This window comes from Gordonia sp. NPDC003424 (assembly GCF_053588655.1).
Genome location: NZ_JBSFQJ010000008.1, coordinates 56,610 through 276,908, shown reverse-complemented (window position 1 = coordinate 276,908; position 220,299 = coordinate 56,610). Strand labels below are relative to the sequence as shown.

The following is a 220,299-nucleotide window of genomic DNA, read 5'->3' as shown; positions in this document are numbered from 1 at the left end:
ATCTCGTTCACCGTTGATCTCGATGCGCTCGCTCGCAAGCTCGCGGGCTTACTCGATCAGCGAAAAGGGCTGCGACTCTTCCCAGCCCACGCTGGACGCTTGCGGTGGCCCAGGTTACTTGCTCGATCAGCGAAAAGGGCTGCGACTCTTCCCAGCCCACGCTTGACGCCTGCGGCGGCCCAGGTTACTTACTGGACCAGCGGGGGACGCGACTCACGCTGGCCGCTCTGAAGCGGGCGAAACTATAACTCGAGCAGCGGGGGACGCGACTGACGCTGGCCGCTCTGAAGCGGGCGAAACTATGACTCGAGCAGCGAGGGTAGCGACTCCTACCGCTGGTCGGGCGCTCCCTTCGCTGATCGAGTAAGCGAGGAGCGCCAGCGACGAGCGCATCGAGATCACACATCCAACACATGCGGCAGCCCGGCCTGATAGCGGCGCCGGTCGTCGTCCTTGAACGGATCGAACAAGGGCAGTTCTGCAAGCGGATGCAGGACAGCGGGTTTCGCGGGGCTGTCGGCGGCGGCGAGGATCGCGTTGGTGACGCGGCGCCCGGATTCGTTGGCGCCCTCCATGGTTGCCAGGTCGATGTTGCTGCGCACATGATCGCCGCCGATGAAGAAGTTCGGGATGTGAGTGTGGGCGGTCGGCCGATTCGCGTACGAGCCCGCCGTGTTGACCATCAGTGGCGTGGCGTTGGCGATGGTCGGCGACCATGTGACGCCCGGGTCCAGCGACCAGGTGACGATGTCCTCCTGACGGAGGAGGCGCTGTCCTCCGGAGTTCATCGCCCGGCTCATCTGCGCCCAGACCTCCCGCGCGATCTCCGGTTTGCTGCATTGCTTGGCGGTCTTGCCGTAGAGGATCCCCGGTGTGTCCCAATCGGACACGTCGATCGAAAGGCAGTCGTGCACTCGGCCGTCGCCGTAGGTCGCGGCGAAGTCGCCACCCCAGGGCTTGGCCTGGAACAGACCGGTCAGCGCCCACGGCGTACCCAGCGCGGCGATGTGACCCGGCGGCAGGTCGGAGCGTCGGGACAGGAAGTACTGGATGCCGACCATCCAATCATCCTGCAGCCGATAGATTCCCGCGAGCGTCGGGTCGGCGGCGAGGAGTGGGGGGAGAAGGGGACGGAGACGATCCAGCGGTATGGCGGCCACATACCAGTCGGCGGTCACCGAGCGGCCGGAGGTCATGCGGGCGGACGAGATCCGGCCGCCGGACAGCCCGAAGCGGGCGACCCCGTCGCCCATCGCGAACCGCACGCCACGACTCCGCAGATACGCCACCCACGGGGTGATCCAGGCATGATTGGTGGGTGCGTTGAGGATTCGGTCGACACCACCGGTGATCAGCGACGCGTCGTACTGTCCGAGCAACCCGGTCGCGGAGGTGGCCAGCGCCAGGCCGATCTGCCCGATCGTGCGTGCCGACGCGGTGTGCGACTTGGCCGCCACCAGGGCGCGGGTCAGCGCACCGACCAGATAGCGTTGGTAACCAGCCGATTTGCCCTTCGCCTTGACGAATTGCACCCACGACTGGTGCTCCCACTCACCCAGGCGGCGTTCCGGACAACTGGTCGCGATGATGAGTTCGCGGGCGACGAAATACGCAAGCTCCGCCGGCGGGATGTCGAGGATGAAACGCAGTCCCGTCGTCATCGCATTGCGGACATTGTCCAAAGTAGCAAGGGCGCCGGCATGTTCGATCATTCCCAGCGCGGACGCGGGCGCCGCCACCGGCGCATAGCCGCGCTGATCGAACGCGATCGCCGCGGTCTCCACATTGATCAGATGGCGGTCCTTGACATTGCCCCCGCCCGGCAACGGGATTCGCTCCATCGTCTCCGGAACATGTTGATAGCAACCGGGAAAGAAGCGGAAGCCGTGCTCGCCCGGCAGCGGTAGGCGGCCGCCGCGCGCAGTGCCGGGCACGTCGAGACTGCGTGCCTTGCCGCCGAGAAACGCCGGCTCGTGGACCGTCACCCGGAATCCGCGTTCGACGAGTTCGTGGGCGGCCGCCAGACCGGCCATGCCGCCACCGAAGATCGCAACCTGACGGCCACGACCTGCTGGGGTTGGTGGGACGGCGCGGGCCGACGGCACACTCACCTCGGGAAGTGCGACCGCGGTGCCGGCCAGCACGGCGGCGGCAGCAGCGCCCTTGAGGACGGATCGGCGCGAAAGTGCATCCTGCTGATTGCCCATGTCGGTCGACCACCCTCCGTAGACGCGTCAACATCGACTGCAATGAGGTCTACCAGGACAAGCGACCCAGATGGGACTGTTTCGGAAAATCGTCTCAAATCAATGGGGTCGACCCGGTGCGACGAACGGCGCGATCAGGTCCGGCGATACGGAACGCATGAGGTCGGTGCCGACCGACGGGTCGATGTCGACGGCGGCGTAGGCTTGCGATCCGGCCGCCGTGGCGAGCACGACCGTTTCGACCTGCCCGCGCCGCTGGAACCACGACGCCCTGGTCGCCCAGCCGACGACACCGGTGCGGTCCACCACATAGCGGTGGCGCGCGACGTGAGGTGGGGCGATCACCACCGAGCGGTCGCTGAGAGCCCAACCGAGATTGCGATATCGGACGACACCGAGCGTGGCCGACACGATCACCGCGGCCGCGGCGAGCAGCAGGAACGGCCAGGTCAGGGGACCGACAACCCCAACGACGACGAGGGCCGCTATTCCGAGGCCCGCCCACAGCGCACGGGTGAGTCGTCGTCGCAGCGCCCGTCGCCCGTGCTGGTGCAGCGGTGCGACCAACTCGTCGCCGTCGTGCGCGACGAGTTGCCCAACCCGGACGGCCTCGGTCCGCGGGGCGGGCGGCAACAGCAGTGGGTGCTTCGACGTCCCGGTGGCGATCGCATGCAGTCGGGCGCCACCCACCGGCCGCATCAACACGGGTTCGTGCAGGTGCACCCCGCGGATCCGGTGTTCGTCGAGGCTCGTGACGCTGGTGGTGAGCAGACCCCGGCTGACATGGAGGGTGTCGTCGTCGTGGTTGCGGGTCAGCGTGAAGTTCCAGAATCCGAGCAGATAGCCGGCCAGCGACAGCAGTCCGCCGACGACGACCGCGGTCGCGGCAAGTATCACCAGCAGCAGCGGTGAGTCGCCGAGGCGTTGGGCGTAGTGCTCGGCGGCGGTGGCACCGGTCTTGAACAGGCCTGCCTCGTTGGCGAACTGCACCATCAAGCCGACGGCTGCCGCCGCGGTGGCCAGCCCGGTCAGCGAGAACGGCGCGAAGCGCAACCACGAGAGCTGCAGTCGCGAAAGCACTTCGGGTGGTCTGGCCGGAGCCACCGGTCCCGAGTCCGGCGCCGCCGGTGTGGTGGCTGCGCCGGCAGAAGTCGTCATCAGATAGCGCCGCAGCGCCTCGGCGTCGGCCGTCGGGATCGCATTGAGCTCGACCTTGGTGGAGTCCTTTGCACCGCCGGTACCGATCCGCACCTTCTGCAGTCCGAGGACCCGGTGCGGCAGGGAAGCGGTCAGGTCGACGCTGCGGATGCGGTCACGGCGGACGGTCGCGACCTTGCGCGTGAACAGTCCGCTACGGACGCGGACGTGGTCGGTGGTCACCTGGTAGCGGGTCACCAGCCACGGCACGATCGTCACCAGGGGTATCGCGATCAGGGTGATGATGACGGTCAGGTCAGGCGCCCCGCGGCCGGCGAAGAGGATGGCCAGGATCAGCGGAATGAGCTGGGGTAGCTGCTGGATCGGGTGGACCGCGATCATCCACGGCGACAGTCGATGCCACTCGTCGGCATCATCGACACGAGGCTGCTCAGGTGGCGTCATCGGTGTACGCCTGGGTGCGGATCGTCAGGTCGGCGGCGGCACGCCGGGCGACCTCGGCGTCGAGCCCGACCACGCGGATCGTGCCGGCCGACGAGGCGGTGGTCACGGTGAGAGTCGCCAGATCGAGCAATTGCTCGATCGGCCCGGCGGCGGTGTCGACGACCTGGATGCGGGCGATCGGGATGATCACCCGACTCCGCACGAACCAGCCGGATTGCGTGTAGACCGCGTCGGGACTGACCTCCCACCGATGAAACCGGTAGCGCCACAACGGCACGACGACCACGAAGAACGCCGTCGCCGCCAGCGAGACGACCGCGGCGGCCACCGCGAGCCAGCGCACCGGTCCGACCATGACCGCGACGACGACACACGCCACGAACAGCGGTACGCCGAGGATCAGCGGGAGCACACGCCACAGCGTGATCGCCCGCCGGTCCACCTGATACGCGGGTTCGCGCAGAACCGGGGAACTCACCGCACCACCTCCCGATGTCCGGCGTCGAGTCGGCGCGTCCAGCCGCGGTCGTCGAGGTGTTCGAGCAACGGGATGACCACGCGCCGAGTGGTGTTCAGCGCCTGCCGCGCGGCACTTGTGGTGAAGGGCTGCTCGAGTCCCGCCAGGATGCGCATCGCGAGTGCCGGTGCGGTCGGCAGCAGGACGACGCCGTCGCGCAGGCGGAGTAGTCGCCGCTGACGTTCGGCCGCCGCCAACTCCTTGGTGCCCAGTCCGAGCGCACCCAGATCATCGGATTCCGGTGCGCGAAAGGGATGTTCGGTGAGCTGCCGCTCCAGCGCGGCCACCGCGTCCTCGGCCGCACCGAGACCCGCGCGGTGACCCGGCAGCGCCAGATAGCCATCCGTCGCGACGACATCGGCCGCCGCGACGATCCCGGGCACCAACGTCGGATCGGGCAACGACAGGAGGTCGGCGACCGCCCCCACCGACAGGCCCGCCGCCAACGGATCCCGCGCATGAGCCGCCGCCACCGCATCGCGGAGCTGTGTTGTCCATGCGGTGCAGGTGTTTTCGTCGATCCACCAGTCGCCGGTGATGACCACACCGGCCGGTGACGCCGAGGCGTCCTCGACGAGCCCGAGTCGCCGCAGGTGATCGACGGTCACCGCGCCACGCCGCGCGACCTCTGTGGCGACGTCACGGTCCTCGCGGGCATCGAGCAGTGCCGACCGGCGTGCCGCATCCCCACGCCGACGCAACACGGGCGGCTCGGCGTCGACGATCTGCCCGCCCCCGACGATGCGTCGCCCCGGATCGCGCAGCACCACACGGTCGTCGAGGGTGATCGGTACCGCCCGTTCGAGGGTGAGTCGCGCGTGGTCGGCGTCGAACGGCCGGAGGCGTGCCGGTATGGCTGCGGTCCCCAGATGGACGGTGAGGTGTTCGGGCGCATCGTCGAATGATCCTCCGGTGGTCCGACGGACGTCGATTACCTCGGACGTGTGCCACGCGCCCGGAGTCACCAGGGCGTCCCCGCGGACCACGTCATCGGTCGACACCCCCCGCGCATTCACCGCAGCGCGGCTCACCGGTCCCACGGTGGGGTGCGACACGTTTTCGCTCTGCACGCCGCGAACCGTGATCGTACCTGCCCGGTGAGCACCGTGGAGCGCGAGCGTGTCGCCAACCGAAATGGTTCCGGCGCTGAGGGTTCCGGTGACCACGGTGCCGGCGCCGGTGATGCTGAACGACCGGTCCACCCAGAGACGCACCCGTCCGGTCTCGCTAGGCGCCGGCGCGGCTGCGAGCACGTCGTCGAGACCGGTGCGCAACTCGTCGATGCCCTGTCCGGTCACCGCCGACGTCACGACGGCCGGCGTATCGGCCAGTCCGGTGTCCGCGAGTTCGGTTCGGACCGCGGCGATGACCTCAGCGATCCGTTCGGGGCCGGCCCGGTCGGCACGACTGATCACCACGATCCCGCGGTCGATGCCCAACGCGGCCAGCGCATCCCGGTGATCCGCGGACTGCGCTCGCCACCCTTCGTCGGCGGCGACGACGAACAGCACGATCGGCGCCGGCCCGAGTCCGGCGAGCATGTTCGCGATGAACCGCTCATGCCCCGGCACGTCGACGAACGCGACATCCGCACCGGAAGGCAGTGTGGTCCAGGCGAATCCGAGATCGATGGTCAGGCCACGGCGGCGCTCCTCGGCCCAGCGGTCGGGTTCGATGCCGGTCAACGCGCGCACGAGTGTGCTCTTGCCGTGGTCGACGTGCCCTGCGGTCGCGACGACGTATCGCACGGTTATGTCCGGCTCGCGGCGAGTGCGTGCCGGACGGCCTCGAGGACCCGGTCGTCGTCGGACGGTGGGACGCACCGGAGGTCGAGCAGGCATGCGCCGTCATGCACGCGGGTGAGGATCGGTGGATCGCCGTGCCGCAGTGGCCGGTCGAGTGTTTCGGGGAGGCGAATGGCCCAACCGTGCAACGGAACTCCCGGTGCGCCACCTCCGCCGACGCGGCCGTCGTGCTCGACGACGGGGAAACCCAGTGCGGCGCCGATGGCCTCGGCGCGCGTACGCAGCGTGGCGGGATCGGCATGCAGATATTGCTGCACCGGCGGGGGTGGGCCGTCGACGGTGGCCTCCATGGCCGCGAGTGCGAGCTTGTCGGCGCGGACTGCCCGCGCCAGTGGGTGTTTCGCGATCCGGCCGACCAGCGTGGCGTCACCGAAGAGCAGGCCCGCCTGCGGCCCGCCGAGGAGTTTGTCGCCACTGGCGACCACCAGGTCGGCGCCCGCGGTCAAGGTGGTGGTCGCGTCGGGTTCGTCCGGCAGCAGTGAATCCGGTTGCAGCAGACCGCTGCCGATGTCGGCGACGACGGGCACGCCGTGCCTGGCGCCGAGCACGGCGAGTTCCGACAGCTCAACCGAAGTGGTGAAGCCCTGGATGCGGTAATTGCTCGGATGCACCTTGAGGATGCAGCCGACGTCGTCGGTGGCGAGGGCGTCGGCGTAGTCGCGCAGATGGGTGCGGTTGGTGGTGCCGATCTCGTGCAGGCGGGCGCCGGTGGAGGCGATCAGGTCGGTGAGGCGGAAACCCGCACCGATTTCGATCATCTCGCCGCGGCTGATCACCACCGCGCGGCCGGCGGCGAGGGCGGTGCTGACCAGCACCAGCGCCGCGGCACCGTTGTTGACCATCAGTGCGTCCCCGGCGGCGGGACACGCCCGCAGGAGTGCGGCACGCGTGGCCGCACCGCGTCGAGATCGGGTGCCGGTGTCGAGATCGAGTTCGACGTCCACATAGGAACTCGCGGCCACCATCGCATCGATCGCCGTCGCGGACAGCGGCGCCCGTCCCAGGTTGGTGTGGACGACGACCCCGGTGGCGTTGACCACGGGCCGAGCGGTGAAACTGCGGTGTGCCGAGAGGGTGTCGATCACTGCCTGCTCGACTTGCTCGGGGTCGAGCGCACCGCAGCGGGCGGCCTCCTGGGTCGTGCGGATCGCCTCGCGAACAATACTGTCGCCCAACCGGGTTCGCGCATCAGCTATCTCGGATACGGCGAGCAGGGCATCGGTGCGCGGAATCCGTCGTCGCGGATCGGCTCGGGTCACCACACCTCCTGGGTCGGTTCTCAACCGGGCAGATCGTGCCGCGGAGGCGGACGGGAATCGAACCCGCCAGGCCGAGATACTCGACCTCCTCGGTTTTGAAGACCGGGGAGCCCACCAGGACCCAGACGCCTCCCTGCAGCCGATCTGCACCCCCAACCTAGCGGATGAGGGTGCCACCGCCGGTCGGGCATCGCGTTTCGGTGGCCGCTGACACCGAACACACCTGTGAGGGGGTGACGAGTGCACAGTGCACGCAAGGTGTCGTCTCAGGTTTGGTCCATGCCGAGGATACGATCCTTTCCCTCCCCGGTCGTGTCCTCGAGTGCCATCAGGCGGCCGGTGAGCACCAACATCAGGGATAGTGCCGGCCCACGCACCTCCGGTCCGTCGCCGTACTGCCAATCGAGATCTGTGGCTTCCCAGCGCAGGTCGTCGTCGATGGCGCGGAAGTAGCCACCGGCCTTGGGGCTGACGAGGAAGTCCAGCACGGCTCGCTGGCGATCGTCGGTGGGCCGATGGTCGATGCCCAGCGGACGGCGGATGTCCAGACCGTGCACGACGATGTCGGTCAGTGGCGTCGGCGGACCGAATCCTGGTGGGGTGAATCTGCTGGTTGCGCGTTCGTCGAGGATCGCGGGCAGGCTATCCCCGTAGACCGACACGACGTGGCGCGTCATGGCGATGTTGGCCCGGTCGAAGCTACCGCGGGCGCGGAGCATCGCCAGGCCGAATCGCCACTTGGGTATCACCAGGGGCAGCGTCACGTGGGCGGCGACGTCGCGGACAGTCCATCCCGCACACAGCGATGGCGTCTGCCATTGCTCTGGCGTCAGGGTGGCCAATAATGCGGCCAGTGCCCGTCGTTCGTCGGCGACGGCCTCGAAGATCGCGTTGTCGTCTGTCAGCATGGGCCCTCCCGGGTGCAGTGGTGCCTGTCGCGATTGTGCCTCAGGTCCTCAGTGTGCGTTCCGCCGAACGCGTTCCGACTACGCTCGGCACCGTGACCCGCACACCCGCGATTCCTGTCCGACTCACCGGCTACGCACACGGCGGTGGTTGCGCCTGCAAGATCCCGCCCGGCGAACTCGAGGCCGCGGTCGCCGGGCTGACCGGTCAGGCGAGTGACGACATCATCGTCGGCCTCGACGACGGCGACGATGCCGCGGCGGTCCGCATCCGTGACGACCTCGCCGTGCTGTCCACCGCCGACTTCTTCACCCCGGTCGTCGACGACGCCTATGACTGGGGCCGGATCGCCGCGGCGAACGCGCTGTCCGACATCTATGCGATGGGCGGACGCCCCGTGGTCGCGATCAACCTGGTCGGCTGGCCCCGCGACGTGCTGCCGATGGAGTTGATGACCGAGGTGTTGCGCGGCGGGCTGGCCGTCGGCGACGCGGCGGGGTGCCCGGTGATCGGCGGCCACAGCATCGACGATCCAGAACCCAAGTACGGCATGGCCGTCACCGGTGTCGCCGACCCGGACCGGCTCATCCGTAACGACGCCGCCGAACCCGGCCTGCCCATCACCCTGACCAAACCTATTGGCGTCGGCCTGCTCAACAACCGGCACAAGCAGACCGGTGAGGTGTTCGACGAAGCCATCGCCCTGATGACCGCGCTCAACCGCGACGCGTCGGTGGCGGCCGTCGAGGCGGGAGTCCGCGCCGGCACCGACGTGACCGGTTTCGGCTTGCTCGGTCACCTGTTCAAGCTGTGCCGCGCGTCCGGGGTGGGCGCGGTGATCGACCGCAACGCCGTGCCCGCCGTCGAGGGCGCCCGCGAGGCTCTGCGCGACGGCTACGTCTCCGGCGGCACCCGCCGCAATCTGGACTGGGTGCGCAACTCGCTCGACGTCGGCGCCGGGGTCACCGAGGACGATCTGCTGTTCCTCGCCGACGCGCAGACATCAGGTGGACTGCTGCTGATCGGTGAGGTCCCCGGCTATCCGATCATCGGCGAAACCGTTCCCGGCAGCGGTATCGCCATCCGCTGACCTCGTCCCCGCGACCGTACTCCTCCGCTGGTCGAGTGGGGGAGGAGCTTGCGGGGCTCCCTTCCGCTGGTCGAGTAAGTGACCGAGCGCTAGCGAGGGAGCGCATCGAGACCGCCTGTCACGCCTCAGTTTTCGATCGAACCGATCCCAGACCGAGCCGCATCAATGACGCCGCCGATTGCTTTCCGGCGCACCAGCGCGCCACACTTTGATGCTCGTGCTGGGGACTGGTCTAGTACGGGATCAGGCCCCCAGAACGGTCGAGGCTCTGAAACTCCCGGTGCACGTTCGTCTTGTTCGAATTAACGTGAGGTATGAGCTTGTCCATGAGTCACACACTGATGCCTTCGGAAGTCGATTCGGCAGTCTCGATCTATGAGCTTCGCGCGATCGTTGCAGCTCATCGCACCATCGGTTCCGATGGGAATGGACAGTCCGCGACCCTTCCGGACAGTGTTCGCACTCTGCTGGCCACCGTCCTCGATGCACTCGCAGAGGGGCGTGCGGTGACACTATCGCCGCGTCGGACGACCATCACTACGCAAGAGGTGCCGAAATCCTGGATGTGAGCAGGCCGACCGTCGTCCGCCTTGTTGATGTCGGCGAGATCGCGTGTTCAGTTCCGGGTAGGCACCGGTGACTACAGCTGAGCGACGTCCTGGAGTATCAGGAACCAGTGCGCTCCCAACGGCGTCGGGTCCTCGACGAGATGGCGTGTGAGGCTACACCTGAGAATCCCGGGGCGGGTAACTGAGCTGTACAGGCCGGTCTGGACCGGGTCGATCCTGGATGAAGTTGAGCGGAATCTAAGTGGTGAGCGGTTCGGCAGGACTCCCGAACAAGCGTCGCGTCGAGTAGCCCAGACGAGGCGCGCATCCCCTGCAGCCGAACAGGCGAGTCTCGGCTACGCCGAACTCATTTCGGGCATGACCAAACGATGAGAAGACCGCCATCTCCTGGCGGCCGCCGTAGCTTGGCACTCGGACGTAATCGTGAAGGCAGATCTGAAGATGAGCCAGAGTAGATTACGGGTCGCACCTCATGAATGCTGCTCATCCGCTCTGTGTCACATGTGTCCAGGAACTGTCCCACAACTGTCCTACAACTGGCGCACAATCGCGCGCCGCCGAGCAGGAGCCCTACTCGGTGAATACAAGGTAGCCACCGTCCAGGTGTACTTCGAGGCCCGTGTCGTCAGGAGTCGCGATCTGTTGCTACACAATCGATCCCCGCCGTCGGGTTTCCGACGGCAACTCGCCGTAGCGGGCCCGATACGCAGCGGCGAAGCGCGACAGGTGGGTGAATCCCCAGCGGTAGGCGACGTCGGTGACCGAACTCGACGACGCCGGATCGCCCTCGAGCAGATCCTCGTGCGCGCATGCCAGACGCAGGTTCTGCAGATACTCGAGGGGAGACATGTTCAGCTCTTCGCGGAACGCGCGCTGCAGCGAGCGTGCGCTCATTCCCGCCTGTGTTGCGAGATCCGCCATCGAGATGGGCTCGGCGATGTTGGCCTCACAGTAGTCCATGACCGCCTGCAGGGCGCGCCGCGGCGGCCGACCGCTCGCGCGGTCGTCGAGAAGGTCGGCGTAGTTGCTGGTCTGGGCGACGAGCAGTCCGGCGAGGAGATGGTCCTGCCAGGTCGACGCCGCCAGCGGGTGGGCCGCGATACCGTCGCCGGCGCCGATGTCGCGCAGGCCCAGCCGTAGGAAGTCGTACCACGACACGACGTTCGGGGCCGCGAGGTCGAGGCCGACGTCGAATGTCACGGCGCGACCCACCGGCCGTCCGAGAAACGCCTCCAGCCTGCGATCGAGACTCGACCGTTCGATCCGGACGTGGAGCTGGCCGTAGTCGTCGGACATGTGCATGCCGGCGCGCATCCCGGGGCTGAGCACCGCGCCATGAGCCCGATCGATGATGCGCCGATGGTCGTCGGCCGACGCTATGCCGCTCGACCCGCGGACCGCGAGGATGACGTCGTAGTAGTCGATCGGCTCGAGGATGTCCACGTCGACCGCGGCGCCTTGTGAGAGATAGACGATGCCGACATCGCCGACTCGCGCCGATCGGACATCGCCGGAGAACCGATCCGACCGACCCGTGGTGCGCATCGTGATCCGATGCGGCGTCAGTAGTTTCGACGCAGTCGCCCGGAATTCGTCGACTCCGGCGTCGGTGAGCCGACGGTGTTCGGGCAGCAGCGCGTCGTCCATGTCGTTCGACATGTGACCTCCTCGCCGCTTCCGGATCGAACGTGTGGCGCGATCCGGCTACTGGTGTCGTCTGGCGGATAGCCGCTCACACCGGCAGTTCCTAACTTCTGTTGTACAGGTCACACCGGGTGACGGGAACAGGAGAAATGCCATGCCGACAGATTTTGACGTCGCCGTCGTCGGGTACGGGCCGACCGGTCAGGTGCTCGCGTCGATGCTGGGGCAGGCCGGACATCGGGTCGTCGTGATCGAGCGGTGGCCCGACCTCTATGGGCTGCCGAGGCTGACACATATCGATGGCGAAACCGCGCGGATCATCCAGGCCGCCGGAGACGTCGACTTCGCGCTCCGCGATGCATCTCCCGCACGGGACTACGAGTGGCGCAACGGGTCGGGGGAACTCCTGGTCGCGCTCGACTGGTCGGGTATCTCGAGCGGGTTCGCCGCGCACTACACGATGTACCAGCCCGACATCGAACTCGCCATCGACACCCGCGTTCGCACGTACCCGAACGTCGAGATCAACCAGGGCGTCGGTGTTGTCGGATTGAGGCAGAACGACGACCACGTCGAACTGACCGTCCGTCCGTGGGTGCGAGATCGCGACGAGCAGTGGGCGGAGGGCACCAACGATCGGACCATCACCGCCTCCTACGTCGTCGGCGCCGACGGGGCGAACAGCTTCGTGCGGTCGGCGCTGGGGATCGGTTACACCGATCTCGGTGTCGACGATCGGTGGCTGAACATCGACACCGAATGCGTGCATGAGCTCGGTCCCGAGTTCCAGGTCACCAAGCAGTTCTGTGATCCTTTGCAGCCCAACATGTTCATGCCCATCGGCAACAGTCGACAGCGGTTCGAGGTCGCTGTTCGTGACACCGACGATCCGGCCGAGATGGAGACCGAGGAGTTCGCCTGGCACTGGCTGCGCGAGCGCCACGATCTGGGTCCGGAGGATGTGCGCATCCTGCGTCACGTCATCTACGCGTTCTCCGCACGCACCGCGGACACCTGGCGCGTCGGCCGGGTGCTGCTGGCGGGCGACGCCGCACACACCATGCCGCCGTACATGGGCCAGGGCGCATGCTCCGGGATGCGCGACGGCATCACGCTGGCCTGGAAGCTCGGGCTGGTGCTGTCGGGCAAGGCCGACGCCGGGCTACTGGACACCTACGAGATCGAACGACGCCCACATGTCGAGGTCATCCAGCATTGCGCCGTCGAGCTCGGTCGGGTGGCCAACCTGAAGGACCCGGTGGCGGCTGCGGCCCGCGACGCCGCCTTCCGGCGTGGCGAGGTGCCACCGCTGCCCGCTTTCCCGACCGTCACCGGCGGGATCATCGCCACCGCGGGCGACACCTGCACCCGCCTCGCCGGCACCCTGGGGCCACAGGGGCGCGTCACCCGAGGCTCCGACCACGGGCTGTTCGACGATCTGCATGCCTGGGGATTCACCCTGGTCGCCACCGCCGACCCATACGAGAAACTCGGCGACGACCAGCTGTCGTTCCTGTCGTCGATCGGCGTCACCGTGGTGACCACAGCGCCGGGCACCGACCGTTCGATCGACGACGCGGACGGCACCTACCGGCAGTTCTTCGCCGATCACGGGGTGCAGGCATACCTCGAACGACCGGACTTCCACTTGTTCGGGTCCTCGCAGCTCGACGAGATGCCCAGGCTCGTCGATGCATTCGCCCAAGCGCTCGGGGTCGGTCATCTCGTCCGCACCGGCGAACTGGAGGGAGCCCGCTGATGAGCGCACCGGCAATGTCTGCGGCGAGCACCGCGCACTGGCGTGCCATGTCCACCACCCGATTACTGGATTGCGGGATGGTCTACGCCGACGTCATGACCCTCGAACGAGAAGCCGCGGCCGGACGTGCCTGGGACGATGTGTGCGAGGCACTCGGCCAAGCGCACCTCGATGCCGCCGAAGGCGCTGTGGGACAGGGGCGCACCATCACCGCTGCACGCCGATTCCGGGCCGCGGCCGCCGGCTTCCTGTTCGCGCAGATGGCTTTCAACTTCGACGACGCGAGAAAGATCGCCCTCTACGGACGTTTCAGTCACTGCGTGGGGCGGTTGGCGACGGTCTGTCCGAACCCGATGGAGCGTATCGAGCTACCCTTCGGCGCCGGCCGGTTGGTGGGTTGGTACACGGCGCCGAAGGACCAACCCATCCTCGGTACCGTCGTCGTGTTCGGCGGCCAGAGCGGTTGGGGTGCAACATATCTGCGAAACGCCGACGCGCTGGCGCAGCGCGGCATCGGCACCGTTCTCGCCGAAGGCCCCGGTCAGGGAGAGACCAGAATGCGGTTCGGTATCCACCTGGACGTCGACGTCGCGGCCGCCTATGGCGAGTTCGTCGGGTACGCCGCCGAACGCACCCAACGGCCGGTCGGCGTGTGGGGCAACAGCGTCGGTGGCTTGTTCGCGGCACTGACCGCAGCATGCGACGACAGGGTCGCCGCGTGCTGCGTCAACGGGGGCTTTGCCGCCGCACGGCTGCTGCCGTTCCGCACGTTCGCCGAACAAGCGGGCGCGATGCTGGGCACGGCCGACCCGGACGCCATCGAGGCGAACTTCGCCCGACTGCGGTTCGACCCCGCCGACCAGCACATCGACGCGCCGCTACTGGTGCTGCACGGCGGAGCCGATCCGCTGGTCGCACTGCCCGATCAGCAGCCCTTCCTCGACGGCGCCGGCGACGCGACGCTGAAGGTGTGGCCGGACGGCGACCACACCATCTACAACCACGGCGACGAACGCAACGACTATGTCGCGGACTGGTTCCTGGACGTATTCGGCGGACAACACGCCGGCGTCCGGTAGCTGCGGACGGCCGAAACCTCCACGGTCGGCCGTGGACGCGGGCTCGGTCCCCGTGTCAGCCGCCCGTCGTGATCGAATCGTCGGTGATCCCCTTGGCACGCCGCTCGGCGAGGCGCCGCTTCTGCGGTTCGATGGTGTAACGGGGGTCCTTCGCCGATTCGATGCCTGCCTCGAACACGCCGAAGCGGGTGAACGCCGACGCGGTGAGCAGGGCGAGCCCGGACGCGACGGCCACCGGCCGGGACCGGCCGCCCACGAGGGCGCCGAGGCCACCGGCGACGGCGAGGCGTTCGCTCCACCGCAACAACTTTCCCGGGTTGCCGTGGTGGAGTGGTTCAGCCGCAACGGGATCCATCCGCGATTCCATGTACTTCATCGCGGTGAGATCGCCGACGACGCCGAGCACCGCGAGCGCCCGGGCCGGGCCGGTCTCGGCGGTGGGGGTGGTCACCATGGCCAGGCCGCTCGCGGCCAGGCTCGCGGAGCTGACGAAGACGAACGGCAAGTCCCGGTGCATCTCGTTCCACGTGGGAGTTGCGGTGTCCGCCAACAGGACTGCGGTGTACACGGCCAGCGGTGGGCCGAGTGCCCCGGCACCGAGCCCGGCCGGCCCCTCGACCGTGTTCAGCACTCGACGCAGCGGGCCCAGCGGCAGGCGTCGCCCGGTCATGCGGTCAATATCGCCCGCAGTGGCCACGGCGAGCGCTCCGCTGAACGCGGACAGAATCCACGAGCCGACGCTCATCGGTGAGGTCACCTTGAAGGTGCGCAGCATGTTGTAGAAGCGGTCGGGGCGGCCGAGATCGGCGATCAACGCGACACCACCCAGACTGACGCCCGCCATACCGGCCAGTCGGGCGTTGCGGCGCAACGTGGGTCGGCCGGTCAGTTGGGCGCCCGCCGCCAGCACCCCCGATCCGCCGGCCACGCCGCCGAGGAAGAGATAGGCAGCCACCTCATGGCCCCACGGCGCCGGCTTGACCACGGGATGCCCGTAGTACGAGGTGAACTCGGCGTCGGGCACCATCATCATCTCGCGGGTGCCGTCCGCAGGTGCCGAACCGTTGCGGCGCTTCGCCTTTCCGCCGCGTCGGCGTCTGCGTTCCGGCTCCGGCGGACGGAAGGAATCGAAATCCGAGGAAGTCATCGGCCACCCCGCAGGAACGACACAGCCGCTGCGGCAAGCATTCCCGCCGCGGCGATGCCCGCACGCTTGTACATCGTCATCAGGTCCGCGGTGCACACCCGCGGGTCCGGCGGCAGCCCGTACACCTCGGGTTCGTCGAGCAGCAGAAACACCGAACCGGTCCCGCCGACCCCGTCGTTCTCGTTGGCGCCGTAGAGGCGTGCCTCGGTCATGCCCTGGGCATGCAGTTGGGCCACACGTTCGCGCGCGTCGGCGACGAGGTCGTCGTGATCGCCGAACTTGATCGACGTCGTCGGGCAGGTCTTGGCGCACGCCGGGGTCTCGTTGTCGACGAGCCGGTCGTAGCAGAGCGTGCACTTCTGTGCCACACCACGTTTGGGTACCGGCGGCTGTTCGCCCTTGCGCTGACCTTCTCGGGTGGTCGGGGCGGCGGTGCCGTCGGCACGACGTTCGACGACCCCGAACGGGCACCCGGCGACACAGGTTCCGCACCCGTTGCACACGTCGTCCTGCACGACGACGGTGCCGAACTCGGTACGGAACAACGCGCCGGTCGGGCACACATCGAGGCAGCCCGCGTGGGTGCAATGCTTGCACACGTCCGAGGCCATGAGCCAACGGAATTCGGGGGTGTCGGGCAGCTCCGGCGGCGAGTGGTCTCGATCTCGATACGCTGCCTCGCTTCGCTCGGCGGCTACTCGATCCGGCGGATACGCGTCGGGCTCGCTGCGCTCGCTCGCCGCTACTCGACCAGCGGTGGTGGCGCCGGGCTCGCTCGCTTCTTCGTTGATCGAGTAAGCCTCCGAGCCGCTAGGCGAGGCGGCGCATCGAGATCCGGGGTCTCGATACGCGTCGGGCTCGCTGCGCTCGCTCGCCGCTACTCGACCAGCGGTGGCGGCGTCAGGCTCAGGGAGCGAGGGCATCCCCAGCATCGTCAACGCCCGCCCCGACTCCCGCGCCACCGCGATGCGTTCGGCATCCTGCTCGATGAACGCGACGTGCCGCCAGGTGCTCGCGCCGAGGGACACCGTGTTGTCGTAGGACATGCCGGTGAGTTCGAGATCGCCGTCGCGCGGGTTGCGGTTCCACTCCTTGCACGCCACCTCGCAGGCCTTGCAGCCGATGCAGATCGAGGTGTCGGTGAAGAAACCCTTGCGGTGCTCGTGGATCTGCCAGTGCGCGTCGGCGCTCGGGTCGGTCGGTCCCGACAGTTGTCCCATCAGCCCTGCCCCTCTCGTTCGGGGTCGGTGACCCGGGCGTTGTCGGTTTCCACCGTCACGCCGGCGCGCTCTTGGTAGGACCGCACCAAGTCCAGCAACGCCTTACCCTGCGGCCGACGGCCGGTAACGACGTCGCATGATCCCACCTTGGATTCCTGGATCTGCACGTTCGGGTCGAGGGTGACGCCGATCAGGTCGTTGGCCGCATCTCCGCTGACCACCGCATGCGAACCGACACCCCAGTGGTAGGGGAGGCCGACCTGCTCGACGGTGCGGCCGTTGATGGTCAACGACTTCACGCGGTCGGTGACCAGCACGCGGGCCTCGATGGCCGCGCGCGGCGAGATGATCGTCGCCCAGCCCTCGTTGGTCAGGCCCCGCAACGCGGCGAGTTCCGGTGACACCTCGCAGAACATCTCCGGCTGCAGCTCGGCGAGGTACGGCGACCAGCGACTCATGCCGCCCGCGGTGTGATGCTCGGTGAGCCGGTAGGTGGTGAACACGAACGGGTACACATCCGACCCGGGTGCATCCCCGCTCGGGGCGTCGAGGTTGTCGTCGCGCGCGAAGATGATCCGCGCCGGTGCCTGCTGCTGCGGGTACAGCGCGTTGGTCACCGGAGATTCCTGCGGTTCGTAGTGCGCGGGCAGCGGGCCGTCGACGAGCCCCTTGGGGGCGAACAGCCAGCCCTTGCCGTCGGCCTGCATGATGAACGGGTCGTCGCCGCACAGTGCTTCTGCGCCACCGAGTTCCGGGTCGGGTCGGGCGCCGGGCGCCCGGTCGACGGGGAAGTCCGGGATGTCGGGTCCGGACCATCGTCCGGCGTCGGCATCCCACCAGAGGTACCGCTTGCGTTCGCTCCACGGTTTGCCGTCCGGATCGGCGGAGGCACGGTTGTAGAGGATTCGACGGTCGGCCGGCCACACCCAGCCCCACTCGGACTGGGTGAGCCCGGTGCCACCCTGCGGAACACGGCGTGCCGCTTGATTTTTCGCGTCGGCATAGACGCCGGCATAGATCCAGCAGCCGCCGGCCGTGGAACCGTCCGCCTTCATCTCGCCGTACGACGTCAGATTCTTCCCGGCGTCCGGCCCGGATACGTGATATCCGTTGATCTCCGACAGCACCGCCTCGGGGTCCGGATTGCCGTGCGCATCGGGCGGGTACTCCCACGTGAGATCCAGCAGGGGCCGGTCGCGATCGTCGGTGGAACCAGCCAGCCGAGCCCGAATGCGTTGGCCCAGTTCATAGAAGAAGTCGAGTTCGCTCTGTGCCTGCCCCGGCGGCGCCACGGCTTGATGCCGCCACTGCACCATGCGCTGGGTCTGGGTGAACGAGCCGGCCTTCTCCACGTGGGTGGCCGCGGGCAGGAAGAACACCTCGGTACCGATGTCTTCGGTGCGCAGTTCGCCCGAGGAGATCTCCGGGCCCTCTTTCCACCACGTCGCCGACTCGATCATGTTGAGGTCGCGCACCACAAGCCATTTCAGGTGACTCATGGCCAGTCGCTGCTGTCGGCCGTTGGCCGATCCCACGGCGGGGTTCTGCCCGAGGATGAAGTAGCCGTCGATCTTGTCGTCGAGCATGTCGACGACGGTCTGATACGTGCCCGCCGGACCGGACAGGCGCGGCAGATAGTCGTAGCACCAGTCGTTTTCGGCTGTCGCGGCATCGCCGTACCATGCCTTGAGCAGGCTCACCACGTAGGTGTCGGCGTAGGCCCAGTAGCCCTTCTGTTGCTTGGATGCGATCGACTCGACGTAGTCGGCGAACGTGTCGTGCCGACCCACCGACGGCATCGGCAGATAGCCGGGCAGCAGATTGAACAGCGTCGGGATGTCCGTCGAGCCCTGGATGCTGGCATGCCCGCGCAGCGCCATGATCCCGCTGCCCGGTCGACCGACGTTGCCCAGCAACAACTGCAGGATCGCGGCGGTCCGGATGAACTGCGCCCCCAGGGTGTGCTGGGTCCAGCCGGTCGCGTAACCGAAGCAGGTGGTGCGTTCGCGGCCGGAGTTGTCGGTGATCGACCGTGCGAGATAGTCGAATTCGTCGATCGAGATACCGCACATGTCGCGCACCATCTCCGGGGTGTACCGGGCGAAGTGGCGTTTGAGGATCTGGAACACCGTCCGCGGATGCTCCAAGGTCTCGTCACGCTGCACCCGAGCGTGTTCGAGCGCCGGTCCACCCGCGCCGTGCTCGTCGCCGGCCGCGCGAGCCGACGCACTCGCGCCGTGCTCCTCGCCACCGGGCGAGCCGATACCGCCGTCGCCCTCGTCGTAGGCCCACGTCGACGGATCGTATTTGCCGGTCTCGGCATCGAATCCGGAGAACAGCCCGCCCAGGTCCTCGGTGTCGCGGTAGTCCTCGGAGATCAGCGTGGCCGCGTTGGTGTACGCGACGACGTACTCCCGGAAGTACTTCTCGTGCGTGATCGCGTAGTTGATCAACGCGCCGAGCAGCACCACATCAGAACCGGCCCGGATCGCGATGTGCCGGTCGGCAACCGCCGAGGTCCGCGTGAAGCGGGGATCGACGTGGATGACCCGGGCACCGCGTGCCTTCGCCTCGGACACCCACTGGAACCCCACCGGGTGCGCCTCGGCCATGTTGCCGCCCATCAGAATGATGCAATCGGCGTTGGCCATGTCCTGTAGTGATTGCGTCGCGCCGCCGCGTCCGAAAGAAGCTCCCAAACTGGGAACGGTGGCGGAGTGTCATATGCGGGCCTGGTTCTCGATCTGGATCGCGCCCGCCGCGGTGAAGAGCTTCTTGATCAGATAGTTCTCTTCGTTGTCCAGGGTGGCGCCGCCCAGTGATGCAATACCCATGGTGCGACGCAGGATTCGGCCCTGGTCGTCGTATTGCTGCCAGCCGTTGCGACGGGCCTCGACGAACCGGTCCGCGATCATGTCGATCGCGGTGTGCAGATCGAGGTCCTGCCAGTCGGTGGCATACGGCGCGCGATAGCGAATCGTGGTCTGCCGCATGGGGTTGTTGACCAGCTGCTCGCTCGATGATCCCTTCGGGCACAGCCGTCCACGGGAGATGGGGGAGTCGGGGTCGCCCTCGATCTGCACGACCTTCTCGTCCTTGACGTAGACCTTCTGCCCGCACCCGACCGCGCAGAACGGACACACACTCTGCACCACCCGGTCGGCGGTCGCGGTCCGTGGCTCCACCGAGCGGGTTTTCGACGACGTGACCGCCGGCCCGCGCCCGAACACGTCGCCGGACCGCCGTTGGCGGAAGACCGGCCACTCGAGCGGGCTGAAAGCGGGCACGTCTTCGATCCTAACTCAGAGACCCAGCGATCCGGCCGACAGCAGCGATTGCCCCTCGGCATCGTCGGAGGCGCTGATCTTGTTGGCGAGCGCCAAGAAAAGCGTCGCGGTGGTCATCGCGTCCCCGAGGGCGTGATGCGGGGTGAACACGGGCAGATTCAGGGCGGTGGCGGCGTATTCGAGGGAGATGACCCGGCCGTCGTGGCCACCGAGCACATGGTCGGCCAGGACCGCGGTGTCGACGACGGGGGCGTCGAAGATATGGAATGCGTCGCGAAACGCCTTGGTGAGAAAGCGCCGTTCGATCGACGCGCAATGCGCCACCAGAACACTGCCGCGCAGCATCTGATCGAGCGTCGACACGCACTCCGACACGGGTGGGGCGGCGTCGAGATCTTGGGCCCGCAGACCGTGGACGCAGATGGCGGCCTCCGACACCGGAATCGACGGCCGCACCAACCCGTAGCGGGACTCGGAGGTCCGGATGACCCCGCCGCGGATGACGACCGCCCCATAGGAGACGATCTGGTCCCGGCGCCAGTCGAGGCCGGTGGTCTCCAGGTCGACGACGGTGTAGGTGCGACTGCGCCAGTCGTCGGGCGTCGCGGTCACCCGAGGAGCCGTCCCGCGCCGTCCCCGCTCCCTGAGCGTGCGCCGTCCTGAGCCCGTCGAACGGCCGAAGGGCCAGACCATCTCAATTGCCCCCGGTCACATAGCGATTGGCGGCAAGGCGGTCCTGAATCTGGTTGACCGAGCGGAACGCGGTGCGCAGGTTCCGGCGTTCGAGCGTGTCGAGTGTGTCCGGCGCGATCGCCGAGCGGATCTCCTCGCCGCGCGTGATCGCGTCGATCTGGCTCTCCAGGGTGATGTGGTGGAACAGGGTGAACGCGCCGGTGAGGGTGTCGCACTCGTCGGCCGTGAGCAGGCCCGCCGCCTGTGCGCGTTCGAGGCGGGTCGTCGTCGATCCGGAGGCGTCGCCCGCCCGCAGCGCCAGTGCGCGGGCCAACGCCGCGATGGGTCGCAGGCCCGACTTCTTGATGTTTAAGTGGTGCTTGCGTTCTCCCAGTCGTTCGATGACGAACTCACGCACGAAGCCCGACGGTGGACGCTCGGCCGCGGCGAACCCGGCCATGGCGCGTACGTAGGTGTCGCGCCCGACACCGGAGGTGAGCGCGGTGCGCAGGGGCGTGGCCAGTCCCTCGTGATCGCCGATCGCGCGGGCATCGAGCATGGTCGAGGCGAGGAGGAGATGGTCCGTCGAGCCGGGATCTCGGCGCCAGGCATCTGCCGCGTCGCGCCAGTCCGTGACCGACCGACTGAACAGCGGATTGGACGCGTTGAGCCCTTGTGGGCATGCGGAGAGCCCGTAGGTCCCGAGTGCGTCCGTCAGCGATGCCGCAGCGTTCGCGGTCGCCTGCCGGTCGGGTGCCGGAGTGCCGTCGGACCGATGCCAGATCAACGCGGTGTCGACGTCGGAGTTCAGCAGCGGCTCCCGGCGGCCATGCGATCCGACCAGCAGCCAACAGCAGTCGAGTTCGGACAACAGGGGGTCGCCGGACAACTCGACGGTCCGCCGCACCAACGCCTCGACCATGGCCGAATACACGGCACTCAGGTGCAGCGCGGGCACGCCGGCGTGCCAGAGTTCGATGACCGTCGGCACGAGAAGCCCACTCGCGGTCACCAGCCCGTCGGGGTCCGACGCCGACGCGATGGCACTTCGCGCCACCAGCGGGTCGCGCACATCGGAGGCCACGATGTCGACCACGCGCGCGATGCCGACCGGCCGACCGCCGGCGCCGGTGGTGATCATGTGATGAATGCCCTTGTCCACCATGGAGAGAAAGGCCGCGCTGACCGTCACCTCCTCGGACAGCGACCACGCCGGGATGCTCGCGATCTCCTCGATCGGATCGTCGTGGCCGACCTTTCCGGCGGCGAAGCGCGACCGGAAGTCGGCGTCCGTCACGATCCCGATCTCATCGCCCCGCTGGAAGATCGCACACGACCTGTTGGCCTCGGTCATGGCCTGGGCGACCGTCGCGATGGTGTCGGTCGGCTCGCACCAGAGCACCGGACGCACGAGGTCACGGAGCGGTCGGTCGAGCCTCGCCAAGGAGCCCTCGGGCGTGAGGACCTGCCGGGCGGTCGGCGGTGTGTACTGCGCGAAGCGCAGCAGCTCGGGTTCGGCGAGGATCGTGCGCGGATCGGGCAGCCGGTAGCAGAGGGTGTCCTCGACGGCCCGGACGGTGAACGCCGCCGGCATGCCCGACAGCATCGACATGTGCCCGAAGGTGTCACCGACCGACAACAGGTCGAACGGACGCATGGCGGTGTCGAGTAGTTCGACGCCACCGGTCCGGATCACGTAGAGCGTCTCCGACGGCGGATCGTCCTCGCGCCGGATGGTGGCGCCCTGCGCGAAGAACTCCACGTCCACGTGCCGGGCAAGCGTCTCGAGGTCCGCGTCGCCAAGTCGGTCGTAGGGCGACTGCGAGCCGAGGAACTCGACGAACTCACGCATGCTCACACCCTGCGTGTTGCGTATCGATCGACGGGACGAATGGCACGCAACAGTGTGGTGCGCGACGATCGGGCGCGTCAAGAGCAACTCGTGAGTAACCGGAATATTCCGATACCGGTTGACAGCCGACCGCGGACCCCGCATTCTGTTGCGGAGAACACAACACGTAGCTACATGCGCAACACCGTCCCGTCGCCATCGAAAGCCGCACGCCGACGACGACGAGCCGGTGTACTGATCTGTCAGGTCCCCACCTGATCGCCCAGAATCCCGCCCACGTCTCAGGGAAGCCGGCTGAACGCCCGAGGAGTAACCGATGACTGTTCTGCCCACCGAGCCCATCCTCTACATCGACGGCAAATGGCGGCGTGCCTCCGATGGCGGCACCCGTGACATCGTCAATCCCGCCGACGGCAGTGTGGTCGCGGTGGTCGACGAGGCGACCGCCGACGACGCGCGAGCCGCGATCGCCGCCGCGCGCGCCGCGTTCGACGATTCGCCGTGGCGGCGCACGACCGTCTCCGAGCGCACCGCGATGCTCGACCGCATCGCCGACCTACTGCTGCGCGATCGCGACGAGATCGCCCGCATCGAGACCCTCGACACCGGAAAGACGTTGCGGGAGAGTCACATCGACATCGATGACGTGGTGTCGGTGTTCCGATACTACGCGCGGCTGGCGGCGGTGGAGTCCGAGCGTCTGGTGGACGTGGGCGATCCGACGATCATCAGTCGTGTGGTGCACGAGCCGGTCGGTGTGTGCGTCCTGATCGCGCCCTGGAATTACCCCCTGCTGCAGATCGCCTGGAAGATCGCACCCGCCATCGCCGCGGGCTGCACCATGGTGGCCAAGCCCAGCGAGGTCACCCCGCTCAGCACGATCGCGCTCGTCAAGGCGGCCGAGGAGGCGGGCGTGCCGGCCGGTGTCCTCAATCTCATCCAGGGCAGCGGAGCCGCGGTCGGCGACGCCCTGACCGACACCCCCGACGTGGACATGATCTCCTTCACCGGTGGCGCCTCGACCGGCGCACGCATCGCCGCGGTGGCCGCACCGCACGTCACCCGGGTCGCCCTCGAACTCGGCGGCAAGAACCCGCACATCGTCTTCGCCGACGCCGACCGCGACGCCGCACTCGACGCCGTCATCACCGGCGTCTTCCTGCACTCCGGTCAGGTCTGCTCGTCGGGCACGCGGCTGATCATCGAGGAGTCCATCGCCGACGAATTCGTCGCCGCGCTGGTTCCGCGCGCCGAGGCGATCCGCTTCGGCGACGGGCTCGACGACGCCAGCGAAACCGGCCCGCTGGTCTCGCAGGCCCATCGGGACAAGGTCGAATCATATGTGCGCCTGGGTGTTTCCGAGGGTGCCACACTCGTCACCGGTGGTGAGCGGCCCGCCGACGAACGATTCGCGAAAGGTAGCTACTTCCCGCCGACGATCCTCGACCACTGCGACCGGTCGATGCGGGTGGTGCAGGAGGAGACGTTCGGCCCGATCCTGACCGTCGAACGATTCACCACCGAGGCCGACGCCATCGAACTCGGCAACGACACGACCTACGGTCTCGCCGCCGGCGTGCGTACCGGCGACACCGCGCGTGGCGAACGGGTCGCGCGAGCGCTACGTCACGGCACGGTGTGGGTCAACGACTTCGGCGTCTACACCGCCGCCGCGGAATGGGGCGGCTTCGGCAAGTCCGGCAACGGCCGCGAGCTCGGTCCCACCGGACTCGCCGAATACCAAGAGCACAAGCACATCTGGACCAACACCGCACCAAAGGAGGTGGGCTGGTTCAACTCGTGACCACAGCCCGGGGCAGCGTCGCCCGATCCTCGTTCACACAAGAGAGCACAATCGCATGACAACCTCAGCCCATCAGTCATCCGACGACGGCGGTCTCAACGATTTCGGCTACAAGGAATCGCTCGACCGCAGCATCGGCAAGTTCGCGAGTTTCGCCGCCGGCGTCAGCTACATCTCCATCCTCACCGGCACCTTCCAGCTCTTCTATTTCGGTTTCGGCACCGCCGGTCCCGCCTACCTGTGGTCGTGGCCGATGGTGTTCATCGGACAGATGGCCGTCGCGCTGTGCTTCATGGAGCTCGCCGCGAAGTACCCGGTCGCCGGCTCCGTGTACAACTGGTCCAAGGCACTCGCGAGCCGGGTTGTCGGCTGGTCGTCGGGCTGGCTGATGCTCACGGCGTCGATCGTGACGCTGTCCGCGGTCGTGCTGGCGTTGCAGCTCAACCTGCCACGCCTGTGGAGCGGCTTCCAGATCATCGGCGACGGGTCGACACCGTCGAGCTTCGCGGCCAACGCCGTGCTCCTCGGCAGCTGCCTGATCCTGTTCACCACCCTGGTCAACGCGCTCGGCGTCAAGCTGATGGCGATGATCAACAGTGCGGGCGTGTTCATCGAACTGATCGCCGCCGTGCTCATCGCGATCATCCTGGCGTGCAACATCACTCGCGGACCGAGCGTGTTCTTCTCCACCAACGGCTACGGCGCCGGTGAATCCGGCGGCTACCTCAGTGCCTTCCTGGTCGCCTCGCTCGCGTCGGGGTATGTGATGTACGGCTTCGACACCGCGAGTTCGCTCGGAGAGGAGACCGTCGAGCCGCGACGCACCGCACCCAAGGCGATCCTGCGGGCCATCCTCGCGTCCTTCGTCATCGGCGGCGCGATCCTGGTGTTCGCGATAATGTCGGCACCGGACCTGAACGATCCCAAGATCGGTCAGAGCGACGGCGGTCTGCAGTACATCGTCGAGCAGGTGATGTGGGGACCGCTCGGCACGATCTTCTTGTGCTGCATCGTCGTCGCCGTCACCGTGTGCTCGCTGGCCGTGCATACCGCGGCCATCCGGCTCACCTTCGCCATGGCCCGTGACAACGCACTTCCCTTCGGTGAGAAGCTGGCTCGGGTCAATCCCAAGACCCAGACGCCGATCGTCCCGGCCGTCGTCATCGGCATCATCGCCGTGCTCATCCTGGTCGTCAACATCAGCCAGCCCAAGATCTTCACGGTGCTGACCTCCATCGCGATCATCATGATCTACCTGGCCTACCTGATGGTCACCGGTCCGCTGCTCAAGAAGCGGCTCAAAGGGGAGTGGCCGCCGAAAGACCTGGCCGCGGGAGGCTATTTCACCATGGGTCGCTGGGGTCTGCCGGTCAACATCTTCGCCGTCCTGTGGGGCGTCGGCATGGCGCTCAACCTCGCCTGGCCGCGAACCGCGGTCTACGGCTCGCCCTGGTACAACACGTGGGGCGCCTTCGTCTACATCGGCATCATCCTCGGCTCGGGCCTGATCTGGTACGCCGTCAAGGGCCGTCACCACATCGGCACCCTCGCATCGCACGCAGCGGAAACACCTGGAGTGAAAAGCAATGTCTGACAACGCATCGAACGACACCTTCGACTACGTCATCGCCGGCGGAGGCACCGCCGGATGCGTCCTCGCCGCGCGGCTGTCCGAGGACCCGGAGATCTCCGTATGCCTCGTCGAGGCCGGGCCCAGCGACGTCGGCGACGACAACATCCTGGTCCTCAACCAGTGGATGCACCTGCTCGACTCCGGCTACGACTGGGACTACCCGATCGAACCGCAGGAGAAGGGCAACAGCTTCATGCGGCACGCACGGGCGAAGGTGCTCGGCGGCTGCTCGTCGCACAACTCGTGTATCGCCTTCCACCCACCCGCCGAAGGCCTCGACGAGTGGGAGGCCATGGGCGCCAAGGGGTGGGGCGCCAAAGACGTTCTGCCGTACGTCAAACGCGTGGAACGCAACGACGCCGAGGGCGACCACGGCCACGACGGACCGGTGCGCCTGCGCGACGTCCCGCCCGTGGATCCCTGCGGCGCAGCGGTTCTCGAGTCCGCGGCGAAGGTCGGCCTGCCGACGGTGAAGTTCAACCGCGGCAGCACCGTCGTCAACGGCGCCGGCTGGTTCCAGATCAACGCCGACGAGGACGGCACCCGCATGTCGGCGTCGCACGCGTACCTGCATCCGATCCTCGGCAAGCGGCCCAATCTCGAGGTGCGCACCGACTCGTGGATCAGCGAGATCCTGTTCGACGACACCGGCGCCGCCACCGGCGTGCGCTATCAGCGGCCCGACCTCACCGGCTACGACGAGGTGCACGCCCGGCGCGAGGTCGTCGTCACCGCCGGCGCCATCGACACCCCGAAGTTGTTGATGCTCTCGGGAATCGGGCCCGCCGATCACCTCACCGAGATGGGCATCCCGGTCCGCGTCGACTCGCCCGGGGTGGGCTCGAATCTTGACGACCACGTCGAGGGCCTCGTCTTCTGGGAGGCGTCGCGGCCGATGGTCACCGACTCCACCCAGTGGTGGGAGATCGGTCTGTTCACCACCACCGTCGACGGCCTCGACCAGCCGGACCTCATGATGCACTACGGCAGCGTGCCGTTCGACATGAACACTCTCCGGTGGGGCTATCCCACCACCGAGAACGGATTCTGCCTGACTCCCAATGTGACACAGGGGAAGTCACGCGGCACGGTGCGCCTGCGCTCCCGCGACTTCCGGGATCGCGCCAAGGTCGATCCGCGGTACTTCACCGACCCCGAGGGCCACGACGAGCGCGTCATGCTCGCCGGCATCAAGCTGGCCCGCGAGATCGCCGCGCAGGAACCGCTGCGCTCCTGGATCGGCCGCGAACTCGCCCCCGGACCCGATGCCGTCACCGACGAGGAGTTGATCGACTACATCCACAAGACGCACAACACCGTCTATCACCCGGCGGCCACGGCCCGGATGGGTGCGGTCGACGACCCGATGGCGGTCCTCGATCCCGAACTGCGGGTGAAGGGTGTGCAGCGGTTGCGGGTGGTCGACGCCTCGGCGATGCCCAAGCTGCCCGCGGTCAACCCCAACATCACCGTCATGACCATGGCGGAGAAGTGTGCGGATCTGCTGCTCGGGCGCTGATCGGGTCGAACCGACCTACGACACCGCGGCCGTCGCTCCTCCTCGGAGCGACGGCCGCGGTGTTTTCGCACTGGTAACACGACGTGGTCTCGACGAAATATCTGGGCGTCTAGGGTTGTGTGATCTGTGATCACAAGTTACGGTACTTGGTGAGACGCGGATCACAGACCCCTATCTCTCCACCGAGGAGCCCACTCATGATGACGAACCCACTCGACGACGCACCCCTGTCGAGGTTTCACAAGAAGCTCGCGATCTTCTCCTCCGGGGGACCGTTTCTCGACGGATACATCCTGTCGATCATCGGCGTGGCGATGGTGCAGATCTCCGACCAGTGGCATCTGTCCTCGGCCGCGCAGGGCCTGATCGCCGCGTCGACGTTGATCGGCATCCTGCTCGGTGCCTACGCCGGCGGTCGCTTGACCGACCGCTTCGGCCGCGAGGTGTTGTTCACCATCGACCTGGTCGCGATCATCGTGTTCTCGGTCGCGCAGTTCTTCGCACCCGATGTGATGTGGCTGATCATGCTGCGACTGCTGATCGGCGTGGCCGTCGGCGCCGACTATCCCATCGCGACGTCACTGCTCACCGAGTTCACCCCGCGCAAGTACCGGGGTCCCTTCCTGGGCGCATTCGTCGCGATGTGGTTCGTCGGTGCGGCGGTCGCCTACATCGTGGGGCAACTGATCGCGATGACCGGTGACGCGCACGGATGGCGGTGGATGCTGGCCAGCGCGGCGATCCCGGCGGTCATCATCGTGCTGGCCCGTATCGGTACCCCCGAATCGCCGCGGTGGCTGGTCAGCAAGGGTCGCAACGACGAGGCCGACGAAGTGATGCGCAAGGTCTACGGCCCGGGCGTCAGCGTTGCGGACCTGCCGGCCGAGGAAGACTCGAATGTCGGCGTCAAGGACCTGCTGCGCTCGGGCTACGGCACGCGGATGGCCTTCATCACGCTGTTCTGGACCTTCTCCATCGTGCCCCTGTTCGCCGTGTACGCCTTCGCCCCGAAGATCTTGGGGGCACTGAACCTCTCCGGCAACGCCGTACACGTCGGGTCGGCCGTCATCACCATCCTGTTCCTCGTCGGCTGCGTCGTGGCGCTGTTCCTGGTGAACCGCGTGGGACGTCGCCCGCTGATCATCCACAGCTTCCTGTGGTCGGGGATCGCGCTGGCCCTGCTGGGGTTCTTCCCGAACGCCTCGACCTGGATCATCATGGCGCTCTTCGCGATCTACGCGGTGGTGATCGGCGGCACGCAGATCATGCAGTGGGTGTACCCGAATGAGCTGTTCCCCACGGAGATCCGGGGCACCGCCGTCGGCATGGCTTCGTCGCTGAGCCGGATCGGCGCAGCCGTCGGCACCTTCCTGGTCCCCATGGCCCTCGATTCTCTCGGCATCGGCGTGACGATGCTCATCGGTGCCGCCATCACCCTGCTCGGCGCGCTGCTGTCGCACTTCATGGCACCGGAGACCCGCGGCATGACGCTGACCGAGAGCGCTGCGCTCGGCGCCATGCCCGCATCGACGCACTCCGACTCCCGTATCGCCGCCTGACCGCCGACTCCCACAACATCAATTTGCTTGCACGAGAGGAACAATCATGAAGGACGTAGTGATCGTCGGAGGCGGCCTGGCCGGGCTGTCCGCAGCGTGGCGACTGCGCCACTGGGACACCGTCATCCTGGAATCCGGCACCCGGGTCGGTGGCCGCATCCGCTCGGAGAAGCGTGGACAGTACTTCCTCAACTGGGGCGGGCACGTCTTCGCCGGCGCGGGAACCTCCACCGAAGCGCTCCTCGCCGAGACCGGGACCGCATCCACCAAGGTGCCCGGATCGCTTGCGGGACTGGCGATGAACGGCAAGGTCCTGCTCGACGGTCCGGTCCAGACCTACCCGTTCCGGGTGCCGATGCCGATGGCCTCCCGGTTGGCTCTGCTGCGGTCGGGCGCCAAGGTCGGATTCGACGTGCTGCGCTATGCCCGCGCCGTGCGGGTGCGGGCGGGGGAGTCTCCGCAGGTGCGCCAGCAACGGATCTACGAGTTCGAGAACGACCGCTCCTTCGCCGACTACGTCGGCTCGCTGCCCGAAGACGCCGAGGCCCTGTTCCGGCCCACGGTGACCCGCTCCGCGGGTGACCCCGAAGAACTGGCGGCCGGCGCCGGCATCGGCTACTTCAGCCTGGTGTGGAACATCGGCGCCGGTCTCGACCGCAGCATCCTCGGCGGACCCTCGACGCTGACCGAGAACATCGCGGCGTCGATGCGCAACCGCATCGAGCTCGGCGCTTCGGTGAACGAGGTTGTGCACAAGAAGAACTCGGTCGTCGTGCGCTACACGCGGGATGGCGTCGAGCGGGAGGTGGAGGCCCGCTACGCGGTGCTCGCCACCCCTGCGACGGTGAGTCACCGAGTCGCTGTTGATCTTCCGGCCGACCAGCGGGAGGCCCTGGGCAAGATCCAGTACGGGCCCTATGTCAGCGCGGCATTCCTGACCAACGAGACCGGCCCGCAACCCTACGACGGCGCCTACGGAATCGCCACGCCGAAACGATCGTTCAACGTCGCTCTCAACATGGGCAACATCGTCCGCGGCTCCGAGCGGCACCGGCAGCCCGGCGGAAGCCTGATGACCTTCTCGCCGGCCAGCCTTGCGCGAAAGCTGCTCGACCGCACCGACGCCGAGATCATCGACACCTACGTCGGCGACCTCGACGACATCTTCCCCGGATTCGCGGGCAACATCGAAGAGGCCCACGTCCAGCGGTGGCACACCGGGGCGCCGTACTGCTTCCCGGGCCGCGGCAAGCTGCAGTCCGCGCTGACCCGGCCATCGGATCGGGTCTTCCTCGCCGGTGATTACATGGGCACCCTCTACACCGAGACCGCCATCAGCTCGGCCTTCACCGCCGCCCAGGAGGCCGCCAGCCGGCTCGCCCGCGACTACCAGACCCGCTCGCTGGTGAGCGTGCCCGGCCTCACGCCCGCCACCGCCGCCATCTGACCCACGTAAAAGCTCACTCCCAGAAGGAAATCCACTCTCATGACCAACGACCTGCGCGGCGTCCTGACCGCCCTGACCACCCCGTTCGACGCCGACGAGAACATCAACACCGAACTCCTGAAGCGGATCGTCGACCGCTCCATCGACGCCGGCGTCAACGGCGTCGTCGCCGGCGGCTCCACCGGCGAGTTCGCCGCGATGAGCCACGACGAACGACGCGAACTCGTCGACACCGTCGTCACCCACACTGCCGGCCGTGTCCCGGTCATCGCCCAGACCGGCGCCACCACGACCCGCGAGGCGATCACCCTCTCCCGCGCCGCGCAGGCGTCGGGCGCCGACGTCCTGATGCTCGTCACCCCGTACTACGAAGCGCTGTCCATCGACGAGACCGTCGCCTACATCAAGGATGTCGCCGAGGCCGTCGACCTGCCGGTGATGCTCTACAACATCCCCGCCGCCACCGGCGTCAACCTCGACGCCGCCACCGCCGCCGGACTGGCCCGCGAGGTGGACAACATCCGCTATATCAAGGATTCCAGTGCGAACTGGGAACAGGCGCTGCAACTCATCCACCACCACAGCGATGTCCTCGGCACCTTCATCGGGTGGGACAGCTACCTCTACAGCGCACTCGCCGAAGGCGCGGCGGGCGTGATGGCCGGCGCCGCGAATGTGGTCCCGAACGAGATCGTTGCCGTCTACCGCGCCGTCGCCGACGGTGACCTCGACGGCGCACTCGCCCAATGGCGCCGCCTGTACCCCGTCATCGACGCCCTGATCTCGGTGCCGTTCATCTCGGCGGTCAAGGCCGGTTTGCGCATCCTCGGGGAACCCGTCGGCTCGCCGCGGCGGCCGGTGTCGGATCTGACCGCGGAGGAATTGGCCGGCGTGGAAGCAGCGCTCGCGGCAATGCGCCGTGAACCCGCCCTCGTCTGACCGAGACACCACGTCAGGGGCACCCGATATCGGGTGCCCCTGACGTCGTGTTCGCCTACGCGCGCACGCAGCGGTGTCATACGTCAATAATCTCCTCGTAGCGGCGCCACGGGCGCGGTTAGGCGAACTCCTCGGTGGTCGAGTAAGACCTGGCGCCCGTCGGGGCAGAGTTGCCGGCCGCCGATCGGGTACAGGAGCGCCCGGGTCCCTCACTCACAGCACCAGAGCCACTACGATGTGATCTGTGGTCACAGAAGTGCAGTCATCCCTGCTGACGGATCAGGTCTACGAGAAGATCCGCGACGCCATCCTCAGCGGCGAGTTCCCCGTCGGCTACCGACTGCGCGTCCGTGACCTCGCCGCCCTCGTCGGCACCAGCGTGATGCCGGTCCGGGAGGCGATCCGCCGCCTCGAGGAAGCCGGCCTGGCCGAGCGTGAACCGCACAAAGGTGCTGTGGTCAAAGAACTTTCGCTGTCCGAGCTGAAGCACGTCTACGACGTGCGCCGACTGCTCGAGGTGGAAGGTGCCCGACTCGGTGCCGAACACATCGGTCCCGCCGACATCGACCGGATGACCACCGAATACGAGGCCATGCGGGAGGCGATCATCGCCGAAGACGTTCCGGAGTATCTCGACCGGGACGAGGCGTTGCTGGCGATCCTGTACGAGGCCGCCGGCAACCCGGTGCTCCTGCAGACCATTCGATCGCTCTGGAGTCGCTGTCGCGCCTACAAACTGGTGGGCGCCCAGGGCACGCTCGGCTCCGAACGTGGCGAACACCTCTGGACCTATCAACGCGAGCTGATCGATGCGGCGGCCGACAACGACAGTGCCGCGGCCGCAGCGATCAACGACCGTTCGCTGGTCGACGCGACCGAACGGATCGAGGAGTTGCTCGCCGCGCAGTCCGCCGGCGATTGACGCCGGTCATCGCTCGTGGTTGTGCATCACGTGCTTGGTCCGGGAGTAGTCGTCGAGCGCGTAGATCGACAGGTCGCGGCCGTACCCTGAGCCCTTGAAGCCGCCCCAGGGTGCCTCGGTCGCGAGCACCAGATGCGAGTTGACCCATACGGTGCCGGAGTCGATACGTGCGGCGACGTCGTGGCTGCGGCGGGCGCTCTCGGTCCATACCGAGGCGGACAAGCCGTAGGGAACGGAGTTGGCCCGGGTGATCGCCTCGTCCTCGGTGGTGAACGTCTCCACGGTGATCACGGGGCCGAAGATCTCGGTCTGGGCGACCTCCGCGTCGTCGGCAACGTCGACGAGAACCGTTGGTGCGATGAAGAATCCGGGTCCTTCGAGGGCGCCGCCGCCCACCGCGGCGCGGATGCCGGCGGCCTGCGCGCGCGACAGGAACCCAGCGACGCGCTCGAAATGCGCTCGGGACACCATCGGGCCGATCTCCACGTCCTCGCCGGCGCCGGGCTCGCCGACCACGAACGACGACACTTGATCCACGAGCTTCTCGGTGAGTCGGTCGGCGACCGACTCGTGCACGAGGATGCGGCATCCGGCGCCGCACTCCTGCCCGGAGTTCCAGAAACCGGCGGCACGGATGCCGGTGGCGACGGCGTCGAGGTCGGCGTCGTCGAACACGACGACCGGCGCCTTGCCGCCCAGTTCGAGGTGTACGCGCTTGAGTGAGCCGGCAGCCCCGGCGGCGACGGCCCGGCCGGAGTTCACCGAGCCGGTCAGCGCGATCATCGCCAGGTCGGGATGGTCGGACAGCCGCGCGCCGACCACCGGTCCGGCCCCGGTGATCACGTTGAGCACGCCCGAAGGCAGCAGGTCGGCGATGAGTTCGGCGAGCTTGATGGTGGTCAGCGGGGTCTGTTCGGACGGCTTGATCACCAGTGTGTTGCCGGCGGCCAGGATGGGTGCGATCTTCCAGGCCGCCATCAGGAGCGGATAGTTCCAGGGCGTCACGACGCCGATCACGCCGAGCGGTTCGCGCAGGATCACCGACAGATGGCCCTGGGTGTAGTCGGCCGCCGCCTGAGAGGTGATGGCCCGGGCCGCACCGGCGAAGAATCGGAACGTGTCGACGGTGCCGGCGATGTCGTCGCGCGAGACCTCGAGCGGCTTACCGGTGTTCGCCGATTCCAGCCGCACCAGCAGATCGGCGTTGGCCTCGACGCGGTCGGCGATCTGCAGCAGGACGAGCGATCGTTCCTTCGGAGTGAGCGTGCCCCACGCCGGCTGTGCCGTGGCTGCGGCCGCGACCGCTGCGTCGACGTCTTCGGTTGTGCCATTCGCGATCTGGGCGATCTCGTGCTCTGTGCACGGGTCGATCACCGCGAGCGTGGCGTGTGAGGTACTCGGCCGGAAGGCGCCGTCGATGAACTGTCCACGGGGTGGCAGGTCGGTGTCGGAGATCAGGATGGTGTCCGTCTCGGCTCGGCGGATCTCGTAGGTGTGGGTAGAAACAGTCATGAGCTGAGTCTCCTTTCGAGGATGTGGTCTGCGGGCTGTCCCAGCCACAGTTCGTGCCGCTGGGTACTCCGCGCTTCTGTCGCCGCGTGCAGCGCGAGGATCGAACGTGCAGTCGTCCGCGACGATGCCGGTTGGTGAGAGATCTACGATCACGCCGCCGTCGCTGCGTCGGGCGCGATACCGGACGGCGTGGTGATCGACGCGCATTCACCCAGCGTGAGCCCACGCGTCTCCGGCGCCCAGAGGATCGAGACGCCCGCACCGACGAAGGTGATGATGGCGCCGACGATCATGGTCCACGCGGTACCGAGGTGAGTCAGCGAGACCGGCACCAGGTAGGTGCCGATGGCTGCCCCGATCCGGCTCAACGACGACGCCAGACCGACCGCTGATCCACGGATCTCGGTGGGGAACAGCTCATTCGGATAGATCCACTGCAGGATCTGGGTGCCACCGATGGTGACGGCGTAGGCGGCGAACAAGGCGAGCACCAGCCAGGCCGAGGCGTTGGTGAAGATGCCGAGCAGCAGCAGGGCCAGGCCCGCCCACGCGAAGCTGTGGATGATCAACGGACGGCGGCCCATGCGATTGACCAGCATGAGCCCAACGAGGCAGCCGACGAGGAACATCAGGGTGATGAACGCCGAGCCGTAGTTGGCCAGTGCGCCGGTCAGGCCGAGGGCGCCGAGGATCTTCGGGCCGAAGGCGTAGACGGCGAACAGCGGCACGATCGAGCAGGTCCAGAAGATGGTGATGAATGCCATGCGCTTGCCGTAGCCGGCCCGGAGCAGCGCACCGACGCGGAGGTTCTCGTGCACCTCCTCGGGCAGATCGTCGACCGACACGGTGGGTCCGAACACCTTCTGCAGCACCGCATTCGCCTCGTCGACCCGACTCTTCTTCATCAGCCAACGGGGAGATTCCGGTGTGCCGATGCGGGCGAGCACGATCGCGATCGCGGGTACCGCGGCACTGGCCAGCATCCACCGCCAGCCGCCGTCGACGTGCATGAGCGCCTCGCCGACGATGTATGCGCCGACCGCGCCGACGAACCACATCGCGACGAACGCGCCCAACAGGGGACCGCGCCAGCGACGGGGAGAGAATTCGGCGAGTAGGGATGTGGCGATCGGATAGTCGGCGCCCACCGCGACGCCGATGAGGAGGCGGAGACCGATCAGCCACCAGACATTGGGGACGAACGCCTGGGCGATCGAACATCCGATGATCAGCGCCAGGTCGATGGTGAACAGCACCTGGCGGCCGAACTTGTCGGTGAGCCAGCCGCCGGCGAAGGCGCCGAGGAATATGCCGACCAATGCGGAGGCACCGACCAGTCCTTCCTGCGCCGAACTCAGGCCGAACTCGGGGCTGATCTGTACCAGCGCCACGCCGATGATCGACAGCACATACCCGTCGAGGAACGGGCCACCGGAGGCGAACAACGCGAGCTTCTTGTGGAAGCTCGACAATGGTGCGTCGTCGAGGGGATGAGGAGCGGTCATGGAACCGGGTCCTTCCGGTGTGGGCGTGGTCATCAGAGCGAAGAGTGATTGGGGCGCAGGGTTTTATCGACGAAGCGACGGTGCTTCGACAAGTGGGTGTATCGCACTGCCGGATCCGCTGTGATACGAAGACAGTAGATGTGATCACAGATCAAGTCAATAGGTTTCGCGTTTCGATCCGGCTCCACGCGTTCCGCGGGGACGCTGATCGTGTCGATGGACGCGCGTCGGAGTTGTTCGACGACACTCCACCGGCACCGCTGACTGTCGGCGAGTGCGCGAACGGGTGACCGGGTTCGCCGGGCAGGGCACCGCATTGACAGCACTGGTGTCCCGGCGCACAGCCATGTCGATTCCGGCGGCACAGGAGCCCGTTCGGGTGGCCCGCGCCGAGGCCCGAGTTACTTTTTGCTGCGTGAGGAATTCGCTGCAGGGAGGCTGACCTGTTCCCTGCCGACGCGGGGGATCGGTACTCAACAGCGAGATCTGTGGCGGCATGTGCCGCACAACATCGCACCGGCGACGATGGCCATGTCCGGTGGTCGCGATCCCCGATGCGTGGGAGTCCGATGCCGAGATTGCGCCGGATGCCACCGCCACCGTGGTCAGCGGCCGCCGCGACCTCGGCTACACCACCGAAATACGCTACGCCATTTGGCGATTGGACGCCGAGTAACCGGCCCCCGCCTGAACGTGCCGCGGAACGTGCGGCTGTGGCAGCACACGACCCGGCGCCACGAGTGTCTCGAAGTGATCCTCGGTGAACCCATCGCGCCCGACGAGGTCGGCGATGGCCAGGGCCGCGGCGACGTCGCGGATCGCCACGATCACTTCGAGAGAGATGTGGTCGGACCCGGGGGCCGAGGCCAACTGACCGAACCGCGGCGCCCACGCCGCACCCTGGGCTCGATACCAGTGATCGAGACGACCGGCCTCGGAGGCGGTTTCGCGGGCGTGGACCCACGCGCCGAATCGGCGATGGCTGTCCGTCGCGATCGACGCTGTGGTGGCGCCATTGTCGTCGATGCATTCGGAGACGGCATAGGCGTGGGCGATCACGGCCCGCCAGTTGGGCCCGAATGCACGGTGGCAGACCACATCAGAGACCTCGAACCGGCCGAGTGTGTCAACGACGTCGTCGACGGTGTCGGGGCCGGGGTCGTAGGACCCGGGCAGCAGCGACGACAGCAACTCGAACACCACAAATGCCTCGCCGCGGCACGGAGCGCACCGCAGCAGGATGTCCAGAACGCCGGTGTGGACATCCGGGCCGAGAGCGCGCTGCGGATTCGGCGACTCGAGCAGAAGCTCCGCGGCCGCTCCGGACAGCGGTGAGAGTCGGTCGATGACGGTGGCATCGGCGATCACAGCATCCTCCTCGGGATCGAATGGTCGGCGCGACATCAGCATTCGACGAAGCTCACCGGCACGTTGACGGCGAGACCACCCATCGAGGTCTCCTTGTACTTGGTGTGCATGTCGGCGCCGGTGGTGCGCATGGTCTCGATCACCTGATCGAGACTCACCCGGTGCGTGCCGTCGCCGCGCAGCGCCATGCGGGCGGCGTTGATCGCCTTGCCTGCCGAGATCGCGTTGCGCTCGATGCAGGGGATCTGGACGAGCCCTTCGATGGGATCGCACGTCAGCCCCAGGCTGTGTTCCATTGCGATCTCGGCGGCGTTCTCCACCTGTTCTGGTGTGCCACCGAGGATTTCGGCCAGTCCGGCGGCGGCCATTGATGCCGCCGAACCGACTTCGCCCTGGCATCCGACTTCGGCGCCCGAGATGGAGGCGCGCTGCTTGTAGAGGGAGCCGACGGCGCCGGCGGTGAGCAGGAAACGGATCGCGGTGTCGTCCGGGTTGGCGCGGCCGGCCTTGGTGTAGTGGGTGGCGTAGTGTAGGACCGCGGGCACGATGCCGGCCGCCCCGTTGGTCGGTGCGGTCACGATCCGACCGCCGGAAGCGTTCTCCTCGTTCACCGCGAGCGCGACGAGATTGACCCAGTCCTCGGCGAATTCGGGACTGCGGTCGGGGTCCTCGGCGTCGAGCCGCTCGAACCATGCCTTGGCTCGACGGCGAACCTGCAGCGCGCCAGGCAGATTGCCGTCCCGGACGATGCCGCGGTTCTCGCATTCGACCATGACGTCGCGGATGTGCAACAGCCGATCATGGATCTCGGCGACCGTGCGCGACTCGGATTCGACCGACAGCATCAGTTCACTGATGCTCATCCCGGTGCGCTGGCACAGTTCGAGTAGTTCCTTCGCCGAGTCGAACGCCAGCTCGGCCGTGACCGCAGAGTCGACGGTACTCTCGAGGCTTTCGGCTTCGGTCACGACGAAGCCGCCGCCGATCGAGTAGTAGGTCTCGCGGTGCAGTTCGGTGCCGTCGGCGGAGAACGCCGTGATCGACATCCCGTTGGGGTGGCAGGGGAGAACGGTCAACGGCCGCAGGATCAGGTCGTCCTCGGTGAGCGCGATCGAGCGCACACCGCCCACCTCGATGCGTCCCGACGCGCGCATCGCCGCAGTGCGCTGCTCGATGACCTCGGTCTCGATCTCTTCAGGGAGGTATCCCTCGAGTCCGAGCAGAATCGCCGTCATCGTCCCGTGCCCACGCCCCGTCGCGGCCAGTGACCCGTAGAGGTCGACGCGCACGTCGGCGGTGTCGTCAAGTGCGCCGAGGGTGCGCAGGTCGACGACGAACCGGGCCGCGGCGCGCATGGGGCCCACGGTGTGGGAGCTCGAGGGGCCGATGCCCACCGAGAACAGGTCGAACACGCTGACGGTCATGCGTATGCGGTCCCTTCGGAGTGGTTGCCGGATGGTGATCGGCAAGTGATATACCAGCCGTTCACCACGGTAGGGCAGGGGTGGGGTGAAGGTCAAGGGGTGATCCCCGCGCCGGGCTGAGCGACAACCCGAAAGCTTGACGACAATAGATATATTAATGTTCAATGGCGAATATATTCGCGGGCAGATTGTTGGGTGTGGCGCATGATCCGGACGTTGATCGTCGACAACTACGATTCGTTCACGTACAACCTCGTCGATCTCGCGACTCAGGTCAACGAGTGCGCACCGGTGGTGGTCAACCACGACGTCGAGTACCAGGCGATCGACTGGTCGCACTTCGACAACGTCATCATTGCGCCCGGTCCAGGTAATCCCACGAACCCGTCTGACTTCGGGATCGCGACGGAGGTGATCGCCCGCGCTCCCGTACCGATCCTCGGGGTGTGTCTCGGGCATCAGGGCATCGGAGCTGCCTTCGGCGCGAGTGTTCATCGCGCTCCTGAGCCGGTCCACGGCCGCATCTCACCCGTCTTCCACAACCGGGCGGACCTGTTCGCGGGTATACCTTCTCCGGTCTCGATGGTGCGGTACCACTCGCTGATCGTGGACGACCTCCCAGACGAATTGGAGGTGCTGGCCACCACGGTCGATGGTCTGGTGATGGCGATCAAACATCGCCACCGGCCGATCTGGGGCGTGCAGTTCCATCCCGAGTCCATTGCCAGCGATCATGGTCGCACCCTCATGTCGAACTTTCGCAACCTGACAAAGGCGTCGGAGCAGCCCACCGCATCGGCTGTACCGGCAACGTGTGCGCGGTCGTGCTGTGCACGACCCACGCTCCGGCAGCGGCCGAACCGTCGCTACGCCTTGGAAGTTCGCCGACTCTCCCACGAACCCGACCCGTCTGGCACCTATGCTCGACTGTTCGCCGGTCGTCGAGGTGCGTTCTGGCTCGACGGAACCGCGCGACGCGAGGCGAGTGAAGCGATCACGATCATGGGAGACGCGACAGGTCGGCTCGCCGAATATCTGACATACGACGTCACCTCCAAGACCGTTCGAGTCGAGAGTCGAGCCCGCGAGGATGTTGTTCGCGTCTCTTCGATCTTCGACTATCTCAAGCGTCGACTGCGGGAGCGTCACGTCCCCGATGACCCGTCGCTGCCGTTCGACTTCCATCTGGGTTACGTCGGCTATCTGGGGTACGAACTCAAAGCGGAGACCGGTGGCCGCGCAGCGCATCGCGCCCAGCAGCCCGATGCCGGACTGGTGTTCGCCGACCGGGCGGTCGTCATCGACCACACCCGACACGCCACTTTCCTGGTGGCGCTGCGCAGCGGAGACGAGACCCAGGCCGACGTCGCTGCGCTACGGAACTGGATGGACACCACGTCTGCTCAACTGCTCGACGTCGCGGAAGAACCTACGTCCGTGGCCTCGTCACCGACACCCGCGTCAGCACGGATCCGCCCCCGCTTCCGGCATTCCGCCGCGAGCTACCACTCGTTGATCGAGGCCAGTCAGGATCTGATCCGGGCGGGCGAGACCTACGAGGTCTGTCTCACCAATCACGTGACGCTCGATGAGGTTTCGGACCAGGTTGCGCTATTCGGCCGCGTCCGGGCGCTCAACCCGGTGCCGTATGCAGCGCTCCTCGAGTTCGGCGAGCTGTCGGTGGTCAGTGCCTCGCCCGAACGATTCCTGCGCATCCGGCCCGATCGAAGCGTCGAGTCCGCGCCGATCAAAGGAACGAGACCACGCGGCAGAACCTCGAGCGAGGATGCAGCACTTCGGAATACCCTGCGCAACAGCGAGAAGGAACGTGCAGAGAATCTGATGATCGTCGACCTGGTGCGAAACGACCTGGCGCGTGTCTGTGAGACGGGGTCGGTGCATGTCCCAGACCTCTTCGAGGTGAAATCCTTTGCGACGGTGCATCAGCTCGTGTCCTCGGTTCGTGGCACTCTGCGCTGCGACGTGCACCCGGTGGATACGATCCGCGCGTTGTTCCCGGCAGGGTCGATGACCGGCGCGCCGAAGGTTCGCACCATGGCCATCCTTGACGAACTCGAGGATGGTCCCCGGGGGATCTATTCGGGCGCCCTCGGCTACATGTCGTTGTCGGGCGCGGTCGACCTGTCGGTGGTGATTCGCACCATGGTGTGTTCCGGGACGCAGATCGAGTTCGGTGTCGGCGGCGCGATCACCGCACTGTCCGATCCGGACGACGAGTACGACGAGATCGTCGTCAAGGCTGCATCCTCGTATCAGGCGATCGGTGGGCTTCCCGATGTGGCGGACGCGGCTCCGGTCAGCACGCCCCGCGGATAGTGCCGGCCGCTCGTCCGACGGCAATCGCATCGACCGTGGCCGCGACATCGTGGACGCGCAGGATCGAGGCGCCGCCGCGGGCGGCGATCATCGCCGCCGTCGCCGAGGCGACGACGCGGTCACCGGTATCGCGGCCGGTGATGGCGCCGAGCATCCCCTTGCGTGACAGACCCACCATCACGGGCAGGCCGATGTCGGCAAACCGGTGCAACGACCTCAGCAGCTCCAGGTTGTGCGCCAACGTCTTTCCGAAACCAAAGCCGGGATCGACGACCAGGTGTTCGGACGGAATGCCCGCGTCACAGCAGGTCGTGACACGGTCGATCAGGAACCGGCGCACTTCGTCGACCACATCGACGTACTCAGGTCGATCCTGCATCGTCCTCGGTCCACCGCGCATGTGCATGAGGCAGACCGGCACCCGCAGTTCCGCCGCGGTCTCGAGAGCTCCCGGTTCTCGCAGTGCCCGAACATCGTTGACCATCGTTCCGCCGGCGTCGACCGCCGCGCGCATGATGTCGGGATGTGAGGTGTCGACCGAAATCGGTACGTCGAGAGAGTTCCGGACGGCCTCGATCACCGGAATGACCCGGTCGTACTCCTCACCCGGGGTCGGCGCGACCGCTCCCGGCCTCGTGGACTCGCCGCCGATGTCCAGCATCTCGGCGCCCTCGGCCACCAACTGCCGGGCATGCCGAACTGCCTCGCGTGGTCGCAGGTGGCGGCCACCGTCGGAGAAGGAGTCCGGGGTGACGTTGACGATCCCGCAGATCACCGGTTCCGGCCCGGCGATCCTGTCGGTGAGTCGATCGATGCGTTGCGCGGCGATGGTGGCCTGTGCGGGCAGGGTCATCGGGATCAGCTGAAGACGACGGTGCGGTGGCCGTCAAGGAGGACCCGGTTCTGGCAATGCCAGCGGACTGCGCGCGACAGTGCCAGGGCCTCGGCATCCTGGCCCACCGTGGCCAGGCGGGCCGGATCGTAGGAATGGTCGATGCGGATGACCTCCTGCTCGATGATCGGACCCTCGTCGAGATCCGGTGTCACGTAATGCGCTGTGGCGCCGACCTGTTTGACGCCACGGTCGTACGCCTGGTGGTAGGGCTTGGCGCCCTTGAAACCGGGCAGGAACGAGTGATGGATGTTTATTGCCTTGCCGCGCAACTCGTTACACGCGTCATCGGACAGCACCTGCATGTAGCGGGCCAGCACGACGAGGTCTGCGTCGATGTCGTCGACGAGTTCGAGCAGTCGGGCCTCCGCCTCGGGCTTCGTCTCCGGTGTGACCGGGATGTGATGGAACGGCAGGTCTGCGGCCTCCGCCATCGGGCGCAGGATCTCGTGATTGGATACGACGGCGACCAGATCGCCACCGAGAGTTCCTGCACGCCAACGAAATATCAAATCGTTGAGACAGTGTCCCAGCTTCGACACCATGACGACCACGCGCGGCTGTTCGCTGCCGTCGAAGCGGTAGGTCATCCCGAAGTCGCCGGCGACCTCGGCGAACTGCTCGGTCAGCTCGTCGACGTCGCCGCAACCGTCCACGCAGTTGAACGTGGTGCGCATGAAGAATGCCTGGCTGCGAGGATCGTCGAACTGCTGGTGTTCGGCGATGTCGCAGTTGCGTCCGAAGAGGAATGAGGTGACCGCGTGGACGATTCCCGGACGTTGGGGACAGCTGAGTGTGAGAGTGAAGGTGTGGGTCATGAGGGCCTCCTGAATCCGGTCCCGGAGACCGGATGATGACGATTGGTGGTCACAGACCGGCCGCACAACCGAGCGTTGCGGTGGTGAGCATGTCTGTTGCAGCGGTGATGGCTTCGGCAGCGGTCAGGTTGATCGCTGCGGTGACGGTATTGGCGAGAAGCAGTGCGGTGGTCACCGGTCCGACCCCGCCGGGGACCGGGGTGAGGCCACCGGCCCGGCCGGCGACGGATTCGGCGTCGACGTCGCCGAGCAGTCGTCCGTCGTCGGTGGCGGTCGTGCCGACGTCGATGACGAAAGCCCCGTCGGCGATGTGCTGTTCGACGATCAGACCCGGCCGGCCGACGGCCACCACGACGATGTCGGCGTGGGCGGTGCTCGCCGGCAGATCCGTTGTGTGATGGTGACATACGGTGACCGTCGCGTCGCGGCCGACCAGCATGTTCGCGACGGGCGTGCCCACCACCAGGGAACGGCCTACGACGGCCACTGTGCGACCACGAAGTTCGATCTCGTGGTGGTCGAGCAGGTCCACCACCGCTTGGGCCGTGGCGGGTGCGAAGGCCCGCTCACCCGCGAGTAGGCGGCCGAGACTCACCGGGTTGGCCCCGTCGACGTCCTTGTCCGGAGCAATGGCGTTGCGCAGCAACGACATGTCGGTGTCGGCCGGTAGCGGTGTCTGGAGGATGATGCCGTGGACGGCCGCATTCGCACTCAACTCTGCCAGCGTGGAACGGATCTCGGCGGTGTCGGCGTGCGGGCCGAGCGCAACGACGTCGCACTCGATCCCGACCTTCGCCGCGGCGCCGGCGATCGATCGAACGTACCAGGCGGTCGACTCGTCGTCCGTCGCGGTGACCACCGCGAGCCGAGGTGTCACCTCCTGCGCGGCCAGGGTGGCGACGCCTTGCGTGACGTCGGCTCGGATGGACTTCGACAACTCTGAACCACTGAGGTTCCGGGTCATGGATTCAACAGCTTTCGTATTCGGGCGTTGACGGCGTCAGCGCGGCGGGCGAGGTCGTCGACGTGGTCGGTGCGGGCGGACAGCGACTCGCGCACCGCGGGGTCGGCGATCGATCCCAGGTTGATCTCGACGTTCACCCGTGCGGTGGTCGCCGCGGCGCGAGCGGCGTCGGCAGCGGCCGCGACGTCGCTGATGACATTGAGGTTGGCGACCGGCAGCAGATCCTCGGTCAGCTCGAGAACGATTGTCGCCGTGGTGATCACGTCGGCCGGAACCTCGGCGGCACGAGCGGCGGCCCGGCCGATCGCCGCCGATCGGGCTGCCTTCTCGTCGGCGGTGCCCTTGGGCAGCTTGTACGACTCGATGACACCGGTGAACGCGGCCATGTCGGCCTCGGCCAGTTCAAGGGCGCGTTCTCGGGCGATCTCGGCACGGTCCCCGATGCCCTCCACCAACGCCTCGTAGGTGGCGTACCTCGGTCCGGTCGTGTAGTTGGCGACCATCGACACGAGAGCCGCCGCCTGCGCGAGGTGGACTGCGGCCGCCGCGCCGCCGCCGGGTGCGGGTACCTTGGCGGCCAGCGCGTCGAGATATCCGGTGATCGACTGATCGCGCACGGTGAGCGCGGGCGAGGTGAGGGTCACGAGCGGATCTTCTTCATCTCGGGGTCGACGAGGGGCTCGGCGACGACGGTCGCCCGGACACGCCGATCGAAGTAGCCGATCTCGACGGAGCCGCCGATCGTGGTCGACGACGGCAACCAGGCATACGCGATGGGCGCTCCGACGGTGTGCCCGAAGGCTGCGCTGGTGACGTACCCGGCAGGCTCGCCGTCGACATAGACCGGCTCTGACCCGAGGACGACGGTGGTCTTGTCGTCGATGGTCAGACACGCGAGTCGTCGTTCGACGGTGTCGTCGGAGATGCCCTCGATCGCGTCGCGGCCGACGAAGTCACCCTTCTGCAGACGCACCGCGAAGCCGAGGCCGGCCTCGTACGGGTTGTGTTCGGTGGTCATGTCGGTGCCCCAGGAGCGGTAGCCCTTCTCCATGCGCAGACTGTTGAACGCCGCGCGCCCGCCGGCGATGATGCCGCGTTCTTGGCCCTGCGCCCACAACACGTCCCACAGCTTCTGGCCGTACTCGGCGGATGTGTAGAGCTCCCAACCGAGTTCGCCGACATAGGACAGTCGCATCGCGGTGACGGGGATGCCGCCGATGCGCACCTGCTTGGCGCGGAAGTACTTGAAGCCTTCATTGCTGAAGTCGTCGCGCGACAGTGCCTCGACGATCTCGCGGGCATACGGCCCCCAGAGACCGATGCAGCATGTGCCGCCGGTGATGTCGCGGATCGACACCGAGTTGTCGTCGGGTGCCTGGCGGCGCAGGTGGTCGAGGTCCAGGTTGCTGTTGGCGCCGACCTGGAAAACGTTGTCGGACAAGCGTGCAACGGTGAGGTCGCTGCGGACGCCGCCGGCGGCGTCGAGTGCCAGCGTGTAGGTGACCGAGCCGACGGACTTGTCCATCTTGCCGGTGGTGAGACGCTCGAGCAGCTCGAGGGCACCCGGTCCGGAGACCTCCAACCGCTTGAGCGGGGTCATGTCGTACATCGCGACCGCGGTGCGGGTCTTCCACGCCTCGGCGGCCGCGATGGGGGAGTGGAACATCGCTGCCCAGTCGTCGCGGGCCGGCGGCTGCCACTCGGCCGGTAGTTCGTCGAGCAGCGGTGCGTTGGCCTCGTACCAGTGGGGACGTTCCCAGCCGCCGCCCTCGAGGAAGAAGGCACCGAGTTCGACCTGCCGCGCGTGGAACGGGCTCACCCGAAGATTGCGCGGAGACTCCTTGGGCTGCAACGGATGCATCACGTCGTAGATCTCGACGAAGTTCTGCTGCGAGGTCTCCGACACGTAGCCGGGATCGAGCTGGATCTCCTCGAAGCGGTGCACGTCGCAGCCGTGCAGCTCGATCTCAGAGCGGCCCTCGACGAGGAGCTGGGCCACCGACCGGGCAACGCCGGCGGAATGGGTGACCCAGACGGCCTCGGCGATCCAGAAGCCCGCGACGTCGGGGGACTCCCCGATCAGCGGACCACCGTCGGGGGTGAAGGAGAAGATGCCGTTGAAGGCGGTGGCCGGATCGATCTCGGCGGTCTCCAAGCAGGGCAACAACTTCTGGCATTCCGCCCACGCCGGAGCGAAGTCCTCATCGGTGAAGGCGAGCATCGACGGCATTGCGTCTTCACCGACCTCGCCGCCGGGAAGCGTGCTCAGGTCGGCAGGCATCGGACGGTGCGCATAGGAGCCGATGCCGAGACGGTCGACGTGCTCGCGGAAGTACAGGTCCTGGTCCTGGTGGCGCAGGATGGGGAAGCCGGCCTCGGACGCCTCGGTGTTGCGGCCGACCAGTTCGGGAATCTGGCGTGTCTTGGCGTACTGGTGCGCCAGCGGGAGCAACGGCACCGGCATGCCGATCAGTTCGCCGAGCTCCGCGCCCCAGAAACCGCCGCACGACACCACGATGTCGGCCGGGACCACGCCGTTGTCGGTGACGACGCCGGTGACCCGTCCGCCGCTGTGCTCGATGCCGGTGACCTTGGTCGAACCGTGGAAGACCGCGCCACGACTCTGTGTGCGACGGGTCAGCGCCACGACGACGCGGGCGGCCTTGGCCAGACCGTCGGTCTCGACATGCAGGCCACCGAGGATGCGGGTCGGATCGAGCAGCGGATGGAGCTTGGCGCACTCCTCGGGATCGATGACCCGACCCTCGACGCCCCAGGACGTCGCCCACCCCTGCTTGCGATACAGATCAGCCAGCCGGGCCTCGGTCGTCGCGACCTCCAGCCCGCCGACCGGGTTGAAACACCACTGCCCGTCGACATCGAGACCCCGGAACTTCTCGCCGGTGTACTTCGCGAGCTGCGTCATCGTCTTCGACGGCGTCGTCTGGAACACCAGTCCGGGTGCATGCGAGGTGGACCCGCCGGTCAGCGGCAGCGGACCCTGATCGAGCACGGTGACCTGATCCCATCCCCGAACGGTCAATTCATCCGCGAGGTTCGTACCGACGATGCCGGCCCCGATGATCACGACACGAGGTGATCCCATGAAGCTGTCTCCTACGTAGGTGGTGTGGAAATTTCGTAGCCGATCAGTACTCGGCAATTGATATATCAAAATGCTAGGGTCGGAGTGCGCTCCGGGTCAACCCCCCAACCGGCCCAATCGGGAGCGGAAAGTGAAACGGAGCGAGCGCGATGGCCTCACCACAATCTGCCGACCCGGAGATCCTGCGGTACGCCAGCCGCTGGCATCTATATGGGGGAGGTCCGGCGCGAGAGATCCGCGAGAGGTTCGGACTGTCCGAGCGGGAGTTCTTCACCCGCTTGAGCTCGGCGCTTGACGCAAATCCGGATGGGGTGTCGTCGCGGCGGGTCGCGCGGATGCGGGCCGTTGCGGCACGCCGGTTGTGGCTGTGTTCGTGACGGGTGCGTCGAGCCGGGAGGGGCATCCGTCAGCGGTTGACGAGGTGGTTGATGTGACATACATTACCCACAAGATAATGTGTTAGCAGGACCGTCAAATATTTCAGAAGGACAGACCAGTATGTCTTCCCAGATCATCGATCCGTTGCTTCAGCCGTTCACCCTGAAGAACGTCACGCTGCGCAATCGGGTGGTCAGCACGTCGCACGAGCCTGCCTACACCGAGGATGGGATGCCCAAGCGGCGCTACCGCCTGTACCACGAGGAAAAGGCCAAGGGCGGCATCGGCCTGACCATGATGGGTGGGTCCGCTGTCGTCGCGCCCGACAGCCCGGCCGCCTTCGGCAACCTGCACGTCTACAAGGACGAGATCGTGCCGTGGCTGCGCGAACTCGCCTACGGAGTGCACGAGAACGGCGCGGCGGTCATGTGCCAGATCACCCACCTCGGGCGTCGCACCAGCAACTACGACGGCGACTGGCTGCCGGTGATCGCGCCGTCGCCCATCCGTGAACCCGCCCACCGCGCCTTCCCGAAGGCAGCCGAGGAGTGGGATCTGGACCGCATCGTCAAGGCCTACGCCGACGCGACCTCCCGCTGCCGCGAAGCCGGCCTTGACGGCATCGAACTCGAGGCCTACACCCACCTCCTCGACTCGTGGTGGTCGCCGCTGACCAACACCCGCGACGACGAGTACGGCATCGGCAACCTCGAGGACCGACTTCGCTTCCCGCTCCGCGTCATTCGCGCCGTGCGCGAAGCCGCCGGCCCCGACTTCGCCGTCGGCATCCGGATGGCGCTCGACGAGGACATGCCCGGCGGACTCCGCTACGACGAAGGGCTCGAGATCCTCAAGCGCGTCAGCGCCGAGGGCATCGACTTCGTCAGCGTCATCAAGGGCTACATGGCCAGCGACGAGGCACTCTCGCGGGTCATCCCGCCGATGGGTACGCCGGTCGCACCTCATCTGGAGTTCGCCGGCGCGGTCAAGGCGGCGATCGACATCCCGGTCATGCACGCCTCCCGCATCAACGACGTCGCCACCGCCCGGCACGCCATCCGCGACGGACTCGTCGACCTCGTCGGCATGACCCGCGCGCACATGGCCGATCCGCATATCGTCGCGAAAATGCAAGCGGGGGAGGAGGATCGCATCCGACCCTGCGTCGGCGCCACCTACTGCCTCGACGAGATCTATCAGAACCGCGACGCCAAGTGCATCCATAATCCGTCCACCGGCCGCGAGGATCGGCTGCCGCACAACGTGCCCGCGTCGACCGGCCCGCGCAAAACCGCGGTTGTCGTCGGGGCCGGACCGGCCGGACTCGAGGCCGCGCGCGTGCTGGGCGAACGCGGACACCGGGTCATCGTGTTCGAGGCCGCCGACCACGCGGGCGGACAGGTCCGTCTCGCCGCGTCGTCTCCGCGCCGACGGGATCTGATCAGCATCGTCGAATGGCGCCTCGCCGAGTGCAAACTCCTCGACGTCGACATCCGGATGAGTAGCTACGCCGAGGCCGACGACATCCTCGCCGAGAACCCCGACGTCGTGGTGATCGCCACCGGCGGTATGCCGAACACCGAATTCCTCGACGAGGGAGCACAACTCGTCACCGACGGCTGGGACATCCTGTGCGGCGCGGTCCGCCCACGCGGCGACGTACTGCTCTACGACGACAACGGCGGCCACCCCGGCCTCGACGTCGCCGAGGTGATCGCCCGCGCCGGATCGCCGGTCGAATTCGTCACGCCGGAAAGGACTCTCGCCCCCGACGTCGGTGGCGTCAACTACCCGGGCTACTTCAAGGCCTTCGCCGAGCACGACGTGCGGGTCACCCTCAACGAACGGGTGACCGGCGTGCGTCGCAAGGATGGGCGCCTCGAAGTGGATCTCTACAACGAGTACGCGAAGGTCACCCGGCAGCGCGTCGTCGACCAGGTGGTCGTCGAACATGGGACGCTGCCGCTCGACGACCTGTACTTCGAGCTCGTGCCCGGTTCGACCAACCTCGGTGAGGTCGATCAGCAGGCGCTGCTCGATACCCGACCCCAAGAGGTGTCCCGCAATACCGAGGGCTCCTATCAGCTCTTCCGGCTCGGCGACGCCGTCGCGAGTCGCAACATCCACGCCGCGATCTACGACGCATTCCGGCTCTGCCTGGTGCTCTGATTCGCGGCTCGGCGATACTGGAAGGCGTTAGTACCATCGACCGTTACGAGTTCGACGAGGCCGACGTCGTCGTCACCCACGAAAAGTCCTACGCCGCAGGGATACCCGCCGTCAAGGTGTCCTTGCAGCGCGGACTGGAACAGATGGGTGTGGTCCGTACCGCGCGGACCCTGGCAAAGCTGAATCAGCGCAACGGTTTCGACTGCCCGGGCTGTGCCTGGCCCGAGACGCCCGGCCACCGCAAGCATGCCGAGTTCTGCGAGAACGGAGCCAAGGCGGTCGCCGAGGAGGCCACCAGGCGGCGCGTGGGACCCGACTTCTTTGCCGCGCACCCGGTCGCCGACCTGCTCACCCGGACCGAGTACTGGCTCGGGCAGCAAGGCCGACTCACCCACCCGATGGTGCTGCGGCCCGGCGCGACGCACTACACGCCTATCGACTGGGACGACGCGTATCAGCTCATCGCCGACGAACTGCGCGCCCTCGACACCCCCGACGCCGCAGCGTTCTACACCTCGGGCCGGACCTCGAACGAGGCGGCGTTCGTCTACCAGTTGATGATTCGCGCGTACGGCACCAACAACATGCCCGACTGCTCCAACATGTGCCACGAATCCTCGGGCAGTGCGCTGGTCGACAGCATCGGCATCGGCAAGGGCTCGGTGTCGGTGCCCGACCTCGAAGAGGCCGACCTCATCCTCATCGCCGGGCAGAACCCCGGCACCAACCATCCGCGCATGCTGTCGGTGCTGGAGAAGGCGAAAGCCAACGGCGCCAAGATCATCGCCATCAATCCGCTGCCCGAGGCGGGGTTGTTGCGGTTCAAGGACCCGCAGAAAGTGCACGGTGTCGTCGGCGACGGCGTGTCGATCGCCGACGAGTTCCTGCAGATCCGGATCGGCGGCGACCAGGCCCTGTTCCAGGGGCTGGCCAGACTGCTCCTCGACGCCGAGGACCTCACCCCCGGCAGCGTGCTCGACCAGGCGTTCATCGACGAGCACTGCGCCGGCTTCGACGACTACGCCGCGCAGATCCGCAAGGTCGACCTCGACGAGATCATCCGCGCGACGGGGCTTACCCGCGAGCAGCTCGACGAGACCGCCGACGCACTGATCCGGTCGTCGAAGACCATCATCTGCTGGGCGATGGGGCTCACCCAGCAGACCCACGGGGTGGCGACGATTCAAGACGCCACCAGCCTGCTGCTGATGCGCGGAATGATGGGCAAACCGGGCGCAGGTGTGTGTCCGGTGCGCGGACACTCCAACGTCCAGGGCGACCGCACTATGGGCATCTGGGAGAAGATGCCCGATGCGTTCCTCGACGCGCTCGACGCCGAGTTCGGCATCACCAGTCCCCGCAAGCACGGCTACGACGCCGTCGACGCAATCCGTGCCATGCGCGACGGAGGCGTCGGCGTGTTCATGGCGATGGGCGGCAACTTCGTCGCCGCCACCCCCGACACCGAGGTCACCGAAGCCGCACTGCGCCAGTGTTCGCTGACCGTGCAGGTGTCCACCAAGCTGAACCGCTCCCACGTGGTCGCCGGGCGGACCGGACTGATCCTGCCGTCGCTCGGCCGCACCGACAAGGACCTCTCCAGCGGTCGTAAACAGCTTGTCAGTGTGGAAGATTCGATGTCTGCTGTGCATCTGTCCCGCGGCGGACTGAAACCGGCGAGCGAACACCTGCGCTCCGAGGTGTGCATCGTGTGTGAACTCGCCCAGGTCCTGCTGGGCGAGTCCCACCCGGTGCCGTGGGCCCGCTTCGCCGGCGACTACGACAGCATCCGCGACTCCATCTCGCGCGTCATCCCGGGCTTCGAGGACTTCAACACCCGCGTCCGCCAACCCGACGGCTTTGTGCTGCCGCACCCGCCGCGCGACGGCCGTCGCTTCGAAACCCGCACCGGCAAAGCCAATTTCGTCGCTCACGACCTCTATTGGCTGCCCGTTCCCGACGGCCGACTCATCCTGCAGACGATGCGCAGCCACGATCAGTACAACACCACCATCTACGGCCTCGACGACCGCTACCGCGGTATCTAGGGCGGCCGACGGGTGATCCTGGTGCACCCCGACGACATCACCGCGCTGGGTTTCGCCGCCGGCGACCGGGTCGACCTGATCTCGGAATGGACCCTGGGCGACGGGACCGTCGAGGAACGTCGTGCCGACGACTTCCGGCTCGTGCCGTATCCCACGCCACGCGGTAATGCGGCCGCCTACTACCCGGAGACCAACCCGCTGATCCCGCTCGATCACGTTGCGCGGGAATCGAACACGCCGGTCTCCAAGGCCGTGACGATCCGGCTGCAGCGGCAGCCTTCTCCGTAGAGTTCGTCCGCCGCCTCTTGGTTCCTCCTGAACCTGCACGGGGTGGACGAACCAAGAGTCGGCGGAAGAACCGCGAGTGGGGCGCGATCGAACCCAGACCTCAAAACATTGTGCGGATGCCGTCCTCGAACTCGCGGACATGTGACTCCGCGAGTTCGCGGGCACGCTGTTCGTCGCGGTCCAGGATCGCCTGCAGCACTCCGGATTGCGTGTGCACGTGGTGGTTGAGGTCGGGGAGGCGCTCGCGGGCCAGGTTCCACATGCGGAGCGACAGATCGAGATTCTGACTCAATGCGTCGATCAGATATGGGTTGTGGGACATCCGGTAGATCGCGCGGTGCACGTCGACGTCGAGGTCGAGGAGTACCGACGCATCGGTGGTCGCGTCGAGCACCGTGATCAGCTCTTGAAGTTCTTGTCGCTCTTGATAGGTCGCCTCAGTGGCGGCGCGTTCGGCGGCCAGCCCCTCCAGTCGTTCACGGATGTCGCAGACGGCCTTGAGGTCGGTTATGTTGAGGTCGGCGACGTAACTACCGCTGCGCGGGTAGATCATCACGAGCCGGCCATAAGCGAGACGCTTGACCGCTTCGCGAATGGGAGTGCGGCCGAACCCGAGTTCCGCGGCGAGTTTGTCCTCTTCGATTGGGGATCCGGGGGACATTTCCAGGGACACGATCTTGTCGCGGATGGCATCGAAGGCCTGGTCGGAGAGCAGGCGGTTGCCGGCCATCGGCTCGCCCCTTTCGTCGAGAGAAACGCAATCACCGTGCACTGAAACTTCAGTGCACGGTGATTGTATATCAGAGAACTGCTGTTGGGTCTCGATGCGCTCGCTCGCAAGCTCGCGGGCTTACTCGACCAGCGAGATTGGTTGCGGCGGCACGGGTTCGCGAGGACGTCCCTTTTCGTTGATCGAGTACGCGGCCAGTCGACCGGCCTGGAGGGCGGCCATGTCGTTGATCGAGTACGCGGCCATTTCGTTGATCGAGTAAGCGAGGAGCGCTAGCGACGAGCGCATCGAGATCCCTGGTGGGCAGCAGCTACCAACTCACCCCGAACTCCTCGCTCGCATCGATCAGCCAGTCGGCGAGGTAGCCGGCAAACGACGAACGGACGATGATCCGGTAGTCGGTGCCGTTGTCGGACAACGGGATGATCACCACGCCGGCCTGTCCGAGCACTGACTGCGCCGCAGCGCCGGGGCCGAAGACATTCGGGTGCAGGTCCAGTGAGCAGCCCTTGGCGAGGATCGCACGGGCGTGCTCGCCGCCCACCCGGACCACGGTGCGCTGGGCGGACACGTCCACCGCTGCGCCGCCATCCGACGTAATCGCCTCCCGCAGGGACGTTTCCAGAGCCTCACCGTTGAGAGTGGTGCTGGTGACCAGGAACTCTTCCGGGCCGAACCAGATCACCGAGACCTCGGGGCCGTCGACGATGCTGCCGGGTGTCGTCGGCAGCCGGTCGAGACCGAGCACCCCGGTCGCCGCGGCACCGGCCGATCCGGCCGGATCGACCCAGAGGTCGACCATGGTGACGAACGGCTCCTCGGTGATGGTCACCGACTCGGGGACCTCGGCGAGGCGGGATGCCCAGGCCTGCAACGGGCTGCGGCGGATCAAGGTGTCAGCCATCGCGGCGTGCTCCTTCGGGATCGACGAGGACGGAACTGGTGACCTCGACGGGGACGAGGGTTCCGTCGACGGGGACGTGCAGGGTGTCACCGATGCGGGCGTGTCCGCCCTTGATCAGCGCCAGGCCGAACGGTCGGCCGAGTTCGGCGCTGCGGTAGCTCGAGGTGACGTGGCCGAGCATCGGGACGGGAGCCGGTGGCAGCTCGCCGTCGTCGGCGAACTCGATGATCTGCGCGCCTTCGGGCAGCACCGTGTCCGCATCGGTCGGTAGCAATCCGACGAATTGCTTGCGCGACGGATTGAGGTTCTCGGCGCGGGTGAACGACCGCTTGCCGATGAAGTCGGGCTTCTTCTTCGACACCGCCCAACTCATGCCCAGATCCTGCGGCGTGACGGTGCCGTCGGTGTCCTGCCCGATGATCGGGTAGCCCTTCTCGGCGCGCAGCACGTGCATGGTCTCGGTGCCGTACGGGGTGATGCCGTACCGCTCGCCCGCGGCGATCAGCTTCTCCCACACCGCTTGTGCGTGCCAGCCGGTGACGTTGACCTCGTAGGCCAATTCGCCGGAGAAGCTGACCCGCCCGACCCGGACGTGCACACCGTCGATGCTGGTGTCGCGCCACGCCATGAACGGGAACGCGTCGTTGCTGACGTCGAGGTCGGGGAACACCGCGCCGACGACGTCGCGGGATTTGGGTCCGACGACGGGGAAGGTGTGCCACTGCTCGGTCACCGAGGTCATCCGCACCTTCAGGTGCGGCCACTCGGTCTGCAGCCACTCCTCCATCCAGTCCAGGATGTGGGCGGCACCGCCGGTGGTGGTGAACACCTGATACCGGTCCTCGGCGAGGCGCATCACGGTGCCGTCGTCGATGACCATGCCGTCCACACCGCACATGACGCCGTAGCGGATCATGCCGACCTTGAGCGTGCTCATCATGTTGGTGTAGAGCATGTCCAGGAACACCCCGGCGTCTGGGCCCTGCACGTCGATCTTGCCGAGCGTGGACCCGTCGAGGATGCCGACTCCGCCTCGGACAGCAGCACATTCGCGCAGCACCGCGGTGTCCATGTCCTCGCCGGGCAGCGGATAGTAGCGGGGCCGCTTCCACATGCCGACGTCCTCGAACACCGCTCCGCGGGCGACGTGCCATTCGTGGACCGCGGTGATGCGCTCGGGATCGAACAGGCTGCCGCGGCTGCGGCCGGCGAGCGCGGCGAACGCCACCGGCGTGTACGGGGGCCGGAAGGTGGTGGTGCCCAACGCCTGGATCGGTTCGCCGAGGAGTTCGGAGGTGATGCCGGAGGCGATGATGCCCGACGTCTTGCCCTGATCGTGCGCGGTGCCGATAGTGGTGTAGCGCTTGATGTGCTCCACCGACCGGATACCGGCGCCGATCGCGCGGGCGATGTCGGCGACGGTGGCGTCACGCTGCACGTCGACGAACTGGGTTGACTGGTCGCCTTCGGGTACTCGCCAGAGGACGAGGCCTGGGGTGGTGGGGGTTTCGTCGTTTCGACGACGCGACTCCGCTAGCGCTTCGTCGCTGCTGAACGAGCGGGTGCTGGCGTCAGGGGTGGCAGTGGGAGTCTCGAATCCGAGATCGGTGAGCGCCGTCGTCGCGGTCTCCTCCCCGTCGCGGATGTCGCCGGGGGTGTCGAAGACACCGTTGGCGGCACCGGCGACGCTCACCCCGTCGAGCTCGGCGCCGGGCACGAACGCGCCGAGTGCGTCGTCGTAGCGCAGCTGTCCGCGGGCCTGACTGAACAGGTGCACCGCCGGGTTCCAGCCGCCGCTCACGAGGAGCACGTCACAGGCCAGGACGGGCGGGCCGGACGTACCGGACACCAGCGCGTGGCTGACCCGGCCGTTGCCGCGGGTGCCGGTCACCACGGATCCGGGGCGGACGGTGATGCCGCGCCGGGCGCAGTGGTCCAACAGATGCTGCGGGACCTCGTCGCGGGCGTCGATGATCGCGTTGATCGCGACACCGACATCGTGCAGGTCGAATGCGGCGAGGTAGGCGCTGTCGTTGGTGGTGAACACCACGGCCTGCGTGCCGACCTTCACACCGTAGCGGTGCAGGAAGGTACGGGCGCTGTGCGCCAACATGATTCCGGGACGGTCGTTGTCGGAGAACACCACCGGGCGTTCGTGGGCGCCGGCCGCGACGACGATGTGCCGGGCGCGGATCCGCCACACCCGTTGCCGGCTGATCGCGGCGGGGGCGTCGTTGCCGAGATGATCGGTGCGGCGTTCCAGGGCGAGCACGAAGCCGTCGTCGTAGTGGCCGAAGGCAGTGGTGCGCTGCAGGTGCAGCGCCTCGGGATAGGTGGCGAGTTCGGCGACGGCGTCGGCCACCCAGTCGAGCGCGGGACGGCCGTCGATGGTGTCGGTGGTGCCGAGCAGCGCTCCGCCGGCCTCGCTCTGCTCGTCGATCAGCACCACACGGGCGCCGGCACGGGCGGCGGTCAGTGCGGCGGCCAGCCCCGCGGGTCCGGCACCGGCGATCAGGACGTCCGTGTGCACATGTGTCGCATCGTATTTCGCGGTGTCCGGGATCTCGGCGAGGCGGCCCTGGCCGGGGATGCCGCGGGCGACGAGGCCGTCGAAGAGTTCCACGGTGGTGGCCAGCAGCATCGGCTCGGGGAACGGAGCCTCGATCTGCACGAGGCCACCGGTGTCCTCGGCCCAGGCGGCGGTGAAGCCGCGGGGGCGGCCGAGTTTGATGCTGGTGGTGACCTGGTGGATGCCGTTGGCCAGCAACGCGGAGGCGAGGGTGTCACCGCGATGCCCGGTCAGCTCACGGTCACCGAAGGTGAAGGTCAGGGTGGAGTCGCGGTCCACGCGGCCACCGGTGGAGGTGCGGAATGGTGCGGTCATGAGATGCTGGGCTTCTGCTCGTCGAGGCGGTACACGTCGTGGAATTTGTAGGTGGCGGTGTCGCGCAGCGCGTTGAACCAGCGGCGGCATCCGGCGTTGTGGCTCCAGCGTTCGGCGAAGACACCCTTGGGGTTGTCCCGGAAGAACACGAAGTGGGCCCACTGTTCGTCGTCGAGGGCCTGCGGGTCCTCGGGGTAGGCGACGTGCGCCTGTCCGCCGTAGTGGAATTCGGTCTCCTCGCGCGGTCCGCACCAGGGACATTCGATGAGTTGCATTGTCTGGCTCCAGTTGTCGCGGGATCAGTGGGCAGGATCAGTGGGCGACGCCGGCGGCGCCGTGTTCGTCGACGAGGGCGCCGGTGACGAAGCGGTCGAGTCCGAACGGCTCGACGTACTCGTGCGGGCGGTCGTTGGCGATGGTGTCGGCCAGACACCAGCCCAGACCTGGCGTGACCTTGAATCCGCCGGTGCCCCAACCCGCATTGAGATACAGGTTCTCGTACTGGCCGCCGCGTCCGACGATCGGCGAAGCGTCAGGGCAGACGTCGACGATGCCGGCCCAGGTGCGCAGCAGGTGCGCGCGGGCGAAGACGGGGAACAACTCCACCGCGGCTGCCATCTGGCGTTCGATGATGTGGAAGGCGCCGCGCTGACCGTAGCCGTTGTAGGCGTCGACACCCGCGCCCATCACCAGCTCGCCCTTGTGTGCCTGGGACACATAGACATGCACCGCGTTCGACATCACGATCGTCGGGTGCACGGGCTCGAGCAGTTCGGACACCAACGCCTGCAAGGGATGACTCTGCAGCGGGGTGCGGATGCCGAGCATGTCGGTCAGCGTCGAGGTGTGCCCGGCGGCGCAGAGCGCGACCTGTCCGGCGGCGATGTCGCCGCGGGTGGTCTTCACGCCCGTCACCCGGTCGCCGTCGGTGGTGAAGCCGGTGACCTCGCAGTTCTGGATGATGTCGACGCCGGCCTGATCGGCGCGACGCGCGAAACCCCAGGCGACGTAGTCGTGTTTGGCGATCCCGGCTCGTGGCTGATACGTCGCGCCGAGCACCGGATAGCGGATGTCGCTCGAGATGTTGACCAGCGGGCACAGTTTCTTGACCTCGTCGGGATCGACCCATTGGGCGTCGATGCCGTTGAGCTTGTTGGCCTCCACCCGACGCACGCTCTCCCGGACGTCCTGCAGGCTGTGCGCGAGGTTGAGGACGCCACGCTGGCTGAACAGGATCGGGTACTCGAGGTCCTCTTCGAGACCTTCCCACAGCTTGAGTGCGTGCTCGTAGATTCGTGCGCTCTCGTCCCACAGATAGTTGGAGCGAATGAGGGTGGTGTTGCGCGCCATGTTGCCGCCGGCCAACCAACCCCGCTCGAGCACAGCCACATTCGTGATGCCGTGGTTCTTGACAAGGTAGTGGGCGGTGGCCAGTCCGTGGCCGCCGCCGCCGACGATCACCACATCGTAGGACTTCTTCGGTTCTGGTGTGCGCCAGAGGAAGTCGGGGTGATCGGGGAGGTGCGCGCCGGGGCGGTGCACCGATGCATCTGTGGTCACAGCGTCTCCTGAGCAGCGTCGAGGTCGGGGTAGAGGGGGAAGCGGGCGGCGAGTGCCTCGACACGGTCGCGCAGGGCGGCGAGGGTGTCGTCGTCGGTCTCGGGTCGCAGAGCGTAACTGATGACGTCGGCGACCTCGCGGAACGCGTCGAGGTCGAATCCGCGGGTGGCCAGGGCCGGGGTGCCGATCCGGACGCCGGAGCTGATCATCGGCGGGCGCGGATCGAACGGAACGGCGTTGCGGTTCACGGTGATTCCGACGCGGTGCAGGCGGTCCTCGGCCTGCTTGCCGTCGAGTTCGGAGTCGCGGAGATCGACCAATACCAGGTGCACGTTGGTGCCGCCGGAGACGACGTTGATGCCGGCGGCCTTCGAATCGTCGGCGAGCAGGCGGTCGGCGAGGATCTTCGCACCGTCCAGGGTGCGCTGCTGACGTTCGACGAAGGCGGGTTCGCCGGCGAGCTTGAACGAGACGGCCTTGGCGGCGATCACGTGCTCCAGCGGTCCGCCCTGCTGTCCGGGGAACACCGACGAGTTGAATTTCTTCGCGAGCGCTTCGTCGTTGGTGAGGATGATGCCGCCGCGCGGGCCGCCGAGGGTCTTGTGGGTGGTGGAGGTGACCACGTGTGCGTGCGGCACCGGCGACGGATGCAGCCCGGCCGCGACCAACCCGGCGAAGTGGGCCATGTCGACCATCAGGTAGGCGCCCACCTCGTCGGCGATGCGGCGGAACTCGGCGAAGTCGAGCTGACGCGGATAGGCCGACCAGCCGGCCAGGATCAGCTTGGGCTTGCGTTCGCGTGCAATGCGTTCCACCTCGGCCATGTCGATGCGGTGATCGTCCTCGCCGACCTCGTAGGCGGCGACGTCGTAGAGCTTGCCGGAGAAGTTCAGCTTCATGCCGTGGGTCAGGTGGCCGCCGTGGGAGAGCGACAGGCCCAGAATGGTGTCGCCCGGGGTGAGCAGCGCCGCCATGGCGGCGGCGTTGGCCTGGGCACCCGAATGTGGTTGCACGTTGGCGTATTTCGCGCCGAACAGTTCGGTGATGCGGTCGATGGCGAGCTGCTCGATGACGTCCACGTGTTCGCAGCCGCCGTAGTAGCGACGACCGGGATAGCCCTCGGCGTACTTGTTGGTGAGCACCGAGCCCTGCGCCTGCATCACGGCCAGCGGCGCGAAGTTCTCGCTGGCGATCATCTCCAGCGTGCTCTGCTGCCGGTCGAGTTCGTCGGAGATCGCGCTGTACACGGCCGGGTCAAGAGCGGCGAGCTGCTCGGTGAGAAGGGGATTGGCGGCGGGCGCCGCGGCGCGGGTCGCGGTGTCGATGGTCAAGGAATCGCCTTTCTGGGCTGACTAATCGATGACTGGTATATCAACTGTGGACTAGAGTAAGATCAGTTTCCGTCGGCGTCAACAGTTTGCGCCATATACGAGGTGAGAGGGACGATGATGACCTTGGCCAGCATCGAGATCGCCGTACCGGATTCGGTGACGAATGCCGATCGTGCCTACGACATCGTGCTCGAACGACTGGTCATGCTCGACATCCGACCCGGCGCGCCGATCAACGACGACCACCTCGCCGCGGATCTCGGATTCGGCCGTACCCCCGTCCGGGAGGCACTCAAGCGACTCGAACGCGAACGCCTGGTGATCGCCTATCCGAGGCGCGGCACCTTCGCCACCGCCGTCGACATGACGGACCTCGCCGACATCTCCGAGATCCGCAAACAGATCGAGCCGATGGCCGCGGCACGCGCGGCGACGTCGGCAAGCGCCGAGTCGCGGGCGCGGTTGTCCGCGATGGCGGCCGGTATCGCCGCGATCGAGGACACCGACGATCCCCGCGAGGTGATGCGCCGCGACGTCCACGTACACCGCGAGATCTACCGTGCGTCGGGAAATCCGCACCTCGAGCAGATCCTCGTCGGACTCGACGCGCACGCCACGCGGATCTGGTGTCTGTTCCTCGACCGGCTCTCCGACGTCGCAGCCCATGTGCGCGAACACATCCCGCTGATCGAGGCGATCGTCGCGGGGGACGCCGAAACTGCGGCCGAACTGACCCGTGACCATGTTGTCGGCTTCGAGGCGGCGGTGCGGGCGTTGCTGTAGACGGATTGATATATCATTTGCGCATGACTGCGCTGGATTTCGACGGGCTGGGCCTCGACACCGAGCCCGCATCGCTGGCCGACCGGGCCTACCAGACCATCCAGGACAAGCTGATCATGCTGGAGATCAAGCCGAACGACGCGATCGTGGAGAGCGACCTGGCGACCGAACTCGGGGTGGGCCGAACGCCCGTCCGAGAAGCCCTGAAGCGGCTCGAGGCGGATCGGTTGGTCGTCTCGTTCGCCCGGCGTGGCACGTTCGCCACCGGTGTCGACGTCGCCGACCTTCGGCACATCTCGCAGATCCGGGTCAACCTCGAACCCGTTGCCGCACGGGCGGCCGCGCAGAACGCGTCGTCGACGACCCGCGCCCAGCTGATCGACCTCGCCGACCGGATCGCGGCCCTCGACATCGAGAACATCTCCAAAGACGAACTCATGCGCTGGGACATCTGGGTGCATCGCGCGATCTACCGCGCCGCCGGCAACCCGCACCTCGAGGATGTCCTGATCCGCTACGACAATCTCGCCACCCGCATCTTCTGCATGTTCCTCGACCGTCTACCGACCGTCGGCGGGCACGTGCAGGAGCACATCGACTTGTTGCGCGCGATCGCCGCCGGTGATGGTGACGCGGCGGCCCAGATCGCGCTCGACCATGTCACGGACTTCGAGAAGGCGATTCGCGCGGTCGTGTGAGGTTGGCGGGCGGTAGGTCTCGATACGCGTCGGGCTCGCTGCGCTCGCTCGTCGCTACTCGACCGGCGGATACCGTGGTCGTCGTTCGCTCGTCGCTACTCGACCGGTGGATGTCGTTGTCGTCGTTCGCTTGTCGCTACTCGACCGGCGGATACCGTGGTCGCCGTTCGCTCGTCGCTACTCGACCGGCGGATACCGTGGTCGCCGTTCGCTCGTCGCTACTCGACCGGCGGATGTCGTTGTCGTCGTTTGCTCGTCGCTACTCGACCGGTGGAGTTCCCCGTTGGTCGAGTAAGGCACCGAGCGCAGCGAGGCGCCGCATCGAGACCACTGTCGCCGAGCTCAGTTGAAGACCACCGTCCGGTGGCCGTGGAGCAGCACTCGATTCTCGCAATGCCAGCGCACGGCCCGGGAGAGCGCGAGGGCCTCGGCATCCTGGCCGACGGTCGCCAGGCGGGCGGGGTCATACGAGTGGTCGATGCGGATCACCTCTTGCTCGATGATCGGGCCCTCGTCGAGGTCGGGGGTGACGTAGTGGGCGGTGGCGCCCACCTGTTTCACACCGCGGTCGAACGCCTGGTGATATGGCTTGGCGCCCTTGAAACCGGGGAGAAAGGAGTGGTGGATGTTGATCGCCCGACCACGCAGGGCCGTGCAGGTCTCGTCGGACAGAATCTGCATGTAACGCGCGAGAACCACGAGGTCGGCGTCGAACTCGTCGACGAGCTCGAGCAGGCGGCCTTCGGCTTCGGCCTTGGTGGTCGGGGTCACGGGTACGTGATGAAACGGTAGTCCGGCGGCCTCGGCCATCGGGCGCAGTACCTCGTGATTGGAGACAACGGCGACCAGTTCTCCTCCGAGGGTCCCGGCGCGCCAGCGGAAGATCAGGTCGTTCAGACAATGTCCCAGCGTCGAGACCATGACGATCACGCGCGGCGCGGTGGCGTCGTCGAATCGGTAAGTCATGCCGAAATCCGAAGCAACCGAACCAAATTCGTCACTCAGCTGGCGAGCATCCACGTCGTCGTCAGCACACGCGAAGGTGGTACGCAGGAAGAACGACTGACTGAGCGGGTCGTCGAACTGCTGGTGCTCGACGATGTCGCTGTTGTGCGTGAACAGGAACCTGCTGACGGCATGCACGATCCCGGGACGCTGCGGGGAACTCAGGGTCAGGGTGAGGTGGTGCGTCATGGGCTGAAATCTCCTGATCGGGGTGTTGATCGTCGTCGGCGGTGGCGGAGAGGTGGCGAGCGCACCGAGATACAGTCGACAACTGATATACCAAGGTAAGCGCTGGTGACCGGAGAAGTCAATAGGCCGGCCCGCTCCGATGCTCATTGCGCATCGAGTTGCTGATTGGGCAACACGGACAACGGTGCGTATGGTTGCGTCATGAGCAACGCGAGTTCTGAGGTCGCCGGCGGGGGTGTGCAATCGGTCGACCGAGCGCTCCAGGTGCTCGAAATCCTCGCGCGACTCGGCGAGGCCGGCGTCACGGAAGTGGCCGCCGAGATCGGTGTGCACAAGTCCACCGCATCCCGGTTGCTCGCCGCGCTCGAAGAGCGCGAGATGGTGGAGCAGACCCAGGACCGGGGCAAGTACAAACTCGGATTCGGCATTCTGCGTCTGGCCAACGCCGTCTCGGGTGGCCTCGACGTCACTCGGCAGGGGCGCGAGATCGCTCAACGGCTGGCCACCGAGGTCGGCGAGACCGTCAACATCGCGGTGCTGCGATCGCACTACGCCGTCAACCTCGACCAGGCGCGCGGCCCGTCGGCGATCGGTGCCCATGACTGGGTGGGCGAATTGACACCCCTGCACGCGACGTCGAGCGGCAAGGTGTTGACCGCCTTCATGTCCGAGGACGAGCGCCACGATCTGCTGCGTTCCGCGGGCATGCCACAGCTCACGAAACATACCCTGACCTCGATTGCCGATCTCGATCGGCAACTGGACCTGGTCGTGCGAGATGGCTTTGCCGTCACCGTCGAAGAGTTCGAGGAGGGTCTGACGGCGGTCGCCGCACCGATTCGCGATCACTTCGGCGCGGTCATCGCGGCCATCAGTGTGTCCGGTCCCGTCTACCGGCTGAGCGAGGCGAAGGCCCGTGAGATCGTGCCCCTCGTCGTGGCGGCGGCGGCTGATGTCAGCTGGCGAATGGGCTACCAGGGCTGAGGTCGACGTGAGTCGCCTGTGTCGACGTGCAGGATGTCGGATTCGTCGTTAATATATCTATTGTCGTTAACTCATGTTAGTGTCGTCACACCCATGTGAGCCACGTCATGATCGACACGGCGGTGCGTGGGCGGGCAGCCCATATCTCATCTGCGGGCAGCAATCTTCGACATCCCGACGGCAAATGTCACCGCCACAGGAGATCCATGTGACAACTCGGCACGACGACCCACCCGACACGACATCTGAAGGCGACGACGGTCTCTCGGGCGATCCCGGAGCATCCACCGACCCCGGCCCGGCATCCGGGGAGTTCGACGCCACCTCCCGCAATCTCCGACCCGTCACAGACCCGATAGTGTTCGGCGTCGCCGCAGTCAGCGTGGTGGCGGTCATCGTCTGGGGACTGCTTGCGCCGGAAGCGTTCTCGAACACCATGTCCGGGGTGCTGTCCTGGGTCGTCACCAACCTCGGGTGGCTGTTCATCATCTCGGCGACCTGCTTCGTGTTGTTCGTGTTCTGGCTCGCCTTCAGCCGGCACGGACGCATCCCCCTCGGTCGAGACCGCGAGAAGCCGGAGTTCAACACCGTCAGTTGGGTCGCGATGATGTTCAGCGCGGGCATGGGGATCGGCCTCATCTTCTGGGGTGTCACCGAGCCGCTCACCCATTTCGTCAAACCTCCACCCGGACTGGCGGATTCAGCGGCGGGGACGGCTCTGGCGACGGCCCTGTTCCATTGGGGCCTGCATCCGTGGTCGATGTACGCGGTGGTTGGGTTGTCGATCGCCTACGGCACGTTCCGTCGGGGGCGGCGCCAGTTGATCAGTTCGTCGTTCATCCCGCTCCTCGGTAGGAAGAGGGCCGAGGGCCCGATCGGCAAGATCATCGACATCCTCGCGATCTTCGCGACGATGTTCGGCACGGCGGCCTCGCTCGGCCTCGGTGCGCTGCAGATCGGTTCCGGCATCGAGGTCCTCGGTTGGGTGGGGCAGGCGGGCACGATGTTGCTTGTCGCCGTCGTCGCGCTGCTCACCCTGGCCTTCGTTGCGTCGGCCGTGTCCGGCGTCTCGCGGGGTATCCAGTGGCTCTCGAACATCAACATGGTGCTCGCGCTGGTGCTGGCGGTATTCGTGTTCGTTCTCGGGCCGACCGTTCTGATCCTCGATCTGCTGCCGATGGCGCTGGGCGAGTACGCCGCGAGTATCGCCGGCATGTCCGCCCGCTCCGGTGCGGCAGGTGCGGACACCCAGGAGTGGCTGTCGTCCTGGACGATCTTCTACTGAGCGTGGTGGATCTCCTGGACGCCGTTCGTCGGCATGTTCCTGGCGCGGATCAGCCGCGGCCGCACGATCCGGCAGTTCGTCGTGGGTGTCATTCTGATTCCGACGACGGTGAGTCTCGTCTGGTTCGTGATCTTCGGCGGCGCCGGTATCGGGCAGCAACGCTCGGGTATCGACCTCTACGGCGACGGCGATGCCGAGTCGACCCTCTTCGGTCTGCTCGACCACCTACCACTGGCCGGCTTCTCGTCGCTGTTGGTGATGGCGCTGGTGGCCATCTTCTTCGTGTCCGGCGCCGACGCCGCATCCATGGTGATGGGGACGCTTTCTCAGCGCGGTTCGCTGCACCCCACGAAGTGGGCGGTCGCGTTCTGGGGCCTGGCGACCGGTGGGGTGGCGGTCTTGATGCTCTGGGCGGGCGGCACCGACGCACTCAGTGGCCTGCAGACGATGACCATCATCGTCGCGGCGCCGTTCGTGTTCGTGATGATCGGCATGTGCGTCTCCTTGTACAAGGACGTGACCTCCGACCCGCTGGTCGCGCATCTGCGTAACCGGGCCCCCGACAAGACCAAGGCGCCGCGCGACATCCTCACCCCCTACTGACAGCGGTCGCGCGTAAGTTACCGGCGCGTCAATAACGCTGTAATGCACCACCTTCCACCCGGTCCGGCCCTCGCCGGGCCGGGTGATGTGGTCTCTGGCGGCCGATCGCGCCTGTCCGATCGCCGGCGGTTGCGTAACGGCTGAAAAAACTCTGCCGTCACCGCTTGACATGCGCTTGTGGTGAACCGCACACTGTTGCGTAATACGAATCATGTTTCGTAATACGCACTCCAATTGAAGAAGCTCAGCGCGACTCGCAGAACTCCGATGTGATCGAAAGGCCGACCATGCTTGAAGTCTGTCCCCTCTCCGACCTGCCTCCGGGGGAGGCCCTCCGGGTCGACATCGAGCCCCCGATCGCGGTGTTCCACACCGAGGAAGGGGAGCTGTACGCCCTCGACGACACGTGCTCGCACCAGGACGCGTCCCTCGCCGACGGCTGGGTCGAGGGCTGCGAGGTCGAGTGCCCGCTGCATGCGTCGAAGTTCAACCTGTGCACCGGCGCCGTGGACGCACCACCGGCCAAGCTGCCGGTCCGGGCGCACACCGTGCACGTCGCCGACGGCATCATCCACGTCGAGTTGAGCACCGAGAAGCCGAACCTGCCGCCGGACATCCGCGCACGCCTGGCCCAGGAGGCGCAGGCATGAAGCACGTCGCCATCGTCGGTGCGTCGCTCGCCGGGCTGTCCGCCGCCCGCGCGCTGCGCACCCAGGGCTTCGACGGCCGGGTCACCGTGATCGGCGACGAGGCCCGCCGTCCCTACGATCGTCCGCCGCTGTCGAAGGAGTTCCTCGCGGGCACGATGACCGAGACCGACCTCGCTCTCGAGACCGACGACGATGACGCCCTCGACGCCGAGTGGATTCTCGGCAACGCCGCAGTAGGTCTCGACGCAGGCTCTGGCGCAATCGAACTCGCCGACGGCTCGCGCATCGACGCCGATGGCGTGGTCCTGGCCACCGGATCCCGCGCACGACGCTGGCCGGGCTGCGAATCGCTGGCCGGAGTGCACGTGATCCGCACCATCGACGACGCCCTCGCGCTGCGCGACGATCTCCGCCCCGGTGCGCGGCTCGTGGTGATCGGAGCCGGCTTCATCGGCGCCGAAGTCGCCTCCACCGCACGCAAACTCGGCATGGAGGTCACCGTCGTCGAGGCCGCGCCGACGCCGCTCGCCATCCAGCTCGGAGCTCGGCTCGGCTCGGTGGTGGCCGCCGCTCACGTGACCAACGGGACCGAGTTGCACTGCGGCGTCGGTGTCGCCGGATTGACCGGTACCGAGCGGGTGACCGGCATCGACCTCACCGACGGACGCCATATCCCGGCCGACGTCGTGGTGGTGGGCATCGGCGGCATCCCGAACACCGAATGGCTCACCGGGAGCGGCATCGAACTCGGCAACGGCGTCCTCTGCGGGGCCGGCGGCCAGACCACCGTCCCGAACGTCGTCGCGGTCGGCGACTGCGCCGCATGGTACGACGAATCCTGTGGTGCCCCAAGACGAGTCGAGCACTGGACGGGTGCTCTGGAACGACCGGCGATCGCCGTTTCGACCCTCCTCGCCGGCGGCACGCACTGCGGCACCGTGGCCAAGGCCCCGTACTTCTGGTCCGACCAGTACGGTTCCCGCATCCAGTTCGCCGGCGTCGCACAGGCCGACGACGAGGTCACCATCGAGATCGGTAGCTGCGAGGAACGAAGCTTCGTCGCCACCTACCGCCGCGACGGCCGCCTGGTCGCCGTCCTCGGTGTCGATCAGCCCCGACAATTCACCCGCTGGCGTCGTCAACTCGCGACTGCGCCGGCTCCTGCCTGACCCGCTGTACCCAGCCCCACACGACATCTTTGGAGGAAGACACGATGACCACTGCCCCTGAAGCCCCCGCCCTGCCCGAGAGCCTCATCTCCACCCTGCCCGGCCACTACTACACCGACCCTGCGGTGTTCGCTCTCGAACAGGAGAAGGTGTTCGAGGCCATGTGGTTCTGCGTCGTCCGCTCGGCCGACCTCGACAAGCCCGGCGCGTTCAAGACGGTCACGGTCGGCCGGGAGAGCGTCCTGGTCAGCCGGTCCCGCAAGGGCGATGTGCGCGCGTTCTACAACGTGTGCCGACACCGGGGCGCGCGGCTGTGCACCGAGGAGAGCGGCGAGGTGCGCCGATCGTTCCAGTGCCCGTATCACGCCTGGACCTACGACCTCGACGGCAAGCTCATCGCCGCCCCGAACCTGACCAAGATGCCCGACATCGACCGCCAGGAGTACGGCCTGACCAAGATCGCGGTCCGCGAATGGCTCGGCTATGTCTGGGTGTGCCTGGCCGACGAACCGCCGTCGTTCGAGGACACCGTGATGCAGGAGATCGTCGATCGGCTCGGCGATGTGGAGTCGATCGATCACTACACGATCGCCGACCTCGGTCTCGGCGAGCGCAAGGTCTACGACGTCAAGGCCAACTGGAAGCTCATCATCGAGAACTTCATGGAGTGCTACCACTGCGCCACCATCCATCCCGAGCTCACCGAGGTGCTGCCGGAGTTCGCCGACGGCTACGCGGCCCAGTACTACGTGGGTCACGGTGCCGAATTCGGTGACGACGTCAAGGGATTCACCGTCGACGGCTCCGAGGGCTTCGACCACATCCCCGGTGTCGGCGACGACCAGGACCGCCGCTACTACGCGATCACGGTGCGCCCGCAGGTGTTCGTGAACCTCGTGCCCGACCACGTGATCATCCACCGGATGTTCCCGATGGCCGAGGATCACACCATCGTCGAATGTGACTGGCTCTACATGCCGCACGTCGTCGAATCGGGCAAGGACGTCAGCCGTTCGGTCGAACTCTTCCACCGCGTCAACTCCCAGGACTTCGAGGCCTGCGAGCGCACCCAACCCGCGATGAGCTCGCGCACCTACCGCAACGGCGGTGTGCTGGTGCCCAGCGAGCACCACATCGGTGAGTTCCACAACTGGCTGCAGGCCAAGATCGCCGAGTGAACTGACCGACTGCGCTGTACGACGATCGGCCCCGGACCCGAAGGTCCGGGGCCGATTGCATTGGTGGGGCAACCGGACTGCCGGCTTCTGAGCGCGCGCCCTCCGATGCGGCGCCGAAGTAATCTGTGCCGCTGCAGGCGGTCAGCGTGGGCTGGGAAGAGTCGCAACCCTTTTCGCTGATCGATCTCGGTGCGGTCGTCGCAAGCTCCTCCCTTACTCGATCCAAGGAGTAAGCCCGCGAGCTTGCGCCCTTCGATGCGCTCGCAAGCCCGCTTATTCAGGAACCGGCCGCGCATCGAGATCAACGGTGAACGAGATCTCGATGCGGACCCTCGCAAGCTCGGGGCCTTACTCGATCAGCGGGGTGTGGCGACTCTTCGGATCACGTTCGCTCGCTTACTCATCAGCGGGGTGTGGCGACTCTTCGGATCACGCTCGCTCGCTTACTCATCAGCGTGGAGGGACTTTTCGGATCACGCTCGCTCGCTCACTCGATCAGCGGATCGCTCTTCGGGTCGGCGGGTGCGGCCGACCAGCGGAGGGCGGTTCTGTATCACAGAGAGGCGCTGCAGCGTTGTGCTGCAGCGCCTCTCGCGTTCCTCCGGGCTGGGTCAGGCGGTCACGTCTGCCGCCGCGGCACGATCATCACCGGGACCGGTACATGCCGGATGATCTTGGACGCCGCAGACCCGAGGAAGACCTGGGTGAGTGGGCCGGCCGCGCCCGAGCCGAACAGCAGCATGTCTCCGGACTTCCAGGCGATGTCGTCGACGGCGGACCCCCAGTCGGTGCCGGCACCGATCACCAGATCGACGTCGGGGAGGGAGACCGTCTTGCGTGCCTCGTCCAGTTGCGCGCCAACGGCTTCCATCGTCTTCTGCGCCCACTGTTTCAACACCAGGATCTCCGCGGACTGCTCGACCGCGCCGCCGAACATGGCTGTCGGACGGACGGTGAAGGACGCGATCCGCAGATCCACCTTCCAGCGTTTGGCCAGCTCGGCGCCGGTGTGGATGAGTTTCACCGTGTCGGCCCCACCCCCGTAGGAAATGGTGAGGCGCTGCAACGGAATCGGTGACAATGGATATCCGCGGGGAGCGATCGCCACCGGGACGGCAGCGGTGTGAACGAGCCGTTCGGTGACACTGCCGAGGGCGATACGACCTAGCAATCCCGACGACGACGAACCCACCACGACGACGCTCGCCTGATGTTCGGCGGCGAGTTCCATGAGCCCCCGCGGGATCGAATTCGCCTGGTGGATCACCAGACTGATGTCGAGGTCGGTGCGCATCGCGGCGACGACGGCTTCCAGCGACGCCATCGCGCGGGTGCCCAGATGCGCCTGGTACTCCCGTTCGACCTGATCCCCGGCCAACGGCTCGCTCTTCTCGAGAACCGCTGCCGCGACTATCTTCTCGCCGGTGGTGCGGGCGATCTGAGCGGCCAGATGCAGTGGGGCGCTGCCCTGTCGGCTTGCACTGAAGCCGGCGATGATCGTCACTGGGCGAGCTCCGCGCGCGATGCGGAAGCCGCAACGACGTGGGTCACGGGGATCTTCGGGAAGTCCGTGCGAGCGCGGTCGACGACGTCGAAGCGATGCCAGACCGAGGTCTCCGGGGGCAGCGTGGCGATCACGATCTGATCCGGTTTGAACGTGTCGACGGCATCGGCAAGGGCGCGCAGGGGTCGGTAATCCCCGCGGACGCCCTCGACATCGAGGTTCTCCGAGCGCATCGTCATCACCGTGTGGTCGAGCCGTTCCTGTGCGGCCTGCTGGGTGGCCTCGAAGACGTCGAGCGGGCCGTGGGTGGCCGCGACCCCGGTTTCGATCGGGCTGTCGGGGACGACGACGAGATACTTGGCGTTGCGGGCCGCGCCGATGCCCTGCAGTTCGCTCAGAAGCTCGGCGGAGTCGGCGGTTTCGTTGGCCAACACCAGGACTCGAGATGCCGGCTTGCTTGCCGCCGCGCCCTCGACCTCGGGTCGGCGTGCGATGAACCATTTGTTGGCCAGGTACAGCACGATGACCACAGCCCACGAGAGCAGACTCAGCACCAGCTGCGATCGGCTGTCGGACTCGATGCCCATCTGGGCCAGAATCGCCACGATCGCGGCGATCGTGAGGATCGACAGGACCGGGAAGAACCACATCTTGACCCGCAGGTGCCCCGATCCTTCGCGGTAGCGCAGGACGATCTGCGAGATGCCGATCAGGCAGTAGACGAACAGGATGATCGCGCCACTCGAGTTGAGCAGGAAGGCGAAGACCGTGTTGGGGGAGATTGCAGCCGCGATCACGCAGAGGAAACCGACGATCGACGACACCAGGATGGCCACCGCCGGGACACCGCGGCGGGTGACCTTGACGAACTGCTGTGGTGCCTCCCGGCGGGCGGCGAGCACGAACAGCATGCGCGATGCGGTGTACATCCCCGAGTTCAGGCAGCTCAGCACCGCTGTCAGCACCACCGCGTTCATGATGTGGTCCGCGTAGGGGATACCCATCTCGGAGAACGCCGCGACGTACGGGGAGGCGGCCAGGGTGTCGTCGTTCCAGGGGACGATCGTCACCAGGAGGAACATCGATCCGACGTAGAAGAGCGCGATACGCATGATGACCGAGTTGGCGGCCTTGGCCACGGCGCGCTCGGGATCATGGGACTCGGCGGCCGCGATCGTCGCGACCTCGGCGCCGGTCATCGAGAAGATGACGGTCACGATGGCCGCGGTGATCGCCCACGCACCGTTCGGGAAGAATCCGCCGTGCTCGTACAGGTTCGAGAAGTCCATCGCCTTGTGCGGCCACAGACCGAACACGTACGCGGCGCCGACGGCCAGGAAGATGATGATCGCCGTGACCTTGATGCCGGCGAACCAGAACTCGAACTCGCCGAAGGACGACACCGAGAGCAGGTTGGTCACGGTCATCGCGGTGAGCAGGACCAGCGAACACAGCCACAAGGGGATGCCGGGTATCCAGTACTGGACGATCTTGGCTCCGGCGATGGCCTCGAAGCCGACGATGATGACCCAGAAATACCAGTAGAGCCACCCGACGGAGAATCCCGCCCAGCCGCCGAGGGCGTTCCGTGCGTAGTCGGCGAAGGACCCTGTCGATGGATTCGCCACGGCCATCTCCGCGAGCATCCGCATCACCATGATGACGATGACGCCGCAGAGGGCGTAGGGGATGAACGCCGCGGGGCCGGTGGCGTGGATGACCACGCCCGAACCGACGAACAGGCCGGCGCCGATCACGCCGCCGATGGCGATCATCCTCAGTTGTCGCTCACTCAGACCCTTTTTCAGTTCGGGTGAAGCACCCATGGGCGCTCTCCAATCTCTCCGAGAAATTCAAGCGCGTCACTGCGCTCTGACGGGGCGACGTGTCCGCGGATACCTCATCGTGCGCCTCATCTGCACGCCCGACCATGGAATCCAACTGATACATCAGTAATATACTGTAAGCCCGGTCACGTATACGCTCAATAGCTGGAGAGAAATACGAGAAATGTCCGTTTAGCGCCCGGTGGTCAGCGCCTCGCGATCCACGTGGTCTTCAGACCGGTGAACTTCTCGATGGCATGGATGGACAGGTCGCTGCCGTACCCGGATGCGCCGAATCCGCCGAACGGGGTGCCGGGCGAGAGTGCGTCGACGGTGTTGATGGACACCGTGCCGGCGTGGAGCGCATCCGACATGCGCAGCGCCCGATCGAGATCGGCGGTCCATGCCGACGCGGCCAGACCGTAGGGCGTGTCGTTGGCCAGGGCGACGGCCTCGTCCTCACTGTCGAAGCCGAGCACCGCGAGCACCGGCCCGAAGATCTCCTCGGTCACGATCGTCGAATCGGTCGGTAGGTCGACGACGACGGTGGGCTCCATGAAGCAGCCGACCTCGCCGATCTGGTTTCCGCCCAGCACAATTCGGCCATCCTGCCGTGCCTTCTCGACATAGCCGAGGACGATGTCGAGCTGTCTGCGCGACACCATCGACCCGGCGGCCGATGCGGCATCGAGTGGATCACCCGGTCGGTATGTCGCAGCTTTCTCGACGACCTTCGCGACGAACTCGTCGAGGATCTCCCGCTGCACCAGTAGTCGGCTATTGGCCGAGCAGACCTCGCCCTGGTTGCCGAAGATCCCGAAGCAGGCCATCTCGGCGGCATGGTCGAGATCGGCGCAGTCGGCGAACACGATGTTCGGGCTCTTGCCGCCGCATTCGAGCCACACCTGTTTCATGTTGGATTCGGCGCTGTAGGCGAGGAACTTCTTACCGACCTCGGTGGAACCGGTGAACGTCAGACAGTTCACGTCGGGATGCAGGCCGAGCGCCCGTCCGGCGGTGGCGCCAAGGCCGGGCACGACGTTGAAGACGCCCGGCGGGATACCCGCGTCGAGGGCGATCTCGGCCATGCGCAGCGCCGACAGCGGCGACTCCTCGGCGGGCTTGAGCACCACCGTGTTGCCGGCCGCCAACGCGGGCGCCACCTTCCAGGCGGCGATGTCGAGCGGGAAGTTCCACGGCACCACCGCGCCCACCACGCCGAGCGGAACCCGGCGCACCATCGCGATGCTGCCGTCAGAGGTGGGCGGTAGCTCGCCGGGCAGCTTGTCCGCGGCCTCCCCGTAGTATCGGAAAACCGCTGCCGCACCGGGTACTTCGACGTCGTACGAGTCGCGGATCGGCTTGCCCATCTCCAGGGTCACCAACAGGGCGAGTTCGTCGATGTGGCGCTCGAGCAGATCGGCGAAGCGGTTCAGGATCGCCCCGCGTTCGGTCGCCGACAGTCCGGACCAGCGTCCGTCGTCGAACGCCCGGCGTGCGGCGCTGACCGCGGCGTCGACGTCGGGGGTGTCGCCCGCCGCCACCGCGGCGAGGACGTCGCCGGTCGCGGGATTGACGACGTCGAACGTGTCACCCGATGTCGCCGGGACCTGCCGGCCGTCGATGACGGCGTTGGTGGGGAACTTGATGGCGGCGGCGCGGTCGTGCCAGTCGATGGACGTGAGATCGGACATGCTGATGGTGGCTTTCTCGGGTCGGGTGTCGGTTCGTGCCGGTCTCGGTCAGGCGAGGTACAGAGCGAACTGCTTGAGCAGAGGCTCGGTGACGCGGTACTCGCCGCGCCAGCCGCGACGCAGAGTGAAGGCCTCGCCGGCCGAATACGTGTGTGCGACACCGTCGTCGCCGGTCAGCGTCACCGAACCCTCGAGCACGCGGGCATATTCGTCGCCGGGATACGACTCGATGTACTCGGTGTAGGGCTGTGCTTCCCACGATCCGACGATGAACTTCTCGTCGTCGCTGGTGAGGTGGATGGCCTCGCGTTCGCGTGGGTCGCCGTCGCGCAGTGTTTCGGTGGTGACGTAGGCGCTGGGCGTCATCGCGGCGCGTGCGGTCTCGTCGGCGCGGACGAGCTCAGGGGTGGTCAGTTCGGTTGTGGTCATCGGTTTCTCCTTTGGTGTGGGCCGGCTCAGCCGACGGGTTCGGTGAGGTCGGCGGATTCGAGGTCGATGGAGTCGGGTTGGGTGCCGGCCGCGCTGCGGGCGCGCAGGTAGCCGGCGACCGCGATGACGCCGAGCACGGCCAGGGTGCCGAGGGTGAACACCTCGAACCGCATCCGGGACACGCCCCACGTGTCGGCGAAGGCGTAGTCGATGCCGAAGAGGCTCTCGAGCGTGCCGGGGAACACGGCCACCCACACGCCCAGCGCCGCCCAGAAGGTCGTCAGGACCACGGCAACCGTCATGCCGGCGCGGCCACCGGGGACTGCGTACGGACGTGGGGTGCCCGCGTGGTTGCGCCGCAGACGAAGTGCGGCCGGGAAGACGAACAGGTAGGCGATCAACGATGTGGAGATCGTGATGGTGAGCACCACGGTGAAGGTGGCCGCGCTGTTGCCGCCGGAGAAGGCGACGCCGGCGAGCATGAAGCCGAGAGCGATTGCGCCGGTGAAGATCCCGACGCGCAGTGGGGCATCGGTGCGCTTGTCGAACTTGGCGAAGTAGGGGAAGAACCCACCGTCGCCGGCGGCGACGGCCAGTGCCCGGTTGGCCGCCATCGCCCAGGTGGCGCCGGTGATCCCGAGGGCGAGGATGAACGCGATCACCGCGATCTTCACCAATACCGAAGCGGCGGGACCGAATACGCCGAACACGGTGTCGACGGCTGCCATGAATCCGGCGATGCCGGTGATCTTGTCGGCGGGCAGCACGAGCAGCAGGGCCAGGACCGGCAGTGCGTAGACGAGGATGCCGACGAAACCGCCGAGCGCGATACCGCGCGGGACGTCGCGCTGCGGGTTGGCCATCTCACCGCCGGCCTGGCTGGGCACCTCGAATCCGACGAGTGAAAAGAGCAGCAGCGGAACGAGTCCCAGGAATCCGGTCATCGTCGGCGACCATGAGACCGCACCGATGCCGTGGAAGCCGTGCTGGATGCCGTAGATGAGAGTGGTCACCAGGAACACCGCCGCGAGGGCCAGTTTCAGGTATGTGCCGAGCCGGAAGATCATGCGTGCGCGCCGCATCGACAGCAGCGTGATGGCAACGGAGCCGACGACGAACGCGATCTTGAACGCGTAGTCGCCGACGGTGCCGGTACCGACCGGCCGGATGAAGCTGCTCCAGGCCTCGGTGCTGATGAAGGCGAGCGAGCCGCCGATCCACAGCGGGTTGATCGACCAGTACATGATGGTGGCGAGCGACCCGGCGAGGCGGCCGAAGGCGCGCTTCACCCACTCGTAGAGGCCACCCTCGTCGGGGAACGCGCTGCCGAGCTCGGCGGTGACGAGGCCGTACGGAATCATCCACAGCAGCGCCAGGACGAGCAGCCAGGTGAATGTCTGGCCGCCGAACGAGGAGATCTCGCCGACCATGTCGAGGCTGATCAGCGCCGACAGGATCATCACCGGGACGTCGAAGCGTTTCAGTGAGTGCCGCAGGTGCATCTCGGTGGGTGGTTCGAGAGTCGATGGTCCGGGCTGTGCTCCCATGTCGTAACTCCTGATCGGTGCGGGTGCGATCGTGCTTTGTACAAGCGTGGGACACCGGGAAGCATCTGTACAGTCGGTCTTTTCTTGCTTTAGGATCGGTCTGATCGATCCAATTGCGGGGCGGACCTGAGCGAGGTGAGTGATGGCCGATTACACGTTGCGGCAACTCGAATACTTTGTGGCAGTGGCCGAGGCGGGCAGTATCACGCGTGCGGCATCGACGGTGCACCTCTCGCAGTCGGCGATGTCCACCGCGCTGACGGATCTGGAAGGCGCACTTGGAGTTCAGCTGCTCGTGCGTCATCACGCCAAGGGCATCACGCTGTCGCCCGCGGGTCGCGAGCTCCTGGTCGCCAGTCGCCAGTTGTTGGCGTCGGCGGCGGACCTGCGGTCGGTGGCACAGGGGTTGGGCGGCTCGCTGTCCGGCACGCTCTCGGTCGGCTGTTTCGAGGTGACCGCGCCGTATCTGCTGCCCGAACTGCTCGCCACCGCCGCCGAGAAACTGCCGAAGCTGGAGTTGCAGACCGCCGAGGTCGATCTCGCCGACCTGGCCGAGGGCGTCGCCGACGGCACCTTCGAGTTGGGTATCGGCTACGACCTCGTCGACGACCCGCGGCTGCGGCGCTGGCCGCTACGGTCGCTGCCGCCGTATGTGTTGGTGGCCGGAGATCATCGACTGGCCGATCGGCGCAAGGTGCATCTGGCCGATCTGGCGGACGAGCCGATGGCTTTGCTCGACCTCCCGCACAGCCGCGATTACTTCCGGCGCGTGTTCGCCGAGGCGGACGTGACGCCGAACGTCCGGTACCGCTCGACGACGGTGGAGACCTGCCGCTCGCTGGTCGGCCGTGGGCTCGCGTACACCGTGCTCAATCTGAAGTCGGCGGTGCCGATGGCGCTCGACGGTCACCGGGTGGCGGCGGTACCGATCGCCGACGACGTGCCCGCGCTCACCATGGTGTTACTGAATGCCGTTGCGGCCAAACCAACCCGACGCGCGAGCGTGGTCGCGGAGTTGTGTCGGGACCTGTTCGGGAGCGACGCGCGCTGAGTTCGGCGGGGAGCCATCCCCGCTGATCGAGTAGCGAAGTCCGAGTGGCGCCGCGCGTATCGAGGAGACCCCGCAGCCTGACCGCTGGTCGAGTAGCGACGTCCGAGCGCAGCGAGGCCGACGCGTATCGAGACCTCGCACACCTGCCCGCCGGTCGAGCAGGCTCCCCTCCGCTGGTCGAGTAAGCGACCGAGCTTGCGAGGCCGCGCATCGAGACCACTTCCGTTGGCAGACAGGTGATCTCGGTCTCGATGCGCACGGCTCCTTCGTCGCCGCGCTTACTCGACCCACCGGATGCGGCGCGTCGCACGCTCGGAGCCTCACTCGGTCGGTGGGAGAATCCCCGCTGGTCGAGTAGCGACGTCCGAGCGCAGCGAGGCCGACGCGTATCCGCCGGGCTGAGCTTGTCGAAGTCGAGACCATCGCGCACGCCGACGATTCTTGTCGTACCCCTGTTATAGGTTGTTGTCAGCAGGAAAGAGAAGATGAAGGGCCGCACCACCGCGCTGTCGGGTGGTGCACGAGTCAGAGATGAATGTGGTTGTCCTGCAGTCATGCCCGCATCTCTGAAAGGCTCGTCGTGTCCGCGTCTGCCGGTTCGCCCACCACACCCTCGGTGTGGCATGAGCTGCCGGCACCCTTTGCCGGGGACATCGCACTCGACACCGTCGACCAGGCACCGACCAACACTCTGCTCACCGGCATGCGCGAACTGCACCGCGGACAGTCCCACCTCGCCTACCGCGAATACCGCTACGCCGCGACCCTCTACGACCGCTACGTCGCCGCCCGCGAGGACACCGACGGGTTCGTCGTGGACGGATTCGCCGACGCCGCCACCCGCATCGCGCAGGTGCTCACCGTGACCCGGTATCGGGCCGAGCGGTTGCTCACCGAGGCGATCGCCCTGCGTGACCGGCTCCCGGAAGAGTTCGAATGTCTCGGCGACGGGGTGATCAGCCCCGCCCAGGCCCGACAGATCATTCTCGACACCGACCTGATCGACGGCCAGTCCTATAGCCCGCAGGTCGATGCCGAGATCGCCCAACGCCTGCGCGCCGGCAGCTACTCCACCCAACGGTTGCGGGACATGGTCGACCGGATCATCTTCCGCCACGACCCCGACGCGGTGCGCGAGCGTCGCAAGGACGCCCTGGACAAACGTGGTGTGTGGGTGGAGAACCGTGGCGACGGCACCGCGGAACTTGCCGCGGTGATGTCGGCGGAGAACGCCCGCATCGCCTTTGCCAACATCGAGGCGGTCGCCGGCCGGGTGTGTGAGCACGACGGCCGCACCAAGAACCAACGGCTCTCCGACGCCGAGTTCGCGCTGCTGAGTGCCAGCGAGTTCGCGTGTGAATGCGGCCGCGACGACTGCCCGGTCACCACACCCACCCTCGACCTCACCACCGACACCGGTGTCGACACCGACCACACCACCGACACCGATGCCGAGACCCGGCCGACCGCGTCAACAGCGCTGGTCCCGGTCGCGCCACGGGTCGTCATCCACGTCGTCTGCGACGAAGCCACCCTCGAGGGCCGAGCGAACAACCCGGGTTTCATGGACGGACACGGCGTCATCGACGACGCCCACGTACGCGAACTCGCGGCCCGATCGGATGCCCGGATCTCCCACTTGATCCCGCCGGGCACCCCGATGGACCCCGACGGGTCGTTCACCCTGCCCGGGTCGATCCCGTCGGACCCGTACCGGTCCAGTACCGCACTGGATGAGTTCATCCGCATCCGGCACGGCTACTGCACCGAACCCGGCTGCGGGACGAGTGCGTGGCAGTGCGACGGCGATCATGTCGCCGAGTACGACCACGACGATCCATCCGCCGGTGGGCAGACGACTTCGGAGAACATGAACCCGAAATGTCGGCCCTGGCACTTGCTGAAAACGTTCGGCGAGTGGCTCGATGACATGGGGCGCGACGACGACGGGCGGCTGCGCACCGAAACCATCACCCCCGAAGGACTCGTCATCCCCGGCGAGGCCGAAACCCTCGAAGACCTCTTCCCCGGGCTGCGCCGTATCCGGTTCACCGCCCGACCCCAAGCCCCACCCCAGAATGCGCCGCCACCGATACCACGGCCGACCCGCACCCGGACTCGGACGGCGAACAAACATGCCCGCAGGCGGGCAGAGAGGAACCGCAACCACAAACGCCACCACGAGGGCCCGCCACCACCGTTCTGAATCCTGCTGCGCCGGTGGGCCCTTCGTGACACAACCGAGTCACGAAGGGCCCGGTCCCGGCTCCACCGTGGTAGCCGGCGCAGGCGCCCGGTCCCCGGCTACACCGTGGCAGCCGGCGCAGGCGTCCGGAACACCGGCTCGATCGACAGCTGCGTCACCTCGCGCCGGAACGGCACCGGGTCGTCGTTCTTGGGCACGTCGAGTTCCTCGGCGAAACGATGCCCGGACCACACGGCGGCCGCGATCGTCGACGGCGCCCAGGCGTCGCCGACGCCGGTGATACTGCGTACGCCGGCGGCCTCCCACTCGTCGCGGCGGTCCTGCAGTGCGGTGTACAGCTCGTCGTGCGGAAGGCGTGCGGTCACCATGACGACGGCGTCGGCGTCGAGTTGCCCTGTGCGGCCGGTGAATCGGCACGCGGTGTCGACGCCGGAGGCGGTAACGGCGGTGATCGCGGTGTCGGTGCGGACCTCCACACCGGCTTCGATGATGCGGGCGCGGATGCGGTGGGCCTCCATGGTGTTTGTCGTCCACTGCGAGACCTGGGGGACCGGGGTCACCAGGGTGACCGAATACCCTTCCTTGGCAAGGAGTTCCGCGAGGACTGCGCCCATGTAGTAGTGATCGTCGTCGAACAGGACGACCCGGTTACCCGTCGGGCGCGTGCCGGCCATGATGTCGTCGGGGGTGATGACCTCGGTGGCCGTGTCGATGTCGATCGGGTGCGTGTGCCAGCGGCCCACGCCGTCGCGACGCCAGGAGGATCCGGTCGCGACCACGACGTGATCGAAGCCGTAGTCCAGGATGTCCTGGTCGGTCATCGGCGACTCGCGATAGACCTCGACGTTGTCGAGTCGGTCGAGTTGCTGCAGGCGGTAGTCGATCACCCGGATCCACGCGGACAGGCCGGGGAGTTTCGACTCGCGCGCCACCCGGCCGCCCAGCGTGCGCGATGCCTCGGTCAGCGTCACCTGGTAGCCGCGATTGCCTAGGGAGCGTGCGGCTTCCAGTCCGGCGGGCCCGGCGCCGACGACGAGGACCGACGACTCCGAGGCGGCCGGTGCGATGCGCTCGGGATGCCAGCCGCGACGGAACTCCTCACCCATGGTCGGGTTCTGGGTGCAGCGGATCGGGGACATGGTGAAGTCGCCGGACACGCACATGTTGCAGCCGATGCACTCGCGGATGTCCTCGAGGTCGCCGCGTTCGATCTTGTTGGGCATGAACGGATCCGCGATCGACGGGCGAGCCGCGCCGATGAGATCGAGGATGCCACTCTTGACGTGACGCACCATGGTGTCGGGCGAGGTGAATCGGCCCACCCCGACGACCGGCTTGGTGGTGAACTGCTTGAGACCGGCGACGAAGGGCTCCTGCTCGGCCTCGGGACCGAATCGTGAAGTGACCGAGTCGTCTTCCCAGCTGCCGAGCACGAGGTCCCACAGATCGGGGTGCTCGCCGATGAGACCGAAGACGTCCTCCATCTCGGCGCGGGTGATGCCGTCGTCCCCGAGGAGTTCGTCGACCGAGATGCGGCAGGCGACGGCGGCCTTGCCGTCGGCGATCTCGCGGGTGTCCTCGAGGATTTCGCGGATGAGGCGGACGCGGTTCTCCAGGCTGCCGCCGTACTCGTCGGTGCGGTTGTTGTAGCGCGGGGAGAGGAAGTGGTGCAATCCGCCGATGGCGTGACCGGCATAGACATAGACGATGTCATAGCCGGCCTTCAGCGAGCGGTGCACCGAATCGGCATGCCATTTGCGGAGATCGACGATGTCGGCCTTGGACATGGCGCGAGCCTGGACCGGGTCGAGGTTCCACGACACGACGGGCAGATGCTGTGGGCCGAGCGGGGTTTCGCGGCTGATCAGGTTCGGACTGTTGAGTCCGTTGTGCGCCAGCTCGATTCCGGCGAGCGCGCCACCCTCGTGGATCTGCTCGGCGATGCGGGCGATCGCCGGCATGTCCTGGTCATCCCAGAGACGCAACTCGATGAACGGGCCGATGTCCGAGGTCGGGTGGATCTCGACCTGCTCGGTGCACACCACCGCCCAGCCGCCCTCGGCCTTCACGCGGCGCATCGCGGCCTCGCCCGAGGGATCGCGGTATCCCATGCCGTTGCAGTGAGGGACCTGGAAGAACCGGTTGCGGGCGGTGACCGGGCCGATCTGGACCGGTTCGAACAAGATGTCGTAGCGAGGGTCGCGCATGAGGATCTCCGTCGAGGGTATTGGGGTCGGCCGGGCTGAGGGCCTCGTTCTTTGCGACCAATCGCAAAGAATGATTCGACGGTATCGCGGTTTTTCCCATGGTCAAAGCCGTAACGGAGATCTCGTCCCACAAAGATCCGATGCCCTACTTCGGTGGAATCGATGCAGATCAGCGAAGTTCGTGGTTGCGCCGAGGGTTGGTGACGAGGCAGTATCGGCAACCATGGCCCGCCCCCGCAGACAAGACGCCCGCCGCGCAGAAATCGTGACCGCGGCGACGGTTGCGATCGCCGAGCGGGGCCTCATCGGACTGCGAGTCAAGGACATCGCCACGGCGGCCGGACTCTCCCCGGGTTCGGTGGCCTACTACTACCCGGAACTCGACGACCTCCTGCTCGCCGTCCACGAGGCGGCCGTCACCCGCTTCTACCGAGAACGGCAAGCCGCGATCGACGGTATCGCCGATCCGGTGCTGCGGCTACGGATACTCATCGACCTCGGCGTCCTCGACCCCGACGATCCGATGGCGGTGGCCCTCTACGAGTTGCACCTGCACAGTTCGCGAGAGAAGCGGCACGCGGAACTGATGTCGCACCTGTTCGAGCTCGAGGTGTCGCTGTACCGCTCGGTGATCGACGACGGGGTGGCGGCAGGGGTGTTCAGCCCGGTCGCCGGCAGCGCACGGATTGCCTCTGCGACAGTGGTTCTCGAGGACGGATTCGGGATACACCTGGTGGGCCGGAACCGGCATATGGATGGTGCCGCGGCGCGGAGTGCAGTGCAGGGATATCTCGCCGCGACGCTCAACTGTGCCGAACTCGTCGGCGGGCGAACGAGGTGAGGCTCGCGCCGTCCCTCACCTCCGCGCGCTCGCACAGCGATTACGCGTCAATTATTGACGCGTAATCGCTGTGCGTGCGCGGTTATCCGGACGGCTCGTCCCGCACAGATTCTCTGGACTCAGCACGCTGTCCAGTACTGCGGGGTCGACGAGGGCCGAGCGCCGCACCAGGTCCGGGATCGATGCACCGGTGGCGATGGCCTCGGCAACCAGCGCCGTCGCGGCTTCGTAGCCGAGGACTGGGTTGAGCGCGGTGGCAATGCCGGCCGAACCGAACACCGTGTCGCGCATGCGATCGGCATTGGCGGTGATTCCGGCGATGCAGCGTTCACCCAACACCCCGACCGCGGCGGTGAGGTGAGTGAGCGACGACAGCATCGCTCGCGCGATGATCGGCTCAAAGGCGTTGAGCTGCAACTGCCCGGCCTCGGCGGCCATCGTCACGGTGAGATCGTTGCCGATCACCTCGAAGGCGACCTGATTGACCACCTCGGGGATCACCGGGTTCACCTTGCCCGGCATGATGCTCGAACCGGCCTGCACCGCAGGCAGATTGATCTCGCCGAGACCTGCGCGCGGGCCCGAGGACAACAGACGCAGATCGTTGCAGATCTTCGACACCTTGACAGCCGCGCGCTTCGTGACGCCGGACAGCTGTACGAAGGAGCCGACATCCGACGTCGCCTCCACGAGATCGCCGGCGGTGGTCAACGGCAGTCCGGTGATGGCGCGCAGGTGGTTGCACACACGTGCGGCATACTCCGGATGGGTGTTGAGGCCCGTACCGATTGCGGTGCCGCCCAGGTTGATCTCGGCGATCAACGCACATGCCTCGTCAATCCGGTCGGCATCCTCGCCGATGGTGACCGCGAACGCGCCGAACTCCTGGCCGAGGGTCATCGGGACCGCATCCTGCAACTGTGTTCGTCCCAGCTTCAGCATGCCGGAGAACTCGTCGGACTTTGCGGCGCAATGTCGAACCAGCTCTCTCAGAGCCGTTGCGAGAGAGCGGGATGCGCTGCCGAGGGCGATCTTCACCGCGGTGGGGTAGACGTCGTTGGTGCTCTGCCCGAGGTTGACGTGCTCGAGAGGATGGATGACGTGGTACGCGCCGCGCGGATGGCCGAGGATCTCCAGGGCTCGGTTCGCGATCACCTCGTTGGCGTTCATGTTGCTCGACGTCCCTGCGCCGCCCTGGATTTGGTCGACCACGAACTGGTCGTGCAGCGCGCCGTTCCTGATCTCCGTGCAGGCGGCGATGATCGCGTCGGCGATGGTGTCGTCGAGCAGGTGCAGTTCTCGATTCGTCTCCGCGGCTGCCTGTTTGACGGCGGCAAGTGCGACGACGAGGTCGGCATGACGGGAGATGGGGACGCCGCTGATCGGGAAGTTCTCGCACGCGCGGGTTGTGTGCACGCCGTAGTAGAGGTCGGCGGGGATGTCGCGGTCGCCGAGGAGGTCGTGTTCGGTGCGGGTGGGGGAGGGTGTCATCGGGCTTTCTTTCTTTGTGGGCGAGGAGGTCTCGATGCGGTCGTCGCAGGCTCCTCCCTTACTCGACCGGCGAAGGTGGAGGTGGTCTCGATGCGGTCGTCGCAGGCTCCTCTCTGATCCAGGGGTCTCCCCGCTGATCGAGTAAGCGAGCGAGCTTGCGAGCCCGCGCATCGAGATCTGCTGCCGGGGTCTCGATGCGGCGCCGGTTCCTCTCTGATCCAGCGAGGGTTGCGATTCTTCCTGGTCACACGCTGGCCGTCTGCGGCGGCCCAGATTGCTTACTCGACCGGCGAAGGGCGAGGAGGGGCGCGGGCGGCTAGTTCTGCCCCGACCCGGCAAGCAGGCGGTGGCGGATGTTGGCGGTCTGGGCCGCATCGACGACGGTGCCGGCCAACGCGACCGCGCCTTGCGCGATGGCGGTTTCGGCGGCGGGCGTCATGGTGGCGGCGGCGAACTCGGGCTGATGGTTCACCGCGGGAAGCGAGTCGATGCCGATGTACGGGTGGATCGCCGGAATCACCTGCGACACATTGCCCATGTCGGTGGACGCCCGCGCCATCGTCGCGTCGGGACCGGAGCCGAACCGCCGGCCGGCGGCCAAGGCTCGTTCTTCGTAGCGCGCGAGAAGCTCCTCGTCGGTGCGGAACTCCGCGTATGGCTTCGATTCCGGGGTGACGGTCAGCTCGGCGCCCGACGCGAGCGCGCCGGCCTCGAAGCAGCGCATGACGCGGGGCTCGATCTCGGCGAGTTCGGTCAGTGTCTCGGCCCGCACATACCAGCGTCCCTCGGTGCGCTCGGCGATCGCGTTCGGCGCCTCGCCGCCGCGGGTCATCATGCCGTGCACACGCACCGACGACGGAAGTTGCTGTCGCAGTAGCCCGATCGCGACCTGCGCGATGGTGAAGGCATCGGCGGCGTTGACGCCGCGCTCAGGGTAGGCGGCTGCATGCGCCGACTTCCCGTGATACGAGATGTGGCTGTGCGACACCGCAAACGGGCGGGCGCGGGCGACGTCGGCCGGTCCGGGATGCACCATCGCGGCGGCATGGAGGCCGTCGAATCCGCCGCGTTCGAGTAGTTCGATCTTGCCGCCGCCGCCCTCCTCGGCCGGGGTGCCGACGACACTCAGGGTCAGTCCCAGGTCGTCGACCAGTGGTGCGAGCGCGGTGGCGGCACCGACGGTGATGGCAGAGATCAGGTTGTGGCCGCACGCGTGACCGAGGCCGGGCAACGCGTCGTATTCGGCGCACAGGGCGATGTGCAGATCACCGTCGCCGATGCGCGCGACGAATGCCGTGTCGAGGTCGCAGAACGCTTCGGTGACGGTAAAACCGTTGTCCGCCAACTGGCCTGCGACCCGGCGTGCCGACCGCACCTCCTCCCACGCAACTTCGGGATGCTCGAACAGGTCACGGGAGAGCGAGATCAACTGCGGATGCGCTTGGGCGACCCGGGTTTCGATCGCTGCGTCGACGGCGTTCACAGGTCCCCCGGAACCCCGTAGGAGGGCGCCCGGGTCGGGTCGACCCCGCGTACCTGGTAGTCGTTCTTCTGCGGCTGCCACACCTGCCACAGCGCCGACAGATCGGCGAGTGGATCGTCGGACCAGTCGACCCGGAGATCGGTCACCGGCCACGAAACATCCTCGACCACCAGCAGTCCCGCGGAATGAACCGGTCCGGCTTCACCGCCGGCGGCCAATGCGGCACGTAAACCGTCGATCAGCCGCTCTTCGAATGCCTCAGAGGAGCTGTCGGCGTAACCGGCAAGCAGTGCGTCGATGACTCCGGTGTCGGCCAGCAGGTTTCCTGCCGACACGGCCTCGCGGCCCTGCACCGCCGAGTACACACCGAGGCTCAACGACCCGGAGTGTTCCGCGGTCACGCCGTTGGCGTCGACGACGGTCACCTGCCGATGGTCGGGGTAGTTTTCCACGGCCAGAGCGGCTTTCAACGCCGTATCCGCATCGGAACCGGCGGCCAGTCCGTCGAGCACGGCCGTCCCCAACGCCGGATTCGTGATGTTCTGCGATGCCACCACGCCGACTCCCGCGCGCAGGTGCGCGCAGCGGGCGGCCACGGCGGGACTCGACGAGCAGATGACGATGCCGAACGCCCCGGTCGCAGCGTCGCGGGCGACGAGCGACATGGTCATCGGACGGCATCCTCGGGTTCGCTGAGAACGGCGGTGGCATCGATCTCGACCAGCCACTCGGGACGGGCGAGCGCCTCGACGACCAGCCCGGTGGACACCGGGAAGACACCCTTGAGCCAGCGGCCCATGATCCGGTACACGGTCTCCCGATAGCGGATGTCGGTGAGGTACACGGTGACCTTGACGATGTCGTGCAACGAGCTGCCCGCTTCGTCGAGCAGCATCGCGATGTTGCTCATCGCCTTCTCGGTCTGGACGGCGACATCGCCGATCCCGACCGATTCGCGGGTGTCGAGGTCCTGGCCGATCTGGCCGCGCAGATACACCACGCCGCCGGCCACAACCGCCTGGCACAGATCGTTGTCCAGGTTCTGCTCAGGGTAGGTCTCTTTGGTGTTGAAGGGGCGGATGCGGGTGTGGGTGGTCTGGGGCGACAGTGCAGTGCTCATGGGGCACAGTCCTTTCGGGTCGGAAGGGTGGACTATCAGACGGACAGCGCCGACGACTCGTACGCGAGATAGCCGCGCTGGATCGCGATCTGATCGGCGAGGTACTTCGCGTCGTGCCACACACCCCAGATGAAACTCGAGCCGCGCCGGGACAGCCACGGAAGTCCGAGGAAGTAGACGCCCGGCTCCGACGAGACACCGCGCTGATGTTGTGGTTTGCCGTTGGCGTCGAACGCATCGACCTGTAGCCAGTCGTAGTCGTTGGCGAAGCCGGTGGCCCACACGATCGAGGTGATTCCCGCGGCCGCGAGGTCGAGTTCGCGGATCGGGGTGGTCATGCACGCCGGATCGGCGCCGAGCACTCGGGCCTCGGGTTCCTCGGGGAGGTCCAGGCCGTTGCGGGCGATGTAGGCGTCGGCCTCGTCGAGCATGGACAGGTAGTTGGCATCGCCGGCCTCGATGTTGGTGCGCAGGTCGTCGGCGAAGCGCATGACACCGCCCTCGACGGATTCCGCCCGACCCAGCAGCGTGATGCCGTCGGCCGCCAGACCCCGGAAGTCGACGGTCTGTCCGCCGTGTGCACCGCTGACCGCGATGGTCACGTGCTCGGCGCCGACCGGCGGTGCCGACATGTCCCACTTGCCGAGAACACCCAGCCACCAACAGAAGTCGCGGCCACGATAGCTGCGCGGCGGACGGTCGTGCGGCCCGACCGCGAGACAGACCTCGCGGCCGGACTGTCGCAGTTCGTCGGCGATCTGCACGCCCGACGACCCGGCTCCGACGATCAGCACGTTGCCGTCGGGCAACTGCTGCGGATTGTGGTAGCCGCTGGAGTGGATCTGGTGCAATCCGGCGTCGGTGGGCACGACCGGCGGGATCACCGGCTTCTGGAAGGCGCCCGTCGCCGACACGAGGAAGCGCGTGTCGATGGTGCCGCCGGAGGTCTCCACGTGGAAGCCGGGACGTCCCTGGTTCTTTCGGACCGAATGTACCTCGACTCCGGTGCGGATCGGCGCGTCGAACTTCTGCGCATACGCGGCGAGGTAGTCGGCGACCTGTTCCTTGCCGGCGAAGGCGTCGGGGTCGATGGCGAACTCCATGCCGGGGAAGCGGTCGTGCCAGGCGGGACCGTTGGCGACCAGAGAATCCCATCGCCATGACCGCCATCGCTCGGCGACCCGGTCGCGTTCGAGCACCAGGTGCGGTATCCCTTGCGCGGTGAGGTGCTCACTCATCGCGATGCCGGCCTGACCGGCGCCGACGATGAGCACCTCGATCTGTTCGTCTGCCATCTCAACCTCCGCTGTTCCACAGATTCATGTGCGTTGAGTCCATGATTCAGTGATCGGTTGCATCTGTACAGCGGATAGAATTGATGTATTGCTTCGGTTGAAGCGATGTAGGCGGGTGGTGTCCGTGGCGGGGTCTCTTGCGTGGCTTCGACTCGCCCTCCGCTGGCGCTCCGGGCGGCTCAGCCGGCGAGGGAGGGTCGGCTGGCGGGGAGGGTCGGTCGGCGAGGCAGCGTCGGCGAGGGAGGGTCGGTCGGCGAGGGAGGGTTGGCTGGCAGGGAGGGTCGGTCGGCGAGGGAGCGTCGGTCGGCGAGGGAGCGCTGGCGAGAGGGTCGGCAAGGGTCAGCCGGCGAGGGAGGGTCAGCCGGGGTATGGCGGCGGCTACAGCGTGGAGAGGTCGATGTCGGGGTCGGCGAGCTTCTCGGCATCCACCGGCTTGCCCGCGGTGATCAGGGCCTTGATGCCGTCGAGCTGATCCCAGATGTTGACCTGCATGCCGGCCAGTACGCGTGAGTCGTCGGCGAGCCAGAAGGCGAGGAACTCGCGCTTCGCCTTGTCACCGCGGAACACAACCTTCGCGTAATCGGTTGCATGCCCGCTGTACTCCATGCCCAGGTCGTACTGGTCGGTGAAGAAGTAGGGGAGATTCGTGTACTCCTCGGTCTTGCCGAGCATGTTGGCGATGGCGACCGCCGGCTGGTTCAGCGCGTTGGCCCAGTGCTCTGTGCGGACGCGGGTGCCCAGAACGGGATGCTGCGCATTGGCGATGTCGCCGACGACGAAGATGTCCGGGTCGCTGCTGCGCAGCCCGGCGTCGACGAGCACACCGCCGCCGCCGATGTCGAGGCCGGCGGATTCGGCCAGGTCGAGATTCGGTCGCGCGCCCGCGGCGACCAGCACGGCGTCGGCATCGACGGTCGAGCCGTCCTTGAGTTTCAGCCCGGTGGCGGTGCCGCCTTCGGTGGTGATCTCGGCGACCTGGACGCCGGTGCGCAGATCCACCCCGTGCTCGCGGTGCAGGTCGGCGAACACTTCGGCGACCTCGGTGCCCATGGCGCGCAGCAGTGGCAGCGGTTCCGTCTCGCAGACGGTGACGGTGGTGCCTCGCTCACGCGCGCTCGCGGCGACCTCCAGCCCGATCCACCCTGCCCCGACGACGGCCAGCCTCTTGCCGTCGCCGAGCACCTCGGTCAGCGCCCGCGCGTCGTCGATGGTGCGTAGGTAATGCACCCCGGACGCATCGGAGCCGGGAATGGGCAGGTGAACCGAACTCGCGCCGGTCGCCAGCAACAGCTGGTCGTAGGACTCGGTGGAGTCGTCCGGCAGCGACACCGTCTTGCTCGCCGCGTCGATCCCGGTCACCTGGGTGCCGGGCCGCAGGTCGATGTGCTGGTCGCGATACCAGGCACGGTCGAACACGGTGAAGTCGTCCTGGTCTTTCTTCCCGGCGAGAAACTCCTTGGACAGTGGTGGTCTCTCGTACGGCAGATGTTCCTCGGCGCCGAACAGGATGACGTGTCCGTCAAAATCCTTCTCGCGCAGGGCTTCTGCTGCTTTGGCGCCGGCCAGCCCGCCGCCGACGATCACGATGGTGGTCATCTTCCTTGCCTCCCGGAGCGTTATGGCCGTCGCCGGTGGCTTCAGCGGCGGCTCGGTTGCAAGTCCTCCGATCCACCCTACGCGCGGCACTCGGTCAGATCACCCCTGTCGTTGAGGCCTACGTGATGGTGACGCCCCCGTCGACCGGGACCGTCTGCCCCGTGACATATCCCGCAGCGGGAGACGCGAGCCAGATCGCGGTGGCCGCCAGTTCTTCGCCCTGACCCATCCGTCCGAGGATCACGCGCGGCATCTGCGCGTCGAGGTAGCCGTCCTGGTAGGTGTCGGTCATCTCGCTTTCGAAGAATCCGGGTGCGATGGCGTTGACGCGAATTCCCTTGCGCGTACCCCACTGCTGGGCGAGGTCACGGGTGAGGCCGATGACGCCCGCCTTGCTCGACGCGTAGGCGGCCTGCGGCAGTCCGGCGGTGGTGATGCCGAGCACGCTGGAGATGTTGACCACCGCGCTGCCGGGTCGCATGACCCGCCCGCAGGCCTGTGCCATCCAGTACGACCCGTTGAGATTGACGTCGATGACCGATCGGAACTGGTCCGGGGTCTCTCGGGTGGCCGGGAAGGCGGTGCCCACGCCGGCGTTGTTGATCAGCACGTCGACGTGCCCGAAGGTCTCCATCGCGGTGTCGATCACGTTCTGGCATTGCTCCGGGTCGGCGACATCGGCGGGGACCACCAGCGCCTTGCGGCCCAGCGCCTCCACCATGGCCGCGGTGTCGGCGAGTTTCTCCGCACGCCGGGCGGCGAGCACGATGTCGGCGCCGGCCTCGGCGAACCCCTTGGCGAATGCCACACCGAGCCCCGACGACGCACCGGTCACGATGACCACCTTGCCGCTCATGTCGAACATGTCCAGGATGGACATCGAAGATCACACTCCTTGCGTTATAGAGAGATTCGTGGCCAGAAGTACTTCGGGCCGTGTCAGAACCAGGCCGGGTCCGCGTCCAGCGTGGTGCGATCGGACGTGGCCAGCAACGCCATCATGGGACCGGTCTTGGGTAGCTCGTAGCGGAAGAAATATTGTGCCGCAGAACGTTTGCCGTCGTAGAAGTCGCCTTCGTGGCCGTCGGCGGCCAGCACCTGCTCGAGCCAGATCCACGCGAGCACGATGTGCCCGGCGGCCTCGAGATAGGCGGTGGCATTGGCCAGTGCCACCGCGGCGTCACCCGACGACCACACCTGGGCGGTGACCGACACCAACTGCTCCAACGACTTTCGAAGCTCCGCCGCGTACGGGGCGCCGACCTCGGAGCCCGACGCGCGGTCGATGGTGGCGCCGATCGTCTCGGCCAGCAGCGCCAGTCCGGCGCCGTTCTTCATGACGACCTTGCGGCCCAACAGGTCCAGCCCCTGGATACCGTGGGTGCCTTCGTGAATGGGATTGAGCCGGTTGTCGCGGTAGTACTGCTCGACGTCGAATTCCTTGGTGTAGCCGTAGCCGCCGTGTACCTGGATGGCGAGGCTGTTGGCCTCCAGGCACCACTGCGACGGCCAGCTCTTGGCGATCGGGGTGAGCACGTCGAGCAGCAGGGTGGTGCCGGCGCGTTCGTCGCCGGTCGTCGTGGCCTCGATGTCGACGAGCTTGCTGCAGTAGAGGCCCAGTGCCAGAGCGCCTTCCGCGTACGACTTCTGCGCCAGCAGCATCCGCTTCACGTCGGCGTGCTCGATGATCGGCACCGGCTTGCTCGTGGGGTCCTTGGCGTCGACCGGCCGGCCCTGGGTGCGTACCTTGGCGTACTCGAGCGACGCCAGGTAGCCGGCGTAACCAAGTGCGGTGGCGAGGAATCCGACGCCGATGCGCGCCTCGTTCATCATGTGGAACATGTAGGACAGGCCCTTGTGCTCCTCGCCGACGAGGTATCCGACGGCGCCGGGAGCGGAGCGAGCGGGCCGAGTTGATTCGGCACCGGGAGCGGAGCGAGTTGATTCAGCACCGGGAGTGCTTGTGGGGGAGTGGGTTCCGTCACCGAAGTTGAGCAGCGTGTTGGTGGTGGCGCGGTTGCCCATCTTGTGGTTGAGGCCGACGAGCGCCACGTCGTTGCGGGTGCCGTCGGCGAGGTACTTGGGCACGATGAACAGCGAGATACCCTTCACGCCCGGGCCGCCGCCGGGGGCCTTGGCGAGCACGAGATGCACGATGTTCTCGGACAATTCGTGGTCGCCCGCGGAGATCCACATCTTGGTGCCGGTGATCCGGTAGGTGCCGTCGTCCTGCGGGACGGCCTTGGTGGTGATGTCGGCCAGCGACGACCCGGCCTGCGGCTCGGACAGGCACATGGTGCCGAAGAAGCGGCCCTCGACCATCGGGCGCACCCAGGTGTCGATCTGTTCGGGGGTGCCGTAGGTGGCGAGCAGGTTGGCGTTGCCGACGGTGAGGAAGGCGTACGACGACATCCCGGCGTTCGCCGCCTGGAACCAGGCGCTCGACGCGCGGGAGACGACGGTCGGCAGTTGCATGCCGCCCACCGACTCGTCGAACGAGCCGCCGAGCAGTCCGGCCTTGACGAACTCGTCGACACCCGCACCGATCTCCTCGGGCAGCACCACCTTGCCGTCGTCGCCGACGTACGGCTCGTTCTGGTCGCCGAGTTTGTTGACCGGCGCAAAGCGCTTGGTTGCGAGGTCTTCGCTGAGTTCGAGCACCGCGTCGAAAGTCTCCCGGGAGTGCTCGGCGAACCGCTCCCGGCTCGTCAGGGATTCGACGTCGAGCCATTCGTACAGCAGGAACTCGAGATCGCGACGGGACATCGGGGTGGCCATGAAACTCCTTCGGTCCGGGACGAACGGGCAATAAGCACTCGCTCATTTCCTAAGCACTTGCTTATACTGCCTGAGGAACGGTTCATGGTCAATGGCAAGGGGAGTGATGACGGAGCGACAGCGGGACTCGGCCGCGGCCGCGCGGATCCGGAATGCTGCGATCGCGTCATTCGCGGAGGTCGGGTACGGCGGCACGTCGACGAGACAGATCGCCAAGCGGCTCAACATGAGTGCGGCGGCGATGTATCCGCACTACAAGTCCAAAGAGGAGCTGCTCTTTGCGATCGCACTCGAGGGGCACCGCTCGGTGCTTGCCGGCCTGCGCGAGTACGACGATGAAAGTCGTTCGCCAACAGAACGATTGGCGACGGTGGTCAGTGCGTTCGCGTCGTGGCAGGCGGAGAATCATGAGCACGCCAAAGTGGTGCAGTACGAGCTGCACGGCCTGAACCCGGATCACTACCGCACGATCACCGCCATCCGCCGCGAGACCACCGAGGTGATGGCGCGGATCGTGCGGGCGGGTGTGGCGTCGGGGGATTTCGACGTGGCAGACGTCGATGATGTGGTGCTCGCGATCTCGTCGCTGTGCGTGGACGTGTGTCGCTGGTTTCCGTCGCGCACCCACAACGACCCGGCCGCGCTCGGCGACGCCTACGCCGAGCTGGTCCTCCGGATGGTGCGGGCGCCTTCCGCTCGGTGAGCGTGCGTGACGGTCACGAGACGTCGAAGCTGCCCGACGGCAGCAGCGGCTCGTTCATCCGCGGGGCGTACTGGTCGAAGTACACCCGGGCGATGAGTTCGCGCCGGCTGCGGACACCTGCCTTGTTGAAGATGGACTTGAGGTGGTCCTGAACGGTGTAGGCCGAAACGTGGAGTGATGCGGCAATGTCCTTGGTCGCAACGCCTTGCAGCACCATCTGGGTGACGTCGCGTTCCCGGGCGGTCAGGTCGAACGCGGCGACCACCAGCGGCACGATCTCCGGTGGCCGTGCCTCCTCGATGGTCACCACCACCTCGCCGGTGCGTCCGTCGGTGTTCGATAGCGGCGACGCATGGACGACGAGCCACATCCCCGACGCGCCGCGCACGCGGAGCCGCGGAGGTATGTCGGTCTCGCCGCGCCCATACCGCCGGGCCGCGCCGACCAGGGCGACAATGACGGAAGTGGCGGCGCCGCTGTTGGATCCGGCGACGAGATCGGCGACCCGCGCGTCGGCGCCGGCGCTCATCTGGATCATCTGATCGCGGCTGTCGATGATGATCACACACGGCCCGATCGACCCCGCGGGCTGTGGTTCGGCGACGACGCTGGCCAGCAACCCGGCCCGAACGCCCTGGGCGAACGGTTGGGACACCGTCCGGAGGTAGTCGATCTCCGAGGTGTCGAACGGCTTCTCGCCTTTCTCCCGAAAGAGTGCGAATCCGCCCCACACCTGCGTGCCGGCACGTGCGACCAGGCGTGCCTCGTCACGGAATTCGAAACGCGGGGCCATGAATTCGGCCATGCGCTGTGATTGATGCGGTCGGCCCTCGGTCAGTTGATGCATCCCGACCGAGTCGATTCCGGCCAGCGCCATCTCCCGGAACGACGTGGTCTCCACCGATCCGTACTCGATCAGGCCCCATTCGTCGTCGTGCGAGTTACGGCCCACCAGCGACCCGTACTTGCGCGCACCGGTCAGCAGCAGGGTATTCGGGTCGACCGTCGCGGCACATGCCGCCGAGTGCGGAACCGCCCGGGACAGGGACTCGATGGCCTCGTGCAGGAAGTCGCCGACGCCCAGGCCGGCATGTGCCAGGATGTCGATATCCCGCCGGACGCGTTCGGCGGTCAGGGCCGTGGTCATGCTCACAAGTGTCCTTCTCTGCAGGTCAGCTGTCCATCCCAGAATTCAGGGATTGGTGATCTGTGGGGGGCGCCGGAGGCGCCCCCCACAGAACACCTCAGGCGTGGCGGCGGAACATGCCCGTCGGGTCGTGACGACGCCGGATCTCCGCGAGACGAGCGCGGTCGGCCGGATCCCACAGCGCCGCGAGCCCGTCGGCGCGCGCGGCGCCGGCGAAGCTGAGCAGACCGCCACCCGACCATGGAGCGACCGTGTCGTTGACCGCGTCGATGTGCGGCCCGGCCAGGTCCCCGAGAGGGCCGGCCGGCACGGCGATGGCGAACACCGAATAGGCACCGTCGCGTCCGGCCACCGAGTTGGGCGCACCCTGCGGAGTCGCGAGCCTGCCGCCGAGGAGTCGGACTTCCACGATTGCGAGGGGACTCGCCACCTCCGGTCCGGCAACGGTCAGCAGTGCGTCGACGGCCTGCGCCGGGAACTCGCGCAACGTGCACCCGCGGTCGACAGAGGGCAGGGGACCGGGCGGGTCCATGTGCACCGCGTCGAGCGCAGCCGTCGGCAGCACGTCGACGTTCTGCAGCAGGATGGGACCGGCGCTCATCATCGGGGCCAGCAGCATCGCGCCCTGCTCGGGGTCGCCGGTGTAGGTGAACCGCACATGGACGGCGGTCTGGCCCTGCAGCGGCGGTGGGAGCTGCGGGTCCGGAGGCAGACGCAGGATCGCGACCGATGTGCCGGCCTCGTCGGGCAGCGTGGGTGCCCACCGTCGCCAGGCGTGCAGCACCTGCTCGGCCGATGACCCGGCGAAGAAGACGCCGCCGCCGTACACGGTCGGCTGCTCAAGGAGTCCGAACTCGATGGCGGTCACGATGCCGCATCCGTCGCGCCCACCGAGGAGCGCCCAGAACAGGTCGGAGCCGGCGGTGGCGTCGACCGTGCGAACGATGCCGTCCGCGGTGACCACCTCGATGCGCCGAACCCGGTCCGCGGCGAACCCGAAGGCCCGGCCCAGGGGACTGAGACCGCCGCCCAGCGTGTAGCCGACAACTCCCACCGACGACGACGATCCCACGAGCCCGGTCAGCCCGTGCGGCGCGGTGGCGGCCGCGACGTCCCGCCACCGGGCACCTGCTCCGACGCGTGCGGTGCGGGCGTCGGGGTCGATCGCAACATCGGTCATCCGGGAGGTGGTGACGGTCATCGTCCGGTCACCGACGACCACCGGTCCGTGGCCGGTGGCGCGGACGCCGATCCGCAGCTCATTGGCACGGGCGTACCGGATGGCGGTGGCGACGTCGTCGGCCGACGTGGCGCCGACGACGACGTCCGGGTTCTGCACCGCCGCGACGTTGAAGCCGGCGAGTTCGTCGGCGTAGGCGGGGTCGCTGGGGGTGAGCACCGGGCCGTCGACGGCGGCGGCGAGTGCTTCGAGGGTCATGCCGGCCGTCTTCGCGGACTTGCGGAAGCCGGGGATGGTGAGGGACATGTGAGGTTCTCCTGGGTGAAAGATGTTGTGGGGCAATAAATGGGGTCTTCGGGGGTGGATCAGCGTCCGGCCTGGGCGGTGATCTCGACGGCGAGATCGGGCATGGCCAGCGCGGTGACGCCGACGAGCGTGGCCGGCGGTGTCGCATGGTGGATCTCGAGGCGCTCGACGAGCGCGTCGTAGGCGTTGAGGGTGCCGGGCACGTCGGTGGTGTAGATGGTCAGCGCGAACACGTCGGCCAAGGTCATGCGTGCGGAGTCGAGGATCTCCTCGATGCGGTGCACGGCCAGCGAGAACTGTGCCTCGATGTCACCGGCATGCACCGGCATGCCGTCGTCGTCGACGGAGGCCTGCCCGGAGATGGTGAGGATTTCCGTTGGTGCGGTGCGTAGTTGGGCCTGGTCGAAGTGAAACCGGGCGTTCCAGGTCGACGGATTGATCGAGAGGGTGGGTGTTGTGGTGGTCACGCATATGAGATTCGCTGGTGCGCGACGGATTTCCCATCCCGATCACCGGGGTACTTTTCGGCCCAGATTTCTGGGGGTCGGTCGATGGACCGACGCGCGATCGGTCAGCCGGCGACGCTCGACCAGGTGAAGTCCCCGGCGTCGCTGCCGAGTCCGGTGGCCACGAATCCGGCTACTGCACAACCGATCTGGGCCGATTCGAGCAGACCCAGGTCGTGGTCGCGGGCGGCCAGGAAACCCGCCGAGAATGCATCGCCGCAGCCGCTGGTGTCGACGACGTCCACCGCGGTGGCCGGCGCGTGTTCGGAGTCCAGTTCGGTCACCACCCGCGCGCCGCCGGCGCCCTCGGTCACCGCCACGCACTCCACGCCGAGCTCGACCAGCCGGCGACACGCAGTCACCAGGTCGCCGTCGCCGGTCAGTCCGCGCACCTGATCGGCGTTGGGCAACAGGTAATCCAGATGCGGCAGGATCGGTTCGATCCACGCGAGCATGCCTGGATTCCCGTCGGCGAGCAGATCCGCGGACACCGTGGTCCCGGTATCGCGGATGTCGGCGAGGAGATCGGCGAGCACCGGTGGATTGAGGAGCTCAGGGGCGCCGAGGTGCACGTGGTCGACGCCGGTGAGCAGTTCCAGCGGCGCGTCGTCGAGCGGGTAGGCGAGGTTGGCGCCCGGCAGGTGGATGGCCGGCCGGTCGCCGTTGCTGCGGATGGGGAGCATGCTCATCGAGGTCGGCTGGTCAACGGCGACAAGGTGATCGGTGTTGACGCCGAAGCGGTTGAGCATCGTGGTGAGCAGATCGCCGGGATCGTCGCGGCCGATGGCGCCGACGGTGTAGACCTCGACCCCGAGTTTGGCCAGCGTGATCGCGGTGCCGCCCGCCGAACCGGCCGCGGACATCCGCAGGTTCCCCACGAGCACCGCGCCCTGTCCCGGCGGGATCTCGTCGACCGGCTGCGCGAGCACGTCGAGGACGTGGGCGCCGAAGGTGGCCATGCTCATGAGTCGTGGTCCTCTCGATCGGTGGAACGCGGGAACGGAGAGTAGTGGCGCTCGGCGGCGGCCACGATGGTGGCGATCACGTCGTCGTGGGTGAGTACGGCGGGCGGCGCGACCGCCGCTGACCGCAGGTAGACCTCGGCGAGCCAGTCGACCAGCTCGATGCGGTCGCATGCGGCGTCGAGCGAGTCCGCGTAGGCCACCGACCCGTGGTTGCGCATGAGTGCGGCCGACCGGTCGGCGAGCGCGGCGGCGACGTACCCGGTGAGTTCCCGGCTGCCGAACACGGCGAAGGGAGCGACTCGGACCGAGCCGCCGATCAGCGCCGCCGTGTAGTGCACGACCGGCAATTCGTCGACGATGTTCGCCACGGCGATCGAGGAGACCGGGTGTGCGTGCGCGACCGCGGTCGCCGACGTGTGGTGATAGACGTCGAGATGGATCTTCAGTTCCGACGTCGGCGTGTAGGCGGTCTCGACGGCGATCGTTCCGTCGAGGTCGACGACGACCATCTGGTCGGCGGTGACCTCGGCGAGCAGGCAGCCCGACGGGGTGAGGATCACGTGATCGCCGGCCCGGACCGACAGGTTGCCGCCGGTCCCGTGGGTCATGCCCGCGGCGGCGAGGCGACGGGCGGCGGATACGAGCGCGGCACGTTCGGCGCTGAAATCCGACCCGGAAGGCACGTCAGCGAGACTACCGCGCACCGACGTTCGACCCGGCCGACTCGGTGGGTTGGGACGAGTCATTCCAACATCCGAATATCGCCGCAAGGCGGAACCGAACACGGATCGCGCGCGTCAAATGAGCAATCACCCGACATCGGAGTCGAGGAGAATCGAGGGGACCGATGCCCGAAGAATTGCTGACCGAGCTGCACGAATTCGTCCGCGCGCGCCTGATCCCCGGCTTTGTCGGGTTGCCCGACATCGAGTCCGATGTCCGCGACTGGGCCGAGGACACCGGCAGCGCACCCGAGGAGGCGCTGACCGAGACCCGGCGGCTGTGGGCACAGCGCGCGGCGCAGGCGCGGAGCTGGACCGACACCGGCGACTACGGCCGCCTGCGGGCCGCCTTCGACGAACTCGACGCGGCCGGTGTGCTGGCCCGGATGAACTTCGCGTGTTGTGCGACGTGTGCCAACCAGGAGATCGACGACGAGCGGACGGACGATCCCGACCCCGCCGACTGGTATCCGTACCGCGAATGGGCCTACGTCTATTTCCACGAGCAGGACGCCGAACGTCTCGCCGACGACGACCCGGTGCTCTGGCTGGGCTTCAGCGCGTTCCGTCCGCATCCCCGACTGCCGGTGTCGCTGCTCGACGCGATGTCCGAGGGTGATCAAGCCGCCGAACGTGAAGTGTACGACCGTACCGAAACGCTGGTCGGGACCCAGGTGGTCGAGGTGCTGCGGCGTCACGGCCTCGACGTCGACTGGTCCGGGTCGCGGCATGAGCGGATCGCCGTGGCGATTCACTCATGGCAAAAGCCGTTGCCGCTCAGCCTGGCCGGATAGCCGGCTCAGATGTTGATGCCGAATTCCTTGATCTTGCGGTAGATGGTCGCCCGGGAGATGCCGAGGGCCGCAGCGGCCGCGGCCTTGCTGTTGGCGTTCTCCTCCAGGCTGCGCACGATCGCGTCCCGCTCGAGCGCCTCGATGCGGGTCAGGGTGTGACGGCTCAGGGAGCGACACGTCGGCGGCAGCTGCCGCACATCGATCACGCCCGATCGTTGATGGAGCACCACTTCCCGCAGGATCTGCCGGAGTTCGGCGACGTTGCCCGGCCAGCTGTACTTGCTCAACTGCCGCATCGCCTCGGCGCTGACAGTGAGTTCCCGGCCGCGGGTCAACTGCCGCAACAACGCCGGGATCAGGTCGTGCAGATCCTCGATCCGGTGCCGCAGCGGCGGGATCGGCACGGTGTGGGTGAAGAACGGCAGCAGCATGGCGCCGGCGGCGGTCTCGGGGTCGTCGTCGGCGATGGTCATGCCCACCCAGCCGGAGTCCTCGAGGCCCTGCAGCAGGCCTGCCACCTCGGTCTGGGTGTTCTCGCCGAACTGGTCGACGTCCTTGAGGATGATGCTGAAGTCGTCGCGCTCGAGTTCGCCGGCGAACGCGTCCATCGTCTCCTCGTGGCGCTCGAAGTCGCGGGCCGAGAAGACCCTGGTGGAACCGCGAGCGTGCTGGGCGGCCGCGCGCAACAGCGATGACCGGCCCGCACCGCTCTCCCCGGACACCGCGATCCATTGGCCGGCGTCGGTGTAGCGGACCACCCGCTCGCAGCATTGACGCCACGAGGAACTGCGTCCGACGATCCCGGGCAGGGTGGTGCCCTGATGCCGTGAGTCGGCCGCAATGGCAGGCCTCTCCGCGTGCAGCAGATGGGCGAAGAACACGGCCATTCCGGCGTCGTCGTCCCAGTACTCGGCCACCGGGGACAGCCGCACGACATGTCCGCTGGGCAGCGTGCTGACCCGCCGGGTCGACGACCCGTCGACCGTCTGGTCGACGGCGTGCTCGAGCAGCGCCACGTGATCCTGCGGGTCCACCGCGAGCCGCAGGCGGTGGTTCATCAACACGACGTCCCCGGCGATGGCCAGCACCATCATCTGCGGTGCCCGCCGGCACGTCGACAGGTACGCATTGAGGAGCCGGGACTCCCGTTCGCTGGCCTGCGACAGCATGCGCTGTTCGATCTGGGCGGTCGCGGACTTGGCCAGCGACAGCAACAGCGGTCCGCTGTCACCGACCCAGCCGGTGAGGTCGAGCGCGCCGACCATCGATCCGGACACCGGATGAACGATCGGCACCCCGGCACACGATAGCTGGGCGAAACATCCCGCATAGTGCTCCGAGCCGCGCACCAGGGTCGGTTGCCGGGTCTCCAGAGCGGTGCCGATGCCGTTGGTGCCGGCATGTTCCTCGCTGTAGCTGTACCCCGGGGCGAGGCGGACGTCGTCGAGTCGATCCTCCAGTGAATGGCTGGCCGTCGCGCGGGAGAGCACCACGCCGTCGGAGGAGGTGAGGATGATGCTGACGGGTTCGGCGGACAGGTCGTCGGCGAGTTGGTGGATCACCGGTCGCGCCGCGGCCATCAGCGGACTCTCGAGGTTGGGTTCACGGACGAACGGCAACTCGAGCCGGTCGGCGTGCACGTTGAAGTCGCGAGAGCGTCTCCAGGACGTCGAAATACTCTCGCGGACACCGACATCGATGCTGTGGTTCGTCAAGAAGCGTTCGCGCGCAACGGCGATCGGTGTTGTCGAGGGGGTCTGAGAGGTGGGCTGCGATCTCACAGAACGATGTACTCCTCTGTGATGTGGATCTCACATCACTGCCAGTGTAGCCGAACCTGTCGAGGCGCTTCCGACAGATTTCGGTGCCAGGTCTTGGTGGAGAGGGCCGGCCGCGATCAACGCCGCGAACATATGAATGTTCGGATCGCGGCCGGCCCAGTTCGAGGAGGTGTTCGTCAGTAGATGTTGGACGGACGAACCATTCCTTCCGCCAGGTCGCCGAAGCCGGGCGCCACGATCGCACCCGGATTGGTCAGCACCTCCTCGACGATTGCCGTCTCGGTGGTGATCAGCAGCGCCGCAATGGACGCGGCGCTCTCCAGCGCGGCCTTGGTGACCTTGCACGGGTCGATGACACCCTCGTCGAACATGTCGCCGTACTCACCGGTCAGTGCGTTGAACCCGTGTCCGAGCGGCAACCCGCTGACCACGTTGACCACCTCGTCGCCGTCGAATCCGGCATTCGTCGCAATCCACCGCAGCGGTTCGGCGAGCGAGCGGCGCACCACCTCGATGCCCACCCCCTCGTCGCCGGTGACGTCGCCGAGCGCCTCGAGCGCACGATGTGCCTGGGCGAGCGCGGTGCCGCCGCCGGAGACGATGCCGGCCTCGACCGCAGCCCGGGTCGCGGCCAGCGCATCCTCCACGCGCAGCATCCGTTCCTTGAGTTCGACGCTGGTCACACCGCCGACCCGGATCACCGCGACCCGACCGGTCAGCCGGGCGATCCGCAACTCCAGGGTGTCGCGGTCGGCATCGATACGTGCCCGCTGAAGTTGCGCCTCGAGCTGTGCCACCCGGGCATCGACGAGTTTCTGTTCACCCGCCGCGCCGACGATCGTCGTCGAGTTCTCGGTGACCGTGACCCGATCACAGGTTCCCAGGTGCGAAACCGACACCTCCGACAGCTCGATACCGGTGTCCTTGGCGATCACGTGCCCGCCGAGAGCGATGGCGAGGTCTTCCAGTTCGGCGACACGGCGATGTCCGAAGCCGGGCGCACGAACGACCACCGACAGCATCGTCTTGTGCATGTTGCCGCCCACCAGCAACTGCAAGGCGGGTCCGTCGACCTCTTCGGCGAGAACCAGCAGCGGCCGATCGGCCCGTTTGGCCGATTCGATGGCCGGCATGATCTCCTGCACCGACGTGATCTTCTTGTTGGTCAGCAGGACCACCGGGTTGTCGAGGACGGCCTCCATCCGTTCCGGATCGGTCACCATGTAGCCCGACGTGTAGCCGTGGTCGAACTCGATGCCGTCGACCACGTCGACCGCCAGGCCGATGGTGTCGCTCTCCTCGGTGGTGATCACCCCGTTGCGACCCACGTGTTCGACGGCGGTGGCGATGACCTCGCCGATCACGTCGTCGTCGCTCGCCGCCAGGCTCGCGATGCGTTCCAGGTCGCTGCGGCCGCCGATCTGCACGGCCTGATCGCCCAGCGCCGCAATCACCGCGGTCACGGCCCGTTCGATGCCGCGGCGCACCCGCATCGGATTGGCACCCTGATCGACGGCGCGCAGCCCTTCTCGCACCATCGCCTGTGCCAGCACCGTCGCGGTCGTGGTGCCGTCGCCGACGACACCGTTGGTTTTCATCGCGACTTCCTTGACCAACTGAGCTCCCATGTTCGCGAACGGATCCCGCAGTTGGATCTCGCGCGCGATGGTGACACCGTCATTGGTGATCGTTGGTGGTCCGGTCAGTTTCTCCAGCACCGCATTTCGGCCTTTCGGGCCGAGCGTCACCTTGACGGCGTCGGCGAGGGCGTTCACGCCCCGCTCCAGCCGCAGCCGCGCTTCGGCGTTGTAGCGCAACTCTTTGGCCATGATCGTGCACCTTCTCTCAGTGTTCAGATCCCCGGGATGAGGGGTTTGTTTGTGGGACAGTTGGTTTCGGAAGCGTTGGACGAACTGATCGGGTCAGGAGGCGATCGGCGGCCTCCTGTCTGATCCGGGCCGGGGCTGGCCGGTGTGATCGACGAGCACGCGACTGTTGGGGCAGAGGCTGAGGCCGAGGTTGGCGCGTCGACGCATCAGCGCATTGCGCAACGACCCCGGCGGGACGTCGCGGAGCAGGACGTGACCTGTCCGGTCCGCGGTCGTACGGCCCTCGGCGACCATCGCATCCAGGCACCTGCGTACCGCGGTGGTGTGGGCTTGGCGGTCGAATTCCGATCGCAGACCGGCGATCTGATCGCTGCCGAGCACCTCGAGGCAGCAGGCATCGGAGCGCAGGCCCACGTTGATCTGTGCGGAGTCGGGATGATCCACGACCGTGACCGCGACCTCGCCGATGTCGTCCACCTGGTAGAGCGCGTCGAGGACGTCGGCGCCCAGCACGAATGCCAGCGCCGCCGAGCCGAACGACTCCGGCAGTCGCAGAACGACTTTCACCCCGCCATCGGTGATCGCGACGGCCGCCACGAGTCCGGCCGCGACGATCGGCTCGGATCGGTGCGGGTCGAGCACGCCCGACAGCGCGTCATGGATGGCGTCGTCGACCGGAGAGTGGTGGGCGACATCGACGAGGACGGTCATGCGTTGATCGCCTCCTTGGCGCCGGCCGCCACGTCGACACCGGGATCGGCGGCGTCGGTGGGGATGCGCAACTCCTCGGGTACCTCGATGTGCGGATAGAGCGCAGCCGCGTTGAGGCCGAGGATCTTCTTCTTCTGCTCGACGGTGATCGGCGCGTACTCGGTCATGTCCTCGGGGATCTGGAAGTCGACGAAGCGCTCCACCAGCCATTGCGGCGTCCACAACGCGTAGTCGCTGGCGAACAGGATCTTGTCCTCGCCGATCCAGTACAGCAGTTCCCCGATGATCTGCGCGAAATACCTTGGGCGCGTGTGGATGAACGGGATGGCCACGGCGAGGCCACCGTACACGTTGGATTCCTGCGTGGCGATCCAGCAGAAGTCCTCGAGGCGGGGCAGTCCGCAGTGCTCGACGATGAAGTTGAGCTCGGTGTAGTCGGTGGCCACCTTGTCGACGTCGGCGACATCGAACGCGTCACGGTCGAGCGGACGGATCGTCGGCCCCTTGTGCACGTGAATGTTCTTGATGCCCAGGTTGATACATTCTTCGAGGTAGCGACGCGACCACGGTTCGTCCAGCTTGTACCCCCGCGATTCGCCATGCCACTCCGCGGTGTACAGCTTCACCCCGCGCAGGTTCATCCTTGCGGCATCCTCGCGCAACTGCGCCAGACCGACTTCGCCGTCGCGTGGATCGTAGGCGTGGTTGTAGGTCAGCTTGTCGGGGTTCTGCCGGCACAGTTCCAGCGAATCATCCACCTGGGCAAAGCCGTTCAGATAGAAGTCACGCAGGATGGTGGCTTGGAAGATGGCGTGGTCGGCCGGACCGTCGGTGAACAGGTCGCGCATCAGCCTCTCGGCGCCGTAGTAGGTGTAGGTGTCGTAATCCCACACCTCCTCTTCCGGGCTGAGGTTGCAGTGATAGTCGTAGAAGCAGTCGATGAACTGCTTGCCATGGATGTTGCGAAGGTTGGATTCGCGGCCATCCCACAGATGCACGTGGGCGTCCACGATGAAATACTTCTCGCCGTCTTTCTCGTACATTCCTGGCTCGCTCTCTTCTGGGGGCTGTTGGAGCGGTGGTGACCGCGCCGCCGGGGGAGGATCGGGGAGCCCCCGGCGGCGCGGAGTCGGTGCCGCGGTGCGGCTAGCTCGACGCCGTGAGGTCGAAGCCGATGAACTCGGCGGCATCCTCGGGGCTGGCGAACAGGATGGTGCGGTCGTCGAGATGCACCATGCGGCCGTAGTGCGTCGAGCTGATCTCCTCGAAGATCGAACCGTCGAAGTCCTGGCCGAGCGCGTCGGTCAGTTCGTCGTAGTCGAAGTCGAGTCGATTGACGCCGTCGACGCGGATCATCGACGGGTACTCGACGAGGCTGACACCGTCCTTGGCTCCCATGACCTCGGCGACGACGCGGCCCACCGGGGTGTTCATCAGAGTCACCCCGCACATGTTGGAGAACTCGGTGTCGGTTCCGAAATGCATTGCGTTCGACTCGACGGTGCTCACTGGTTCAACTCCTCGGGGATGTCGACGTCGATGGCGGCCAGGACGTCACGGAACTTGGTCTTCGCCGCCGACAGGCTGGCTTCGAACGTGACCGACTTGTCGGTCGGCTGCGACCAGATCGGTTGCAGCCCACGGGCGGCGGACAAACACTTCGGCACCCACTCGGACATCCAGTGCGCGAACAGCTTCCGGTTGTCGATGTCGAACTTCGGGTCACGCGAGAGCATCTGGAACAGCGAGATGCTGTACTTGAGATCGCGGTCGTAGTCGTACTCGCCGGTGCCGACGATGGTGGGGGTGATGTAGTCGCCGTTGCGCGCGGCCACCTGCATGACCAGCTCGGTGCGGAACAGCGAACCGACGAGCTGCTCGAAGATGATGTTCGTGACGAACAGCAGCTTGGCCCAGTCACCGATGGCGGTGATGTTCTCCAGTGCCTCGCGGGTCGGCTGCCACTCCGGTGCCGACTGCCAGACCTCCTTGTGCGCCGAACCGTCGAAACCCTCCTCGGCCTCCGACAGATCCAGGTTGAACAGCGCCAGATCCTGCGCGAAGCGCAGCTTGTGGGCTGCGGTCACGGCGACCGCGTTGTTGATCATGTTCGTCGGCGCCGACCGCTGGATCGACGTGAACACATGCAGTCCCATACCGCTCTCGGCGTGCATCCACGCGCCGAGATTGCGCTCGATGAACTTGAGCCACGCGGCATTCCACGAATCGTAGGCACGCGCGCGCTTCGCGTTCTGCAGGCACAGATCGACCTGGTGGACCACCGCCGAGTTGTTGCGGTAGATCGTCTGTTCCCACTCCTCGTTCGGGTCGAGGAACGCATGCCAATTGCTCGACTGCGCCGTGGTCCATTCCTTGGGATAGCCGCCGGGACCGTCGCCGAAGCCGTAGATCCAGCCCTGTGTGAGGTGGCGCTCCGGGTCCGGTTGTACGTCGACGGTCACGTCCTCGTACATCGTCGCGCGCTTCTTGGCCGGCTGATAGTAGTTGTACTTGCGGCTGTGGCTGCTCGGGAATTCCCGCGCGCCGGCTTCGGCGTCGGTGAACTCGATGGACGGGAAGCTGCGCTCCCGGGGTTCTGCTGGTGCGGACATGCCTTTCGTTCCTGTCGTTCGGGCCGACCAAGGGCGGCGTTGTTGGCGCCTACTGGTCGAATGCCGGGCTGGTGAACTTGTCGTAGAAGATCTGATCGCGCGGTACCGAATGCTGTTCGGCGAGCGCGAGTGCCGCGTCGACCATGGGCGGCGGACCGCAGAAATACACCTCCGTTCGGGCCAGGTCGGATTCGATGTCGTTGACGATGTCGGTGACGTTCCCCACCGCCACCGTGACTCCGTCGGGTGCGTCGTCGCCCGAATCGGACAGACACGCGGTGAATGTGAAATCGGGGATCTTCTCACCGAGAGAAGCGATTTCGTCCAGATAGAAGAGATCCGCGGCGGTGCGTGCACCGTAATAGAACCGCACCGCCCGGTTGAGATCGGGCGTCTCGCTGATGTGGCGCAACAGCGAGAGCAACGGTGCCATGCCGGCGCCGCCACCGATGCACACGATCGGCAGGACGTGACCGTTGCGCAGCGTGCAGGAGCCGTACGGGCCGTTCACCGCAACCTCGTCGCCGACCGACAAGCCGCCCTCGAGCAGTCCGGCGAACCGGCCGCCCGGATACTTCTTGATGAGGAACTCCAGCTTGTCCGGGGTGGCCGGCGTGGTGGCGATGGAGAACGAGCGCTTCTCGTCGGTGCCCGGCACGAAGATGTCGACGTACTGGCCCGACTTGAACTCGATCGCCTCCGGCTCGACCACGTCGAGCTTGAGCGACACGATGTCGCGGGTCATCGGCTCGATCGCCGCCACCCGGGTGCGGACGTCCTGAATCGGTGCGCCGCCGAGCAATTCGTCCTCATCGAAGTTGAGCAGCTCGATCTCGCAGTCACTGTAGGCGAAGCTGCGGCACAACAGGACGTACCCTTCGGCCTCCTCGGCTTCGTTGCAGGCGAACGTCGAATAGTCGTCCATCTGGATGTCGCCGTCGAGCACGAACGACTTGCACGCCGAGCACTGTCCCTCCCGGCATCCGTGCATGAGGTGGATGCCCTGCCGGAACGCGGCGTCGAGGATGGTTTCGTCCTCGCTGACCTCCATCTCGATGTCGACGGGTTCGAAGCTGATGCGGTGGCTGTCGGCCACGTGGTTCTCCTTTGAGCTGCAGGATTTGCCGGCTGATCGAGCGCGCTCCTCCCTTACCGCTGATCGAGTAGGCCCGGCGACGCAGGAGCCGAGCGCATCGAGATCACTGTCCGTGCAATGGAAGTGGGCTCGATACGCGTCGGGCTCGCTGCGCTCGCTCGTCGCTACTCGACCAGCGGTGGAGGCTGCTCGGCGACCGGTACTCAGACGGTTACGGCGCCGTTCTTGTTCGCCTTGTACGCCGCGACGTGGGCCTCGCGTTCCGCGTCGGACATCTCGTTCAGCGCGATGTTGGGGCTGCCGAACTGGATGCCTCGAACATCGTCGAGGGTCCACATCTTGTCGGGATCGAGATCCAGGTGTGGCTGCGGGATCAGGGTCTTGCCATCATCGCGCACATAACCGAGATTCGTGATGATGTCGGCAAGATCGCCTCCATGGTGCAGCGTCTCCCATTCGCGGAAACCGGTGAGCCGTCCCATGTTCGGGGTCTCCCGACCCTCGTACTCGGGGCGGAAGGCCACCTTGTCGGTCCACGCGCAGGTCTCCGAGCAGTAGGTGCGCCACTGACCGTCGACCTTGTCGACCACCATGTCCTCACGGATGAGCGCGGGCACCATGCAGGTCCAGCAGCGGTGCGGGTACTCGTAGTCGACGTCCTCGAACGCGATCGGCTTGTTCTTGCCCGGGTAGCGGAGGCGGTTGTAGTTCTCCCACCACTTGCCGAACCTGTTGTACCAACCGGGATACTTCTCCTCGAACCACTCGAAGTCCTTGTCGGTCATCGGGTCGATGCGCCAGTAGTTGACCGGCCAGCCGGTGGCGAAGAACCGCGCGACCTCGTGCACGTAGAACTTGTTGGTGATGCGGTTCCACGCTTCCTCGACGAGGTCGTGCGGGATCACCAGACCGTACTTCTCCAGTGGCAGAAGGTAACTGCGGTAGTAGTCGTCGTAGATCCAGCGACGCCACATCTCGGCGTAGCTTTCCCGGTCCTTGCGGCGATCCTTGGTGCCGTACTCGATGAATGTGCCGATCGCGGCGTCGACGACGCAGTGGTTGTTCCACCATGCGTAGCGCAGATCGCGCTCGAGCAGCGGGCGGTTGCGTTCGTCGGCCAGCGCCATCAACAGGATGGAGTAGCCGTTGGAGATGTGCCGCGACTCGTCGGACTGCACCGAGTGGAACACCGTCGGCAACAGATAGTCACCGTTGGCGGCCGCCTCGTCGGGCATGGCGACGAACAGGGTGTTGGTGAACGCGGTCTCGGCCACCACCGTCAGGTAGATGTTGGCGGCGGTGATCGCGTCACCGGTGATGAAGCCCTCGCCGAACTGACGGCCGATGGTGCCGGCGTAGTTGTTGGCGAATGCCTTCTCCGTGATGTCGAACCCGGCGGGATCGATGTAGTTGTTCATGTACAGCTTCTTGAGGTTCATCTGAATCGTCGAGTGACGAACCTCGTCGATCATCTGCACCGCGAGACCGTTGTGGATTTCCGGGTTGGGGACGGCGTCGATGGCCATCGGCATCGCCCGGGCGGCCGAGATCTCCGGGAACGGGATGATCGACAGGAAGAGTTTCTGCCATTCCAGCCAGCGCTCCTGCACCTGGCGGAACATGTTGCCGCGGATGGCACCGTCCATGGCGCCGAAGACGCGGTTGTCCTTCTCCTCCTCCATCGGGAAGTAGGACCGCATGATCTGCTTGAGCGGGTCCTTCTTGGGGGCCTTCTCAAATGTGTAGTCGGTTCCGAAACGTGTCGCCGGGGTCGCAAACGTCGGTTCCCAGGACAACTCGGTGATCTTCGCATGGGCTTTGGTCAAGCTCTGCCTGCTCAATGTGCGCCTCCTCTGATAGGAGGCCGACGAGATGCCGGCCTGCTGGGCTGGAGCGCCTTTGATACAACCGTGTGATGACGGACACACCCGTCTCACTGTGAGACGGCGCACAAGTTTGTTGACGTGAACCCGCGATGCAGGCGTCGGTTCGACGGTCGGGGGACGGCGGGAAACGGCTGCGGGCGTCCGCGAGGCGTCAGCGTATCGCCTGGTAGGTGGCCGTTTCGAAGTCGAGGTAGTGCCGCAATGCGGGCGGGTCGCCGAACGGGAAGAGCTGGGTCGCCCAGAAACCGGCGACACCGGTCGCGGGGTCGATCCAGTAGTAAAGGTTGGCCAGTCCGGCCCACGCCGACGACCCGGCCCGACGTCCGGTGGGGGCGTCAGCGTCGTTGACCATGAACGCCAGCGACCACGACTTGGGCAGGCCGGGGAAGAACTCGATGTCGTGGGAGAGCGCCGGCTTCACGCCGGGCAGCATCCGCACCGACAGGTCGCCGAGCTGACCGCGGGTGGCCTCGGCGACGGTCTCCGGCGCCAGGATCTGCTCGCCGGAATCCGAGGTGCCGCCGCGCAGCCATATGCGGCAGAACGCGAGGTAGTCGCGGACCGTCGAATACAGTCCCTGGCCGCCCATCTGGACCTCCGGGTCCGTGGGCTGGGCGAACCGATGGTTCGGTGTGAGGGTCCCGTCCGGCTTGCGACGGTGCATCACCGCGCGGCGCTCGCGTTGGTCGGTGGACAGCGCGAAGCCGGTATCGGACATGCCGAGTGGGCTGAAGAGGTCTTCGCTCATCACGTCACCGAGGCGGGCTCCGGTGACGGCCTCGATGACCAGGCCCACCCAGTCGATGTTGCTCCCGTACTCCCAAGCCGTTCCCGGATCGAACAGCAGTGGTGTGGTGAGGGCATCCATCGTGGCGGTGGAGATGTCGGGCATCCGCCCGTCGCGGGACAGTCGCGCGTAGGTCTCGTTGAAGAAGTCGTAGCCGAAACCCGCTGTGTGGGTGAGCAATTGGCGGGTCGTGAGGTCGGTCTCCGGTGCCCGCAAACGCGGTTCGCCATTGTCCTCGAAACCCTCGATGACCCGGACCAACCCGAGCAGCGGCACGTACTCGCGGGCGGGTGCGTCGAGGTCGAGCCGACCCTGCTCGACGAGTTGCAACGCGACCGTCGCGGTGATGGCCTTCGTCGCGGAGAAGATCGCGAACACCGAGTCGGTGGTCATCGGGGTGGAGTCGTCGTCGATCGACCGCAGGCCCGCCGACCCCAGGTAGACGTCATCCGTGTCGGTGGTGACACCCGCGACCACGCCCGGAACGCGGTCGTCGCCGGAGGTCGCTGCGGCGAGCACGTCGTCGAGGGTGGACGCCAATTTCCGGGGATCGATCGTCGGTGTGCTCATGCCGTGGAGTCTACGAGTCGCTGCCGACAGCGCCGACGAACCGACCGAGTCGGCGGAGCCCCTCCGACAATTCGTCGGCCGACGCCGAATACGACAGGCGGATATGGGTGTCCGCGGTCTGCTCGCCGAAGTCCATTCCGGGTGTCAGGGCCACGTGTGCCTCGCGCAACGCGCGATCGCAGAACTCGCCTGCGGTCAGCCCCGTTCCGGACACGTCGACGTAGACGTAGAACGCGCCGTCGGGAACGACCGGCACCGGCAGCCCGATGCGGTCAAGTCCTTCGAGGACGAGCTCGCGACGGATGCGGTACTCCTCGCGGCGCGCCTCGGCCAGCGCCAGCGACGCCGGGGTGAAGCACGCCAGTGCCCCGAACTGAGCGGGGGTCGGTGGGCAGATGTAGTAGTTCTGGGCGAGTCGTTCGAGCACCGGCACCAGTTCGTCGGGCACGATGCACCAGCCCAGTCGCCAGCCGGTCATCCCGAAGTACTTGGAGAAGCTGTTGATGACGATCGCGCCGGGGTCGGCGGTCAGGATGCTGCGCGGCCCCGTGCCGTCGGGTGCCGGGTCGGACAGACCCAGGTAGATCTCGTCGACGATCCGCCAGCCGCCGCGTGCCTCCACGTCGGTGCACAACCGCAACAGTTCGTCGAAGGGGATCGAGGTCCCGGTCGGGTTCGACGGTGTCGCCACCATCACGCCCCGGGTGTCGGACGACCAGGCCTCGTCGACGAGGTCGGCGGTCAGTTGATACCGGGTGGCCGGGGACGTGCCGACCAGCCGCACCCGCGCGCCGAAGCTCTCCGCGAACCGCCGATTGCACGGGTAGGACGGGTCCGCGACCAGCACCTCGTCACCGGGATCGATGAGCGCCGCGCAACACAGCAGCAGCGCCGCCGACGCACCCGACGTCACCACCACGCGATGCGGGTCGACGGCGGCACCGAAGTGGTCGCGGGTGAAATCGGCGATCGCGGCACGCAACTCGGGCAGACCGAGCGCCCCGGTATAGGTCAGCGGACGGCCGTCGGTGAGGTCGGCGACCGCGGCGAGAAACGCGGGCGGTGCACCGAAGTCGGGCTCGCCGATGCTGAGCTTCACCACGTGGTGCCCGTCTGCCTCCAACTCGGCGGCCCGTTTGCCGAACTCCATCGCGTAGAACGGCGTGACGGCCTCGGCACGCTGGGAGATCTTCATGGGGCCCATTGTCGCCGATGGCCGTCACGCCGGGAGTCAGGCGGCGTCAGACGCGGTCGAACGTGTCCGGGTCGGGTCCGCGACGACGGTCCTTGTTGAGTCCGTCGATCGCCGCCATGTCCTCGGGCGACAACTCGAAGTCGAACAGGGCGAAGTTCTCCTCGACCCGCGAGCATGTCACCGACTTCGGGAACACGATGTCGCCGCGCTGGATGTGCCAGCGCAACGTCACCTGAGCCGTGCTGCGGCCCTTCTCGGCGGCGATCTTCGCCAGGACGGGGTCGTCGAGGACATCGCCCTGGGCGATCGGGGACCACGCCTCGGTGGCGATTCCGTGGCGAGAATTGAACTCCCGCAACGGGTTCTGTGTCAGGTAGGGATGCACCTCGATCTGGTTGACCGCCGGCACGACGTCGGTCTCGGCGAACAGGCGCTCGAGGTGGTGCTGCTGGAAGTTGGACACACCGATCGCACGGGTTTTGCCGTCGGCGAGGAAGCGCTCCAGCGCCTTCCAGCGGGGGACGAAGTCGCTGACCGTGGGCAGCGGCCAGTGGATGAGGAACAGGTCGATCTGCTCGAGACCGAGGTCGGCGAGGGTCTGATCGGCGGCGCGCAGGGCATCGTCGTAGGACGAGAACTTGTTGTTGAGCTTGCTGGTGACGAACACGTCGGACCGGTCGAGGCCGGACTTCGCGACCGCGGCACCCACGCCCTTTTCGTTTCCGTACATCTCCGCGGTGTCGATGTGCCGATAACCCACCTCGAGTGCGGTGAGCGTCGCCGCCTCCGTCTCCGCCGGCGGGATCTGGAACACCCCGAATCCGAGCTGCGGGATCTCGACGCCATTGTTGAGAGTGATTGCGGGAACTGACATGTGGTGCATCTCCTTATCTGTGGGGGGTGGATCAGGGGATCAGGACGAACTTGCCGCGCGGGTGGGCGGTGGCCAGCTCGGAGAGCGCGGTGGGTGCCTCGGCGAGCGGGAAGGTCTTGGCGACCTCGGTGACGAGCGCACCGGCGGCCGCGTCGGCGATGAGGCCGTCGATGGCGGCCGCGCGGTTGGTCTTGCTCTGCGAGCTGCTGCCATTGATCAGCACGATCCCGTCGGCGGCGCGGCCGAAGCCGGCGATGCTGACGATCTTTCCTGGGTTGTCGACCAGTTCGAGCGACACGTCGATGGCCTCGTCGGTGCCGACGGTGTCGAGGACCGCGGTGATCGGGCCGGGCGCGGCCCCGCGCACCCGGTCGAGGAGTCCGTCACCGTAGGTGACGGCGATCGCGCCCAGCGCACGCAGGTGATCCTGGTTGGCGGCACCTGCGGTGGCGACGACGGTGGCTCCCGCACCGACCGCGAGTTGCACCGCGATCGACCCGACGGCACCCGAACCGCCATGGACGAGAACAACATCGGATGCAGTGACATCGGCGGTCCGGACCAGGTCGGCGGCGGTGACACCCACCAGCAACAGACCCGCGGCGTGCGCAACGTCGAGGGTGGCGGGCCGCGGATGGATGGCGGCGGCATCGGCGAGCAGGGTGTCGGTGTATGCGCCGACAGCGCGGTAGACGATGACATCGTCGCCGACCGAGATCGGACCGCGTGTGGTTGCGGCGCCGTCACCGACCGCGGTCACCACACCGGCGGCCTCAAAACCGATCGGAAGTGGGAGACGGGACTCGTCGGCACCCATCTGTCCGGTGACCGTCTTGTAGTCGGCCGGGTTCATACCGATCGCCTGTGGGCGGACGATCACCTGTCCGGGGCCGGGTGGTGGGACGTCGACGTCGATGAGGCGAAGCACATCAGCCGGGTCCCCGTATGCGGTTGCGACGTATCTACGAGCCATGTGTGGTGCAAGGGCATCGCCGCCGCGGCTATTCCGCGTCGGTGTCGACGGGTCAATCGGACAATTCGGATCAGCCCAGCGCACGCCGGGTGAGTTCGGCGATCTCCTCGGAGAAAGCGACCAGCGTCACGGTGTCGATCGCGGTGCGCATTGCGGAGATCACCGACACCTGCTGCGCGACGGCGTCGTCGAGGGGCCAGCCGTAGGCGCCACTCGAGATCAGTGGGAAGGCGATGGAACGAGCGCCGAGGAACTCGGCCAACCGCAGGCTGCGCGAGTAGCAGGCACGCAGGATCTCGGTGCGATCCTCCCGCGCCGAGTAGACGGGTCCGACGGTGTGGACGACCCAGCGGGCGGGCAGGTCTCCGGCGGTGGTGGCGACGGCGGCGCCGGGCTCGAGGCCCGACGGGAGCGTCGTCTCACGCAGCAGCCGGCACTCGCGGAGAATTTCCGGGCCACCGGCACGGTGGATTGCGCCGTCGACGCCGCCCCCGCCGAGCAGCGACGAGTTGGCGGCGTTGACGATCGCGTCCACCCGCTGGGTGGTGATGTCACCGCGGACGACGGCGATGGCGGTCATGCAGGCCAGCGTAGGCGGGGGTCAGCTGAAGGTCGGTCCGTTCGGGCCCGACGAGTTCTTCGATTTCTGCCGCCAGAGCATCAGGCCGCCGTAGATCGCGAGCCCGATCAGCGCGATCCAGAACAGTCCTTTCAGGAGCGGTCCGATCATGCACAGGGCCAGCAGCGCCACGGCGATGATGCCGAGCACCTTCCAGAAGCCGAGGCCGGAGTTGGTGGATGTGGGGTTGGGTGTTGGTGTTGTCATGACTCCACAATGCCTGTCTGTTCGGAGAAAATCACCTGTTCAGAGCCTATTTCGGGGAAAGATCAGGGGTATCCCTGAGAGTGTCGCCGGGGTCGGTCGGCCCGATGTCGGGGCAGTTCGACGGGTTCGGTGTAGGAGCAGCCGAGCAGGCCCGGTTCGGCGAATCCGCAGCGATCCCGGAACCAGGCCACGGTGATCTCGGCGATGCGCTGCCGCGAGCGGGTGATCAGGTACCCGTGGGTGCAGTCGTCGAAACGCTCGTCGTAGAACCAGATGTCGAGGATCTCGCGGTTGACCCGTTGGCGGGTCAGCAGCGGCGTCGACATCATCACCATGGACAGCCGGATCAGGTAGGCGCCACCGAGTGCGTGGATCTGGACGCAGTCCGCGTCGTCCGCGTCGTCGAGGACATGGGCCGGCCCGAGGTCGAGTACAGCGACGGGCGGCATCGACTCGAGCGACTCGACGAGCCATGCCTCCATGCCTGTCCAGTCGGAGACGATGGGCGTTTCCTGCGGGTGTTCGTGCGGCTGGTTCACCGGGCGCACCTCCTGTGTCGGGGTCACCTGCAGTGAATCATCGGGTACCGACAAACTGTTCGGCCGCGCACGGCAGGATGGTGGCGTGCCGATTCCCGAGTTCATCCGTCGCCTCCGCGAACACGTCGGCCATGATCCGCTGTGGCTGTCCGGGGTCAGTGCCGTGGTGCGTGATGCCGATGGCCGAATCCTGCTGACCCGGCGTGTCGACACCGGTCAGTGGGCGATCGTCTCGGGGGTGCTCGAGCCGGGCGAGGAACCGGCCCGGGCGATCACCCGCGAGATCGGCGAGGAGACCGGGATTCGAGCCGAGGTGATCCGGTTGACCAGCATCGACGTGACCCCGCTCGTCACCTATCCGAACGGTGATCAGACCCGGTACCTCGACGTGTGCTTCCTGGCCCGGCACGTCTCGGGGGAGCCGCATCCCGCCGACGACGAGAACACCGATGTCGCCTGGTTCGGCGTCGACGAGATCCCCGCCGATCTCGCCGACACGTCCCGGCTACGGATCGACAAGGCGTTGCGCGACGACGAGGCCGCCTGGTTCCGGCGATGAACCGTCACGACCGCGCCGAGCGCCGACCGTGGTGGCGATCGCGACGTGGTGCGGGCCGGCCGGTCGCGGCGAACACCTCAAGGATCTCGCCCAACCGCGCACGCTGCGTGATCACACGTCAATAATTGTCGCCTGATCACGCAGAATGCTCACTTGGGCGGATCGCCGTCGGGGCAGGCCGGCGAAGCCGCGGGTCGGGTCGCGATCAGCGTCGGTCGGGCACCCCGACCAGCTCGGACGGCGCTTCGCCGGAGGCGTCGGCGGCGATGGCCGCGAGTTCTTCACCGAGCGACTCGCGGGTGGTGTCTCCGGGCGCCTCGGCGGCCGAACTCTTCCCGCCGGTGAACAGCGAGAACACCGCACCGAGCAGGCAGCACACCAGCGCGAAGGTGAATGCGGCGGTCAGGCCGTCGGCGAACGGATCCGAGATCAGGTGTGGGAAGAAGTCCAGACCCGTGAGGTGTTCGACGCTGGCCTGCGGCAGTGACGACGCATGCCCGGCGAGCAACTGCTGGATCGGGTTGTAGCCGAGGAACGCGGCGAACAGGATGCCGACGGTCGGCAGGTGCGCCAAGGTGTTCGCCTGGTCGGCGGGCAGACCGTTGGCGGTCAGGCCGCTGAGCATCGCGGTCGGCAGGTGTGCGCTCAGTCCGGCGATCATCAGCGAGAAGAACATGCCGATGGACAGCACCATCGCGGCGTTCTGGAACGTCGTCATCATGCCCGCACCCGAGCCGCGGGACGTGACCGGCAGGCTGTTCATCACCTCGGCGCGGTTGGGCGAGGCGAACAGGCCCATGCCGATGCCGTTGATCAGCAGGATCACCGCGAAGACCGGGTAGGCGAAGTTGACCGGGATCGCGATCAGGGCGGCGAAGGTGCCGGCGGTGATCAGCATGCCGCTGGTGGTGAACCACTTGGTGCCGAGCTTGTCCGAGAGCGCACCGGACACCGGGGCGGAGATGAGGAAGCCGATCGTCATCGGGACCATGTAGATGCCTGCCCACAGCGGGGTGCGTGAGTAGTCGTAGCCGTGCTGCGGCAGCCAGATGCCCTGCAGCCAGATGATCAGGATGAACTGCAGACCACCGCGGCCGATGGAGGCCATCAGGTTGGCGGCGTTGCCGAACGCGAAGCTGCGGTTACGGAACAGCGAGAGTTCGAACAGCGGGCTGTCGACCTTGGTCTCGATGTAGGCGAACAGCGCCAGCATCACCATGCCGCCGATGAGGCCGGTCAGCACCCACGGGTTGGACCACCCCATGTTGGAGTCGCCGTAGGGCTGGATGCCATAGGTGATGGCGATGAGGATCGAGATGAGCCCGATCGCGAAGGTCAGGTTGCCCCACCAGTCCATCTTCGCCTTCTTGCGGACGCCCGTGTCACGCAGCTTCAGGTAGGCCCAGATGGTGCCGACCACACCGAAGGGCACCGACACGAGGAAGATGTAATGCCACTGGATCGGCGCGAGGACACCACCGACGAGCAGGCCGAGGAACGAGCCGGCGATCGCGGCGACGCCGTTGATGCCCATCGCCAGGCCACGTTGGTTGGCGGGGAATGCGTCGGTGAGGATGGCCGAGGAGTTCGCCATCAGGAACGCGCCGCCGACGCCCTGCACGATGCGCCAGAAGATCAGCCACATCGCGGCTTCGGGTCCGTCGAACCAGGTGATGGCCAGGAAGATCGACGAGACCGTGAAGATCGCGAATCCCATGTTGTACATGCGGGCGCGCCCGTACATGTCGCCGAGCCGGCCGAAGGACACCACCAGTACCGCGGTGACGACGAGGAAGCCCATCATCATCCACAGCAGGTAGCTGGTGTTCTGCGGTTCGAGGGGGTTGAGGTTGATGCCCTTGAAGATGTCGGGCAGGGCGATGAGCACGATCGAGCTGTTGATCGTCGCGATCAGCATGCCCAGGGTCGTGTTGGAGAGCGCTATCCACTTGTAGTGGGGATCATCGGTGGGCGCGGTCTGCGGCGCCGACGGTGCTGTTGTCATGAGAAGTCCTGTGAGAGTGGCGAGTTGGGATACCGGTCGGTGGGGCCGTGCGCGGACGGCCCGATACGGCTACGTCGTCCCGAGTGCGTCGGCGAGGATCGACAACCCCCGGCACACCGTGGCGCGGTCCTCGTCGTCGAGGCCCTCGATGGCGTCGGCGAGCAGGCGGGCTTTCTGGGAGCGTGCGCTGGCGATCACCTCGACGCCCTCCGCGGTGGGGCTGAGCAGCTTGGCCCGCCCGTCCTCGGGATCGGTGGTGCGCTCGATGTAGCCCTTCTCGTCGAGGGCCGCGACGATCCGGGACATGGTCGGCGCCGACACCGATTCCCGTTCGGCGAGTGCGGAGAGCCGGATCGGGGCGTTGTTGATGATGGTCCACAGCGCGGCCGCGACGCCTGCGCTGAGGTTGCCGTTGCCGCCGCGGATGCGCATCGTGCGGTTGATCCGGGTCAGCAGGTGGTACAGGGTGGCGACGTCGGCCGAGGTGCCCAGATCGTCGACAGCGGAGACGGACGTCATCGGCGCGACCTTTCGATGGAGGTTTGTTGTGAACTGCAACCATTATTAGTTGCTTGATGCTAAGTAAGCGAATCGTAAAGAGATCATGAGGACCGTTATCGGATCGTGAGGTGATCTCGGCTCGGCCACGAATGGACGCGATCTCGGCGTCAGAAGCCCTCGGGCAGGTCGCGCGCGCGTAGCGTCGCCGATCACCAGGGATGAACACACTGCGCGACCGCGCGGAGACGGAGGAGTCATGCTCGGACTGGGGATCATCGGGTGGATCATCATCGGCGGCCTCGCCGGATGGATCGCCAGCAAGATCATGAAAACCGATGCACAGCAGGGAATTCTGCTCAACATCGTGGTCGGCGTCATCGGCGGCTTCCTGGGTGGGTGGATTCTCAGCCTGTTCGGTGTCGACGTCGCCGGCGGCGGTCTCATCTTCAGCTTCCTGACCTGCCTCGCCGGGGCGTGCCTGCTGCTGTGGATCGTCGGCCTGATCCGGGGGCGCAGCCGAACCCGCGTCTGACCGTTCACGCCGAACGCCGTCCGTGATCCCCGCACATCGGGAAGAACGGACGGCGTTCGCATTGTTGGGCCGAGGAGAGCAACGACGCCGAGCAGAAGGAGACCGGGTATGACACGGGTGGCGATCATCGGAGGACACGGCAAGATCGCGCTGCGGGCGGCTCGCCTGCTGGCCGACCGGGGTGACCAGGTCACCTCGATCATCCGCAACGACGCGCATGCCGACGACGTCTCCGCCGCGGGTGCGACACCCGTGGTCGCCGACGTCGAGACGCTCGACACCGCCGGACTGGCCTCGGTGCTCGCGGGTCACGACGCCGTCATCTGGTCGGCGGGGGCCGGTGGTGGCAACCCCGACCGCACATACGCGGTGGACCGCGACGCCGCCATCCGATCGATGGACGCCGCCGGCTCGGCCGGCATCGGACGCTACGTGATGGTCTCCTACTTCGGCGCCGGACCCGACCACGGTGTCGCGCAAGACAACTCGTTCTTCCCGTACGCGCAGGCCAAGGCCGATGCTGACGAGTATCTGCGCGCCACGTCGCTGAACTGGACGATCCTCGGGCCGAGCCGTCTCACCGACTCGCCCGGGAGCGGCTCGATCCGGGTCGGCGGCTCGCGCAGCGCGTCCAGCGAGGTCAGCCGCGGCAATGTGGCCGCGGTGATCGCGGCCGTACTCGACGACGCCGACACGTATCGCACGACCATCGAGTTCGACGACGGCGAGGTGCCCATCGCGGACGCGCTGCCCTGACGGTGCTGTACCTGACGGCTCTCTACCTGACGGTCCTGCCCTGACGGTGCTGTACCTGACGGCTCTGGCCTGACGGTCCTGCCCTGACGGTCCTGGCCTGACGGTCCTGCCTGACGGTCCTGCCCTGACGGCTCTGGCCTGACGGCTCTGCCCGGACGGCTCTGCCCTGACGGCGGTCGGTCACCCGGCGATAATCGCCGGGTGACCGAGGCATCGATGACACCGACGCGGGAACTGCTCGACGCGTTGCGCGCGATCGTCGGCGAGCACCATGTGCTGACCGACGCCGACGCGACCGCCGGGTACCTCAGCGACTGGACCGGGCGGTGGACCGGCCAGGCGGACGCCGTCGTGCGGCCGCGGACCACCGACGAGGTGGCAGCCGCTGTCGCGGCCTGCGCCGCCGCCGGAGCGGTCGTGTGTACGCAGGGCGGCAACACCGGGCTCGTCGGCGGGTCGGTGCCACCGATCGGCCGGCTCGACGGCCGCCCGGTCGTCCTGCTGAGCACCGCCCGGATGACCGACATCGACGACGTCGACATCATGGGCCGCTGCGTCGGCGCGCAGGCGGGCGCGACCATCGACGCCGTCGATCGGGTCGCGCAGCACCACGGCCTCATGTTCCCGGTCGACCTCGCCGCCCGGGACTCGGCGACCGCGGGCGGGGTGGTGGCCACCAACGCGGGCGGCATCCGGATGATCCGGCACGGCAACACCCGCGCCCAACTGCTCGGGATCGAAGCCGTCCTCGCCGACGGCCGCGTGCTGCGACGCTGGACCTCGCTGGTGAAAGACAACGTCGGATACGACCTTCCGGGTCTGCTCGCGGGCAGCGAGGGCACCCTCGCGGTCATCACCCGCGTGCTGTTCCGCCTCGTCGCGCCGCCGTCGGCCAGCACCGTCCTGGTGGCCGGGGTGGCACGGATCGACGACGCGATCGGTCTGCTGGGGCAGGCGGGTTCGGCCGGTCTGATCATCGAGGCCGCCGAGATCATGACCGACGACGGCGTGTCGCTGGTCGCGGCACACGGCCTGCGCCGGCCGCTGGCCACCGCGGCCCCGTTCTACGTCCTCCTCGAGGTGTCGGGAACCGGCGACACCGAGGGCATCGTGCTCGACGTCCTGGAGAACGCGGACGGCATCGTCGACGCCGTCGTCGAACCCGGGCCCGCCCGGGCGTTGTGGGCGCTGCGCGAGCAGCACACCGAGTCCATCGCGCGATCGACCACCACACCGGTGGTGAAACTTGATGTCTCCGTACCGATTCGGTCGCTGTCGGCAGCGATCGCCGAACTGTCGGCGATTCCCTCCGGCCTCGATCATCCGTGCCGGCCGATCCTGTTCGGCCACATCGGCGACGGCAATATCCACGTCAATCTGCTCGACGTGCCCGAGAACGACGTGGCCGACGTCACGGCCCGCGTGTTCGGCATCGTCTCGGCCCACGGCGGTAGCATCAGCGCTGAACACGGAATCGGTCGCGCCAAGGCGGCGTGGACTCACCTCGGTCGCAGCGACGTCGACCGTTCCACAATGCGCGCGATCAAGGACGCGCTTGATCCAGCCGGACTGCTCAATCCGGGCGTGATCTTCGGCTGACCGCCGCACGCACCCGGTCGCCCCCTGAACCGTCACCGAAATTTCGCTTGGCGGACCCGCGAGTAGCCCCTAGGCTGGCCCGATTCCCTGAACCGATCGGAGCCCCCATGACATCGATCAGCACCACCGGAGTCCGCACCACCCTGCCGCGGGTCCGCGACTTTCATCCCAGCGACGTCGACGGCATCGTCGATCTCTGGGAGCGCGTCTCCCGGCCGACTGGCACCGCGGTCTACGCGTTGTCCGAGGTCCTGACCTCCTGCCATCAGGACCACGCGCTGGTGGCGGTCGACGAGCACGACCGGGTCGTCGGCGCCATCGTCGGACGGGCGGCGCACGCCCAGGGCTGGATCGTCTTCTTCGCCGTCCTGCCGAGCCGATCGGACTCGCAGACCGGTGCCGCGTTGCTGTCGGGCCTGGCGCGACGGATGGCGCCTCTCGGACTCGCGCGGCTCTCGGCGCTGGTCGCCGACGAGGAGGCCCGATTCGACGACTATCTGCGCGACGGCTACCACGTCAAGCAGAACCTCCGGTACCTCGAACGGCCGGTCACCGTGACCGCGACCGAGTTGTCGGCGCTGCGTGAACTCGGTGGACGAGCGCTGCCCGACGACCTGTGGGACGCGATGGGCGGCATGCGACGGGAGAAGGAGTTGCTGGAGCTGCGCCTGATCACCCCGCTCACCGAACCCGAGCTCGCCGTGCGGTGCGGGGTGGTCCCACCGCGCGCGGTGATGCTGTTCGGTCCGCCGGGCACCGGCAAGACGACCTTCGCCAAGGCAGTCGCCTCGCGTCTGGGCTGGTCGTTCATCGAGGTGTTCCCGTCCCGTCTGGCCGACGGCGCGCCCAGTGTCGCCGCCGGACTGAGGGAGACGTTCAGCCGGATCGCCGAACTCGACCACGTCGTGGTGTTCATCGACGAGGTCGAGGAGATCGCGGCGCACCGGCAGGGTGAACCGCCGTCGCCGACCCAGGGCGTCACCAACGAACTGCTCAAACTGATCCCCGAGTTCCGTTCCGAGCCGGGGCGCCTGCTGATCTGTGCGACCAACTTCATCCGTGCCCTCGACTCCGCGTTCCTGCGACACGGACGGTTCGACTACGTCATCCCGATCGGTCTGCCCGACGACGAGGCGCGGACGGCCATCTGGGAGCGGTTCCTGCCGCCGGCCGCCGAGGACGTCGCCGTCCCCGATCTGGTGCGCTCCAGCGACGGATTCACGCCGGCCGACATCGAATACGCCGCGCGCCGGGCGGCGCAGAGCTCGCTGGAGCGTTCGCTGGCGGCGGGTGCCGGGTTCGTGGTCGGACCCACCACGCAGGACTATCTCGACGCGCTGGCGGAGACGCGGGCGACGGTGTCACCCGAGGTGGTCGCCGATTTCCTCGAGGACATCGACCGCATCGCGCGGTTGTGATCGGGAGTGGTCTCGATGCAGTCGTCGCAAGCTCCGCCCGATCCGAAGAGTCTCCCGACCCGCTGGTCGAGTGAGCGCCGGGGGTCTCCCCACCCGCTGATCGGGTGAGCGAGAAGGGTCTCCCCACCCGCCGATCGAGTGAGCGAGAAGGGTCTCCCCACCCGCCGATCGAGTGAGCGAGAAGGGTCTCCCCACCCGCTGATCGAGTAAGCGAGTGAGCTTGCGAGCGAGCGCATCGAGATCTCGCCGCGGTGGTCTCGATGCAGTCGTCGCAAGCTCCTCCTTTACTCGACCGGCGGAGGGGGTTGCCGCGAGATGCGTTCTAGAGCGCGCCGATCACCGCCGACGACTCGACCGGCTCGGAGAACATCGGGAAGTCGAAGCTGATCGCGTTGTCGTGCTCGGCCACCGACGTCGCCGCCGTGCAATCGGTCAGCGTGATGACGCGGTAGCCGTTCTCGTAGCCTGTCCGCATCGTCGACTCGACACAGCAGTTGGTGAGGAAGCCGGCGAGGACGATCGTCGTGATGCCCTTGCTGCGCAGGATGAAATCGAGGTTGGTGCTCGCGAAGGTGTCCAGGCCGCGTTTGCCCTCGATGACGATGTCGCCGGCGGCGGGTGCGAGGTCGTCGACGATCGCGGCACCCCACGTGTCCTTGACGAAGGCGTTGCCGTCGACGACACCCTTGAGGATGCCGTACGGATGCCGGGTCAGCTCGCCGTAGCCGGGGGCGAAGGTGATGGGGACATGCATGACGGTCACGCCCGCCGCGCGGGCTTTCTCGACGAGCCCGACCGTGTTGGTGAGCATGCCGGTCTTCTCCATCACCTCCGCGACCGCGTCGTGCAACACGCCGCCGTCGCTGGCGAACTCGTTCTGGAACTCGATGAGCACCAGCGCGGTGGTGGCCGGGTCGAGGGTCAGGGTCTCGGACATGGTCGTTCCTTTGGGTCGTCGTGCCAGCGGTGAGCTGCGCCACAGCGATTGAATCACTTTCGTCGAGTCGTCGGGCAGTGCTCGCCGAATCCTGAGACGATGCTCTCGTGACGACCGACGAGGTGCCGCGCGACGAACTGGCCGGACTGGCACACCGGTGCGGGGTGGCCACGAGCTACGTGGGATGGGATCAACAAGAACACCAGGTGAACTCGGAAACGATTGTCTCCGTGCTGGGTTCGCTCGGCATCGCGGCGGCGACCGCCGACGAGATCGCGGCCGCGTACACCGAACTCGACGACGAACCGTGGCGGCGCACCCTCCCGCCGGTCATCGTGGCGGTCGAGGGATCCGGGGCGTCGTTTCCCGTCCATGTCCCGCACTGGGATCCGGTGTACGTGCGGATCACCACGGAGAACGAACGCATTCTGGAACCCGTCCAGCTCGACGTCTGGACCGAGCCGCGACACGTCGACGATGCGCTGATCGGACGGGCCACCTTCGAGGTGCCGCGCGACCTCGAACCCGGCTATCACACCGTCAGCGCGCACAACCCGCACGGTGAGCTGACGGTGGAGACCGCGCTCATCGTCACGCCGCGTCGTCTGTCGACCGCGGAGAAACTGACCGACGGTCAGCGGTGGGGACTGGCCGCGCAGCTCTATTCGGTCCGGTCGGCCAAGTCCTGGGGTGTCGGCGACTTCGCAGACCTCGCGCAGATCTGCGAGGTGGCGGCGTCCGCCTACGGCGCCGACTTCGTCCAGGTCAACCCGCTGCACGCGGCGCAACCGAAACCGCCGATCGAGTCGTCGCCGTACCTGCCCGTCACCCGTCGGTTCCTCAATCCGCTCTACATCCGCGTCGAGGACATCCCCGAGGTCGCCACGCTGCGCAAGAAGGACCGCAAGGCGATCGCGGCGACCGCCCGCACGTTCTTCGACGAGAACATCTCGCCGTCGAAGATCAAGCGCAACAAGGTGTTCCGGGCGAAGCTGGCGGCGCTCGAGATGGTGTTCGCGCAGCCGAGAACCGAGCGACGCGAGCACGAGTACCTCGCCTTCCGGAAACGGGAGGGCAAGGGTCTTCAGGGATTCGCGACGTGGTGTGCGTTCGCCGAGCGGTACCGCGAGGACTCGCCGAAGTGGTCGAAACTGCTGCACGACAAGGAGTTCGCCAAGAAGAAGCGCCGGGAGCTGGCCGATCGGGTGGAGTTCCACACGTGGCTGCAGTGGATCTGCGACGAGCAGCTCGCCGCGGCGCAACACGCTGCGCTGTCGGCGGGCATGTCGATAGGGATCATCGCCGACCTCGCCGTCGGGGTCGCGCGGCACAGCGCCGACGTGTGGACCCTCGGCGACGTCCTCGCGTCCGGGGCGACCGTCGGCGCACCCCCGGACGGTTTCAACCAGCAGGGCCAGGGCTGGGATCAGCCGCCGTGGCACCCGCGCAAACTCGCCGAGGCCGCATACGTGCCGTACCGCGACATGCTGCGCACGGTGCTGCGGCACGCCGGCGGTCTGCGGGTCGATCACATCCTCGGACTGTTCCGGCTGTGGTGGATCCCCGACGGCAAGGGTCCGGCCGACGGCACCTACGTCCACTACGACCACGACGCCCTCATCGGCATCCTGGCGCTCGAGGCACAGCGCGCCGGGGCGGTGGTGATCGGCGAGGATCTCGGGGTGTTCGAGCGGTATGTGCAGGAAGCGTTGGGGCACAGAGGGATTCTGGGTACGTCGATTCTCTGGTTCGAACACGGACCGTATGCGCCGATCCCTCCCGAGGCGTACCGCGCGCTGTGTCTGACGTCGGTGACCACCCACGACCTGCCGCCCACGCTCGGTTATCTGCACGGCGACCACATCGCTCTGCGCGCGCAACTGGGCCTGCTGGAATCCGGGGAGGATGCCGAGCGGGTCCGTGACGCGCGGGACCGCGACGCGGTCCTCGCGATGGCCAGGGACCGAGGGTTGTTGTCCGACGGTGTGCCACTGACGGATCCGGCCACCGTCGACGCGCTCTACCGGCTGATCGCGGCGAGTCCGTCGGTGTTGCTGGGTGTCGCCCTCGTCGACGCGGTCGGGGAGCGGCGCATCCAGAATCAGCCCGGAACCAACGCCGACCAGTACCCGAATTGGTGTATCCCGCTGGCCGATTCGGATGGGAACGTGGTCCTGGTGGAGGACCTGGCGAGCAACGCGCGGTTCGCCGAACTCGTCGCCGCCCTCGCCGAATCCGGCGTCGGCGGCGGACACTGAAGGGGTTGAGATGCACATTGCGGGAAAGGTTTTCGTCGTCACCGGGGCCGGCAACGGAATCGGCCGGGAGGTGGCCAGGCAACTCCTCGCCGGCGGTGCGCATGTCGCCGGCGGCGACCTGAGCGCCGACGGACTCGCCGAGACCGGCCGGATCGCGGACGCCGGAGACCGGTTCTCGGCCCACGTCGTCGACATCACCGATCGGCCGTCGGTCGACGATCTGAGGTCGGCAGCCATTGCCGCCCACGGCCCGATCGACGGCCTGGTGAACGTGGCCGGCATCATCCAGCGATTCGTCAAGGTCATCGATCTGCCCTACGAGGACATCGACAAGGTGATGGCGGTGAACTTCTGGGGTGTCGTGCACATGTGCAAGGCATTCCTGCCCGACCTCGTCGAGCGGCCCGAGGCGTCCCTCGTCAACGTCGCCAGCATGGGCGCCTACGTCCCGGTGCCGGGACAGGCGGCCTACGGGGCGTCGAAGGCGGCCGTGATGCTGCTGACCGAGGCGCTGTACGCCGAACTCCTCGACACCAACGTGACCGTGACGGCGATCTATCCGGGCGCCATCGACACCGGAATCGCCGAGCATTCCGGGGTCGAGCTGGCGGCCGACGCGGTGGCCTCCGACCACAAGATGACCAGTCCGGCCGACGCCGGTGCGGCCATCGTGAAGGCCATCGAGAAAGGCAGATATCGGGCGACCATCGGCTCGGATGCCGCACTGATGGACAAACTCTCGCGGCTCAGTCCGAAGTTCGCCTCACGCCTGATCGCCCGGCAGATGAAAGAGCTGCTCGACTGAGGGGGTTCACCGCATACGCCGGGACTCGAACACCGTGAGCGCCAGCGCGATCAGCGCGAGCACACCGACCGCGATGTTGAACACGATGCCCGAGGTCCGCAGACCCCAGTGCGCAGCGGCGATGCCCTCACCGACGATCGGGATGGAGATCGCCACGTAGGCGACCACGAAGTACGTGGAGGTGATCTCCGCGCGGCGGTTGATCGGGCTGGCCGTGACGACGGCGGCGAGTCCCTTGGAGAAGGAGAGCCCCTGGCCGGTGCCGGCCACCAGCGCCCCGATGACCAGCACCGCGAATGACGCCGTGAGCAGCCCGACGGTGACGACCGCGACCCCGACGACCAGGACCGCACATCCGACGATGAGTGCCCGCTCGGTCGGCTGTGAGCGGCCCAGGATCTGGGCGATCACCGAGGCCAGGAACAACATCGACACCAGGAGTCCGGTGAGGGCATGACTCTCGATGCCGACGATGTGCGACACGAAGGACGGCGCCACCGCAGTGAACGTGCCCATCACCGCGAACCCGGCAAACGCGGCGATCGACGCCCGGACGAACACCGAGCGCACCTCGGATGGCACCGACAGGCGCTGGACCGTGAGCCGTGCGCCCGGAGTCACCGCCACCGGCTCGGCGAGGAACCAGATCCCGACGATCGCGATCGCCAGCAGCGCCAGATCCAGCGCGAACGGTAAGCGCAGCGGAGCCGGCGCGAATTGCGCGAGCAGCCCCGCCACCAACGGGCCCAGCCCCAGGCCACCGATGTTGGCCGCGGTGGCCAGCGCCGGCGCCCGATGCCGCCAGCTCCGCGGCGCCAACTCGATGACCGCCGGTGTCGCCGCACCGGCATAGATTCCGGCGGACAGGCCCGACAGCACCCGTCCGAGCATCAGCTGCCACACCGGGCCCGCGGTCAGGAACACCACGGCGCTCACGGCCGAGAGCACCGCACCGGCCAGCAACAGCGGCCGGCGCCCGATGATGTCGGACCACCGGCCGAACAGGATCAGCGCCGCGATCACGCCCGCGGCGTACACCGCGAAGATCACCGTCGTGGTGGTCACGCCGAAACCCAGCTCCGACGAGTAGATCGAATAGAGCGGCGTCGGCAGTGTGGTGCCCAGCATGACGACGGTGAACGCGAAGATCGCGGTGCCGAACGCGCGGGGGCTCGCGGCGGTGCGTACGGCGGTCTGCTCGTGCGCGGCGACGCCGTCGGGCGGCGCGGGTCTCCTCAGCGGCATACCCACAGGCAGCGTTCGGCGTGGGGGCGGTATTCCGAGGGTGCGGTGGTACCGATCGACGGGGGCGCGTGCACCGGGGACACGTATAGGCGCATTGACCTGCACCGGTGCAGGTCGTCACCCGTATCCGGGTCCCCTGTGTATGTGTCGAAAGACTGGCCGATCGGGCAGGTGGCCGCGGCGTCGCGTGCACGCCTGCCGACCCACCACGACGCGCGATCGGCCGCCGTAGAATCTCAGGTCATGCGCGCATGGGCGGTCAGCAGTCCCGGTCCGATCGAGCAGCGGCCGTTGGAGTTCGTCGACAAGCCGGTGCCGACGCCGGGTCCCGACGAACTACTCATCCGGGTGCTCGCCTGCGGAGTGTGCCGCACCGATCTGCACGTCAGCGAGGGCGATCTGCCGGTACGCCGTGCGCACGTCACGCCCGGGCACGAGGTGGTCGGTGAGGTCGTCGACTCCGGAGCGGACGCCGGCGACGTGGAGATCGGTGCGCGCGTCGGCGTGGCGTGGCTCCGGCGCACCGACGGAACGTGCGAATACTGTCGGCGGGGGAGCGAAAACCTCTGTCCGGCATCGCAATACACCGGGTGGGATGCCGACGGCGGTTATGCCGAATACACCACGGTGCCCGCCGCCTTCGCCTACCGGCTGCCCGACGACATCGACACCGTCGCCGCCGCGCCGCTGCTGTGCGCCGGCATCATCGGCTACCGCGCACTCAAACGGGCCGGCCGTCCCGACGACTCCGACCTCGGTTTCGCCGTTCCGAAACGCTTGGGGCTCTACGGGTTCGGCGGCAGCGCCCACCTGTGTGCGCAGGTCGCGCTGGCCCTCGGCGCCCGCGTACATGTGCTGACCCGCGGCGCGCAGGCGCGCGAGCTGGCGCTGTCCCTCGGCGCCGCGTCGGCCGGCGACGCCTACGACGAACCACCGGAACCGCTCGACGGGGCGATCACCTTCGCGCCGGTGGGGGAGCTGGTGCCGGTGGCCATGCGGGCGCTGGACCGCGGGGGTGTGCTGTCCATCGCCGGCATCCACCTGTCCGACACCCCACCCCTGAACTACGAGCGGGAACTGTTCTACGAGAAGGAGATCCGCTCGGTCACCGCCAACACCCGCGACGACGGGCGCGAATTCCTGGCGCTCGCGGCGCGGTACGGAGTACGGGCCACCACCCATCCGTACCCGCTGTCGGCCGCGCAGGACGCCCTGATCGACCTCAAGGCCGGCCGCTTCGACGGCGCCGCGGTGCTCGTCCCGGACTGACCGGGGAGACCTCGGATCACACGGGCTCGAGCAACTCCGGACCGTTGTTGGCGACCCGGTTCACCAGTGGCGCCACCTCACGAATGTCGATCTGCTCGGCGATCGCCTCGGTCGGCGGCGCGAACAGGGTCGTCGGCGCCACGTGATCCGGATCGAGCCAGGCGTCCCAGCTGTCGAACGGCATGATCAACGGCATCCGATCGTGCACCTCGCGCAGATGGCCGACGGCGTCGGTGGTGAGGATCGAGCAACTCAGCAGCGGTGGCTCGTCACGGCCGGCGTCCTTCGGCCGCCACGCCGACCACAGGCCCGCCATGAACAGCCGCGTGCCGTCGTGCGGTGACATGAAGAAGGGGATCTTGGTCGGTTTGCCCTTGTCGTCGGCCGGTCCCTTGCGCCACTCGTACCATCCGTCCATCGGGATCAGGCAGCGCTTGGATTTCACCGCCGCCCGAAACGAGCTCTTCTCGCCGGCGGTTTCGGCCCGGGCGTTGAACAGCAGCGGACCCTTGCCCACCTCCTTCGCCCAGGGCGGGACGAGTCCCCAGCGCATCGCCCGGACACGCAGGGCCGGATCGTCGTCGGGATCGTCGGGGGCGTGTCGCTTGACCACCGTCATGATCGTCGTGGTCGGCGCGACGTTGTAGTTGGTGCCGGGCGATCGGGGGCCGGCGTCTTTCGCGGCCGAGTCGGCGTCGGAGCCGCCGGCCGCCGGATCCAGCGGCACCGGCACCTCGTTGACCGCGTCGATCTCCGCCGCGAGCTTCGCCGGGTCCGTCGTGACCGCAAATCGTCCGCACATGCCGACCATCGTTCCACGGACCCCCGACAGCGGGCAGATCACCAGGTCGGTGGCCGATGCCCGGTCAGGTCGCGATATCGGCGACCACCGCACCGGTGATCGCGACCAGATCGGCCGGGGCCAGTTGGACCTCCAGGCCGCGACGACCCGCGCTGCACAGCACCTGCGGCCACTGCAGCGCCGACTCGTCGATCACGGTCGGCAACGGGGTGCGCTGGCCGATCGGGGAGACCCCGCCGAAGACATATCCGGTGGAGCGGGTCACCGCCTTCTCGTCGGCCATCGCGGCCTTTCCGGCTCCCGGGACCGTGTCGCTCAACGCCGCCGTCGCCGCTTTGAGCGACAACCGCTTCGGCACCGGGACCACGGCGACCGCCAGCGAACCGCCCAGATCGATGACGAGGGTCTTGAAGACCTGCTCGGCGCTCACCCCGAGCTTGGCGGCCGCAGCGACCGCCTCGTCTCCGTACGCTTCGTTGCGCGGGTCGTGGGTGTATCGATGCACGGTGTGCTCGATGCCCGCGCGTTCGAGCGCGCTGATCGCCGGGGTCGCGGCCATGTGGGCTCACATCCTTTCGTGTCGTCCTCGGTGTCGCCGTCGTGGATGGAACATTTGCCGCGGGCGGGCTGTTGAGTCGGGTGGCGCCGCCGCCGAAGTCCAGGTTATTGCCCCGGGCCTCCCGGTCGGGCGCCGACGGTTCCCGATTCGGAAAGGTTGGTCGATCACCCACATGAGCGTGACCGGACTGCTCGCACCCACCCCGCCGACCCTCCAGGTCCCCGACCGGCCCGACACCGGCTCCGATGCCGCATCGGTAAGCTGGATCGACAGCGCACACACGGCGCCCGACCCGCGTTGGGTCATCGAGGCGCCGTCGACCCCCGCGCACACCGTGACCGAAGGGATCGTAGTGGCCGAACCCGAAGCACCTGATCAGAAGCCGACCGGCGCCGGTTCCGCCGCCCCCGATCGCACCGATCCCGCCGAGACCCCCGAGCAGCTGACCGAACGGTTCGAGCGCGACGCCCTGCCGCTGCTCGACCAGATGTACGGGGCAGCGCTGCGGATGACCCGCAATCCCGCCGACGCCGAGGACCTGGTCCAGGAGACCTACGTCAAGGCGTTCTCCGCGTTCTCGTCGTTCCGCGAGGGCACCAACCTCAAGGCCTGGCTCTACCGCATCCTGACCAACACCTACATCAACGGGTACCGCAAGAAGCAGCGGCAACCCGCGCAGTATCCGACCGACGAGATCACCGACTGGCAGCTCGCGGCGACCGCCGAGCACACGTCGACCGGTCTGCGATCGGCCGAGATCGAGGCGCTCGAGGCGTTGCCCGACGACGACATCAAGGCCGCGCTGCAGGCCCTCCCGGAGGACTTCCGGATGGCCGTGTACTACGCCGACGTCGAGGGCCTGCCCTACAAAGAGATCGCCGAGATCATGGACACCCCCATCGGAACCGTGATGTCGCGGCTGCACCGCGGCCGTCGGCAACTTCGCGAACTGCTCGCCGACGTGGCTCGGGAGCGCGGATTCCTTCGGTCGCAGAGCGGATCGGAAAGCGAGGTGGCCCGATGAACGCCGGTGACGCGGACCCGGAATTCAGTCGGCTCGACTGCTCGGCGGTGATCGCCGACGTCTGGCTCCTGCTGGACAACGAATGTGATTCGGGTGCCCGGAGCCGACTCCAGTCGCACCTCGACGACTGCCCGTCGTGCTTCGCCCATTTCGGCATCGAGCAACAGCTCAAGGCGCTCATCAACCGCAAGTGCGGCGGCGAGCAGGCTCCCGAGGGACTGCGGGAGCGGCTGCGGGTCGAGATCCGCAAGACGGTCATCGTGCGCGAGTCGCACGGCGGCCCGTCGGCCTGACCACCGGCCACCGTCGAGGGAGAAATCCCGACGTGGGAGAATGATTCCCGCAACCAGCACAAAGGAGATCCGTCATGGGTAAGCGCGGACGTAAGAAGCGCGCTCGCAAGAAGAACGCCGCCAATCACGGCAGGCGCCCGAACTCCTGAGCCGCGAGTTCGATTCAGGCGTGCGAGACAGACGTCGACAGCATCCAGCGTGATGCTGTCGGCGTTTTTGTTTCCGCGCGGCTCGAGGAGACCAGGTGCGATGTCGGCTAGGTTGGGGGCATGGCTGAAGACGTCGTGGCAGAGATCGTGGCAAGTGTTCTGGAGGTCCGCGCGATCGCCGGCCAGCAGGTCGACGTCGGGGACACCCTGTTCCTGCTCGAGTCCATGAAAATGGAGATCCCGGTGGTCGCCGAGGAACCCGGCACCATCGCCGACGTCAAGGTCCACGTCGGAGACGTCATCCAGGCCGGCGACATCATCGCCGTCTACGAGTAGGCGACGACGGTAGCGACCGGAGAGGGTTGAGCCGACGCCTCATGTCGACCCTGGCCGATCTGCTCGCCGAGCACACCCAACTCTCCGACGCGGCCGCCGCTCATCTGCAGCGTCTGGTGGCCGAGTGGCAGCTCCTCGCCGACCTGTCGTTCGCGGATTTCCTGCTCTCGGTGCTGACCGACGAGGGCGACGTGGTGACCGTCGCGCAGTGCCGGCCCAACACCGCCTCGACGGTGTTCCCGCGCGACGAGGTGGGACGGATCAGCACCGGACCGGTGCGGGCCCATGTGGAGCGGGCGCTGCATGCCGACCGGGTCCTGCGCGACGAGGGCCCCGAATGGCTGGGCGCGGTGGCGATCCGGCGCGAGGCCGTACCGGTTGGTTTCGACGGCTTTGACGAGGCCATCGCCGTGATCACGCGGGCCATCGACCTGACTCACCCGAGGATGCCGTCGCCACTCGAACTGGCCTACCAGGACTCGGCAAACGACCTGTGCCAGATGGTCGCGGACGGGACGTTTCCGTTGCAGGAGGGCAACACCCGAGGATTGTCGACCCCCCGGGCGGGCGACGGATTCGTCCGGGTCGACGAGCACGGCATGGTGGTCTACGCGAGCCCCAACGCGCTGTCGGCCTTCCACCGCATGGGCTGGACCGCCGAACTCACCCACACGCGACTGTCGGAGGTCACCGCCTCACTGTTGACCGATCCGTTCGAGTCGGGGGATGCGTCGCTGATGATCGACGCCGCGGCGGGCGCCGAGGTGGTGCCCGACGGGCCTTATCGCGATGTGGGCATGCGCATGGAGGTCGACGCCCGACGGGCTACCGTGCTGATCCGTGCGGTGCCGCTCCGCCCGCACGGCGTGAGCACCGGGGCGGTGGTCCTGATCCGCGACGTCACGGAGGTCAAACGCCGTGACCTCGCGCTGATCAGCAAGGATGCCACGATCCGCGAGATCCACCATCGGGTGAAGAACAACCTGCAGTCGGTGTCGGCGCTGCTGCGGTTGCAGGCGCGGCGCACCACCAACCCCGAGGCACGTGGTGCACTGACCGAGGCGGTGCGCCGTGTCGCGTCCATCGCCCTTGTGCACGAACTACTCTCGGGCAGCGTCGACGAAGAGGTGGACCTCGACGAGGTCGTCGACCGACTGGTCCCGATCCTCGTCGACGTCGCGTCCGGAGATGCGCCGGTGACCGTGCGGCACGCCGATCGTCTCGGAGTGCTGTCGGCCGAATACGCGATGCCGCTCGTGATGGTCCTGACCGAGTTGATCCAGAATGCGATCGAGCACGGATTCACCGAGACCGCTGCCGACGCGGCATTGGAGATCGTCGCCGACCGGGATGTCCGTCAACTGCGTATCGCGGTGCGCGACAACGGCTCCGGACTCCCTGAAGGCTTCGACATCACCAGGTCCGATCGGCTCGGGCTGCAGATCGTGAAGACCCTCGTCTCGATCGAACTCGGTGGTGAACTCACCATGGGTCCCAATCCCGTGGGCACCGGGACCGAGGTGAGTGTGATCATCCCCCTGCGCTGAGTACCAGGACTCGAGCGCCTGACTGCATCCCCCCGCAGACGAAAGACCCGGCCGGAGCCGGGTCTTTTCGTGGTCGCTGTCGCGACGTGAGTTCGTCCCCCGGTTAGACGCTGCTCCGCGTCCGCGTCCGCGCGGTGCGCCGCTTGAGGGCGCGTCGTTCGTCTTCGCTCATGCCGCCCCAGACGCCTGCGTCCTGGCCGGATTCCAGCGCCCACGAGAGGCACTCGGCCGTGACCGGGCAGCGGGCGCAGACGAGCTTCGCATCAGCGATCTGTGCGATGGCCGGTCCGCTCGTTCCCACCGGGAAGAACAGTTCCGGGTCTTCATCACGACAAATTGCCTTGTGACGCCAGTCCATTCCTTGCTCCTTCGTGTGCTCGTGCGAGCACCGCTCGACGACTTTCTATGTCTGATGTGTTGTGGCTGTAACCGCTCGTTCACGCGGACCCACCGAATGTTTCCGCACTGTTGCTTGTGAATACTTTCACGAATCCAGCCGAAGTCAATGGGGTTCCGTTAACTCGTGTGCAATATCACTGTCGTGCCCTACCAGTCGGAGAGCACCCCTCGGTGGAGGGGGTGGTTGCACTCGGTTGCGCACCGATGTACTAGTCTACCCGCTTTGTTTCCTGTTGTTAATGAATTTCCGCAGGTAGTCGTAACGCAACCATGGTGGTCTTGGAGTCAGTCGTCGTAGTCTGTGAGTTATGACACGACGACGATGTTGATCCGATCACAAACGGCTCACGGTGTGGGCGCCGTTGTCCGCGTTCGCGGAGGACGCGATCCCGCTGTATCCGCTCTATGCGGTGATGTTCGCCGACCCGGGTGTCACCGGCCTCTCGCCGGCCGCGATCTCCTCGCTGTTCATCCTGTGGTCGCTCTGCTCTTTCGTATTCGAGATCCCGACCGGAGTGCTCGCCGACCGCGTGCCGCGTCGGCCGCTGCTCGTCATCGGTCCGCTGCTGACCGCCGCGGGCTTCGCGGCCTGGACGTGGTGGCCGGCCTATCTGGTGTTCGCCGGCGGCTTCGTCCTGTGGGCCGCCGGGTCCGCGCTCCGATCGGGCACCCTGCAGGCGCTGATCTTCGACACCCTGTCCGCTGATGGCCGGGCCGACCGATATACGGCGGTGGCCGGCCGGGTCCGTGCCGGACGTGCATTCGGTGTGATCGTCGGCACCGCACTGGCGGTACCACTCGCCGCCGCCGGCGGTTATGCGGCGGTCGGCGCGGCCAGTGTGGCGGCCTGCGTGCTGTGCGCGGCCGCATCCGCGATGCTGCCCGAGGCGCACCCACCCGACCGGGACCGGGTGTCGGACGCCGATGCCGACGCCGACGGTCGTGGCCCGGGCATCCTGCGGGATGCGTTGCGCCAGTTGTGGGTCCGTTCGGCGCTGCGTCGCGCCTTCCTGCTGGTGATCGCGCTCACGTGGGTGGCCGCACTCGACGAATACCTTCCCCTGCTCGCCGCGACGATGTGGCCGGGCGGGTCGGCGACCGGTGTGTCGATGCTGATGGTGATCGTCGCGGTGGGTGATGTCGCCGGCTCGCTCGCCGCGGGCTCGACGGCGGCAGTGCGGCGACGACCGCGGGTGTTCGCGGGCTGGCTGTGCGGCGGTGCGATCGCGCTCGCGGTCGGCGCCGGATCGGCACACCCGATCGGAATGCTTTTGGTGGCCTTCGCTTTCGGGGTCTTCGGCTGGTCACTGGTGATCGCCGACGCGATGCTGGCACACCGGGTGTCGTCGTCGCGTGCTACGATCACGTCGATCGCCGGCGTGGGTGAGGAGATGGTGGCGATCCTCGCCTACGGTGCGTGGGCGCTGGGGTCGCAGTGGCTGGCGCCGACGGGACTGTTCGTCGCGGCGGCCGTGCCCTACGTCGTGGTCGCGGTGCTGGTGGCCTGCGGAAGGGGCGCCACCACGGACAGGGCGTCGGGGCGGTAACCGAACTCGAGCAGCGTGTGTGCGCCCACATAGTCGCCGTCCATCTGGACGTCGATCGGATCGTCGGCGCGGAAACGCACCCACGCGACGTCGTCGTCGCGATAGAGGTGGCGCGCCTTGGGGGCGCGATGGGTGAGCAGCTGGGTGGCCAGACCGAGGTTGCGCGACACCGCGGTCGACGTCGCCGCGAACAGCCCGAGCCTTGAATCGAAGCCGGTCGTCGGGTTGGTGCGGATCTCGTAGGTCCCCATGTAGGTCCATGGGCTGGTGTTGGAGACGAATCCGAAACGAACCCCGGGGATCGGCTTGTGGTCGGGGACCTCGACGGTGAACGAGTCCTGGCTGCCCGCGTGGCGCAGGAAAGAACTGATCGTCGTCCACAGGTACCGCGTCGGGGTGGCCGCCTTGCCGGCGTGCCGTTTGTCCTCCATGGCGTGCACCACCACCGCGTCCATTCCCATCCCGGTGTTGAACAGGAACCAGCGGTGCTGCGTGTGCCCGAGGCCGATGCGCCGGTGCTGGCCCGAATCGATCAGACCGATGATCTGACCGGTCGCCGCGAGCGGGTCGGCGTGGATGCCCAGGGTGCGGGCGAAGACGTTGGCACTGCCGCCGGGGATGACCCCGAGCGCCGGGACCTTCGGTGCCACGCCGGTGGTGTCCGCCTCGCGTCCGGGAGCGCCCAACAAGCCGTTGACCACCTCGTTCACCGAGCCGTCGCCGCCGTGCACCAGCACCACGTCGACCCCGGTGGCCAGTGCGCGCTGAGCGAGTTCGCCCGCGTGCCCGCGGTGCGTCGTGTGTTCCACGTCGACGGTGAAGTGGGAACTCAGTGTGTGCACGAGTGCGTCGCGACCGGCCGGTGAGGTGGCCGTGGCGAACGGATTGACGATGAGCATGACGCGCACGACATCCCAGGGTATTGGGTCGGACGGTGTGACGTGCATCCACCCGCCCCGTGGGGTCGATCCGGCGGCCGAACAGCACCACTTAGGGTGGACCCGTGAGTGACGAGAAAGGCCGCGACGCCGAGAGCAGCGGCGAACCGGCGCGGGGGACGACCAGCAAGACCGGGCCACCGAGCCCGGTCCGGATCGCCGGTGCCGTCACGGCAGTCGAGGGCATCATCGCGGTCGCGGTCGCGGTGATCCTGGGGATCCGCGAGGCGGCCGGGCATCGGGAGGCCGCGATCAGCGGATACGGGACCGCGGCGTGGTTCGGCATCATCGGTCTGGGTGTCCTTCTGGGTGGCATCGCCCTGTGGACCGGACGGCGCTGGGGGCGGGCGATCGCGGTGGTCGCGCAGATCCTGCTGCTGCCGGTGGCCTACGCATTGCTGACCGACAGCCATCAGCCCTGGTTCGGCATCCCGTTGGCGGTGGCCGCGCTGGCCGTTCTCGTATTCATCTTCAGCCCCGCCTCCGTGCGCTGGCTCGCCGGTGAGTACGGTCCCGAATCCGATCAGCCGACCCGCCGCCGGTGACGGTCGCCGTGTGGTCCGGCCAAGTGAAATCCGCGAGTCATTTGCCTCTGTGACGCATTTCGACGCCAACGAATCGGGTGATCGGTCGTACAGTGTTTGCCATGACCCGCATGCTGGCCGTTGCGAATCAAAAGGGTGGGGTGGCCAAGACCACGACCGTCGCGTCACTGGGCGCGGCGCTCGCCGACCTTGATGTCTCCGTTCTCGTCGTTGATCTGGATCCGCAAGGGTGCCTTACGTTTTCGCTCGGGCATGATCCCGACCAGCTCGAGGTGTCGGTGCACGACGTACTCCTCGGTGAGGAGGAGATCGCCGACGTCCTGCTCGACACCGAGGACAACGTGACGCTGCTGCCGGCCACCATCGACCTGGCGGGTGCCGAGGCGCTGCTGCTGATGCGGCCCGGACGCGAGTACGCGCTCAAACGGGCGCTCGCCGAGGTTGCACAGGATTACGACGTCATCCTCATCGACTGCCCACCGTCGCTGGGCGTGCTCACCCTCAACGGGTTGACCGCCGCCGACGAGGTGGTGGTCCCGTTGCAGTGCGAGACGCTCGCGCATCGCGGCGTCGGGCAGCTCCTGCGGACTGTCAAGGAGGTGCAGCAGATCACCAACCCCGATCTGGGCATGCTCGGTGCGGTGGCCACCCTGTTCGACGCCCGCACCACCCACAGTCGCGACGTGCTCTCCGACGTCGCCGATCGGTACGACCTGCCGGTCCTCGACCCGCCGATCCCGCGCACCGTGCGGTTCGCCGAGGCGTCGGCGTCCGGCACCTCGGTGATGCGGGGCCGAAAGAACAAGGGTGCCACCGCATATCGCGACCTCGCCGAGAACCTGTGGAAGCACTGGGAAGCGGGCAGTGCGATCCGTACCTTCGACGGGGCCTGACCGAACCGGTCAGGCCGGACCGTAGGCGGCGACGGTGTCGCCCCATTGTTCGACGATCGTGGTGCCGAGGACCCGGAGGTTCACCGGCTGATCGACGCGACCGTCGCGCCGCACCGCGATCGACCGGATCTCCCGGCCGTTCGCCGCGTCGAGCACGCTGATGCCGGTCGCGGTGGGCAGCAGCAGATAGCCGCCCATGATGTCCCCGGCTCCGATCGCGCCGGGCACCTGATACATCGGACGCCCGGTCGACGAGTTCAGCACCACTGTCGCGCGGCCGGTGAAATAGCTGGTCACCCCGGTGGACACGATCGGCACCGATCCCGTCGGCGCGGCTTGGGCGCCGTCGGTGGGGTTGGTGGCCGACGGCGTGCCATCGGTGGTGAAGAGTCGTATCGACGCGGGGACGCCGGCCGCGGGTGTGCCCGATGCCTGCGCCGGCGGGTTGGCGCCGCCGTCGTACACGGTGATCGCCGATGTGTTCATCGCGATCACCACCGGTGGCGGGCCCGAGGTGCCGGCGGTGATCACCGTCGAGCCGTGTTGCTGAACCTTCTCGTCCTTGTCCAACACGGCGCCGAGCACCGTCAGGCGATAGCCCGGGTCGTCGGTGCAGTGTTCGATGACCGCGATCCGATCGCCTCCGATGATCGACGAGAACAGTCGACATCCATGCCGATCCGGCTGCACTTCGGGCTTGACGGGGGTCGCCACGCGGCCGTACTCGATCCCGCGGACCAGATTGGATCCCCAGGTCTCGAGACGGGTATCGCCTTGGGCCACAACATATCCAGAGTCCGAGCTGAGCTGGATCCGGTCGTCGGCGTCGCTGCTGCGAGCACCCTTGCGGGCGCCCGTCGTGCCGTCGAGGGCGGTGATCTCTCCGCAGCCGCGGGAGTTGCGGTAGGCGGTCAGCACCTCGTCGGCGCTCGCCGGCCACGCGGCGATGATCCCGCACAGCGGCAGGTCCCGCTGATAGCGCCACACCTGGGTGCCGGTCGCCGGGTCGCGTCCGATGACGGTGCCGCCGTCGGCGGTCACCACCAGCGACCGCGCGATGGCCGGTGCCCGGGTGGCCGACGAGTGCGCACGCCACAGCGGCGTGACCCGGTCGGGCACGGTGGTCGACGGTGTCACCGCGGGAACGGGTCCGGCCGCCTGCACGCTCTCGCTGTGCCGGACCGGGCTGTGCGCCCACACCAGCACGCCGACGGTCAGCAGGACCACCACGATCGCAGCACTCACCGCGAGATCGACCGGCGTGCGCCGTTCGGGACGGATGCGTGCCACCTGGCCGAGTAGCTCCTACTCGGCGGCGGTGGCCGCGGCTGCCGGTTCCGGGGTGTCGGCGTGTTGTCCGGTCGACCCGCGATTGGCGCCGCCCCGACGCCGGCGACGCCGGCGCGGCTGGTCCGGATGTCCGCTGTCGTCGGCCGGAGTGTCGGTGGCCGTCGTGGTGGCCGTCGTCTCGGCGTTGTCGGCCGATGTCTCGGTGCCGGCGTCATCCGAGGTCTTGCCGGCCCGCGTCCGGCGACGCTGACGCGTCGACTTCGGACGGTCGCTGCGGGCACCGCGCTCGCGCTTCTCGCCGTCGCCGGTCGTCTTCTTCGGCGCGGCGATGCGTCCGGTGGCCGAGGCGGGCACGCCGAGATCGGACTGCAGGTGCTCGGAGGTCGAGTACGTCTCGACCGGGTCGGGCACGTCGAGCTTCAGTGCGGAATTGATCAGCTCCCAGCGGTGCAGCTCATCCCAGTCGACCAGGGTGATCGCGGTGCCGGTGCGCCCGGCGCGCCCGGTGCGGCCGATGCGGTGCACGTAGGTCTTGTCGTCCTCGGGGCACTGGTAGTTGATGACGTGCGTGACGTCGTCGATGTCGATACCGCGGGCCGCGACGTCGGTCGCGACGAGCACGTCGATGGCGCCGGACCGGAACTTCTTCAGCGCCTTCTCACGGGCGATCTGCCCGAGATCACCATGCACGGCGCCCACCGAGAAGCCGCGTTCGGCGAGGTCGTCGGCCACCTTCTGCGCGGTGCGCTTGGTGCGGGTGAAGATCATCGTGGCACCGCGGCCGTCGGCCTGCAGGATGCGCGCGACGAGTTCGGCCTTGTCCAGGGCGTGCGCCCGGAAGACGAATTGTGTGGTGCGCTCGTGCACCGCGGAGTCGTTGGCGTGCTCGGCGCGGATGTGCGTCGGCTGGGTCAGGAACGTGCGGGCCAGCGTGACGATCGGTCCCGGCATGGTCGCCGAGAACAGCATGGTCTGACGCGGGGTGGGCAAAGCCGACATGATGCGCTCGATGTCGGGCAGGAAGCCCAGGTCGAGCATCTCGTCGGCCTCGTCGAGCACCAGGATCGCGACCTTGCCCAGGATCAGGTGCCCCTGCTGCGCGAGGTCGAGGAGGCGGCCCGGGGTGCCGACGACGACGTCGACGCCGGCACGCAGCTCGGCGATCTGCGACTCGTAGGGCCGCCCGCCGTAGATCGAGGTGATGGCCAGCGGGCGGGTCTCGCCGTTCGCGAGGGTGACGTCGAGCCCCTTGGCGGCCACCTCGAGGTCGCCGGTCACCTGCAGGCACAGCTCGCGGGTGGGCACGATGACCAGCGCGCGGGGGGTGTTGTCCAGGGCGCGCAGGCCGTTGGCCTCGGTGTGCAGGAGCCGGTGCAGCAGCGGGACGCCGAAGCCGAACGTCTTGCCCATACCGGTGCGGGCCTGGCCGATCAGGTCGTCGCCGGCCAGCGCGAGCGGCAGCGTCAGTTCCTGGATGGCGAAGGTATGGGTCTTGCCGTCGGCGGCCAGTGCCGCGACGATGCGGTCGTCGACGCCGAGTTCGGCGAACGTGGGGGAGGTGTGGGTTTCGTCGACGATCGTCGTCTGCACGTCGTCGTTTGTCGTGGCGATGGAATCGCTCATTTGTGTCGGTATGCCTTTCTCGCATGTATCCCGCACGCACGAAAGGCACCACGGTGATCTCGCGAGTCGGCTCGCGTGAAAGAGGGAGACGATCACTGATGAGGACCGTTCCCGACTGTGGTGGCCGGGGCAGACCGCCGCATCATCGTCGAGCGGCAGTCCGCGCCGAAAAGTGCGCGCACATTGTCCGGTGTTTCGCGCCGTGGCAAGGCGGTCGGTCGGAATGTGAGAAACCGAATCGCCACGTTCGCGTCAGTACACCGTTGTCCAGTGTACTTGGTGTACGTAACGTGCCCGCCTACCATTCCCTGCATGTCATCAGCGTCACCGGAGTCCGCAGCCTCGTCCGAGCCCACATCCGATGCCACCGCAGGTGCGGTGACCAAGCTGTTCGCGGTCCTGTTGGCCGGCGAATATGAGGCCTTCTATCGGCTGATCGACGAGTCGAAAATGGCCCCTGACGTGGCAAGTCGCATTGCGATCGCACGCATGGCGGCCTCCGAGATCGGCCACTTCGACCTGCTCGCCGAACAGGTGTCGGCCCGGGGTCTGGTACCCAGCGAATCCGTCGAGCGATACCGGTCGGTGTTTGACCAATATCACCGTGCCACCACGCCGAAGACCTGGTACGAGGCGCTGGTGAAGGCCTACGTCGGGGACGGGCTGGCCGCCGACTTCTATCGTGAGATGGCCGGTGTGCTCCCGGCCGAAGCGCAGGCCGTGATCGAACAGGTCATGGGGACCACCGCGAGCTCACGCTTCGCCCGCGAACAGGTGTCGAAGGCCGTCGCCCGTGACCCGCGGCTCAAGTCGCCCCTGACCTTGTGGGGCCGGCGCCTGCTCGGCGAGGCCATCACCCACGCGCAATGGGTGCTCGCCGCCGAGGAAGAGGTCACCGACCTGCTCTTCGCCGAGGCCGCATCGCTGCAGGGCGTCGCCGGCTTCTTCGACGCCATCGCCGCCGAGCACGCGAAACGGATGAGCGACCTCGGTCTCGGCTGACCATCGGCACGATCCCGGTGAGTTCCGCTGTGAGCGGAGTCGGTGTCGCCGATGCGCCACGCTGAACTAGCCTGGGTCCGCACGCATCGAACGTCGAATGGGAGAAGGCTGGCCATGGCCGTTGAAGTGAAGATCGGCATCACCGACAGTCCTCGTGAGCTGTCCATCCAGACGGGACTCACCAGCGACAAGGCCTACGCCGAGGTCGAGGCCGCGCTGAACGGCAAGCAGTCGCTGCTGGCGCTGACCGACGACAAGGGTGCCCGGTACCTGATCCCGGTCACGAAGATCGCGTACGTCGAGGTCGGCAGCACGGAGAACCGGCGCGTCGGCTTCGGCGCGGTCTGACCCGCGACCCGCGCCCGCTCTTGCGACACCCCCGCCTTTCGGGCGGGGGTGTTCTCGTGGTCAGGGTGTTTCGGCGGTCGCCTCGACGTCGGGCATCAGACCATCGGTCACGCCCATCTCGCCGAGCAACGGCACATGAGAGAGCCCACCCCACAGCAACGCCACCGTCGTGTCGACGGCGACCTGCTTGTCGATCGGCCGTTTCGCCTCCAGCCAGTACCGCGCGTTCACCTGGCTCGCACCCACCAGGCCGGCCGCCAGCATCCGGGAGCGGTACGGGTCGAGGCCCGAATCATGCATGACGAGGCCGTAGACGGCATCTACGCAGGCTTCGGTCGCGCCCTCGACACGGCGGATCACCGCCGGGTCCATGGCGTCGGACGAGAAGATCAGCCGATAGCCCGAGTTGTCCTGATCGATGAAGTCGAAGAACGCCGAGACCGCCGCCCGGACCCGCTGCCGGTTGTCGGTGGTGGTCAGCAGCGCGGCGTTCACATCGCTCACCAACTTCTCGGCATGCGAATCGACAACCGCGATGTAGAGATCGAGCTTCGACGGAAAGTGTTGGTAGAGAACGGGTTTACTCACACCGGCGTGCACCGCGATCTCATCCATGCCGGCGGAGTGATAGCCGCGCTCGACGAATATCTCGCTGGCCGCATCGAGCAATTGCATACGGCGCGCGCTTCGGGGCAGGCGGGTGCTGCGCCCGGAGCCCGGCGAGGAGTTCGTGGCGGTCGACATGGATTGAGCGTACTCGCGGGGACGGTGCCGACCGACGCACACGCGCGAAGCTCCGGAGTGGATTCGGGATGTCGGGTCACAGCTGTGAGAAGGTTGTCGGTGTGAGTTACCCAGGAGACGGGCCGAACTCCGTGCACGGCGGGGTCGGCGGGGAGAATGTGCGCCCCCAGGAGACGGAGACCATCCGGACCCGGCCGCGACCAGACCAGCCGCTGCGGGCGCGCTGGGATCCGACCGACGACAACGGCCGCCCCCGGGTCGATCGGGACGCGCAGCCGGAACGCAAGAAGCGGAGCGCTCTGGGGCGATTCGTCTCCACCTACGGCTGGCGTGCGTATGCGATCCCGGTGCTCGTCGTGCTGACCATCGTCCTCATCGCGATGACGATCCGTGGCGGCAACGATTCCGCGTTCGTGCCCGCCGCCGACGTCAAGCCCGACTCCGAAACCCGCAACACCGACGTCAGCAAGGAGACCAAGCCGATCGGTGCACCGTCGGTCGCGGTGCAGGCGGCGTCGTTGCCGGCCGGCACCCTGCCCGCCGGCGGGCCCTACACGCAGGAGGGCAAAGAGGTCTACCACGTGGTGCCCGGCACCACGAAGCAGGTGGGTACCGGCAAGCAGGTGTACACCTACACCGTCGAGGTGGAGAACGGGCTCGCGTCCACGGACTTCGGCAGTGACCGGACATTCGCGAAGATGGTCGACGCCACCCTCGCGAACCCGCGCAGCTGGATCGGTGGCGGCCAGGTCGCGTTCCGGCGCATCGACTCGGGCGAACCGGATCTGCGGATCACGTTGGCCTCGCCCCACACCGCGCGTGAACTGTGCGGCTACCAGATCCAGCTCGAGACGTCGTGCTTCTACCCGCCGGAAGAGCGGGTCACCCTCAACGAGGCCCGATGGGTGCGCGGCGCGCAGTCCTACCAGGGCGATGACCTGCTGTATCGCCAGTACCTGATCAACCACGAGACCGGGCACGGCATCGGCTACGAGCACCACGAACCGTGCAAGGCCGACGGGGCGCTCGCGCCGGTGATGATGCAGCAGTCGTTCGGCGTGGCCAACAGCCAGATCATGGCACTGGACCCCGACATGCAGGCCAACGCGGCGTATGTCTGCAAGCCGAATCCGTGGCCGTTCCCGAGCAAGTGAGTGACTGAAGGAATGGCCGGGCGCATGTGAGGCGTTGAGGTCAGCAGTCGCACAATCAACACCCAATGGGAGGCGCCCGTGTCGTCGTTACCCCCGCTGGTCGAGCCGACCGCGGAACTGTCCAACGAAGAGGTGGCCCGCTACAGCCGCCACCTGATCATCCCGGACGTCGGCATGGACGGACAGAAACGGCTGAAGAACGCCAAGGTCCTCGTCATCGGCGCGGGCGGTCTCGGCTCACCGACACTGCTGTATCTGGCCGCCGCCGGAGTCGGGACCATCGGCATCGTCGAGTTCGACGTCGTCGACGAATCCAATCTGCAGCGGCAGGTCATCCACGGGCAGTCCGACATCGGCCGGCTCAAGGCCGAGAGCGCCCGTGACTCGATCGCCGAGATCAACCCGTATGTCACGGTCAACATCCACGATCAGCGACTCGAACCCGAGGGCGCGATCGAGTTGTTCAAGCAGTACGACCTGATTCTCGACGGCACCGACAACTTCGCCACGCGATACCTGGTCAACGATGCGGCCGTCCTCGCCCACAAGCCCTATGTGTGGGGCTCGATATACCGGTTCGAGGGGCAGGCGTCGGTGTTCTGGGAGGACGCCCCCGACGGCCGTGGCCTCAACTACCGAGACCTGTATCCGCAGGCCCCGCCGCCGGGCATGGTGCCGTCGTGTGCCGAGGGCGGCGTGCTCGGCATCCTGTGCGCGTCGATCGGATCGATCATGGGCACCGAGGCCATCAAGCTGATCTGCGGGATCGGTGAGCCGCTGCTCGGGCGGCTGATGGTGTACGACGCACTGGACATGACCTACCGCACCATCAAGATCCGCAAGGATCCCGACGGCACGCGGGTCACCGAACTCATCGACTACGACGACTTCTGCGGCGTCGTCTCGACCGAGGCCGCCGACGCCGCGGCCGGGTCCACGCTGACCCCTGCCGAACTCAAGGAGAGGATCGACGCGGGCGAGCGGATCGCGCTGATCGACGTCCGTGAACCCGTCGAGTGGGAGATCGTGCACATCGACGGCGCGACACTCATCCCCAAGGACGAGATCCTCTCGGGCGCGGGACTGGCCAAGGTGCCCCAGGATCGTCCGACGGTGCTCTACTGCAAGACCGGCGTCCGGTCGGCCGAGGTCCTGGCCGCGCTCAAGCGCGCCGGGTTCGCCGACGCGACACATCTGCAGGGCGGGGTCACCGCCTGGGCGAATCAGGTGGACAAGACGCTGCCGGTGTACTGACTTTCCACACCGCACCGGCCGCGTCGTTACCGGCTTCCTGCAGGTTTGCTGGGTAATCTCTGCAGGCGTGAACACCGTGGAGCCACCCGAGCATGTGCTCAACACGTTCGGGCTGACCGCCCACCCGCCGATCCCGATGGGCGACTCGTGGATCGGCGGCTGGCGGGTCGGTGAGGTGGTGCTGTCGTTGGTGCCCGACCATGCGCGCGCCGCGTGGTCGGCCACCGTCCGCGAGTCGCTCTACGTCGAGGGACTACGCATCGCCCGGCCCTTCCGCGCCACCGACGGCCGATACGTGGTGTCGGGGTGGCGTGCGGACACCTACATCGCCGGCACGCCGGAACCCCGGCATGACGAGGTCGTCCTGGTCTCCGAACGGCTGCACGAGGCGACCGCCACGCTCGAGCGACCACGTTTCCTGCTGCAGTCCCCGGCCCCGCCGCACACCGACGTCGACGTGTTCACCGCCGCCGATCGGGCGGCCTGGGAAGATGTTCCGCTGCGTTCGGCACGCGCCGCCGGCATGGGTGAACCCACCTCGCCGGACGGGGTGGAGAGCGTGTCGATGCTCAAACAGCTTGCCACGCTTCGGAAGAATGTCGAACTGCGGTCGCAGGTGGTGCACGGTGATCTGTTCGGCACGGTGCTGTTCGCCGGTGCGGCCGCTCCCGGTATCACCGATATCGTGCCCTACTGGCGGCCCGCACCGTGGGCCGCGGCGGTGGTGGTGGTCGACTCGCTGGCGTGGGGTGGCGCCGACGACGAACTCATCGACCGGTGGTCGGATCAACCGGAGTGGCCGCAGATGATGTTGCGTGCCACCATGTTCCGGCTCGCCGTGCATGCCCTGCACCCGCGTGCCACCTCCGGTGCGCTGCCGGGGCTGCAGCGGGTGGTCGACCTCGTGCGGTTGATGCTGTAGTTCAGGGCGTCCAGCGGCACTCCCGGAGCACGACCTTTCCGTCTCGGATCGGAACTCCTTCCGAGTGAAGGCGTTCCAGTTGCCGTGCGGCCAGATGCGGCGACGGTGTGCCGCTCGCCGAGATGACCCGGTGCCACGGCAGATCGGCGGAATCGGTGCGCATGATCCAGCCGACGACGCGTGGACTCGACAAGCCCACGGCCGCAGCGAGATCGCCGTAGGTGGTCACCCGGCCCACCGGAATCCGCGCCACGAGGGCGCGGACCTGTTCGACGTCGTCGTCGGAGACCGCCGCCATCGCCTCAGGCCTTCCCGATCATCGACCGGATCAGGCGTGCGGTCAGCTCCGGCTCGAGAAACGGCACCATGTGCTCGCAGTCGGCGTGAATGACCTCGACCGAGTCGGCACGTTGTGCGGCAACGGCTTCCAGAAACGCCGGACGGACGAAGGGCGGGTCGACACGATCGGCGACCACCACGGCCGTCGGGACGTTCTCCGGCGGCAGGACAACGTCGCCGGCCATCTCGCTCCACGCCGTCGCCGCGGCCGGTGCGGATATGCGCCAGCCGACCCGTCCGTCCGGCAGCTCGATGAGGTGATCATCGATCTCCTTGTCCAGCAACCGGTCCGGGATGTCGGCCCAGCCTTCGGATCGTTTGGCGGCCCGTGCGGCGTCGGCATCGGCATAGCCCCAGTGCGCCAGTGAGTCGGTGGCCACCTCCAGCGCCCATGAGGGGTCGAGACCCTGGGCCGGATCGAGCAGGATCAACCCGGCGACATCCTGGGCGGGCAGCAGATTCGCCAGGCGCACGGCGAGTGCTCCGCCGAACGAGTGGCCGACGATGACGAACGGGCGTGCGGTGGAGTGGATGTGGCGGTCGACGACGTCGGCCAGGGCCGCGAGGTGTGCGGTGAATGACCACGGCGGTGTCCAGGCGGAGTGGCCGTGACCGATCAGGTCCGGGGCGATCACTCGCACGTCCGGCAGGTGTTCGTGCGCCAGCGCCTCCCACCGGCGCCCGTGTCCGGTCAGACCGTGGATGGCCAGGACGATGGGGGTGCCCGCGGTGTCGGGACCGAACTCGTAGGTGTGCAGCGGCATGTCGTCATCCTGCCGTACGGGCCGGACACGTTCTCGCGCGTGGCGAGAAGGTGTCCGACCCGGTGCTACCGCGCGCCCTTCACCTTGCGGATGGCGAGCGCGCCGAGCACCGCGAAGACCGCGGACGCGAGGTACAGCGCGACGAAGTTGCCGTCGGCGCTGGTGGTCAGGATGCCGAACGCGGGGATGGCGAGAAATGCCGGCGCGATGGCGGGAGACAGGGCGGGCGGAACCGTGTTGGCGACGTTGAAGAGTCCCATGGCGCGTGCGGTGTCGCCGCGGTCCGGGATGACCTCGGTGACCAGGGCGAGGTCGACCGCCATGTAGATGCCCTCGCCGATACCGGTGATCGCCATGCCGATCAGGAACAGCGGAAGGGAGTGCGCGAGCGCGATGGCCACCATGCCCACGGCGTAGATACCGGCGCCGGTGGCGACGAAGGTCTTGCGGCGTCCGTAGCGGTCCGACAGTTTGCCGGCGATGGGGCTGAACACGAAGACGAAGGCATAGTGCACGAGGGTCGAGATGGCGACGACGCCGGCGACGGTGGCCATCGTGTAGTGCAGTTGATTCACCAGGAAGAGCACCTGGTAGCCGACCAGGATCGCCGTTCCCATGAACAGCAGGAACCGGCTCAGCCAGGTCCAGCCGAAGTCGGGATGCCTGCGCGGACTGATCCAGTAGCTGCGTACCAGCCAGGAGAAACTGAAGGGCGCCTGCACGGCGGCTGCCTCGGGGGTGAGGCGACGGTCGTCGAGCACGGTGAGCAGGAACACGGTGCCGATCACCATGAGGACGCACGGGCCGATGAACATGGCCAGCGGGCCGTGCTGTGCCAGAACCGGCGTCAGGCCGGCGCCGACAACCGCGCCCACCGGCACGCACATGCCGGCCAGTCCCGAGACCCAGCCGCGTTGCGCGGCGGGAACCTGATCGGGGATGAGTGCGACCAGGCCGGCGAGTACCGAGAATGCGCCCGCGATGCCGATGAGGTAGCCGACGAGAATCCCCGGGATCGAGTTCGAGACGGCGAGCAGGGTGAATCCGACGAACGAGACGATGGTGCCGCCCACGATCCATGGCGTGCGCATCCCGAATCGGGAGCTTGTACGGTCACTCAGCGCGCCGACGATCGGGTTCGTGAGCAGCGCGACGAGACCGCCCGCGCCCAGCACGAGGGATAGTGCCTGCGCCCGCTGACCTTCCGGCAGTACATCGGAGATGCGCAGTGACATCGACACGATCGGCGGTGTCAGATAGGCGAGCCAGAATCCGACGTAGGTGAGCAGAAACGCCGTCAGAAACAGCTTGCCGACCGGGCGTGGCACCGGAGCTTCGGTCATGGGTGGGCTGATGGTGTTCGTCGTCACCGACTGCAGGTTCTCCGACACGACAGGGACTCCTCGATGTTGGCGGTTCGGGTGTGATCGACCCACCGGCGCCACGGGCTGTGACGGTCGCCGGTGAATCGGCACAATGTGATGTAAGGCATTGTGTGGTGGTCTCGAGGTACCCGGAAGACGGATTTGCCGATGACCAATATCGGCGGCGTCTATACCCTTGGCCGTCACAATGGTGGCGGGACTGCTGTCGGTGCCGCGTGATTCGATGTGTTCATGGCCGGGCGCTCCAAGTCTTCACGCGATTCCGGGACCGGCACAGCGCTCGAGGCGCGGCTGATCCCGGCTCGGCGAGCCGACGGCGCTGCTCGCTCCTGGCCGTCGCAGGTCCAGGCGGTGATCGACGGGCGGATGACCGCCGACCCCGAAGCGCCGTGGTCGCCGATCCGGGTCCATGGTGGGCCCGGCAGCGGCAAGACGGCGCTGGTCGTCGACGCGGCGGTGGCCCGGCTGCTGCGCGCCGACGTCGATCCGGAATCGGTGCTGGTGCTCGCCGCTTCGCGGCGGGCGGCCGCGTCGCTGCGCGAGGAGATCAGCAGTCGGGTGCTGTCGGCCACCGGCGGCGGCGATTCGGGCCGGGCGCTGCGCGAACCGCTGGTGCGCACGGTCCACTCGTATGCGTTCGCCATCCTCCGACTGCAGGCCTCGGCACACGGCAACCCGCCGCCCCGCCTCATCACCGGGTCCGAGCAGGACATGGTGCTGCGGGAACTCCTGGCCGGCGACATCGAGGACGGCGCCGGGTACTGGCCCGCGCACCTGCGACCGGCATTGGGGACCGACGGCTTCGCGCAGGCGCTCCGCGACCTGATGATGCGGGCCGCCGAACGCGGTGTCGGGCCGGAAGAGCTCACCGCGCTCGGGCGAAAGCACCGCCGACCGGAGTGGGTCGCAGCGGGCCGCGCGTACGCGCAGTACGAACAGAACATGCTGCTGCGCGGTGCGGTCGGTGCCGACGCACCCGGCGCGTCGGCACCGGCGGTCGACGCCGCCGAGCTCGTCGGCTCGGCCCTCTCGGCCTTCGCGACGGACCCGGAACTTCTTGCCGGACAACGCAAACGCATCCGGCACCTGTTCGTCGACGACGCCCAGCACCTCGATCCGCAGGCGGCCGGGCTGATCCGGTTGATCGGCACCGGCACCGATTCGACGGTGATCGCCGCCGACACCGATCAATCGGTGTTCGGCTTCCGCGGCGCCAGCCCGCGGTTCGCCGACGGGCTCGCCGAGGCGGGTTCTGAGCGAGATCTGTTGTTGGAAAATACTTTTCGATACACCCCTGCAATCGCGGCAGTGGGTGCGGCGCTGTCGGCCCGCTTGCCCGGCGCCCGCCCGCATCCGTATCCGACACCATTGGACGTCGATCCCGAGGCCGGTGCGCCCGCGGCCGGCGCGGCGGTCCGCGTCTTCAGTTCCGGGGCCAAAGAGGCCACCGCGGTCGCCGACCTCCTCCGGCGCGAGCATCTCTTCGGCGGTGTGCCGTGGTCGCAGATGGCGGTGATCGTCCGGTCGGTGCCGCTCGCGCTGCCCGCGCTGCGTCGGGCGTTTCGCTCCGCCGGTGTGCCGGTGACCACCCCGACCAGCGATCTGCCGCTGCACCGTCAGCGCGCGGTCGTCGCCCTCATGCAGGTGCTGCGCGCGGTGGTGGCGCGCGGGCTCACCGACGACGAGGCCCTCGACGCGTTCGGCGTCGACGACGCCGTCGCGGTGTTGTCCGGGCCGATCGGCGGCGCCGACCCTGGTGCCATGCGCCGCCTCCGGCGCGGCGTGCGGCGACTCGACGAGAAGACCGGCGGCGGCGAGGCGACCGACTCGGTGATCGCGCTGCGCCGCGCCATCCTCGACCCCGCAGAAGCGCGGCGTTACCTCGATGCCCTCAGCACCACCGAAGCCCGCCCGCTGTCCCGGGTGATCGAGGTCGTCGACGCCGCCCACCGCACCGAACAGGCGAATCGGGGGGTGGAGGAGACCCTGTGGTCCGCCTGGCAGGCAACCGGTTTGGAACGGCGATGGGTGTCCAGCGCGATCCGCGGCGGACCGTCGGGGGAGCAAGCCGACCGGGACCTCGACGCGGTGATGGCGATGTTCGAGGCGGCCGCCAACTTCGCCGACACCCTGCCGGCCGCCGGTCCGGCGGGCTTCCTCCGTTACGTGTCGGCGCTGCAGATCCCGCGCGACAGCCGGATGGCGGCCGCGGCGAACGACGCCGTGACCGTGCTGTCCGCGCACGCGGCCGCCGGACGCGAGTGGGAGGTCGTCGCGGTGGCCGGTGTGCTCGACGGTCTGTGGCCGTCGCTGCGGAGTCGCGGCAGCGTGCTCGCGACCGGTCAACTCGTCGACCTCCTCGACGGGGTCGATCCGGACGCCTTGGACACCGTTGCCCGCAGCACGTCGGCGCTGGCCGACGAACGGCGGCTGCTGCTCGTCGCCTGCACCCGCGCCCGGCGTCGGCTGCTGGTCACCGCGGTCGACGACGGCGGGGGCGACGCCTCACCGTCGCGGTTCGTGGGGGAGATCGCCGACGCCCTCGCATCCTGGCAGGCGGGCCCCGTCCGCGACGCCGACGAGTCCGACACGACCGGGGAGCTGCCCCTCGACCCAGGTGTGGAACGGGTGCTGTCGCTGCCGTCGCTGATCGCCACCCTGCGGTCGGCGGTGGTGGCCGGCTGCGTGGGCATCGAACCCGGCGCCGAACCCGACGCGCGGACCCGGGCGGCAGCGGAACTGCTTGCCCGACTTGCCGATTCGGACATACCGGGGGCCGCTCCGAAGGACTGGTACGGACTGGCCGGGCCGAGCGTGGACGACCCGCTGTGGACACCGGACCGCGGGCCGGTGGTGCTGTCGCCGTCGAACGTCGAGGCGCTGAACCGATGCTCGCTGCGCTGGGTGCTCGAACGGCACGGCGGCCGCGATGGCGACGGCACCCCGGCGATCACCGGCACCCTGGTGCACACGCTGGTGCAGGCTGTGGCGGGGCAGATCGATCCGGCCGAGGTGACCGCCGCGCTGCGCGGGATCTGGGATCGTGTGGACACCGGCGCGGCATGGTTCTCGGTGCGAGAACTCGAGCGTGCGGAGGGCATGCTCAGCACTTTCCGTGACTGGCTGCGGATCTCGCGCGACGAACTGTCCGAGATCGGTGTGGAGGCGACGATCGACGCCACCCTCCCCGCCGGCAGCAACCAGGAGCCCGCCGAGGGCAACCACGATCCCGCCGACGGTGGCCACGATTCCGCCGACGCCGTCCAGACCGACGGCTCCGACATCCCGATCCGGCTGCGCGGCCGCGTCGACCGGCTCGAGCGCGATGGACAGGGCCGGCCCGTGGTGGTGGACGTCAAGACCGCCAAGACCGCGATCAGCAAGTCCGATGCCCAGGAGCACGCCCAGCTGGCCACCTATCAGCTGGCGTTGTCGCTCGGCGGGGCCAAGGACCTCGGTCCGGTGGAGCCGGGTGGCGGCCGGCTCGTCTACGTGGCCGCGGCCAACCGCACCACCGGCGCCACCGAGCGTCCCCAGGACGCGCTCGGCCCGGAACTGGTCGACGAATGGATCGGCGTGGTACGCAAGGCGGCTCGCGCGAGCATCGGGCCCCGGTTCGACGCCACCCGCAATCCCGGGTGCGGTCACTGTCCGCTCACCACGAGCTGCCCGGTGCAGCTGCGCGGGAAGTCGGTGATCGATGACTGAGCCCACGGACCGTCCGGTCATCTCGGCCGTCGCGCTGTCGGCCGCGCTCGGGCAGCCCACCCCCACGCCCGAACAGGTCGCGGTCATCGAGGCGCCGATGGAACCGATCCTGGTGGTCGCCGGCGCCGGGGCGGGCAAGACCGAGACCATGGCCGCCCGCGTCGTGTGGCTGGTCGCCAACGGGTTCGTCGCGCCCGACGAGATCCTCGGACTCACGTTCACCCGCAAGGCCGCCAGCGAACTCGGCGCCCGGATTCGTCGTCGACTCTCCACCCTCTCGGGTTCACCCGCGCTGCGGCGCTGGGATCCCGACGGCACGCTCGCCGCACGCCTGAGCGGCGGTGATCCCGAGGTCAGCACCTACCATGCCTACGCCGGCCGCCTGATCGCCGACTACGGCCTCCTGCTGCCGGTGGAACCCTCCTCGACGCTGCTGTCGGAGACCGAACTGTGGCAGATGGCGTTCTCCGTGGTCGCCAACTGGACCGGGGAACTGCACACCACCAAGGTGCCGTCGTCGGTGACCGAGGCCGTGCTGAAGCTCTACGGCGAGATGGCCGAGCATCTCGTCGACGTCGAGGCCCTTCGTCACTCCGGTGACCGGTTGCAGCAGCTCATCGAGATGCTGCCACCCGGGCCGAAACAGCGCGCCAATCCGACCCAGGCGCTGCTCAAGATCCGTGACGTCATCGACGAGCGCCGCGAACTCATCCCGATGGTCGAGGCGCTCACCGAGACGATGCGGGCCGCGGTCGCCCTCGACTTCGGCAGCCAGATGTCGCTGGCCGCACGACTCGTCGTCGAGCATCCGGAAGTTGTTGCTGCCGAAAGGCATTCGTTCCGTGCTGTGCTGCTCGACGAGTACCAGGACACCGGGCACTCGCAGCGCATCCTGCTGGCCACGCTGTTTGGGGGACGCGCGTCGGCCGCCGATTGGGCGGTCGCCGTCACCGCCGTCGGCGATCCCATCCAGTCCATCTACGGCTGGCGCGGCGCTTCGGCGGCGAACCTGCCCCGGTTCACCAGCGACTTCCGCCGCTCCGACGGAACCCCCGCCGACCGGCTCGAGCTGCTGACGAGTTGGCGCAACGCCGAACACGCGTTGCGCCTGGCGAACCAGACCTCCGAGGAACTCCGCCGGCGTGGCATTCCGGTGTCCGTGTTGCGCGCCCGGCCCGATGCGCCCCTCGGCACGGTGAACATCGCGCTGACCGAGACCGTCGTCGACGAACGTGCCTGGATCGCCGATCACGTCGAACAGCACTATCGGGCCGCGGAGGAGGCTGGCACTCCGCCGCCGACCACCGCGATCCTGGTGCGCCGTAACGAGGATTCGGCACCGCTGGCCGCCGAGCTGGAGCAGCGCGGTATCCCCGCCGAGGTCGTCGGCATCGGCGGACTGCTGCACGTCCCGGAGGTCGAGGACATCGTCGCGATGCTCCGGCTGATCGCCGACCCCATGGCCGGGACCGCCGCCATGCGGTTGTTGACCGGCGCCCGTTGGCAATTGGGGGCCGGTGACCTCGCCGCGCTGTGGCGCCGCGCCGCCGAACTCGCCGTGGTCGAGTTCAACGCGTCGCAAGGCATCGTGGCCACCCGGGCGGAACTCGACGCCGCGCTCGACGCGGTGCTGCCCACCGAGGTCGTCGACCAGGCGGGCATCGCCGACGCCATCGTGGATCCCGGTGAGCCACAACGGTACAGCGCAGCGGGCTATGCCCGCATCCGCGCGTTCGGCGGCCAGCTGGAGGCGTTGCGGCGGCGCATCGGTCAGCCGCTGCCCGAGCTGGTCGCCGACGTCGAGCACACCATCGGCGTCGCCGTGGAGGCCCAGATCCGGGCCCACCGGATGCGCGGCGCGATCACCGGCCGCGAGCATCTCGATGCGTTCGCCGACCATGTCACCGCCTACGCCGACCGGCCGGGTGCCAATCTGCCTGGGCTGCTGGCCTTTCTGGAGACCGCCGAGGACATCGAGAAGGGACTTGAACCGGGCCGGATCGAGGTCGCCGAACAACGGGTGCAGATTCTCACCGTGCACGCCGCCAAGGGCCTCGAATGGGATGTGGTGGCGGTGCCGCATCTGTGCAAGGGCATCTTCCCCGGCGGACGGGCCGACACCACGTGGCTCGGCAGCGCCAAGGAACTGCCCGCCGCGCTGCGCGGTGATCTCGCCGACGACGCGAACGCCGAGGGGTTTCCACCGCTGGATCTGCGGTCGGTCACCGACCGCAAGGAGCTCGAGGCCGCGCTCACCCACCACAAGGAGGCGATCAAGGAGCGACGCCTCGAGGAGGATCGCCGCCTCCTGTATGTCGCCCTGACCAGGGCCAAGCAGTCGTTGCTGGTGTCGGCACACCACTGGTCCGAAACCGGCGACGCCCCGCGCGGCGGCTCCGACTTCTTCGACGAGATCCGGGCCATCACCGCGGATGCGATCGCCGACCCGACCGTCGATGCCACCGGAATGGCGATCGACATCGACAGTCCCGCACCCGATGACGGCACCCCCAACCCGCTCGCCGAGCTGGTCGTGAGCAGATCCTGGCCTCGCGATCTGCTCTCGGACCGGCGCCACCCGACCGAGGCCGCGGCGCAACTGGTCCACGACGCCATCGCCGAACGCGACGCCCCCGCTCTGTTCGACACCCCCGGTGCCCCGACCGTCGCCGACGCCGACGACGACCCGGAGATCCGCGCCTGGCGCGCCGAGGTCGACGCGTTGCTCGACGAGCACCTGCGGACCAACCGGGCGGTCGTCGACGTCGAACTGCCGACCCACCTCTCGGTCAGCCAACTCGTCGAACTCGACACCGACGAGGCCGCCTTCGCGCAGCGGCTGCGGCGTCCGACGCCCTATCAGCCCAACCCGATCGCGCGGCGCGGCACGGCCTTTCACGCGTGGGTCGAGGCGTGGTTCGGGGCCACCCGCCTCCTCGACATCGACGAACTGCCCGGCGCCGCCGACGCCACCGCCGCACCCGACATCGATCTCGATCAACTGCGAGACGCGTTCCTCGCCTCGCGGTGGGCCAACCGCAGCCCCACCGAGGTGGAGGTGCCCTTCGAGACGGTGATCGGTGCGACCGTCGTCCGCGGTCGCATCGACGCGGTGTTCGCCGAACCCGACGGCGGATGGATCGTCGTCGACTGGAAGACCGGGTCGGTACCGGAACCGGCGCGCCGTGAATCGTTGTTCGTCCAGCTCGGCGCCTACCGCATCGCGTGGGCGCAGCTGGCCGGGGTGCCGGTGGAGAAGGTGCGCGCCGCCTTCCACTATGTGCGGTCGGGCTACACGCTCGAGCCCGACGACCTGCCCGACGACGCGGCTCTGGCCGCGCTGCTCGCCACGTGACGCAGGGCAATCGAGTTCTGGACGGATACATTCCCGGGGCATCAAGTACTGTCGGAGAATTGTGAGCACATCGGTCTGTGGCCCGCGCGGAATCGGGGGCTGATGCGATCTCGGTTGCGTGGGCGGCTACGTCGGTCGGGGGAGCTGGTGGAGAGCCCCGACTATGCGCTCGTCGGTGTACTGAGGATTCCCGAACTGCAGCAGAGCCCGGGCCGTGCCATCGGCAAGCGCGTGGTCTTCGCGGTCTTCGCACTGTTCTTCACGGCGGCGCTGGTCTTTGTCGATCGCGACGGCTACCGCGATGTCCAGCAGAACCCGTTGTCCTTCCTGGACGCGATGTACTACTCCGCGGTCACCCTGTCGACCACCGGATACGGCGACATCACCCCGTACACACCATCGGCCCGGCTGATCAACCTGCTCATCATCACCCCGCTGCGCGTGCTGTTCCTGATCGTCTTGATCGGTACCACCCTCGAGGTGCTCACCGAGCGGTCCCGGCAGGCGCTCAAGATCCAGCGTTGGAGGAACAGCGTGCGCAACCACACCGTCGTCATCGGGTACGGCACCAAGGGCCGCACCGCCGTCGACGCGATGATCGGCGACGGTGCCAAGCCGAGCGAGATCGTCGTCGTCGACGCGAACCCGGACGTCCTGGAGGCAGCCGCCGCCGACGGTCTGGTGACCGTCCGCGGCGATGCGACGAAGTCCGATGTGCTGCGCCTGGCCGGTGTCGCGCACGCGTCGAGCATCGTGGTCGCCACCAACCGCGACGACACCGCGGTGCTGGCCACCCTCACCGCGCGCGAGATCAACCCGCGCGCCAAGATCGTCGCCTCCATCCGGGAGTCCGAGAACACCCACCTCATGCGGCAATCCGGCGCGAACTCGGTGGTCGTCTCGTCGGAGACGGCCGGGCGGCTGCTCGGTATCGCCACCCTGACGCCGTCGGTCGTGGAGGTCATCGAGGATCTGCTCACCCCCGACGCCGGCTACGCCATCGCCGAGCGTGAGGTCGATCCGACCGAGACCGGTGGATCACCCGCACACACCCGTGACATCGTGCTCGGCGTGGTGCGCAACGGCGTGCTGCATCGCGTCGACGACCATGAGGTCGAGCAGATCGAGGCCGGCGATCGGCTGCTCTACGTCCGCAAGGGGCCGTCAGAGTGAACGCCGCGTTCTCCCTCGATCAGCCGCCGTTGCTCTCCCGCGCGACCTTCAACCGGGCCGACGACATTCGCGACGACCCCGAGCGGATGCGGTCGGGCTGGTCCTCGGCACGGGTGTTGCTGATCGACGGCACCGGCCGCTACGCGGTCGCCGACGACGGTGGACTGCACTGGATGGCCGCCGCCGACCTCGCCGACCAACCGTTGCCGGATGCGGTGTTCCTGGGCATCTCTGCCGCGGGCCATGACCTGTGGACCCGCCGGGTCGACCATATCGACGGACCCACCGACGATCCGCGACGCGGCGCGCACGGCCTCGACTCGGATGCCGCCGGACAACTCGCGACGGCACTTGGAATCCTGAATTGGCATGCCGCAGCACGGTTTTCGCCAGTGGACGGCTCGGCGACCAAGCCCGCGCGCGGCGGCTGGGTGCGGCGGCACGTCGACACCGGCGCCGACGAGTTCCCCCGCACCGACCCCGCGATCATCACCGTGGTGCACGACGGTGCCGACCAGATCCTGCTCGGCCGGCAGTCGGTGTGGCCCGAAGGCTGGTACTCGACTCTCGCCGGCTTCGTCGAGCCGGGCGAATCGCTCGAACAGTGCGTGATGCGGGAGGTGTACGAAGAGGTGGGGGTGACCGTCCGCGACCCCCACTATCTCGGCAGCCAGCCGTGGCCGTTCCCGCGATCGCTGATGCTCGGCTTCGAGGCCGTCGCCGACCCGGACGAACCGCTGCGTTTCCTCGACGGCGAGATCGGTGACGCCGCCTGGTTCGGTCGGGACGAGGTCATCGAGGCGATCGAGGAGGGTGGCGAATGGGTGCGCGCCGACGGCGCGGTGGGGACCGCCGTCGACGGTCGCCGACTCCGGCTTCCGGGGTCGATCTCGATCGCCCGCGCGATCATCAGCGCCTGGGCGTACGCCCCCAAAATGTGAGGGTTTTTCGCACTTTCGGGCCACAAATATGAGGCTCCGTCGCACTTCAGAGGCCAAATTCGTCATTTTGATGACGAAACGTCGTGGCATTGGAACAGCGGGTGAATTCGTGCTGTTATGTGTGTCATGAGCAATGTGATCGATGACGACCCACAAACCCGGATCTCCGACACCGGCGTGATGACCATCTACACCACCAGCTGGTGCGGCTTCTGCGCACGACTGAAGACCGGCCTCAAGAGCCTCGGTCTGTCCTGGCAGGAAGTGGACATCGAACTCAACCCGGATGCCGCCGAATGGGTCGGCAGCGTCAACGGTGGAAATCACACCGTCCCGACGGTTCTGTTCGCCGACGGCACCACCGTGACCAACCCGTCGGTCGCCGAGGTCCGGGCGAAGCTCGGGGTCTGATCACGTTCGCCGCGCGGGACCTGTCGGTACCCGGTGACATAGTGGACCGGTGCCCGAAACCAACCCGATCCTGCGCGGCCTCGACCCCGAGCAGCGTGCGGCCGTCGAAGCCGCTCGCGGCCCGGTGTGTGTGCTCGCGGGAGCGGGGACGGGCAAGACCCGCACCATCACGCGTCGCATCGCGAATCTGATCGATCGCGGCGAGGTGCGTGCCGACCAGGTTCTCGCGGTCACCTTCACCTCGCGGGCGGCGGGCGAGATGCGGGCCCGGTTGCAGGCGCTCGGTGTCGCCGGGCCCGGAAACCTGGTGGCTGCGCAGACCTTTCATGCTGCGGCCTACCGGCAGCTGAAGTACTTCTGGCGTCGCGCACCACAGGGTGGGCAGTGGCAGCTGCTCGATCGCAAACTGCCCGTCGTCGCGCGTGCGGCACGCCGTGCGGGCCTCGACGAGTCGGTGGAGACGGTCCGCGATCTCGCCTCGGAGATCGAATGGGCCAAGGCCTCGCTCATCGGGCCCGAACGCTACAGCGCGCAGGTCGCCGCACTCGGGCGGACCACACCGCAGCCGCCGGACACGGTCAGCGAGGTCTACAGCTGGTACGAGGCCGCCAAGATCTCCCCGGACGGTGACCGGCTCCTCGACTTCGACGACCTGATCGGCGAGACCATCGCGATCCTCGACGCCGACCGGACCGTGCTCGACGAATTCCGTTCCGCCTACCGCTTTTTCGTCGTAGACGAATACCAGGACATCACCCCCCTGCAGCAGCGGCTCCTCGACATGTGGCTCGGTGAGCGCGACAACCTGACCGTCGTCGGGGATGCCAACCAGACGATCTACTCGTTCACCGGCGCGTCGGCCCGGTATCTGCTCGACTTCACCCGCCGCTATCCGCATGCCGAACTGCACCGGCTCGTCCGCGACTACCGCTCCACGCCACAGGTGGTCGGGTTGGCGAATCAGGTGATCGGTGCGGTCGGTGACCGCGCACCCGGCACGAGACTCGACCTCATCGGGCAACGCCCACCCGGCCCCGAGGCCCGGCCGGCCGAATTCCCCGACGACCGGCGTGAGGCCGTCGGGGTCGCCGCCCAGATCAAACACCTCGTCAACGCCGGCACGACGCCGTCGGAGATCGCCGTGCTGTATCGGGTCAACGCCCAGTCGGAACGCTTCGAGGAGGCCCTCACCGAGGCCGGTATCCCGTATCAGGTTCGGGGTGCCGAGGCCTTTTTCACCCGCACCGAGATCCAGCAGGCCCTGCGCGGACTGCGAGCCGCGGCCGCCCGCGACGACCTGCCGCCCGACGCCGACATCCGCCTGCTGGTGCGTGCGGTACTGGTGCCCCTGGGTCTGGCGGACCGCGAACCGTCCGGAACCCAGGCCCGGGCGCGATGGGAGTCGTTGCGCGCCTTGACCTCGCTGATCGACGAGATCCTGGATCAGCAACCCCGGATCACCCTCGACCGCCTCGTCGCCGAGTTGGACCTGCACGCCCGGGAGCGGCACACTCCCACCACCGCGGGTGTCACGCTCGCCTCGCTGCACGCGGCGAAGGGTCTGGAATGGGATGCGGTCTTCCTGGTCGGTCTGACGGAGGGATCGGTGCCCATCACCCAGGCCGTCGACCACGGTGACGACGCGGTCGCGGAAGAACGACGGCTCTTCTACGTCGGCATCACCCGTGCCCGCGAGCACCTCTATCTGTCGTGGAGTCTGTCGCGCAATGGCGGCCGCGCCACCCGGCGGCGCACCCGTTTCCTCGACGGCATCGACCTCGACCCGCGTCGAGCGGGGAAGTGCGTCGTGTGCGGTGCCGAACTGGTCAGCCCCGAGTCGCGGGTTCGGCGTCGATGCGACGGTTGCCGGGTCGACGGGCGGGACGAAGCCCTCGTCGGCGCCCTCCGGTCGTGGCGAGCCGCGCAGGCACGGCAGGCGCAGGTGGGAGAGCACGCCATCCTGACCGACGCGATGCTCGAGGCGATCGCCGAGCAGCGGCCCACCGACGTCCGATCTCTGCAGGCCATTCGGGGCCTGGGCGCGACCAAACTCGACCGGTACGGCCCCGGACTCGTGGATCTCGTCAAAACCGCAGGTCAAAAATAGGTTGTGCGATTCTCGTCGAGACATCTACCCTGGAATCCGTCAGCACGGGGTGAGACTCGTTTGTCCGTACGGGTTTCCCTCACACAGGCCATCGATGGAGGAAAGGAGCGGACACGTGAACGGCATCGGCACCCATTCGGCAGGGATTTCCCTGCTCGGCGCACAGCCGTGTGCGGCACCTGCCATCAGTTGGCGACCGGAGCGCGACCGCTCCATGCTCGCCGCGAGTTCGATGGCTCATCCGGAAGCGACACACGTAGCGCCGTCCGGATTCGCCGCCGCAGCGCGAGCGCCGCAGCGGTTCCCCGTGCAGATACGAAAGCAGCAGAGTCGGTAGGACTCCACAGCATTCGGGCCACGGGCGGATCGCAGAGGCGAAACCCGTGGCCTTCGTTTTTGTGAACGCCCCCAAGGTTTTTCATCCACGATGAGACCTTGATCGGCTCCACGAGCTCGAGGTTCCGGGTCATTCAACACCCAACACGAGCAGATGTGGAGAGAGCAATGACTGTCGAATGCGTTCTCGAATCCTGTCTTTCGGCGGACCGCGCATCGGTCGGTCGGTTGGACCTGCCCTGCCAGGTGACCGACGCCGATCTGTGGTTCGCCGAGGACCCCCGCGACCTGGACCGGGCCAAGGCCATGTGCGCCGAGTGCCCCTTGCAGGAGGCCTGCCTGCGGGCTGCGCTCGACCGCGCCGAGCCCTGGGGAGTCTGGGGCGGTGAGATCTTCGAGCGCGGCGTCGTCGTCGCGCGGAAGCGGCCGCGTGGCCGTCCGCGCAAGGACGCCGCATGACGGGTGTCCGGTCTGGCACTACGCCAGGCCGGGCACCCACTCTTCCATGATCGCCCGGTACGGGGCGTTGGCCTCGAGCTGCGATGCAATGCCCACGCAGCCCGCCAGGACGCGGAAGACCATCACATAGTTCTTGGGCAGGTTCAGATTTCGTGACGTCTTGTACACGTCACCCCGGACGTCGGTGGCCTTGCCCGCCGCCCGCTGCATCCACTTACGGGTGAAGTGGAACGATTCCGTGTACAGCGGGTCGACATACGGCCTCAGATAGGCCTCGATGTCGGCCGCGCTCACCCGGTCGGCGTGCGTGCGCCGGATGAAGTCGGTCTGCACCATCAGCTCTTTGAGCTCGTCGTACTTCTTGTCGCGCGCCAGTCGCAGGATCGGCCCGGTCTCCGGCGGCAACCCGTTGGGATAGTGGCCGACGGCACCGAAATCGAGGACACCGAACCGGCCGTCGTCGGTCAGGAAGAAGTTGCCCGGGTGTGGGTCACCGTGCAGCAGGCCGACCCGGAACGGGGAACTCACCTCGAAGGTGGCCATCTTGGCGGCCGCGTCGTCCCGGGTGGCCTGATCGCCTCCGGTGATGATCCGCGAGAGGGGAGTGCCGTAAAGCCATTCGGAGACAATCACCTTGGGCGCGCTCGCGATGACCTTGGGAATGACGAAATCCGGGTCGCCGTCGAACGCCTTGGCGAACGCGCGCTGATTGTCGGCTTCGCCGAGATAGTCGAGTTCGGCCTCGGTGCGATCGATCAGTTCGTCCATCATCGACTTGACGTCGGTGCCCGGCGACATCTTCTGCAGCAGACCCGACATCCGCGACAACGTCTTCAGATCGGCCTTGAGCGCGTGATCCGCGCCGGGGTACTGCACCTTGACCGCGACCTCGCGACCGTCCGACCAGACCGCCTTGTGCACCTGGCCGATACTCGCCGATGCGGCAGGTTCGTCGGAGAATTCGCGGAAACGCTGACGCCATTTGGTGCCGAGTTGCTGATCGAGCACCTTGTGCACCTTGGACGCGGGCAGCGGGGGAGCCTCGGCCTGCAGCTTGGTGAGTGCCTCGCGGAACGGCTCGCCGAACTCGTCCGGGATCGCCGCCTCCATGATCGACAACGCCTGACCGACCTTCATGGCGCCGCCCTTGAGCTCTCCGAGCACGGAGAACAGTTGTTCGGCGGCCTTCTCCAGCATTTCCTGCTGGATTTCGTCTTTGTCCTTGCCGGCCATGCGTTTGCCGAGACCTGCCGCGGCACGTCCGGCCATACCGATGGGCAGCGACGCGAGTTTCGCGTTGCGTCGGCCCTGCCCCCGAGTGATGTCAGCCATAGCGTCCTTTCCCCACTACAGAATAGAGGACCGGTCGCAACGGACCGTCGTCGCGCCGACCGGTGCGTCATCCGGCCGAGGCGACCACCGGCCGGCAATCGCAACACGGATGGGGTGGCCAGTGGGTGGTCTCCAGACGTGCCGGGTCGGTGTGGAATTCGAGTGCGCGATTGAACAATTGGGGCACGGCGGGCGAGGGTGCACCCGTCAGCAGCGCACGCGCGATCTGCTCGATCTGCGTGTGGGCGAGCGCTGCGGTGCTGCGGATCGTGCCGGCGCCGGCGGTGCCCGGTTGACGCAGCATCTGCGCCGCCAACAGTGGCCAGTCCGGATCGAGCATGGTGCGGTGGTGGTCGGCGCACCGCAGACAACTCGACAGGCCGGGCAGCACGAGCGGGCCGACGACCCCGACGCCATCGCGCACCCGCACCGGCAGGTGCGGGAGACGGGCCGCGGTCAAGGCACCCACGACCGACGGTTCGTGGACGAGGAAGTCCGACAGCACCACCAGATTTGCGTCCCATCGACCGATGACCTGCGCATCGGGCGGACGGCGCGACGATCGTCGCGGCGTCATCCCGACGTCGGCGAGGGACTCCGACAGCAGATCCGACAACGGCCCGCGGCCATGGATACGAACCCGCAGTGCCTGCGCCGCCCGCGAACTCGGCGGCGTCACGGCTTTGCCGGCGGCGATCAGTTGTCCGACGATGCCGGCGAACTCACCGGCGGTCAGGCCGATGGTGCGGACCCGCCGCAGGATCTGGCCGCGTGAGCGGGGCTCGGTCATCGATCGCACGAGGTCGGCGACCTCGCTCGCCGACACCGACCGCGGCAGGTCGATCAGCAGGCTGCGCCGCGGGTCGCTGCCGATGTGGACGCGGTTGCCCGGTCGGACCAGCACGGGGGTGCCGACCCGCAGCAGCGGCAGCGTGACCGGTAGATCGGCGACGGTGAGGCGATCGGGCATGGCGACACTGTGCCACCGCCGGAGAGCCGATCGGCGACGCGAACGCGGTTGTCCACAGGCTGTGGGAGAACCCGGCCGAACTCGTGGGGTGGGGTGTTGCTTCTGCGGTGTTACTTCTGCGGGGGATCGTCGTCGGCCGCGGAGTCCCCGGCCGACGTCGGGCCGTCGGGATCGCCGGGCTTCCCGGCGGCCCGCTCCTGGGCGAGCGTCGCCTCGAGCTGGGCGATCGGATCGTCGAATGTGCTTGTGCCACCGCCGATGACGCGGTCGACGAAGGCGGCCGGATGATCGAGATCCTCGGTGTCGGGCATCAGGTCCGGGTGTGCCCACACGCCGTCGCGGGTGGTGACGTCGCCGGCCTCGAGGAGTTGCTGCCACAACGCCGACGCCTCGCGCACCTTACGGGGGCGCAGCTCCAATCCGACGAGGGTCGCGAAGGTCTGCTCGGCCGGGCCACCGGACGCCCGGCGGCGACGCATCGTCTCGGTGAGCGCGACAGCGCTCGGGATCCGGTCGTCGAGCGCTCGCGACACCACCTGCTCCACCCAGCCCTCGACCAGCGCGAGCAGTGTCTCCAGCCGGTTGAGCGCCGCCTGTTGTTCGGGTGTGGTGGTCGGTTCGAACGACGTGGCCGATCCCATCAGCTCTTCGATCTTCGCCGGATTCGACAGCAACTCCTGCGGGTCGACGTTCGTGGTGAGCTCGTTGATCCCGGAGAAATCGATGCTGATGCCGCGGGCGTACTCCTCGACCGTGGCCAACAGGCGCTGCCGAAGCCATCCGACGTGCGTGAACAGGCGGACGTGAGCGGCCTCGCGGGCGGCGAGGAACACGATGATCTCCTGCGCCGGCAGGTCGAGACCGTCGGCGAAGGTGGCGATCGCCTCGGGCAGCAGCACCGCGGTGCCCTCGGGCGCCAACGGCAGACCGATGTCGGTGGAGGTCAGCACCTCTTTGGCCAGCTGGCCGAGGCCCTGCCCGAGTTGGGTGCCGAACGCCATGCCGCTCATCTGCGTCATCATCCCCATCATCGGGCCGGCGAACTGCGCGGCCTCCGGCGGCAGGTTCTGTTCCCACGTCCGTGACAGTTGGGTGGCGACGGGATCGCACAACCGCTTCCACGTCGGCATCGATTCCTCGAGCCACTGGACCGGGGTCCAGGCGATCGCGGTGCGGACGCCGCTCGGGAAGGTGGTGACGTCGTCGATCCAGAGTTCGGCGAGGTGCACGGCGTCGGCGACGGCCTGGGTCTCCTTGTCGAGGACCGGGGTGAAGTTCCCGATCTGCTGACGTGCCAGGTTGCTCGCCACCTGATAGTTGACGGGGCCGCTGCCCGACCCCGTCGACATGCCGGCACCCATCCCGCTGAACATGCTGCCGAGCTGGGAGAACATCTGGCCGAGCGCAGCGGGGTCGAAGGCCGACGGGTCGATACCCTCACCGCCGAGGGCGAATCCGAAGGGGTTCTGTGCACCGCCCGCGCCGCCGGTGCCCGAGTCGCCCGGTCCGCTCTTGTCCGCGCGACGTTTCTCGTCGTCATCGTCGTCGGAGGCGGAGAATCCGAAGGGCAGATCAGTCATGCCTCCACGGTACCGCCCGGGGTTGGCGTCGGCGCGGGTCTCCTGTTCGCCTTGAGCGTAGGCGGCTCAATGTCAGGCGGCTCCACTAACCTGTGCGGAATGAGATTGCAGCCCGGCCATCGTCGGATCGCGACTGTCGCCGTCACCGTGCTGGTGTTTGTGGCTCTGCTGTTCATCGGTACGACCGTGCAGGTTCCCTACGTCGCCCTGGGACCGGGCCCCACCGTCAACACGCTCGGCACCGTCGATGTGGCCGACGGCAAGCAGACCGTCAAGAAACCCGTCGTCGACATCTCCGGGACCCCGACCGACCCCACGACCGGCAACCTCAACCTGACGACCGTCTCGGTGACCGACGGGATGTCGCTGTTCCAGGCCATCGGCATGTGGGCATCGGGCACCTACACGCTCGAACCCCGCGATCGGGTGTTTCCGCCCGACCAGACACCGGATCAGGTGCGTGAACAGAACCAGCAGGACATGAGCGGTTCGGAGGACAACGCGACAGCGGCGGCCCTGCGCTTCCTGAACCGGCCCACCGCACTGGAGGTGGCGTCGATCGCGCCGAAGGGACCGTCGGCCGACGTGCTGCGCAAGGGGGACCGGCTGATCACCGTGGCGGGCAAGCCCGTCGCCACGACCGAGGAACTGCAGGCGGCCATCCGGGGCAACGCGCCGGGCACCGCGGTGCCGATCGAGATCGAACGCAATGGCGTGCGGCAGACGGTCACGGTCACGCTTGCCGCCCGCCCGGACGACCCGAAGGTCGGCTACCTCGGTGTCACACCCGACGTCGTCAACGCCGACCCGGCGCTGAAGATCACCTACAACGTCGGCGACATCGGCGGTCCGTCCGCCGGGATGATGCTGACGCTGGCCGTGATCGACCGACTCAGCCCCGGCGAACTGACCCACGGCAAGTTCATCGCCGGCACCGGCACCATCGACGACGAGGGCGACGTCGGCCCGATCGGCGGCATCACCCACAAGACCCGTGCCGCCCGCGACGCCGGTGCCACGGTCTTCCTGGTGCCCGAGAAGAACTGCGCCGAGGCCAAGTCCGATGCGCCGGACGGTCTGGAACTGGTGAAGGTCGACAACCTGCAGTCGGCGATCGACGCGCTCGGCGACGTCGGTGCCGGCCGCGCCGCGCCGCACTGCTGACCCCTACTCGAGCGTGTGCCGCAACGCCGCCCGCAACCCGGTCGCGAGGTCGGACGCCGTCCGCAGCTCGATGCCGTCGACCACCTCGCCGGGCATGGGGCGCAGGTGTAACAGGGCCAGGGTGCGCCCGTCCCGCAGTGCGCCGACCGCCAACCGCGCTTCCCGGCCGTCGGGATGTGCGCGGGCCTCGTCGCGGTCGGCCACCTCGGTGTCGGGTGGCAGGACCACGATCTCCTGCACCACCGCGGTACCGGCGACCGACGGTGGCCAGCTCGTCGTCGCGAGGACACGTTCGAGGTCCTCGTCGCCGGCGATGCCGGTGAGCGGCTCCTGGGCGATCGGACTCAGTTCCGAGTCGTCATCGGGGCCGACGAGTTCCGGCTGCTGCGCGGCCAGGGTCGCCGTGGGCACCAGCGCGAACAGCAGCGGCGACTGGCCCCATCCGGCGTCGTCGACGAACTCGACGATGTCGCGCAACGCACTGCCGAGCGCGTCGGGGGAGAGCGCGGTGATGTCGGGCCGGTGCGGGTCGGTCACCCGTTCATCTTGCCGGGCGCGCGCCCTCCCGCGAAACCCGCAGGAACTTGACAGAGAGCCTGCTCGTTGGGGGGTCAGTCATGCACCAGCGTGATGCGCGTCGCCCGGCCAGTACAGTTGGGTGCACAGCGCGCCTGAGGGCGCACTTCCTACCGGACCGGTGTCCGGAATGAGAACTTTGGAGAGTGGATAGGTGGGCGTACGCGGGCCGTCGGGGATGCCGACACTGTCGCGCAAGAGCAAGATCGCCATCGGGATCGGCGTTGCCGTCCTCATCTTGCTGCTGATCGGGCCACGTCTGGTCGGGCTGAGTACCGACTGGCTCTGGTTCTCCGACCTCGGCTACTCGCGCGTGTATTCCACGATCGTGTGGACTCGACTCGTCTTGTTCCTGGTCACGTCGCTGGTGGTGGGACTCATCGTCTTCGGGGCCATCGCGGTGGCCTACCGATCCCGACCGGTGTTCGTGCCGGCGTCGGGGCCCAACGATCCGCTGGCCCGGTATCGCGCCAGCGTGATGACCCGGACCCGGTGGTTCGCGATTCTGCCGGCAACCCTCATCGGCCTGCTGGCCGGTCTGGTGACCCAGGGTTCGTGGGCGACGGTGCAGACCTTCCTGCACGGCGAGGCCTTCGGCAATCGTGACCCGCAGTTCGGTCTCGACGTCAGCTTCTACGCGTTCGACCTGCCGTTCTACCGGCTGATCCTGAACCTGTTGTTCGTGGTCGTGGTCATCTCGTTCTTCGCGAACCTGCTCACCCACTATCTGTTCGGGGGCATCCGGCTCGGTGGCGCGGGCGGTGGTCCGTCGATGTCCACCGCGGCGCGGATTCAGCTCGCCTCGCTGGCGGGAACCTTCCTGCTGCTCAAGGCGGTCGCCTACTGGTTCGACCGGTATTCGCTGCTGTCGAGTCAGCGCAAGCAGGAGATCTTCACCGGCGCGAGCTACACCGACATCAACGCGGTACTGCCGTCGAAACTGATCCTGATGGCCATCGCGGTCATCTGTGCGCTCGCCTTCTTCGCCGGGGTCATCCTGCGTGATCTGCGGGTGCCGGCACTGGCCACCGCACTGATGGTGCTGTCGGCGTTGGTGATCGGCGTCGGCTGGCCACTGGTGATGGAGCAGTTCTCGGTCAAGCCGAATGCGGCGCAGAAGGAGGCCGAATACATCTCGCGCAACCTGGATGCGACGACCGCGGCCTACAAGATACGGGAGAAGGACGACGTCACCTATGAGCCGGACTGGACGTTGACGCAGGCCGACCCGGTGGCCGTCAACGGCGATTCGGCGACGCTGTCCAACATCCGGATTCTGGATCCGAACGTCATCGCGCCGGCCTTCAACCAGCGTCAGTTCCTGAAGAACTTCTACGGCTTCCCGGCGCAGCTCGCGGTGGACCGCTACACCGTCGACGGCCAGCAGCGCGACTTCGTCGTGGCCGTCCGTGAACTCGATCCCGCGAAGTACGGGGCGAACCAGCAGAACTGGATCAACAAGCACACCGTGTTCACGCACGGAAACGGTTTCATCGCCGCCCCGGCGAACACCGTGGACGAGGCGTCCTCGGACAGCGACAGCGACCGTGGTGGCCTGCCCGTGTTCAAGGTCAGCGACCTGGAGAGCATCCGGACGCCGGAGTACCAGAAGACTGCACCCATCAAGGTCGCCCAGCCGCGCATCTACTTCGGTGAGCTGATCGCCAAGGTCAACCCGGACTATGCCATCGTCGGTTCGGTCAACGGCGACCGCGAGTACGACGAGGACGGGAAGAACTACACCTACACCGCGGATTCGGGTGTATCCCTGGGCAACTGGTTCAACCGGGTGCTGTATTCGATCAAGTACACCGAACGCAACATCCTGCTGTCGGACGCGATCAACGCGAACTCGAAGATCATCTACAACCGCGACCCGCGGGACCGCGTGAAAAAGGTCGCGCCGTGGCTGACCGTCGATTCCAAGACATATCCGGCCGTCATGGCCGACGGGTCGATCAAGTGGATCGTCGACGGTTACACCACGCTGAACACCTACCCGTACGCGCAGCGGATGTCGCTGCAGGACGCGACCGCCGACGCGCAGGAGCTCAACCCGGGACAGACGGCGCGCCGTCAGGTGAATCAGCAGGTGTCCTACGTGCGTAACTCGGTGAAGGCGACCGTCGACGCATACACCGGCAAGGTGACGCTCTACCAGTTCGACACCAGCGATCCGGTGCTGAAGACCTGGATGAAGGTGTTCCCGGGAACCGTCCAGGCGCGCGCCGAACTCGACAAGCATCAGGATCTGGTCTCGCACTTCCGCTATCCGGAGGACCTGTTCAAGATCCAGCGCACACTGCTGGCGAAGTACCACGTGTCCGACCCGGAGACGTTCTTCCGCAGCAACAACTTCTGGTCGATCCCGGCGGACCCGAGCAAGGATCAGGCGGTACAGCAGGGCCTGAGCCAGCCGCCGTACTACTTCACCGCCGCCGCCCCGGACGGACCGAATGCGCAGTTCCAGCTGACGACGGTGATGACCGGTCTGAACACCCGAAATCTGACGGCGTACATGACGGCGTCGTCGGATCCGGGGTCCTACGGTCGCATAACCGTGAAGGAGTTGCCGACCGCCAAACAGACGGTGGGTCCGCAGCAGGCGCAGGAGAACATGAAGAGCGCCGGTCCGGTCGCGTCGGACCGTAAGCAGGTGGAGGACACCACTCGGGTGACCTACGGCAACCTGCTCACGCTTCCGGTGGGCCGCAACGGGATTCTGTATGTCGAACCGATGTACACGCAGTCCAAGACCGACGACTCGGCGATACCGAAGCTCTATCGGGTGCTGGTCTACTACAACGCGGCCAGCGATGGCGCACGCGTCGGATATGCGGCGACCGTCGCCGAGGCGCTTCGGCAGGTCGGGATCAACCCGTCGGAGGTGACCGCACCCGAGGCCGGCCAACCGGTGGAGGGGGACAACTCCGGGTCGACGCCGCAGCAGGCCGGTGCCGCCACCGCACCGCCGGCACAGCAAGGGAGTTCGGCCGAACGTGACGCCGCGGTCAAGGCCATCGGCGACGCGCTGAGCGCCCTGAAGGACGCACAGACCAATGGCGACTTCACGGCGTACGGCGCGGCGCTCGATCAGCTGAACAAGGCTGTCGCGCAGTACGAATCACTGCCCGCGCAGAACTGACGGCGCGCCGGTTCCGCTCGGACCAACGACATCACCCCACCTCGCCGGGCGAGGTGGGGTGATGTGTCTGAGATGCGGTGTGCCTGACGACGTCGTCTCAGGTCAGCTCCGGTAGCGCGTCATGTAGCGACGCAACTCGTTCTCCGTGTTGTCCGGCGTCATCGGGCTGTGGTGGTAGTGGCGGATCAGCGACATGAAGATCGATACCGCGCTGGCGAATGCGGCCACCATCAGGAGGCCGAACACGATGGCCGGCACCACGTGGCCGCCGGCCATGTTGACTAGCCAGAGCGCCGCGCAGGCGAACCCGCCCAGCGCCAACAGAAACCCGACCACGCTCATCGGGTGGGTTCCGTGGCTCTCGTGATGTGGCAGATGGTGAGATGCCATCGTTCCTCCTCGGGTTGACGTGGCCCCAAGGATACGCCTCAGTTGTGATATCCATCACAAAATCACGGAACGATCACGACCTCAGTGTGGATGTGTCGCGACGTAGTGCTCGATCTCGGCGGAGCTGGCGTCCGGGATCAACGGGCTGTGATGGAGCCGATGCGCCATGGTGGTGTAGATGACGCCGGAACCGATGAGGCAGAGCGCCAGGCCGACTCCTCCGATGATCGTCCACATGGTGTCGCTGGTCGCCAGCCCGTTCACCAGCATGCCGAGTGCCGGGATGATGAGCACGACGAGCAGGTAGGCGACAAAGCTCATGGGGTGACGATTGTCGTGGCTGGTTGCGGGCTGAGCTGCGATGGTGGCCATCGTCTTCTCCTTGGTTGACAACTCTCTTGTTGTGACATCTTCAACATCCTCCTGAGACCTGGCGGCTACCAGGGACTTTCGGCCCGACCGACTGGGGCCCTCGGTCGACTTCGCGATCCGGCGGCCGGCGCCGCCGTCGTGGTATCGAACAGCACTCGTCGGCCGTTCCTCCGCCCACTTTGCGAAGACTCCCCGGAAACTTCGGGAGGGTCTTTGCAAAGGGGGCGGAGGAACGTCGGGGACGCATCGCCGACCGCGGGAAACGCGACTGCTGTGTTCCAGGTCACGTGCATCGTGCCTGGTCAGAGTGTGTTTCATGGCCGATTTGGAAAAGCGCGGATCGTGTGTGTAACGTGGTGTTCACCAACGCGGGGTGGAGCAGCTCGGTAGCTCGCTGGGCTCATAACCCAGAGGTCGCAGGTTCAAATCCTGTCCCCGCTACGAGAGAAGAGGCTCCGGAAGCATTGCTTCCGGAGCCTCTTTCGTCATGTCATCGCGTCCCGCGCGATCAGCTTCGATACCGCTCGCGCAGATCACGTTTGAGGATCTTGCCCGCCCCGGACACCGGGAGTTCGTCGACGATGTCGAGACTGCGTGGCACCTTGTAGCCGGCGATCTCGGCCTTGCAGTGCTCGCGCAGATCGTCGAGCTCGAGGCTCGAGCCCACGGCGAGCACGACGACCGCGTGCACCCGTTCACCCCACTCCTGGTCGGGGACGCCGATGACCGCGCAGGCCGCCACGGACGGATGTTTGGCCACGGCGTTCTCCACCTCGACGGAGTACACGTTCTCGCCACCGGAGATGATCATGTCCTTGATCCGGTCGGCGATGAACACGTAGCCGTGCTCATCCATGTAGCCGCCGTCGCCGGTGTGCATCCAGCCGTCCCGGATCGCCGCTGCGGTCTCCTCCGGCTTGTTCCAGTACCCGAGCATCACGTGGTCACCGGTGACCACGATCTCGCCCACGGTGCCCCGCGGCACCTCGACACCGTCCGGATCGACGATCTTCACCGTCGCGTGCGGCGCGGCGCGTCCGGCCGAGCGGCGCAGTACCGGATCGGCGTGATCGCCGTCCTGCAGGATCGTCGCCACCGGCGACAGCTCGGTCATGCCGTAGGCCTGGACGAACTGCGCGGCCGGAAACACCTTGCGCGCGCGGTCCAACACCGCCTCCGAGATCGGCGACGCGCCGTAGGTGACGTGTGTGAGCGACGGCATCGAGAACTCCTCGCGCCGTGGATGATCGGCGACCATCTGAATCATCGTGGGGACCAACAGCACGTCGGTCACGTCGTGCGTGGCGATCGCCGTCATGGTCGCCACCGGCTCGAACGCGGGAATGAAGACATGCGACGCGCCCAGCACGCTGTGCATGACGGTGGAGGCGAAGTCGGCGAGGTGGAACATCGGTGCGCAGTGCAGCACCCGACCCTCTCGGCTGACCGTGCCGGCCGCGGCCGAACCCAGTGCGGAGACGAACAGGTTGCGATGGCTGAGCATCACACCTTTGGGGAAGCCGGTGGTGCCGCCGGTGTAGAAGATGCCTGCCACCGCGTCGCCACGCCGCTCGCTGTCCGCGATCGGCTCGGACTTCGCCATCAGGTCCTCGAATGACAGTGCGCCCGAGGGCGTTTCCCCGTCACCGAGATGAATGATGCGGTCCAGCTCGGGGGTCGACTCCCGAACCGCGGCCAGCAGCGGCAGGAAGGTGTCGTCGACCGCGAGCACCCGCACCCCGGCCTCGACGAGCGAGTACGCGATCTCCTTTGCGCTCCAACGGATATTCACCGGGACGATCACCGCGTCCGCCCACGGCACGGCGTGGACGAAGTGGAAGTAGCGGTCGGAGTTGAGTGCCAGGATGGCCACGCGGTCCTCGGCTGCGACGCCGTGGGCGCGCAAGCCGCCCGCCAGACGGGCGACGCGGTCGAGGACCTCGGCATGGGTGAAGGTGCGGGCACCGTCGATCGTCGCGATCTCGCCGGCCTTCTGCTGCGCGTTGCGGTGCAGCGGCTGGGTCATGTACATGTGGGCTCCTTTGGTGGGTGATCCGGGTCAGGCGGTGGTGGACGACGTTTTGACAGAAGTCGAAAACCGTTCGCGCAGATCGCGCTTGAGGATCTTGCCGGACGGATTCCGCGGAATCTGTTCCACCACGACCAGTTCGTGTGGCAGCTTGTAGCGGCCTATCCGGTCGGAGGCGAAGCTGCGGAGATCGTCGAGGGTGAGGCTGGCGCCGTCGCGCAGTGTCACCACGGCGAGGATGCTCTCGCCGTACTCCTCGTGCGGACGCCCGACCACGGCGGCGTCGGTGACGTCGGGATGGCCGGCGATGGCCCCCTCCACCTCGACCGAATACACGTTGCGGCCTCCGGTGATGATCATGTCCTTCAAGCGGTCGACCACCGTGAGATACCCGTCCGGATCGAGGCGGCAGATGTCACCCGTGTGCAGCCATCCGTCGACGATGGTCTCGGCGGTCGCCTCGGGCTTGTTCCAGTAGCCCTTCATGACGCTTTCACCGCGCAGCAGCAGTTCGCCTGCACCGCCGGGCCGCACGTCGGCACCATCGACGTCGACGACGCGGCATTCCATCCCGAGGATGGCCTGGCGGCCGCTCGCGTCCGGGCGTTCGCGTACCTGGTCCCGATTGCAGAAGATGCCGTTCGGGCCGGCTTCGGTCTGTCCGCACAGCTGAATGAGGTTCACGTTCGGCAGCGCGGTCAACAACTGCTCTACCGCACTGGCCGGCATCGGTGCGGCCCCGAACATGCCCGTCCGCCAGGCGGAGAGGTCACGTTGTGCGAGATCTTCCCTGGCGGCGAGGAACTGGAACATCGTCGGAACGCCGAAGAACATGGTGATGCGCTCGGATTCGAGGGCGTCGAGTACCTTTCCGGGATCGAATCCGGATTGCACGACATGCGTTGCGCCGAGCAGCGTCCCGGGAATGAGCATGATGCAGAGTTCCGCGGCGTGATACAGCGGTGCGACATGCAGGAAGCGGTCGCCGTCCTGCATGCCGCAGGTGCCCAGCATGCCGACGCCGACCCACAACGCCCGATGATGATCGAACGTGGCGCCCTTGGGTTTTCCGGTGGTACCCGAGGTGTAGAGGATCTGTGCGTCGTCGGACTCGACGGTGGTGTCCTCGATCGGGATGGCCGGCCGGTCGGCGGCAAGCGCGATCAGGTCGTCGTAGCCGTCGACGGCGCCGAGAGCCAGTAGCTGCAGGCCGGTGGGCAGGCCGGCGGATACGGCGGCGCCGACAGATGGTTCGAGTGCCGGATCGAACACCAACACCGATGCGCCCGAATCGCGGACGAGGTAATCGATCTCGGGCGCCGTCGACGCCGGGTTGATGGGCACGAAGATCGCGCCGAGCCGATGGGCCGCGTAGAACGCGATGACGAAACGGTCCGAGTTCGCGGCGAGCAGGGCGAACCGGTCGCCCTTGCGCAGGCCGCGTTCGGCGAGCAGTCCCGCGACCCGGTCGACCTCTTGATCGAGTTGGCGGTAGGTGCGTCGTGTGCCGTCGAACACGAGCGCCTCGCGATCGGGTACGCGTGCGGCGGTATTGCGAAGTGTGGCACCGATTGTGGCCATCGTCGTTCCTCTATGTGGTGGTGTTCCAGCGGCTGATCTGAGCTGCCGGCGACTCGGTGACCGGCGCGGCCGGGGGAGCGGGCGGCATGGTGGTGTCCGTCATCTTTCGGGAATGTCAGGTGTGTGCCGCGACCGAGTGGCGGTCCCGAAACGCCTGCGCCGCATCGGCATGTGCCGCGGATCCCAAGGTCAGTACCTGGGAACGCATTTCGACGGCCAGATGCTCACGGAAGCCGCTGAACCCGATGCTGCCGTTGAGGAGATCCTTGGCCATCCGTACCGACAGCGGCGGCTGCTCGGCGATCTCTGCGGCCAGTGCGAGCGCCTCGTCGAGTGGTGACTCCACGATCCTCGACGCGTAGCCGAGTTGCACCGCTGTCGGGGCGTCCAGGGTTCCGCTGCGATAGAACAACTCGGCCGCGCGGGCATGGCCGATGAGCCGCGGCAGCAGATACGAGAGTCCGAGATCGCCGGGCGTGACACCGAGCTTCACGAACGGCGTGTGAAACCGTGTCTCCGCGCCGAGGATTCGCAGGTCGGCGGCGGTCGCGAGGGCGAATCCGCCGCCCGCCGCATGACCTTGCACCGCGGCGATGACCGGCTGCGGAACCTCCCGCATCGACAGGATGAGAGCGGTACCGACACGCAGTGTCTCGTAGCGATCCTCGACCGACTGGGCCGCGACCCCGAAGACATCCTCACCCATATCCATGCCCACCGAGAAGTTGCGTCCCTGTCCGGTCAGGACGATGGCGCGGCACTCGGTTGTGCCGCCGAGGTCTTCGAAGGCGGTGCGCAACTGGGCGAGCGTGATGCCGGTCATCGCATTCGACCGTTCCGGGTTGATCATCTCGACGATGCCGACCCCGTTCTCGAGGAGTCGGGTCCGAACCTCGTCGTACTCGGTGATCATGATCAGGCCTCGAATCCGCCACCGGTGACCGGGATCCGGCCGACACAGGCGCCATCGTCGCCGCCGGTGAGGATGGCGGTCTTGCCCTCGGGTTTGCGCATCAGGTGTCCTTCGTAAGTTGTTGTGCCAGAGAGTGGCGGCGAATCGATGGGGTCACAGCGAGCGGGAGATGATGTCCTTCATGATCTCGTTGGTGCCGCCGTAGATCTTCTGGACACGCGCGTCCTCGTACATGCGCGCGATGGGGTATTCGCGCATGTACCCGTAGCCGCCGAACAGTTGCACGCACTTGTCGATGACACTGCACTGCTGCTCGGTCAGCCACCACTTCACCATGGCGGCCGTGGTGGCATCGAGTTCACCGCGCAGGTGCCGTTCGATGCACGAGTCGAGGAAGACGCGTGCGACATGTGAGGTGGTCTGGCATTCGGCGAGGATGAATTTGGTGTTCTGGAAGTCGAAGATGCTCTGGCCGAAGGCATTCCGTGACTTCGTGTAGGCGAGGGCCTCGTCTACGGCCAATTCCATCTGGGCGACGGCGGTGACGCCGATGGTCAGACGTTCCTGGGCGAGCTGGGTCATCAGCTGGCCGAACCCGCGGCCCTCGATCTCGCCGAGCAGGTTCGCCGTCGGCACCCGGACGTCCTCGAAGGAGAGCTCCGAGGTGTCGGCGCCATGCTGTCCGACCTTCTCGAGCACACGTCCCCGGGTGAATCCGGGCAGATCGTCAGTCTCCGCGACGACGAGGGACACCCCCTTCGCGCCGCCCGCCGGATCGGTCTTGGCGACCACGACGATCAGGCCGGCGTTCTGCCCGTTCGAGATGAAGGTCTTGGCGCCGTTGATCACGTACTCGTCGCCGTCACGGCGCGCGGTGGTCCGGATGTTCTTCAGGTCCGAACCGGCGCCTGGTTCGGTCATCGCGATCGCGCCGATCAGTTCGCCGGCAGCCATTTTCGGCAGCCACCGCCGGCGCTGCTGCTCGGTTCCGTAGGCGAGTATGTAGTGCGCGACGATCCCGCTGTGCACCGAGTTGCCGAACGAGCTGTCACCGACCTGCGCCTGTGCTTCGAAGACGGCGAGGTCGTGCGCGATCGTGCCCCCACCGCCGCCGTACTCCTCGGGGATGCTGCAGCAGAGCAGTCCCAGCCGTCCGGCCTCGAGCCAGACCTCCCGATCCACCCGTTGCTGCTTCTCCCACTTCTCTCGCTGAGGGACAAGCTCTTTGGCGAAGAACTTCCGGGCGAGCTCGCCCAAGGCGACGACCTCGTCGTCGTGCCACGTGCTGGTGTATGTGGAGTCCATGCTCATCAGCTCTCGAATCCGCCGCCGGTCACCATGATCTGGCCGCTCACGTAGTTGGCCTCCGGGTAGGTCAGCATGACGACCGAGCCCGCTGCCTCGTCCGGGGTGCCCGGTCGGCCGAGCGGGATCATCATCTTCGCGGCATCGAGCAACGCCGGGCTGACGCCGACCTTGATCTCGCGTCCTTCGATGTCGATGGTCGAATTGCCGTCGGCGGCCGCGGTGGTCAGACGGGTCTCGATGAACCCGAAGGCGACCGCGTTGACGTTGACGTTGTAGCGGCCCCACTCCTTGGCGAGGGTGCGGGTCATGCCGATGATGCCGGCCTTGGCGGAGGAGTAGTTGATCTGGCCGGCGTTGCCGTACAGGCCGGCGATCGAGGAGATGTTGACGACCTTGCGGTGGACCGGGGTGCCCGCGGCCTTTTCGGCCTTGGCGGCCGCGGCGATCACCGGTTGCGCGGCGCGCAGGATGTGGAACGGCGCCTTGAGATGGACGTCGAGGATGGCGTCCCACTGATCGTCACCCATCTTCTGGATGACGGTGTCCCAGGTGTAGCCGGCGTTGTTGATGATGATGTCGAGGCCACCGAACTCGCTGGTGGCGGTGGTGACGAAGCGCTCACCGAAGCCGTCTTCGGTGACGCTGCCCGCGCAGATGACCGCGTTACCACCGGCGTTGGTGATTTCCTCGACGACCTGCTTGGCCGGGTCGGAATCGAGGTCGTTGACGACGACGTTGGCGCCTTCGTCCGCGAGTTTCAGCGCGATCGACCGGCCGATGCCGCGTCCGGAGCCGGAGACGATCGCGGTCTTGCCTTCGAGTTTGCCCATGAGTGTGTGTCCTTCGTGAATCGGAAGATGGTGAGGGTGAGGAGGTGTCAGTCGAGTGCGATGACCGCTTGGCCCAGGAGGGTGACGGTGCCGTCGGCGAGGGCCACCTTCAGGTCGAGCGTGGCCTGACGTTCACCGTCGACGTCGTCGATCGACGTGACCGTGCCGGTACACGTCGGTCGGCCGTGCACGGGAGTGATCGCGGCGAAACGCACCTTGTAGGACCGAAGCTGCTGCTGCGGAGCGACATCGGTCAGTAGTCGGCCGAGGTAGGCCATCGACAGCATGCCGTGTGCGAACACGTCGTCGAGACCCGCCGAACGGGCGTTGTCGATGTCGATGTGGATCGGGTTGTGATCACCGGAGGCGCCGGCGAACAGGGCGAGGGTGGTACGGGAGATCGGATCGATCTGCAGCGCAGGCAGTTCCGCGCCGACCTCGGGGGCGAACGTCGTGGTCATCGTTACTCCTCGGAGGACGTGTCGGATGCGGGGGCGCGGTTCTGTGCGACCAGGGTGTTACGCACGATCGCCACGACCGCGCCGTCCTGATTCGTCACGGTGGACTCGCGCACCAGGAAGTCGAGCAGTCCACCCTTCTTGTCGTAGACATCGACGACGCGGCTGGTGGAGGTCAATTCGTCCCCGGCATAAGTCATCTGGCGGTACTCGAACTGCTGCTCGCCGTGCAGCACCGTACGCAGGTCGATGCCGAGCTCGGTGATGAACGCGAACGAGTCCGGACCCTCCATCTCGATGCCGAAGATGAAGGTCGGCGGCACCGGCAGATCGCGGTGCCCGGCCTGCTTGGCGGCGTCGAGGTCGGTGTAGATCGGGTCGGTCTGACCGGTGGCCGCGGCGAAGTCGCGCAGTCGGCTGCGGGTCATGAGCAGCGACACCCCGGGAAACTCCCGGCCGATGACGGAACGGTCGATACTCATCGCGCATCCACCTTCTGGTACAGGGTGACGACGCAGGCGCCGCCGAGACCGAGGTTGTGCTGCAGCGCCAGGCTGACGCCCTCGACCTGTCGTGCCTCGGCCTGACCGCGCAACTGCCACACCAGCTCCGCGCACTGAGCGAGACCGGTGGCACCGAGCGGATGGCCCTTGGAGAGCAGACCACCGGACGGGTTGGTCACCACGCGGCCGCCGTAGGTGTTGTCGCCGTCGCGGATGAACTTCTCGGCGGTACCGGTCGGGGTGAGTCCGAGGGCCTCGTAGGCGAGGAACTCGTTGGTGGTGAAGCAGTCGTGCAGTTCCACCACGCGGATGTCCTCCGGTGAGACGCCGGCGGCCTCGTAGACGCTCTTGGCGGCCATGGTCGCCATGTCCGCGCCGATCACCTGTCGCATGTCGCGTGTGGTGAAGGTGGTCTCGGGGTCGGTCGTCAGGCTCTGTGCTGCGATGACGACGTCGGCCTTCAGGTTGTTCTTGCGGGCGAACTCGGGGCTGCAGACGACGGCAGCGGCGGCGCCACAGGTGGGCGGGCAGCACTGCAGACGGGTCAGCGGGCCGAAGATCTTCGGCGAGTTGAGGACTTCGTCGACGGTGACCGGGTCGCGGAAGACCGCGGTCGGGTTGTTCGCGGCATGTTTGCGCGCCTTGACCGAGATCTCGGCGAACACTGCGGGGTCGATGCCGAACTCGTCGACGTAGGCCTGACCCGCACCGCCGAAGAACTGCGCGGCCATCGGCGAGTTGGGGTCGGTGCCCTGCAGTTCGTCGCGCAAGGACTCCTGCCGCTGCATCGGGTTGGGGCGGTCGGTGTACACCGAGCCGAGCGCCCCGGGCACCATCTGCTCGAAGCCGAGTGCGAGTGCGCAATCGACCGTGCCGCTGGCCACGGCCTGGCGAGCCAGCCACAGTGCCGACGAGCCCGTAGCGCAGTTGTTGTTGACGTTGATGATCGGAATCCCGGTCTGCCCAAGGCCATAGAGGGCGGCCTGGCCGGATGTCGAGTCGCCGTAGACGTACCCGACGTATGCCTGCTGGACCTGGGTGTAGTCGAGTCCGGCATCCGCGAGTGCGCGGCGGGCGGCCTCTTCACCCATCTCCGAGTAGGTCTCGCTGCGGCCCGGCTTGGTGAACGGGATCATCCCGACCCCGGCTACGTGCACCTGCATTGTCATCCATCCTTCATCCGTGGAGTGATGTAAACCACCTTAACCAAAATTTACTTATTTGCAAGTGTGCAGGTGAGAGCGCCATTCGGGCGGATCCGAGCAGGTAAGGGAATGGAGTGGGAGGCGATGCGGCGATGTGGGTTCATCCCTCGCTCGTCCGGGATGACCTTGTCCAGGAAGGGGATTGGTCACGTGACCGGGCAAAACGCCCGGCAGGCGACCGTGATCGGCCGCAATGGCGTGCCGTGTGAACTGGGGCTAAGTGAGCTTCTGGGCCGGGAGTTGTCCGCTGTTGTCGGGGACGAACAGCACGGCGCGCGCCATTGCGGCGATGTCGTCGACGACGGCGGAATTGGCCCGCACCGTCGCGACTCGGCTCACGATCTGGATGACGGTGAGCGCGGTATGCACCAGCACTCGCGCCGAACGCTCATCGAACTCGGGTCGGCTCGCACGCAGCAGTGCGACCCATTCGATGACGTATTCACGTTGGCGGGCAAGCATTTCTGGTGACAATGACGTGCGATCGGTCAACAGTGCGGTGTTGAGGACAGTGCCGTCGAGGATGAGTCCGAGGTAGCCGGAGACCAGGTCGGACAATACGCCGCGCGCGGTGACGTTTTCTCGCAGCACGCGGTAGAGCAACAACCACAACGCGTTGACGCCACGCTCGATCGCGGCATCGAGGACGTCGCCCTTGCTCTCGAAGTAGCTGTACAGATTGGGCCCGGTGACGCCGGCTGCCGTACCGATGTCGCTGAGCGAGGTCGCCTCGAATCCGTCCCGGTCGAAGAGCCGGATCGCATGCATCAGGAGTGCTTCCCGCTTCGATACCGGTGCAAGGTGGTGTGCCGCATCCGGATTGGGGAGTGGGTGCGGTGAACCCAACTCGACAGCCGCGATGGCCAGACACGATTTCGCCAAGAGCGCGGCGGACTCGGCCGGTGGGAGCGAGGTGTGGTGGAAGCTCGGACTCGCCAGGGCTGCCTGAACGCCGTAGGCCAAGACCTTGGCCTGAGGCTCCGAGAGGGTCGTTCGTGTTGCACAGATCCGTTGCGCCAGTGAACGATTGTTGTCGTTCAATCGGCGCGCCAGCCGATCGTGATCGGCCGCGTCGAGGTATCGCGACTCACGCCACCACAGGGCGCCGGTGTCGCGGCGAACCACCGCGGCGGTGCTCGCCTGGTTGATGTGGGCAACGAGATCGTCGTCGAGATCCGTGGAAGCATCCAGATCGTCGATGCTCTGCTCGATCACTGCGGTCAGCATCACGCGTTTGTTCGCGAAATGCCGATACAGCGCGCCGGCGGTGATGCCGACACTCTCGGCGATCTGGGCCATCGACACGTTGGGGAAGCCGTGATCGAAGAACAAGACGCGTGCGGAATCCACGATCTGACCCTTGCGGTCCTTCGGTCGGCGCCGCACCACCGTGGCCTTCGTGGGATTGGGCACACTCACCCCTCGCTCAACATGTAAATGCCGGCTAAGCATAGCCGTAGGGAGCCGGGTGTCGGCGTGACGCGCTCTACCGCGCGACCGCCACCGGAGCGGTGGTCGTCACCGGTGTGGTGCTCGTCGCGGCGTCATCGCCACGAACCAGGCCTCCTGCACACCCAGCAAGACGATCAGCGACAGCAGCGGACCCTCGACCTCGATCGGTTTGAGTGCGAGATCGAAGGCGTCGGTGAATCCCGGCCACAGGGCCACGACGACGACCGCCAGATAGAGGGGGACACCGAGCACTCCGAACACCCAGGGCAACACGATGCTGTCGGTGCGGCGGGCGAACTGATAGGCCAGCAGGGCGATGCCGACGGCGCCGAGGAATCCGGCCGCGGCGAAGGCGAAACGCCAGATGACGGCGATTTCCGGCGCGACCTGGGCGAGCAACGACATGGCCGCGGGGATGGCGAACTGCAGTGAGACGAGATATGCCATCTGGTGGCCGGCGCCGGTCGGACCGCCGAGGTCGTCGCGATCCTTGATGGCCACCCACCAGAGTCCCAGCAGCGTGAAGTTCGTCGCCGCCACGACCCCGTAGAACGCGGACTGGTCCATGTATCGACGATAGCCCCGGATGGTCCGTCGCAGGGATTCAGTCGAGTACCGCCAGCACATCGCACTGGATGAGCGAGCCGCCGTCGAGCTGTGCGGCGACGGCTTGCCGGGCCGGCCGGCCGGTGGGGTCGGGGAACATGGCGAGCCACTCCCGGTTGAGCGCCTCCCGGTCGCGGTAGTCGGCCAGCCAGAACGTCATCTTGAGGATGTCGTCGGTGCCGCCGCCGACCGCGTCGAGCAGTGCGCGCACGTGGCGGAACACGTTGGCGCACTGCTCATCGAGTCCGTCGGGCATCTCGCGTGTCGCCGGGTCGCGGCCGGTCAGCACACCGGAGGCGACAAAGGGGCCGATGCGACTGGCCGCCGGGATCGGGTTGGCGTGCCCGAATCCGGGCAGCTCGATGCTGACGCGGCGCGCCACCGTCAGACTCCCGGCTCCGCGATCACCTGGTTCTCGATGACGCCGAGACCGCTGATCTCGGCGCGTACCACGTCGCCCACCTTGAGGAAGTTCTTGGTGGGAGCACCGATTCCGGACGGAGTGCCGGTGGCGAGGATGTCACCGGGCTCCAGCGTGAACACCTGGGTGAGGTAGGCGATCTGCGCGTAGATGTCGTAGATCATGTCGTTGGTCGGAAAGTCCTGGCGGACTTCGCCGTTGACGGTGAGTGTCATGTGCAGATCCAGCGGATCGGCGATCTCGTCATCGGTGGTCAGCCAGGGGCCGATGGGTCCGTGCGTGTCGAAGGACTTGCCGAGAGTGAACGTGGGAGAACGCTTCTGCAGCCAGTCGCGCACCGAGACGTCGTTGGTGACGAGGTAGCCGGCGATGACCGAGCGGGCGTCGGAGACCGAGACGTGCTTGCACTGCTTGCCGATCACCACTCCGAGTTCGATCTCGTAGTCGAGTTCGTCGGAGACGTCGGGCTTCACGATGCCGTCGTATGGTCCGGCGATGCAGGACACCTGCTTGTTGAACCACAACTGGCTGGTGGGGATGGGGATGCCCGCCTGCCGCGCCTCTTCGGCGTGCTCTTTGTAGTTCATGCCGATGCCCAGGTATTTCTGCGGGGCATCGATCGGCGCCTCGAGAACCACGTCGCTCAGCGCGTGTGTCGCTCCGTCCGCGGACTCGATGGCCTCCTTCAGGTCCGCCAGTTGCGGCAGGATGGCGCGTAACGAGGTGCCGACGCCGGGGACATCGGAGATGTCGGTCAGGGTGTCACCGTCGACGCGGCCGAGGCGGCTCGGGCCGTCGGCAACGTGAAATCGAGCTATTCTCATGGGCTTTCTTCTCCAGTCTGGGCTTTGGTATCGATGGTGTCGCCATGGTCGTGGTCGTCGAGTTCCGAGTCGAAGGCGGGCCAGACGTGCTCCCCGTCGGGGGTCATCTGGAAGTTGATGAATCGCCACACGCCGTCGGAGCCACGCCGCAGCACCTGCGTGACCATGCCGGAGATGACGCGTTCGCTCCCGTCGGGGGAACGCAGCCGGTTGATCAGCCGTCCGGTCATGAGCGCGACGTCGTCGCCGATCATGCGGACCTTCAGCTTTTCCCGACGCATCTCGATGTACGCCTGACGTTTCTGCACATGTTCGAGCAGCTGCGCCTTCGTGTGCGCCAGGCCGGGTGCATGGATGTGCACCAGTGCCTCGTCGAGCAGTTCGCTCAGCGCACCCGTATCCGCGGCCATCAGGGCGATGTGCCTGCGCTTCTCGAGGGCGAAGATCTTGCCGCGGATCCCCGGGTCGGCCACCCGAACCACACTGGTATATGCGCTGCTCATATCAATCCTCCGTACGATCCGCCGTCGAGTTGCAGGTTCTGCCCCGAAATGTAACCGGCTTGGGCGGAGCACAGGAAGGAACAAGCGTCGCCGAATTCCTCCGGACGCCCGAGACGGCGCGCAGCGATCGTGGCGGCGATCTGCGCGCGGGCTTCCTCGCGGGAGATGCCCTCGCGTTGCATCCTCCGCTGGACCATGAACTCCTGGCGCGGCGTGTCGATGCGTTCGGGTAGGAGGTTGTTGATCGTCACGTTGTCGGCGACGACGCTGGAGCCGATGGATTTGCTGATGGCGGTCAGCGCCGCGCGGGCCGAGGTGGACAGACCCATGTCGTAGGCGGGGCTCTTCACCATGGCCGACGTGATGTTGACGATGCGTCCGAAGTGGTTCTCGACCATCCCGGGGATGTAGGCGCGCATCAGCTGGACTGCCGGAACCATGTTGGCGCGCAACGCATTGACCAGCGCATCCTCGTCCCAGTCGTCGAGGGTGCCGGGTGCCGGGCCGGCGTTGTTGGTCACCAGGATGTCGACTGCCGGGAGCTTCTCGACGATGGCTGCACGACCGTCGGCAGAGGCCAGATCGGCTGCCACCCAGTCGATCCGGGCGCCGTCGACCTCGGCGCGCAACTGGTCGGCCGCGGCGGCCAGTTTGGTCGGCTCCCGACCGTTGAGGGTGACCGCCACGCCTTCGCGCGCCAACGAGCGCGCGCAGGCATAGCCGAGGCCCTGCGACGACGCCGCCACGAAGGCGACGCGTCCGGTGAGGCCGAGATCCATTGTGGGGGTGTCCTTTCAGTGGTTTTGCGACCCTTCGACACGCCCTCGCCTAGCGGCTCGGGCTGCTCAGGGGGCGGAGCGGGGGCGGTCGGCTCGGGCTGCTCAGGGGGCGGAGCGGGGCGGTCTGCTCGGGCTCGGGGCGCGGAGTGGGGCGGGCTGCTCAGGAGCGGAGCGGGGGGATTCAGCTGCTCAGGGAGCGGGGATTCAGCTGACCGGGGTCTGCGCGTAGGCGGTGCGGAAACCGGTGGCCTCACCGGCCTCGTGGCCGGGGCGGGGCTGTCCGACGAGGGCGTGGTACCTGCCGAAGATCTCGTCGGCCTCGGCGAGCGGCAGCACCTGCTCGATGTCGTCGAAACGCTGACCGTCGGTGCGTTCCTCGACCATCCGGCGGATGACCTCGTAGCCCTCGCCGCGGTGGGCCATGACGATGCCGTTGACCATGGTCAGGCGCTGGTCTTCGAAAGCCTTGAGCGCCCGGTCGATATCGGGGATCGTCGCGAGCTTGTCGGCCAGCACGCCGCCGTCGACGATCGACTGGCAGGCGCCGTTGCCGCCGCGCGGGTACATCGCGTGTGCGGCGTCGCCGATCAGCACGACGCGCCCGTCGATCCAGGTGTCCAGCGGCTCGTGGCGGATCAGCGGGAAGAGGTAGACCTCGCGGGCATTGCGGAGCATCTCCTGGACGTCGAGGATCGGGATTTCGGTCTCGTCGTAGTAACCGATGATCTCGTCCACCGAGCCGAGCTGATTCCAGTCCTCGATCGACTCGTCGCGGGTGGCCTCGACGACCCAGTTGACCAGGGTCTTGCCGGACCCCTCCCAGTTGTCGGCGATGGGGTAGACGATCATGCTGGAGATCTGCGGGGCACCGATGTGCAAGATGGTGCCGCCCGTGCCGAACGGCTCCATCAGGGTGGTGCCGCGCCACATGGTGATGCCCGAGTAGACCGGCTCGGATGCCTCCGGATGCATCTGCCGGCGGACCGCGGACTTGATGCCGTCGGCCGCGATCACCAGATCGGCGACGACCTTCTCGGTCGAGCCGTCGAGGTGCGCGATGTCGAGGGTGACGGCGTCGCCCTCCTGCGTGTAGCCGAGTGTGCGGGCACCCAGGACGACGGCATCCTCACCGAGGCGCTCGAGAACGGTGCGGTACATGAGCATCTGCAGTACGCCGCGATGGACGAAGCGCTGCTCGTAGAGGTAGCCCATGTGGGTGCCGCACAGCTCGGCGTAGATCTCCTGACCGTACTTGTTGTAGAAGATCGACTCCTGGGCGTCGACCGAGATCTCGCGGAACTCCTCGAGCAGCCCGAGTTCCTCGAACTCCTTGGTGCCGTAGACCTTCACGTCGATACCGACGCCGAGCGGCTTGAGCTCGGGCACGGTCTCGTAGATGCGCGGGCTGAAACCCTTCTGATGCAGGCGGAGTGCGGCGGCGAGTCCGGCTGGGCCGGCTCCGATGATGGCGATGTCGGTCATGGGGTCCTCATATCTTTCGGGGTTTGGTGGGGCGGTTCAGGAATGGACGGCGGCGGTCGACGACGTCGCGAAGACCTCGTCGTCGAGGAATCGGGCGGTGCGGTCCCACACCCGCGCGGCGTTGCGGGCGTGATAGCCGATTGCCGAAGGGTCGGGGGAGTGGAGCTGATGTTAGGCAAAATCACACACGATCTCAAGTGTGATGTCGCGTTGGAAATTTTTGCGATTGTGTTAGACCTGTTCAGGCACACTTTTTGGGCTAAGAATCTCGTTCGCTCGCCGCCGGAGCCTTGTGCATCACACAAGAGCCTGCATTTGATTTCGCACACGATCCTCGGGCCGAGGACGACCCCCTGAACCGCACATCACCGCCACCGTTGCCCCTCGCGGGTTGGCCTCGACGATGTGCTTCAGGCGCACGCAACTTCACGATCGGAGCTGAGCCCAATGGCCGAGACCACCACGACGGACGCGGACGACCGAACCGTCATCACACCACCCGCCTCTGAACGAAAAGCATTCGGCTGGAACAGAATTGAATGGTTCGGTACCCGCTTTGCGGTTGTCGGCGTCTGGATTCTGCTGGCCGTCCTGTTCGGTGCCCTCAAGCCCGACACGTTTCTGACCGCGGGTACTTTCCAGACGATCTTCGGGGGGCAGCAGCCACTCGTCTTCCTGGCCGCGGCGCTGTTGTGCACGATCATCGTCGGCGAGTTCGTCGACATGTCGGTCGCGTCGAACTTCGGGATGGCCGCGATCCTGATCTCGGTCCTCAATGTCGACCACGGCTGGAACGTCTGGGTCGCCGCGGTGGCCGCGATCGCGGTGTCCGCGCTGGTGGGGCTCGTCAACGGGTGGCTCGTGGTCAAGGTGGGCGTCAACACCATCGTGGTGACCCTGGGTATGTCGACGTTCCTGCTCGGGATCGCACTCTGGCTGGCCGACCTCATGCCGGTCACCGGTCTGCCGACCTCGTTCTCCAAGATCGCGCTCTACGACGTCGCCGGCCTGCCGATCAGCTTCTTCCTCGGGCTGATCCTGATGTTCGGGTTCGCCTACATCCTCAAGTTCACGCCGCTCGGCCGGAACCTGCGGTTCGTTGGGGAGAACCGCGAGGTCAGCCGGCTCGCCGGCGTGCGCGTCACCCGGGTCCGCATCGGCGCGTTCGTCACCGCGGGAGTCATCGCGGGCGTCGGTGGCGTCATCTCCGCCGCGGCCACCGGCGGCTTCGACCCGAACGTGTCGCAGAGCTACCTGCTGCCGATGTTCGCGGCGACCTTCCTCGGCACCGCGATCTTCGAACCCGGTCGCTTCAACCCGCTCGGCACGCTGGTCGCGGTCTACTTCCTGGCCACCGGCGTCGTCGGCCTGCAGTTGCTCGGCGCCACCGCATGGGTGTCCAGCGTCTTCTACGGCGGCGTGCTGGTGATCGCCGTGACGATGACGACCGTGCTGCACCGCCGCTCTCGATGAACTCCCTTCCCCTGTCCTGTCCGCCCCGCCACCATCTCCGAGGAGATCCCTTGAACACGAACCGATTTGCCAGCAAGCGGCTGATCCGCACGATTGCCGCCGCCGGCGCCCTCGCGATCACCGCCACCGGACTCGCCGCGTGCGGCGACTCCGGCTCCACCTCGAGTGGCGGCACCACCGCCGCTGCCGGGGCCAACACCGAACTCTCCGCGGCCGTGGCGAAGATGGAGAAACCCCTCGACGCCTACCCGGTGCCCACCGAGCCGCTGTCCGGCAACGTGAAAGCCGTTGCAGGAAAGACGTTGTACTACATCCCGATCACCCAGCAGTCGCCCCAGTTCGCGGTCACCCAGCAGGCGTTGGAGAAGGCGGCGAAGACCGTGGGCATGAGCGTGCAGGTGTGCGACGGCAAGGGCACCCCGACCGATGTGAGCGCATGTGTCGGTCAGGCCACCAAGGCCGAGGCGGCCACCATCATCAGCGACGCGATCCCGTATGGACTCGCCGCCAATGCCTTCGACGCCGCGCAGGCGGCCGGCATCCCGGTGATCATCAGCAACCAGGTGCCCGACAAGGCCCACCCGGACTCCAAGACCCTCACCACGATCGCCGCGGGCGGATCGGAAATGCAGGTTGCCCTGGCTGATTGGATGACCCTCGACTCCGACGGCCAAGCGCACGTGCTGATCAACCAGAGCACCGATGGCCCGTCGCCCGCCGTGTTCGTCCAGGCCGGCAAGGATGCCTTCGCCAAGAACTGCCCCGACTGCAAGGTCACCGTCAACGAGATCTCGTCGGCGAACTTCGCGCTGATCCCGTCGTCGACAAGTTCTGCGCTGCTCAAGGATCCGAGCATCACCTACGTCGACTCGCAGTTCGAACAGTATCTGCAGGCCACCCAGAGCGGTGTGCAGTCGGCGAACAAGACCACCGCGGTCAAGGGTGTGGTGGGCGCCGCCCAACTCTCCGGTCTCCAGCAACTGAAGTCACAGAACTTCCTGTACGCGGCGGCCGCCCAGGCATCGGCGTATCAGGGATGGGTCGACGTCGACGCTGCGCTGCGGATGATGCTGGCCCAGAAGGTGCCCGCCTACACCATCCCGGTGCGGCTGTTCACCCGTGAGTCCATCAAGGATGTTCCGCTGACCGCCGAGGCCCAGGCGTCGGGCGAATGGTTCGGCCCGACCACCTTCACCACCGACTTCACCAAGCTCTGGGGCGCCGTCTGATGGACAGCCGACTCATTCCCGGCCGCAACCGGCTCGCGGTCGAGTCGCTGTCGGTCACCTTCGGCAACGTCCGGGTTCTCAAGGATGTCAGCCTCGACGTGCGGCCGGGGGAGATCCACGGGCTCATCGGGCAGAACGGTTCCGGCAAGTCCACGCTCGCGAAATGCCTGACGGGGCTGTACACACCCGACGCGGGTGCCCGTATCGCCGTCGACGATGTCGATCTGCGACTTCCGGTGCGGCCGGACGAGTCTCGGGCCGCAGGGGTCGCCGTCGTGCACCAGAGTCTGGGCCTCGTCAACGATCTCAACGTCCTGGAGAACATGCGGGTGGGCCGCCTCAAGGGTTCACGTTACATCCGTCGTATCGACTGGCGTGCCGAGCGTACGGAGGCCGAGGCGGTGTTCGACCGGCTCAGACGGTCGGTTCCGTTGAACGCCAGGGTCGGTGACCTGCGGGAGGACGAACGCGCCATCGTCGCGATCGCCCGGGCCCTGCAGGACGTGCACGAGGGCAGCGGACTCATCATCTTCGACGAGTCCACCCGCGCCCTCGGCCGCCGCTCGCTCGAGAACTTCTTCGGCATCCTCGACGACATCGTGCAGACCGGCACCGCCGTGCTGATGATCACCCATCGGCTCGAGGAGATCGTCGACGCCGCCGACCGTGTCACCATCCTGCGCGACGGCGCCGCGGTGGAGAGCGGACGTGTGGTCGGCAACATGAGCGAGGCCGATCTGACCGCACTCATGCTCGGCCGCAACCTGATCGACCTCGATCGGCGCGGCGCGGCCGCGATCGTGCAGGGCGCCAAACCCGTTCGCGTGGACGGCCTGACCGGGCTGCGCGTGCGCGATGTGTCCTTCGAGGTGGCGCCCGGTGAGGTTCTCGGACTGACCGGGATCGGCGGCTCCGGATACGACGACGTGCCGTATCTGATCAGCGGCGTCAGCGCGGCCGACGAGGGCACCGTCACCCTGCCGGACCAGGAGGTCGAGATCAAGGGTCTGTCGCCGGACGCGGCCATCCGGGACGGCATCGTCCTGGTCCCCGAGGGCCGCGAGCATGCCGGGTTGGCCATGAGCATGTCGGTCGCGGAAAACCTGACGTTCCCGCAGACCAGTCGGTCCAAGAAGGCCCTGGCCCCGATCAAACGGGGCGAGGAACGCAAGCTCGTCGACTTCTGGATGGAGCAACTCGACGTCCGTCCACGGCAGCCGCAGGCGCTGGTGCGCAACCTCAGCGGGGGCAATCAGCAGAAGGTGCTGATGAGCAAGTGGCTCGCCAAGGACCCGACGTTGCTGGTGCTGCACGAACCGACCCAGGCGGTCGACGTCGGCGCCCGCCACACCATCGTCGAGGCCGTCCGCATGGCGGCCGCGAAGTTCGGGTGTGCGGTCGTCGTCGCCGGCTCCGACGAGAACGAGCTGGCTCTGCTGTGCGACCGCATCCTCGTGTTCAGCGAGGGGCAGGTGCAGCGCGAGCTGACCGGAGATCTCACCCCCGACGACATCGTCGGGGCGATCTACACCAACGGATCGCGGGCGCGATTGCGTCAGCGATCCGACCAAGGCACCAAGACACCGGCCTGACTCGACTCCGGTGCTACGCAAACGAATCAACGAATAGGGACAAACCACATGACTGTCGTCGACATCAACATCCACCATCTGCCCGAAGATCTCTTCACCAACAAGGAGACCCTGAACGGCTTCCTCAACAGCGCGCCCCGCGGCTTCGGCGAGATCGCCCGCGTCGAGACCATGGAGAGCGGTAAGCAGCACCTCATCCTGGAGAAGCCGGCCGGCTACCAGAACCTCAACTACGTCGAGGGTGACTACTCCGTCGACGCGAAGCTCGCCGCCATGGACGACGCGGGCGTCGACTACGGCATCATGCGCGTGCCGGTCTGGCAGGAATGGCTCGGCCTGGAAACCTGTCGGACGGTGAACGACAACGCCTTCGAGATCGTCAAGCGCTCCGAGGGTCGGCTGTTCTCCACCGCCTGTGTGCCGCCGTGGGGTGGCCGGGAGAACATCTACGAGCTCGAGCGCTGCGTCGGCGACCTCGGCGCCGTCGGTGTGCAGCTCGCCTGCCACTACGGCCAGCTCTACCTCGACGACCCGGTCTTCGAGCCATACCTCAAGGTCATCGAGAAGCTCGACATCCCGGTCATCGTGCACCACACGCCGCTGCCGGTGGAGTGGAAATCGGTCATCGACTACACCAACCTGCGCCGCGAGTTCGGCCGCATCGTCGACCAGGCCACCGCGGTCGGCCGGGAGCTGTTCAGCGGCATGTTCGACCGGATGCCGGGGCTGCGTTTCATCCATACGATGTTGGGCGGCAACTGGTTTGCCAACACCGCGCTGCTCACGCCGCACCAGTCGAACAAGAAGGAGGCGCTGCAGCGGCTCGACCCGACCGGCGGCGAGAAGATCCAGAGCTATATGGAGAACAACATCTTCTTCGACCTGACGCACCCGCACTCATGGGGCAAGGATCAGGTGGAGTGCGCGCTCAAGGTCAACGGTGCCGATCACTACCTGTTCGGGTCGTCGTTCCCGGTCTTCTACGGCTGGATGGGCCAGGGGGTGAGCTTCATGAACGGCGAGCTCGACATCTCGGACGCGGACCGCGAACTCGTCATGTCCGGAAACGCCAAGCGGCTGTTCAACCTTCCCATCTGACGCCATGACGACCATGAGCGACGACAACACCGCCGAGGACATCGACGGCTTCTTCGACACCGACCGGGTGTCGGGGCGCGACCAGGCCGTCGAACTGCCCACCGACGGGTACACCAACTACCTGTTCGACCACGACGACCCGCAGATCGCCGCCTTCCGCGGCATGTCCTACGAGGAGTTCGCCACCGACCGTTACCTGTCCGCCGACTTCCTGCGCGAGCTGCTGGACTATTGGGACGGGCTCTACGACGAGCCGTTCATCGGTGTCACCACCGACGGGACTGTGGCCGAGGGGCTTTACCCGCTCCCCACGGAGCCGGTGACCGACGACACCGAACTCGTGGCCGCCGCCGACAAGGCGCTCGGGCTGCTCACCGCCGACGAACGCGACCGGTTCTGCTTTCCCCTCGACGCGCACCAGCGTCGCGCGTGGAGCAATCCGGAGTTCGTGTTCCACCGGGTCGGGCTGCGGCTGGAGGATCTGCCGGTCGAGAAGTCCGACGCGATCCTGGGCATCGTCGAGGCGTCGCTGAGTCCGCAGGGCTACGCCCGCATCGCCGAAGCCATGGCGCTCAACGGTTTTCTGGGTGAGCTCGTCGACCTGCCGAACATCATGAACGAGCGCAGCTACTGGGTGTCGCTGTACGGCAACCCGGAGGTGGGCGGCGCGTGGGGCTGGCAGCTCTTCGGACATCACGTTGCACTGAACTTCGTCGCGGTGGGCGGCCGGCATGTCATCGCCCCGGTGTTCATCGGTGCCGAACCGGCCGTCTCCGACGGGGTTCGGGAGCCGATCTTCGAAGTGCGAGAGCGGATTGCGCTCGAACTCGCCGGCTCACTGACCGCGCAGCAGCGGGCGGAAGCGGTGGTCTACGAGTCGGTCCTCGACCCGGCGATGCCGGAGGGCAGGTTGCACCCGGCCGACGAACGCCACGTCGGTGGCGCGTTCCGCGACAACCGCGTGGTGCCCTACGAGGGCATCCGGGCCACCCGCCTCGATGATCACCAGCGCTGCATGCTGCGGGCCATCGTCGACGATTTCCTTCTGCTGCTGCAGGATTCGCAGCGGGAGGCGACCCTCGCCGACTACGACAGGCATCTCGACGACACCTGGTTCGCCTGGTACGGCGCCACCGACGGATCGCAGCCGAACTACCTGCGCATCCAGTCGCCGGTCCTGCTCGTCGAGCTCGATCACCATGCGGGAGTGTGGCTGACGAATCGCCTGCCGGCGCGGTTCCACGTGCACAGCACGCTGCGACTGCCGAACGGCAACGACTACGGATATGCCTATCTCGACCAGTGGAAGCGAGCGCTCGCCCACACGGCGGTCTGACACCACGGTTGTCCGGGGAATCACCCGGTGCAGCACAACAAGAATCACCTGAATGAGAGAAGAGGATCAGTTGCGTACTACTTCCAGAGCCGCGGTGATCGCCGCCGCGGTCATCGCCGCCACGGCCGTGGCATCCGGTGTCGCCTCGGCAGCGCCGAATGTCGCGGTCGGCGCCGCGTCCGTCGACACCGCCAACTCGGTTGTGTTCGAGGCACATCCGGCGGCCGGAACGAACGGCGCCAAGGCCCCGATCAACCGTGAGGCGGAGATCGATTCGGCCGTCGGTGCGGTGGCCGGAGCGTTCGGCAACGCCAGCAAGGAAGGCTCGCTCATCGGCGGCGGGATCGGTGCGGCCGTCGGCTGCCCCGTCGGTGCGGTCACCGGCGGCACCCTGACGGCGTTGATGTCGGCCGGCTCGTTGACCCCGATCGGTGTCGTCGGTGGATGCATTCTCGGAGGTGTCACCCTCGGTGGTCTCGGTGGTACCGTCGGCGGCGTCATCGACGGTGTCCCGGCACTGGTGGGCACGGCAACCGCGCAGTACAACCGGCTGAACGCCGAAGGGCTGATCGGGCCGTCCGCCACTCACGCCGCATCCATCGTGGCCGCGCCCGGTCGTAATCCGGGCGACGCGTTGACCGTCGAGCTCGCGCCGGGTACCAGGTTCACCGGATCGCCCGCCGCGGGTACCGCGGTCCTGGCCACCCCGGTCGGCAGTGTCACGTCCAAGAACGGTCAGATCGACGTGCGGAATGCCACCGGACAGACGGTCCTCGGTCAACCGATCGCAGTGCCCACCGGCGAAACCGCGGCTGCCGCAAGCACGGCGGTCGATCCGACACCGGCCGCCACGCCCGCTGCGGCGGCGACACCCGCTGCCGGCCCGGCGAACCCGCTCGCCGATCTGAACACCGCATGGAAGGAATCCGGGGCTTACACCGGTCTCGCCGCAGGGATCGGCGGTACCACCGGAGCACTCGTCGGAGCCGCCGTCGGTTGCCCGATCGGTGCGGTCACCCTCGGTTCGATGGCCACGGTCATGTCCGCGGCGGCGCTCACCGTACCGGGGATGATCGGCGGCTGTCTGGCCGGCTCGGCCACCACCGCCGCGTTCGGCGGGATCGTCGGCAGCGCCGCGGTCGGCCTGCCGGTGGGTGCGGCCGTGACCGCCCAGAAGTTCGGCGAACTGCAGGCGGCCCACGCGGCCCCGGCCGCCCATGGACAGCGCGCAGGGGCGGCTCGACGGTGAGTTGAACCGATCCCACAACAGGGAAAACGCCGCCCCGAACGGCCAATCCGTCGGGGCGGCGTTTCGTTGTGTGCCGGTCTCGGGTTCTCGTCAGGCTCGTTTGCGGCGAGCCGCGTCCTCCATGGCGAGTTCGTGCTCGTACTCGCCGACCGCTTTGACGGTGTTGATCTCGTGCTGCCGCGCGGCGGTTTCGATCACCTCGGGATCGGCGCCGCTCTCGATGAGCCGCACCAACTCGGCGTGCTCGTCAACCGATGCGGCGGCCCGGCCCGGCGCGTACCAGAAGGCGGATCGTCGGATCATCTCCAGTCGAATCCACTCCGTCTCCACGAGGCTGTACAACCGCGGATCGTCGCAGCGCGAGCACAACAACCGGTGGAACTCCCGATTGAGCACGCCGAAGCGCATCGGGTCGAAACGGGTCAGCGCAGACCGCATTTCCTCGTTGAGGTTCCGCGCTTCATCGATCTCGTCCCGGGTCAGGAGCGGTGCGGACAACGCTGTGGCGTAACCCTCGAGGCGAGCGATGAGTTGCAGGCTTCGCTGCCACGACTCGGTGTCGAAGGTCTTCACCACGGCGCCCACATTGCGGACGATGTCGACCCAGCCTTCGGCCTCCAGTCGGCGCAACGCTTCTCGCCAGGGAACCGAGCTGATCTTGTACTCGCGCCCGAGTTGGTCGATGACGAGGCGATGGCCCGGCCCGAACGTGCCGTCCATGATCTTCTCGCGCAGGACTGCGTAGGCCTGATCGGCCTTGCTCTCGGCCACGAGCACCTCCTTCGGTGAATCCCCTTCGCGGACAACCGTGGATGTCCCGTTGTGGCATGCGGATCGGGCACGGTGACAGCCGCGACAGTTCGATATATCGTATCGGAAATCACACAGGAATTCGCCCTGCGGCCGCGCTCAGGTGATCCAGAAGTCGAGATATCTTCGCGTCGGCACGCGCACCCTTGCGCGTCAGGACGAGGGCCCGCATCGGTGCCGGATCCGGGTCGAGACGCCTGGTCACGATGTCGAAACGCGTCAGGCTGGCGTGGTCGGGATCGGGCAGTACCGCGCGGCCCACGCCGGCCTCGATGAGCGGAAGCCCGGCCTGGATGGTGGCGACGGTCCGGATCGATGCGGGGGTGACATTGTGGCGGCGGAAGAGTGCGTCCACGGCCTCCGGCAGGCTCGGGACCGCGGCGACACGCTGGGGCAGGATGAGCAACCCCCGGTCGAAGAAGCGCAGGGGGAGTGGGTCGGGCGCGTCGTCGAGATCGGGTGGCAGCGCACCGACGAGCGGAACGGGTCCCCAGTCGACGATGTCGAGAGTGTCGCGGTGCCGGGTGCTGAAGCGTCGGGGATCGGCGACGACGATCGCCGCGAGGTCGACCTGACGTTGCGCGAGCATGTCGATGGCCGACCACGGTGGCGGATCGACGAGTTGCACCTCGATATCGGGAGCGACCGCCGCATAGTCACGCACCAGTCGTGGAATGCGATGCCACATGAGCTGCGGCACGGCCGCCATGGTGACGGCACCCGCCATGCCGGCCCCGAATCTCCCCAGCGCCGAGACCATGTCGTCGATGTCGCCGAGCACCCGCGAGGACGCGTCGAGCAGGTAGCGGCCCGCGCTGGTCGGTTCGACACCGCGTGGCGTACGCAGCAGCAGGGTCACTCCCACCTCGGACTCCAGCTTCGCGATCGCCACCGACAGCGGGGGCTGGGAAATATGGAGGTCGGCGGCCGCGGCGGTGAAAGAACCGGCCTCGACGACCGCGGTGAAGTATCGCAACTGACGCAACTCCATAGCCGTGAGGATAGCGCTTGGGTAGCGTCATAGCTTGTATGTATGGCTGCCAGACGTAGACGGTGTTTCTCAAACACGTCCTGACCTGGAACTCTGGGTTGCGAAGCTTCCGATATGCCACCCATCATCGTCAACCACTTGGAGTGACCATGCTTCCCGTGACCAACCCCAATCCCGAGTTCCAGATCACCCGCGCGAGCCACGTGACCATGTCGGTCACCAACCTCGAGCGCAGTCGCGACTTCTACCGCGACGTCGTCGGCCTCGTCGTCACCGAGGAGACCAGCGACGCAATCTATCTGCGCGGACTCGAGGAGGCCTCCCACCACAGCCTGATCCTCGAACAGAGCGACATGGCCCAGGCGCGTCGTGTCGGACTGCGCGTACGGACCGCCGACGACATCTACCGTGCGGAGAAGTTCTTCAAGGCCAACGACATCGAACACCGTCGCGTCGAGCGTGACCATCAGGGCCCGACCCTGCAATTCCGCGATCCGGTCGGCACCCTGATGGAGTTCACCTCCGAGATGGACGTCGTGCCGCGGAAGATGCAGAGCTTCAACGAGTTCCGTTCCGGCGCACCGCAGCGGCTCGACCACTACCAGGTGGTCACCTACGACGTACAGAAGGCCACCGACTTCTGGACCGGACTCGGCATGCGGATGTCGGAGTACACCGCCAAGGACGGCACCGACGAACTGTGGGGTTCGTGGATGGAAGTGAAGGGCAACACCCACGACCTGGTGTTCACCAATGGCCGCGGACCGCGCCTGCACCACTTCGCCTTTGCGGTGCCCGACGCCACCTCGCTGATCCACGCCGCCGACACCGCCGGGGCCCTGGGGGCGGGCGACGAGATCGACCGCGGTCCCGGCCGCCACGGCATCAGCAACGCGCTGTTCCTGTACCTGCGGGATCCCGACCAGCACCGGGTAGAGCTGTTCAACACGCACTATCAGTTCATCGACCTCGAAACCCCGCCCATCCGTTGGGATGTCACCGACCCCCGGCGTGCGCAGCTGTGGGGCATGCCGGCGTCGAAGCGGTGGTTCTTCGAGGCGAGCGAGTTCCCCGACGAGGAGGTCCACGACCCGCTGCTGCAGGCCACCCCGGACACGCTCGAGGATTACCTGGGGATTCACTGATCGCCGTGTCGTTGGAGCGGTTTCGGTCTCGATGCGCGGCCTCGCAAGCTCGGTCGCTTACTCGACCAGCGAGAGGGCATGCGCGGCCTCGCAAGCTCGGTCGCTTACTCGACCAGCGAGAGGGCATGCGCGGCCTCGCAAGCTCGGTCGCTTACTCGACCAGCGGGGAAGGGGCTGCGCGGCCTCGCAAGCTCGGTCGCTTACTCGACCAGCGGGGAAGGGGCTGCGCGGCCGCGCAAGCTCGGTCGCTTACTCGACCAGCCATTCCGCTGATCGAGTAAGGCTCCGAGCGAAGCGAGGCGCCGCATCGAGATCGAATGTGCAGCATAACAATCGAAAGGAGAGCAGTGAATCACGAACTGCGCGAGAAGCTTCGGCGCGCACCAGTCGCCGGGCTGTCGGCGCAACTCCGCAAGCGCGGCCTGGACAACGTCACGATCGACGGATTACGTCCCCTGACCCCGGGCGCGAAGGTCGTCGGTACAGCCCGCACGTTGCGATACGTCCCGAGCCGGGAGGACCTGTTCGCCGGCCATGGCGGTGGATACAACGCACAGAAGCGGCTGTTCGACTCGGTCGGCGACGGCGAGGTCATCGTCATCGAGGCGCGGGGGGAGACCGGCTCGGCGACTCTCGGTGACGTCCTGGCACTGCGCGCCCATGCCCTCGGCGCGGCGGGAATCATCACCGACGGCGGAGTCCGCGACGCTGATGCCGTTGGCGCGGTGGGTATTCCGGTCTACTGCGTGGGTGCGCACCCGGCCGTCCTCGGCCGCCGGCATGTGCCGTGGGACACCGATATCGCCGTCGCCTGCGGTGGAACCACCGTCGTGCCCGGCGACATCATCGTCGCAGACAACGACGGGGTCATCGTCATCCCGCCCGACCTGGCGGACGAGCTCGTTGACGCCGCACTGGCCCAGGAGGATGAGGACGCATGGATCGCCATGCAGGTCGCTGCCGGACATCCGATTCAGGGCCTGTTCCCGATGAACGCCGAGTGGCGAGCGAAATACGAAGCCGAACAACACGAACCGAAGGGACCCTGAGTGCTGACGGCCGAAACGATCACCGACCTCGCCGACGAACTCGCCGAAGCCGGTCGGACGCGTGGCGTCATCGAGCGCATCACGGCGCGTCATCCGGACGCCACGGTCGAGGATTCATATGCGATCCAAGCGATCTGGCGTGACCGGAGGATCGCCGAGGGTCGTCGCCTGGTCGGGCGCAAGATCGGTCTGACCTCGCGCGCGATGCAGGCGGCCACCGGGATCACCGAACCCGACTATGGCGTCATGTTCGACGACACCGTGTGGGAGAACGGGGCGAGGGTACCGTTCGACGAATTCTCCAATGTGCGAATCGAAGTCGAGCTCGCATTCGTCCTCGCCGAGCCGTTGACGGGACCTGATTGCTCAGTGTTCGACGTGCTGCACGCCACCGAATATGTCACGCCCGCACTGGAGATCCTCAATTCGCACATCGAGCTCGAGGGCCGCACGATCGTCGACACCATCGCCGACAATGCGGCCTATGGCGGACTCGTCCTCGGCGGAAACCCAACGCACCCCACCGAAGTCGACCTGCGGTGGGTGTCCGCGCTGCTCTACCGCAATCAGACGATCGAGGAGACCGGCGTCGCCGCCGGCGTGCTGAACCATCCGGCGACCGGTGTCGCATGGTTGGCGAACAAGCTTCACCAGCACGATTCGTCGCTCGCGGCGGGCGAGATCATTCTCGCCGGGTCGTTCACCCGCCCGATGTGGGTCGAGCGCGGCGACAGCGTCCTGTGCGACTACGGACCGATGGGCACCATCACATGCCGCTTCGACTGAGTCCGACATTCCGGGCTGCGATCGCCGCTGCCGACCGTCCGCTGGCCGGGATGTGGGTGTGTTCGGGCAGTCCGCTCGTCGCCGAGATCTGCGCCGACGCCGGCCTGGACTGGCTGCTCATCGACATGGAGCACGGACCCAGCGGTCTGGAGTCGGTGCTCGCCCAATTGCAGGCGGTGGCGGCCTACCCGGTCGCTCCGGTGGTGCGCGTGGCCAGTGCCGACCCGGTCGGCATCAAGCAGGTCCTCGACCTCGGCGCACAGAATCTGCTGGTGCCGATGGTGTCGTCGGCCGACGAGGCACGCGCCGTGGTCGAGGCCGTCCGGTATCCGCCACGCGGTCGTCGAGGGGTCGGTTCCGCACTGGCGAGGTCGGCGCGCTGGAACCGGATCGATGGGTATCTCACCGACGGCGATCACCACGTGTCGGTGTTTGTGCAGGTCGAGACCATCGACGCGGTGGAGCAGGCCGGGAAGATCGCCGCGGTGGACGGTGTGGACGGGGTGTTCGTCGGTCCGTCCGACCTGGCGGCGTCGATGGGTCTGCTCGGTCAGCAGGGCCACCCCGACGTGGTCGCCGCGGTCATGAGCGCCTTCGATGCGGTCCGCGACAAGGGGGTCCCGGTCGGCGTCAACGCGTTCGACCCGGCTGCTGCCGATGGTTATCTCGCCGCCGGGGCATCGTTCGTCCTCGTGGGCGCCGACGTGGCGCTGTTGGCCCGCGGATCGGAGGCGCTGGCGGCGAGGTTCGTCGGGGTACCCGACCCGGGACGTGCGAGCTACTGACCTTGCGCACGGTGTCACCATTGAGGGGTGGAGATCACCAGCGAAGCGCGACTGCGCGAGATCGTCGGGCATCCGTCCGAGTCGATTCGGAGGAAGGTCGCGTCCTCGCTGCAACCGGTACACGTCGACTGGCTGGCCGCCACGCCCATGCTGTTCCTGGCGACGTCGGACTCCCAGGGGCGTGTCGACGTCTCGCCCAAAGGAGATCCGGCCGGCAAGGTCGTGCACGTCATCGACATCGCCACGATCGCGATTCCGGACCGCCCGGGTAACCGGCGCGTCGACGGATATGTGAACATCCTGGCCAATCCGCACGTCGGCACCATCATGGTGATCCCCGGCCGCGCGGACACACTGCGGGTGAACGGTTCCGCGCGCATCGTCGACGACGCCGACTACTTCGATGATCTCGCCGTCCGGGGCCGTCGGCCGATTCTTGCCGTGGAGGTCGACATCGACGAGGTCTTCTTCCATTGCTCGAGAGCGTTTCTGCGTTCGGACCTGTGGCGTCCCGAGACCTGGCACCCCGATGCGTTGCCGAGCCCCGCGAAGCTCCTCGCATCCGTGATGCCCGAACTCGACGAAGCCGCGCTCGAGAAGGAATTCGCGGAGGACAATGTCCGGGAGTGGCTCTACTGACCTCGGTGCGGATGCACGAGCCCGGCGCTAGCGTGGACCCCATGGTCACCGACAGATCCCTCCATCAGCACATCACCGACCTCATCGCCGAGGAACACAAACTCCGTGACGAACTCAGCCGTCACGAGATCTCCCGCGACGACGAGAACTCGCGCCTCACCGAGATCGAGGTCGCCCTCGACCAATCGTGGGATCTGCTGCGTCAGCGCCAAGCGCGTCGTCATGCCGGCTTCAATCCCGACGACGCGCAGGCCCGTCCGGCCGATGTCGTGGAGAACTACGAAGATTGACCGTCGGCGTCGGTGGCCGCGGTGAACCAGCGCACCGGGGTATCCGGGGTGTAGACGCAGACGGAGCCGGTGTGTACGCACCCAACCAAGTGGCGAGCCATCTCGGGATGCACCTCGGCGATACGTGCAAGCGCGCCGACGATCGCCTTGCGTACCGTGATCCGGGCGCGCTCGGCACTGGCGCCGGTTACTCGCTGGCGCCCGGAAAGCCCTGTTGCAGAGCGCAGTTCGTGGATTAGTGCGTCCCGCTCGCGGATCAGGCGGGAGGTGTCGTCAGTTGTCGCGCGGTCGAGGAGTTCGTCTATCTCCGTGAGGCGATCCCGGTACGCCGAGCGTGCCTCGTCGTCGAGCATATCGAGTCCGGCCTGCGAGACGGCCCCGCCCGCGCCGGCGCCGATCAGTTCGGTGGCGGTGAACTCGACGCCCGGCCCAGCGACCATGCGCCGGAGGTGCTCGAATCCTCGCATCGCCCGAATCGTGCTCGGTGCGTGCGCCGGACCGACCTCCCAGATCTGCTCACCGGCGATTCTGAGCACGAAATCTGTCGTCGCGGGAACTCTTTCACCGTCGCTTTCCAGGCGACGTGACCACCATTGCGCGCCGATCCGCCGATAGGTGCGGACTGCGGACGCCCGTAGTCCGCGCGCCGCATCCACGTTGCCGAGTCGACGGTGGGCACGGCAGAGGGTGTCGTCGGTGACACCGTGAAACATCACCGCTCCCGCGTTGATCACCGCGCGGCCTTCGTACGGGGAGAGCAATTCGGTCACCGCCGAGATGGTTTGGCGATCATCCACTGCCAGGGCGGCTTCCAGACCACATTGCTGTGTCAGCAGCCAGTCATGGTCGCGCGGCAACCCGCCCAACGCGCCGGCGATGTGTCCGAGCAGTCGACCGGCATGTTCCAGGTCGCCGATCGCGGCGGCGACGAAGGCCCCCTCGGCGAGTACGGCGGGCACGCCCTCGGACAGACCGAACTCCTCGAAGGCGTCGAGTTCGACTCGACACGTCGCGTGATCCCCGGCGATCATCGCCGGGTACGCGGTCAGTGCGTGGGTGACGGCGAAGGCGTCGGGGATGAATGTCCGTTGTGCCGCCGAGACGAACTGGTCGCGCAGGGTGACCGTGGTGTCGGTCCGACCGCGCATCAGATCCAGCATGAGACGTCGGGAGGCGGCGAAGAATCGTGCCTTGTCCGATGTGTCCGCAAGCAACTCGAGGGCCCGGATCTGCCGATGCATCTGCGGGATGTCGAGGCGTTCGCAGGCGACCGTCAGCGCCCACAGGTGAGCGGTGAGATGAGCCTCGGCATCGGTGACATACGCGACCTGCTCGTCGATGTCGCGGGCCAGCTCGGTGCGGATGGCCAGTTCGTCCGGGCCCCAGTGCACGGTGAGGGCCGCGTCGAGGGCGTCGACGAGCAGCCCGGCATCGCCGAGCTCGCGGGCCAGGTCGGCCGCTTGCGTGGCATAGGGAAGTCCACGCTCGGCGGCGTTGGCGTAGGCCCAGCACCGCGCGAGCGCAGACGCGACTGAGACCCGCCGCTGCGGCTGATCGTGCACCCGGGTGTACAGCTCGTAGAGGCGAGCGGGCAGCGTGCCGACCTCGGTCTCGAACCGTTGTCCCGACGCGAGGCCGAGCAGGGAAGAGGTCCATACCGACACGTCGTCGGCGGCTCGGGCGCGCGCAGCCGCGAGGTCGAAGAGCGTGACGGCTTCCTGTCCTCGGCCGTCGGTGAGCAAGGCCGTGGCGCGCGTCAACAACTCCGCGGCGTCCGTCACGTCCGGATCAGTGTCACCTCCTCGGCGTGCCGACGTTGTGTCACCTCATCCCAGTCTCCGGTGCAGTACAGGACCAGCTCAACGATAAGCCCGTCGCGGATGGTCAAGCGGAACATTTCGCGGCAGTACCACAGCTGGTCGGCGTCAGACCAGTGTTCCTCGATCTGCATGATGACGCCGGAAGGTGTCGGCTCGAGGTGTTCGAGTCGCACCGCTCCGACGACCGGATGCCCCGAGTGCCGGATGGCCGTGGCGTCGTCCGCGGTGGCGGTCTGGACCCGCCAGCACGGAAAGGTCAAGTCGCTGAACATGTCCGGCGCGAACAGCCCGCTCGGTGCCTGGTTGGTGCGGAGGAACTCGAGAAAGCCGGCGACACAACGGTCGGCGGTCGGGTCGAGGTGTGGCAGTGTCGGTGCGATGGTGGTCATCGTGCTGCCATCCGCTCCAGGTTGGCCCCGATGACCTCCTGTACCGCAGCGAGATCGGCGGTGGGACTGAATTCGATGATCTCGGTGCCGCCGCTGATCAGGGGCAGGTGTCCGGGCGCGGCCACGTAGGCGTCGCCGGCGACGTACGTCTCCTCGTGGTCGGGCCAGCGGAAGGTGATCTGTCCGCTCATCACCACACCCCAGTGTGGGCAGCTGCAGTGGTCGCCAGGTAATCCGGTGAAGTACTCGGCGGGGTCGATGTCCGCGGGAAATGTCTCGAACGCGACGGTGTACTCGTCGAGTTCGGCGTAGCGGCCTTCGATGATCGGCGTGTTCATGGCCACGGGGGTGGTGACCTTGTTGGCGCTGGGCATGGCGATCTCCTTCGATGGTTGGGGCCTCGTGGGGGCCTTACACAACTGAAGGCGTGACTTCGCGGATCACGGATGTGACGCGGCATGTCACGTTCGGCGCACCGCAGTGACCGTTGATCGCATGGCACGTGATCCAACGCCGTGGCAACCGTCACACCGTTACTGTCGAAGCGACAGATGACACCGTCACGGGCGACGGGTGAGCGAGAGGATCGTCATGGGCCGATACAGCGAGGCGTTCGCGCAGGCGGCGGAGGATCGAGAGACCTTCTGGTTACATGCCGCCGAAGGGGTCGATTGGGTCACGCCTCCGACGCGCGCGCTCGACGACTCCGCAGCCCCGATCTACCGATGGTTCCCCGACGCGGCGCTCAACACGTCGTACAACGCGCTCGACCGGCACGTCGCCGCCGGGAACGGTGATCGCGCCGCGTTGATCTGGGATTCGGCGATGGTCGGCATCACGCGCACCTACACCTACGCCCAGCTTCTCGACGAGGTCTCGCGGTTCGCCGGGGTTCTCGCCGCACGCGGTGTGACCGCCGGCGACCGAGTCGTCATCTACATGCCGATGATCCCCGAGGCGGCGATCGCGATGCTGGCCTGTGCGCGCATCGGTGCGGTGCACTCGGTGGTGTTCGGCGGCTTCGCCGCACCCGAACTCGCGACGCGCATCGACGACGCCGAACCGGTCGCGATCGTGACCGCATCGGGTGGGCTGGAACCCGGGCGCACCGTCGAGTACCTGCCGATGGTGGCCAAGGCGATCGAACTCGCCGAGACCAAGCCCGCCTCCGTCATCGTCCTCGATCGGCCCGAGATCGCTGGTGCGGCAGCCGATTACGAGGGCTGGTTGGACTGGGATGAGCAGATGAAGGCGGCGTCGCCGGTCGAGCCGGTTGCGGTGGCGGCGACCGATCCGCTCTACATCCTCTACACGTCGGGCACCACCGGGAAACCGAAGGGCGTGGTGCGTGACAACGGAGGTCACGCGGTGGCGCTGACCTGGTCGATGAGCAACATCTACGGTATCGAGCCGGGCGACGTGTGGTGGACGGCGTCCGACGTGGGCTGGGTGGTCGGCCACTCCTACATCGTGTACGGCCCGCTGCTGGTCGGCGCGACCTCGGTGATGTACGAGGGCAAGCCGGTCGGCACGCCGGATGCGGGTGCGTTCTGGCGGGTGATCGCCGACCACAAGGCCAACGCGCTGTTCACCGCACCGACCGCGATCCGCGCCATCCGCAAGGCCGATCCGGACGCGAAAGAGCTTGCGAAATACGATATCTCCTCGCTGCGCGCGCTGTTCGCGGCCGGCGAGCGGCTGGACCCGGACACCTTCGAGTGGGCCGGCAGCATCCTGGGTGTGCCGGTGATCGACCACTGGTGGCAGACCGAAACCGGCTGGGCCATCGCGGCGAATCTGCGCGGGCTGGAACCGATGCCGCTCAAGGCGGGATCGCCGACCGTGCCGGTGCCCGGCTATGACGTCGGCGTGGTCGACGCCGAGGGCAAGATCGTCGGGCCGGGGGAGGAGGGCAACATCGTCATCAAACTGCCGCTCCCGCCGGGCACATTGGCCGGCCTCTGGCGCGACGAGGACCGCTACCGCAAGTCCTACCTGTCGGCGTTCGACGGCTACTACCTCACCGGCGACTCCGGCTACCTCGACGCCGACGGCTACGTCTTCGTCCTCGGACGCTCCGACGACGTCATCAACGTTGCCGGACACCGGCTTTCGACGGGCAGCATCGAAGCCGTCGTCGCATCGCACCCGGCCGTCGCCGAGTGCGCGGTGATCGGCATCCACGACGACCTCAAGGGTCAGCGGCCCAGCGGCTACGTGGTGCTCAAGGCCGGCGTCGAGATCGAGCCCGACACGCTGCGCGACGAATTGGTCGCCAAGGTGCGCAACGAGATCGGCGCCGTCGCGACGTTCCGCGACGTCACCGTGGTGCCGGCGCTGCCGAAGACCCGGTCGGGCAAGATCCTGCGCAAGACCATGCGGCAGATCGCCGACAACGAGGAATACACGGTGCCGTCGACCATCGAGGACCCGGATGTGTTGAGCGCGTTGGCGCGTCAGCTCGGCTCGTCTGCTCCCTGACGGCAGGCACCGGCCACTGCGTGAGGAGCGCTCGACGAAGCAGCGGGATACCCGCCGTCGTTCCTGACGAGCCCGCGAGGCGCCGGCCGCGCTTCGATGCGCTCGCTTGCTCAGGAGCGGTGTGCGTGACACCGGTCCCTGAGGAGCCCGCGAGGCGCTCGCCGCCCTTCGATGCGCTCACACGCTCGCTTGCTCGGGAACCGTGGGCGTCTCGAAGGGTCCTCCGCTGCAGTCGATCTCAGAACGGTGGTGGTGGGCCGTCGTGGTGGCGTTTGTGGTTGCGGTTCCTCTCTGTGCGTCGGCGGGCGTGTTTGTTCGCCGTCCGAGTCCGGGTGCGGGTCGGGCGTTGCATGGGTGGGGGCGCATTCTGGGGTGGGGCTTGGGGTCGGGCGGTGAATCGGATACGGCGGAGTCCGGGGAAGAGGTCTTCCATCGTTTCGGCCTCGCCGGGGATGACCAGCCCTTCGGGGGTGATGGTTTCGGTGTGCAGGCGCCCGTCATGGTCGCGCCACATATCATCGAGCCACTGACCGAACGTTTTCAGCAAGTGCCAGGGCCGGCATTTGGGGTTCATGTTCTGCGAGGTGGTGTGCCCACCGGCGGATGGATCGTGGTGGTCGTATTCGGCGACGTGATCGCCGTCGCACTGCCAGGCGCTGGTGCCGCAGCCGGGTTCGGTGCAGTAGCCGTGGCGGATGCGGATGAACTCGTCGAGCGCGGTGCTGGGCCGGTAGGGGTCCGAGGGGATCGATCCGGGCAGGGTGAACGTGCCGTCGGGGTCCATTGGGGTGCCCGGCGGGATCAAGTGGGAGATCCGGGCATCCGATCGGGCCGCGAGTTCGCGTACGTGGGCGTCGTCGATGACGCCGTGTCCGTCCATGAAGCCCGGGTTGTTCGCCCGACCGGCCAGGGTGGCTTCGTCACAGACGACGTGGATGACGACCCGCGGAGCCACCGGCACCAGCGCCGTCGACGCCGCGGGACCGTCGGTGACGGTGTCGCCCCTGGTGTCGGTGTCGGTGGTGAGGTCGAGGGTGGGTGTGGTGACCGGGCAGTCGTCGCGGCCGCATTCACAACTGAAGTCGGTGCCCGAGAGCAACGCGAACTCGGCATCGGAGAGTCGCTGGTTCTTGGTGCGGCCGTCGTGCTCGCACACCCGACCGGCGACCGCCTCGATGTTCGCAAACGCGATGCGGGCGTTCTCCGCCGACATGACCGCAGTCAGTTCGGCGGTGCCGTCGCCACGGTTGTCCACCCACACCCCACGCTTATCCAGGGCGTCCTTACGACGCTCCCGCACCGCGTCGGGATCGTGGCGGAAGATGATCCGGTCGACCATGTCCCGCAACCGTTGGGTGGAGTAGCTGCCCGCGCGCAGGCGTTGGGCGATCTCGGCATCGACCTGCGGGGCATAGGAGTGGCCGTCGATCAGGTCGGTGTCGAGAATGACCTGACGCGCCTGGGCGGGGCTGATCACCCCATCCCCGAGGCACTCGAACACCTCGGGCAACCGGTCGCGCAGGGCGATCGCGTCACTGAGCAACCGCTCGGCCCGATAGCGGGTCACGGTGAGTACGTGGGCGATGCGGGTGGCGGCGTCGGCGAACCCGTCGACGACGTATCCGTCGGTGTCTTCGCGGGCGGCGACGTAGCGGTCGTAGAGGGTGGCGGTGTAGCGGTATTCGCGGTAGGCGAGGTGGGACTGTCCGCGGTGCAGTTCGCGCATGCCGGTGAGCAGGGTGTTGGTCGGTGCTTGGTCGACGGTGTCGAGTGCGATGTCCCCGGCGAAGGGTGCCGGCAGCTCATGCCACACCGAGGGTGTGGTGGGTGAACCGGCAGAGGCGGACACGACGGGCCTTTCAGAGATGCGGGCATGACTGCAGGACAACCACATTCATCTCTGACTTGTGCACCACCCGACAGCGCGGTGGTGCGGCCCTTCGTTCTCTTTTTTCCTGCTGACAACAACCTATAACAGGGGTCCGACAAGTTGCTTCGCGTGAGGCGATGGTCTCGATACGCGTCGGCCTCGCTGCGCTCGGTCGTCGCTACTCGACCAGCGGGGACAGCTCCCGAGATCAGCTGTCTGACAACGAAAGTAGTCTCGCTGCGACCTCGCCCTACTCGGCCAGCGGTCAGGCGTGCGATGGTCTCGATATGCGTCGGCCTCGCTGCGCTCGGTCGTCGCTACTCGACCAGCGGGGCAGGCGTGCGGGGGTCTCGCGTTGCTGGGATGTCGCTACTCATCCAGCGGGCGTGCGGGGGTCTCGATACGCGTCGGCCTCGCTGCGCTCGGACGTCGCTACTCGACCGGCGGGGATTGCTCCCGCCCATCGAGACCGAGATCAGCTGTCTGACAACGAAAGCAGTCTCGCTACGTCCAGCGGGCGGGCGTGCGGGGTCTCGATACGCGTCGGCCTCGCTGCGCTCGGACGTCGCTACTCGACCAGCGGGGATTGCTCCAGCCGATCGAGTAGCGAGGCGCCGCATCCGGTGGTCGAGTAAGCGCGGCGACGACGGAGCCGTGCGCATCGAGACCGAGATCAGCTGTCTGACAACGAAAGCAGTCTCGCTACGTCCAGCCGCCAGGAGCGCGGGGTCTCGATACGCGACGGCCTCGCTGCGCTCGGACGTCGCTACTCGACCGGCGGGCAGACGTCGGCCTCGCTGCGCTCGGACGTCGCTACTCGACCGGCGGGGCAGGCGTGCCGGGGTCTCGCGGCGCTGGGACGTCGCTACTCGACCGGCGGGAGGGGGTGCCCACGCCCGAGGTGGAAGCGCTCCCATATCGAAGCAAACCGCCCTGAACAGGGGGTTGACTTGGGGGTGTGATGTGGGCCATAGTTCTCTGTGAACCGAGAGTGGAAGCGCTCTCACACCCTGGTGGAGGTAGCGGCGCCGCGGGGGTCCGGTCACAAGTCCGCCCGGAGAGAGGCTCAGACGTGCAGCGGAAATCCAAATCGTGGAGCAGGGTGGCGGCGGTGGCCCTGGCCGCCGGTGTCGTCGGCGGGCTCGTCGCCGGGTGCGGTGGCGGCAGTGACGACGCGCAGTCGACGCTCGGCAAGAACGACACCCTGACCATCACGACATTCGGCGACTTCGGATACGCCGACCTGATCTCGAAGTGGAACGCGGACCCCGCGAGTCCGTTCAAGGTCAAGGAGACCAGCATCGCGCAGTGGGACACGTGGAAGCAGACGCTCACCTCGAATCTGCAGGCCGGCACCGGGCTCACCGATGTGGTCGCCATCGAGGGGGATGCGATGCCGCAATTCCTCACCGAGGGCGCCTCCGAGCAGTTCGCCGATCTCACCGACCATGCGCTCGACAACCGTTGGGTCTCTTACAAATACAAGGACGGTCAGACGGCCGATGGCAAGCAGGTCGGGTATCCGACAGATGCCGGGCCCGAAGCGATCTGCTATCGCGCAGATCTGTTCCGCCAGGCCGGATTCCCCACCGACCGGGCTGCGGTCGCCAAGATGTTCCCCACCTGGGAGAGCTACTTCGACTACGGCCAGCAGTTCGTCAAGAAGGTTCCCGCGACCAAGTGGTACGACTCCAGTGGCTCCGTCGCCCAGGCCATGCTCAACCAGGTGAAGTATCCCTTCCAGACCGCCGACAACAAGGTCGCCGTCGACAACGCAGGCCTGCAGGGCGTGTACGCGACGGTCGCCAAGTACTCACCCACGCTCTCGACCCGGGCGGTCCAGTGGAGTGACGACTGGAAGGCGAACTTCACCAACAACGGCTTCGCGACAATGCCTTGCCCCGGTTGGATGTTCGCGAACATCAAGGAATCGGCACCGTCGGTGACCGGCTGGGACATCGCCAACGTGTTCCCCGGCGGAGGCGGCAACTGGGGCGGGTCGTTCCTCGCCGTGCCCACGCAGTCGAAGCATCAGGAGCAGGCCAAGCAGTTCGCGAACTGGCTCACCGACACCCAGCAGCAGGTCGGTGCCTTCGAGAAGGCCGGCGCCTACCCGGCGAATGTGGCTGCCGAGCAACAACTGAGCGCGACCAACACCCTCGATCCGTACTTCGCCAACGCGCCGACCGCGCAGATCCTCGCCGACCGGGCGGAGGCCGTGCCCGTCGGCGTGCCGTACAAGGGCGACAAGTACTCCGACATCCTCGGGCTGTTCCAGACCGCGATCCAGCGCGTCGACGAAGGACAGGCGCCCGCAGCGTCCTGGCAGACGTTCACCCAGGCTGTCGGGAACCTGGACTGACTCCGATGACCTTGATCCCCAACGAGATCAGACGTCCTTCCGGGGACGCGGAGCGGCCGGAACCAGCGGTTCCGGCCGGCTCCGGCCAACCCGGAGAATCGCCGAAACCCACTCGGCGGCAACGGTTGTCCCTGCTCGACCGGACGGTGTCGCCATACCTGTACATCGTGCCGTTCTTCGCGGTGTTCGCCGCGATCGGGCTCTACCCCATGCTGTACACGGGGTATCTCTCGTTCTTCTCCTGGCCACGGTTCGCGGCCGAGCACGGGCACGCAGTGGGATGGGACAACTACCGATATGTGTTGACCGACCCGGTCTTTCACAAGGCGTTCGTGAACACCATCGGCATTTTCCTGCTGTCGTCGATCCCGCAGATCATCATCGCCACCGTCGTCGCGGCCCTGCTCGACACCGGTCTGCGCGGCCGCTCCTGGTGGCGGATGAGCGTGCTGATCCCGTTCGTGGTCGCACCCGCGGCGGTCGCGCTGATCTTCGGGTCGCTGTTCGCCGACAAGTCCGGTCTGGTCAACGACGTGCTGACCGGGGTCGGACTGCCCCAGGTGTCGTGGCACGGTGACCGGTTCGCCAGTTGGACCGCGATCGCCACGATGGTCAACTGGCGCTGGACCGGATACAACACCCTGATCCTGCTGGCGGCGATGCAGGCGATCCCGCGAGATCTCTACGAGGCCGCGGCGATCGACGGAGCCGGCAGCGTCCGGAAGTTCGTGCACATCACGCTGCCGTCGATCCGCGCGACGATGATCTTCGTGATCATCACCTCGACGATCGGTGGCCTGCAGATCTTCACCGAACCAAGGCTTTTCGACACCAACCTGCAACACCAGGGCGGCGCCAACCACGAGTACCTGACACTGGCGATGTACGTGTTCAACACCGCCAACAGCGCCACCAACCCGTATCCGCGCGCGGCCTCGGCGGCGTGGCTCATGTTCCTGCTCATCGTCGCCTTCGCGCTGGTCAACTTCTTCGTGACCCGCGCCGTCGGCAGGAGGTCGTCATCATGACCCGCCGTCCCGGTTTTCTCGTCTACGGACTGCTCGCCGCCTTCGTCGTCGGTTCGGTCTTCCCGCTGTACTGGTCGTTCGTCATCGGCTCGGTGACCTCGCAGCGCGCCAATCAGACACCGCCACCACTGATGCCCGGCGGACATTTCATCGAGAACGCGCAGCGGGTCTTCAACCGCATCGACTTCTGGTCGGCGCTGGGCAACTCGATCATCATCTCCTCGGTGGCGGCCATCTCCGTCGTGCTGTTCTCCACCCTCGCCGGATATGCGTTCGCCAAGTTGAGTTTTCGCGGCAGCAACGCGCTGATGGTGTTCGTGGTGCTGACCATGGCGATCCCGCCGCAACTCGCGCTGATCCCGCTGCTCAAGGAGTTCAGCAACCTCGGGCTGACCGGCACACGATTCGCGGTGGTACTCCCGTGGCTGGTCACCGCATTCGGCGTGTTCTTCATGCGGCAGTACCTCAGCACCGCCATCCCCGACGAACTCATCGACGCCGCCCGCGTCGACGGGTGCTCGATGATCCGCACCTTCTGGACGGTGGCCGTGCCCGCGGCCCGGCCTGCGATGGCGATCCTCGGCCTGTTCACCTTCATGCAGGCCTGGACCGACTTCATGTGGCCGCTGCTGATCCTGCAGGGGTCGGACGTGCAGACACTGCAGACCGCGCTCGACCAACTCAAGATCGCGCCCGGACATGGGCTGTCCGACATGGCACTTCTGCAGGCCGGCACCATTCTCGCCACCGTGCCGCTGCTTCTCCTGTTCGTCGCGACCGGACGCCACCTGGTGACCGGCATCATGCAAGGAGCCGTAAAAGGATGACTCCCGCAACACATTTCCCCGACGGCTTCATCTGGGGCGCGGCCACCGCGTCGTATCAGATCGAGGGTGCCCACGACATCGACGGCCGCACGCCGTCGATCTGGGACACCTTCGCGCACACCCCGGGCGCAATCCTCAACGCCGACCACGGCGACGTCGCCTGCGACCACTACCACCGGATGCCGGCCGACGTCGCCCTGTGCAAACAGCTCAACCTCGGCGCCTACCGGTTCTCGGTTGCCTGGCCGCGCGTACGTCCCGACGCCGGTGCCGAGAACCAGAAGGGCATCGACTTCTACGCCCGGCTGACCGACGAACTACTCGACGCCGGCATCACCCCGTGGCTGACGCTGTACCACTGGGATCTGCCGCAGACGCTCGAGGACACCGGCGGATGGACCAACCGGGACACCGCCTACCGTTTCGTCGACTACGCGCTGACGGTGTACGACTCGCTGTCCGACCGGGTGAACCACTGGACGACGCTCAACGAGCCGTGGTGTTCGGCGTTCCTCGGGTACACCAGTGGCCAGCACGCCCCGGGCCGGCAAGAAGGGGTGGCCGGACTCGCTGCCGCACACCACCTCCTGCTCGGGCACGGCCTCGTCGTCGACGAACTCCGCCGGCGGGGCGCCACCCCGGAGAACGGCAAGCAGGTGGGGATCACGCTGAACCTCACGGTCGCCGATCCGTTCGACCCCGACAACCCGGCCGACGTCGACGCCGCTCGCCGACTCGACGCCTACAACAACCGGCTGTTTCTCGATCCGCTGTTCCGGGGCAGCTATCCCGAGGACATCGTGGCCGACGTCGCCGGTCTGACGTTCGACGGTGTCGAGTGGCCGAGCTGGGTGCGCGACGGTGATCTCGACCTCATCGCGCAACCGATCGACGCGCTGGGTGTGAACTTCTATCACGGCGACGGTGCCGCGGACGGTGTCCGGCCCGGTCTCCTGGAAGACGGGGTCCTCGCCCCGGAGCGGCTGTCCGTCCCGCCGCACCCGGACGGACGGCGGATCACCTTCCCGCGAAGGGGATTCGATGTCACCGACATGGGCTGGGAGATCCAGCCGGCCGCCCTGACCCAGTTGCTCCTCCGACTGCGTGACGAATACGGGGTGCCGCCGGTCTACATCACCGAGAACGGTGCGGCCTACGACGACGTCGTCGAGGCCGACGGCATCGTGCACGACGAAAGGCGCAGGCAATTCATCGAACTCCACGCCCGGGCCATCCACGACGCCATCGCCCACGGCGTGGACGTCCGGGGATACTTCGTGTGGACATTGATGGACAACTTCGAATGGGCGTGGGGCTACACACAGCGTTTCGGTATCGTCCACGTCGACTTCGCCACGCAGGCAAGGACACCCAAGGACAGCGCCCTCTGGTTCGGGGACGTGGCGCAGGCCAACGGTTTCGGGGGCAGAGGAGGTGAACGACCGTGACCGACACGGATTCTCCGGACGCCATGCCGACGCTCGACGCCGTCGCCCGCCTGGCCGGGGTGAGCCGGGCGACCGCCTCGCGCGCGGTCAACGGCGGCAGTCGGGTGAGCCCGCGCGCCCAGAAGGCGGTCGACGAGGCCGTGCACCGACTCGGCTACACGCCCAATCAGGCTGCGCGGTCACTGGTCACCCGGCGAACCCAATCGATCGCTCTGGTCGTGCCGGAACCCGACGAGCGAGTCTTCTCCGACCCGTTCTTCGCGCGCACCGTGCACATCGTCACCCGGGAACTCGCCGAACACGATTTCCAGGTGGTGCTGCTACTCGCGGGCAGCGGCGACCAGGAATCCCGGATGCTGCGCTTCCTGCGCAACCGGCAGGTCGACGGTGCCATCGTCGTCTCGCACCACCGAGGCGACAGCCTGCCCGATCATCTGGCCACCCTCGGGCTGCCCGCCGCGTTCATCGGACGGCCGTGGAGCAACACCGAACGGTTGTCGTGGGTCGACACCGACAACGTCGCCGGTGGTCTGGAGGCGACCCGGGTGCTCCTCGACCGCGGATGCCGCCGGATCGCCACCATCGCCGGACCCACCGACACGACCGCCGGCGTCGACCGCCTGCTCGGGTGGACGCAGGCGATGCAATCGCAGGGCCGTGCGACCGACGCCGTCGCCTACGGGGACTTCACCGAAGAGGGAGGTGCGCTCGCCTGCCGGCAGTTGCTCACCGAACACCCCGACCTCGACGGCATCGTCGCCGCCTCGGATCTGATGGCCGTCGGGGCGCTCGGCGTGCTCGCCGCGGCCGGGCGCCGGGTTCCCGACGACGTCGCGGTGATCGGCGCAGACGACCTCGGCGTCGCCGAACGCACCGACCCGCCCCTGACCACTCTGCGAAATCCGTTGTCCGAGATGACCGCAGAGGCCGTCACACTGCTTCTCGGCCAGCTCGACGGCGGCTCGATCGCACCGCGCCGAGTTGTCTTCGCCCCCACCCTTGTTCGCCGCGAATCGGCCTGAACCCACTCTGGAGCAACGACCATGACCACCGTCACCTTCGACAACGTCCGCCGCAGCTACCCCGGCACCGACCGCCCCGCCGTCTCCGGTCTCGACCTCCACATCTCCGACGGAGAACTCCTCGTGCTGGTCGGGCCGTCCGGGTGCGGAAAATCCACGACGCTCCGGATGCTCGCGGGACTCGACCAGAACGACGACGGCCGTATCCTCATCGGCGACCGGGACGTCAGCAAGATCCCGCCGAAAGACCGCGACATCGCGATGGTCTTCCAGAACTACGCCCTGTATCCGCACATGACGGTCGCCGACAACATGGCGTTCGCGCTCCGGCTGGCCAAGGTCAGCAAGGCGGAGCGGCAGAACCGGGTGGCGCGGGTGGCCGAGATGCTCGACCTGACCGCCTACCTCGACCGAAAGCCCAAGGCACTCTCCGGCGGTCAGCGGCAGCGGGTCGCGATGGGCCGGGCGATCGTGCGCTCACCCCAGGTGTTCTGCATGGATGAGCCGCTGTCGAACCTCGATGCGAAGATGCGCGTGCGCACCCGCACCGACATCGCCGCGCTGCAAGCGGAATTGGGGGTGACCACGGTGTATGTCACCCACGACCAGGTGGAGGCGATGACCCTCGGCGCGCGTGTCGCGGTGATGCGCGAGGGCGTGCTGCAACAGGTCGACACCCCGCTCGCGCTCTACGACCGGCCCGCCAACGAGTTCGTCGCCGGATTCATCGGTTCGCCGCAGATGAACCTGCTGCCCGGGGTCGCCGGCGAGAACGGCATCCGGGTGGGTGGCGCCGTCGTCCCGCTGACCACGACGGCGCGCGGCCCGGTGACCGTCGGCGTGCGCCCGGAGGATTGGCAGGTCAGCTCCGATGGGCGCGGCCTCGACTTCGCGGTCACCCTGGTCGAGAAACTGGGGTCCGACAGCTTCCTGTACGGCACGTCCGACGTCGACGGCACGTCTCGGAGGATGGTCGTGCGGGCGCCGGCCCGCACCACGACCGCCAAGGGCGACGGTCTGCGGCTGGTGCCCGACCCCGAGCGTGTGCATTTGTTCGACGCCGCAACCGGTCTGCGCATCGACTGACTCGGGGTATGCTGACCGACAGCACAACGCTCACGGTGATGGATCTCGCCGGGGTGCGCGTCGCCGACGCGGACACCCGAACCGCCCCTACCGGCTGATAGTTCCTGTTCCGGATTTGACGGATGGAGCTGCTGCATGGGTGCCGAACAGTCACCGGGCGAGAGCGCGCCGCCGGATGCGCACGGCGAGTTGCCCACCGACCCCGATGTTGTCCGGCCACTGCACTGGCGGCCCGCGGCGATGGTGTTGGTACTGATCGGCGGTGCCGTCGGCACCGGATTGCGCTACTGGGTCGAAGAGCTGCTGCCGGCCGTCGGAACCGGCTGGCCGTGGGGCACTTTCACCGTGAATCTCGTCGGCGCGTTCGTGCTCGGTGTTCTCCTGGAGGGTCTGGCCGTCCTCGGCGACGACGACGGCTGGCGACGGCGCGCACGACTTCTGCTCGGCACCGGATTCTGCGGATCGTTCACCACCTACAGCAGTTTCGCGCTCGAGATGTCGCTGCTGGCGCGCGACGGTGCGGTGCCGGTCGCGATCGGCTACGGCGTGACGAGCGTGGTGGCCGGAGTGGTGTGCGCCTGGTTGGGGATCGCGACGGCGGGTGCCGCTCTGCGCCGGCGGGCGGGGGATGTGTCGTGATCGTGGTCGCGGTGATGGTCGCGGGCGCGCTCGGCGCACTGGCCCGCTTCGTCGTCGACGGAGCGGTGAAAACCCGTCGTGCGACGACTTTTCCGGCCGCCACCTTGATCATCAATCTCGGCGGCTCCCTACTGCTCGGCGTGGTGGCGGGGCTGGTGATGTTCCATGCGGTGCCGGCCGACGTCAAAGCGGTCGTCGGCACCGGATTCTGTGGTGGGTACACGACTTTCAGCACGGCGAGCTTCGAGACGGTGCGCCTTGCCGAACAACGTCGGTCGGTGCTCGCGGTGACGAACGCGGTCGGATCGCTCGTCGGCAGCGCCGCCGCATGTGCGCTCGGCCTGATGCTGGCGTGGGCGCTGTGATGAGCGGAAAGGAGTTGGCATGACGGGTAATACGGACTTCGCCGGTGGTGGTGATCACCCACCGCTGCGGCGTCGGGTGGCCGGACCCGAGCCGCGGCACCGAGCCGAGGCGGCGCTGGTGGTGGGATGGGACCGGACCGAGGCCAGCACGGCTGCCGTCCGGTTCAGCGTCGATCTCGCACATCGACTGACCGCGCACGTGCACGTGGTGCACGTCGTCGATCTCGATGACACCCCGATCGACCCGGACTCCCCGAACTGGGGAGAGTTGATGACGGCGACGATCACCGGCGAGACCGCCGAGGCGAAGGAACTCCTCGACGGCCTGGCGGCGTCCTGGACATATCACAGCGGACATGGCGATCCCGCGAAACTGCTTGCCACCGTGGCCGATCGCTACTCGGCGCTGATGGTGGTGATCGGCAGCCCGAGGGGCGGCCTGCTCTCGTACCTGGACTCGATGCTGCGGCAGTCGGTGGCCCAGCAGATGATCGGCCACCGGAAGACGCCGCTGCTGCTGGTGCCCGCCGACACGCCCCGGCTCACTTGAGTTCGGCGCTGCTCTTGCCCAGGACGCGTCGGGCGATGATGAGCTGCTGGATCTGTTGGGTGCCTTCGAAGATGTCGAGGATCTTGGCGTCGCGAGCCCACTTCTCCACCAGCAGCCGCTCCGAATAGCCCAGGGTGCCGGTCAATTCGACCACCTTGTTGGTGATGTCGGTGACCGTGCGGCCGGCTTTCGCCTTCGACATCGAGGCCTCGAGCGAGTTCGGCTTCTTGTTGTCGGCCATCCACGCGGCCCGCATCGTCATCAGGTAGGCGGACTCGAAATCGGCTTCCATCCGGATGAATTCGGCCGCGGCGGCATGCTGGTCGGCGGCCGGCCGGTCGTAGTCGATCTCGATGCCGGCCTCGTCGAGGATGCGGCGCAGCTCTTCCAGTGCGGCCCGCGCGACACCGACGGCCATGCCGGCGACCATCGGACGCGTGTTGTCGAAGGTCTGCATCACCCCGCCGAATCCCTTGGACACGTCGACCTCGGGGGAGCCGAGCAGGTTGTCCTTGGGAATGCGGCAGTTGTCGAAACGGATGACCGCGGTGTCGGAGACGCGGATGCCGAGCTTGTACTCGAGTCGCGCCACCTCGACGCCGGGATGCTCGCGCGGCACCACGAAACTCTTAATGGCCGCGCGGCCGAGGCTCTTGTCCACCGTCGCCCACACCACGATGTGGGTGGCGCGCGAGCCCGCGGTGACGAAGATCTTCTCGCCGTTGATCACATACTCGTCGCCGTCGAGCGTCGCGGTGGTGGTCACCGCCGCCGAGTCGGAACCGAAGCCGGGCTCGGTGATCGCCATCGCGGCCCACACCTTGCCGAACCGCTTGAGCTGCTCGTCGGTGGCCACGGCGGCGATCGCCGCGTTGCCGAGCCCCTGATAGGGCATCGACAGCATGAGACCGACGTCGCCCCACGAGGTTTCCATCACGTTCACGACGGACTGCATGTTGCCGCCGTTGACGAGCGCGCCCTCCGGCTTGGGCCTGGCCGTCTTCTCCCGGCCGCGGCCGGCGTCGGCGCCCGCACCGGCCTGCCCGGTTGCGGAGAGGCCGTCGTACAGACTCGCCAGGGTGTCGAGTTCCACCGGATAGGCGTGCTCACGCAGGTCGTACTTGCGGGAGATGGGCCGGAAGATCTCCGCGGCGGCCTGATGCGCTTGGTCGATGGTGACGCCCAGCTTCTTGGGCAGTTCCAGGTTGATGCTCATTGTCTGTTGTCCTTCAACGATTCTCGGGTCAACTAGAGAACGACGATGCCCTCGCCGATGCCGGCGCCACGCAGGTCTCGATACCACCGTTCGACCGGATGCTCCTTGGTGAAGCCGTGACCGCCGAGCAGCTGCACGCCGTCGAGGCCGATCTGCAGACCCTTGTCGATGGTGAGCTTGCGGGCCAGCGCGGCCTCGCGGGCAAAGGAGAGGCCCTGCTCGGCGCGTGCGGCACCGCGCAGCGTGACCAGCCGGATGGAATCCACCTCGGTGGCCATGGTCGCCACCATGAACGCGACGGCCTGCCGGTTGGAGATCGGCTCGCCGAACGCCTCACGCTCGTTGACGTAGGGGATGACATAGTCGAGCACCGCGCGGGCGGTGCCGGAGGCCAGCGCCGACCAGCCGAGCCTGCAGAGGCGGACCACGTCGCGGTAGGCCGCGAACGCGGCGTCGCCCTCTTCCTCCCCGAGCAGTGCAGAGGCCGGAACGGCCACGTCCTGCAACAGGATTCGGCCCATTCCGGCCGCCCGGACACCCATCCCCGGATCGGCCTCGACGATCAGGCCCTTGGTGTCGGACTCGACGATGAACAGCGCCGGGCGTCCGTCGAGCTGCGCACCGACGATGAACAGCTCGGCCGAACCTGCTGCGGGCACAAAGGACTTCATGCCGTTGAGGCGGTAACCGCTGGGTACCCGGGTGGCCTTGGTGGCGAGATCGAAGGCGTCGAAGAGCGGCTTCGGCTCGGCGATCACCACCGCGGACTGCGGGACGTCCTCGCCGGCGAAGTCGGGCAGGTAGGTGCGCTGCTGGGCGTCGCTGCCGAAATTGGTCAGCGTGGTCGCGACGCCGCTCGGTGCGAGCAGCGGCAGGGCGAGACCCATGTCGCCGTAGGCCATCGCCTCGGCCACCAGGGCATTGGTGACCACACCGCGCTCGGAGGCGGCGCCCTCCAAGTCCTCGGGGACGTTGATCATCGTGATGCCCAGCTCGGCCGAGCGTTTGATGATCTCCGCGGGCGCCGAGGCGGCATCGTCCGCGTCGTGGGCGGCCGGTCGCAGGATCTCGACGGCGAACTCCTTCACCGTCTCGGCGATCATCTGCTGCTCGTCGTCGGGCGTGAGGTTGAAGTAATCCTTCGGCGCGGTGGCCAGGCGCTTGGCCTTCCCCGATCCGCCCTGCGCCGCCTTGAACGCGCGGTTGGCCGCGCCCAGGGTCTGGAACCCGGTCTTGGTCGCCTGGTAGGCGATCCGATTGATCGGCTCGCGGATCTGGTACTTCTCGGCGAACTCGGAGCCGGTCACCGACGTCAGCACCCGCATGGCGGTGCCGATGAGGTTGCGGGGATGGCGGCTCTTGCCGACGGCGGAGGTGTCGCGCGGTTCGGTGTGTCGTGATTCGGTCTGCGATGTCATGATCACCAGCTGTTTCTCGGGCGGATGGGGTCGCATATCGGGTTGTGGAACCGACCTTACTCGGTAGTAAGAAGAGACCTTACTACTCGGTAAGGACCTTGTCACGCGAAATCGGAGATGTCGGTGTGGCCGCCGTCGGCTTACTCTGGTCGGGTGCCCAGACAGGAGGTCGCGACGGCCGCGACGGTCGCCGCCGGAGGAGTCGCGGCACTCGCCGCGGCGGCGCTGTGGTCGCCGGCCGGATCGGGCAGCGGACCCGATCTCTGCCCATTTCGCCGGATGACCGGCCTGCCGTGTCCGGCCTGCGGGCTCACCCGCAGCTGGGTGGCGCTCGCGCACGGGGACCTGTCGGCGGCGTTCGGCTACAACCTGTTCGGGCCGTTGTTCATGCTGGTCGCGGTGATCGCCACCGGAGCGGCGATCGTTGCGCTGGTCACCGGCAAGCCGGTGCTGGGCCGACTTCGGACCGGGCTGACCGGACGGATCGCCATCGGCGTCCTGATCGTCTGGTTCGGCTACGGGCTGGTCCGCCTGCTGTTCGCGGCCGCCGGGTGGGGACTCTTCCCGTCGGTCACGTGACTCGGGGCAGGCGGGGGAGCAGAGTGGACCCATGCAGATCACTCACTTCGGTCACTCCTGCATCCTGGTGGAGGTCGACGGCACCCGGATCCTGTTCGATCCCGGGAACTTCTCCCACGGCTTCGACGGACTCACCGGCCTCGACGCGATTCTGATCACCCACCAGCATCCCGACCATTGCGACGTCGCGCGCCTGCCGGACCTCGTCGCCGCCAACCCCGACGCCGTGCGGTACGCCGACCCGCAGACGACCGCGCAACTCAACGGCGACGACGTGGCGGGGGTGTGGACGGCGGCGCACGCCGGCACCCGGCTGCAGATCGGCGGGGTCACCGCGCGCGTCACCGGCGGCCGGCATGCGGTGATCCACCCGGCGATCCCGGTCATCGACAACGTCGCCTACGTGCTCGACGCCGAGGACACGACGGGTCGGTTCATGCATCCCGGCGATTCCTTCTACATCCCGTTCGAGAAGATCGACGTCCTCGCGCTGCCGTCGGCGGCGCCGTGGATGAAGCTGTCGGAGTCGGTGGACTACCTGCGCGCGATGGCGCCCCGGATCGCCGTCCCCATCCACCAGGCGATCCTGTCGGATGCGGGCACCGGCATCCACTACGGGCGGTTGTCGGAGATGAAGGCCGATCAGACCGAATTCAGGGTGTGGGACAAGGAATCCGCGATCGAGGTGTGACCCGCTCAGGCCGGCGGTGCGAAGAGTTCCAGCGCGATGTTGTCCGGGTCGCGGAACGAGATGCCCGAACCGTAGTGCGCATGCTTGATCGCCGAATGCGCGATGCCCAGTTCGTCGAGCCGGGCGGTCCAGGAGTCCAGTTCGTCGCGACCGATCGAGAACGCGATGTGGTCGAGGCCGGTGGCGTGCTCGTCGAACGCGCCGCTCGCGGCACTCCCGGTGTGGGTGTGCAGGCCGAACAGCGTCCCGCCGTCGAGGGCGAAGACCGCGTGGTGGAACGTGCCCGACTCCTCATCTTCGTCGAGCACCGGCGCCTCACCGAAAAGGTTTGTGTACCAACGAGTGCTGGCTTCGAGGTCGGTCACGGTGATGGCCACATGGGTCAGGGCGGGGAAGGGCATGGGTGCTCCTCGGTCGAGACGACGGTGTCTGGTGTCGACGTTACGGAGGTGTGCGCGTGCCGTGAACTCACCGAACGGACAGGGCGGGGTGCGGGTTGTCTGGGAGCGGGGATCAGGGAGCGGGGGCGAGCGCCGAGAGCACCTGATCGTGCAACAGTCCGTTGGTCGCGACGGCACTCCCGCCGGACGGGCCGTCGGCGCCGTCCAGGGAGGTGAACCGCCCGCCGGCCTCGCGCACCAGGATGTCGAGCGGGGCCAGATCCCACAGCGACACCTCGGGCTCGGCCGCGATGTCGACGGCGCCCTCGGCGACCAGGCAGTAGTTGAAGAAGTCGCCGTAGCCGCGGACCCGCCACACCTCGTCCGTCAGAGTGATGAACTCCTCGCGGATGCCGCGGTCGGCCCAGCCGGAGAGGCTCGAGAACGCCAGGCTCGACGACGACAACTCCGCGACCGCCGACACCGACAACCGCCGCGGCATCTCCTGGGCGTCGAACACCGTGTGCGCACCCATGCCGGTCGCCGCCCACCAGCGGCGGCGCAGCGCCGGCGCCGACACCACACCCACCTGCGGCACCCCGTCGACCAGCAGCGCGATGAGTGTGGCCCAGATCGGTACCCCGCGCACGAAGTTCTTGGTGCCGTCGATCGGATCGATCACCCATTGCCGGCCGGTCAGTGACGCGTCGCCGCCGAACTCCTCGCCGAGTACCGCGTCGTTGATCCGCCGGGCCGAAAGTCGTTGCCGCATAAGCGTTTCACAGGCAATATCGGCGTCGGAGACGGGTGTCAGGTCCGGTTTGGCGTCGACCCGCAGGTCGACCGCGCCGAACCGGTCCATGGTCAGCGCATCGGCCGAGTCCGCGAGGGACAGGGCGAGTTCGAGGTCGTCGTCGAGGCGGCTGATCGGCGCGGAGGAAACGGACATGACCGGTAGGGTAGCGGGCATGTGGCTGACGGTGGCGCTCACGGCGATCTTGGCAGCTGTTCTGGTGGCCATGCTGATCTCGTGGCAGCGTGGCCGCAATCCGCGGACTCTCGACGGCGGGTTCGCGGCGCAGTTCGTCCAGGGCACCCTCACGGTGACCGGGGTGAGCGACCGGCAGGATCAGGGCGACGCCAAGGGGGAGCGATTCTGCACGGTGTCCGGCACCATCGTCGGGCCGCAGACCAATCCGGCCGAGGTGTACGGCACCCTCGTGCTCGGCGACAACGACCCGTGGCCGCAGATCGGTGCCGACCTGCCCGTCGTCTACAAGCCCGGCAAGGCCGCGTCGTCCTGGCGGTTCGGTCAACTGCCGCCGGTCGACCCCCCGTTTCCGCCCGGGCAGGTCCCACCCTCCTGAACGGCGGTAGTCTTGACTACCGTGAATCCCGACGTAATCGCAGATCTCGAATCCATCGGCGCCACCTTGACCACGGTCGAGAAGGTGCTCGACCTCGACGAATTGCGCCGTCGGATCGACGAGCTCGAGATGCAGGCGTCCGACCCCGACCTGTGGAACGACCAGGAGCACGCGCAGCGGGTCACCAGCGAGCTGTCGCACACGCAGTCCGAGTACCGCAAGGTGACCGAACTGCGGCAGCGCCTCGACGATCTGCCCGTGCTCTACGAACTCGCCGACGCCGAGGAAGGCGACGACCGCTCCGCGGCGCTGGCCGACGCGGACAACGACCGCACCGCGCTGCGCGCCGACGTGGAGGCCATGGAGGTCAAGACCATGCTGGCCGGCGAGTACGACCAGCGTGACGCGCTGGTCAACATCCGGTCGGGGGCCGGCGGTGTGGACGCCGCCGACTGGGCCCAGATGCTCATGCGCATGTACATCCGGTGGGCCGAGCAGCACGGCTACGGCGTCGAGGTGTATGACACGTCGTACGCCGAGGAGGCGGGTCTCAAGAGCGCGACGTTCGCCGTGAAGGCGCCGTACATGTACGGCACCCTCTCGGTGGAGCAGGGCACCCACCGGCTCGTCCGGATCAGCCCCTTCGACAACCAGGGCCGTCGCCAGACGTCGTTCGCCGAGGTCGAGGTGCTGCCGGTGGTGGAGACCACCGACCACATCGACATCCCGGAAACCGATGTGCGCGTCGACGTCTACCGCTCGTCGGGACCCGGCGGACAGTCGGTCAACACCACCGACTCCGCGGTGCGGCTCACGCACATTCCGACCGGCATCGTCGTCACCTGCCAGAACGAGAAGAGCCAGCTGCAGAACAAGGCTGCGGCGATGCGCGTGTTGCAGGCCAAACTGCTCGAGCGCAAACGGCAGGAAGAGCGGGCCGAACTCGATGCCCTCAAGAGCGACGGCGGGTCCAGCTGGGGTAACCAGATGCGGTCCTACGTCCTGCACCCCTATCAGATGGTGAAAGACCTGCGAACCAACGTGGAGAGCAACAACCCCACCGCGGTGCTCGACGGCGACATCGACCGGTTCATCGAAGCCGGCATTCGCTGGCGCATGGCCGGTGCCGATGCCTGATCTGTACCTGATCGCCCTGGAACCCGCCGGGACGATCGGTGTGGATCGGCTCGTGCGGTGGCTCGCCACCGATGTCCTCGAGGCGGTCCTCTGGGTGCTCGGTGGCGCCATCGTGATCCGCTTCATCGGCTGGGCCGGCCACCGCTATGCGGCACGCATCGACGCCGAGTTCGAGGGCAGCGACATGCTGGTGCGCACCGAGCGCGCGAAGCATCGGCGAGCCGTCGT

At 67.2% G+C, this 220,299-nt stretch carries 188 protein-coding genes, 2 tRNA genes, 3 pseudogenes and 1 riboswitch (1 of these 194 cut by a window edge); of the genes and pseudogenes, 84 read left to right on the top strand and 109 right to left on the bottom strand.

Annotated elements, in window-relative coordinates; genetic code table 11:
- Nucleotides 1-398 precede the first annotated feature (398 nt).
- The 7 genes from ACWDTI_RS14630 to ACWDTI_RS14600 form a co-directional block, all read right to left on the bottom strand.
- Nucleotides 399-2,207: a hydroxysqualene dehydroxylase gene (locus tag ACWDTI_RS14630; protein WP_449738812.1), complete on the bottom strand. Its 1,809-nt coding sequence runs from the start codon at nucleotides 2,205-2,207 to the stop codon at nucleotides 399-401.
- Nucleotides 2,208-2,306: 99 nt separating this feature from the next.
- Complete coding sequence (locus tag ACWDTI_RS14625; protein WP_449738811.1) at nucleotides 2,307-3,809, bottom strand: PH domain-containing protein; 1,503 nt, start codon at nucleotides 3,807-3,809, stop codon at nucleotides 2,307-2,309.
- Nucleotides 3,796-4,287, bottom strand: a complete 492-nt coding sequence (locus ACWDTI_RS14620) for a PH domain-containing protein (RefSeq protein WP_449738810.1) — start codon at nucleotides 4,285-4,287, stop codon at nucleotides 3,796-3,798. Before ACWDTI_RS14620 ends, ACWDTI_RS14625 begins: the two co-directional genes overlap by 14 nt.
- Nucleotides 4,284-6,074, bottom strand: a complete 1,791-nt coding sequence (gene selB / locus ACWDTI_RS14615; protein WP_449738809.1) for a selenocysteine-specific translation elongation factor — start codon at nucleotides 6,072-6,074, stop codon at nucleotides 4,284-4,286. The genes ACWDTI_RS14620 and selB overlap by 4 nt, the downstream gene beginning before the upstream one ends.
- A gap of 2 nt (nucleotides 6,075-6,076) precedes the next feature.
- Nucleotides 6,077-7,390: an L-seryl-tRNA(Sec) selenium transferase gene (gene selA, locus ACWDTI_RS14610; RefSeq protein WP_449738808.1), complete on the bottom strand. Its 1,314-nt coding sequence runs from the start codon at nucleotides 7,388-7,390 to the stop codon at nucleotides 6,077-6,079.
- A 40-nt stretch (nucleotides 7,391-7,430) separates the two neighbouring features.
- Nucleotides 7,431-7,523, bottom strand: a tRNA-Sec gene (locus ACWDTI_RS14605).
- Between the two features lie 133 nt (nucleotides 7,524-7,656).
- Complete coding sequence (locus ACWDTI_RS14600; protein ID WP_449738807.1) at nucleotides 7,657-8,298, bottom strand: maleylpyruvate isomerase family mycothiol-dependent enzyme; 642 nt, start codon at nucleotides 8,296-8,298, stop codon at nucleotides 7,657-7,659.
- A 92-nt stretch (nucleotides 8,299-8,390) separates the two neighbouring features.
- Between ACWDTI_RS14600 and selD the strand changes: the two genes are divergently transcribed.
- Nucleotides 8,391-9,386, top strand: coding sequence for a selenide, water dikinase SelD (gene selD / locus ACWDTI_RS14595; RefSeq protein WP_449738806.1), 996 nt, complete (start codon nucleotides 8,391-8,393; stop codon nucleotides 9,384-9,386).
- A gap of 1,214 nt (nucleotides 9,387-10,600) precedes the next feature.
- On the opposite strand, the gene ACWDTI_RS14590 is transcribed toward selD, so the two are convergent.
- Nucleotides 10,601-11,614: an AraC family transcriptional regulator gene (locus ACWDTI_RS14590; RefSeq protein WP_449738805.1), complete on the bottom strand. Its 1,014-nt coding sequence runs from the start codon at nucleotides 11,612-11,614 to the stop codon at nucleotides 10,601-10,603.
- A 139-nt stretch (nucleotides 11,615-11,753) separates the two neighbouring features.
- Here ACWDTI_RS14590 and mhpA point away from each other — a divergent pair, with 139 nt between their 5' ends.
- Nucleotides 11,754-13,358 (top strand): bifunctional 3-(3-hydroxy-phenyl)propionate/3-hydroxycinnamic acid hydroxylase MhpA, encoded by a 1,605-nt coding sequence (gene mhpA, locus ACWDTI_RS14585; RefSeq protein ID WP_449738804.1) that lies wholly within the window; start codon nucleotides 11,754-11,756, stop codon nucleotides 13,356-13,358.
- Entirely contained in the window at nucleotides 13,358-14,437 is a 1,080-nt protein-coding gene (locus tag ACWDTI_RS14580; RefSeq protein ID WP_449738803.1) for an alpha/beta hydrolase family protein, read from the top strand. Before mhpA ends, ACWDTI_RS14580 begins: the two co-directional genes overlap by 1 nt.
- Before the next feature lie 55 nt (nucleotides 14,438-14,492).
- Here the strand turns inward: ACWDTI_RS14580 and nrfD are convergent, their stop codons facing one another.
- From nrfD to ACWDTI_RS14555, 5 genes are all read right to left on the bottom strand, one after another.
- Complete coding sequence (gene nrfD / locus ACWDTI_RS14575) at nucleotides 14,493-15,584, bottom strand: NrfD/PsrC family molybdoenzyme membrane anchor subunit (protein ID WP_449738802.1); 1,092 nt, start codon at nucleotides 15,582-15,584, stop codon at nucleotides 14,493-14,495.
- Nucleotides 15,581-16,804: a 4Fe-4S dicluster domain-containing protein gene (locus ACWDTI_RS14570; protein WP_449738801.1), complete on the bottom strand. Its 1,224-nt coding sequence runs from the start codon at nucleotides 16,802-16,804 to the stop codon at nucleotides 15,581-15,583. Before ACWDTI_RS14570 ends, nrfD begins: the two co-directional genes overlap by 4 nt.
- Nucleotides 16,804-20,091 carry a formate dehydrogenase gene (gene fdh / locus ACWDTI_RS14565; protein ID WP_449738800.1) on the bottom strand — a complete coding sequence of 1,096 codons (3,288 nt, stop codon included), beginning with the start codon at nucleotides 20,089-20,091 and terminating at the stop codon, nucleotides 16,804-16,806. Before fdh ends, ACWDTI_RS14570 begins: the two co-directional genes overlap by 1 nt.
- 15 nt (nucleotides 20,092-20,106) lie before the next feature.
- Nucleotides 20,107-20,703: a 3'-5' exonuclease gene (locus tag ACWDTI_RS14560; protein WP_449738799.1), complete on the bottom strand. Its 597-nt coding sequence runs from the start codon at nucleotides 20,701-20,703 to the stop codon at nucleotides 20,107-20,109.
- Between the two features lie 82 nt (nucleotides 20,704-20,785).
- A complete protein-coding gene (locus ACWDTI_RS14555) occupies nucleotides 20,786-22,615 on the bottom strand; it encodes a putative nucleotidyltransferase substrate binding domain-containing protein (protein ID WP_449738798.1) in 1,830 nt (609 codons plus the stop codon).
- A gap of 316 nt (nucleotides 22,616-22,931) precedes the next feature.
- Here ACWDTI_RS14555 and ACWDTI_RS14550 point away from each other — a divergent pair, with 316 nt between their 5' ends.
- From ACWDTI_RS14550 to ACWDTI_RS14520, 7 genes are all read left to right on the top strand, one after another.
- Nucleotides 22,932-24,419, top strand: coding sequence for an aldehyde dehydrogenase family protein (locus ACWDTI_RS14550; RefSeq protein WP_449738797.1), 1,488 nt, complete (start codon nucleotides 22,932-22,934; stop codon nucleotides 24,417-24,419).
- A 55-nt stretch (nucleotides 24,420-24,474) separates the two neighbouring features.
- Complete coding sequence (locus tag ACWDTI_RS14545; RefSeq protein WP_449738796.1) at nucleotides 24,475-26,013, top strand: APC family permease; 1,539 nt, start codon at nucleotides 24,475-24,477, stop codon at nucleotides 26,011-26,013.
- Nucleotides 26,006-27,571, top strand: coding sequence for a GMC family oxidoreductase (locus tag ACWDTI_RS14540; RefSeq protein ID WP_449738795.1), 1,566 nt, complete (start codon nucleotides 26,006-26,008; stop codon nucleotides 27,569-27,571). Before ACWDTI_RS14545 ends, ACWDTI_RS14540 begins: the two co-directional genes overlap by 8 nt.
- Before the next feature lie 197 nt (nucleotides 27,572-27,768).
- A complete protein-coding gene (locus ACWDTI_RS14535) occupies nucleotides 27,769-29,130 on the top strand; it encodes an MFS transporter (RefSeq protein ID WP_449738794.1) in 1,362 nt (453 codons plus the stop codon).
- 46 nt (nucleotides 29,131-29,176) lie between these two features.
- Complete coding sequence (locus ACWDTI_RS14530; protein ID WP_449738793.1) at nucleotides 29,177-30,577, top strand: protoporphyrinogen/coproporphyrinogen oxidase; 1,401 nt, start codon at nucleotides 29,177-29,179, stop codon at nucleotides 30,575-30,577.
- Between the two features lie 39 nt (nucleotides 30,578-30,616).
- Entirely contained in the window at nucleotides 30,617-31,516 is a 900-nt protein-coding gene (gene dapA / locus ACWDTI_RS14525; protein ID WP_449738792.1) for a 4-hydroxy-tetrahydrodipicolinate synthase, read from the top strand.
- Nucleotides 31,517-31,760: 244 nt separating this feature from the next.
- Nucleotides 31,761-32,438 carry a GntR family transcriptional regulator gene (locus tag ACWDTI_RS14520; protein WP_449738791.1) on the top strand — a complete coding sequence of 226 codons (678 nt, stop codon included), beginning with the start codon at nucleotides 31,761-31,763 and terminating at the stop codon, nucleotides 32,436-32,438.
- A gap of 6 nt (nucleotides 32,439-32,444) precedes the next feature.
- Here the strand turns inward: ACWDTI_RS14520 and ACWDTI_RS14515 are convergent, their stop codons facing one another.
- The 4 genes from ACWDTI_RS14515 to ACWDTI_RS14500 form a co-directional block, all read right to left on the bottom strand.
- On the bottom strand, nucleotides 32,445-33,950 hold the full coding sequence (locus tag ACWDTI_RS14515) for an aminobutyraldehyde dehydrogenase (RefSeq protein ID WP_449738790.1): 1,506 nt from the start codon (nucleotides 33,948-33,950) through the stop codon (nucleotides 32,445-32,447).
- Between the two features lie 149 nt (nucleotides 33,951-34,099).
- Nucleotides 34,100-35,488, bottom strand: a complete 1,389-nt coding sequence (locus ACWDTI_RS14510) for an MFS transporter (protein WP_449738789.1) — start codon at nucleotides 35,486-35,488, stop codon at nucleotides 34,100-34,102.
- 612 nt (nucleotides 35,489-36,100) lie between these two features.
- On the bottom strand, nucleotides 36,101-36,823 hold the full coding sequence (locus ACWDTI_RS14505; RefSeq protein WP_449738788.1) for a hypothetical protein: 723 nt from the start codon (nucleotides 36,821-36,823) through the stop codon (nucleotides 36,101-36,103).
- 35 nt (nucleotides 36,824-36,858) lie between these two features.
- Entirely contained in the window at nucleotides 36,859-38,247 is a 1,389-nt protein-coding gene (locus ACWDTI_RS14500) for an L-serine ammonia-lyase (RefSeq protein ID WP_449738787.1), read from the bottom strand.
- Between the two features lie 204 nt (nucleotides 38,248-38,451).
- On the opposite strand from ACWDTI_RS14500, the gene pabB reads away from it, so the two are divergent.
- Nucleotides 38,452-40,584: an aminodeoxychorismate synthase component I gene (gene pabB / locus ACWDTI_RS14495; RefSeq protein ID WP_449738786.1), complete on the top strand. Its 2,133-nt coding sequence runs from the start codon at nucleotides 38,452-38,454 to the stop codon at nucleotides 40,582-40,584.
- On the opposite strand, the gene folP is transcribed toward pabB, so the two are convergent.
- The 5 genes from folP to ACWDTI_RS14470 are packed head-to-tail and all read right to left on the bottom strand — an operon-like array spanning nucleotide 40,565 to nucleotide 46,364.
- Nucleotides 40,565-41,437 carry a dihydropteroate synthase gene (folP, locus tag ACWDTI_RS14490; RefSeq protein ID WP_449738785.1) on the bottom strand — a complete coding sequence of 291 codons (873 nt, stop codon included), beginning with the start codon at nucleotides 41,435-41,437 and terminating at the stop codon, nucleotides 40,565-40,567. The two genes, pabB and folP, sit on opposite strands and share 20 nt — an antisense overlap.
- A 5-nt stretch (nucleotides 41,438-41,442) precedes the next feature.
- Nucleotides 41,443-42,294: a formyltetrahydrofolate deformylase gene (purU, locus tag ACWDTI_RS14485; protein WP_449738784.1), complete on the bottom strand. Its 852-nt coding sequence runs from the start codon at nucleotides 42,292-42,294 to the stop codon at nucleotides 41,443-41,445.
- A 49-nt stretch (nucleotides 42,295-42,343) separates the two neighbouring features.
- Nucleotides 42,344-43,258, bottom strand: coding sequence for a bifunctional 5,10-methylenetetrahydrofolate dehydrogenase/5,10-methenyltetrahydrofolate cyclohydrolase (locus tag ACWDTI_RS14480; protein ID WP_449738783.1), 915 nt, complete (start codon nucleotides 43,256-43,258; stop codon nucleotides 42,344-42,346).
- Nucleotides 43,255-43,902, bottom strand: a complete 648-nt coding sequence (locus ACWDTI_RS14475) for a cyclodeaminase/cyclohydrolase family protein (protein ID WP_449738782.1) — start codon at nucleotides 43,900-43,902, stop codon at nucleotides 43,255-43,257. The genes ACWDTI_RS14480 and ACWDTI_RS14475 overlap by 4 nt, the downstream gene beginning before the upstream one ends.
- Nucleotides 43,899-46,364, bottom strand: a complete 2,466-nt coding sequence (locus tag ACWDTI_RS14470) for a GcvT family protein (RefSeq protein WP_449738781.1) — start codon at nucleotides 46,362-46,364, stop codon at nucleotides 43,899-43,901. The genes ACWDTI_RS14475 and ACWDTI_RS14470 overlap by 4 nt, the downstream gene beginning before the upstream one ends.
- Before the next feature lie 149 nt (nucleotides 46,365-46,513).
- Here ACWDTI_RS14470 and ACWDTI_RS14465 point away from each other — a divergent pair, with 149 nt between their 5' ends.
- The 3 genes and pseudogenes from ACWDTI_RS14465 (at nucleotide 46,514) to ACWDTI_RS14455 (ending at nucleotide 51,247) form a co-directional block, all read left to right on the top strand.
- Entirely contained in the window at nucleotides 46,514-46,741 is a 228-nt protein-coding gene (locus ACWDTI_RS14465; protein WP_449738780.1) for a DUF3263 domain-containing protein, read from the top strand.
- Between the two features lie 121 nt (nucleotides 46,742-46,862).
- Complete coding sequence (locus tag ACWDTI_RS14460) at nucleotides 46,863-48,911, top strand: oxidoreductase (RefSeq protein ID WP_449738779.1); 2,049 nt, start codon at nucleotides 46,863-46,865, stop codon at nucleotides 48,909-48,911.
- Nucleotides 48,912-48,946: 35 nt separating this feature from the next.
- Nucleotides 48,947-51,247: pseudogene (locus ACWDTI_RS14455) on the top strand (FdhF/YdeP family oxidoreductase).
- 100 nt (nucleotides 51,248-51,347) lie between these two features.
- Here ACWDTI_RS14455 and ACWDTI_RS14450 read toward each other — a convergent pair.
- The 7 genes from ACWDTI_RS14450 to glyA all read right to left on the bottom strand — a co-directional run bounded on the left by ACWDTI_RS14450 (nucleotide 51,348) and on the right by glyA (nucleotide 58,656).
- Nucleotides 51,348-51,977, bottom strand: a complete 630-nt coding sequence (locus ACWDTI_RS14450; protein WP_449738778.1) for a GntR family transcriptional regulator — start codon at nucleotides 51,975-51,977, stop codon at nucleotides 51,348-51,350.
- A gap of 120 nt (nucleotides 51,978-52,097) precedes the next feature.
- On the bottom strand, nucleotides 52,098-52,265 hold the full coding sequence (locus ACWDTI_RS14445) for a hypothetical protein (RefSeq protein ID WP_449738777.1): 168 nt from the start codon (nucleotides 52,263-52,265) through the stop codon (nucleotides 52,098-52,100).
- A 22-nt stretch (nucleotides 52,266-52,287) separates the two neighbouring features.
- On the bottom strand, nucleotides 52,288-52,881 hold the full coding sequence (locus ACWDTI_RS14440; RefSeq protein ID WP_449738776.1) for a sarcosine oxidase subunit gamma: 594 nt from the start codon (nucleotides 52,879-52,881) through the stop codon (nucleotides 52,288-52,290).
- On the bottom strand, nucleotides 52,874-55,765 hold the full coding sequence (locus ACWDTI_RS14435; RefSeq protein WP_449738775.1) for a glycine cleavage T C-terminal barrel domain-containing protein: 2,892 nt from the start codon (nucleotides 55,763-55,765) through the stop codon (nucleotides 52,874-52,876). Before ACWDTI_RS14435 ends, ACWDTI_RS14440 begins: the two co-directional genes overlap by 8 nt.
- Nucleotides 55,762-56,040 (bottom strand): sarcosine oxidase subunit delta, encoded by a 279-nt coding sequence (locus ACWDTI_RS14430; protein WP_449738774.1) that lies wholly within the window; start codon nucleotides 56,038-56,040, stop codon nucleotides 55,762-55,764. The genes ACWDTI_RS14435 and ACWDTI_RS14430 overlap by 4 nt, the downstream gene beginning before the upstream one ends.
- A 37-nt stretch (nucleotides 56,041-56,077) precedes the next feature.
- Nucleotides 56,078-57,325 carry a sarcosine oxidase subunit beta family protein gene (locus tag ACWDTI_RS14425; protein WP_449738773.1) on the bottom strand — a complete coding sequence of 416 codons (1,248 nt, stop codon included), beginning with the start codon at nucleotides 57,323-57,325 and terminating at the stop codon, nucleotides 56,078-56,080.
- Nucleotides 57,322-58,656, bottom strand: coding sequence for a serine hydroxymethyltransferase (gene glyA, locus ACWDTI_RS14420; protein WP_449738772.1), 1,335 nt, complete (start codon nucleotides 58,654-58,656; stop codon nucleotides 57,322-57,324). The genes ACWDTI_RS14425 and glyA overlap by 4 nt, the downstream gene beginning before the upstream one ends.
- Before the next feature lie 117 nt (nucleotides 58,657-58,773).
- Here glyA and ACWDTI_RS14415 point away from each other — a divergent pair, with 117 nt between their 5' ends.
- Both ACWDTI_RS14415 and ACWDTI_RS14410 read left to right on the top strand, forming a co-directional pair.
- A complete protein-coding gene (locus tag ACWDTI_RS14415; protein ID WP_449738823.1) occupies nucleotides 58,774-59,439 on the top strand; it encodes a GntR family transcriptional regulator in 666 nt (221 codons plus the stop codon).
- Between the two features lie 23 nt (nucleotides 59,440-59,462).
- Entirely contained in the window at nucleotides 59,463-60,137 is a 675-nt protein-coding gene (locus ACWDTI_RS14410) for a GntR family transcriptional regulator (RefSeq protein WP_449738771.1), read from the top strand.
- Between the two features lie 342 nt (nucleotides 60,138-60,479).
- Here ACWDTI_RS14410 and purU (ACWDTI_RS14405) read toward each other — a convergent pair whose 3' ends face one another.
- Nucleotides 60,480-61,331, bottom strand: coding sequence for a formyltetrahydrofolate deformylase (gene purU, locus ACWDTI_RS14405; RefSeq protein WP_449738770.1), 852 nt, complete (start codon nucleotides 61,329-61,331; stop codon nucleotides 60,480-60,482).
- Nucleotides 61,332-61,532: 201 nt separating this feature from the next.
- On the opposite strand from purU (ACWDTI_RS14405), the gene ACWDTI_RS14400 reads away from it, so the two are divergent.
- From ACWDTI_RS14400 to ACWDTI_RS14380, 5 genes and pseudogenes are all read left to right on the top strand, one after another.
- Nucleotides 61,533-62,315: an IclR family transcriptional regulator gene (locus tag ACWDTI_RS14400; RefSeq protein WP_449738769.1), complete on the top strand. Its 783-nt coding sequence runs from the start codon at nucleotides 61,533-61,535 to the stop codon at nucleotides 62,313-62,315.
- 358 nt (nucleotides 62,316-62,673) lie between these two features.
- Nucleotides 62,674-64,203 (top strand): annotated as a pseudogene (locus ACWDTI_RS14395) (BCCT family transporter).
- Between the two features lie 287 nt (nucleotides 64,204-64,490).
- A complete protein-coding gene (locus ACWDTI_RS14390) occupies nucleotides 64,491-64,853 on the top strand; it encodes a bifunctional 3-phenylpropionate/cinnamic acid dioxygenase ferredoxin subunit (RefSeq protein WP_449738768.1) in 363 nt (120 codons plus the stop codon).
- Nucleotides 64,850-66,022 (top strand): NAD(P)/FAD-dependent oxidoreductase, encoded by a 1,173-nt coding sequence (locus tag ACWDTI_RS14385; RefSeq protein ID WP_449738767.1) that lies wholly within the window; start codon nucleotides 64,850-64,852, stop codon nucleotides 66,020-66,022. The genes ACWDTI_RS14390 and ACWDTI_RS14385 overlap by 4 nt, the downstream gene beginning before the upstream one ends.
- Before the next feature lie 44 nt (nucleotides 66,023-66,066).
- A complete protein-coding gene (locus ACWDTI_RS14380; RefSeq protein ID WP_449738766.1) occupies nucleotides 66,067-67,200 on the top strand; it encodes an aromatic ring-hydroxylating oxygenase subunit alpha in 1,134 nt (377 codons plus the stop codon).
- A 619-nt stretch (nucleotides 67,201-67,819) separates the two neighbouring features.
- Here ACWDTI_RS14380 and ACWDTI_RS14375 read toward each other — a convergent pair.
- From ACWDTI_RS14375 to ACWDTI_RS14355, 5 genes are all read right to left on the bottom strand, one after another.
- The gene (locus tag ACWDTI_RS14375) at nucleotides 67,820-68,704 is read right to left on the bottom strand and encodes a universal stress protein (RefSeq protein WP_449738765.1); all 885 of its coding nucleotides are present in this window, start codon (nucleotides 68,702-68,704) and stop codon (nucleotides 67,820-67,822) included.
- Nucleotides 68,701-70,530 (bottom strand): amino acid permease, encoded by a 1,830-nt coding sequence (locus ACWDTI_RS14370; RefSeq protein ID WP_449738764.1) that lies wholly within the window; start codon nucleotides 70,528-70,530, stop codon nucleotides 68,701-68,703. The genes ACWDTI_RS14375 and ACWDTI_RS14370 overlap by 4 nt, the downstream gene beginning before the upstream one ends.
- A 206-nt stretch (nucleotides 70,531-70,736) precedes the next feature.
- On the bottom strand, nucleotides 70,737-72,224 hold the full coding sequence (locus tag ACWDTI_RS14365) for an aldehyde dehydrogenase (RefSeq protein WP_449738763.1): 1,488 nt from the start codon (nucleotides 72,222-72,224) through the stop codon (nucleotides 70,737-70,739).
- A 48-nt stretch (nucleotides 72,225-72,272) separates the two neighbouring features.
- Nucleotides 72,273-72,653, bottom strand: a complete 381-nt coding sequence (locus ACWDTI_RS14360) for a cupin domain-containing protein (RefSeq protein ID WP_449738762.1) — start codon at nucleotides 72,651-72,653, stop codon at nucleotides 72,273-72,275.
- 26 nt (nucleotides 72,654-72,679) lie between these two features.
- A complete protein-coding gene (locus ACWDTI_RS14355) occupies nucleotides 72,680-74,200 on the bottom strand; it encodes an APC family permease (RefSeq protein WP_449738761.1) in 1,521 nt (506 codons plus the stop codon).
- Between the two features lie 142 nt (nucleotides 74,201-74,342).
- Here ACWDTI_RS14355 and ACWDTI_RS14350 point away from each other — a divergent pair, with 142 nt between their 5' ends.
- Together ACWDTI_RS14350 and ACWDTI_RS14345 are read left to right on the top strand one after the other, a co-directional pair.
- Entirely contained in the window at nucleotides 74,343-75,251 is a 909-nt protein-coding gene (locus ACWDTI_RS14350) for a LysR family transcriptional regulator (protein ID WP_449738760.1), read from the top strand.
- A 535-nt stretch (nucleotides 75,252-75,786) separates the two neighbouring features.
- Entirely contained in the window at nucleotides 75,787-77,457 is a 1,671-nt protein-coding gene (locus ACWDTI_RS14345; protein ID WP_449738759.1) for a DUF222 domain-containing protein, read from the top strand.
- 98 nt (nucleotides 77,458-77,555) lie between these two features.
- Here ACWDTI_RS14345 and ACWDTI_RS14340 read toward each other — a convergent pair whose 3' ends face one another.
- Entirely contained in the window at nucleotides 77,556-79,664 is a 2,109-nt protein-coding gene (locus ACWDTI_RS14340) for an oxidoreductase (RefSeq protein WP_449738758.1), read from the bottom strand.
- A 223-nt stretch (nucleotides 79,665-79,887) separates the two neighbouring features.
- Here ACWDTI_RS14340 and ACWDTI_RS14335 point away from each other — a divergent pair, with 223 nt between their 5' ends.
- Complete coding sequence (locus tag ACWDTI_RS14335) at nucleotides 79,888-80,505, top strand: TetR/AcrR family transcriptional regulator (protein ID WP_449738757.1); 618 nt, start codon at nucleotides 79,888-79,890, stop codon at nucleotides 80,503-80,505.
- A 51-nt stretch (nucleotides 80,506-80,556) separates the two neighbouring features.
- Here ACWDTI_RS14335 and ACWDTI_RS14330 read toward each other — a convergent pair whose 3' ends face one another.
- The 8 genes from ACWDTI_RS14330 to ACWDTI_RS14295 all read right to left on the bottom strand — a co-directional run bounded on the left by ACWDTI_RS14330 (nucleotide 80,557) and on the right by ACWDTI_RS14295 (nucleotide 90,268).
- Complete coding sequence (locus ACWDTI_RS14330) at nucleotides 80,557-81,996, bottom strand: aspartate ammonia-lyase (protein WP_449738756.1); 1,440 nt, start codon at nucleotides 81,994-81,996, stop codon at nucleotides 80,557-80,559.
- A gap of 316 nt (nucleotides 81,997-82,312) precedes the next feature.
- Nucleotides 82,313-83,479 (bottom strand): M20 family metallopeptidase, encoded by a 1,167-nt coding sequence (locus tag ACWDTI_RS14325; protein WP_449738755.1) that lies wholly within the window; start codon nucleotides 83,477-83,479, stop codon nucleotides 82,313-82,315.
- Nucleotides 83,476-84,150 (bottom strand): DUF1028 domain-containing protein, encoded by a 675-nt coding sequence (locus ACWDTI_RS14320; protein WP_449738754.1) that lies wholly within the window; start codon nucleotides 84,148-84,150, stop codon nucleotides 83,476-83,478. Before ACWDTI_RS14320 ends, ACWDTI_RS14325 begins: the two co-directional genes overlap by 4 nt.
- Nucleotides 84,147-84,599: a RidA family protein gene (locus tag ACWDTI_RS14315; protein WP_449738753.1), complete on the bottom strand. Its 453-nt coding sequence runs from the start codon at nucleotides 84,597-84,599 to the stop codon at nucleotides 84,147-84,149. Before ACWDTI_RS14315 ends, ACWDTI_RS14320 begins: the two co-directional genes overlap by 4 nt.
- A gap of 35 nt (nucleotides 84,600-84,634) precedes the next feature.
- Nucleotides 84,635-85,894, bottom strand: coding sequence for a flavin-containing monooxygenase (locus tag ACWDTI_RS14310; protein ID WP_449738752.1), 1,260 nt, complete (start codon nucleotides 85,892-85,894; stop codon nucleotides 84,635-84,637).
- A 378-nt stretch (nucleotides 85,895-86,272) separates the two neighbouring features.
- Nucleotides 86,273-87,490: an NAD(P)/FAD-dependent oxidoreductase gene (locus ACWDTI_RS14305; RefSeq protein WP_449738751.1), complete on the bottom strand. Its 1,218-nt coding sequence runs from the start codon at nucleotides 87,488-87,490 to the stop codon at nucleotides 86,273-86,275.
- 118 nt (nucleotides 87,491-87,608) lie between these two features.
- Complete coding sequence (locus ACWDTI_RS14300; protein ID WP_449738750.1) at nucleotides 87,609-88,370, bottom strand: SDR family NAD(P)-dependent oxidoreductase; 762 nt, start codon at nucleotides 88,368-88,370, stop codon at nucleotides 87,609-87,611.
- Between the two features lie 59 nt (nucleotides 88,371-88,429).
- Nucleotides 88,430-90,268, bottom strand: a complete 1,839-nt coding sequence (locus ACWDTI_RS14295; protein WP_449738749.1) for an acyl-CoA dehydrogenase — start codon at nucleotides 90,266-90,268, stop codon at nucleotides 88,430-88,432.
- A 106-nt stretch (nucleotides 90,269-90,374) separates the two neighbouring features.
- Between ACWDTI_RS14295 and ACWDTI_RS14290 the strand changes: the two genes are divergently transcribed.
- On the top strand, nucleotides 90,375-90,971 hold the full coding sequence (locus tag ACWDTI_RS14290) for a TetR/AcrR family transcriptional regulator (protein WP_449738748.1): 597 nt from the start codon (nucleotides 90,375-90,377) through the stop codon (nucleotides 90,969-90,971).
- 13 nt (nucleotides 90,972-90,984) lie between these two features.
- On the opposite strand, the gene ACWDTI_RS14285 is transcribed toward ACWDTI_RS14290, so the two are convergent.
- The 5 genes from ACWDTI_RS14285 to ACWDTI_RS14265 all read right to left on the bottom strand — a co-directional run bounded on the left by ACWDTI_RS14285 (nucleotide 90,985) and on the right by ACWDTI_RS14265 (nucleotide 95,758).
- Nucleotides 90,985-92,118: a helix-turn-helix transcriptional regulator gene (locus tag ACWDTI_RS14285; RefSeq protein WP_449738747.1), complete on the bottom strand. Its 1,134-nt coding sequence runs from the start codon at nucleotides 92,116-92,118 to the stop codon at nucleotides 90,985-90,987.
- A 97-nt stretch (nucleotides 92,119-92,215) separates the two neighbouring features.
- The gene (locus ACWDTI_RS14280) at nucleotides 92,216-93,604 is read right to left on the bottom strand and encodes an FAD-binding oxidoreductase (protein WP_449738746.1); all 1,389 of its coding nucleotides are present in this window, start codon (nucleotides 93,602-93,604) and stop codon (nucleotides 92,216-92,218) included.
- 59 nt (nucleotides 93,605-93,663) lie between these two features.
- Nucleotides 93,664-94,071: a Rid family hydrolase gene (locus ACWDTI_RS14275; RefSeq protein WP_449738745.1), complete on the bottom strand. Its 408-nt coding sequence runs from the start codon at nucleotides 94,069-94,071 to the stop codon at nucleotides 93,664-93,666.
- 104 nt (nucleotides 94,072-94,175) lie between these two features.
- Complete coding sequence (locus tag ACWDTI_RS14270; RefSeq protein ID WP_449738744.1) at nucleotides 94,176-95,075, bottom strand: carbohydrate kinase family protein; 900 nt, start codon at nucleotides 95,073-95,075, stop codon at nucleotides 94,176-94,178.
- Complete coding sequence (locus tag ACWDTI_RS14265; protein ID WP_449738743.1) at nucleotides 95,072-95,758, bottom strand: class II aldolase/adducin family protein; 687 nt, start codon at nucleotides 95,756-95,758, stop codon at nucleotides 95,072-95,074. Before ACWDTI_RS14265 ends, ACWDTI_RS14270 begins: the two co-directional genes overlap by 4 nt.
- A 164-nt stretch (nucleotides 95,759-95,922) precedes the next feature.
- Between ACWDTI_RS14265 and ACWDTI_RS14260 the strand changes: the two genes are divergently transcribed.
- The gene (locus ACWDTI_RS14260) at nucleotides 95,923-96,591 is read left to right on the top strand and encodes a DUF6891 domain-containing protein (protein WP_449738742.1); all 669 of its coding nucleotides are present in this window, start codon (nucleotides 95,923-95,925) and stop codon (nucleotides 96,589-96,591) included.
- Between the two features lie 5 nt (nucleotides 96,592-96,596).
- On the opposite strand, the gene ACWDTI_RS14255 is transcribed toward ACWDTI_RS14260, so the two are convergent.
- The 15 genes from ACWDTI_RS14255 to ACWDTI_RS14185 all read right to left on the bottom strand — a co-directional run bounded on the left by ACWDTI_RS14255 (nucleotide 96,597) and on the right by ACWDTI_RS14185 (nucleotide 112,270).
- The gene (locus ACWDTI_RS14255; protein ID WP_449738741.1) at nucleotides 96,597-98,372 is read right to left on the bottom strand and encodes a sigma-54-dependent Fis family transcriptional regulator; all 1,776 of its coding nucleotides are present in this window, start codon (nucleotides 98,370-98,372) and stop codon (nucleotides 96,597-96,599) included.
- Between the two features lie 176 nt (nucleotides 98,373-98,548).
- Complete coding sequence (gene groL / locus ACWDTI_RS14250; RefSeq protein WP_449738740.1) at nucleotides 98,549-100,201, bottom strand: chaperonin GroEL; 1,653 nt, start codon at nucleotides 100,199-100,201, stop codon at nucleotides 98,549-98,551.
- Between the two features lie 93 nt (nucleotides 100,202-100,294).
- A complete protein-coding gene (locus tag ACWDTI_RS14245) occupies nucleotides 100,295-100,912 on the bottom strand; it encodes an iron-sulfur cluster assembly protein (RefSeq protein ID WP_449738739.1) in 618 nt (205 codons plus the stop codon).
- Entirely contained in the window at nucleotides 100,909-101,955 is a 1,047-nt protein-coding gene (locus ACWDTI_RS14240; RefSeq protein WP_449738738.1) for an amidohydrolase family protein, read from the bottom strand. Before ACWDTI_RS14240 ends, ACWDTI_RS14245 begins: the two co-directional genes overlap by 4 nt.
- Before the next feature lie 103 nt (nucleotides 101,956-102,058).
- Nucleotides 102,059-102,397, bottom strand: a complete 339-nt coding sequence (gene mimD / locus ACWDTI_RS14235; RefSeq protein ID WP_449738822.1) for a propane 2-monooxygenase effector subunit MimD — start codon at nucleotides 102,395-102,397, stop codon at nucleotides 102,059-102,061.
- A 20-nt stretch (nucleotides 102,398-102,417) separates the two neighbouring features.
- Entirely contained in the window at nucleotides 102,418-103,524 is a 1,107-nt protein-coding gene (locus ACWDTI_RS14230; RefSeq protein ID WP_449738737.1) for an aromatic/alkene monooxygenase hydroxylase subunit beta, read from the bottom strand.
- Between the two features lie 49 nt (nucleotides 103,525-103,573).
- On the bottom strand, nucleotides 103,574-104,620 hold the full coding sequence (locus ACWDTI_RS14225; RefSeq protein ID WP_449738736.1) for a 2Fe-2S iron-sulfur cluster-binding protein: 1,047 nt from the start codon (nucleotides 104,618-104,620) through the stop codon (nucleotides 103,574-103,576).
- Nucleotides 104,621-104,823: 203 nt separating this feature from the next.
- On the bottom strand, nucleotides 104,824-106,461 hold the full coding sequence (locus tag ACWDTI_RS14220; protein WP_449738735.1) for an aromatic/alkene/methane monooxygenase hydroxylase/oxygenase subunit alpha: 1,638 nt from the start codon (nucleotides 106,459-106,461) through the stop codon (nucleotides 104,824-104,826).
- 196 nt (nucleotides 106,462-106,657) lie between these two features.
- On the bottom strand, nucleotides 106,658-107,863 hold the full coding sequence (locus ACWDTI_RS14215; protein WP_449738734.1) for a serine hydrolase domain-containing protein: 1,206 nt from the start codon (nucleotides 107,861-107,863) through the stop codon (nucleotides 106,658-106,660).
- Between the two features lie 10 nt (nucleotides 107,864-107,873).
- Nucleotides 107,874-109,058 (bottom strand): aminotransferase class I/II-fold pyridoxal phosphate-dependent enzyme, encoded by a 1,185-nt coding sequence (locus ACWDTI_RS14210; RefSeq protein ID WP_449738733.1) that lies wholly within the window; start codon nucleotides 109,056-109,058, stop codon nucleotides 107,874-107,876.
- A 46-nt stretch (nucleotides 109,059-109,104) separates the two neighbouring features.
- Nucleotides 109,105-109,932: an aldo/keto reductase gene (locus ACWDTI_RS14205; protein WP_449738732.1), complete on the bottom strand. Its 828-nt coding sequence runs from the start codon at nucleotides 109,930-109,932 to the stop codon at nucleotides 109,105-109,107.
- 31 nt (nucleotides 109,933-109,963) lie between these two features.
- Nucleotides 109,964-110,905: an NADP-dependent oxidoreductase gene (locus tag ACWDTI_RS14200; RefSeq protein WP_449738731.1), complete on the bottom strand. Its 942-nt coding sequence runs from the start codon at nucleotides 110,903-110,905 to the stop codon at nucleotides 109,964-109,966.
- A 70-nt stretch (nucleotides 110,906-110,975) separates the two neighbouring features.
- The gene (locus ACWDTI_RS14195) at nucleotides 110,976-111,485 is read right to left on the bottom strand and encodes an O-acetyl-ADP-ribose deacetylase (protein ID WP_449738730.1); all 510 of its coding nucleotides are present in this window, start codon (nucleotides 111,483-111,485) and stop codon (nucleotides 110,976-110,978) included.
- 21 nt (nucleotides 111,486-111,506) lie between these two features.
- Nucleotides 111,507-111,731, bottom strand: coding sequence for a hypothetical protein (locus tag ACWDTI_RS14190; protein WP_449738729.1), 225 nt, complete (start codon nucleotides 111,729-111,731; stop codon nucleotides 111,507-111,509).
- 62 nt (nucleotides 111,732-111,793) lie between these two features.
- Entirely contained in the window at nucleotides 111,794-112,270 is a 477-nt protein-coding gene (locus ACWDTI_RS14185) for a hypothetical protein (RefSeq protein WP_449738728.1), read from the bottom strand.
- Between the two features lie 85 nt (nucleotides 112,271-112,355).
- Between ACWDTI_RS14185 and ACWDTI_RS14180 the strand changes: the two genes are divergently transcribed.
- Nucleotides 112,356-112,829 carry an NUDIX hydrolase gene (locus tag ACWDTI_RS14180; protein ID WP_449738727.1) on the top strand — a complete coding sequence of 158 codons (474 nt, stop codon included), beginning with the start codon at nucleotides 112,356-112,358 and terminating at the stop codon, nucleotides 112,827-112,829.
- 205 nt (nucleotides 112,830-113,034) lie between these two features.
- On the opposite strand, the gene ACWDTI_RS14175 is transcribed toward ACWDTI_RS14180, so the two are convergent.
- Nucleotides 113,035-114,834 (bottom strand): MFS transporter, encoded by a 1,800-nt coding sequence (locus tag ACWDTI_RS14175; RefSeq protein ID WP_449738726.1) that lies wholly within the window; start codon nucleotides 114,832-114,834, stop codon nucleotides 113,035-113,037.
- Between the two features lie 69 nt (nucleotides 114,835-114,903).
- Nucleotides 114,904-115,353: a MarR family winged helix-turn-helix transcriptional regulator gene (locus ACWDTI_RS14170; RefSeq protein ID WP_449738725.1), complete on the bottom strand. Its 450-nt coding sequence runs from the start codon at nucleotides 115,351-115,353 to the stop codon at nucleotides 114,904-114,906.
- Nucleotides 115,354-115,591: 238 nt separating this feature from the next.
- Here ACWDTI_RS14170 and ACWDTI_RS14165 point away from each other — a divergent pair, with 238 nt between their 5' ends.
- From ACWDTI_RS14165 to ACWDTI_RS14150, 4 genes are all read left to right on the top strand, one after another.
- Nucleotides 115,592-115,867 carry a GlsB/YeaQ/YmgE family stress response membrane protein gene (locus ACWDTI_RS14165; protein ID WP_449738724.1) on the top strand — a complete coding sequence of 92 codons (276 nt, stop codon included), beginning with the start codon at nucleotides 115,592-115,594 and terminating at the stop codon, nucleotides 115,865-115,867.
- 108 nt (nucleotides 115,868-115,975) lie between these two features.
- Complete coding sequence (locus ACWDTI_RS14160; RefSeq protein WP_449738723.1) at nucleotides 115,976-116,623, top strand: SDR family oxidoreductase; 648 nt, start codon at nucleotides 115,976-115,978, stop codon at nucleotides 116,621-116,623.
- Nucleotides 116,624-116,839: 216 nt separating this feature from the next.
- A complete protein-coding gene (locus tag ACWDTI_RS14155) occupies nucleotides 116,840-118,222 on the top strand; it encodes an FAD-binding oxidoreductase (protein WP_449738821.1) in 1,383 nt (460 codons plus the stop codon).
- Between the two features lie 107 nt (nucleotides 118,223-118,329).
- Nucleotides 118,330-119,640: an ATP-binding protein gene (locus ACWDTI_RS14150; RefSeq protein ID WP_449738722.1), complete on the top strand. Its 1,311-nt coding sequence runs from the start codon at nucleotides 118,330-118,332 to the stop codon at nucleotides 119,638-119,640.
- A 322-nt stretch (nucleotides 119,641-119,962) separates the two neighbouring features.
- Here ACWDTI_RS14150 and ACWDTI_RS14145 read toward each other — a convergent pair whose 3' ends face one another.
- Nucleotides 119,963-120,577 carry a cysteine hydrolase gene (locus ACWDTI_RS14145; RefSeq protein WP_449738721.1) on the bottom strand — a complete coding sequence of 205 codons (615 nt, stop codon included), beginning with the start codon at nucleotides 120,575-120,577 and terminating at the stop codon, nucleotides 119,963-119,965.
- A gap of 107 nt (nucleotides 120,578-120,684) precedes the next feature.
- Between ACWDTI_RS14145 and malQ the strand changes: the two genes are divergently transcribed.
- Both malQ and ACWDTI_RS14135 read left to right on the top strand, forming a co-directional pair.
- Complete coding sequence (gene malQ, locus ACWDTI_RS14140) at nucleotides 120,685-122,835, top strand: 4-alpha-glucanotransferase (RefSeq protein WP_449738720.1); 2,151 nt, start codon at nucleotides 120,685-120,687, stop codon at nucleotides 122,833-122,835.
- Nucleotides 122,836-122,845: 10 nt separating this feature from the next.
- Nucleotides 122,846-123,640 (top strand): SDR family NAD(P)-dependent oxidoreductase, encoded by a 795-nt coding sequence (locus tag ACWDTI_RS14135; RefSeq protein WP_449738719.1) that lies wholly within the window; start codon nucleotides 122,846-122,848, stop codon nucleotides 123,638-123,640.
- A gap of 6 nt (nucleotides 123,641-123,646) precedes the next feature.
- On the opposite strand, the gene ACWDTI_RS14130 is transcribed toward ACWDTI_RS14135, so the two are convergent.
- A complete protein-coding gene (locus tag ACWDTI_RS14130) occupies nucleotides 123,647-124,885 on the bottom strand; it encodes an MFS transporter (protein WP_449738718.1) in 1,239 nt (412 codons plus the stop codon).
- Between the two features lie 243 nt (nucleotides 124,886-125,128).
- Between ACWDTI_RS14130 and ACWDTI_RS14125 the strand changes: the two genes are divergently transcribed.
- Nucleotides 125,129-126,154 (top strand): zinc-binding alcohol dehydrogenase family protein, encoded by a 1,026-nt coding sequence (locus ACWDTI_RS14125; RefSeq protein ID WP_449738820.1) that lies wholly within the window; start codon nucleotides 125,129-125,131, stop codon nucleotides 126,152-126,154.
- 16 nt (nucleotides 126,155-126,170) lie between these two features.
- On the opposite strand, the gene ACWDTI_RS14120 is transcribed toward ACWDTI_RS14125, so the two are convergent.
- Nucleotides 126,171-126,956, bottom strand: coding sequence for an SOS response-associated peptidase (locus tag ACWDTI_RS14120; RefSeq protein ID WP_449738717.1), 786 nt, complete (start codon nucleotides 126,954-126,956; stop codon nucleotides 126,171-126,173).
- A 64-nt stretch (nucleotides 126,957-127,020) separates the two neighbouring features.
- Nucleotides 127,021-127,515 carry an aminoacyl-tRNA deacylase gene (locus tag ACWDTI_RS14115; protein WP_449738716.1) on the bottom strand — a complete coding sequence of 165 codons (495 nt, stop codon included), beginning with the start codon at nucleotides 127,513-127,515 and terminating at the stop codon, nucleotides 127,021-127,023.
- 172 nt (nucleotides 127,516-127,687) lie between these two features.
- On the opposite strand from ACWDTI_RS14115, the gene ACWDTI_RS14110 reads away from it, so the two are divergent.
- From ACWDTI_RS14110 to ACWDTI_RS14090, 5 genes are all read left to right on the top strand, one after another.
- Nucleotides 127,688-128,539, top strand: a complete 852-nt coding sequence (locus ACWDTI_RS14110; protein ID WP_449738715.1) for a sigma-70 family RNA polymerase sigma factor — start codon at nucleotides 127,688-127,690, stop codon at nucleotides 128,537-128,539.
- The gene (rsrA, locus tag ACWDTI_RS14105; protein ID WP_449738714.1) at nucleotides 128,536-128,832 is read left to right on the top strand and encodes a mycothiol system anti-sigma-R factor; all 297 of its coding nucleotides are present in this window, start codon (nucleotides 128,536-128,538) and stop codon (nucleotides 128,830-128,832) included. The genes ACWDTI_RS14110 and rsrA overlap by 4 nt, the downstream gene beginning before the upstream one ends.
- A gap of 74 nt (nucleotides 128,833-128,906) precedes the next feature.
- Entirely contained in the window at nucleotides 128,907-128,981 is a 75-nt protein-coding gene (locus ACWDTI_RS14100; protein ID WP_373279550.1) for a 50S ribosomal protein bL37, read from the top strand.
- A gap of 120 nt (nucleotides 128,982-129,101) precedes the next feature.
- Nucleotides 129,102-129,317 (top strand): biotin/lipoyl-binding carrier protein, encoded by a 216-nt coding sequence (locus ACWDTI_RS14095; RefSeq protein WP_449738713.1) that lies wholly within the window; start codon nucleotides 129,102-129,104, stop codon nucleotides 129,315-129,317.
- A gap of 41 nt (nucleotides 129,318-129,358) precedes the next feature.
- Complete coding sequence (locus ACWDTI_RS14090) at nucleotides 129,359-130,864, top strand: sensor histidine kinase (protein WP_449738712.1); 1,506 nt, start codon at nucleotides 129,359-129,361, stop codon at nucleotides 130,862-130,864.
- A 103-nt stretch (nucleotides 130,865-130,967) separates the two neighbouring features.
- Here ACWDTI_RS14090 and ACWDTI_RS14085 read toward each other — a convergent pair whose 3' ends face one another.
- Nucleotides 130,968-131,222, bottom strand: a complete 255-nt coding sequence (locus tag ACWDTI_RS14085; protein ID WP_005170735.1) for a WhiB family transcriptional regulator — start codon at nucleotides 131,220-131,222, stop codon at nucleotides 130,968-130,970.
- 403 nt (nucleotides 131,223-131,625) lie between these two features.
- Between ACWDTI_RS14085 and ACWDTI_RS14080 the strand changes: the two genes are divergently transcribed.
- Nucleotides 131,626-132,810, top strand: a complete 1,185-nt coding sequence (locus ACWDTI_RS14080; RefSeq protein WP_449738711.1) for an MFS transporter — start codon at nucleotides 131,626-131,628, stop codon at nucleotides 132,808-132,810.
- On the opposite strand, the gene ACWDTI_RS14075 is transcribed toward ACWDTI_RS14080, so the two are convergent.
- Nucleotides 132,741-133,718, bottom strand: a complete 978-nt coding sequence (locus ACWDTI_RS14075; RefSeq protein ID WP_449738710.1) for a diacylglycerol/lipid kinase family protein — start codon at nucleotides 133,716-133,718, stop codon at nucleotides 132,741-132,743. The genes ACWDTI_RS14080 and ACWDTI_RS14075 overlap by 70 nt on opposite strands.
- A 95-nt stretch (nucleotides 133,719-133,813) precedes the next feature.
- Between ACWDTI_RS14075 and ACWDTI_RS14070 the strand changes: the two genes are divergently transcribed.
- Together ACWDTI_RS14070 and ACWDTI_RS14065 are read left to right on the top strand one after the other, a co-directional pair.
- On the top strand, nucleotides 133,814-134,293 hold the full coding sequence (locus tag ACWDTI_RS14070) for a hypothetical protein (protein WP_449738709.1): 480 nt from the start codon (nucleotides 133,814-133,816) through the stop codon (nucleotides 134,291-134,293).
- Between the two features lie 101 nt (nucleotides 134,294-134,394).
- Nucleotides 134,395-135,186 carry a ParA family protein gene (locus tag ACWDTI_RS14065; protein ID WP_449738708.1) on the top strand — a complete coding sequence of 264 codons (792 nt, stop codon included), beginning with the start codon at nucleotides 134,395-134,397 and terminating at the stop codon, nucleotides 135,184-135,186.
- 9 nt (nucleotides 135,187-135,195) lie between these two features.
- On the opposite strand, the gene ACWDTI_RS14060 is transcribed toward ACWDTI_RS14065, so the two are convergent.
- Nucleotides 135,196-136,476 carry an Rv3212 family protein gene (locus ACWDTI_RS14060; RefSeq protein ID WP_449738707.1) on the bottom strand — a complete coding sequence of 427 codons (1,281 nt, stop codon included), beginning with the start codon at nucleotides 136,474-136,476 and terminating at the stop codon, nucleotides 135,196-135,198.
- A 15-nt stretch (nucleotides 136,477-136,491) separates the two neighbouring features.
- Nucleotides 136,492-138,099 carry a DEAD/DEAH box helicase gene (locus tag ACWDTI_RS14055; RefSeq protein ID WP_449738706.1) on the bottom strand — a complete coding sequence of 536 codons (1,608 nt, stop codon included), beginning with the start codon at nucleotides 138,097-138,099 and terminating at the stop codon, nucleotides 136,492-136,494.
- Between the two features lie 312 nt (nucleotides 138,100-138,411).
- Between ACWDTI_RS14055 and ACWDTI_RS14050 the strand changes: the two genes are divergently transcribed.
- Together ACWDTI_RS14050 and ACWDTI_RS14045 are read left to right on the top strand one after the other, a co-directional pair.
- Entirely contained in the window at nucleotides 138,412-139,101 is a 690-nt protein-coding gene (locus ACWDTI_RS14050) for a ferritin-like fold-containing protein (protein WP_449738705.1), read from the top strand.
- A gap of 114 nt (nucleotides 139,102-139,215) precedes the next feature.
- Nucleotides 139,216-139,449, top strand: coding sequence for a DUF3107 domain-containing protein (locus ACWDTI_RS14045; protein WP_449738704.1), 234 nt, complete (start codon nucleotides 139,216-139,218; stop codon nucleotides 139,447-139,449).
- Between the two features lie 60 nt (nucleotides 139,450-139,509).
- Here ACWDTI_RS14045 and ACWDTI_RS14040 read toward each other — a convergent pair whose 3' ends face one another.
- Nucleotides 139,510-140,193, bottom strand: a complete 684-nt coding sequence (locus tag ACWDTI_RS14040) for a TetR/AcrR family transcriptional regulator (RefSeq protein WP_449738703.1) — start codon at nucleotides 140,191-140,193, stop codon at nucleotides 139,510-139,512.
- Nucleotides 140,194-140,261: 68 nt separating this feature from the next.
- Between ACWDTI_RS14040 and ACWDTI_RS14035 the strand changes: the two genes are divergently transcribed.
- The 3 genes from ACWDTI_RS14035 to ACWDTI_RS14025 all read left to right on the top strand — a co-directional run bounded on the left by ACWDTI_RS14035 (nucleotide 140,262) and on the right by ACWDTI_RS14025 (nucleotide 143,523).
- On the top strand, nucleotides 140,262-141,347 hold the full coding sequence (locus ACWDTI_RS14035) for a DUF3152 domain-containing protein (RefSeq protein ID WP_449738702.1): 1,086 nt from the start codon (nucleotides 140,262-140,264) through the stop codon (nucleotides 141,345-141,347).
- A gap of 78 nt (nucleotides 141,348-141,425) precedes the next feature.
- On the top strand, nucleotides 141,426-142,601 hold the full coding sequence (gene moeZ, locus ACWDTI_RS14030) for an adenylyltransferase/sulfurtransferase MoeZ (protein ID WP_449738701.1): 1,176 nt from the start codon (nucleotides 141,426-141,428) through the stop codon (nucleotides 142,599-142,601).
- 67 nt (nucleotides 142,602-142,668) lie between these two features.
- The gene (locus ACWDTI_RS14025) at nucleotides 142,669-143,523 is read left to right on the top strand and encodes a TIGR02569 family protein (protein ID WP_449738700.1); all 855 of its coding nucleotides are present in this window, start codon (nucleotides 142,669-142,671) and stop codon (nucleotides 143,521-143,523) included.
- A gap of 1 nt (nucleotide 143,524) precedes the next feature.
- Here ACWDTI_RS14025 and ACWDTI_RS14020 read toward each other — a convergent pair whose 3' ends face one another.
- From ACWDTI_RS14020 to ACWDTI_RS14010, 3 genes are all read right to left on the bottom strand, one after another.
- Nucleotides 143,525-143,821, bottom strand: coding sequence for an MGMT family protein (locus tag ACWDTI_RS14020; RefSeq protein WP_449738699.1), 297 nt, complete (start codon nucleotides 143,819-143,821; stop codon nucleotides 143,525-143,527).
- Nucleotides 143,822-143,825: 4 nt separating this feature from the next.
- Nucleotides 143,826-144,626 carry an alpha/beta fold hydrolase gene (locus tag ACWDTI_RS14015; RefSeq protein ID WP_449738698.1) on the bottom strand — a complete coding sequence of 267 codons (801 nt, stop codon included), beginning with the start codon at nucleotides 144,624-144,626 and terminating at the stop codon, nucleotides 143,826-143,828.
- A 65-nt stretch (nucleotides 144,627-144,691) separates the two neighbouring features.
- Entirely contained in the window at nucleotides 144,692-146,017 is a 1,326-nt protein-coding gene (locus tag ACWDTI_RS14010) for an MFS transporter (protein ID WP_449738697.1), read from the bottom strand.
- A 225-nt stretch (nucleotides 146,018-146,242) separates the two neighbouring features.
- Here ACWDTI_RS14010 and ACWDTI_RS14005 point away from each other — a divergent pair, with 225 nt between their 5' ends.
- The 7 genes from ACWDTI_RS14005 (at nucleotide 146,243) to ACWDTI_RS13975 (ending at nucleotide 158,501) form a co-directional block, all read left to right on the top strand.
- Nucleotides 146,243-149,719, top strand: a complete 3,477-nt coding sequence (locus ACWDTI_RS14005; protein ID WP_449738696.1) for an ATP-dependent helicase — start codon at nucleotides 146,243-146,245, stop codon at nucleotides 149,717-149,719.
- A complete protein-coding gene (locus ACWDTI_RS14000) occupies nucleotides 149,712-153,074 on the top strand; it encodes a UvrD-helicase domain-containing protein (RefSeq protein WP_449738695.1) in 3,363 nt (1,120 codons plus the stop codon). The genes ACWDTI_RS14005 and ACWDTI_RS14000 overlap by 8 nt, the downstream gene beginning before the upstream one ends.
- 102 nt (nucleotides 153,075-153,176) lie before the next feature.
- On the top strand, nucleotides 153,177-154,247 hold the full coding sequence (locus ACWDTI_RS13995; protein ID WP_449738694.1) for a potassium channel family protein: 1,071 nt from the start codon (nucleotides 153,177-153,179) through the stop codon (nucleotides 154,245-154,247).
- Nucleotides 154,244-155,188 (top strand): NAD(+) diphosphatase, encoded by a 945-nt coding sequence (gene nudC, locus ACWDTI_RS13990; protein ID WP_449738693.1) that lies wholly within the window; start codon nucleotides 154,244-154,246, stop codon nucleotides 155,186-155,188. The genes ACWDTI_RS13995 and nudC overlap by 4 nt, the downstream gene beginning before the upstream one ends.
- Before the next feature lie 126 nt (nucleotides 155,189-155,314).
- Nucleotides 155,315-155,599 (top strand): mycoredoxin, encoded by a 285-nt coding sequence (locus tag ACWDTI_RS13985; RefSeq protein WP_449738692.1) that lies wholly within the window; start codon nucleotides 155,315-155,317, stop codon nucleotides 155,597-155,599.
- A 49-nt stretch (nucleotides 155,600-155,648) separates the two neighbouring features.
- On the top strand, nucleotides 155,649-157,706 hold the full coding sequence (locus ACWDTI_RS13980) for an ATP-dependent DNA helicase UvrD2 (protein WP_449738691.1): 2,058 nt from the start codon (nucleotides 155,649-155,651) through the stop codon (nucleotides 157,704-157,706).
- Nucleotides 157,707-158,210: 504 nt separating this feature from the next.
- Complete coding sequence (locus ACWDTI_RS13975; RefSeq protein WP_449738690.1) at nucleotides 158,211-158,501, top strand: WhiB family transcriptional regulator; 291 nt, start codon at nucleotides 158,211-158,213, stop codon at nucleotides 158,499-158,501.
- 18 nt (nucleotides 158,502-158,519) lie between these two features.
- Here ACWDTI_RS13975 and ACWDTI_RS13970 read toward each other — a convergent pair whose 3' ends face one another.
- The 3 genes from ACWDTI_RS13970 to ACWDTI_RS13960 form a co-directional block, all read right to left on the bottom strand.
- Complete coding sequence (locus ACWDTI_RS13970; protein ID WP_449738689.1) at nucleotides 158,520-159,833, bottom strand: ABC1 kinase family protein; 1,314 nt, start codon at nucleotides 159,831-159,833, stop codon at nucleotides 158,520-158,522.
- A 67-nt stretch (nucleotides 159,834-159,900) separates the two neighbouring features.
- Complete coding sequence (locus ACWDTI_RS13965; RefSeq protein ID WP_449738688.1) at nucleotides 159,901-160,803, bottom strand: hypothetical protein; 903 nt, start codon at nucleotides 160,801-160,803, stop codon at nucleotides 159,901-159,903.
- A gap of 110 nt (nucleotides 160,804-160,913) precedes the next feature.
- The gene (locus tag ACWDTI_RS13960) at nucleotides 160,914-162,383 is read right to left on the bottom strand and encodes a zinc-dependent metalloprotease (RefSeq protein WP_449738687.1); all 1,470 of its coding nucleotides are present in this window, start codon (nucleotides 162,381-162,383) and stop codon (nucleotides 160,914-160,916) included.
- Between the two features lie 99 nt (nucleotides 162,384-162,482).
- Between ACWDTI_RS13960 and ACWDTI_RS13955 the strand changes: the two genes are divergently transcribed.
- The gene (locus ACWDTI_RS13955) at nucleotides 162,483-163,547 is read left to right on the top strand and encodes a YlbL family protein (RefSeq protein WP_449738686.1); all 1,065 of its coding nucleotides are present in this window, start codon (nucleotides 162,483-162,485) and stop codon (nucleotides 163,545-163,547) included.
- A 3-nt stretch (nucleotides 163,548-163,550) separates the two neighbouring features.
- Here ACWDTI_RS13955 and ACWDTI_RS13950 read toward each other — a convergent pair whose 3' ends face one another.
- Nucleotides 163,551-164,084, bottom strand: a complete 534-nt coding sequence (locus tag ACWDTI_RS13950; RefSeq protein WP_449738685.1) for a PPA1309 family protein — start codon at nucleotides 164,082-164,084, stop codon at nucleotides 163,551-163,553.
- A gap of 217 nt (nucleotides 164,085-164,301) precedes the next feature.
- On the opposite strand from ACWDTI_RS13950, the gene ACWDTI_RS13945 reads away from it, so the two are divergent.
- Nucleotides 164,302-167,268, top strand: coding sequence for a UPF0182 family protein (locus tag ACWDTI_RS13945; RefSeq protein ID WP_449738819.1), 2,967 nt, complete (start codon nucleotides 164,302-164,304; stop codon nucleotides 167,266-167,268).
- Nucleotides 167,269-167,370: 102 nt separating this feature from the next.
- Here ACWDTI_RS13945 and ACWDTI_RS13940 read toward each other — a convergent pair whose 3' ends face one another.
- Nucleotides 167,371-167,658: a hypothetical protein gene (locus ACWDTI_RS13940; RefSeq protein WP_449738684.1), complete on the bottom strand. Its 288-nt coding sequence runs from the start codon at nucleotides 167,656-167,658 to the stop codon at nucleotides 167,371-167,373.
- 81 nt (nucleotides 167,659-167,739) lie between these two features.
- The gene (locus ACWDTI_RS13935; protein WP_449738683.1) at nucleotides 167,740-168,030 is read right to left on the bottom strand and encodes a hypothetical protein; all 291 of its coding nucleotides are present in this window, start codon (nucleotides 168,028-168,030) and stop codon (nucleotides 167,740-167,742) included.
- A 367-nt stretch (nucleotides 168,031-168,397) separates the two neighbouring features.
- Here ACWDTI_RS13935 and ACWDTI_RS13930 point away from each other — a divergent pair.
- Nucleotides 168,398-168,471 (top strand) — tRNA-Met (locus ACWDTI_RS13930).
- Between the two features lie 67 nt (nucleotides 168,472-168,538).
- On the opposite strand, the gene ACWDTI_RS13925 is transcribed toward ACWDTI_RS13930, so the two are convergent.
- The 15 genes from ACWDTI_RS13925 to ACWDTI_RS13855 form a co-directional block, all read right to left on the bottom strand.
- A complete protein-coding gene (locus tag ACWDTI_RS13925) occupies nucleotides 168,539-170,062 on the bottom strand; it encodes a long-chain-fatty-acid--CoA ligase (protein ID WP_449738682.1) in 1,524 nt (507 codons plus the stop codon).
- A gap of 27 nt (nucleotides 170,063-170,089) precedes the next feature.
- A complete protein-coding gene (locus ACWDTI_RS13920; protein ID WP_449738681.1) occupies nucleotides 170,090-171,640 on the bottom strand; it encodes a class I adenylate-forming enzyme family protein in 1,551 nt (516 codons plus the stop codon).
- A 115-nt stretch (nucleotides 171,641-171,755) separates the two neighbouring features.
- Entirely contained in the window at nucleotides 171,756-172,553 is a 798-nt protein-coding gene (locus tag ACWDTI_RS13915; RefSeq protein ID WP_449738680.1) for an enoyl-CoA hydratase/isomerase family protein, read from the bottom strand.
- 153 nt (nucleotides 172,554-172,706) lie between these two features.
- Nucleotides 172,707-173,858, bottom strand: a complete 1,152-nt coding sequence (locus ACWDTI_RS13910) for an acyl-CoA dehydrogenase family protein (RefSeq protein WP_449738679.1) — start codon at nucleotides 173,856-173,858, stop codon at nucleotides 172,707-172,709.
- 5 nt (nucleotides 173,859-173,863) lie between these two features.
- Nucleotides 173,864-174,691 (bottom strand): SDR family NAD(P)-dependent oxidoreductase, encoded by an 828-nt coding sequence (locus ACWDTI_RS13905; protein ID WP_449738678.1) that lies wholly within the window; start codon nucleotides 174,689-174,691, stop codon nucleotides 173,864-173,866.
- A 47-nt stretch (nucleotides 174,692-174,738) separates the two neighbouring features.
- Nucleotides 174,739-175,152, bottom strand: coding sequence for a MaoC/PaaZ C-terminal domain-containing protein (locus ACWDTI_RS13900; protein ID WP_449738677.1), 414 nt, complete (start codon nucleotides 175,150-175,152; stop codon nucleotides 174,739-174,741).
- A 2-nt stretch (nucleotides 175,153-175,154) separates the two neighbouring features.
- Nucleotides 175,155-175,631, bottom strand: coding sequence for a MaoC family dehydratase N-terminal domain-containing protein (locus ACWDTI_RS13895; RefSeq protein WP_449738676.1), 477 nt, complete (start codon nucleotides 175,629-175,631; stop codon nucleotides 175,155-175,157).
- A complete protein-coding gene (locus tag ACWDTI_RS13890; protein WP_449738675.1) occupies nucleotides 175,628-176,821 on the bottom strand; it encodes a lipid-transfer protein in 1,194 nt (397 codons plus the stop codon). The genes ACWDTI_RS13895 and ACWDTI_RS13890 overlap by 4 nt, the downstream gene beginning before the upstream one ends.
- A 252-nt stretch (nucleotides 176,822-177,073) precedes the next feature.
- The gene (locus ACWDTI_RS13885; RefSeq protein WP_449738674.1) at nucleotides 177,074-178,270 is read right to left on the bottom strand and encodes a TetR/AcrR family transcriptional regulator; all 1,197 of its coding nucleotides are present in this window, start codon (nucleotides 178,268-178,270) and stop codon (nucleotides 177,074-177,076) included.
- A gap of 105 nt (nucleotides 178,271-178,375) precedes the next feature.
- Nucleotides 178,376-178,876 (bottom strand): hypothetical protein, encoded by a 501-nt coding sequence (locus ACWDTI_RS13880; RefSeq protein ID WP_449738673.1) that lies wholly within the window; start codon nucleotides 178,874-178,876, stop codon nucleotides 178,376-178,378.
- Nucleotides 178,877-178,913: 37 nt separating this feature from the next.
- Entirely contained in the window at nucleotides 178,914-179,297 is a 384-nt protein-coding gene (locus ACWDTI_RS13875) for a RidA family protein (protein ID WP_449738672.1), read from the bottom strand.
- A 2-nt stretch (nucleotides 179,298-179,299) separates the two neighbouring features.
- On the bottom strand, nucleotides 179,300-180,160 hold the full coding sequence (locus tag ACWDTI_RS13870; RefSeq protein WP_449738671.1) for a fumarylacetoacetate hydrolase family protein: 861 nt from the start codon (nucleotides 180,158-180,160) through the stop codon (nucleotides 179,300-179,302).
- A complete protein-coding gene (locus tag ACWDTI_RS13865; RefSeq protein ID WP_449738670.1) occupies nucleotides 180,157-180,663 on the bottom strand; it encodes a nuclear transport factor 2 family protein in 507 nt (168 codons plus the stop codon). The genes ACWDTI_RS13870 and ACWDTI_RS13865 overlap by 4 nt, the downstream gene beginning before the upstream one ends.
- Nucleotides 180,660-181,442: an SDR family oxidoreductase gene (locus tag ACWDTI_RS13860; RefSeq protein ID WP_449738669.1), complete on the bottom strand. Its 783-nt coding sequence runs from the start codon at nucleotides 181,440-181,442 to the stop codon at nucleotides 180,660-180,662. Before ACWDTI_RS13860 ends, ACWDTI_RS13865 begins: the two co-directional genes overlap by 4 nt.
- A gap of 204 nt (nucleotides 181,443-181,646) precedes the next feature.
- Nucleotides 181,647-182,924, bottom strand: coding sequence for an FAD-dependent monooxygenase (locus ACWDTI_RS13855; RefSeq protein ID WP_449738668.1), 1,278 nt, complete (start codon nucleotides 182,922-182,924; stop codon nucleotides 181,647-181,649).
- Between the two features lie 447 nt (nucleotides 182,925-183,371).
- Here ACWDTI_RS13855 and ACWDTI_RS13850 point away from each other — a divergent pair, with 447 nt between their 5' ends.
- The 6 genes from ACWDTI_RS13850 to ACWDTI_RS13825 are packed head-to-tail and all read left to right on the top strand — an operon-like array spanning nucleotide 183,372 to nucleotide 190,901.
- On the top strand, nucleotides 183,372-184,397 hold the full coding sequence (locus ACWDTI_RS13850) for an ABC transporter permease (RefSeq protein ID WP_449738667.1): 1,026 nt from the start codon (nucleotides 183,372-183,374) through the stop codon (nucleotides 184,395-184,397).
- Between the two features lie 50 nt (nucleotides 184,398-184,447).
- Nucleotides 184,448-185,626, top strand: a complete 1,179-nt coding sequence (locus ACWDTI_RS13845) for a sugar ABC transporter substrate-binding protein (RefSeq protein ID WP_449738666.1) — start codon at nucleotides 184,448-184,450, stop codon at nucleotides 185,624-185,626.
- Nucleotides 185,626-187,218 (top strand): sugar ABC transporter ATP-binding protein, encoded by a 1,593-nt coding sequence (locus ACWDTI_RS13840; RefSeq protein WP_449738665.1) that lies wholly within the window; start codon nucleotides 185,626-185,628, stop codon nucleotides 187,216-187,218. Before ACWDTI_RS13845 ends, ACWDTI_RS13840 begins: the two co-directional genes overlap by 1 nt.
- Before the next feature lie 48 nt (nucleotides 187,219-187,266).
- A complete protein-coding gene (locus ACWDTI_RS13835) occupies nucleotides 187,267-188,316 on the top strand; it encodes an amidohydrolase family protein (protein ID WP_449738664.1) in 1,050 nt (349 codons plus the stop codon).
- Between the two features lie 4 nt (nucleotides 188,317-188,320).
- Complete coding sequence (locus ACWDTI_RS13830; protein ID WP_449738663.1) at nucleotides 188,321-189,652, top strand: DUF3500 domain-containing protein; 1,332 nt, start codon at nucleotides 188,321-188,323, stop codon at nucleotides 189,650-189,652.
- Nucleotides 189,653-189,704: 52 nt separating this feature from the next.
- The gene (locus ACWDTI_RS13825) at nucleotides 189,705-190,901 is read left to right on the top strand and encodes a hypothetical protein (RefSeq protein WP_449738662.1); all 1,197 of its coding nucleotides are present in this window, start codon (nucleotides 189,705-189,707) and stop codon (nucleotides 190,899-190,901) included.
- A gap of 90 nt (nucleotides 190,902-190,991) precedes the next feature.
- Here ACWDTI_RS13825 and ACWDTI_RS13820 read toward each other — a convergent pair whose 3' ends face one another.
- Nucleotides 190,992-191,672, bottom strand: a complete 681-nt coding sequence (locus ACWDTI_RS13820) for a GntR family transcriptional regulator (RefSeq protein ID WP_449738661.1) — start codon at nucleotides 191,670-191,672, stop codon at nucleotides 190,992-190,994.
- A gap of 109 nt (nucleotides 191,673-191,781) precedes the next feature.
- The gene (locus ACWDTI_RS13815) at nucleotides 191,782-192,702 is read right to left on the bottom strand and encodes a LysR family transcriptional regulator (protein WP_449738660.1); all 921 of its coding nucleotides are present in this window, start codon (nucleotides 192,700-192,702) and stop codon (nucleotides 191,782-191,784) included.
- A 158-nt stretch (nucleotides 192,703-192,860) separates the two neighbouring features.
- On the opposite strand from ACWDTI_RS13815, the gene hpaD reads away from it, so the two are divergent.
- From hpaD to ACWDTI_RS13785, 6 genes and pseudogenes are all read left to right on the top strand, one after another.
- Nucleotides 192,861-193,847, top strand: a complete 987-nt coding sequence (gene hpaD / locus ACWDTI_RS13810) for a 3,4-dihydroxyphenylacetate 2,3-dioxygenase (protein WP_449738659.1) — start codon at nucleotides 192,861-192,863, stop codon at nucleotides 193,845-193,847.
- Between the two features lie 353 nt (nucleotides 193,848-194,200).
- Nucleotides 194,201-194,896, top strand: a pseudogene (locus ACWDTI_RS13805) (RraA family protein); the annotation flags it as partial.
- Nucleotides 194,897-195,682 (top strand): 2-oxo-hept-4-ene-1,7-dioate hydratase, encoded by a 786-nt coding sequence (gene hpaH / locus ACWDTI_RS13800; protein WP_449738658.1) that lies wholly within the window; start codon nucleotides 194,897-194,899, stop codon nucleotides 195,680-195,682.
- Complete coding sequence (locus ACWDTI_RS13795) at nucleotides 195,667-196,467, top strand: HpcH/HpaI aldolase family protein (protein ID WP_449738657.1); 801 nt, start codon at nucleotides 195,667-195,669, stop codon at nucleotides 196,465-196,467. Before hpaH ends, ACWDTI_RS13795 begins: the two co-directional genes overlap by 16 nt.
- 27 nt (nucleotides 196,468-196,494) lie before the next feature.
- Complete coding sequence (locus ACWDTI_RS13790; RefSeq protein ID WP_449738656.1) at nucleotides 196,495-197,106, top strand: MSMEG_1061 family FMN-dependent PPOX-type flavoprotein; 612 nt, start codon at nucleotides 196,495-196,497, stop codon at nucleotides 197,104-197,106.
- Nucleotides 197,107-197,147: 41 nt separating this feature from the next.
- A complete protein-coding gene (locus tag ACWDTI_RS13785) occupies nucleotides 197,148-197,396 on the top strand; it encodes a DUF2630 family protein (RefSeq protein ID WP_449738655.1) in 249 nt (82 codons plus the stop codon).
- On the opposite strand, the gene ACWDTI_RS13780 is transcribed toward ACWDTI_RS13785, so the two are convergent.
- Genes ACWDTI_RS13780 through ACWDTI_RS13770 form a run of 3 tightly spaced genes read right to left on the bottom strand, consistent with a single transcriptional unit; the run spans nucleotide 197,384 to nucleotide 199,979 of the window.
- Nucleotides 197,384-199,177 carry a hypothetical protein gene (locus tag ACWDTI_RS13780; protein WP_449738654.1) on the bottom strand — a complete coding sequence of 598 codons (1,794 nt, stop codon included), beginning with the start codon at nucleotides 199,175-199,177 and terminating at the stop codon, nucleotides 197,384-197,386. The two genes, ACWDTI_RS13785 and ACWDTI_RS13780, sit on opposite strands and share 13 nt — an antisense overlap.
- On the bottom strand, nucleotides 199,174-199,605 hold the full coding sequence (locus ACWDTI_RS13775) for a hypothetical protein (protein ID WP_449738653.1): 432 nt from the start codon (nucleotides 199,603-199,605) through the stop codon (nucleotides 199,174-199,176). Before ACWDTI_RS13775 ends, ACWDTI_RS13780 begins: the two co-directional genes overlap by 4 nt.
- Complete coding sequence (locus ACWDTI_RS13770; protein WP_449738652.1) at nucleotides 199,602-199,979, bottom strand: cupin domain-containing protein; 378 nt, start codon at nucleotides 199,977-199,979, stop codon at nucleotides 199,602-199,604. Before ACWDTI_RS13770 ends, ACWDTI_RS13775 begins: the two co-directional genes overlap by 4 nt.
- Nucleotides 199,980-200,196: 217 nt before the next feature.
- Between ACWDTI_RS13770 and ACWDTI_RS13765 the strand changes: the two genes are divergently transcribed.
- Nucleotides 200,197-202,086 (top strand): propionyl-CoA synthetase, encoded by a 1,890-nt coding sequence (locus ACWDTI_RS13765; protein WP_449738651.1) that lies wholly within the window; start codon nucleotides 200,197-200,199, stop codon nucleotides 202,084-202,086.
- A gap of 238 nt (nucleotides 202,087-202,324) precedes the next feature.
- Here the strand turns inward: ACWDTI_RS13765 and ACWDTI_RS13760 are convergent, their stop codons facing one another.
- Complete coding sequence (locus tag ACWDTI_RS13760) at nucleotides 202,325-203,935, bottom strand: DUF222 domain-containing protein (RefSeq protein ID WP_449738650.1); 1,611 nt, start codon at nucleotides 203,933-203,935, stop codon at nucleotides 202,325-202,327.
- A gap of 1,093 nt (nucleotides 203,936-205,028) precedes the next feature.
- On the opposite strand from ACWDTI_RS13760, the gene ACWDTI_RS13755 reads away from it, so the two are divergent.
- The 9 genes from ACWDTI_RS13755 to ACWDTI_RS13715 all read left to right on the top strand — a co-directional run bounded on the left by ACWDTI_RS13755 (nucleotide 205,029) and on the right by ACWDTI_RS13715 (nucleotide 213,283).
- Nucleotides 205,029-206,318: an ABC transporter substrate-binding protein gene (locus ACWDTI_RS13755; protein ID WP_449738649.1), complete on the top strand. Its 1,290-nt coding sequence runs from the start codon at nucleotides 205,029-205,031 to the stop codon at nucleotides 206,316-206,318.
- A gap of 5 nt (nucleotides 206,319-206,323) precedes the next feature.
- Entirely contained in the window at nucleotides 206,324-207,346 is a 1,023-nt protein-coding gene (locus ACWDTI_RS13750; RefSeq protein ID WP_449738648.1) for a carbohydrate ABC transporter permease, read from the top strand.
- Nucleotides 207,343-208,173 carry a carbohydrate ABC transporter permease gene (locus ACWDTI_RS13745; RefSeq protein ID WP_449738647.1) on the top strand — a complete coding sequence of 277 codons (831 nt, stop codon included), beginning with the start codon at nucleotides 207,343-207,345 and terminating at the stop codon, nucleotides 208,171-208,173. The genes ACWDTI_RS13750 and ACWDTI_RS13745 overlap by 4 nt, the downstream gene beginning before the upstream one ends.
- A complete protein-coding gene (locus ACWDTI_RS13740; RefSeq protein WP_449738646.1) occupies nucleotides 208,170-209,621 on the top strand; it encodes a glycoside hydrolase family 1 protein in 1,452 nt (483 codons plus the stop codon). The genes ACWDTI_RS13745 and ACWDTI_RS13740 overlap by 4 nt, the downstream gene beginning before the upstream one ends.
- Nucleotides 209,618-210,643, top strand: coding sequence for a LacI family DNA-binding transcriptional regulator (locus tag ACWDTI_RS13735; RefSeq protein WP_449738645.1), 1,026 nt, complete (start codon nucleotides 209,618-209,620; stop codon nucleotides 210,641-210,643). Before ACWDTI_RS13740 ends, ACWDTI_RS13735 begins: the two co-directional genes overlap by 4 nt.
- Nucleotides 210,644-210,664: 21 nt before the next feature.
- The gene (locus ACWDTI_RS13730; RefSeq protein ID WP_449738644.1) at nucleotides 210,665-211,729 is read left to right on the top strand and encodes an ABC transporter ATP-binding protein; all 1,065 of its coding nucleotides are present in this window, start codon (nucleotides 210,665-210,667) and stop codon (nucleotides 211,727-211,729) included.
- 25 nt (nucleotides 211,730-211,754) lie between these two features.
- Nucleotides 211,755-211,843, top strand: a riboswitch (Fluoride riboswitch).
- 21 nt (nucleotides 211,844-211,864) lie between these two features.
- Nucleotides 211,865-212,368, top strand: coding sequence for a fluoride efflux transporter CrcB (gene crcB, locus ACWDTI_RS13725; protein WP_449738643.1), 504 nt, complete (start codon nucleotides 211,865-211,867; stop codon nucleotides 212,366-212,368).
- Entirely contained in the window at nucleotides 212,365-212,733 is a 369-nt protein-coding gene (crcB, locus tag ACWDTI_RS13720; protein ID WP_449738642.1) for a fluoride efflux transporter CrcB, read from the top strand. The genes crcB (ACWDTI_RS13725) and crcB (ACWDTI_RS13720) overlap by 4 nt, the downstream gene beginning before the upstream one ends.
- Nucleotides 212,734-212,752: 19 nt before the next feature.
- On the top strand, nucleotides 212,753-213,283 hold the full coding sequence (locus ACWDTI_RS13715; protein WP_449738641.1) for a universal stress protein: 531 nt from the start codon (nucleotides 212,753-212,755) through the stop codon (nucleotides 213,281-213,283).
- On the opposite strand, the gene ACWDTI_RS13710 is transcribed toward ACWDTI_RS13715, so the two are convergent.
- The gene (locus tag ACWDTI_RS13710; RefSeq protein WP_449738640.1) at nucleotides 213,276-214,499 is read right to left on the bottom strand and encodes an acyl-CoA dehydrogenase family protein; all 1,224 of its coding nucleotides are present in this window, start codon (nucleotides 214,497-214,499) and stop codon (nucleotides 213,276-213,278) included. The genes ACWDTI_RS13715 and ACWDTI_RS13710 overlap by 8 nt on opposite strands.
- Nucleotides 214,500-214,531: 32 nt before the next feature.
- Entirely contained in the window at nucleotides 214,532-215,917 is a 1,386-nt protein-coding gene (locus ACWDTI_RS13705; protein WP_449738639.1) for an acyl-CoA dehydrogenase family protein, read from the bottom strand.
- Between the two features lie 153 nt (nucleotides 215,918-216,070).
- On the opposite strand from ACWDTI_RS13705, the gene ACWDTI_RS13700 reads away from it, so the two are divergent.
- Both ACWDTI_RS13700 and ACWDTI_RS13695 read left to right on the top strand, forming a co-directional pair.
- Nucleotides 216,071-216,496: a DUF2752 domain-containing protein gene (locus ACWDTI_RS13700; RefSeq protein ID WP_449738638.1), complete on the top strand. Its 426-nt coding sequence runs from the start codon at nucleotides 216,071-216,073 to the stop codon at nucleotides 216,494-216,496.
- Nucleotides 216,497-216,527: 31 nt separating this feature from the next.
- Nucleotides 216,528-217,187 carry an MBL fold metallo-hydrolase gene (locus ACWDTI_RS13695; RefSeq protein ID WP_449738637.1) on the top strand — a complete coding sequence of 220 codons (660 nt, stop codon included), beginning with the start codon at nucleotides 216,528-216,530 and terminating at the stop codon, nucleotides 217,185-217,187.
- A 5-nt stretch (nucleotides 217,188-217,192) separates the two neighbouring features.
- On the opposite strand, the gene ACWDTI_RS13690 is transcribed toward ACWDTI_RS13695, so the two are convergent.
- Both ACWDTI_RS13690 and hisN read right to left on the bottom strand, forming a co-directional pair.
- Nucleotides 217,193-217,588, bottom strand: coding sequence for a VOC family protein (locus ACWDTI_RS13690; protein ID WP_449738636.1), 396 nt, complete (start codon nucleotides 217,586-217,588; stop codon nucleotides 217,193-217,195).
- A 112-nt stretch (nucleotides 217,589-217,700) separates the two neighbouring features.
- A complete protein-coding gene (hisN, locus tag ACWDTI_RS13685; RefSeq protein WP_449738635.1) occupies nucleotides 217,701-218,516 on the bottom strand; it encodes a histidinol-phosphatase in 816 nt (271 codons plus the stop codon).
- A gap of 19 nt (nucleotides 218,517-218,535) precedes the next feature.
- Between hisN and ACWDTI_RS13680 the strand changes: the two genes are divergently transcribed.
- The 3 genes in view from ACWDTI_RS13680 to ACWDTI_RS13670 are tightly spaced (at most 21 nt apart) and all read left to right on the top strand, a layout consistent with a single transcriptional unit that may run on beyond the window.
- On the top strand, nucleotides 218,536-218,934 hold the full coding sequence (locus ACWDTI_RS13680) for a hypothetical protein (protein WP_449738818.1): 399 nt from the start codon (nucleotides 218,536-218,538) through the stop codon (nucleotides 218,932-218,934).
- A 21-nt stretch (nucleotides 218,935-218,955) separates the two neighbouring features.
- Nucleotides 218,956-220,071 (top strand): peptide chain release factor 2, encoded by a 1,116-nt coding sequence (prfB, locus tag ACWDTI_RS13675; protein ID WP_449738634.1) that lies wholly within the window; start codon nucleotides 218,956-218,958, stop codon nucleotides 220,069-220,071.
- On the top strand, nucleotides 220,064-220,299 hold the 5' end (the start) of the coding sequence (locus ACWDTI_RS13670; protein ID WP_449738633.1) for a mechanosensitive ion channel family protein. Its footprint extends 727 nt past the window's final position; 236 of the gene's 963 nt are visible here — the first part of the coding sequence; the start codon lies at nucleotides 220,064-220,066; its stop codon lies off the right edge, out of view. The genes prfB and ACWDTI_RS13670 overlap by 8 nt, the downstream gene beginning before the upstream one ends.

Bases quoted from the DNA above. Each gene is read 5' to 3' on its own strand.
- ACWDTI_RS14630 (WP_449738812.1), bottom strand. From the start codon at position 2,207: ATGGGCAATCAGCAGGATGCACTTTCGCGCCGATCCGTCCTCAAGGGC.
- ACWDTI_RS14625 (WP_449738811.1), bottom strand. From the start codon at position 3,809: ATGACGCCACCTGAGCAGCCTCGTGTCGATGATGCCGACGAGTGGCAT.
- ACWDTI_RS14600 (WP_449738807.1), bottom strand. From the start codon at position 8,298: ATGCTGACAGACGACAACGCGATCTTCGAGGCCGTCGCCGACGAACGA.
- ACWDTI_RS14590 (WP_449738805.1), bottom strand. From the start codon at position 11,614: ATGTCGAACGACATGGACGACGCGCTGCTGCCCGAACACCGTCGGCTC.
- mhpA (WP_449738804.1), top strand. From the start codon at position 11,754: ATGCCGACAGATTTTGACGTCGCCGTCGTCGGGTACGGGCCGACCGGT.
- ACWDTI_RS14580 (WP_449738803.1), top strand. From the start codon at position 13,358: ATGAGCGCACCGGCAATGTCTGCGGCGAGCACCGCGCACTGGCGTGCC.
- nrfD (WP_449738802.1), bottom strand. From the start codon at position 15,584: ATGACTTCCTCGGATTTCGATTCCTTCCGTCCGCCGGAGCCGGAACGC.
- ACWDTI_RS14570 (WP_449738801.1), bottom strand. From the start codon at position 16,804: ATGGGACAACTGTCGGGACCGACCGACCCGAGCGCCGACGCGCACTGG.
- ACWDTI_RS14555 (WP_449738798.1), bottom strand. From the start codon at position 22,615: ATGCGTGAGTTCGTCGAGTTCCTCGGCTCGCAGTCGCCCTACGACCGA.
- ACWDTI_RS14550 (WP_449738797.1), top strand. From the start codon at position 22,932: ATGACTGTTCTGCCCACCGAGCCCATCCTCTACATCGACGGCAAATGG.
- ACWDTI_RS14545 (WP_449738796.1), top strand. From the start codon at position 24,475: ATGACAACCTCAGCCCATCAGTCATCCGACGACGGCGGTCTCAACGAT.
- ACWDTI_RS14540 (WP_449738795.1), top strand. From the start codon at position 26,006: ATGTCTGACAACGCATCGAACGACACCTTCGACTACGTCATCGCCGGC.
- ACWDTI_RS14535 (WP_449738794.1), top strand. From the start codon at position 27,769: ATGATGACGAACCCACTCGACGACGCACCCCTGTCGAGGTTTCACAAG.
- ACWDTI_RS14530 (WP_449738793.1), top strand. From the start codon at position 29,177: ATGAAGGACGTAGTGATCGTCGGAGGCGGCCTGGCCGGGCTGTCCGCA.
- dapA (WP_449738792.1), top strand. From the start codon at position 30,617: ATGACCAACGACCTGCGCGGCGTCCTGACCGCCCTGACCACCCCGTTC.
- ACWDTI_RS14515 (WP_449738790.1), bottom strand. From the start codon at position 33,950: ATGACTGTTTCTACCCACACCTACGAGATCCGCCGAGCCGAGACGGAC.
- ACWDTI_RS14510 (WP_449738789.1), bottom strand. From the start codon at position 35,488: ATGACCACGCCCACACCGGAAGGACCCGGTTCCATGACCGCTCCTCAT.
- ACWDTI_RS14500 (WP_449738787.1), bottom strand. From the start codon at position 38,247: ATGACCGTCAGCGTGTTCGACCTGTTCTCGGTGGGCATCGGCCCCTCG.
- pabB (WP_449738786.1), top strand. From the start codon at position 38,452: ATGATCCGGACGTTGATCGTCGACAACTACGATTCGTTCACGTACAAC.
- folP (WP_449738785.1), bottom strand. From the start codon at position 41,437: ATGACCCTGCCCGCACAGGCCACCATCGCCGCGCAACGCATCGATCGA.
- purU (WP_449738784.1), bottom strand. From the start codon at position 42,294: ATGACCCACACCTTCACTCTCACACTCAGCTGTCCCCAACGTCCGGGA.
- ACWDTI_RS14480 (WP_449738783.1), bottom strand. From the start codon at position 43,258: ATGACCCGGAACCTCAGTGGTTCAGAGTTGTCGAAGTCCATCCGAGCC.
- ACWDTI_RS14470 (WP_449738781.1), bottom strand. From the start codon at position 46,364: ATGGGATCACCTCGTGTCGTGATCATCGGGGCCGGCATCGTCGGTACG.
- ACWDTI_RS14465 (WP_449738780.1), top strand. From the start codon at position 46,514: ATGGCCTCACCACAATCTGCCGACCCGGAGATCCTGCGGTACGCCAGC.
- ACWDTI_RS14460 (WP_449738779.1), top strand. From the start codon at position 46,863: ATGTCTTCCCAGATCATCGATCCGTTGCTTCAGCCGTTCACCCTGAAG.
- ACWDTI_RS14450 (WP_449738778.1), bottom strand. From the start codon at position 51,977: ATGGCCGGCAACCGCCTGCTCTCCGACCAGGCCTTCGATGCCATCCGC.
- ACWDTI_RS14445 (WP_449738777.1), bottom strand. From the start codon at position 52,265: ATGCGCTCGTCGCTAGCGCTCCTCGCTTACTCGATCAACGAAATGGCC.
- ACWDTI_RS14440 (WP_449738776.1), bottom strand. From the start codon at position 52,881: ATGGCTGACACCTTGATCCGCCGCAGCCCGTTGCAGGCCTGGGCATCC.
- ACWDTI_RS14435 (WP_449738775.1), bottom strand. From the start codon at position 55,765: ATGACCGCACCATTCCGCACCTCCACCGGTGGCCGCGTGGACCGCGAC.
- ACWDTI_RS14430 (WP_449738774.1), bottom strand. From the start codon at position 56,040: ATGCAACTCATCGAATGTCCCTGGTGCGGACCGCGCGAGGAGACCGAA.
- ACWDTI_RS14415 (WP_449738823.1), top strand. From the start codon at position 58,774: ATGACCTTGGCCAGCATCGAGATCGCCGTACCGGATTCGGTGACGAAT.
- ACWDTI_RS14410 (WP_449738771.1), top strand. From the start codon at position 59,463: ATGACTGCGCTGGATTTCGACGGGCTGGGCCTCGACACCGAGCCCGCA.
- purU (WP_449738770.1), bottom strand. From the start codon at position 61,331: ATGACGCACCACCTCACCCTGACCCTGAGTTCCCCGCAGCGTCCCGGG.
- ACWDTI_RS14400 (WP_449738769.1), top strand. From the start codon at position 61,533: ATGAGCAACGCGAGTTCTGAGGTCGCCGGCGGGGGTGTGCAATCGGTC.
- ACWDTI_RS14390 (WP_449738768.1), top strand. From the start codon at position 64,491: ATGCTTGAAGTCTGTCCCCTCTCCGACCTGCCTCCGGGGGAGGCCCTC.
- ACWDTI_RS14385 (WP_449738767.1), top strand. From the start codon at position 64,850: ATGAAGCACGTCGCCATCGTCGGTGCGTCGCTCGCCGGGCTGTCCGCC.
- ACWDTI_RS14380 (WP_449738766.1), top strand. From the start codon at position 66,067: ATGACCACTGCCCCTGAAGCCCCCGCCCTGCCCGAGAGCCTCATCTCC.
- ACWDTI_RS14370 (WP_449738764.1), bottom strand. From the start codon at position 70,530: ATGGGTGCTTCACCCGAACTGAAAAAGGGTCTGAGTGAGCGACAACTG.
- ACWDTI_RS14365 (WP_449738763.1), bottom strand. From the start codon at position 72,224: ATGTCCGATCTCACGTCCATCGACTGGCACGACCGCGCCGCCGCCATC.
- ACWDTI_RS14360 (WP_449738762.1), bottom strand. From the start codon at position 72,653: ATGACCACAACCGAACTGACCACCCCTGAGCTCGTCCGCGCCGACGAG.
- ACWDTI_RS14355 (WP_449738761.1), bottom strand. From the start codon at position 74,200: ATGGGAGCACAGCCCGGACCATCGACTCTCGAACCACCCACCGAGATG.
- ACWDTI_RS14350 (WP_449738760.1), top strand. From the start codon at position 74,343: ATGGCCGATTACACGTTGCGGCAACTCGAATACTTTGTGGCAGTGGCC.
- ACWDTI_RS14345 (WP_449738759.1), top strand. From the start codon at position 75,787: ATGTGGTTGTCCTGCAGTCATGCCCGCATCTCTGAAAGGCTCGTCGTG.
- ACWDTI_RS14340 (WP_449738758.1), bottom strand. From the start codon at position 79,664: ATGCGCGACCCTCGCTACGACATCTTGTTCGAACCGGTCCAGATCGGC.
- ACWDTI_RS14335 (WP_449738757.1), top strand. From the start codon at position 79,888: ATGGCCCGCCCCCGCAGACAAGACGCCCGCCGCGCAGAAATCGTGACC.
- ACWDTI_RS14330 (WP_449738756.1), bottom strand. From the start codon at position 81,996: ATGACACCCTCCCCCACCCGCACCGAACACGACCTCCTCGGCGACCGC.
- ACWDTI_RS14320 (WP_449738754.1), bottom strand. From the start codon at position 84,150: ATGACCATGTCGCTCGTCGCCCGCGACGCTGCGACCGGGGCGTTCGGC.
- ACWDTI_RS14315 (WP_449738753.1), bottom strand. From the start codon at position 84,599: ATGAGCACTGCACTGTCGCCCCAGACCACCCACACCCGCATCCGCCCC.
- ACWDTI_RS14310 (WP_449738752.1), bottom strand. From the start codon at position 85,894: ATGGCAGACGAACAGATCGAGGTGCTCATCGTCGGCGCCGGTCAGGCC.
- ACWDTI_RS14305 (WP_449738751.1), bottom strand. From the start codon at position 87,490: ATGACCACCATCGTGATCGTCGGCGGCGGGCTGGCCGGCGCCAAAGCA.
- ACWDTI_RS14300 (WP_449738750.1), bottom strand. From the start codon at position 88,370: ATGTCCATCCTGGACATGTTCGACATGAGCGGCAAGGTGGTCATCGTG.
- ACWDTI_RS14295 (WP_449738749.1), bottom strand. From the start codon at position 90,268: ATGGCCACCCCGATGTCCCGTCGCGATCTCGAGTTCCTGCTGTACGAA.
- ACWDTI_RS14290 (WP_449738748.1), top strand. From the start codon at position 90,375: ATGACGGAGCGACAGCGGGACTCGGCCGCGGCCGCGCGGATCCGGAAT.
- ACWDTI_RS14285 (WP_449738747.1), bottom strand. From the start codon at position 92,118: ATGACCACGGCCCTGACCGCCGAACGCGTCCGGCGGGATATCGACATC.
- ACWDTI_RS14280 (WP_449738746.1), bottom strand. From the start codon at position 93,604: ATGTCCCTCACCATCCCCGGCTTCCGCAAGTCCGCGAAGACGGCCGGC.
- ACWDTI_RS14270 (WP_449738744.1), bottom strand. From the start codon at position 95,075: ATGAGCATGGCCACCTTCGGCGCCCACGTCCTCGACGTGCTCGCGCAG.
- ACWDTI_RS14260 (WP_449738742.1), top strand. From the start codon at position 95,923: ATGCCCGAAGAATTGCTGACCGAGCTGCACGAATTCGTCCGCGCGCGC.
- groL (WP_449738740.1), bottom strand. From the start codon at position 100,201: ATGGCCAAAGAGTTGCGCTACAACGCCGAAGCGCGGCTGCGGCTGGAG.
- ACWDTI_RS14245 (WP_449738739.1), bottom strand. From the start codon at position 100,912: ATGACCGTCCTCGTCGATGTCGCCCACCACTCTCCGGTCGACGACGCC.
- ACWDTI_RS14240 (WP_449738738.1), bottom strand. From the start codon at position 101,955: ATGTACGAGAAAGACGGCGAGAAGTATTTCATCGTGGACGCCCACGTG.
- mimD (WP_449738822.1), bottom strand. From the start codon at position 102,397: ATGCATTTCGGAACCGACACCGAGTTCTCCAACATGTGCGGGGTGACT.
- ACWDTI_RS14230 (WP_449738737.1), bottom strand. From the start codon at position 103,524: ATGTCCGCACCAGCAGAACCCCGGGAGCGCAGCTTCCCGTCCATCGAG.
- ACWDTI_RS14215 (WP_449738734.1), bottom strand. From the start codon at position 107,863: ATGAGCACACCGACGATCGATCCCCGGAAATTGGCGTCCACCCTCGAC.
- ACWDTI_RS14210 (WP_449738733.1), bottom strand. From the start codon at position 109,058: ATGAAGATCTCCCAGCGTGCCGAGGCCGTCACGCCGTTCTACGCGATG.
- ACWDTI_RS14205 (WP_449738732.1), bottom strand. From the start codon at position 109,932: ATGTCAGTTCCCGCAATCACTCTCAACAATGGCGTCGAGATCCCGCAG.
- ACWDTI_RS14200 (WP_449738731.1), bottom strand. From the start codon at position 110,905: ATGGCTCGTAGATACGTCGCAACCGCATACGGGGACCCGGCTGATGTG.
- ACWDTI_RS14195 (WP_449738730.1), bottom strand. From the start codon at position 111,485: ATGACCGCCATCGCCGTCGTCCGCGGTGACATCACCACCCAGCGGGTG.
- ACWDTI_RS14190 (WP_449738729.1), bottom strand. From the start codon at position 111,731: ATGACAACACCAACACCCAACCCCACATCCACCAACTCCGGCCTCGGC.
- ACWDTI_RS14175 (WP_449738726.1), bottom strand. From the start codon at position 114,834: ATGACAACAGCACCGTCGGCGCCGCAGACCGCGCCCACCGATGATCCC.
- ACWDTI_RS14170 (WP_449738725.1), bottom strand. From the start codon at position 115,353: ATGACGTCCGTCTCCGCTGTCGACGATCTGGGCACCTCGGCCGACGTC.
- ACWDTI_RS14165 (WP_449738724.1), top strand. From the start codon at position 115,592: ATGCTCGGACTGGGGATCATCGGGTGGATCATCATCGGCGGCCTCGCC.
- ACWDTI_RS14160 (WP_449738723.1), top strand. From the start codon at position 115,976: ATGACACGGGTGGCGATCATCGGAGGACACGGCAAGATCGCGCTGCGG.
- ACWDTI_RS14155 (WP_449738821.1), top strand. From the start codon at position 116,840: ATGACACCGACGCGGGAACTGCTCGACGCGTTGCGCGCGATCGTCGGC.
- ACWDTI_RS14150 (WP_449738722.1), top strand. From the start codon at position 118,330: ATGACATCGATCAGCACCACCGGAGTCCGCACCACCCTGCCGCGGGTC.
- ACWDTI_RS14145 (WP_449738721.1), bottom strand. From the start codon at position 120,577: ATGTCCGAGACCCTGACCCTCGACCCGGCCACCACCGCGCTGGTGCTC.
- ACWDTI_RS14135 (WP_449738719.1), top strand. From the start codon at position 122,846: ATGCACATTGCGGGAAAGGTTTTCGTCGTCACCGGGGCCGGCAACGGA.
- ACWDTI_RS14130 (WP_449738718.1), bottom strand. From the start codon at position 124,885: ATGCCGCTGAGGAGACCCGCGCCGCCCGACGGCGTCGCCGCGCACGAG.
- ACWDTI_RS14125 (WP_449738820.1), top strand. From the start codon at position 125,129: ATGCGCGCATGGGCGGTCAGCAGTCCCGGTCCGATCGAGCAGCGGCCG.
- ACWDTI_RS14120 (WP_449738717.1), bottom strand. From the start codon at position 126,956: ATGTGCGGACGATTTGCGGTCACGACGGACCCGGCGAAGCTCGCGGCG.
- ACWDTI_RS14115 (WP_449738716.1), bottom strand. From the start codon at position 127,515: ATGGCCGCGACCCCGGCGATCAGCGCGCTCGAACGCGCGGGCATCGAG.
- ACWDTI_RS14110 (WP_449738715.1), top strand. From the start codon at position 127,688: ATGAGCGTGACCGGACTGCTCGCACCCACCCCGCCGACCCTCCAGGTC.
- rsrA (WP_449738714.1), top strand. From the start codon at position 128,536: ATGAACGCCGGTGACGCGGACCCGGAATTCAGTCGGCTCGACTGCTCG.
- ACWDTI_RS14095 (WP_449738713.1), top strand. From the start codon at position 129,102: ATGGCTGAAGACGTCGTGGCAGAGATCGTGGCAAGTGTTCTGGAGGTC.
- ACWDTI_RS14090 (WP_449738712.1), top strand. From the start codon at position 129,359: ATGTCGACCCTGGCCGATCTGCTCGCCGAGCACACCCAACTCTCCGAC.
- ACWDTI_RS14085 (WP_005170735.1), bottom strand. From the start codon at position 131,222: ATGGACTGGCGTCACAAGGCAATTTGTCGTGATGAAGACCCGGAACTG.
- ACWDTI_RS14065 (WP_449738708.1), top strand. From the start codon at position 134,395: ATGACCCGCATGCTGGCCGTTGCGAATCAAAAGGGTGGGGTGGCCAAG.
- ACWDTI_RS14055 (WP_449738706.1), bottom strand. From the start codon at position 138,099: ATGAGCGATTCCATCGCCACGACAAACGACGACGTGCAGACGACGATC.
- ACWDTI_RS14050 (WP_449738705.1), top strand. From the start codon at position 138,412: ATGTCATCAGCGTCACCGGAGTCCGCAGCCTCGTCCGAGCCCACATCC.
- ACWDTI_RS14045 (WP_449738704.1), top strand. From the start codon at position 139,216: ATGGCCGTTGAAGTGAAGATCGGCATCACCGACAGTCCTCGTGAGCTG.
- ACWDTI_RS14040 (WP_449738703.1), bottom strand. From the start codon at position 140,193: ATGTCGACCGCCACGAACTCCTCGCCGGGCTCCGGGCGCAGCACCCGC.
- ACWDTI_RS14035 (WP_449738702.1), top strand. From the start codon at position 140,262: ATGTCGGGTCACAGCTGTGAGAAGGTTGTCGGTGTGAGTTACCCAGGA.
- ACWDTI_RS14020 (WP_449738699.1), bottom strand. From the start codon at position 143,821: ATGGCGGCGGTCTCCGACGACGACGTCGAACAGGTCCGCGCCCTCGTG.
- ACWDTI_RS14015 (WP_449738698.1), bottom strand. From the start codon at position 144,626: ATGCCGCTGCACACCTACGAGTTCGGTCCCGACACCGCGGGCACCCCC.
- ACWDTI_RS14005 (WP_449738696.1), top strand. From the start codon at position 146,243: ATGGCCGGGCGCTCCAAGTCTTCACGCGATTCCGGGACCGGCACAGCG.
- ACWDTI_RS14000 (WP_449738695.1), top strand. From the start codon at position 149,712: ATGACTGAGCCCACGGACCGTCCGGTCATCTCGGCCGTCGCGCTGTCG.
- ACWDTI_RS13995 (WP_449738694.1), top strand. From the start codon at position 153,177: ATGCGATCTCGGTTGCGTGGGCGGCTACGTCGGTCGGGGGAGCTGGTG.
- ACWDTI_RS13985 (WP_449738692.1), top strand. From the start codon at position 155,315: ATGAGCAATGTGATCGATGACGACCCACAAACCCGGATCTCCGACACC.
- ACWDTI_RS13975 (WP_449738690.1), top strand. From the start codon at position 158,211: ATGACTGTCGAATGCGTTCTCGAATCCTGTCTTTCGGCGGACCGCGCA.
- ACWDTI_RS13970 (WP_449738689.1), bottom strand. From the start codon at position 159,833: ATGGCTGACATCACTCGGGGGCAGGGCCGACGCAACGCGAAACTCGCG.
- ACWDTI_RS13965 (WP_449738688.1), bottom strand. From the start codon at position 160,803: ATGCCCGATCGCCTCACCGTCGCCGATCTACCGGTCACGCTGCCGCTG.
- ACWDTI_RS13960 (WP_449738687.1), bottom strand. From the start codon at position 162,383: ATGACTGATCTGCCCTTCGGATTCTCCGCCTCCGACGACGATGACGAC.
- ACWDTI_RS13955 (WP_449738686.1), top strand. From the start codon at position 162,483: ATGAGATTGCAGCCCGGCCATCGTCGGATCGCGACTGTCGCCGTCACC.
- ACWDTI_RS13945 (WP_449738819.1), top strand. From the start codon at position 164,302: ATGCCGACACTGTCGCGCAAGAGCAAGATCGCCATCGGGATCGGCGTT.
- ACWDTI_RS13940 (WP_449738684.1), bottom strand. From the start codon at position 167,658: ATGGCATCTCACCATCTGCCACATCACGAGAGCCACGGAACCCACCCG.
- ACWDTI_RS13935 (WP_449738683.1), bottom strand. From the start codon at position 168,030: ATGGCCACCATCGCAGCTCAGCCCGCAACCAGCCACGACAATCGTCAC.
- ACWDTI_RS13925 (WP_449738682.1), bottom strand. From the start codon at position 170,062: ATGTACATGACCCAGCCGCTGCACCGCAACGCGCAGCAGAAGGCCGGC.
- ACWDTI_RS13920 (WP_449738681.1), bottom strand. From the start codon at position 171,640: ATGGCCACAATCGGTGCCACACTTCGCAATACCGCCGCACGCGTACCC.
- ACWDTI_RS13915 (WP_449738680.1), bottom strand. From the start codon at position 172,553: ATGATCACCGAGTACGACGAGGTTCGGACCCGACTCCTCGAGAACGGG.
- ACWDTI_RS13910 (WP_449738679.1), bottom strand. From the start codon at position 173,858: ATGGACTCCACATACACCAGCACGTGGCACGACGACGAGGTCGTCGCC.
- ACWDTI_RS13905 (WP_449738678.1), bottom strand. From the start codon at position 174,691: ATGGGCAAACTCGAAGGCAAGACCGCGATCGTCTCCGGCTCCGGACGC.
- ACWDTI_RS13900 (WP_449738677.1), bottom strand. From the start codon at position 175,152: ATGACCACGACGTTCGCCCCCGAGGTCGGCGCGGAACTGCCTGCGCTG.
- ACWDTI_RS13895 (WP_449738676.1), bottom strand. From the start codon at position 175,631: ATGAGTATCGACCGTTCCGTCATCGGCCGGGAGTTTCCCGGGGTGTCG.
- ACWDTI_RS13890 (WP_449738675.1), bottom strand. From the start codon at position 176,821: ATGACAATGCAGGTGCACGTAGCCGGGGTCGGGATGATCCCGTTCACC.
- ACWDTI_RS13880 (WP_449738673.1), bottom strand. From the start codon at position 178,876: ATGGACCAGTCCGCGTTCTACGGGGTCGTGGCGGCGACGAACTTCACG.
- ACWDTI_RS13870 (WP_449738671.1), bottom strand. From the start codon at position 180,160: ATGAGAATAGCTCGATTTCACGTTGCCGACGGCCCGAGCCGCCTCGGC.
- ACWDTI_RS13865 (WP_449738670.1), bottom strand. From the start codon at position 180,663: ATGAGCAGCGCATATACCAGTGTGGTTCGGGTGGCCGACCCGGGGATC.
- ACWDTI_RS13860 (WP_449738669.1), bottom strand. From the start codon at position 181,442: ATGGATCTCGGCCTCACCGGACGCGTCGCCTTCGTGGCGGCGTCGTCG.
- ACWDTI_RS13855 (WP_449738668.1), bottom strand. From the start codon at position 182,924: ATGACCGACATCGCCATCATCGGAGCCGGCCCAGCCGGACTCGCCGCC.
- ACWDTI_RS13850 (WP_449738667.1), top strand. From the start codon at position 183,372: ATGGCCGAGACCACCACGACGGACGCGGACGACCGAACCGTCATCACA.
- ACWDTI_RS13840 (WP_449738665.1), top strand. From the start codon at position 185,626: ATGGACAGCCGACTCATTCCCGGCCGCAACCGGCTCGCGGTCGAGTCG.
- ACWDTI_RS13835 (WP_449738664.1), top strand. From the start codon at position 187,267: ATGACTGTCGTCGACATCAACATCCACCATCTGCCCGAAGATCTCTTC.
- ACWDTI_RS13830 (WP_449738663.1), top strand. From the start codon at position 188,321: ATGACGACCATGAGCGACGACAACACCGCCGAGGACATCGACGGCTTC.
- ACWDTI_RS13825 (WP_449738662.1), top strand. From the start codon at position 189,705: ATGAGAGAAGAGGATCAGTTGCGTACTACTTCCAGAGCCGCGGTGATC.
- ACWDTI_RS13815 (WP_449738660.1), bottom strand. From the start codon at position 192,702: ATGGAGTTGCGTCAGTTGCGATACTTCACCGCGGTCGTCGAGGCCGGT.
- ACWDTI_RS13795 (WP_449738657.1), top strand. From the start codon at position 195,667: ATGCCGCTTCGACTGAGTCCGACATTCCGGGCTGCGATCGCCGCTGCC.
- ACWDTI_RS13785 (WP_449738655.1), top strand. From the start codon at position 197,148: ATGGTCACCGACAGATCCCTCCATCAGCACATCACCGACCTCATCGCC.
- ACWDTI_RS13775 (WP_449738653.1), bottom strand. From the start codon at position 199,605: ATGACCACCATCGCACCGACACTGCCACACCTCGACCCGACCGCCGAC.
- ACWDTI_RS13770 (WP_449738652.1), bottom strand. From the start codon at position 199,979: ATGCCCAGCGCCAACAAGGTCACCACCCCCGTGGCCATGAACACGCCG.
- ACWDTI_RS13765 (WP_449738651.1), top strand. From the start codon at position 200,197: ATGGGCCGATACAGCGAGGCGTTCGCGCAGGCGGCGGAGGATCGAGAG.
- ACWDTI_RS13750 (WP_449738648.1), top strand. From the start codon at position 206,324: ATGACCTTGATCCCCAACGAGATCAGACGTCCTTCCGGGGACGCGGAG.
- ACWDTI_RS13745 (WP_449738647.1), top strand. From the start codon at position 207,343: ATGACCCGCCGTCCCGGTTTTCTCGTCTACGGACTGCTCGCCGCCTTC.
- ACWDTI_RS13740 (WP_449738646.1), top strand. From the start codon at position 208,170: ATGACTCCCGCAACACATTTCCCCGACGGCTTCATCTGGGGCGCGGCC.
- ACWDTI_RS13730 (WP_449738644.1), top strand. From the start codon at position 210,665: ATGACCACCGTCACCTTCGACAACGTCCGCCGCAGCTACCCCGGCACC.
- crcB (WP_449738643.1), top strand. From the start codon at position 211,865: ATGGGTGCCGAACAGTCACCGGGCGAGAGCGCGCCGCCGGATGCGCAC.
- ACWDTI_RS13715 (WP_449738641.1), top strand. From the start codon at position 212,753: ATGACGGGTAATACGGACTTCGCCGGTGGTGGTGATCACCCACCGCTG.
- ACWDTI_RS13710 (WP_449738640.1), bottom strand. From the start codon at position 214,499: ATGAGCATCAACCTGGAACTGCCCAAGAAGCTGGGCGTCACCATCGAC.
- ACWDTI_RS13705 (WP_449738639.1), bottom strand. From the start codon at position 215,917: ATGACATCGCAGACCGAATCACGACACACCGAACCGCGCGACACCTCC.
- ACWDTI_RS13695 (WP_449738637.1), top strand. From the start codon at position 216,528: ATGCAGATCACTCACTTCGGTCACTCCTGCATCCTGGTGGAGGTCGAC.
- ACWDTI_RS13690 (WP_449738636.1), bottom strand. From the start codon at position 217,588: ATGCCCTTCCCCGCCCTGACCCATGTGGCCATCACCGTGACCGACCTC.
- hisN (WP_449738635.1), bottom strand. From the start codon at position 218,516: ATGTCCGTTTCCTCCGCGCCGATCAGCCGCCTCGACGACGACCTCGAA.
- ACWDTI_RS13680 (WP_449738818.1), top strand. From the start codon at position 218,536: ATGTGGCTGACGGTGGCGCTCACGGCGATCTTGGCAGCTGTTCTGGTG.